Below are 224,852 nucleotides of genomic sequence, written 5' to 3'. Positions count from 1 at the left end.
ACCGGCGCTGGCCCATGCCGCCGATCTGTCGGCCGGCACCACCAATGCCAACACGGCCGAAGACGGCGCCGCTGCCCCTGCCCCGCGCGAAGGCGACGGCATTCCCGAGCAGCTCGATTCGGACCAGAAGGCCGGATACCGCAAGGTGTTCGCCGCGATCCGTGCCCAGCGCTGGCAGGATGCCCAGCTCCAGCTCGATTCGATGAAGCCGGGCCCGCTCCATTCGATCGCCCGCGCCGAACTCTACACCGCCAAGAATTCGCCCAAGGTCGAGCTCGCGCCGATCCTCCAGCTGATCGGCGACGCGCCCGAGCTGCCCCAGGCCGACCAGCTCAGCCGCATGGCCCGGACCCGCGGCGCGGTCTCCACCCCCGCCATCCCCGCCGCTGCGCGCCTCGTCTGGTATGACGGCGCCCCGGTCCGCCAGCGCGCCCGCTCGATCAAGAGCGACACCGCCGCCACCGAGATCGCGCTCGCCATCCAGCCCTATGTGAAGGCCGATCAGGGCCTCGAGGCCGAAGGCGTGGTGAGCAAGTTCGAGGCCGACCTGACCCCCGAGGCCAAGACCGAGTGGCAGCAGAAGGTCGCCTGGATCTACTATGTCGCAGGCGATGACGAGAATGCCCGCCGCGTTGCCGCCAAGGCGCAGGACGGCTCGGGCGACTGGGCCCCGCAGGCCGACTGGGTCGCCGGGCTCGCCGCCTGGCGCGAGCAGGACTGCGCCGGCGCCACCGCCGCCTTCGAGCGCGTCGCCACCCGCGCCGCCGATACCGAGCTGCGCTCCGCAGGCCTCTATTGGGGCTCGCGCGCCGAGATGGCGTGCGGCCACCCCGACAAGGTCGAGGTGAAGCTGCGCGCCGCCACCCAATATGGCGAGACCTTCTACGGCCTGCTCGCCAAGTCGGCGCTCGGCATCGAGGACAAGCCCGGCAAGGGCGAGAGGTTCGTCGCCGAGGACTGGCGCGCGCTGGAGCGCCGCCCCAACGTCCGCGTCGCCGCCGCGCTGGTCGAGATCGACGAGGATGGGCTGGCCGACGAAGTGCTGCGCTACCAGGCCAAGATCGGCTCGGCGTCCGAGCATCTCGCGCTGACCCGCCTGGCGGGCCGGCTGAGCCTGCCCTCCACCCAGCTCTGGCTCACGCACAACTGCCCGCAGGGTACCCAGCCGCTGACCGCGGCGCGCTATCCGGCGCCGAACTGGACGCCCGCCGGCGGCTGGCGCGTCGACAAGGCGCTGGTGTTCGCGCACACGCTGCAGGAATCGCGCTTCAACTCCGAGATCCGCAGCGCCGCCGGCGCGATGGGCCTGATGCAGGTGAAGACGGGCGCGGCGATCGACATCGGCCGGCGCAACGGCATGAACTATGCCGCCAGCGACCTGACCAAGCCATCGGTCAACATGGAGATCGGCCAGTCCTATCTCGAGCAGCTGCGCGACCAGCCCTTCACCGGCGGGCTGCTGCCCAAGGTGATCGCGTCCTACAATGCCGGCCCCACCCCGGTTTCCAACTGGAACGCGATGATCAAGGATGGCGGCGATCCGCTGCTCTATATCGAGAGCATCCCTTATTGGGAGACGCGCGGTTACGTGATGACCGTGCTGCGCAACTACTGGATGTACGAGAACCAGGAGGGCCGCAAGTCGAGCAGCCGCGAGGCGCTGGCGCAGGGCATGTGGCCGAAATTCCCGGGCATGCAGGGCCCGACCGCGGTGCGGCTCAGCGCACGCAAGCTCGCCTTCCACCAGGACGGCAATGCCAATCGATAACAGCATCGCCTTCCGCCCGGTGCGGATCGCGGTGCTGACAGTCTCCGACACGCGGACGCTGGCCGACGATCGCTCGGGCGACCGGCTGGTCGAGCGGCTGACGGCGGCGGGACATGTGCTGGCGGCGCGCGAGATCATCAAGGACGATGCGGACGCGATCGTGGCCCAGCTGGAACGCTGGATCGGCGATCCGCAGGTCGAGGTGGTGCTGACCACCGGCGGCACCGGCGTGACCGGCCGCGACGTGACGCCCGAGGCGCTGGCGCGGGTGCAGGAAAAGGAGATCCCGGGCTTCGGCGAGCTGTTCCGCTGGCTAAGCTACCAGTCGATCGGCACCTCGACGATCCAGTCACGCGCCACCGCGGGCGTGGCGCGCGGCACCTATGTCTTCGCCCTGCCCGGCTCGACCGGCGCAGTCACCGACGCCTGGGACGGCATCCTGGCGAGCCAGCTCGATATCCGGCACAAGCCGTGCAATTTCGTGGAATTGCTGCCGCGGCTGGGGGAGCGCTGATGCTCCGATTTCGCGACGCCTGCGACATTTCCCTAATCCGACTATCCTGAGTAGCCATTGAGCTTGTCGAAATGGCGTATCGAAGGACGGGCTTCCTTCGATACGGGCTTCGACAAGCTCAGCCCTACTCAGGATGATCGGATTTGAGGAGGAACTTCAGCCCCTCACTTCTTCCCGCCGGCCGCCTTTTCTTCCTCGTCCATGAAGGTGAACAGGTCGGCCGTCATCGACTGCCACCAGTCGACCGTATCGGAGAAATTGGCGAAGCTGACCTTGCCGATCGTGGTGACGTCCATCCAGGTCGAGAGGTCGCCATCCTTGTCGATCACGATGCGCAGGAAACGCTTCCTGGCGTTCCAGCGATTGGCCATCTCGACCGAGAAATAGGGCTGCTTCTTGTACCAGGAGAAGAACTGCATCGAGGTGCAGCCCTTGGCCGCGCTGCAATCGTAGAACTCGATCGTGAACGCCGAGCCGTTGGCGGCGCTGGAGATATAGGGATCGCCGTTCGAATCATGCTTCAGCAGCTCGGCCTTGTAGCCCGCCTCCTGGAGGAGCTTGGCCACCTGCTCGGGCCGCGACAGATCGACCATCCGGGCCGGATCGGCGCCCTGCGCCATCGCCGGCATCGCCCAGATACCCGCGGCCAGCGCGACTGCCATCATTGCACCCCGCATCATTCCCCCTCCTGCATTTGCGGTGCGGGAATCCCGGCCATGCCAGGCACACCGGAAATCCCTGTTCCGCCAACCCTATCCCCGAGGTGCCGGCGCGGCAATCATTCCGGTTCGTTGACGAATACGCCCAGGCCGTTCCCCGCCGGATCGCGGAAATGGAAGCGTCGGCCGCCGGGGAAGCTGAAGATCGGCACGACGATCTCGCCGCCCGCGGCCTTCACTGCCTCGAACGCCGCCTCGAGATCCTGCACCTCGATGATCGGCAGCAGCTGCTCGATCACATGATCGGTGCTACCGTTGATGCCGAGATCGGTGTCGCCGGTGGTGGTCGCGGCATAGTCCGGTCCGAAGTCGGTGAACTTCCAGTCGAATGCCTTCGCATAGAAGTCGCGGGTGCCTCCCACGTCCTTCGAGGGCAGTTCGAGATAGCTGATCCGTGCCATGTTCGCCTCCAATGTTCTTGCTATGTTCTAGATGCGCGCCTAGGCTTTGGCAATGGCAAAGAGTCGGCCGGTGCGCGGCGCCACCCTCAACGAGGCGAGCAGCCGCTTCAACCTTCCCGCGCGCGAGGCGGACGGGGAATGGCTCGACATGCGCGCGGCACTGGACGACGCCCCGCCCCCGCTGCGCACGACCGTGACGGTGGAGCGGGCGCGGACGATCATCACCCGCAACCAGTCGCCCGACATCGCCTTCGATCGCTCGATCAATCCCTATCGCGGCTGCGAGCATGGCTGCATCTATTGCTTCGCCCGGCCGACCCACGCCTATCTCGACCTGTCGCCGGGGCTGGATTTCGAGAGCAGGCTGTTCGCCAAGCCCGACGCGCCGGAGCTGCTGCGCGCCGAACTGGGCAAGCGGGGCTATGTCTGCCGGCCGATCGCCTTCGGGACCAACACCGATCCCTATCAGCCGATCGAGGCGGAGTGGCGGATCACGCGGGGCTGCATCGAGGTGCTGGCCGAGCATGACCACCCGCTGACCATCACCACCAAGTCGAACCGGGTGACGCGCGACCTCGATATCCTCGCCCCTATGGCGCGGAAGGGGCTGGCGGCGGTGATGCTCTCGATCACCTCGCTCGACCCGAAGATCGCGATGACGGTGGAGCCGCGCGCGCCGCATCCGGAGAAGCGCCTGCAGGCGGTGAAGCAGCTTTCCGATGCGGGGGTACCGGTGTTCGTCTCGCTCGCGCCGGTGATCCCGCAGGTGACCGATCACGAGATCGAGCATATCCTCGAGCGCGCGGCGGCGGCGGGCGCGCGGACGGCGTTCTTCCTGCCGGTGCGGCTGCCCCACGAAGTCGCGCCGCTGTTCCGCGCCTGGCTCGACACCCATTTCCCCGATCGCGCCGGCAAGGTGATGGCGACGATCCAGTCGATCCGCGGCGGCAAGGACAACGACCCCAATTTCCACACGCGCTTCCGAGGGCACGGCCCCTGGGCGGAACTGCTGCGCACGCGGTTCAAGATGGCGGCGAAGCGCTATGGGCTGGACCAGGAGGTGCTGCGGCTCCGGACCGACCTGTTCCGGCCGCCGAGGGGGGCGCAGGGGGAGTTGTTTTAAACTCCCTCTCCCCGGCCCTCTCCCCTGAAGGGGAGAGGGAGATTAGGTGCACATCGTATCCAGCGGCAGCAGCTCGGGCGCCTGGGGTTCCTTCAGCCCCTTTGCCGCCATCGCGCCGTTCAACCCCTGGGGCTGCGGCGGCAGCGCAGGGTTCAGCTCGGGCGCATAATAAGCGTCGCGTTCCGCCTCCTCGATCGAGACGAACCGGTAGCCCTTCTCGCGGTACAGCGCGATCAGCCGGGGCATCATGCGCGCATCGAAGGCGCCGAGGTGCATCAGCAGCACATAGGGGATGTCGCGGCCATAGAGCGCCTTGGCCATCTCGCGGGAGCGGTCCGCCTGGACCGCGGCATTGCCCAACCAGCTATGCTCCATCTTCAGGATCGCGTCGGCGTCCCCCTTGGCGACGCAGCGGGCATAGGCGTTGTTGAACGCCCAGTCGGAGAAATCCATCGTCACCGTGGCGACCTTGTAGCCGCGCTCGGCCAGCAGCTTGCGGATGCGGGCGCGCTTCGCCGGGTCGGCCGAGGCTTCGGAGAGGAACGGATAGCGGAACCAGCGCCAGTCGGCCGTGCCCATCTTCGCCTTGAGGATCGGCTCGTTCTTCTCCAGCTCGGACAGGAATTGCGCGTCGCTCAGGTCGTTGAGATTGGCGTGGCTCCAGCCGTGATTGCCGAGCGTCAGCCCCGCCGCGCGCCATTTGTCGAGCACCGGCGCCGAGGCCGGCTCGCGCTCGAGCTGGACGCCGTTGATGAAGCCCATCGCCGGCGCCCCGCCCGCCTTCAGCGCCGCGACGATCTGCTCGGCGATACCCACGCGCGTATATCCTGCGGGCAGCGGCGCATGGGCGGTGAGGTCGTCGAAGGTGAAGGCGATCATCGGTGCGGGTGTGGCGGGCGCGGCCACCCTGCCCTTGTCCTTCACCCTGTCCGACAAGAGCGACAGCGGCACCGCATCGGCCATCGCCTGGTAGCCGGCGACCGAGGGGTGGAGCCCGTCATTGTCGTACGCCTTCAGCAGCTTCGTCGGCGCGGCGGGATCGCGCATCGCGGCGTCGAGGTCGATCACCCCGTCGAAATTGCCGGGCGTGCGGATCCAGGCGTTGACCGCGGCGCGATCGGCCTCGTTCTGCGCATCGGGATGGTAGTAGGACGAGCCGCCATAGGGCGTGATCGTCGCGCCGATCACCTTGATCCCGTGCGCGCGGGCGCGGGCGACCATCTGGCGATAGGCGCCGATCATCCCCTCCACGAGCGCGGTATGCGCCTCGGGCGTCGCCGGGGCGTCACGGGTGAGCGTGCCGAGATCGTTGACGCCTTCGAAGATCACCAGATGGGTGACGCCCGGATAGCTCAGCACCTCGCGATCGAAGCGTGCCATCGCATTGGGGCCGAGCCCGTCGTTGAGCAGCCGGTTGCCGCCGATGCCGGCGTTGAGCACCGCCATGTCGGCGAGTTCCGGGGTGGCGCGCAGGCGGCGCTGGAGCGCGTCGGTCCAGCGCATATTGCTATTGGGCTGGACGCCGTAGCCGTCGGTGATCGAGTCGCCGAGGATCACCACCGCCGATGCCCGGGTCGAAACCGTCTCGATCGCGCCGATCTGCACCCAGCGATCGGCGGTCTTGGCGCCGGGCAGGTCGGCATCGCCGCTACGATCGCCGTGGAGCATATGGCTGGTCGCGCGCGAGCCCGGATGGCCGGTCTGCTGCACCGGGGCATCGGGCAGGTAGAGGGTGATCGCCAGATCCGCCCCCGCCTTCACCGGCAGGGTGATCGGATCCGACCAATAATCCGCGCCCGCCGGGATGGTCACGCTCTTCGCGCCGCCGAAGCGCAGGCCGGCCAGGCTGGCCGCATCGATCCGCGCCGAGGCGGGATCGGCCGAGCGCGCGATCGTCGCCGCGCCGATGCGCAGCGGCTGGGTGCCATAGGCATTGGTGAGGCGCACCCGCAGCCTGGTGCCGGCGATCTGGATGCGGACGATCTGGCGGAGCGTCGCGTCCTTCAGATCCTCGGCCGGCAGCGCATTGTTGCCGGGGATCATCTGCGACGTCGCCCAGGCCGTCACCCAGCGCTCGCCCGGCGCCGCCGCGGCGCCCAGCAGCAGGACCAGCGCCATCAGGCGCGCGATCAGCCCCATATCCCTCTCCGTGCTTATCTTATGATAGCGCTACCATAGCCAAGCCATGTTTCGGCGCAATGGCCAAAGTGTTCCGCGGGTGCCGGGGAAAGGGTGGCCACCGCGTGGGTGCGGTGGCCTGGAAAGGTGGGGCGGCGGAAAGAGGGATCAAAACGCCGCCCGGGTCCGAGGACCTGCCCCCTCTTTAGCTGTATGGCCGATTCGGACATAATCAGGAAACATACGGTAAGCGGAGTGAAACAGTTCGCGGATTGCACGCGCATCGCGGCGCGCCTAGTCCCTGCGGCAGACCATAAGGATGCCTCATGCGCGCGCTTGCCTTTGCTTTCGCTCTCACCCTTCCCGCCCTCGCCAATGCCCAGGATGCCCAGCCGACCGGCAAGCTGCCGGACACGGTGACGCCCCTCGCCTATCGGCTCGACCTGACGATCGTCCCGGAGAAGCCGCGCTTCAGCGGCCATGCCGAGATCGATGTGCGGCTGAACAAGGCGGCGCAGGCGGTGTGGATGCACGGCCGCAACCTCAATGTGACGAAGGCGGTGGCGATCGTCGGAGGCAAGGAAGTGCCGCTGACCTTCACCCAGAAGAGCCCGCACGGTCTCGCCCAGATCGATTTCGGCAAGACGGTGCAGCCGGGCAAGGTCACGCTGAAGTTCGACTATGACGCGGCCTTCGGCGGGGGCGCCTCCGGTCCCTATCGCATCAACGTGGCCGGCGACTGGTACAGCTGGACGCAGTTCGAATCGATCGATGCGCGCGCTGCCTTCCCCAGCTTCGACGAGCCGGGGTTCAAGACACCCTTCACCGTCGCGCTCACCACCAAGCCGGGCTTTGTCGCGCTTAGCAACGCACCCGAGACGGGCAAGGCCACCAAGGTCGGTGAACTCGTGAAGCACCGCTTCATCGCCACCAAGCCGCTGCCGACCTATCTGGTCGCCTTTGTCGTCGGCCCGTTCGATACCCTTGCCGGCAAGGTTCCCGCCACCGCGCAGCGCAAGGCTCCGCTGCCGCTGCGCATCGTCGGCACCAAGCCCTACAAGGACGAGATGCAGTTCGCGCTGGACAATTCCGGCCCGATCGTCGCGCTGCTCGAGAAATATTTCGGCCAGCCCTTCCCCTTCCCCAAGCTCGACCAGATCGGCTCGCCGGTGATGCCCGGCGCGATGGAGAATGCGGGCGCCGACATCTATGGCGACGGCATCCTGTTCGTCGACGAGAGCGACGCCACCTCGCGCAAGCAGACCTTCGGCATGGTGGTGGCGCACGAGCTGTCGCACCAGTGGTTCGGTGATCTCGTCACCCCGGCCTGGTGGGACGATATCTGGCTGAACGAGAGCTTCGCCAACTGGATGGGCTACCGGATCGGCAATGAGTGGCGCCCCGACCTCGACATCGGCGTGGATGCGATCGGGGAAGGCTTCGAGGCGATGGACCTGGATTCGCTCGTCGCCGGCCGGCCGATCCACCAGAAGATCACCAACGATGCCGATATCGATGCGGCGTTCGACCAGATCACCTATGGCAAGGGCGGCCAGGTCGTCGGGATGATCGCAGCCTATATGGGTGACGAGAAGTTCCGCGACGGCGTGCGCCTGCACATGAAGCGCCATGAATATGGCAACGCGTCCACCGAGCAGTTCTTCGGCTCGCTCGCCGATGCCGCGCACGATCCGCGCGTGCTCGAATCGCTGCGCAGCTTCGTCGACCAGCAGGGCGTGCCGGTGGTGACCTTCCACCGCCAGAACGGCATCCTCACCGCCAGCCAGCAGCGCTTCGCCTATTTCGGCACCAATGCGCCGGCGCAGCAGTGGATCGTCCCGCTCTGCACCCGACAGGGCGAGACCAAGAACTGCATGCTGCTCGACAAGCCGAGCGCGCCTGTCGTCTCGAACGGCACCGGCACGCTCGTCCCCAATGCAGGCGGCTGGGGCTATTACCGCTTCGACCTCGACCCCACCGACTGGGACGCGCTGATCGCCGCCGCCCCGACCCTGCCGACCGGCGAGGCGCTGGCGGTGGACGACAGCCTGTGGGCGAGCTTCTATGCCGGCAAGGCCAGGACCCAGCAGCTCGTCGCGCTGGCCCGTTCGATGGCCCAGCATCCCAAGACCAAGATGCAGCTCGACAATGGCGAGCGGCTCGCCGGCCTGCGCCAGCGCGGGCTGATCGGCGAGGCCGCCCTGCCCGCCTATCGCAAGCTGTTCGTCGATATCTATGGACCGATGCTCGACAAGATCGGCTTCGACCCCAAGGCCGGCGCGCATGAAAAGGACAATGCCGACACCGCCGAATTGCGCGAGCAGCTGGTCGGTTTCGTCGCCGACAATGGCCATGACGCGGCCCTCCGCGCCAAGCTGAGCGCGGCGGCAGATGCCTGGCTGGCCGGCGACACCAAGGCGCTGGACAACGACTTCGCATCGCTGGCGCTGACCGTCACGGTCGAGGATCGTGGCGTGCCCTTCGCCAAGACGCTCGCCGAGGCGGCGCTGGCGGGCAAGACGCCGGGCCTGCGCCAGGCGGCGTTCCGCGCCATTGCCGGCTCGGGCAATGCCGATGTCGCCAAATGGTATTTCACCGAGTTCAACGACGCCCGCTACACCCCGCGCGAGCGGCTGTTCGCCTCGGCGATCTTCATGAACGACGCCAGCACTCGAGACGCGGCGCTCGATTATATGCTCGCCCATTTCGACGAGTTCTCGAAGGCCAGCGGTGGCGGCGGCATCTTCTCGGGCCGCTCGGCGCAGATGTTCAAGTCGCAATGCTCGCTGGCGGCCGCCGACACGGTCGATGCCAAGCTGCGCGCCGAAGGCGGCAGCACGCTGTCGCTCGACCGCGCGGTGGAAGGCATCCGCAACTGCGCCCGGTTCAAGGACGCCAAGGCGGGTGAGGTCACGGCAGCGTTCGCGGGGATGTGACGCACAGCGTCATCCCGGCGAAAGCCGGGATCTCAGGCAACGGGCGCGCAGCTTGCGGCACGAGACCCCGGCTTTCGCCGGGGTGACGGTACCGCTCAGGCCGCCGCCAGCTTGAAGTCCTTGTACTGCGCACGGATCGCGGTCTTGAGCAGCTTGCCGGTGGCGGTGTGCGGCAGGCTCTCGACGAAGTGCACCTCGTCGGGCAGCCACCATTTGGCGACGTGCTGGGCGAGATGCGCCTGCACTTCCTCCGCCGTCACGTCGCTGCCGGGCTTGCGGATCACCAGCAGGATCGGGCGCTCCTCCCATTTCGGGTGATGGACGCCGATCGCCGCCGCCTCGGCGACGCCGGCGCAGCCGACCGCGGCATTCTCCAGCTCGACCGAGCTGATCCATTCGCCGCCCGACTTGATCACGTCCTTGGCGCGATCGGTGATCTGCATCGTGCCGTCCGGATGGAGCAGCGCGACGTCGCCGGTGTCGAACCAGTTGTCGGCATCGACCGCGGGTTCGTCCGCCTTGAAATAGCTCTGCACGATCCACGGGCCGCGCACCTGCAGCCGGCCGGAGCTCTTGCCGTCGCGCGGCTGGACCACGCCTTCGTCGTCCACCACGCGCAGCTCGACGCCGTACGGCACCTTGCCCTGCTTGCAGACCTGGTCGACCTGCGCCTCGAAGCTGAGATCGTCCCAGTCCCAGGACGGCGCGCCCATGGTGCCGATGGGCGACGTCTCGGTCATGCCCCAGGCATGGTTGACGCGGATGCCCATCTTCATCAGCCGCTCGATCATCGCGCGCGGCGCGGCCGAGCCGCCGATGGTGACGATCTTCAGATGCTCGGGCTTGGCACCGGTCGCGTCCATATATTGGAACATCGCGAACCAGACGGTGGGCACGCCGGCCGTGTGGGTCACCTTCTCGCGGTTCATCAGCTCGCACAGCACCAGCGGGTCGTTGACCGCGGAGAAGACGAACTTGATTCCCGCCGCGGCGCCGGCCCAGGGCAGGCCCCAGCCGACCGCGTGGAACATCGGCACGATCGGCATCGCCACCGCCCGCGCCGACAGGTCGAACACGTCGGGCTGCATCTCGGCGATCGCGTGGATCACGCTCGACCGGTGGGTATAGATCACACCCTTGGGATTGCCGGTGGTGCCGCTGGTGTAGCAGATCATGCAGGGCTCGCGCTCGTCGCCCTTCACCCACTCGTAATTGCCGTCCTCGGCGGCGAGCAGCGCCTCGAACCCGTCAGGGCCATCGCTGTCGAAGCAGTAATAATGCTCGATCGTCGTCCAGTGCGGCTTCAACCGCTCGACGATCGGCGCGAAGGCGCGATCGTAGAACAGGACCTTGTCCTCGGCATGGTTGGCGATGAAGGCGAGCTGGTCGTCGAACAGGCGCGGGTTGATCGTGTGGACCAGCCCGCCCATGCCGGCGGTGCCATACCAGGCGACGAGGTGACGGCTGTGGTTCATCGCCAGCGTGCCGACGCGGTCGCCCTTCTTGATGCCGAGCCGCTCGAGCGCCTGGGCGAGCTTTCGGCTGTCCCGGGCGATGCCGGCCCAGGTGGTGCGCGTCTCGCTGCCATCTGCCCAGCGCGTAACGAGCTCCCGCCCCCAATGCTCGCGCGCCGCGTGATCGAGCAGCGTGGTCACGCGCAGCTCGAAATCCTGCATTCCACCCAGCATCCTCGCTCTCCATACCGCTTTTTCGAGGAGCGTAACCTGCGGATGGCGCAGGTGTCGAGAGTGGGCTGTGTAAGGAAGGATTTCGCACCAATTCCGTCGTCCCGGCGCCTGACCCGTCATCCCGGCGAAAGCCGGGATCTCAGGCGAAGGCGCGCGACGCTGGACAAGAGCCGCGTGAGATCCCGACTTTCGTCGGGATGACGGTTATAGGGATGACGGTTGTTGCGTCAGGCCGCCTCGGCCAGCTTCGCCGCGGCGCTCTTGAGTACCGCCCAGCGGATGCCGGGGACATTCTCGATCTTCTGGCGCAGCTCGCCGTCGAGCCGGAAGTCGCGGCCGAGCACGATCTCGGCGACGCCGCCTGCGATGCCGACATGGACCAGCACTTCGCCGCGCCCGCCGCGCTGGTCGCCGATGATGCCGGCGAGGATCGGGATCGCCGCGACATCGTCGATCGTCACGTCGAGCACCAGCCGCGCAGTGTTGGCCAGGCTCTCGAAGCTCTGGACGCGCTTGATCGAGACGCGCGGCGTATCCTCGCCGGCGCGCTTGTCGAGCTCGACGGTCAGCACCGCGCAGCCGCCCTCGCGGGCGCAGCGCTCGAGATCGGGGACGGCGCTGTCCTCGAAGCAGGTGGCGATGGTCTGGGCCGATTTGTCCGAGATCGTCGCCATCATGTACTTGTTGCCGCGCGCCGAGGTGCGCGGACGGCAATCCTCGACCAGCGCCGCGAGCGTCGCGCCGACGCGGGTGCCGGGCGGGATGTCGACCTCGCCCAGCGAGACGATGTCGCGCGCGCCGAAGCTCCTGGCGAGGTGCTGGAAGCGGTCGAGCGGGTGCGCCTGGAAATAGAAGCCAAAGGCCTCGCGCTCGTGCCCGGTCCGGTCGGCGGTCGACCAATAGACGTCCTCGGACAAGCGGATCTCGTCGCCCGCAGGCTTGGTGAGCATGTCGAACGAGGCCTGGAAGCTGTTCCGTTCGCCGTGCGAGCGCTGGCAGACCGCCATGATCCGCTCGGCCGCGCCGTAGACGCCGGCACGATTGTCGTTGATCGAATCGAAGGCACCGGCGGCTGCCAGGGTTTCCAGCTGCCGCTTGTTGATCAGCTGCGGATTGGTGCGCAGGGCGAAATCGTCGAGCGACTTGAAGACGCCGCGCTCCTCGCGGTCGCGCACCAGCTCCTCCATCGCGCCCTCGCCCACGCCCTTGAGCGCGCCCAGCGCATAGCGGACCGCCAGCCCCTCCTCAGTCTTCTCGACGAAGAAATCGGCCTGGCTGCGATTGATGTCGGGCGACAGATAGCGGATCCCGAGCCGCTTCATGTCGTCGACGAAGATCGCCAGCTTGTCGGTCTGGTGGATGTCGTACGCCATCGAGGCGGCGAAGAATTCCTGCGGGTGATGCGCCTTGAGCCACGCCGTCTGGTAGGCGAGCAGCGCATAGGCGGCGGCGTGCGACTTGTTGAAGCCATAGCCGGCGAACTTGTCGATCAAGTCGAACAGCTCGTTCGCCTTGGCCGGCTTGATGTTGTTGTGCTCGGCGCAGCCCTTCACGAAGGTCTCGCGCTGGGCGTCCATCTCCGCCTTGATCTTCTTGCCCATCGCGCGGCGGAGCATGTCCGCGCCGCCGAGGGAGTAGCCGGCCAGGATCTGCGCGGCCTGCATCACCTGCTCCTGATAGACGAAGATCCCGTAGGTCTCCTTCAGGATCGGCTCGAGCAGGTCGTGCGGATAGATGATCTCCTCGCGCCCGCCCTTGCGGTGGCCGAAGCTCGGGATGTTGTCCATCGGGCCCGGGCGATAGAGCGAGACGAGCGCGATGATGTCGCCGAAGTTGGTCGGGCGCACCGCGGTCAGTGTGCGGCGCATGCCTTCCGATTCCAGCTGGAACACGCCGACCGTGTCGCCGCGCTGGAGCAGGTCATAGACTTCGGTGTCGTCCCAGGCGAGCGCATCGAGATCGACGTCGAGCCCGCGATCGGCGAGCAGCTCAACGGCTTTCTTGAGCACCGACAGCGTCTTCAGGCCGAGAAAGTCGAACTTCACCAGGCCGGCGCCCTCGACATATTTCATGTCGAACTGGGTGACCGGCATGTCCGAGCGCGGATCGCGGTAGAGCGGGACGAGCTGCGACAGCGGGCGGTCGCCGATCACCACGCCGGCGGCGTGGGTCGACGAGTGGCTCGGCAGACCCTCGAGCCGCATCGAGAGATCGACGAGGTTCTTGATCTCCTTGTGCGCGTTATACTCGGCGAGGAACTCGCTCACGCCGTTCAGCGTGCGCTCGAGCGTCCAGGGATCGGTCGGGTGGTTGGGGATCTGCTTGGCGAGGCGATCGACCTGGCCATAGCTCATCTGCAGCACGCGGCCGACGTTCTTCACCACTGCCCGCGCCTTCATCGTACCGAAGGTGATGATCTGCGCGACGTGGTCGGAGCCGTATTTCTGCTGGACGTAGCGGATCACCTCGCCACGCCGGGTTTCGCAGAAGTCGATGTCGAAGTCGGGCATCGAGACGCGTTCCGGATTCAGGAAACGTTCGAACAGCAGGCCCAGCTTCAAGGGGTCCAGATCGGTGATGGTCAATGCCCAGGCGACTGCGGAGCCCGCGCCCGAGCCGCGGCCCGGGCCGACGGGAATGTCGTGCGCCTTCGCCCATTGGATGAAGTCCGCGACGATCAGGAAATAGCCCGGGAAGCCCATCTGGATGATGATGTCGAGCTCGAACTGGAGCCGTTCCTCATAGACCTTGCGCTCGGCGGCATCGGTGATCCCGGCCTTTTCCAGCCGCTTCTCCAACCCTTCCCAGGAGAGATCGCGCAGCATCTTCGCCTCGCCCTCGCGATCGCCGGCGAGGCTGGGAAGGATCGGCTTGCGCTTGGGCGCGGCATAGGCGCAGCGCTGGGCGACGACGAGCGTGTTGGCGATGCCCTCGGGCAGGTCCGAGAACAGGCTCTTCATCTCGGTCGCCGGCTTCATCCACGCATCGGGCGAGGAACGCGGGCGATCGTCCGAGGCGACATAGGAGCTGTTGGCGATGCACAGCATCGCGTCATGCGCCTCGTGGAAGGTCGGCTCGGCGAAGCAGCTCGGATTGGTCGCGACCAGCGGCAGGTTCCGGTCATAGGCGAGATCGAGCAGCCTGGGCTCGGCCCTGCCCTCGACCTCGTCGAGCCGGCGAACGATCTCGACATAGAGCCGGTCGGGGAACAGCGCCTCGAGCCGAGTCGCATAATGGGCGGCCGCCGAATCCTGCTGCTCGGCATAGAGCCGCGCCAGCGCCCCTTCCGCCCCGGCGGTCAGGCAGAGCAGCCCGTCGGTGCGCCCTTCCAGCGCCTCGAACGGGATGTGCGCATCCTCTTCGAGCGGGCGATCGAGATGCGCCATCGAGACGAGGTCGCACAGGTTGAGATAGCCCTGCTCGTCCTGCGCATAGAGCGCGAGCCAGTCGATCGGGGCAGCGACTCCATCCGGCATGTCGGGCCGCTTGACCGCCAACAGCGTGCCGATGATCGGCTGGATGCCCGCCTTCATGCAGGCATCGCCGAAGCTCATCGAGGCATAGAGGCCGTTGCGATCGACCACCGCGACCGCCGGAAAACCGAGCTCCTTCGCGCGCTTGGCGATCGTCTTCGGCTCGATCGCGCCCTCCAGCATGGTGAAGGACGAGAAGACCCGAAGTGGAACGAAGCCGGAATGCATCCGCCGATTGTAGGGTCCCGCTCTCCGTGGCGCTACCCGTGGGGAGCGTTGTCCACAATTTTCAAGCGTTTGGGCTCAGGATTCTTCCCTACGCACGGACTCGGACGGGTGCTCTCCGGAATGGCGGGATCGCAGCCGATGGTCCAGATCATGGTTAATCGAAGTAAACCTTTCGCCGATCGAACGGAACGGTTCATCGGTGGATCAGAATTGGGCGCCATTATGGCAACTATAAGGCAAGCAGGGAAACCCACCGAGGTTTCAGTGACTTACCAGCAAAGTCCCAACCTTTTCTGACGAGTCGAGACCCATGAACGCCCTTTACCATGGTAGCGAGCTTTGCGAGGTCGATGCGGACGGCAACGTCGCCGTCCCGGCCTTTCTCGAAGCAGCGCTTTCCCCCGAGACCAATCCCGAGATCATCGTCGCCAAGCACCAGGGCGACACCTGCCTGATCGGCTATGGCCGCGAGCATCTCTCCACCCTCGCCGAGCGCGCCGAGCGCCGCCGGATCGCGGAGGAAGCGCGCGGCGAGGAAGCCCGCAGCCACTATCACCGCATGCGCGGCACCTTCGGCCTCTCCGAGCGGATGAAGCGCGAGGGCAAGGGCCTGCGCATCCCCGCGGCGATGCGCCATCTCGGCCGCATCGACGACCTCGCGCTGTTCGTCGGCGCCGGCGACAGCTTCGAAATCTGGAACCCCGCGATCGCGCTCGAAAGCGACGACGCCCATTTCCGCGCCCTGGCCGAATTCCGGCTGCGGATGCGCGGCACCAAGACGACCAAGGGAGTGCATTGAGATGAGTATCCGCTGCAACATGATGGGCCACACCGCCGGCACCACCCATCATCACAACCAGGGTCTCGACTTCGCGGTCTGCCACCATTGCGGCTGCGACCTGATCCGCCCCGAGGGCGGCGAATGGAGCGAAGTGCCCGAGGGCTTCCAGGTCGTGTGGCGCGAGTTCGGCCGCACCGGCGATGCCGCCTCGGTCGCCGAGCGTATGGCGCGCATGGCGCCCCCGCCCCGCCGCCGCGAGCCGCGAGGCGCCCGCCCCAAGCCCCGCCGCGACGCGCGCGGCCGTCCGTTCTCTGCAGGTTTCGGCATGGTCGGCGCGCTCGCCAATCTCGGCAAGCTGGTCGGTAGTGAGGTCGAGGACGACACCACCGGGATCGAGGCTAGCGGCCAATATGTCATTCGCCTGCCGCACACCGGCACGACCCATTAAGGACCGCGCATCCGCATAGCGTACCGGCAGTACGCGGTCCCGGACCCGGTGGCGGGGTGCACCTCCTCCCGCCCCGCCACCGGCCACCTTCCTTCCCCGCTCCCGCCCGGCTAGATTCCGGCGCGAATCCAAAGGGGGTGGATCGATGTTCTTCCTGTCGCTCGCGCTGCTCGGGCAGTCCGTCACGCTCGATGCCGATACCGGCAAGGCCGCACGGCAATGCCTGCCCGCCTTCCTGCTCGCCGCCAGAAGCAAGGATCCGGGCGTGCTGCGTGGCCTGTCCCATCAATTGTACCTGGGCATGACGGCAGCCGCAGCGGAGAGTCCCACCGACAATGTCGTCGATCGCTCCATCCAGATCATGCGCGAGGCCAATGACCCCGCACGCTCGCGCCCCGAGGACAATGCCGGCCTGATCCCGGCCTGCGATGCGCGCTTCCCGCTGGCGCGCGCAACTGCCCCCGCCCCGCTCCCCGCCGATCCGGACGAACGCGACATCCTGTGCACGGGCGTGACCACATTGCTGGCCGGCGCGGCTGGCGCGCTTGCCCGATATGGCGATTCGTCTTTCGAAAAGGAAATATCGCAAGTGCTCGCGCGGCTCACCCCGCGCTTCGAAGCGATCCGCAAGGCCCGGAACGTCGCCGACACGCCGGACGCCCGGCATGCGCTGACATCGGGCGCTTTCCGAGCCTCGCTCGAACGCGGCAATCTCGAGGCGATCTACCAGAGCTGCAAGAAGCTCCCCGCCTGACACGTAACCAGACTTATCCCCAGCTTTCCTCGCGTACGCGCACGCGCGCGGGCGGGGTTGGCAGGATGCGTCGGCAGCGTTAGAGCCGTAAGACACACTCAAGAACCCGAAAGCGGTGAACACTTTGACCGACGAGACCATCCTCGCCGACGACCCCTCCGACATTACGCCGATCTCGATCGTCGACGAGATGAAGACGAGCTACCTCGATTACGCGATGAGCGTGATCGTGGCGCGCGCGCTCCCCGACGTTCGCGACGGCCTGAAGCCCGTCCACCGCCGCATCCTCTACGCCGCGCAGGAAGGCGGCTATGTCGCCGGCCGCGCCTATCGCAAGTCGGCCCGCCTCGTCGGTGACGTGATGGGTAAGTACCACCCGCACGGCGACAGCTCGATCTACGACGCGATGGCGCGCATGGCCCAGGACTGGGCGATGCGGGTGCCGCTGATCGACGGCCAGGGCAATTTCGGCTCGATGGATCCCGATCCGCCCGCCGCGATGCGCTACACCGAAGCGCGCCTCGCCAAGGTCGCCTCGGCGCTGCTCGACGATATCGAGAAGGACACGGTCGACTTCGTCCCGAACTATGACGGGTCGGAGAGCGAGCCGGCGGTCCTCCCCGCGCGCTTCCCCAACCTGCTGGTCAACGGCGCCGGCGGCATCGCGGTTGGCATGGCGACCAACATCCCGCCGCACAATCTCGGCGAAGTGATCGACGCTTGCCTGGCGCATATCGACGGCATGCTCGGCAAGCGCGAGGCGCTGACGCTCGAGGAGCTGATGGAGATCGTCCCCGGTCCGGACTTCCCGACCGGCGCGCTGATCCTCGGCCGCTCGGGCTGCCGCAACGCCTATTCGACCGGCCGCGGCTCGATCATGGTCCGCTCGCGCCACGAGTTCGAACAGCGCGGCGATCGTCGCTCGATCGTGCTCACCGAGATTCCGTATCAGCAGGGCAAGAACGCGCTGGTCGAGAAGATCGCCGAGGCCGCCAAGGACAAGCGCATCGAAGGCGTGAGCGACATCCGCGACGAATCGTCGCGCGAGGGCGTCCGCATCGTCATCGACCTGAAGCGCGACGCGACCCCCGAGGTCGTGCTCAATCAGGTCTGGCGCAACACCCCTGCCCAGTCGAGCTTCCCGGCCAACATGCTCGCGATCCGCGGCGGCCGGCCGGAACTGCTCAACCTGCAGGACATCATCCAGGCCTTCGTCAAGTTCCGCGAGGAGGTCATCACCCGCCGCTCGAAGTTCGAGCTGGCCAAGGCCCGCGAGCGCGCGCACATCTTGCTCGGCCTGGTGATCGCGGTCACCAACCTGGACGAGGTCGTCCGCATCATCCGTGGTTCGTCGAGCCCGGCCGAGGCCCGCGACAAGCTGCTCGCGCGCGAATGGCCGATCGCGGAGATCGCCCAGTACATCAAGCTGGTCGAGGCGGTCGAAACCGAAGTCACCGGCGACACCTATCGCCTGTCGGACGCTCAGGTCCGCGCCATCCTCGACCTGCGCCTGCATCGCCTGACCGCGCTCGGCCGCGACGAGATCGGCGACGAGCTCAAGGAACTGGCCGACTCGATCGCCGAGCTGCTCGAGATCCTCGGCAACCGCGCGAAGCTGTACGAAGTGATGGTCGAGGAGCTGACCACGGTCCGCGCCCTCTACGCCACCCCGCGCCGCACCGAGATCGCCCCCGCTGCCGATGGCATCGAGGACGAGGACCTGATCGAGCGCGAGGACATGGTCGTCACCGTGACCGTGCAGGGCTATATCAAGCGCACCAGCCTCGACAGCTTCCGCGCCCAGAACCGCGGCGGCAAGGGCCGCGCCGGCATGGCGACCAAGGACGAGGACGCCGTCACCGAGCTGTTCGTCACTTCGACGCACACCCCGGTGCTGTTCTTCTCGACCCTCGGCAAGGTCTATCGCATGAAGGTCTGGAAGCTGCCCGAGGGCGGCCCGGCCACGCGCGGGCGGCCGATGATCAACATCCTGCCGCTCGCGGCGGGCGAGACCATCTCGACCGTGCTCCCGCTCCCCGAGGACGAGAATGAGTGGGCGAACCTCCATGTGATGTTCGCCACCGCCAAGGGCTCGGCACGCCGCAATGCGATGGACGCGTTCAACAACGTGCCCTCGAACGGCAAGATCGCGATGAAGTTCGAAGGCGAGGACGCCGACGACCGGCTGATCGGCGTGGCGCTGCTGGAGGAAGGCGACGACGTGCTGCTCGCCACCCGCCAGGGCCGGGCGATCCGCTTCGCCGCCGACGATGTCCGCGAGTTCCAGAGCCGCAACTCCACCGGTGTGCGCGGCATGAAGCTGGCCGAGGGAGACGAGGTCATCTCGCTGTCGATCCTCCACCGCGTCGGCACCACCAGCGAGGAGCGCGAGGCCTATCTCCGCTTCGCGCCGTGGAAGGCCGAGAAGGAAGGCCAGCCCGATCTGGCGCCCGAGCGCTTCGAGGAGCTCAAGGATCGCGAGCAGTTCATCCTCACCGTCTGCGCCAATGGCTATGGCAAGCTGAGTTCGGCCTACGAGTATCGGCGCACCGGCCGTGGCGGCCAGGGCATCACCAATATCGACAATATCGGCCGTAACGGTCCGGTGGTGGCGAGCTTCCCGGCGAGCAAGGGGCACCAGCTGATGCTGGTCACCGACCAGGCCAAGATGATCCGCATGTCGCTGGGCGACCTGCGCGTGATCGGCCGCGGTTCGGCGGGCGTGCGCCTGTTCAACGTGGCGGACAACGAGCATGTCGTCTCCGCCGCGCGGATCGAGGAAAGCGAAGGCGATGCCGAGGTGGAGCTGGGTGACGGCCCGACCATCGGCGAAGCCACGCCTGACGGCACCACGAGCGAGGACCTCGCCCGTGGGCCTGAGGACGGGCAGTAAGGCTCTCCAACCGCCAATATCAACGTCATCCCCGCGAAAGCGGGGACCCATCTACTGCGCTATCCCGTTTCACCACAGCTGTTATGCCCGTGGCACCTTCAGGAGATGGGCCCCCGCTTTCGCGGGGTGACGATCGGGATAGCTTCGGAGCTCCTGCCAAGGGAACCGCCATGCCCGAAAACACCGCCTACAAGATCCTCACCGCCGAACAGATGCACGCCCTCGAGCAGAATGGCGTGTTCAAGGGCGCCCCGATCGACCTGCAGGATGGCTATATCCACCTCTCCACCGCCGCGCAGGTCGAGGAGACGCTGGACAAGCATTTCGCCGGCCAGACCGGCCTGTGGCTCGCAGCGGTGGATCTGGAGGCGATGGGCGACGCAGTACAATGGGAGCCGTCGCGCGGCGGCCAGCTTTTCCCGCACCTCTATGCCGACCTGCCGCTCGATGCGGTGACAGCGTACAGCCCCGTCCATTACGAACCCGACGGCTCGCTCCGCCTGCCCGTCACCGGCTGAAAAACGCGGCATCGCAATAAAATTGCCAAACCTTCCGGAAGGCGCTTGACGGGGAGAGACGCTACCCGTAATTGCCCGCTTCCGCTGCACGGCCCCTTCGTCTAGCGGTCAGGACGTCGCCCTCTCACGGCGAAAACACGAGTTCGATTCTCGTAGGGGTCACCAGCGCGGACGCAGGAGAATCTCACCTGCGACTACGCGCCAGCAACAGCGCTCCCCGACATCGCCATGTAGAGCCCAGCCCTCCGCGTCAGGCCTTGGGGAACAGCGCCTTCCAGCGGGCATCGAGCTTTGCCTGCGCATCGTTCTTCTTCACCCTGGAGACGAAGGAGAGCCCGCGCAGCGCCACGCTGTGCCCACCCAGCAGCCGGCCGGATATCGTATAGCCGATCTCGTAGAGCGCGACGTCCTCGTGCGGCTCACCATCGACCAGGAAGCGCGTGACGATGACGACCGGCAGCCGCTCGTCTCCCCTGCTATTGTCGGCAAGATTTGCCGCCTCCCGCGCCTTTTCCAGGGCATGCTCGAACCAGGAAGTCTCGATCCGCGGCTCACCGGTGGTCTGCGCGGACGCAGCCCCGAGCGCGGCAGGGAAGAGCAAGGTCTGGCTCTGGACGGATTGTTCCGCGGAGGCAGGCTTCAGCACCAGGGCGCGCTTGCCCGCATCCGCGACGACGAGAACCAGCGTGCCCGCACGCGTGGAGGCACGCCGCGCGTCCGCGCTCTGCGCAGCCTTGCTGTCGCTCCGCTCGCTCCAGCTGTTCCACAAGGTCAGCCCCGAAATGACGACCGCGATCACCGCCAGCACTTCGCCCAGGGTAATCCACCGGCGCCGGATCGCGGCGGATTCGGCGGCGCGCGCCTCGGCCCTTTCCTCGGCTTGAGTCGGGGCGGGAAGATCGGACGGGGAAGGAAGTTCGCTCACGCGGCTCGTTCCATCATTTGCCGATGGAACCGTCAAGCGCTCCGCTCGGTCGCAGAAGCTGACGTCTTTGTCGCAGCGACGTCGCCTGAAAGCCCGCCGGCCAGCATCAGCGCGGGTGTCGAACGCCTTTCGGAAGGCTGCTGCAAACCACCGGGCTGGCCAGGACCCCGCCATCCCGGGGGAGCCTTCCCGCCCAGGCCAAGACGAGGGCGGCGCCGCGTATTTGGTTCCGCGGCGTCGCCCGCCCCTTCATTCGAACTCGAGGATTGCCGCGTCCACGGCCAGGCTGTCGCCGGCGCCGAAATTGGCCGCCTTCACCACCCCTGCCCGCTCGGCGCGCAGGATGTTCTCCATCTTCATCGCCTCCACCACCGCAAGCGGCTGGCCGGCCTCGACCTTGTCGCCGGGCGCGACATGGAGCTGGGTGAGCAGGCCCGGCATCGGCGCGAGCAGGAACTTGCTCATGTCCGGCGGCACCTTCTCGATCATGTGGTGCCGGAACTGCGCGATGTGCGGCGGATAGACCTCGACCAGGTGCGAGGCACCGTGCGCGGTGAGCTTCCAGGCCGCCCCCTTGCGCGCGACCCCGACGCTGAGCGGCGCGCCGTCGATCATCGCGGTGAGGATCAGATTGTCCGCCTGCCATTCGCCGTCGATCTCCATCGGCTGGCCATCGACCGTGACTTCCTCGTCGACCACGACCGCGAACCGATCGCCGTCGATCAGCACCACGCGCTCGTCACCGACGGAGACGGCCCCGTTGAGCTGGCCCGAGGTCGCCGCGGCCCGTTCTGCACGCTCGATGTCGATGACTGCCGCCAGCGCCGCCAGCTTGCGCTTCAGCGCATCGGAGGCCGGCGCGCCGTGGAAGCCCTCGGGATATTCCTCGGCGATGAACCCAGTGGTCAACGCGCCTTCCCGGAAGCGCGGATGCTGGACCAGCGCGGAGAGGAAATCGATATTGTGGCCGATGCCGTCGATCCGGAAGCGGTCGAGCGCCGCCACCTGCAGGTCCGCCGCCTCGTCGCGCGTCTCGCCCCAGGTGATCAGCTTGGCGATCATCGGGTCGTAGAACATCGAGATCTCGCTGCCCTCGGTCACGCCGTCGTCGACGCGGACATAGCCATGGTCGCCGCGGGTGCCGGGCGCGCCATAAGGCGTCTCCTCGGCAGCGGGCGGGCGATAGCGCACCAGCCGCCCGGTGGAGGGCAGGAAGCCGCGATAGGGATCCTCGGCATAGACGCGATTCTCGATCGCCCAGCCGGTCAGCCTGATGTCGTCCTGGCCGAAGGCGAGCTTCTCGCCATAGGCGACGCGGATCATCTGCTCGACCAGATCGAGCCCGGTCACCGCCTCGGTCACCGGATGCTCCACCTGCAGGCGGGTGTTCATCTCGAGGAAGTAGAAGCCCTGCCCGGTCTTGTCGGCGCCCGAGACGATCAACTCGACCGTGCCGGCGCTGAAATAGCCCACGGCGCGCGAGAGGGCGACGGCCTGCTCGCCCATCGCCTTGCGCATCTCGGGCGTGACGAAGGGCGACGGCGCCTCCTCGACCACCTTCTGGTGGCGGCGCTGGATCGAGCATTCGCGCTCGCCCAGATAGACGATGTTGCCATGCTGGTCGCCCAGCACCTGGATCTCGATATGGCGCGGGCTCTCGATGAACTTCTCGATGAACACCCGGTCGTCGCCGAAGCTTGCCAGCCCCTCGCGCTTGGTCGCCTCGAAGCCCTCGCGGACATCGGCCTCGCTCCAGGCAAGGCGCATGCCCTTGCCGCCGCCGCCGGCCGAGGCCTTCATCATCACCGGATAGCCGATCTCGTTGGAGATGCGGACGGCGTGCTCGGTATCCTCGATCACCCCGACGAAACCGGGCACGACGTTGACCCCGGCCGCCTTGGCGAGCTTCTTGGACTCGATCTTGTCGCCCATCGCCGCGATAGCGCCCGGCGGCGGGCCGACAAAGGCGATCCCCGCATCCGCGCAAGCCTTCGCAAAGCTCTCGCGCTCCGAGAGGAAACCGTATCCCGGATGGATGCAGTCGGCCCCGGTCTCCTTGGCGGCGAGCAGGATCAGCTCGGCCTTGAGATAGGATTCCGCCGCCGGCGCCGGCCCGAGCCGCACCGCCTCGTCCGCCATCAGCACGTGCGGCGCGCGGGCGTCCGCGTCCGAATAGACCGCCACCGTGGCGATCCCCATCTTCTTGGCGGTGCGCATCACGCGGCACGCGATCTCGCCCCGATTGGCGACCAGGATCTTCTTGAACACCCTTCACTCCCCTTCCGCTTGCGGGAGGGGCCGGGGGAGGGCCTGTCTGCCGCGAGCGTTCTATCCGGTTCGGAGGGGTGGCCCCTCCCCTAACCCCTCCCACAAGCGGGAGGGGAACTCTTACTCCGCCGCCTCGAGCTCGACCTTCACCTCGGCCTGCATCGGCTTGACGCCCAGCCGGGCGAACAGCGCCGCATCCTTGTCGTCGCCGGCATTGCCCGCGGTGAGCAGCTTGTCGCCGGTGAAGATCGAGTTGGCGCCGGCCAGGAAGCACAGCGCCTGGGTCGCGTCGCTCATGCTCTCGCGCCCGGCGGAGAGGCGCACCATGCTCTCCGGCATGGTGATCCGCGCCACTGCGATCGTACGGACGAACTCGATGTCGTCGATCTGGGCGAGCGGTGTGTCGGCGAGCATGTTGCCGAGCACGGTGCCCTTGATCGGCACCAGCGCGTTCACCGGCACGCTGCCCGGATGCACCGGCAGGGTGGCGAGCGCATGAATGAAGCCGACACGGTCCGGCCGGGTCTCGCCCATGCCGACGATGCCGCCGCAGCACACGTTGATCCCCGCCTCGCGGACATGCTCGAGCGTGTCGAGACGATCCTCGAAGCTGCGGGTGGTGATCACCTCGGCGTAACGTTCAGGGGACGTGTCGATATTGTGGTTGTAGTAATCGAGCCCGGCATCGGCGAGCATCTGCGCCTGCTTCTCGCTGAGCATGCCCAAGGTCATGCAGGTCTCCATGCCCATCGCGCGCACACCCTGCACCATCTCGACGATGGCGGGCATGTCGCGGTCCTTGGGATTGCGCCAGGCGGCGCCCATGCAGAAGCGCGACGAACCATGGTCCTTGGCCTGGGCCGCGGCCTGCAGCACCTGGCGCACGTCCATCAGCTTGGTCGCCTTCAGGCCGGTCTCGGCCGACACCGACTGGCTGCAATAGCCGCAATCCTCCGGGCAGCCGCCGGTCTTGATGCTGAGCAGCGTCGAGAGCTGGACCTCGTTCGGCGCGTGATGCGCGCGGTGCACCTCGGCGGCGCGGAAGACGAGTTCGGTGAACGGCAGGTCGAACAGCGCGGCGATCTCGTCGCGGGTCCAGTCGGTACGGGTCATGGTTGCAGGGTCCGGGTAAAGAGATAGACGAACATGCCGACGCCGATGGAAAGCAGCACGGGCGCGCCGATCCGGCAGAAATTGACGTTGTTGTTCAGCGGCTTGCGCTTGAACCGTGCACGTACGATCTCGCCGGCACCGGAGAAAGAGAGCAGCCCCGCCGAGGCCAGCACGATCAGCACCAGGATGATCGCCTTGGGAGACAGGCTCTTGCCATAGGGCACCAGCGCCAGCACACCGCCCAGCGAGACGATGCACAGCGAGGTGAGGTGCTTGAAATAGTCGTAGAGCAGCGCCTCGCCGTCTCCGGCCTTGGCAAGCTCTTCCTCGATCTCCGTCATTCGGCGGCTTCCTCCACGGGGGGCATGTTGTGCCCGAGGAGCCTCAGCACTTCTTCGGCCGCTTTGACAAGGTTGGTGCCCGGCCCGAAGATCGCCTGCACGCCGGCTTCGCGGAGAAACTCATAGTCCTGCGCCGGGATAACCCCGCCGGCGACCACCTTGATGTCCGCCCTGCCCGCGTCCTGCAATTCGCGGATCAGCTCGGGGATCAGCGTCTTGTGACCCGCGGCGAGGCTGGAAGCACCCACGACATCGACATTGCTCTCGATCGCCAGCGCTGCGGCTTCCTGCGGGGTCTGGAACAACGGCCCCGGCACCACGTCGAAGCCCAGGTCGCCGAAGGCCGAGGAGACCAGATTGGCGCCGCGGTCATGCCCGTCCTGCCCCATCTTGGCGACGAGCATGCGGGGCTTGCGACCAAGCCGGCGCTCGGTGGCGGTCACCCCGTCCTTGAGCCGCTCCCAAACCACATCGTCCTGATAGGCGCCGCCATAGACACCCTGCACTGGGGTCGGCTTGGTGGCATAGCGACCGAAGCCGGCCTCCATCGCCGCGCTGATCTCGCCCAGCGTCGCACGGGCACGGGCAGCCTCGACGGCAAGCGCGAGCAAATTGTCGCTGCCCCGCGCGCCTTCCTGCAGCGCGAACAGCGCTGCCTGGCACGCCGCCTCGTCGCGGCTCGCCTTCACCCGCTTGATCCGGGCGATCTGCGCCTCACGCACGGCATGGTTATCGACATCGAGGATGTCGATCGGCTCTTCCTCGGCCTTGCGATACTTGTTGACGCCGACGATCACCTGCTCGCCGCGATCGATCCGTGCCGCCGTCGCTGCGGCCGCCTCCTCGATCATCGCCTTGGGCCAGCCGGCCGCCACCGCCTTGGCCATGCCGCCTTCGGCCTCGACCCGCTCGATGATCTCCCAGGCCTTGTCGACCAGCTCCTGGGTGAGGCTCTCGATATAATAGCTGCCGCCCAGCGGATCGACGACATTGCACATGCCCGTCTCCTCCTGGATGACCAGCTGGGTGTTGCGCGCGATCCTGGCAGAGAAGTCGGTCGGCAGCGCGATCGCTTCGTCGAGCGCGTTGGTGTGCAGGCTCTGCGTGCCGCCCAGCATCGCCGCCATCGCCTCGATCGTGGTGCGGATGACGTTGTTGTACGGGTCCTGCTCGGTCAGCGACACGCCGCTGGTCTGGCAGTGGGTGCGCAGCATCTTCGAGCGCTCGTCCTGCGCCCCCAGCTTGGTCATCACCCGGTGCCACAGCACGCGCGCCGCGCGCAGCTTCGCGATCTCCATGAAGAAGTTCATGCCGATCGCGAAGAAGAAGCTCAGGCGACCTGCGAACTTGTCGATATCCAGCCCGCTGGCGACGCCGTACTTCACATATTCCATGCCGTCGGCGATGGTGAAGGCGAGCTCCTGCACCTGCGTCGCCCCGGCTTCCTGCATATGATAGCCGGAAATGGAAATGCTGTTGAATTTCGGCATGTTCGCGCTGGTATATGCGAAAATGTCCGAAATGATCCGCATGCTCGGTTCGGGCGGGTAGATATAGGTGTTGCGGACCATGAACTCCTTGAGGATGTCGTTCTGGATGGTCCCGTCGAGCAGGCTCTTGTCGACACCCTGCTCCTCGCCCGCGATGATGAAGAAGGCGAGGATCGGGATCACCGCGCCGTTCATCGTCATGCTGACGCTCATCTGATCGAGCGGGATGCCGTCGAACAGGATCTTCATGTCCTCGACGCTGTCGATCGCCACGCCCGCCTTGCCGACGTCGCCTGTGACGCGCGGATGATCGCTGTCATAGCCACGGTGGGTGGCGAGATCGAAGGCGACGCTCAGCCCCTTCTGCCCCGCCGCGAGGTTGCGGCGATAGAAGGCATTGGAGGCCTCGGCGGTCGAGAAGCCAGCATATTGGCGGATCGTCCAGGGCCGCCCGGCATACATCGATGCGCGCACGCCGCGCGTGAACGGCGCGAAGCCGGGCAGGCCGGGGTCGAGATGCGCGGTGTCCTCGGCCGTGTAGAGCGGCTTGACCTCGATGCCCTCGGGCGTGTGCCAGGCCAGGTCGCGGCCCTTCACTTCCTTCGAAGCGGCGGCGGACCATTGGTCGAGCGTAGGCTTGTCGCTCACTTTCCCTCTCCCCATCGGGGAGAGGGAGGGAGCCGACGAAGTCGGCGGAAGGGAGAGGGGCAGAGAGAGCGGGCTACGACTGCCCCTCTCCCTTCCGCCGACTTCGGCGCGGGCCCCTTCCCTCTCCCCGTCGGGGAGAGGGAGATCAGATCAATGCCCATCACGCGGCGTCTCCATGATCTCGGTGAGCACCCCGCCCATGTCCTTCGGATGCACGAAGAAGATCGGCGTGCCATGCGCACCGATGCGCGGCTCGCCGAGCACCTTGGCGCCCTTCGCCTCGAACCAGGCCTTGGCTTCGTGGATGTCGGGCACTTCGTAGCAGAGGTGATGCTGCCCGCCGGCCGGGTTCTTCGCCAGGAAGCCATGGATCGGCGAGGTCTCACCCAGCGGCTCGATCAACTCGATCTGGCTGTTCGGCGTATCGACGAAGCAGACCTTCACGCCCTGCGCCGGCAGGTCGAACGGCGCGCGGATCACCTCCGCGCCCATCACGTCGCGGTAAAAGGCGATCGACGCTTCGATCGAAGGGGTCGCGACGCCGACATGGTTGAGGCGGCCGAGTTTCATCCGATTATTTTCCAGTTCACTGCCGAGAGGCCGAAGGCCAGGATCGCCAATCCGACGCATCCGGCGAAAAACATCCAGATCGTCGCTGCCCAATAGAGTATGGGACTATCCACGCGCCGGATCGCCTTCCAGCCTAGCCTCCCGTTCGCGACACCCGACCGAAGCGAACGAACGCCCTGCCAGAGGGCGAATGCGACGAATCCCAGGAGAAGACATGTCCAGATGACGATGAAGATCATCGCGACCTCACAGCGGGATGTTGTCGTGCTTCTTCCACGGGTTCTCGAGCTGCTTGTTCCGCAGCTTGCGGAGCCCCAGGGCGATGCGGCGGCGGGTGGAATGGGGCATGATCACCTCGTCCACGAAACCCTTCGCAGCTGCAACAAACGGATTGGCGAAGCGTGCCTCATATTCGGCGGTCCGCTCGGCGATCTCCTCGGGCGTCTTGCCGCGGAAGATGATCTCCACCGCGCCCTTGGCGCCCATCACCGCGATCTCGGCGGTCGGCCAGGCATAGTTGAGGTCGCCGCGCAGATGCTTGGACGCCATCACGTCGTACGCGCCGCCATAGGCCTTGCGGGTGATCACCGTGATCTTCGGCACCGTCGCCTCGGCATAGGCGAAGAGCAGCTTCGCGCCGTGCTTGATGATGCCCGAATGCTCCTGGCCGACGCCCGGCAGGAAGCCCGGCACGTCGACAAAGGTGACGATCGGGATCTCGAACGCGTCGCAGAAGCGCACGAACCGCGCCGCCTTCTTCGAGCTGTTGATGTCGAGGCACCCGGCCAGCACGATCGGCTGGTTGGCGACCACGCCCACCGTGCGTCCCTCGATCCGGCCGAAGCCGATCAGGATGTTGCCGGCATGGCTCGGCTGCAGCTCGAAGAACTCGCCCTCGTCGAGCGTCTTCCGGATCAGCTCGTGCATGTCGTAGGGCTGGTTTGCGCTCGGCGGGATGAGGCTGTCGAGGCTCGGCTCGAGGCGATCCCAGGGATCGTCGCTCGGCCGCTCGGGCACCTGCTCCCGGTTCGAGCTTGGCAAGAAGTCCACGAAGTCGCGGGCCGCGAGCAGCGCCTCGATATCGTTGTCGAAGGCCACGTCAGCGACCCCCGACTTCGTGGTATGCGTCACCGCACCACCCAGTTCCTCCTGCGTGACGATCTCGTTGGTAACGGTCTTCACTACATCCGGGCCGGTGACGAACATGTACGATGAATCCTTCACCATGAAGATGAAGTCGGTCATCGCGGGGGAATAGACCGCGCCGCCGGCGCACGGGCCCATGATCAGCGAGAGCTGCGGCACCACGCCCGATGCCAGCACGTTGCGCTGGAACACCTCGGCATAGCCGCCGAGCGACGCGACACCCTCCTGGATGCGCGCACCGCCGCTGTCGTTGAGCCCGATCACCGGGGCGCCGACCTTCATCGCCATGTCCATGATCTTGCAGATCTTCTGTGCGTGACGTTCGCTGAGCGAGCCGCCGAACACGGTGAAGTCCTGGCTGAACACGAAGACGAGGCGGCCGTTGATCGTGCCCGATCCGGTGACGACGCCGTCACCGGGGACGATCTGGTCCTGCATGCCGAAGTCGACGCAATTATGCTCGACATACATGTCGAGCTCTTCGAACGATCCCTGGTCGAGCAGCACCTCGACACGCTCCCTCGCGGTGAGCTTGCCCTTGGCGTGCTGCGCGTCGATCCGCTTCTGGCCTCCGCCCAGACGGGCAGCGGCGCGGCGGCGTTCCAGTTCCTCGATCGTCGACGACATGCGGTTCCCCTTAGGTGGCTGCGCCTCTGCATCGGGACATGCCCCTGCGGCAAATGCAATGTTGCAAAGTTGCAGCGTGCCAGTTTGCAGATATACTGCGGATATGAGCAACTCTCCCCGCCGCCGCGTCTTCGAAGGCTTCCGCCTGCGCGAGCTGCGCCGCCGCGCCGGCATCAGCCAGGCGGCGATGGCCACGCGGCTCGGCATCTCGGTCTCCTACCTCTCGCAGATCGAGAACAACGACCGGCCGATCACCGACATCGTCCTGGTCGCCCTCGCCCGCGAATTCCCGCTCGAGGCGTTCGGCGATGTCGAGGACAGCGCGGCGCTGCTCCGCACGATCGACGCCGCCACCGATGCCAGCGTCCCCGCCGGACGGCTCGACGAGGCCGATGTCCGCCGCGGCATCGAGCAGCAGCCGCTCCTCGCCCGCCGCATGGTCGCGCTGCACGAGGCCTGGCGCCGCAGCCAGGAGCAGCTCCGCGTCCTCGACGACCGGTTCGACAGCGGCTCGACCGGCACCGCCCCGCTCCCCTGGGAGGAGGTGCGCGACTGGTTTCAGGCCGAGGGCAATTACATCGACGCGATCGACCGCTCGGCCGAGACGCTCTCCGCCGATCTCGACCCCGACCGCCCCACCCGCGGCCTCGAGGACCGGCTGCGCTGGCACGGCGTCCGCGTCACCGGCGAGGAGGGCGACGGCAGCCAGCTCAGCCGCTTCGACCCGCGCGACCGCACCCTGGCCGTGAACAGCGCGCTCCCGCCGGAGAGCCGCGCCTTCCTGCTCGCCCACCGGCTGGTCCGCTACGAGTTCGAGAACGAGATGCGCCAGGTGGTCGAGGAGTCCGGCCTCGCCTCTCCCGCGGCTCGCGAGCTGCTCAACATCGGCCTCGCCAATTATGCCGCCGGCGCGCTGCTGATGCCCTACACGCCGTTCAAGGACACCGCCCGCACCGTCCGCCACGACATCGACCGGTTGCGCCAGCGCTTCGGGGTGAGCTTCGAGCAGGCCTGCCACCGCCTCTCCACCCTCCAGCGCCCGGGTGCCGCCGGCCTGCCCTTCTTCTTCTGCCGGGTCGACATGGCCGGCAACATCACCAAGCGCCACTCGGCCACTCGCCTGCAATTCGCCGCGCTCGGCGGCGCCTGCCCGCTCTGGGTGGTGCACGAGGCGGTGGCGATCCCCGACCGCATCCTCGTCCAGCATGCCGAGATGCCTGACGGCACGCGCTATGTCTCGATGGCCAAGGGGCTGGTGAAGCCTTCGGGCAGTTATGCCCGCCCGTCGCGCCGCTATGCCGTGGCCCTGGGCTGCGAGGAGCTGCACGCCGCCGACTTCGTCTATGCCGACGACCTCCGCCCGGGCGGCGCGGCCACCCCGATCGGCGCGAGCTGCCGCATCTGCCCGCGGGTGGACTGCGACCAGCGCGCCTTCCCCCCCGCCGCCTCGGCGATCGCGATCGATCCGGACCGGCGCAGCGTCGTGCCTTACGCGTTCAGCTGAGGAAGGACCCCGCCGCTTTCAATATCCGTCATCCCCGCGAAGGCGGGGATCCAGAGTCACAAAGGGCATTGCTCTGCCACCCTGGATCCCCGCCTTCGCGGGGATGACGATGATTAAAGCGAGAACACCTCAACTGATCCGGTTCGCCGAACCCACCGCATTGTTGTACGAGTCGATCATCGACTTCATGTTGCTCGGCGAATGCGACTGTTTCAGCTCGCGATACTGGCCGATCATCGATCCCAGCATCTCCGCCACCAGCTCATAGGTGCCCAGCCGGCTCTTCTCGAGCGGCTCGGTCGCCTTGGTCTTGGCTTCCGTGATCGCCTTTTGCTGCTCGGTCAGCAGCTTGTCGAGCGACGACGCCAGCCCGTCCGCCTTAGCGAAGATCGCCGCGTCCTTCAGGTCCTCGGGCTTGTCGAACAGCCCGACCAGCTCCTCGGCCTGCAGCATCGCCTGCTTGTTGTTGTAACCGACGATGTTGCCGTCCGCCTTGAGCTTGGCCAGCTCCGCCTCGGCGCCGGCCCGGCGCTGCTTGACCAGCTCGGCATTGAAGTCGTCCATCGCCTTCAGCGCCGCGTCGAACTCGGCGATCATCTGGGCGTCCTCGGCCTTGCCGCGCTTCAGCGCGTCCTCGCGATAGGCCTTGGTGTTGTAATATTGATAGAGCGGCCTCAGCCGGGCGAGCACCTTGACCAGCGCGGCGTCCAGCGCCTCCGCCTTCTTGTCGAGATCGCCGAGCGAACCCGGCAGCGCGATCGCCGCCTTCAGCTTGCCCTCGCCGGTCTCGACCCAGCCGTCGCTGACGTTGATGCTGTCCGATGGCGATCGGCTCGGGATCTTGGCTTCCTTGTAGGTATCCGCCGTCGCCGGCAGGCCGAACGTGTCGATCAGGCCGTTATACGCCTCGGTATAGGCGCTGATCTTGGCCGCGGCATCGGGCGAAGTCGCCACAGCCGCCGATCCGTTGCCGCCACCCGAGCCGGCGCCGCCACAAGCAGCCAGCGTGAACAATCCCGCCAGGACGACACCCTGGCGCACCTTCAACTTCAGCATGCGGAATACACCCCTCAACCGTTGCGCCGGCGAAACGCACTGCGCGCGCATTCGATCCATCGGGCATGTGCTCCTGCTTTCGCAGGAGCACAGCTTGTGGCATACCCGAAAAACGAAAAAGCCTTGGGAGAGGTAACATGGCCACCGCGCTGGCAACCAAAGTGATGACCGAAGCCGAGTGGGAGGCGCGCCAGCAACTCGCCGCCTGCTACCGGGTGTTCGACATGCTCGGCTGGTCCGAGATGATCTACAACCACATCACGCTGAAGGTGCCGGGCGAGGAAGGCGCGTTCCTGATCAACCCGTTCGGGCTGCACTTCAGCGAGGTGAAGGCGTCGAACCTCGTCAAGATCGACATCGACGGCAACAAGCTCGACGACTCGCCCTATCCGGTGAACCGCGCCGGCTTCGTCCAGCACGCGCTGTTCCACCGCCACCTCCCCGACGCGCATTGCATCGCCCACACCCACACCACGGCGGGCATGGCGGTCGCCAGCGTCGAGGGCGGCCTGCGCCCCACCAATTTCTACGCCTGCAACTTCGCCGGCCAGATCGCCTATCACGACTTCGAAGGCGTGACGGTGCGCGACGAGGAGGGTGAGCGGCTGCTCGCGCATCTCGGCGACAAGCGGGTGATGCTGCTCCGGAACCATGGCATCCTGGTGATGGGCCGCACCCTGCCCGAGGCGTTCATCAAGCACTGGTCGCTCCAGCGTGCCTGCGAGATCCAGATCGCCACCGCGAGCATGGGCGAGCCGCTGGTAGTGCCCGACGAAGTCGTCGCCGTCCACCAGCGCGACCTCCACATGGCCCAGGTTCCGGGCGGCCCCGGCGCCGCGGACTTCGCCGCGATGGTCCGCCTGGTGGACCGCACGGACAAGAGCTGGCGGGAGTAGGGGACCACCCTCTCCACACCCCTACCGTCACCCCGGCCTTGTGCCGGGGCCCACCGGGCCACGGGTCATGCCGGCAGAGGCTCCAATCCCAGCTCGACAGCAAGGTCGTTCCACATCGGATTCTGCCGCTCGATCAGGTTCCGCTTCCACTCGCGCCGATAGCGCTTGAGCTGCTTCTCGCGCGCAATCGCCCCTTCCATGCTTTCGCCGGTCTCGAAATAGACCAGCCGCCGAAACCCAAGCCTCTTCGCATGTCCTCGAACGCGCCTTCGCGATGCTGGATGATCCGACCCAGCAGGTTCGAAGTCACGCCTACATAGATCGCGCCGTTATAGCGGCTGGCCAGGATATAGACGCAAGGCGTTCTTTCGATCACGACGGACATTGTCTGCGGCCCGGTGGATCCCGGCACAAGGCCGGGATGACGGAGTTACGTCCAGAGCGGACCCACTCACTTCCAAAATAGGATTTCGCCTGCCACCCTCGCTTCGCTCTTTCTCATCGCGAATATCAGGCCGGACGCGAAGGCACCCCAGACGGGTAAATCCGCCGCTTCGGAAAGCCGCTGCGCCGTAGCTGTGGATGTCGTGACTTTAGTGAACTTTCGTACCCCGTTGGGGTAAATCACCCAAACCGGTAGCCCGAAACCGTCCACCCCAGCACATGATCGCGGTAATCGCACACCGCCGGCCCCTCGCCGCCCGCGCCGAGCGCGACCATCAGCGGCAGCAGGTGCTCCTCGCGCGGATGGGCGAAATGGGCGTGGGGCAGCTGGTCCCAGGCGGCGACCCGCGCGGCCCGGCGCGCCGGATCGGCATCGGTCACTGCGTCGGTCAGGGCCGCATCCCATTCATCGGCGACCGGCGTCACTTGCGGTCCACGGGCGCGGAGGTTGTGGAAGCTCATGCCGCTGCCGACGATCAGCACGCCCTCGTCGCGCAGCGGCGCCAGCGCCCTGCCCAGCGCGATATGGTCGGCAGGGTCCAGGTCCTTGCGCAGCGAGAGCTGGACCAGCGGGATATCGGCACCCGGCACTGCGACCATCATCGGGATGAACACGCCGTGGTCCCAGCCACGCTCGCGCTCCTCGCCGACGGGAAAGCCCGCCCCCTCGAGCAGCGCCTTCGTCCGCTCCGCTACTTGCGGAGAGCCCGGCGCATCCCAGCGCAGGCGATAGGTGTGCTCGGGAAAGCCGTAATAGTCGAACAGCAGCGGCTGGCCGTTGCCGGCATGCACGGTGACCTGCTCCTCCTCCCAATGGCCCGAGACCAGCAGGATCGCCTTTGGCCGCTCGGGCAGCGAGTCGATCAGCCCGGCGAGATAGGCCTGCATCGGCTGCCACATCGGGTCGGCCGGACCGCCATTCGGGTCCATGAAGAAGCAGGGGCCGCCGCCATGCGGGATGAAGAGCGTTGGAAATGTCATGTGGCCGATGTCGCGCCCGGGGCGGTCCGGCACAATGCCGGTTTCGGAAACACCGCGTTTCCCGCTACACCCCCCGCATGACTCGCTTCACCGTCAACAACCAGCCGGTCGCGTACAAGATGGATCCGCGCACGCCCCTGCTCTGGGCGCTGCGCGACGCCTCGAACCTCACCGGCACCAAATATGGCTGCGGCACCGGCGATTGCGGCGCCTGCACGGTGGATGTCGACGGCACCGCCCGCCTCGCCTGCCAGGAGACGATCGGCGCGCTCGAAGGCACGTTCGTCACCACGATCGAGGGGCTGTCCAAGGATCGCAGCCATCCGGTGCAGCAGGCCTTCATCGCGGCCAACGTGCCGCAATGCGGCTATTGCATCCCCGGCGTGGTGATGGCCGCCTCGGTGCTGCTGCGCGGCAACCGCAACCCGAGCGAGGCGGACATCAAGGATGCGATCCCCAATCTCTGCCGCTGCGGCATCTATCCCCGGCTGGTCGAGGCGATCCAGAACGCCGCCCGCATCGCCCGCGGCGACGCGCCGGCTCCCGAGCCCGGACAGGACGCGCCGACGCCCGCCCAGTCGGAACCCTAGATGTTTCAGATGCTTTCAATTGGCTGACAGATGAATTCAGAGTCATGTCAGCCGCCGGGTTCTAGAGGAATGCTACCCTCGAAGCCCGGCGCGTGTGCCGGTCCCAGCGGAGACACTTGATGAAGAAGACCTTGCTAGCGGCGATCATCGCCGCAACAGCCCTGGTCCCGCCGGCACTGGCGCAGGATCGCGGGCATCGCTGGGGCGGCGGCGACCGTTCCGGCAATTCGGGCGCCTCGCAGCCGGCGCAGGACCGTGGCGATCGCGGTGACCGCGGCAATCGCGGCGGTGGCTGGCGCCAGTCCTCGGGCCAGCCCCAGCAGCAGGCGCAGCCGCAGCAGCAGCCCCGCCGCGACTGGAACGGCGGCGGCAACAATGGTGGCGGCGCCAATGGCGGTGGCTGGAACCGTGGCGGCTGGAACGGCGGCGACCGCGGCTCGCGTCCGCAATGGAATGGCGGCCAGGCCCGCCCGCCCCAGACCCAGGTCTCCCCGCCCCAAGCCCAGCCGCAGCAGCGCTGGGACGGCAACCGCGGCGGCGACGGCCGGCGCGACTGGAACCGTAATGGCCAGGATCGCCGCGACTGGAACCGCGACGGCAATCGCAGCGGCCAGTGGGATCGCGGCAACCGCGACTGGAACGATCGCAACCGCGACCGCAACAATAATGGCTGGAACCGCGGCGGCTGGGGCGGCAACGACCGCAACCGCTGGGACAACAACCGCGGCTGGGGCGGCAACGACCGCGGCCGCTGGAACAACGGCTGGCGCAATGACCGCCGCTACGACTGGCGCGGCTATCGCAGCTCCAACCGCGGCCTCTACCGCCTGCCGCGTTACTATGCGCCGTCGGGCTGGGGCTATGGCTATCGCCGCTTCGGGATCGGCTTCACGCTGAGTTCGATCCTGTTCTCGTCGCAATACTGGATCAACGATCCCTATTATTACCGCCTGCCCGAGGTCTACGGCCCGTATCGCTGGGTGCGCTACTACAACGACGCGCTACTCGTTGATGTCGAGACCGGCGAGATCGTCGACACGATCTACGACATCTTCTGGTAAGCCAGCCCGCATCTTGCCAGAAGTGGGAGGCCCGGCCCGTCAGGACCGGGCCTCTTGCCTTTGGCAAGGGGCACCACCCCTATTGACCGCGAGGCCCTCAGGCGCAAATTGGCCCCTGTGAGCAAGAATATCGGCAGAGTATCGGGATCCCCCTCGCCCAACCGCGCGCGGATCGCCCGCGAAGTCACGGCGAAGCTGGAGGCCCATCCCGGCATCAAGCGGGCAAAGGTGGAGACTGCGCAGCTCTACACTTATCCCGATTTCCTCAGCGAAGCCGAGTGCGAGGCGCTGGTCGCGCTGATCGACAAGTCGGCGCGCCCCTCCACGCTGCTCGCCGCGCATGAGGATCCCGAGTTCCGCACCAGCAGCTCGACCGACCTCGACCGCTGGTCCGATCTGGTCTGGCAGATCGACGATCGCATCGCCCACCTCCTCGGCCTGCCGCCGGAGAATGCCGAGACGCTGCAGGGCCAGCGCTACGCCCCCGGCCAGCAGTTCCGCGCGCACTGCGACTATTTCCACGAGGGCGCGGAATATTGGGAGAAGATGCTCGAATATGGCGGCCAGCGCACCTGGACCGCGATGGCCTATCTCAACGATGTCGAGGAAGGTGGCGCCACCTGGTTCCCGCGCGCCGGGGTTCGCTTCAAGCCGAAAAAGGGCCTGTTGCTGATCTGGAACAACATGATGGAAGACGGCACGCCCAATTACGACACGCTGCACGAGGGCATGCGCGTGCTCGAGGGCACCAAGTACATCGTCACCAAATGGTTCCGCGAGAACGCCTGGATCCGCGGCCATGTGCCGACCTATTATGCCGGCGGTGAGCAGCGGGCTTAGCCTCGCCTCGCCAAACTCCCCTCCCCGGAAGGGAGGGGATTGGATTAGCTCAGACGAGCCCCGCGAATTCCAGCGCGGCGTCGACCGCCTTGCGGCTCGCCTCTCCGGCCGGCGTCATCGGCAGGCGCAGCTCCTGCGGGAAGCCTTCCCGAACCCGCCCCAGCGCATATTTCACCGGCCCCGGCGAGGCATCGGTGAACATCGCGAGGTGCAGTGGATAGAGCCGGTCGTGCAGCTCCAGTGCCAGCGCGTGATTGCCCGCTGCCCAGGCAGCCTGGAACTCGGCGCAGAGCTTCGGCGCGACATTGGCGGTCACCGAGATACAGCCTGTGCCACCCATCGCGTTGAAGGCCAGCGCCGTCTCGTCATTGCCAGAGAGCTGGATGAAGTCGTGCCCGCAGCCGGCGCGCTGCTCGGAGACGCGGGCGAGCGCGCCCGTCGCGTCCTTCACGCCGATGAACTTGCCCGGGAACGCCTTGACGATCCGCACCATCGTCGCCGGCTGGATGTCGGTCACCGTGCGGCCCGGCACGTTGTAGAGCACGATCGGCAGATCGGCCTGCTCGGCGATCGCCGCGAAATGCTGGAAGATGCCCTCCTGGCTCGGGCGGTTGTAATAGGGCGGGACCATCAGCACCGCATCGGCACCGGCGCCCTTGGAGGCTTTCACATTCTCGATCGCGACCAGCGTGTCGTTCGAGCCGGCGCCGGCGAGCACCGGCACGCGGCCCTTCGCCTGGTCGGTGCAGACGCGCACCACTTCGAAATGCTCGTCTTTGGGCATCGTCGCCGCCTCGCCGGTGGTGCCGCACGGCACCAGCCCGGCAGAGCCTTCGGCAATCTGCCATTCAACAAGCGCGCGATAGTCTTCCTCCGCGAAGCTGCCGTTACGGAACGGCGTCACCAGCGCGGGAATGGAGCCCCAGAACATGGTCCGAAAATCTTCCCTAATTCCCCAAATCGGGGCTGGCAGATAGGCGCGGGTCATCTATCATGTCCAGTATGCTTGCTCCGCTGTTGAAAAGTGCGTTGTTGTTCGCGGGCGTCTCAGGGCTCGCCGTCTCGTCGCAGCTCACGCAGGAGCAGATCCAGTGGTACAAGGTGGCGCTGGAAGCGGGCGTTCCCCGCGTGCCGCCGCCCTATATCCAGGCCGATCAACTCGGCGACGCGCTGGTCGAATGGAAGCGCCTCCAGCAGTCGGATAACTACCCCTTCTCCGACTATGCCAATTTCCTGCTGCTCCATCCCGGCTGGCCGGGCGAGAAGAGCCGCCGCGCCGCCGCCGAAACCGTGCTCGAGAGCGGCACCTGGGCGCCCGGCCTGGTCGTCCGCTATTTCGAGCGCTTCGCGCCGCTGACCGCCGCCGGCCGCCTGCGCTATGCCGAGGGGCTCGCCGCCTCGGGCCGCCGCGCCGAAGCCGAGGAGCAGGCCCGCCGCGCCTGGCGCCACGGCGTGCTGCGCCCGCGCGACGAGACGGCCCTGCTCGCCGGCTTTGCAGGTGTGCTTACGCCCGCCGATCACGACGCACGGATGGACATGCTGCTCTGGGCCGGCTCGCTCAGCGCCGCGCAGCGCCAGCTTTCCTATGTCTCGCCGGCGATGCGCCCGGTGTTCGACGCGCGGATCGCCTTCCGCACCAAGGCGCCCGATGCCGATGCGAAGGGTGCCGCTGCACTTGCGACCGGCCGCGCCAATCCCGGCTACATCGCCGATCGCGCGATGTGGCTGCGCGACACCGGCCAGAGCCCGGCGATGCGTTCCTATCTCGCCCAGCCGCGCCAGCTCGCCTCCTATCCGGGCGATGCCGAGGAATGGTACGAAGTGCTGCTGACGGCGGCGCGCGGCGCCCAGTCGGACGGCCAGTTCAGCCTCGCCTACCAGATCGCCAGCCAGGTCGACGACGCCTTCCCCGCCGGCACCGACATCAGCCAGCTGCCGCTCGGCGAGCGCGACGACTATACCAGCCTCACCTGGCTCGCCGGCACGGTGGCGCTCAACAATCTCGGTCGCAGCCGTGACGCGATCGGCATGTTCGATCGCTACGGCCATGGCTCGAAGACCCCGACCACCCAGTCCAAGGGCTTCTACTGGGCCGGCCGCGCGGCGGAAGTCTCGGGCGATCAGGCCAAGGCGACCAGCTTCTACACCAAGGCGGCGGGCTTCCCCGACGTCTATTACGGCCAGCTTGCCACCGAGCGACTCGGCAATCCGCTCAAGCGCCCACCCGATTTCAACGCCCGGGTCAGCGATCCCGCGGTGCGCGACGCCTTCTTCAAGAAGGAGACGGTGCGCGCCGCGCAGCTGCTCGGCACGATGGGCAACCGGCAGGACCAGAGCCTGTTCATCCGCCAGATCGCCAATGACGCGACGTCGGACAGCGACCACATCCTCGCCGCCGAGCTGAGCCGGGCGATCGGCCGGCCGGACCTGGGCGTGCTGGTCGGCAAGAGCGCACTGCAGAACGGCCTCTCCGACTATACCGCGGCCGGCTATCCCACCGTCGCGGTGCCCGCCTCGCAGCAGGATTACTGGACGATCGTCCACGCCATCGCACGCCAGGAGAGCCAGTTCGATCGCGACGCGGTCAGCCATGCCGGTGCACGCGGCCTGATGCAGCTGATGCCGGGCACGGCGCGCGAAGTCTCGACCAAGCTCGGGATGAGCTACAGCCCCGGCACGCTGAACTCGGACACCGATTACAACATCCAGCTCGGCTCGACTTATTTCCAGCGGATGTACAATCTCTACGGCAGCTATCCGCTGGCGATCGCGGCGTACAATGCCGGCCCAGGCAATGTGAACAAATGGATCCGCGCCAATGGCGATCCGCGCCTGCCCGGCGGCGACATCGTCCAGTGGATCGAGCAGATCCCGATCTTCGAGACGAAGAACTATGTCCAGCGCGTGATCGAGAACGCGGTGGTCTACGACCTGCTCAACCCGGAACGCGCGCGCTCCAGGGGGCCGGCGAACACCAGCTGGTATCTGGGCAAGAACAAGCCGGGCTAGGGGACCGCATAGCCACTTGCGCTCCCCTTCCGCTTGCGGGAGGGGTCGGGGGAGGGCGTATCCGCTGGCCATACGGTCGTGCTTCGAGACGGCCCCTCCCCTAACCCCTCCCGCAAGCGGAAGGGGAACACAGGTCGAAAAGCGACGGAAATGGACCGCCCCAACTACATCACTCCCGCCGGCTACGCCGCGCTCCGGACCGAATACGAAGCCCTCTTCGCCAGGGAACGCCCCGCCTTGGTCGAGACGATCAGCTGGGCCGCCGGCAATGGCGACCGCTCGGAGAATGGGGATTACATCTACGGCCGCAAGCGCCTGCGCGAGATCGACCGGCGGCTCGGCTGGCTGTCGAAGCGGATGAAGGCGGCCAAGGTCGTCGATCCGGCGCAGCAGGAGGACAAGAGCCGCGCCTATTTCGGCGCCACCGTCACCATCGCGGACGAGGACGACAACCACCGCACGCTGACCCTGGTCGGCGACGACGAGGCCGATGCCGCCAAGGGTCTGGTCGGCTGGAACGCCCCCCTCGCCCGCGCCCTGCGCGGTGCCGGGATCGGCGACCTGCGCCGCGTCAGCCTGCCTGCGGGCGAGCGCGAATATGAAGTGATTGCGATCACTTACCCCTGAGGCGCGACGAGTCGCCGCGCGAATGGATTCCCTCGCATCTTCAAAATGATAGAACTGTGCCCAGGCCGAAGGGTTGCGGCCGGGTATAAAAATGAGCGTGGGGACATATGACGGCACAGCGTATCTATGTGTCGGGCCGCGTGCAGCGCGTCGGCTATCGGGACTGGGCGGTGCGTACCGCCAAGCAGCTTGGCGTGAAGGGCTGGGTCCGCAATCTGAACGACGGGCGCGTGGAGCTGCTCGCCGAGGGCGATGAGGAGGCCCTGTCCTCGCTCACCGAAGCGCTGCGCGAAGGCCCGCCCATGGCAGTGGTCGACCATGTCGAGGCCTTCCAGACCGCCGAGGACAAGCACGCCAAGGGATTTACCAAGCGCTTCACCGCCTGAGGCGGAACGCGCCGCGCTGCTCGCACATTGACCGTGCAAGGAGAGTGATATGGAAAATCCCAGCACCACGAGCGCGCGCGAGCATGACGACAGCGCGATGATCGACGCCATCGAGACGGCGCCGGGCCAGCAAGGCGGCTCGGGCGGCAATCTCGCCGGCGACGTGTCCAGCCAGGCGGAGCTCGACCTGATCGAGGATCCGGACGGTCGCACGCGCGTCCACAAGGCCGATGACATCGCCAACAACGCCGCCGAACCGAAGGATCGCCCGCGCGGCGCCTGATCGGAAACATTCGGTTTCCCGGGCGTCCGGTTGACCGGCGGGACATGAAGTGAAACATTTCCCTTTCGAAACGGCCCGCAAGGACGCGCGCCGGTCGAGGGAGACTATTGCATGCCCATTCCCGCAAGCTGGTCCGGCAAGCTGCTGAGCGTCCTGCGCATCTTCGCAGGCCTTGGCTTCCTGCAGCACGGCCTTTCCAAGTTCTTCAACGTGCCGCCCTTCCCCATGCCGCTCAATCCGCTGCTCTATGCCGCGGGCACGATCGAGCTGGTCGGCGGCGCGCTGCTCGTCATCGGCCTGTTCACCCGCCCGGTCGCCTTCATCGCCTCGGGCATGTGCGCGGTCGGCTATTTCCTCGTCCACGCCAAGGGCGGCTTCTTCCCGGCGGTGAACGGCGGCGAGGCGATCATGCTCTACTGCTTCATCTTCCTCTACCTCGCGGCCGCCGGCGGCGGCACGTGGAGCGCAGACGCGGCGACGGCCAAGAAGGCCTAACGCCAGCGGCGGATCAGCCGCTCGATACCCAGGGTAACCCGGGCAAGCCGGTCGTAATCGAGCTTGTCCGGGGTATCCGTCAGCTTGTGATAGTGCGGATAGCGGAACGGCGCGGTATCGGTGATCATCAGCGCCGACACGCCGATCTCGCCGAACGACCAGTGATCCGACCAGTCGATCCCCTCGACAAAGCCCGGCGCGGTACCGCCCACGCTCGGGAACTGCGCCACTTCGCGAAACGCGCCTACGGCCTTGCGCACCAGCGGCCGTGACGAAACGGTGCCGACGAACGCGACGAAATTCCCCGTGTCCGGATAGAGCGCGCCGAGCGGGAACGGATAATGCTGGCTCCCCCGCGCGTCGTCGTAGAAGCCCAGCGTCTCCAGCGAGAACATCGCATCAGGCTTCTGCCCCTTCTCCGACAGTACCCGGGCATAGACCAGGCTGCCCATCCGGTCGGTCTTGAAAAAGGGCGGCTCCTCATTGGCGAAGAAGGCCAGCCGGATGCGGACGTCCGCCTTGCCGCGCAGGTCGGCGAGCAGCCGGGCGAGCTCGAGCAGCGCCGCGGTGCCGCTGCCATTGTCATTGGCGCCCGGCGCACCCCGCGCGCTGTCGTAATGCGCGCCCACCACCAGGGTCGGCGCATCGGCCGAGCGCGGCTCGATCACCGCTTCGAGATTGACCGCCAGCCCCGCGTCAAAGACCTGGCGGGTGACCGCATAGCCCGAAGCCGCCAGCTGCTGCTCGATATAGGTGACCGCCGCGGCATAGCCCGTTGCATGGCCGATATTGTGCGGCTTGCTGGCAATCGTCGCGACATGTCCGCGCAGCCGCCCGGCAAGGTCGCGCTCGACCGGCGTGAGCGGTGGCAACGGCCCCTCCCAGGACTGGCCCGGCACCGAGGTCATCCACCGCAACGCCACAACGGGCGACAGGAACAGCGCGGCAAGGATCGCCAGCACGCCTATCCGCCCGGCATTTTCCCTGATCCATTCGCGCATGCAGCTCCCTCTCGGACGGACGCTACCCTGCCGCCCGCGAACCGTCTATGCCGCCGCCATGAAGCTCGCCCTTGCCCTAGCCGCCGCATTCGCCACCATCGGCACCGCCGAAGCGCAGGACCTGCGCCCGCTCTGTCCTGACCGCCCGGGCCTGGACACGCCCGCCTGCACCGTCGATCCCGGGCACCTCGTCGCGGAGATGGGCGCGATCGACTGGTCGCTCGACCGTGATGCCGGCCAGCGCAGCGACAGCTTCACCTTCGGCGACATGCTGCTCCGCTACGGGGTCGCCGACCACGCCGAGGTCCAGCTCGGCTGGACCGCCCTGGGCGCCGTCCGCACCCATGACCGCACCACCGGCGCGGTCACGCATGACAGCGGCACCGGCGACGTCACCCTCGCGGTCCGCCGCAACCTCGCGCATCCCGACGGCTCGGGCTTCGCCGCTGCGGTCATGCCCTATGCCACGCTGCCGGTGGGCGGCGCGACGATCGGCGCGGGCGACTGGGGTGCCGGCCTGATCGTGCCGCTCAGCTACAGCCTCACCGACAAGCTCGGCCTGTCGCTGACCCCCGAGATCGATGCGGCGGTAGACCAGGACCGGCACGGCCGCCACCTGGCCTATGGCAGCGCCATCGGCCTCACCGCGGCCGTCACCCAGTCGGTGAGCAGCGCGCTCGAGCTGCAGGCGGTGCGCGACCGCGATCCCGCCGGCCACGCCACCCAGGCGCTAGCCAGCCTCTCGGTCGCCTGGCAGCCCAAGTCGAACCTGCAGCTCGACATCGGTGCCGTCGCCGGGCTCAATCATGCCAGCCCGGACGTGGAGCTCTATATGGGGATCGCCCGCCGCTTCTGAGCGGCAAGCGATCCCCCGGGCAAAACTCAGGCAGCGACGCTGTGGAGCTGGACGACCTGGCCCCGCGGCGCGGCACCACGTCCACCCTCGGTGCGGAACTTGCCGGCCTGGTCGGCGAGGTTGCCGACCTCCTCGGCCAGGTTGCGCGAGGCAGCCGAGGTCTCTTCCACCATCGCTGCATTCTGCTGGGTCGACTGGTCCATCTCGTTCACCGCGGTGACGATCTGGGTGATCGCGGTCGACTGGGCCTGGTTGTCCGCCGCCATGGCGTCGAGCAGCTTGTGGACCGCGCCCACGCCGCCCGAGATCGCCTCCAGCGCCGTATCCATGCGCTGCACCGCCTCCACGGCCGAGCCGACTTCGTCCTGCGTCACGGTCAGCTGCTCGCGGGCACGCTTGGCCTCTTCCTCGGCGCGCATCGCAAGCGCCGAGACCAGGTCCGCGACCACCGCGAAGCCACGTCCGGCCTCACCGGCACGCCCGGCTTCGACTGCAGCGTTCATCGCCAGCACGCGCGTCTGGAAGGCGATCTTGTCGAGGCCTTCGATCACGTCGTCGATGCCGCGCGCGCTCTCGCTGACCCGACCCATCGCAGTGACCGCCTGATGGGCGAGCGAACGGCCGTCGCCGACCACGCGGATCGCCTCGTCTGCGCTGCGCACCGTCTGGTTCGCCGCCTCGGCAGTGCCGCGCAGGCGCTGATCCATCTGGGCAAGCGCAGCCGAGGTCTCCTCGAGGCTCGCGGCATTGCCCTCGGTACGGCGCGCCAGGTCTTCCGAAGCCTGGGCGATCTCGCGCGAGCCCGTCTGGATCGCGGCCGCGCCGTCGTTCACGGTGGAGATCAGCGTGCGCAGCGCGATCAGCGCGCTGTTGAAGTTGGTCTTGAGCGTCGCATAGCTTTCCGGGAACGCGACCGAGATCTCCTCGGTCAGGTCGCCCTCGGCCAGCGCCGACAGGCCCTGGCTCAGCGCCGTGGTGACGATGCGCTGGGTCTCGGCGGCGGCGGCGGAAGCGTCACGCTCCTTGGCGATCACCGATTCCAGATAGGCGTCGACCGAGCGGGCGATGTCGCCGATCTCGTCGCGCTGGTCGGTATGCGGCACCTTGGTCGTGCCGGTCGCGCGCGCCATACCGTGGATCACTTCGGCCAGGCCCTTGATCGGCGCCACCACCTTGCGGCTGACGATGTAGAAGGCTCCGCCGAGCACGCCGAGCGCGATCAGGCCGAGCACGATCACCACGGTCATCGCGGTGTTGGCGCTGGACAGCGCGCCGGTGGTCACGTCGCTGGCGACGCTGATCTGCAGCGCGACGAGCTTGCCCACCGTGTCCGAGACCGGATCCACGTCCGCATAGATCTCGCCCATCACGAACCGGTCCAGCCCGGCGCGATCGCCGCTGCGCAGCATCGTCTCCAGCCGGGCGACGCCTTCATTGGCCTTGGCCATCGCGGCCTCGGCCTGCTTGGCGAGCGCTTCCTCGTCCTCGGTAGCGTCGGTCGCGGCATAGCGCTTCCACGCCGCGTCGATCTCGGCCTTGCTCTTGTCGATATTCTGCACCGCCTGGGCGAAGCTGATATTGCCGTTCCTGGCCTTGTGCGCGGAATCGACGATGCCGACGGCATAATTGTCCGCGACCTGCTTCAGGTCCTTGAGCGGGATCACGCGGTCCGCCAGCACCGTGTCCAGCGCGTTGCGGCTGGTGGTCGCCGACCAGGAAAAGCCCGCGATGACGGCGCCGAGGACGATTCCCAGCATCACCAGGGCGGAGAGCAGCTTCTGCTTCAGGGTCATGATTCAACTCCGGGACATCGTAAATTACGGAATTTATAGAGCCGAATCGGAGCCAAGCGCGGGTAGACAACGAAAAACGCCCGGGCGTTTCCACCCGGGCGCTTCTCGATCTTGGTCAGGAAACCGCTCCAGCGACTTGCCGGAGCGGGCTTTTCCTCAGCGCGTCAGCTTCTTGTACGACAGCGCCGTCGGACGATCGGCGGCATCGCCCAGGCGACGGCGCTTATCTTCCTCATAGGCTTCGAAATTGCCCTCGAACCATTCGACATGGCTGTTGCCTTCGAAGGCGAGGATGTGGGTGGCGAGACGATCGAGGAAAAAGCGATCGTGGCTGATCACCACGGCGCAGCCCGCGAAATTCTCGATCGCCTCTTCCAGCGCGCCCAGCGTTTCCACGTCGAGGTCGTTGGTCGGTTCGTCGAGCAGCAGCACATTGCCACCGCGCTTCAGCATCTTGGCGATGTTCACGCGGTTGCGCTCACCGCCCGAGAGCTTGCCGACATTCTTCTGCTGGTCGGCGCCCTTGAAGTTGAAGGCACCCACATAGGCACGGGTCGAGGCGTCGTGGCCGTTGACCTTCATATAGTCATGCCCGTCCGAGATTTCCTCCCAGACGTTCTTCTTGTCGTCCAGGTGATCGCGGCTCTGATCGACATAGCCCAGGCGGACGGTCGAGCCCATTTCGATGGTACCCTCGTCCGGGGTTTCCTGGCCGGTGATCATCTTGAACAGCGTCGACTTGCCGGCGCCGTTCGGGCCGATCACGCCGACGATGCCGCCGGCCGGCAGCGTGAACGAGAGGTTCTCGAACAGCAGCTTGTCGCCATACGCCTTGGAGATGTTCTCCACCTCGATCACCTTGCCGCCCAGGCGCTCGGGCACCTGGATGACGATCTGGGCGCCGGTCGGCTTGCGGTTCTGCTGCGATTCAACCAGCTGGTCGAACTTGGCGATACGCGCCTTGGACTTGGTCTGGCGGCCCTTGGCGCCCTGACGGATCCATTCGAGCTCGTTCTTGATCGCGGTCTGGCGGCTCGATTCCTCGCGATCCTCCTGCTCGAGGCGCTTGGCCTTCTTCTCGAGATAGGTCGAGTAATTGCCCTCGTACGGGAAGTACTTGCCGCGATCGATCTCGAGGATCCAGCCGACCACATTGTCGAGGAAGTAGCGATCGTGGGTGATCATCAGCACCGCGCCGGCATATTCCTTGAGGTGGTGCTCAAGCCACTGGACGCTCTCGGCATCGAGGTGGTTGGTCGGTTCGTCGAGCAGCAGGATCGACGGCTTCTGGATCAGCAGGCGGGTGAGCGCGATGCGGCGCTTCTCACCACCCGACAGGTTCTCGACCGACCAGTCGCCCGGCGGGCAGCGCAGCGCTTCCATCGCGACTTCGAGCTGGTTGTCGAGCGTCCAGCCATCGACCGCGTCGATCTTCGTCTGCAGTTCGCCCATCTCTTCCATCAGGGCGTCGAAATCGGTGTCGTCCTTGGGATCACCCATCTCGGCCGAGATCGCGTTGAAGCGCTCGACCAGATCGGCGGTCTCGCGCGCGCCGTCCTTGACGTTCTCGAGCACGCTCTTGGTGGGATCGAGCTCGGGCTCCTGCGGCAGATAGCCGACGGTGATGTTCTCGCCCGGCCAAGCCTCGCCGGTGAAATCCTTGTCGATGCCGGCCATGATCTTCATCAGGGTCGACTTGCCGGCACCGTTCGGGCCGACGATGCCGATCTTGGCACCCTGATAGAATTGCAGGTTGATGTTGTTCAGCACCGGCTTGGGAGCGCCGGGGAAGGTCTTGGTCATGTCCTTCATGACGAAGGCGTATTGGGCGGCCACGTGGCGGTCTCCGTTCGCAGGTCTGGATATGCAGGAAGTTTGGCGGCGATGTAGCGGGGGGCTGGCAAAATGGCAACGCAGCCGCGCCGGAACGCCCCGCTTGCAATGTAGGATTTCCTCTGCTGCCCTCTTCCCGGGCCCGGCGGGCAGTGGTGTGCGTCGTTCAACGATCGGTTGAATGCCGGCCACATGTACAAAGTGATTCAAGGGATTCAACGAATTGCTCAACCACTCGGTTGAATATCGGCTCGAAAGCGCCCCGGAAACGCCGTGGAAACCCTCGGTGCATTGCCGAATGTTTCGCTCGCGACTAGCGTCGCCGGCCATGACCAAGCGCATCCTGCTCGCGGCCGTCGCCGCCCTCGCCCTGCCCCTCCCCGCTCTGGCCCAGACGCATGACGCAGCAGCACTGCGCGACGCGGCGCTCAAGGACGACCTTGCCTGGGAGATCACCGAAGGCCTCACCACCGAGGTCGGCCAGCGCCTGGCGGCGACCGAGGCGGAAGCCCGCGCCCGCGCCTGGGCGGTCAGGAAGCTCACCGCGCTCGGCTTCAAGAACGTCCATATCGAGACCTTCAAGATGCCGCTCTGGGAACGCGGCATCGAGACCGCCGAGGTGCTCGGCTCCGCATCGCAGAAGCTCGTCATCGCGGCGCTCGGCAATTCGGGCTCGACCGGCCCCAAGCCGATCGAGGCCGAAGTGGCGTTCTTCCCGACCTTCGCCGATCTCCAGGCCGCACCGGCCGAGGCGGTGAAGGGCAAGATCGTCTATGTCGGCAACACGATGACGCCCACCCAGGACGGCTCGCAATATGGCTATTACGGCGCCGCCCGGCGCGCCGGCCCGAACATCGCCGCTACCAAGGGCGCAGCGGCGATCCTGATCCGCTCGATCGGCACCGATCATCACCGCAATCCCCATACCGGCGTCACCAGCTGGACCCAGGGCGTGAAGCCGATCGGCGCCGCCGCGCTGTCGCTCCCCGACGCCGACCAGCTCGAGCGGCTGCTCAAGCGCGGCCCGGTGAAGCTGCGCGTGCAGATCACCGCAGGCGTGAAGGGCGAGGCCGAATCGGGCAACGTCATTGCCGATGTGCCGGGCAGCGATCCATCTGCGGGGATCATCCTGGTCGGCGGCCATCTCGACAGCTGGGATCTCGGCACCGGCGCGATCGACGACGCCTCGGGCGTTGCGATCACCACTGCCGCCGCCAAGCGGATCATGGATGCCGGCCAGCCGAAGCGCACGATCCGCGTCGTCTGGTTCGGCGCGGAGGAAGTCGGCGGCTTCGGGGGCTCGGCCTACGCCAAGGCGCATGCCACTGAGCGGCACGTCCTCGCCCAGGAATCGGATTTCGGCGCCGATCGCGTCTGGAAGTTCGAAGTGAACCTGCCCGAGGGCGCCAAGCCCATCGCGGACCGTCTCGCCACCGTGCTTTCGCCGCTCGGCATCTCGCGCGGCCGGGGCACGGCGCATGGCGGCACCGATGTCGGTCCGGTCATCAACACCGGTGTGGGCGTGATCGATCTCTCCCAGTCCGGCCTGCGCTATTTCGATTATCACCACACGCCCGACGACACGCTCGACAAGATCGATCCGGAGCAGCTACGGCAGAATGTGGCAGCCTGGACCGCGATGCTGGCAGTGACGGCGAACGCGCCGGAGGACATCGGCCCGATCCCCAAGGGTGAGGGCGAGTAAGGGAACCGGAGGCGGCCTCGCGCATTGATGGCCGCCAACTGGCAAGATTTGGGCGAAAAAATGTCCTAAATTTTGCCAGTGGGTGAATTTGCGATTGACGCAAACGCAACGACCGCTATGCCAGCGGTTCGCGACGGCTAATCGGGCCGGCTGCGAAACGTTTGAGTTCCTTTAGGAGCACCACATGAAGAAGATCCTCATTGTTGCTGCGACCGCCGGCCTGATGTCGCTCGCGGCTTGCAACGGCGGCACCACCAACACCACCGCCGAGAACGTTGCCGACTCGCACGAGGCGAATGCCGCTGCGTACGAAGCCGCTGCCGACAACACCACCAACGCTGCTGCCGAGGCGACCCTCGAGAACGCCGCGAACGTGGAAGAGAACAAGGCCGACGCCGCCGAGGCGAACGCCCACTGATCTCTGTTCGGCACCCGGCCCCTGGCCGGACCGAGAGATAGGAAGGACGCTCCTGCAAGGGGGCGTCCTTTTCCGTTTGGGGCTTTCGCGCGCTCCGCTATGCCGGTGGAAATATTGGGGCCGGTGGAAATATTGGGGGAAGAGTGAATGGGCGCAGTCGCCACCAGCTATGCCGGAGAACCGCCCAAGCCCCAGCCCTGGTGGCAGATGCTCTATGTCCAGGTGCTGATCGGCATCGCCGCCGGCGTACTGGTCGGCGCGCTCTGGCCCAGTTTCGGCGCCTCGCTCGAATGGCTCGGCCTCGCCTTCGTCAACCTGGTCAAGATGATCATCGCCCCGGTCATCTTCCTCACTCTGGTGACCGGCATCGCCGGCGCCCGCGAGCTGGGCTCGCTCGGCCGGGTGGTGATCAAGGCCCTCGCCTATTTCCTGTTCTTCTCCTCGCTGGCGCTGGTCGTCGGCCTGATCGTCGCCCATGTCGTCCAGCCCGGCGCGAGCATGCACATCGATCCGCACACGCTGAGCGAGGCCAAGGTCGCCGGCTATGAGAAGCAGGCACACGAGACCAGCATCACCGGCTTCGTGATGGCGATCATCCCGACGACGCTGGCCTCGGCGCTCACCAGCGGCTCGATCCTCCAGGTGCTGTTCGTCGCCATCCTGTTCGGCGTGGGCCTCGCCGGGCTGGGCGAGCGCGTCCGCCCGCTGGTCGACCTGCTTGAGCAGTTGAGCCTCGTCGTGTTCCGCCTCGTGGCGATCCTGATGCGCGCCGCTCCCGTGGGTGCATTCGGCGCCATGGCCTTCACCATCGGCAAATATGGCGTGGGGGCGCTGTGGAACCTCGGCGGGCTGGTCGCGACCTTCTACGCTACCTCTGCCTTGTTCGTGCTCGTCGTGCTCGGTCTGGTCGGCTGGTTCGCCGGCTTCTCGATCCTCAAGCTGCTGCGCTACCTGAAGGGCGAGCTCTTCCTCGTCCTCGGCGCCTCCTCCTCCGAGGCGGCCCTGCCCGCGCTGATGGAAAAGCTCGAACGTGCCGGCTGCGACAAGGAAGTCGTCGGCGTCGTCGTGCCCGCCGGCTATTCGTTCAATCTCGACGGCACCAACATCTACATGACACTGGCGGCACTGTTCATCGCCCAGGCGACCGGCGTGCACCTGTCGCTCGGCGAGCAGCTGATCCTGCTCGGCACCGCGATGCTCACCTCCAAGGGCGCCGCGGGCGTGACCGGTGCGGGCTTCGCCACGCTGGCGGCGACGCTGATGGTCGTGCCGACCATTCCGGTCGCCGGCATGGCGCTGATCCTGGGTGTCGACCGCTTCATGAGCGAATGCCGCAGCCTGACCAACTTCATCGGCAATGCCGTGGCGACGATCGTGGTGGCGCGCTGGGAAGGACGGCTCGATGCCGACGCCCTGAAGCGCGCACTGGACGGCAAGGCGGAAAATATACCGCCCCGGATCGCAAGTGAAACCGATATGGATTGAGTGGTCGGGGAGACAGGATTCGAACCTGCGACATCCTGCTCCCAAAGCAGGCGCGCTACCAGACTGCGCCACTCCCCGACGCGGAATGCGGCCCTAGTCGCAAGATACCCGGGACACAAGAGGGGCCGGCGCTAGGCCAGCCCCTGCCCCGGATCACTTGAGGCCCAGCGCGTCCCGGATGATGTAGTGCAGGTCGGTCTGGTCGAGCAGCCCGCTGACGTTCACGGCACGCGGGCCAAAGGCGGCAATGCGCAGCTGGGTGCCGGTATGGCCCTGCGAGCCTTCCTCCGCGGTGCCGTAATTGACCGTCATCACCCCGCCCTCGCGGGTGTTGAGCGCGGCGGTCAGGCCCGGGGCCTTGGTGCCGTTGCCGACGATCTGGCTGGTATGGGCGTGATCGGCAGTGACGATCACCAGCGTGTGGCCGTCCTTGCGGGCGAATTCGAGTGCGACCTGCACCGCCTCGTCGAGATCGACCGTCTCGCCGATCTGGCCGCATGGATTGGCGGCATGGTCCTCCTTGTCAATCGAGGCCCCCTCGACCTGGAGGAAGAAGCCCTTGCGATTGCCCTTGAGCAGCGAGATCGCCTTACGCGTCATCCCCGCGAGCGTCGGGATGCTGGCATCGCGCGCCGCATTGGGCTGGCAGGTGATCGCGGGCTTGTCGATATTGCCGTGGAAGCTCGCCTTCGGCCCGGTCCAGCGCACCGGCATGTTGCCCTCGGCGAACAGGCCGATCAGCGGCTGCCTGTCGTCGGCGCGGGTGATCGCGTCGAGCTCGGCGGCGTTGCGGACGATGCGATAGCCGCGGGCCTGCGCCTGCTGCTCCAGCGTCTTGCCCTTCCACTTGCCCGCGGTCGCGGCCTCGGCGAAGCTCTTCGCGCCGCCGCCCAGCACCAGATCGGCGCGGACATCGAGCAGCTGCTCGGTGATCGAGCCCAGGCCGCCATTCTCCAGCGCGTTCTGCGGACAGGTCTTGAGCGTCACCGCCGGCGCATAGCAGCTACGGAAGGCGACATGGGCGATCTGCGCGCCCGGGGTCGCGTCCTGAATCTCGGCGGTCGAGACGTCGCCGGTGGCGAGCCCCGCCGCCTTGGCATATTCGAGCAACGTGCGCTGCGCCTTGCCGGTGATATCGACGCCGATCGCGCCGTTATAGCTCTTCACGCCCGAAGCCCATGCCGTGGCCGAGGCTGCGCTGTCGGTGACGTAGTTCGGCTTGCCGGTCTCGCGATCGAGCGAATAATGGGTGTACTGGCCGGTGAAGGGCAGCGCATCGATCCCCTTGAAATAGCCGCCTGCCCCCTCGGCATAGTTGCGTGCCAAGGTGATCTCGGAATCCCCCATGCCGTCGCCGATCAGCAGGATGACGTTGCGGACGTCGCCCTGCTTGCTCAGCTTCTCGTAGAGTGCGCGCATGTCGCCCGGCAGGCGGCGCGCGCCGCCCGGCTCGCGCACGTCGCCGCGCGCTGCACGCGACAGGTCGGGCGTAGCCTCCTGCGCGAAGGCGGGCTGGCTGGCGAGCGCGAGAAGCGCGGCGATGGCGATACGCGAGATCATGGCAATGCTCCGGAAAGTCAGCGGGTCTTGGGTTCGGTGATTGGCGCGCCGCATCCCTGCGGACGGCGCGCCGGGTTGCACAGCGCGATCGCGCCGCCGGGCATCGTCACCCGGTAGCCGCCGGCGAAGCGCGGATCGGGCCAGAGATAGTCGGTCGAGATATATTGCGCGCCGCTGCGGAAGGCGGCGTCGCGTGGGCCGGTATCGTTGGCGCGGGCCTCGCGCGTGTTGGCATCGGCACGGGTGCGGACGAGGAAATTGGCCTTCACGGCGCTTGCGATCCGCCCGGCATCGCGCACCGGCTCGTTGATCGTCATGTAGGCCGCAGCGGGCGAAGCCTCGTCGGTGTTCACGAAGAACACGCGCCCCTCCAGCGATTTGCGCGCGCCGCGATAGAGCGCGACCTTGGCCGGGGTCTCGTCTAGCGCGAACAGGAACTTGCCGCGCGATGCCTTCAGCGTAGGCCAGTTATTCGCCAGCACCGCGTCGCGCAGCGTCGGGTATTTGCCCTGCACGTCATCGGGCACGATCAGCTTTTTCGGCGACAGCACCGAGCGCACCTCGGCATCGAGCGCGTCATAGGCGGCTTCGCTATAGGCCTCTCCCTTGATGAAGCGGCCATTGTCGTTGGTGTTGAACATCAGCAGGATCGGCACATGGCCCGGATGCGCATCCGACCAGCTGCGGATGATCGTCAGGCACTGGACCAGCGTCAGGCAGTTCGAGCGATTGTCGAACCCCGCCATGTGCTGGACCTTGAAGCCCGGGCGCTGCATCGTCGGGTCCGCCGAACCATCGGCATAAATCCCGCCCTTGGGATCGTACCAGATGTCGAGCTCGAGCTGCCGCGCACCGGCATCGAGCTGTTCGACCAGCGGCCGGTGGGAATAATCGAGCGCATCGGCGCTGTTGGCGTCGAACGCCCGCAGCTGCTTCATGCGCTCCGCCGGCATCGCCAGCTTGTAGCTGTTGTGCGTGCCCAGCATCACCAGGTCGTTGATCCGCACCGGCGTATCGGCAGCGGCAAGGGCAAGCGGGGCGAACAGCCAGAACATCGCATTACTCCAGCAATGGGTGGGCCGGCACACCGCATGGCATGCCGGCCCGGTCAGAGGGTCAGAACTGGGCGCGAACGCCCAGCGTGATGCGGCTTCCCGAGAATTCGTAGGTGGTCGGGAAGCTCGGGTCCATCGTGTAGCCCGTGGTCTTCGCGTTCCCCACGTTGATGCCCTGCAGCTCGGCCCGGAAGTTGCGGGTCAGCTGGTAGCTGGCCGCGAAGTCGAACTGGCCATAGGCGTTGCGATAGACCGGATACATGTTCCGCTCGATCCGCTCCACATAGGCGCCCTTGCGGTTGTACGACACGCGCAGCGAGATCGGGCCCTTATCGTAGAACACCGTCGCATTGTACGTCCTGTCGGCCAGCCCGATCGGCGAGGTCGGCACGCCGAGGTCCGACTGGCCGGTCAGCGAGCTGTCGAGGAAGGTGGCGTTGGCGTTGATGCCGAAGCCGTCCATCCAGTTGGCGAACATGCCGAACGGGATCACCGCGTTCAGCTCGACGCCGCTGACATCGTACGAACCCTCGGCATTGACCGGCTGGTAGACGTCGAAATCATAGACGCCGTTGATCGTGCCATTGGCATTGTAAACGGTCACGCCCGGGACTTCGCCGGTCAGCCGGCTCTGGACCACGCCTTTGATCTTCTTCCAGAAATAGGACGCCGCCAGGATGCCGCCGTCATTGCCGAGATACTTCTCGACGCCGACTTCCCACTGATCGGCCAGCGTGGGCTTCAGGCCCGGATTGCCGTCGGTGTAGCGGAAGCTGCTGAAACTCGCGGTGCGCTTGTACGCCAGGTCGGTGAGTGCCGGGCGGATCAGCGTCTTTGAGGCGGCGGCGCGCAGGTACAGGCTGCTGGTCAGCTCGGCATGCGCGTTGAACGAAGGCAGGAACTTCTCGTAGCGGCCGGTGCTCGAAATCGGCGTGCCGGTCAGCCCGGTGGTGCCGTTCGGGTTCTGGATCTGGTGGAAGCCTTCCGAGGTGATCGAGGTGCGCAGGTAGCGGCCGCCCAGGTTCACGAAGATCGGGAAGGAGACATCGAACTCGAGGTCGAGCATCGCATAGCCCGCGACCGTGTCTTCCTTGACCTTGTAATAGTTCGCGTTCTGGTACGGCGTCACGAAGCCGGCCGGGCGGAAGAAGCTGCGGGCATAGTCGTTCGAGATCTGCGACCAGCTCAGGTTGCGCGCCTGATAGTCCTTGCCGCCGACGATGTCGGTCACATTGGTCAGCGGGCTGTCGCCGAGTTTGCGTACGTTGACATAGGCGGTGCTGCCGCGCGTCGGGCCCTGGATCTTCTCCTCGCCATATTGGCGCTCGTTGGTCTTGCTGGTGTAGCGGCCACCCCAGTTGAGGCGCTTGAACACCGACGAGCCGAAGGCCCAGCTCAGGTCGATCTGGCCGGCGTACTTGTCGTCCTGGATTTCCTCGCGGGTCGTCTCATAGGCCTCGAACAGATACTTGCTCGGCGCATCGTACATGTCGATCGTATTCGGGTTGGCGCTCGGGATCGTCTCGCCGCCCGTCTCGGTGTAGCGGGTGCGCGACGGCGCATAGGCGACGTGCTTGAGGTTGGCATAGTCGAGCACCCGCTTGGCGCCCGAATAGCCGCCCAGCGCGTTGACCGTCAGGTTGCCGACCTTCCAGTTCATCTCACCGCTGAACTGGCGATAGTCGGTGTCGGTCAGGTACTGCTTGCTCAGGAATTCGTGCTGGGTGTTGGTGTACGACACGTCGCGCAGCACGACGATGCCCGAGCTGGACAGCGTCGTCGCGTCGAAGTCGTGGATCGTCTCCAGCGTCGAGTTGCTCGATGCCGAATAGCCGGCCGCGTCGTACTCGTCCTCGGTCGTGTCGTACGAGCCGATGAACGCGTCGAAGGCCAGGCTGAAATGGTCGCCCGGCTTGTACTGGAGCGAGCCAGAGATGCCGAGCCGGTCCTGGTCGTTCTGATAGACGCGGTCGCCGACCTTATCGAGGAAGACGATCTTGTTCTTCATCGCATCGGTGAAGGTGATGCCGGCGTCGCGCTGGAGCACGGCGATCGCCTGATTGCGATAGGTGGTGCCGGTACGGTCGGTCCAGCGCGCGATCGGACGGAAGTTGATGCCCGAGTTGGAATCGGTGCGGTTGGTGCGTTGCTGCTTGGCGACCGAGATCAGCGCGCCGAAATCGCCGAACGTCTTGCTGGCGAGGAACGAGAAGCTCGGGTCGATCTTCTCGGAGATCGAGTTGTACGCGCCCTCGGCACTGCCGACCAGACGCAGGCCCGGATTGTCGAAGGGGCGCGCGGTGCGGATCAGCACGGAGCCGGCTATGCCGCCCTCCTCGTCCGCCGCGGTGGGCGACTTCTGGACGGTGACCGACTGGATCAGCTCAGAGGCGAAGATGTCGAACTCGACGTCACGGCCGCCCGAACCCGAAGCGGTGGCGAGCTTGTTGATCGAGACGAAGGTGAACTCGCTCGGCAGGCCGCGCACGTTGACGCGGGTGCCCAGGCCCTTTTCGCGCTCGATGGTCACGCCGGGCATGCGCTGCAGCGCTTCGGACAGGTTCTGCTCGGGGAAATCGGCGATGTCGGTGGCGACGATCGAATCCGAGAAGCCGACGGTGTTGCGCTTCAGGTCGATCGCGTCCTCGAGGCTGCGGCGATAGCCGGAGACGACGATCGCGCCATCTTCCTCTGCGACCGGTTCCGACGCCGGTGCAGTCTGCGCGGCAGCCGGGGCGACGCACAGCGCCGCGAACGCCGCACCCAGCAGAAGCTGTGCGGCATGGGTACGATGACTGGACTTGGTGTGCATATCTATCCCCCTCTGGATATGTGCCCCGCCGCATGTCCTGCGGACGAGCGCCAGCGTTTCCCGGCCTTCGAGAGACCGGGATGGCGGCGTTGTTCGAACTCTATTCTTGTCGGCGCTCAGGAACCCGTCGGCTCCCTCACGCCTCCCTCTCCGCTCCTCCAAGCCTGACGACGGCCCTGACGCGTCTCGACTTGAAACTTTTCTTTCGGGGGGTCCGGTGGGGACTAGATATTACGTGGCTGTGACGATCGATGAATATATCGAAGGCAGTGGCCTTGCGAACGGCGCGCATCGCGCGAACCCGGATATGATCGAAATCGCCGCAAAGTCGCGGCTAGGGGCCGACAGGCGCAAAGATACCGCTGGTGGGCCCGGCAGGACTTGAACCCGCAACCTAGCCGTTATGAGCGGCCAGCTCTAACCAATTGAGCTACAGGCCCCCCAGCAGTCAGGCCCGCACTAGCGGAAGGTCAGGCCAGCCCGCAAGCCGCCGCGACGATCTCATCCACAGATGCCGAGCGTACGCCCAGCTTGTCGAGCAGCAGGAGCACCTCGTCCCACCAATGCAGGAACGCAGCGAGATCCGCCCGGGTGCGGACATAGGGCGTGTGGCCGGGCTCGACCGAAGGCGAGTGGAAGGCGAAGTTGAGGAGGCGCAGGCCCTCGCCCACCGCGATACGGATTGCCTCCTGCGCTTCGTGCAACGGCATGTCTTCGGGGGTCAATGCGACCCGTGAGAGCAGCTTGAGGCGCGCGGCGATGCCGATCCCCTTGGGTAGCCGGGCCAGGCTCCGGTGCAGCCCTGCCCCGCCCCTCCGCAGGCGGCCGGTGAACACCGTGGTGAAGGGCAGTTCGACCAACTCGCCGAGGCGGAAGCCGTGATTGGGAACCGCCGAGAAATCGGGCCCGCCCTCATCCGAATAATCATAGGCCGAGCGCATCGAGCTATCGATCCGGTAGCCGAGCCCGGCGAGCAGCGCCGGCGTATCGGGCCCGATGCCATAGCGCCCGGCACGATAGACCAGCGGCCGCTTGCCGGCGATCCGCGTCACCGCATCGGTGAGCGCCGCCAGCTTGGCCCGCTGCAATGCGAGCGGCAAATTGCCGGTGAAGCTGTTGAAGCCGTTCACTTCCTCCTCGTGCGGAGGATTGACCCAGGGATGGAGCTGCGTGCCGATCGCCGAGCGGCCGTCCTGCACCACCTCGCGCAGCACCTCCACCGCGAGGCGCGAGGTCGCGATCGGATAGTCCGCCAGATAGGTGACCGCCACGCCCGCCGCAGCGAAGCGCGCATGGACCGGCGGCAGCGCGGCCATGTGGCGCGTGCCGTCCGCATCGGCGCGGAGCGGCGCGCCCCAGTCGAACTCTTCCTCGGTATCGACGAAGATCGTGAAGCGGGTGCCGAAATCGTCCGGCCAATCGACGCGCGCGCCAGGCTCGGGCGCAGGCACGCGATAACCGCGGCGACCTGAGGCCCCGTCCCCCACTTCAGCTCAGATGTGCCTGGCCCACCTGCTCGTTTACGGCGGCCGGCAGCCGCAAAGTCAAGTTTTCCCGGCCGATGACGAGCGCGCCGCCCAGCTCGCGGGAGAGATTGCGCGCGAGGCGGAGCGCGAAACCGGTGCCGAGCAGGGTCGCATCCTCGCGCTCGTCGTCGATGTCGAGCACCGAATCGCCCGGGTAGTCGGCAAGCGCCTGGGGCCGGTCGATGGTGATCGCCACGACGTCCGTTCCCTCCGGCGCCATGTGCACGCCAATCCGCTCACCCTGCCCGCTGGCCGAGACGAGCGTAGCGAGCAGGCGCGCGAGCAGCCGCTCGACCGCGCGGCGGTCGCCGGTGACCGACAGGTCGGCAATCGGCAGCGCGATCACCGAGCCGCGCAGCTCGGCGAGCGGCGCGAGATCGTCGACGATCGAGGCCAGCACCGGGCGCAGGGCGATCTGGCCGGGGACGAGTGAAAGCGCGGCGCTGTCGATCCGCGCGGCGAGATCGAGATCGTCGATCGCCCCGAGCAGCTCGCGCGCCTGCGAACGGATCACCTGGGCACGGTCGCGATAGGCGTCTCCCACCGGGCCCAGCATCTGCGCCTCGATCATCTCGGCAAAGCCGGCGATCGCATTGGTCGGCGTGCGCAGCTCATGGACGAGCTGGCGCAGCGAATCCGCAGGCATGGCCGGGCCGGCGGCGATGCGCACCGGCTCGGCGCGCTCGTCGACACGCGGGCGGCGGGCGGTACCGCGATAGCCGGTGAAGCGGCCATTGCCGGGATCGAAGACCGGGATGGCGGAAATCAACCAGTCGCCTGCGGCGTCGGATTCGCCCTCCACCGAAAGCCGGGCATTGGAGAAGCCGGCCCGACGGCGGAAGGCGCCGGCGGCGACGCCATCGACACGCGAGCTGTCCGGCGCCCCGGGAGCCGCCTGGCTGTCGAGCGACACGCCGACCAGCGGCGCGCGGCTGACACCCTCGACCCAGCGGATCATGCCCTTGGCATCGGTCTCGAAGCGGAAATCGTCGGCCGGGCGCAGCGGCGCCGGCTCCTTCGGACCGGTTTCCTCGCGATGCCGCCAGAACGCGTCGATCCGCGCGACGACATCGGCGATCTCGAAGGTGCCGTCATCGTCGCCCACGGCTTCTGCCGCGATCTGCCGCGCTTCTGCGACCAGGCTGTCACTATACTCCATGACCGGACCCTGCGCCCCGGACTCCGGTGGCGCAATTGGTTCGATACCGGAGGGTGACTCGTCTGTCCCGGATTGGACCGGGCGGAGCGGATTTGTCCGGCTCTCACCCTCTTGCACTGCCCCACCACTCAGCGACGGCGCGAGGCCGGCGAGCGCGACGAAGGAGAAATCCTCGATGTCGGGAACCCCGTGCGGCACAATTGCTGGAGCCAGCGCAGTCTCCAGCTCGGCGACCGCTTCGGGGGCCTCCGCCAGCTCCGCATCAACCGACTCGAAACCGTTGAGCGCAACCTCTTCGGTCAGTTCGGCCGCCAGGGCGGGATCGGGCAACCGGGCGAGCAGCGCGGAAAGACTCGCCTCGCGCACGGGCACCTGCTGCGGGGTCGTGGCGCTCCAATAGATGAGGGGCTTTTCCGCTGCCTCGGCCGCCAGCGCAGGTTCGAGCTCGGGCTCGGGCACTTCCGCGGCCGGCTCGGGCTCTGGTTCAACTTCGGGTTCCGCCGCCTCGATCTCGGCCGGATGCGCATCGACGACATCGGCCCAGTCGATTGCGATCGCCTCGACGGCTTGCTCAGCTATCGCTGCCTCGGGCTCGGGCAGCGCCACTTCCGCGGGAGCTTCCTTCACCGTCTCGTCGGGCAGGACGAAGTCGATCGGTCCGAAGCTTTCCAGCGCGCGGCGCACCACCGGACTCAGGTCGCGGCGATTGCGCAGCACCGCGCGGCCTGCGGGCGCCAGTTCGGGCAAGAGCTGGATCCACTCGGCCGAGTTCATCCGGGCGCTGCGCAGCACGGGCAGCGCCACCTGCAGCTCATCGAGCGCGAACAGGCGGACGAGCGGCGGCGGCGGATCGGCATATTCGAGCGCGCGGGCACTGGCGGCGCGGACCGCCAGGGGCACCGAATCGCGAATCGAGCGGAGCACGCCCATCGCCCGGGCACCCGCGGTCGCCCGGCGCCGGCCGATCAGATCGACCAGCTGCCGCCACGCCGACTGGACGCCGTACGGCGTGCCCAGATCGGACGCGAGTACGGTCTCCAGAGTGTCGTCAAAGCGCAACGCGTGCCTACCCTTTACCCGGCGTAGCAACGCACGCCGTAACGATTCCTTAACTCGCCGAACGCCCCTTCGGAACTGTCCATTTCGGCACGTCGCATTGTGGGACAATTGCGTTGCGGCGTAATAATATTATGTCTAAACGCAACACACGGAAACGAATCAAAAGAAAGAAGGAACATAAATGCGATTCGACGACATCGACGTACGGATCCTAGGCCTGCTGCAGGATAATGGCCGGATGACCAATGTCGAACTAGCCGAACGCGTTGGGCTGACCGCGCCGCCGTGCCTGCGGCGCGTGCGCGCGCTGGAGCAGCAGGGGGCGATCACCGGCTATCACGCCGCGCTCGATCCGGCTGCGCTCGGCTACAACCTCACCGTATTCGCGATGGTCAGCCTGAAGAGTCAGGCGGAAGCAGATTTGCGCGCCTTCGAGCAGATGGTCGCCGACATTCCCGAAGTCCGCGAATGCCACATGCTCAATGGCGAGATCGACTTCATCCTCAAGATCGTCGCCCCGGACCTGCAGAGCTTCCAGCACATCCTGACGACGCGCCTGACGCCGGCGCCGAATGTCGAGCATGTGAAGACTTCGCTCACCATCCGCACCTCCAAGGCATTGCCGGGCGTCCCGGTCGCCTGATCCCTCCGAGGCGGAAGAAACGAAAAGGGGCGGCCCGAAAGCCGCCCCTTTCTTTTTCAGGCTCGAAGCCGCGCTCAGCTGAGCGGCGGCGTGTCGAGCGAGACCTGCCAGAGCAGCGCGACATTGACGAACGGGCCGGTCTTCACCGCCTGGAACGCCGTCTTGGCCTCGTCCTTGCGGCCCAGGCGCTGGAGCGCGATGCCGCGGTGCAGGTTGATCTCATTGGCGTCGCCGCCCTTGGCGAGCGCCGCGTCATAGAGCTTGAGCGCGTTCTCGTTGTCGCCGGCGGCCAGCAGCGCGTCGGCATTGCCGGCGCCGCCCTGCGAAGCCAGCGTGGCGAGCGCCGGGCTGCTCTTCACCCCGGCCTGGGCCGCCGTGTAGGTACGGTTGCCATCCGGATCGGTCGTGGGCAGCTTGCCGTTCTTGCGGCCCTCTTCGATCACCGAGAGCGCTTCCCAAGGCAGGCCCGAGGACTGGGCGGCATAGGCGTAGTCAGCATAGTCGCCGCGATCGGCCAGCGAGTTGGTGATCCGGCGGAGACGATAGAGATCGATGCGCTCGGTCTTGGCGGCGCGGTCGGTGCCCTTGGCGCCCTGGCCCAGGACCTCGATCGCCCAGCGCCAGTTCTTCACCGTCGGATAGTCCTTCAGGTAATAGGCCAGCCAGTCATAGGAGGTCTCGCGGTTGCCGGTGGCGATCGCCTTCGGGATGGCGAACTGATACCAAGCTTCCGGCGCCTTCTGGCCGGTGGCCTTGGCGGCTTCGATCGCGTTGCGCGCTTCGGCCGCAGCCTCGACGTTCTTGCCGGTAGCGGCATAGGCGTTCGCCATCATCAGCGGGATGTCGAGGTTCTTCTCGCCGAGCTCGCGCGCCTTCGCCATGTAGGTGATGACCTCGGCATGCTTCTTCTGCGACGCCGCAGCCTTGCCGAGCAGGAAGTTCAGGCGTGCGTTATAGGCATTCTTCGCATCCGGCGCCGTGCGCGGGTTGACCGAGAGAATCTGGAGCGCCGGGATCTGGGCATTCTCGTTGCCGCGCGACAGCTCGAGCTGGAGACGCAGCCAGGCCGCATAATATTTCTCGTCGTCATTCTTGGCCGCGGCTTCCGCGGTGACGATCGACGGCTCGGCGGTGGCCCAGTCCTTGGCCTTGACCGCGGCCTCGGCCACGGCTGCCGGCTTGCGGAATTCGTCGCTCACCTTGAGCGCGTTGGGATCTGCCTTCTTGTCGTCCTTCTTCTGCGCGGCGGCGGGTGCCACGGTAAGCGCAGTGGTGCCCAGCGACAGCACGGCGGCCAGCGCGAGCTTGGAAGCGAAGTTCATGCGAAACTCTCCATAGACGGGGAAAGAGCGGGGGCTTTCGGCGCACCTCTAGTTGCCCGAAACGCACCGTTCAAGCCGATCACGGCTGCCGATGCCGGTTATGCGATGAACCCGCCTTTAACAGAGCGGCTCCCGCCCCGCTCGTAAGGAAGTGTTTCAGCAACCCATCGCGCGCGTTAACCACCTTATCGCATACATTTTGGTTGATGTGCGTTAACCCTGTGCATAAGTTTGTGGAAAGTTCGGGTAAATCGTTGCGTTGAAGGGGCAAAAAATGGGGTCGCTGTTTCGCGGATGTGCGCTTTGCGAGGTTGATGCGGATGGAAATCTGCTGCTGACCGAGAGCACGGCCCAGGCACTGGGCCTGCCCGCCACTGACGAACCCCTGGTTCTTTCCGCACATGAACGCGACCAGTGCCTGGTCGGCTATGCCCGCGCCGACCTGCAGGAAATCCGCACCCGCTCCGGCATGGACGCGCAGGCGACGGACGCCGGCATGCGCCGCGTGCTTGGCATGGTCGAGATGGAGCCGCGCAATGCGCGCGGACTCACCCTTCCCGCCGGCATGCGCCAGCATGGCCGGATCGAAAGCGTCGCGCTTGTCGTCGGAGCTGGCGATCGGTTCGAGATCTGGAATCCGCAGCTTGCCGCCGCCCAGAACGGCGTAAGCGCCGGAACGTATGAATTCCCGGCGGTGACCTATCGGCATCCCCCGCGTGGCGGCTCCCGCCGCTACCGCCCGGCCCGCTTCTGATGCGTTCGCTACGCTGCCGCCTGCTCGAGCATGCGGCGATGCCGAACCGCCTTCGGGAAGGTGACAGCGAATTCGCGATGTGCATGCGCTGCGGCAAGGACCTGTGGCGCGAGATCGGTGCAGAGGCATGGAGCGAAGTTCCTGCCGGCGAGGAAATCGACTGGCGTCGGCGCGACCTGGGGTACAGTGCCTCGGCCGTGGCTGCGCGCATGGCATCGTCTCCCGCACCGCGCCGGCACGGGCTACGCAACCCGGCGCCCGCGCAGACGCGCGGCCAGCGCCGCGCCCGGCCGCATCGCAGCGCGTTGATCGAGCTCACCGGTCGCTTCGTGCTGGACAGCATCTTCGAGCGCCTGCACCGCCCGGCCCGCCCTGCGGCGCCGCAATCGGTGCAGCTGCCCGCTAGAGCAACTTCTCGATCTCAGGGCCGATCGCGTCGGGGCTAGTCGTCGGCGCGAACCGCTCGACCGGATTGCCGTTCCGATCGACCAGGAACTTGGTGAAGTTCCACTTGATCCCCTTCGAGCCGAGCACGCCCGGCGCCGCCTTTTTCAGCGCCTCGAACAAGGGCGCGGCATCGGCGCCGTTGACGTCGATCTTGGCGTAGACCGGGAAGGTCACGTCATAGGTGAGCGAGCAGAAGTTCGCGATCTCCGCGGCATCGCCGGGCTCCTGCGCGCCGAACTGGTTGCACGGGAAGGCGAGGACCGAGAAGCCGCGATCCTTGTACTTGCGGTGCAGCGCTTCGAGCCCGGCATATTGCGGGGTGAAGCCGCATTTGGAGGCAGTGTTGACGATGAGCAGCACCTCGCCGGCATGATCGGCGAGCGTGGCCTGCTCGCCGCCAGCCCGAGTCACGGGAATGTCGGTGATCGCGGTCATGCGCCCTCTCCTTCGTACCGCGCCATCAGCAGCTCGATATTGCGGCGAACCCCGGGCCACTCGTGCGCGAGGATCGAATAGACCACGCTGTCGCGCATGTGGCCGTTCAGGATCAGATGGCCGCGCAGCACGCCGTCGAGGCGCGCACCTAGCCGCTCGATCGCGCGACGCGAGGCCTGGTTGAGGAAATCGGTGCGGATCTGGACGCAGTTCACCTCCAGCGCCTCGAAGGCATGGCGAAGCAGCATGTACTTGGCCTCGGTGTTGAGCCCGGTACGCTGGACGCGCGGCGCGTAGAGCGTGCCGCCGATCTCGACCCGGCGATGCCCCTTGCTCATCCGCAGGAAGCGCGTGACGCCCGAGACGCGGCCGCTGGCGTCCAGCACGGTGAAGGGCAGGCCGCGGCCCGCCGCCACGTCGTTCTCGATCCGGTCCATCCATGCATCGATGTTCGCATCATCGGGCACGGTGGTGTGGAAGAGCTGGCGGAGTCCCTCGAAAGCCTCGAGCAGATCGGCACGATCCGCGCGCGTCATGGGCCGAAGGGTAACGTGGCGGCCCGATAGCGTTGGGACATCACGCCACGGGTTCACTCGAGGTGCCCTTCGTGCAGCCGCACCACCCGGTCCATCCGCGCCGCGAGCCGCTCGTTATGCGTGGCGATCAGCGCGGCCGAGCCCTGGGTGCGGACCAGGCCGAGGAATTCGGCGAGCACCTTGTCCGAGGTCAGCTCGTCCAGATTGCCGGTCGGCTCGTCGGCCAGCACCAGCGCCGGCTTGTTGGCGAGCGCACGGGCGACGGCGACACGCTGCTGCTCGCCGCCCGAAAGCTGGCTGGGCCGATGCGTCAGCCGGTGGCCGAGGCCGAGCGCGGTGAGCAGCTCCTCCGCGCGCTTGTCGGCATCGGTACGCAGCGCGCCATGGATCATCTGCGGCAGCACGACATTCTCGAGCGCGCTGAAGTCGGGCAGCAGGTGATGGAACTGGTAGACGAAGCCCAGATGATCGCGGCGCACCGCGGTCCGGCCCGGGCTGTCGAGCTGTGCAGCCTCCTTGCCGGCGATGCGGATGGAACCCCCGAACCCGCCTTCGAGCAGGCCAACCGCCTGGAGCAGGGTCGACTTGCCCGAGCCGGATGGGCCCAACAAGGCGACGATCTCGCCCGGCTGCACGTCGAGATCGACGCCGCGCAGCACCTCGATGGTCTCGCCGCCCTGGCTGAAGCTGCGCTTGAGACCGCGCGTCTGGAGAACAGCCTCACTCATAGCGCAGCACCTGGACCGGATCGGTATTGGCGGCCTTCCAGGCCGGATAGAGCGTGGCGAGGAAGCAGAAGATCAGCGCCATCACGCAGATGCCGATCGTCTGGAACGGGTCGGTCTTGGCCGGCAGTTCGGTAAGGAAGCGCATCTGCGGATCCCAGATATTCTGGCCGGTGACCAGCCCGATGAACTTCACCACCCCCTCGCGGAAGGTGATGAACAGGAAGCCGAGCACTCCGCCCGCCGCGACGCCGAGCGCGCCGATCGTGGTGCCCACGGTGACGAAGATGCGCATCAGCCCGCCGCGGGTCGCGCCCATGGTACGCAGCACGGCGATGTCGCGCGTCTTGGCGCGCACCAGCATGATCAGCGACGAGACGATGTTGAAGGCCGCAACCACCAGGATGATCGAGAGGATGGTGAAGGAGACGGTGCGGTCCACCGCCAGCGCCTCGAAAAGCTCGGAGTTCATCGTTCGCCAGTCGGTGATCTGGCCGACCTGGCTGACCTTGTCGACGAGCGGCTGGAGGATATCGCCGACCTTGTCCGGATTGCTGGTCTCCAGCTCGATCATCGAGACGCCGTCGCCGAGCAGCAGCAGCGTCTGCGCATCCTCGATCGGCATGATCGCGAAGACCTTGTCATAATCATAGACGCCGACCTCGAAGATCACCGCCACCTTGTACTTCACGATGCGCGGCATCGTGCCGAAGGGCGTCGCGGCGCCGGCGGGATTGAGGATCGAGATCTCGCTGCCCACGGTCGCGCCGAGCGATTCCGCCAGCCGCGACCCGATCGCCACCTGCTCGCCGCCGGGCTTCAGGCTCTTGAGCGAACCGATGATCTCCTTGCCCTTGAGCGTCGGGTTGCTGAGGATGTCCTCCATCCGCATGCCGCGCAGCTGGAGGGCCTCGGCCCGGCCATTATAGGTGGCGAAGAGCGGCTGCTCGATCAGCGGGGTGGCACTGGTGACGCCCGGCGTCTTGCGCGCCTCCTCCAGCACCTCGCGCCAGTTGCGCAACTGGCCGCCATAGCCCTGGACCACGGCATGGCCGTTGAGCCCGGTGATCTTGTTGAAAAGCTCGGCGCGGAAGCCGTTCATGACGCTCATCACCACGATAAGCGCGGCGACGCCGAGCATGACGGCGACAAGGCTGAACCCGGCGACGACGGCGATGAACGCCTCGCTCCGCCCGGGCAGGAGATAGCGGCGGGCGATCATCCGCTCGTAACGTGAAATTAGCAGCATGCGGGTCTTGGCACTCACCCAGAAATCAGCTCGGCACCCGATCTAGGGCAGATGACCGCGAATTCCTACTGCCAACCTTTATGTTGCCGATTCAACACAGGGTGGCACCAAACTGCGTCTACCCCTTGTAATGCCAGTGACAAAGCCGGCCCGTGCGCCTAGCAAAACTCTCGTCGAAGCGCAGGCGAAAGGCCGTGGTTCGGGGAGGCTCCAAGCCCCGCTCGTAGGCAAGTGCGAGTGTGCGGGCTGGGCCTGACAAAGGGGGCTGACGAGCATTCGTCACGCAGGCGCCCGGATCGGAAACGGTCCGGGCGTTTGCCGTTTCTAGCTTCCGGATTTCCGCTTTTCAGCGCGGCGCCGAGAGCGGGCGATACTCGGCCAGTTCCTGCGTCGAGGGCAGGCTCATCAGGTGCGTCACCACGCCCGGATGCAGCGGCGCCGCAAAGCGCAACCCCGCCGCCTCGCGATTGCTCCACACCACCGTCGCGTTCAGCGCCTTGAACCCGGACAGCCGAAGCACCGTCTCCATGCCCGGCGGGAGCAGGAAGCCGGTCTCGATCCGGCAGCCTGCCCGCGAGATCTCGACCAGCCGGACATTCTGGAAACACAGGCGCGATTCCTTCACGCTCGCCGCCAGGGATACCGGCCAGCGCATAGCCTCGCGCCGGTCCACACCCTGGGTAATCTTCAATCCTCTACGATCGCCACGCATTCCCCAACCCCAACGCTAATCCCCTACCCCACCAAAATCGGCTTGCCGCAGCGCAGCCCGTTCACCCGAACATCCGCCTGCCCGACATTCACTCCCAGCAGCCCCGTCAGATCCGAAAGCACCGAATCGAGCGGCGCCGCGACCCCTTGCAGCACCGTGCCGACGGTCGACGTCACCAGCGAAAGATTGACCCCCAGCCCCAGCGCATTGGCCTGGAGGTCCATGTTGCGGATCAGCGACGCCGCCACGCCCTGGCTCAGATCGTTGGTCGACACCGTGTGCGCCTTGCCCGCTGCGATCTCCTGCGCGGTGAAGGTGGCGCGCTGCGCTCCGGCTCCGCCAAGTCCGATATGCGACTGGCCGGTCACCTCGGCGAGGAGCGCGACCTTCACCAAAGTCGTGCGCTTCGGCGTGATCGCGGCGTTGAAATTCCCCAGCGCAGCCGTGTCGACATCGCCGATCGCCACCTGCCCGGCAGCCGTGGTCACGTCGAGGCTGACCGTAGCCGTCGATGGCGTTGGACAGGAGATGCTGCGGAGCGAAGCCTCGGCATTGGCCAGCTCGACGAACAACGGCAAATGGACCGAGGCCAGACCGAGGAGCCCCGAGCCGCCGACCTTGGCATCGACATAGAGCCGGGTCTGCGCGGTGCGCACCTTGACGCTGCGGTCCTTGGCAACGGCAAGCCAGGGCGACTGCGCCGGCCGCTCGCCGATCGCCAGCGTCACCTTGGTCGCGGCCACGCCGGGCACCCCCGCCGCCAGATCCAGATCGACCTGACGCTTGCCGGTGGCGATCTGCAGCATCTCGCGCACCAGGGCATAGGAGTCCGCCTTGATCGGTCGCGACGGATCGGTGCTGCTCTCCCCCGCCAGCGGCCCCAGATCGATCAGCCTGGAAAGCTGAACGGTGACCGGCGGCACCCGCATCGCCATCGCGCGCAAGGCCGATTGCGCGCTCGAGCTCCCCGTCGCCGCCGCCATTGCGTTCAGCGCCTTGGGAAGGGTGATGTTGCTGGCGAGCGTCTCGCCGAAGGTGAGCCCCTGGAGGTTGGCCTGGGTACGCAGCGCATCGGCAAAGGCCAGGACGTCGAGATCGGCGTTCACCAGTCCCTGCGCATCCATCACATTGAGGTTCAGCTCGGTTCCTGCCAGCCCCGAGAGCAGCTGCCCCGGCAGCCCGCCGCTCACCGATGCCAGGCGCGAGCCGATCGAGAAGGAAGCGAGATCCACCCGCGCCGCCATCGCGGTCACGGAGACACGCGCCGTCGTCCGCCCGGTGAGGAACCGCCCGAAGAACAGCGGCACGTCCCGCCCCATGATCAGCCGCACGGCATTGCCGTCACTGCCCGAGGCCACGAAGCGCGCGGAATGGGCCACCGAGCTGTCCGGCGAATAGCTGCCCCGCTCGAGCTTCTCGATGCTGGCGTCATCGGCGCCGTTCGCCGTCATCGCCGTGCGGGCCGCGGCATCCGCCGCCTGGCTGTTCGCCGCGCTGAGCGCCGCCGCGTCCGCCACGCCCTGCAGCCGCCTTTTCTCCAGATAGAGCGAGCCGGTATCGACCGCGAATGCCGCCGATCCCGCCAGCATCACGAGCCCGCCGGCGAAGATCATGGTGATGTTGCCGCGGCGATCGGCCCCGAGGGCATGGAGGAAGGACAGCAAAGCCATCACGCGCCTCATGGAGCCGAAATCACCACCGTCGCGCTGCGCTCGATCACCTTGCTGGGCAGGGGTACCAGCTTGATCGAAAGCAGCGGATCGCTCGACGCGTCGTAGGAGAGGTGCACCGTCAGCGTATGGCCGTCATCGTCGACCAGCGTGTTCATATGCTCGGACTTGAGCGTGCCGGTCTTGCGCAGATTGGCGTCCAGCGCGGTGCGGGCCAGCGTGGCGCGCTCGGTGGGATCGAGCCCGCCGACCGCGGCACGCGCCGCCTCGTTCGCTGCCTGCTGCACGCTGTTGGCGCAGAGGAACCACCCGCCATAGGTGACGATGCCGCAGATCAGCATCAGAAGAATGGGGAGCGAGAAGGCCATCTCGATCGCAGCCGCACCGCGCCTGTCTCGCCACAGCCGGGGACCGGCGGGACGCGCCCTGTGGGGCAGCAAGAGAAGACGCGGATACATGTGCGTTTCTTCGCACAGGATAGCTTCCAAAATGCTCCCATGTGCGAAAGTAGGATTTCCGTATTTTCAGTAAACTTTATCTGCCGCATTCCCGACCGAGGAGTCCCTCGGCGCAGCGATCCTTTTGATTTTTAAATCCATTCTCGATCAACGCCAACTTGATTTGCGTTAATCCCGTGATATCCTTCATGTTCTGATCAAATTGAATAATTTGCAAAATTCTCATGGTTCACTTCAGGGTCGCAAACAACAATTGATGATGCCCGAAAGCAACCAGGGGGTTACAATTATGCAGCGCCCATCAGCACAAACCGTTTCATCCGCTGAACTTACGCGCAATTTTGCATATTGGCAGGATCGCGCCGCGCACGGCCCTGTGACGATCACTTATCACGGGCGCCCGCGCTACGTACTGCTGGCAGCCGAAAGCTGGGATGCGGAACATGCGGGGGAACGGGACGGCAGTCACCGCGAACTCGAATATCAGTTTCTGGTCGAGCATATGGACGGCGGGCTGCTCGTCATCGACCCGGAACTCAAGATCACCGACGTCTCCAGCGCAGCGGCACTGATCCTGGGTCAGCGGCAAAGCGCGCTGGTCGGATCGCCGATAACCGACGCATTGCCCTCCTCCACCCATGCCACCGTGCTTTCCAGCCTGCGCCATGTATTGCGCAGCGGCGAGCAGGCGCAGTTCGACCTGACGCTGGACGAAGAGAATGGCACCCGGCTACGGGTCCGTGCCGTTCCCTGGATAGAGGGCATCGCCCTTCTCGTGCGGGTCAACTACGAGGGTGACGAAGAGGCACGCCTCGCCGAGCAGACCGCGCTCGAGAAGGCGCGTGTCGCGCATGGACGGATCGAAGTGATCCGCCTCAGCGTGCGCGGCACGGTGTCGATGGCCGAGGCCGAGTTCGCCAAGCTGGTCGGGCTGCCGCGCGAGCGCATCCTCGGCCTGCGCTTTGCCGACCTTATCGCCGTACCCGACCGGCCCGCGGCACGCGATGCGGTCGAGCAGGTGCTGAGCGGTCGCTCCGAAGCGGAGGCATTCGACGCGCGGCTATTGTGCGGCGGCGCGAAGGAGATCGGCGCACGCATCTCGATCGCCCCGCTGGCCAGCGGCTATGCCGTGGGCGGCGCGATCGTGATCATCACGCTCGATCCGGGTGCCGAGACCGTTCAGTAGCAGGAGGGGCGCTTCAGCGTCGCGGTGCGCGCTATCGAGCGCTTGAACGTCCCGATCACCTGGTGGGTCAGGCCGTCGGGCCGGGTGGCGACCGCGCTCAGCTTGCCGCACGACAGGGTCACGCCTGCCCAGGTGACCGCCCAGCCGATGCGCGGGCTGGCAGCATCGCCACCCGCGAGCGTGACATTGCCGTGGATCTCGGCCGGCGCGCCGCCATCGATCTGAACGCGCGCGGCGTCGTTGAGGCGAGCGGCCCAGCCGCCGTCCCCACCCTCGCCCGGCTGGAGCTGAACCCTGGCGGCAGCGGCGGAGCGCGATCGGGCGACCCCGACCTCCTGATCCTCCGGCAGCCGCACTTCCACAGGACGCCGGCCCACGACGGAGGAAACCACGTCGCTGACCTGCTTCACCCCGGTGACGTCACCGCGGACCGCGACGCCGAGCAGCACCGCGATCACGCCGAGCACCAGCACCGCACGGACGGCGTTGGGGATGGTCAGCCGCGAGAGAACAACCACAGAGATGCAGAGCGACGCGATCAGCGCGATCTTGGCATAGCCGCCCGCCGCGAAGGCCGGCGAGCTTACCCAGACCAGCCCGCCGACGATCTGGCAGGCAGAGACTAGCGCCGCGAGCAGGCCCGCACTGCTGAAGCTCGGCATGGATCTCGACGACACGCGCATCATCTTCCCACTATAGGCGATAACTATAGCGGGCGTCGGTTAAGACCTTCTCAAATCATCCGGAATGAACTTGCAACAAGAAGGGAGGCGGTGCGGGCGCCGCCTCCCTTCCCCAACCTCCCCCGGCCATGGCAGGAGGTCAGTCTCGTCAAGATCAGAAGGTCTTGCTGACCGTCAGACCATAGGTTCTCGGGTCTCCGGGCTGGCCGACGATCAGGCCGGTACTGCCCGACTGGACCGAGAGCAGCTCGAAATACTGCTTGTCGAAGACGTTGCGGACCCAGCCATAGATGTTGAGATCGGCGCGCTTCCAGCCGAGCCGGACGTTCGACAGCGAATAGGCGTCGATCCAGGTATAGGCTGACTGCGACGGGTTGGACGAGAATTTGGAGCGCCAGCTGCCGTCATAGCCGAGATAGACATCGCCATCGCCCACCGGCTGGCGAACCTCGCCGCCCCAGCTCAGCGACCATTTGGAGATGCCCGGCAGCACCTGGCCCGAGATGTCGCAATAGGGCCGGCTGTTGCCGCCCGGGGTGCCGGGCGCCGAGGGCGTGCCGTTGAGATTGCCGTTCGCATCGACGCTCAGCGCGGTGCCGCCGGAGAGCTCGGGCGGGCAAGGCGCGTTCTTGAAGTCGACATACTTCGCGTCGGTATAGGCGCCGTTGAAGTAGAAATTCGCCTGCCGGCTCGGGCGGAAGGAGGCGTCCCATTCGAAACCGCGAGAGCGGACCTTGCCGGCATTGGCGAGATAGCCGCGGATCACGTTGATCGCGTTGTTGTTCACCGTCGCCTGATAGTCGGTGATCTCGGTCCAGAAGCCGGCCGCGTTGAAGGTCAGGCGCCGATCGAGGAACTGGGTCTTCAGGCCGATCTCGAAGTGATTGACCTTTTCCGGCTTCACCGTCTGGGTGCTGAGATCGACGCCGGTATTGGTCGAGTTCAGCGGCAGGCCCGAGAGGTTGATGCCGCCCGACTTGAAGCTGCGCGCATAGGTCGCATAGGCGTGGATATCGGGGGTGAAGTCGTACGACACGGTGATGTCGCCCGAGGCGTTCCAGTCGCTGAACCGCGGGCTGTAGCGCTGCGGCGCCAGCGTGTTGGTCTGGTTGAGGAAGGTCGTGCGGGCAGCCGCGCTGGTCGCCGTGGCCGCCGCGAGCAGCGAGGCGACATTGTCGGCCGATGCCGTGAAGTTGAACTGCGAATTGTGGATGCTGACGACCGAGTCGTAATAGCCCGACTTCTTGTCGTAGTTCAGCCGCAGGCCCGGCGCGATGTGGAAGCCGTCGACCGGCTCCCAGTTGAGCTTGCCGAACAAGGCGAAGCTGGTGTTGTCGAAATTGATCGTGTTGGTCGAGGTCAGGCCGTTCAGCACATTCGGGTTCGACGCGTCGCCGCCCGAGAGCAGCCAGCGGCTCGCCGCGGGACCCTGGACCTGCGAGCCCTGGGTATCGATCGTCTGGTGGAAGAAGAAGGCGCCGAGCGTATAGTCGAGCCGGCCGTCACCGTTCGAGCTGAGGCGCAGCTCCTGGCTGAACTGCTTCTGCTGCGACGGATTCTGCGACACGGTGGTGATCGGCAAGCCGATGAAATCGCGGTCGTTCTTCGGCTGCCAGTCCCAATAGCGCCAGGCGGTGACCGAGGTCAGCGTCGCCGGGCCGAGGTTCCAGTTGGCGACCAGCGAGGCGCCGCCGATCTCCTGGCGCGAGTTGATCTCGGCATCGAGATCGGTCTTGCGGTCGAACGGATCGGTGCTCGGCGGCGCATAGCCGAGCGCCGTCGCCAGCGCGGCATATTGACGGGTGAGCGGGCGCTGGGTGGCGCCGACCCGGGCATAATATTGCACGCAGCACAGCGGGTTCTGGAGGTTCCAGTCACCGGCGAAGGTGAGGTCGATATCGTCGTTCACCTTCCACAGGAGCTGGCCGCGGAAGCTGCTGGTGCGCTGCTTGTGCAGGTCCTCGCCGGTGCGGACATTCTCGATCGTGCCCTCGCGGCTGGTCAGCGCGCTGGAGATGCGCAGCGCCACCTTGTCGCTGAGCGGTCCCGAAACCGAGGCCTTGGCGGTGATCTGGTCGTAGCTGCCGATGCCGAACTCGATCTTCGCCTCGGGGGTGAAGCTGGGCGCGCGGGTGGTGATGTTGATCGCGCCGGCCGTGGTGTTCTTGCCATAGAGCGTGCCCTGCGGCCCGCGCAGTACCTCGACCCGCTCGACATCGACGAAGTCGAAGGTCGAGGCACCGATGCGGCCGATATAGACCTGGTCGAGATAGAAGCCGACGCCCTGCTCGATGCCGTCGTTGGTGAGGCCGAACGGCGCGCCCAGGCCACGGATATTGATGGCGGAATTGCGCGGGTTGCTCGAATAGAACTGCACCGCCGGCAGCGCGGTCTGGAGCCGGTTGAGGTTGGTGTTGCCGCTGTTCTCGATCGTCGGGCCACCGATCACCGAGATGGCGATCGGCACGTCCTGCGCCCTCTCCTCGCGGCGGCGGGCGGTGACGACGATCTCGCCGCTGCCGCTCTGCTGCTGGGCCGGCCTGGCCTGCTGATCGTCGGTGGAGGTCGAGGCAACCGGATCGTCACGCAGGGCCCCGGCAGGTGCCGGCGCGGTACTGGCTAGAAGTAGCAGCGAAAGCGAAGCAAGGCTCATCATCATCCCCTTTGGCCGTGTTGCGCTTAATCTCCACTCAATTGGTGGATATTAGCGAGCAAGGAGATGTTTAGCCATGCCTAGCGCTGGTTGATCGCCGCTTCCGGCCCCCGTTTCGACGCATCTTGAAAGCCGCAATCTCCAACACGATCTGAATTGAGCGGCGCCGTGAAGGGCCGCGAAAACCGCGGCGTCGCGGACCTCCGGGCGCCGGTTAAGTTGATCAATTCGCTCAAGAATAGAGGTCTTGATATGCGCCAGTTCGATTTCACTCCCTTCCGCCGCTCGACCATCGGGTTCGACCGGCTGTTCGACCTGCTCGAGGCCAGCGCCCGGGCCCAGGCTTCCGAGAATTACCCCCCGTTCAACCTCGAGCGCGTCGCCGAGGACCGCTACCGGATCACGATCGCCGTCGCCGGCTTCAAGGCTGACGAGATCGACATCACCGCGCAGCAGAACCTGCTGCTCGTGGCCGGCAAGAAGCGCGAGGAGAACGAGAACAACCAGGGCGCATACCTGCACCTGGGCATCGCCACCCGCAGCTTCGAGCGCCGCTTCGAGTTGGCCGACTTCGTCCGCGTGGAGAGCGCCGACCTTGCCGACGGCCTGCTGGTGATCGAGCTGGTCCGCGAGGTGCCCGAGGCGATGAAGCCCAAGAAGATCGCGGTGAACGGCACGCAGCCGACCCCGATCGTGCACCGCGAGGCCGACGCGGCCTGACCCGACCCACCACGGCTTGCGACGTCTTCCTCCCTTTGGACGTCGCAGCGGGGGGCGCCTGAACTTCGGTTCGGGCGCCCTTTGTGTATCTGCACGATTCGCACGCGAGCGGACGCATTGGACGCGGAAGTTGGCGGTGTTTACGCCTGTCCCTGCCTTTGCGCGGCGTTTCCATTCCGCTCCGGGGAGAGCGGAAGGGCGCGCTAGCGGACACCCGCGGACACGGAAGTTCGCGCTTCGCTTTTCTGCACCGGTTCAAAGAGCGGCCTTGCGGCAGTTGCTTAGAACATTAGCAGAACATTGGAGTGTAGGACAGCCCCACCTACGCGAGAGAGGGCCCAGCAGCAGCGGAAGACCGCCGCCGATAAGGCGCGCCCCTCCGTCATCCCGACGAAAGTCGGGATCTCAGGCGATGGCGCAGGACAAGAGCCGCACGAGATCCCGGCTTTCGCCGGGATGACGGTTAGGGGCGGCGGGAGACGGCTTTGGGCGCCGGGTGACGGCTATTTGGCGTGGGATGACGAGGACGCCGCCTGACCTCAGCGTGCCGGGCCGATCAGCCAGGGCTTCACATAGCCGGTGGGCTTGGCCTTGCCGTCGAGGCGCTCGACTCGGAGGATCTGGACGGGCTTGAGGATCATCTGGTCCTTCATCGCGTCGCGGCCGCCACCGGTCGGCATGGCGAGCATGCGCTTCACCACGTCCATCCCCGAGATCACCTTGCCGAACGCCGCGAAGCCCTTGAACGGGCCGCGCGCGTCGAGCCCGGGATTGGGACCGACCATGATCGAGAAGTTGCAGTTTGCGCCGTCCGGGTTGGGGCCGTGTGCCATCGAGATCGTGCCGTCGAGGTGGTGGATGCCGGTCTGCGCGGTCGATTCGAGCGGCACGGAGGGCAGCATGCGCCGCGCATCGGTGCCGATGCCGCCCTGGACGAAGCCCTGGCCCGGGTTCCCCTTGCGGCGGGCGGAGCGGTAGAATTGGGTGCCCTCGAGCCGGCCGTCATCGACATAGGCCATGAAGTTGGCGACCGTCTTCGGGGCGCGCCTGGCATCGAGCGCGACGGTGATGTTGCCCGCCGACGTGACGATCCGGACGCGGACCGTTGCAGGCTCCTGCGGCGGCGCGGCGGCGGTGAGGAAGAGGGCGAGGACGGCAAGCAGGGTACGCATGGGGTATCCCGCTAGTCGATGCGGGTGGGGAAACGCAATTCCTCCCCGAGCTTGTCTCGGGGAGGGGGACCGCGCGACGCAGTCGCGTGGTGGAGGGGCTGGCGCGGGAGCGCCGGTACCCGGCGCGCCCCTCCACCCCGCCCTGCGGGCGCGGTCCCCCTCCCCCAGCGAGCTGGGGGAGGAATTTAGAAAGGTGCCAACTTCGGCGGACAGAGTGTTCAGAGAGCCGAATAGTCCATTCGCTTCAGGTCCTCGATCAGGCTCGGCCCCACCGGTTCCCAGCCCAGGCGGGCGCGGGTCTTGGCGCTTGATGCCAGCATGTCGAGGCCCATGAAGATGTTGAGCCAGCCGAAATGCGCCCCTGCCTCCTCCGGCGTGAGCGAGCGGACGGGAATGTTCATACCGGCGCCGACGACCTCCGCGATCTCCCGCGCGGCGATCCCCTCTTCCGCCACCGCATTGTAGCGGGCGCCCTTCTCGCCCCGGTCGAGCGCGAGGACATAGAGCTTCGCCACGTCGAGGACATGCGCGGCGGGCCAGCGGTTGGCGCCGTCGCCGACATAGGCGGCCAGGCCCTTTTCGCGGGCATTGGCGACATAGGGGGTGATCAGGCCCTGCCTCGCCGTGTCATGAACCTGGGGCAGCCGGACCACGCGGACATCGACGCCCGCCTCGAGCAGCGCCTGACCGGTCTGCTCGGAGATCATGCGAGGATTGGGATGCTCGCGGGCGAAGACGTCCTCGTCGGCGGGCTGGCCGGGCACGGCATTGCCCATGCCGGTGCCCGAGGTGATCAGCAGCGGGCGGCCCGTGCCCTTGAGCGCCTCGCCCATCGCGACGATCACCCGGCCGTCCTTCTCGCAATTGGCGACGAAGTTCGAGAAGTCGTGATCGAAGGCAGTGTGAATGACCGCGTCCGCGGCGTCCGCTCCGGCGCGCAGCGACTCGAGGTCCTCGAGCGTGCCGCGATGCGCCTCGGCACCCTGGGCGGCGAGCGCGGCGGCGCCGGCATCGGAGCGGGTGAGGCCGAGCACCTGGTGGCCTGCCGCCAGCAGCTCGGGGACGATGCGCGAGCCGATGAAGCCGGTGGCGCCGGTGAGGAAGACACGCATGGGGATACTCCGTTGGTTGTTCGAAGCAGTTGTGGCCCTTGCCCATTTCCTGTTAAAGTAGTGACGTTATCCTAGTATAAAGACTGACAGGCTATGCCCCAGGACAGCGCTACCCCACTCGGCAAGTTCCTGCGCGACCGGCGCACAAGGCTCGATCCGGCCAGTTTCGGCTTCGGAAGCGGGCGGCGGCGCACCCCGGGCCTGCGGCGCGAGGAAGTGGCGCAGCGATCGAACATCAGCCCGACCTGGTATACCTGGCTGGAGCAGGGCCGCGGCGGCGCGCCCTCGGCCGATGTGCTCGACCGGATCGCTTCGGGGCTGATGCTCACCGAGCCCGAGCGCGAGCATATGTACATGCTCGCCTTCGGGCACCCGCCGGAAGCGCGCTATCGCGGGGCCGAGGGGATCACGCCGCGCTTGCAGCGCGTCCTGGACGCGATGCCGGTGCCGGCGATGATCCGCACCGCGACCTGGGACGTGGTCGCCTGGAACGCGGCGGCGGCGGTGGCGCTCACCGATTATGGCGCGGTGCCGGTGGAGCAGCGCAACATCCTGCGGCGGATGTTCTCCGATTCGCGGCTGCAGGCGGCGCAGGAGGACTGGCTGAGCGTGGCGCGCTACGTCGTCGCCTCGTTCCGGGCGGACGTGACGCGGGCGGGCGCATCGCAGGAGATCAGCGCGCTGGTCGAGGAATTGTCGCGGACCAGCGCCGAGTTCGACGCGCTGTGGCGCGACAACGACGTCGCCGGGCAGCAGGGCGACGGGGTGAAAAGGCTGCGGCATCCCGAGCTGGGCACGATAGAGCTGGAATTCTCGACCTTTGCGGTGGAGGGCCGGCCGGAGCTCAACATGATGATCTACAACCCGGTGGCGCCCGAGGTGGCGGCGAAGATCCGGGAGATGGTGGCGGGTTCTCACCGTCATCCCGGCGAAAGCCGGGATCTCGTGCAGTAGCGCGATGCGGCCTGAGATCCCGGCATTCGCCGGGATGACGGTTGGTGGAAGATTCCTACAGCAGATACACCACGACATAGCGCGCCACGAGGGCGAGCATCACCACCTTCGCCCAGCGCTCGCCGCGGACGAACATCGCCGCGGCCATCAGCAGCGCGAGGATCGCGGTAAGGCCGAGCGCCAGCGGGCGCAGCAAATGCGGGGCGATCGTGGGGATGCTGGCGTAGAAGGCGAGCTGGCAGAGCAGCAGGCCGAACATCACCCCGATGACGACGCGGCGGACGCGGAAGAAATGCGCGTCGAAGTCCGGCTGCTCCTCGATATCGCGCGGGAAGACGAGGTGCGCAGCGAGATAATAGGCGGCGGCGAAGACGGTGATCGCCATCAGCAGCTTGCCCGAGACATGGACGACGTCGCGCACCACCCAGGCGGCCTGCCAGAAGGACAGCAGGTCGAGCATCACGAAGGCGCCGAGCAGCGGGGTCAGCCAGCCGATGCGGATCGCGGAACCAGGGCGGAGCCGCGCCTCGATCGCCTTCGCCAACCCGCCAAGGACCTCGGCGAGCGAAAGGCCGAGCAGCAGGCCGAACAGCGAAAAGATGAATTCGAAATCCGACATGCGGTGCTCCCCCTGCCCGGCTGTTAGCGCGCGGGGGTTCGGTGGTGCAAATGGTTCACGCGACGACGCCACGACGCGACGAAGAAGAGATTTGTTCGCGCAGAGGCGCGGAGGACGCAGAGGTGTCGTGCGCCTGGCCGGCGCTCGCGCCAATCGTCATCCCGGCGAAAGCCGGGATCTCGGGCCGTATCGCGGGAAGGAGCCGCATGAAATCCCGGCTTTCGCCGGGATGACGGCTGTGGGGGCTATGGCGCCCGGATCACGGCTTTGGTTGCGCGAGACTTCTCTGCGTCCTCTGCGCCTCTGCGCGAACAAAAAAAGCCGGGCGCTGGGCCCGGCCTTTCTGCTTTCCGCTGGAAGTAGCTCAGACCAGCCGGCTCTGCCGCACCGCCGCTTCGATGAAGCTGGCGAACAGCGGGTGCGGCTCAAAGGGCTTGGACTTGAGTTCCGGGTGGAACTGCACGCCGACGAACCAGGGGTGGTCCGGCCGCTCGACGATCTCGGGCAGCGAGCCGTCGGGCGACATGCCCGAGAAGACCAGGCCGCCCTGCTCGAGCACCGGCTTGTAGGCAGTGTTGACCTCGTAGCGGTGGCGATGGCGCTCGCTGATCTCGTCGGCGCCGTAGATCGAGGAGACGACCGAGTTGCCGCCGAGCTTCGCGGTGTACGCGCCGAGGCGCATCGTGCCGCCCATGTCGCCGCCTTCCTCGCGCTTCTGCAGGCCCTCGCTGGTCATCCATTCGGTGATCATGCCGACCACCGGCTCCTCGGTCGGGCCGAATTCGGTGGTCGAGGCATTGGCGATGCCGCCGGCGCGGACGCCTTCGATGCACGCCATCTGCATGCCGAGGCAGATGCCGAAGAACGGCACGTTGCGCTCGCGGGCGAACTTGACGCCGGCGATCTTGCCCTCGCTGCCGCGCTCGCCGAAGCCGCCGGGGACGAGGATGCCGTGCAGCGGCTCGAGCTGGGCGGTGATCTCGGACTCGTCGCCATGCTCGAACAGCTCGGCGTCGAGCCAGCGGATGTTGACCTTCACCCGGTTGGCGATGCCGCCGTGGGTGAGCGCCTCGGTGAGCGACTTGTAGGCGTCGGGCACGCCCATATACTTGCCGACCACGCCGATCGTGACTTCGCCCTCGGGATTGAGGACGCGGTCCTCGATCTCTTCCCAGCGGGTGAGATCGGGCGAGCCGGTGACGTCGATCCCGAAGGCCTTGAGCACTTCGACGTCGAGCCCCTCGGCATGGTATTGGAGCGGCACGCCGTAGATGGTCTTCGCGTCGAGCGCGGGGATGACCGACGAGGCGGGCACGTTGCAGAACAGCGCGATCTTGGCGCGGTCGCTCGCCGGCAGCGGCTTCTCGCTGCGGCAGACGATGACATCAGCATGGACGCCGAGCGAGGCGAGCTCGCGCACGCTGTGCTGGGTCGGCTTGGTCTTCAGCTCGCCGGCGGCGGCGATGTAGGGCACCAGCGTCAGGTGGACGCTGACCGAGTTGCCGCGGCCAAGATCGTTGCGGAGCTGGCGAATCGCCTCGACGAAGGGCAGCGACTCGATGTCGCCGACGGTGCCGCCGATCTCGCACAGCACGAAGTCGAGATCCTCGGTGTCCGCCTGGGCGAAGGCCTTGATCGCGTCGGTCACGTGCGGGATCACCTGGACGGTGGCGCCGAGATAGTCGCCGCGGCGCTCGCGCTCGATGATCGTCTTGTAGATCCGGCCCGAGGTGATGTTGTCCGACTGGCGCGAGGCGACGCCGGTGAAGCGCTCGTAATGGCCCAGGTCGAGATCGGTCTCGGCGCCATCGTCGGTGACGTAGACCTCACCATGCTGGTGGGGCGACATCGTGCCGGGATCGACGTTGAGATAGGGATCGAACTTGCGGATGCGGACCCGATAGCCACGCGCCTGGAGCAGAGCCGCGAGGCTCGCTGCCATGAGACCCTTGCCCAGCGAGGAGACCACGCCGCCGGTGATGAAGATATACCGCGCCATGGGAGAAAACGCCTAACGTGAATGGACGCGCGCCGGAAGCGTGCGAATCACGCAACCGGGCACAAATTTATGTGGACAGCCCCGGACCAGGCCGGGACCGGCGGATTTACTGGGCCAGCGGGACCGAGCTGTTGCCCTGCGCGGCCGGAGCCGCCGGGGCAGTCGCGTTGCCCGGCGCGAAGGGCGCCGCGCCGCCCGGAGGGGCGGTGGTCGGCAGCGCCTGGGGCACGGCGGCCGGGGTCGAGCGCTGCAGCGAGGCGTCGATCGTCGCGCCGTGGCGATTCGCCGCCAGGAAGGCGAGCAGGATCGACATGGCGATGAACGCGGAGGCGAGGATCGCGGTGGTGCGCGTCAGGAAGTCGGCCGCGCTGCGCGCCGACATCAGGCCCGACGGGCTGCCGCTCGAGGTGAGGCCGCCGCCCTCCGACTTCTGCAGGAGAATCACGCCGACGAGACCCGCGGCGATGAAGGCCTGGACGATGAGCAGGAAGGTGAACATGAAATGCGCGGACCTCTTGAAGAAAGGCGGCACATAGGGGAGCCGCCGGTTCCAATCAACCGTGTGGAGCCACTACCCACCTCAGATGCTCAACAAAGCTGTAACATTTCGCAGCCGGACTGAAACCGGATCGGTTCACGCGCGTTATGAGCTTTGGCCCTGGCGTATCGGGGGCGTAACAACAGAGTAGATGCCGTGAACGCAATGACCGACAGCTCGCTTTCTTCGTGGAAGAACACGCTGATCGACTATGTGCGATCGGGAGAACCGGACCTGACCAACCGGCAGATGGCCTTGCTGATGCTCGTCTATCTGGAACCTGGCCCCCATACCGTGCGCGGCCTGGCCCGGGCTTTGAACGTATCGAAGCCCGTCGTCACGCGTGCCTTGAACAGACTGGGCACGCTCGGCTATCTGCGCCGCCAGCGCGACGACACCGACAAGCGGAACATCTTCGTCGCCAAGACCGCGGAAGGGGCAGAGTTTCTTGCAGAATTCGGGCATTTCCTCACTGGGGGGCACATCGCCGAACCAGTCGCCCGCAGGGCCAGCGCGTAAGCGTTTCTCGCTGAAGGGCCGTTCGGTTCCCATCGATCCCAGGGTCGATGCGGTTCGTCGTGACCTGGCAGACGTACGTCTGGCGGATCGCGTGTTCGCACCCCATTATGCGGCGCCTATGCTCCGCATGATCTCCTCGCCCGTGCCCCTGCGCGCCGGCTCCAAACCCGATTCGGAAACGCTCGCCCAGCTTGCGGGCGGCGACTCGTTCGAAGTGCTCGAACTCGCCGGCGACCATGCCTGGGGCGTCGCCCCTGGCCAGAAGCTGGTCGGCTATGTCCCCGCCTCGATCCTGGAGCGCCCCGCGGCATGACGATTCGCGTGTTCATCGACGGCGCCGTCGGCACCACCGGCCTGGAGATTCGCGAGCGGCTGGATGGCCGCGACGGGATCGAGCAGATCATCCTGGACGACAAGGACCGCAAGGACCCGGCCAAGCGCGAGGACGCGCTCAACTCGGCGGACTTCGTGATCCTGTGCCTGCCCGACGATGCCGCGCGCGACGCGGTCGACATGATCAAGGCGGCCAAGGTCCGCGTGATCGACGCCTCGACCGCGCATCGCGTCGCCGATGGCTGGACCTATGGCTTTCCCGAGCTCGAGCCCGGCCAGGCGGCGCAGATCGCCGAGGCGACGCGCGTCTCCAACCCCGGCTGCTATCCTACCGGGTTCCTGGCACTCGTCCGCCCGCTGATTCGCGCCGGGCTGGTACCGCACGACCATCCGCTGAGCGTCAACGCGGTCTCGGGCTATTCGGGCGGCGGCAAGAGCATGATCGCCGAGTTCGAGGACCAGGCCGCGGCCGGCTATACCGAGACGGCGTTCCGCAATTACGGGCTCGGCCTCGCGCACAAGCACGTGCCCGAGATGACCAAGCACGCCCGCATCGTGCATCCGCCAATCTTCCAGCCCGCCGTGGTGCGGGCCTATCGCGGCATGCTGGTCGAGGTGCCCCTGCCCCTCCACGCCTTCACCCGCCGGCCGTCGCTCGAGGCGATCGAGAACGCGCTGCGCGAGGCCTACAAGGATTCGCCGCTGGTCCGCGTGCTGCCGGGCGACGTGGCGACGGTGAGCATCGAGGAGGATGCGGGCACCGACCGGCTGTCGCTGCGGGTGTTCGGCAATGCCGAGACCGGCCAGGCGCGGCTGGTGGCGACGCTCGACAATCTCGGCAAGGGCGCGGCCGGCGCCGCAGTGCAGAACCTCAACATCATGGCGGGGTTCGACCAGACCGCGGGGCTGGTGCTGTAGGAGCCGGTTTGGTTTCGGGTTTTGAGGAGGCCGGGCCCTTGGGTCCGGCCTTTTTTGTTCGCGCGACGACGCAACGGCGCGACGAAGAAGAGTTTGTTCGCGCAGAGGCGCGGAGGACGCAGAGGGGTTGCGCTTGGGACGTCCTGGGCGTCCTGCCCCATAGCCGTCATCCCGACGAAAGCCGGGATCTCATGCGGCTCCATCCCCGCGCCTTCGCCTGAGATCCCGGCTTTCGCCGGGATGACGATTTGGGGAACGGGCTGAGCACGCGATTAGCGTCCCCTCTGCGTCCTCTGCGCCTCTGCGCGAACCACCTTCTTCCTTCTTCCCTACGCCGCCGCTCCGTCGCCCGAACAATCTCCCGCCCCTTCGCTTGCCGCTGCCACCGGTTACCCTATCTAGAACCCGCCACCCGGCCTTGATCTTTGCGCGCCATTGGTGTCTCGCGAGGCCGAAACGAAGATAGCGAGGCAAAGCATGCGACAATCCGCGGGCAAACTGCTCCTGTTCGGCGCCACCGGCGACCTTTCCCAGCGGATGCTGCTTCCCTCGCTCTATGGCCTGCACGCGGACGGGCTGCTGCCCGACGGGCTGACCATCACCTGCACCGCGCGCTCCGATTATGACGATGCGGGGTTCCGCGAATTCGCCCGCCACGCGCTCGATCATTTCCTTCCCGCCGACCGTAAGGATGACAGCGCTGTCGGAAGCTTCCTCGAGCGCGTCTTCTACCAGCGGCTCGATGCCTCGAAGACCGAGGGCTTCGCCGCGCTGGCCGAGAAGCTCGGCGACATTTCGGGCGGCCTGGCGATCTTTCTGTCGACCGCGCCCTCGCTGTTCGGCCCGACGATCAAGGGACTCGAATCGGCCGGGCTGACCGGGTCGAACGTCCGCATCGGGCTGGAGAAGCCGCTGGGCGTCGACCTCAAGTCGAGCCGCGAAGTGAACGACATCGTCGCCGAGGCATTCCCCGAGGACCGCACCTTCCGGATCGACCATTATCTCGGCAAGGAGACGGTGCAGAACATCCTGGCGCTGCGCTTCGGCAACTCGCTGTTCGAGCCGGTGTGGAACGCGCAGGGCATCGAGCATGTCCAGATCACCGTCTCCGAGACGGTGGGCCTGGAAGGCCGCGCCGGCTATTATGACGATGTCGGCGCGCTGCGCGACATGGTCCAGAACCACATGCTCCAGCTGCTCGCGCTGGTCGCGATGGAACCCCCTGCCCGCTTCGACGGAACCGCGATCCGCGACGAGAAGGTCAAGGTGCTGCGCTCGCTCCGGCCGATCGCAGGCAACGACGTGCCCAACCTGACCGTGACCGGCCAATATGGCGGCGGCGCGGTGAAGGGCGAGATCGTGCGGTCCTACGACACCGACCTGGAGAAGAGCTCGGACACCGAGACCTTCGTCGCGATCAAGGCGCATGTCGACAATTGGCGCTGGCACGGCGTGCCCTTCTATCTGCGCACCGGCAAGCGGCTGGCAGAGCGCCGCAGCGAGATCGTGATCACCTTCAAGCCGGTGCCGCACTCGATCTTCGAGGAGCGCGGCGGCGCGCTGAAGCCGAACGTGCTGGTGATCCGCCTGCAGCCCGAGGAATATATCCAGCTGCTGGTGATGGCGAAGGAGCCGGGCCTCGACCGCGACGGCATCCGCCTGAAGGAAGTGCCGCTGAACCTGAGCCTCGAGCACGAGTTCGCCGGCACCCGCCGCCGCATCGCCTATGAGCGGCTGTTCCTCGACCTGATCGAGGGCGATCCGACGCTGTTCGTCCGCCGCGACGAGGTGGAGGCGCAATGGGCCTGGATCGACGCGATCCGCGAAGGCTGGAAGACGGCCGCGGTGAAGCCCAAGCCCTATGCCTCGGGCAGCTGGGGCCCGAGCGCCGCGATCGCGCTGACCGAGCGCGACGGGGTGACGTGGAATGAATGATTGCAAATTCCTCCCCGAGCTCGTCTCGGGGAGGGGGACCAGCCGCAGGCTGGTGGAGGGGCGGCGGATGCAATCCGCCGTCTGCGACGGCGGCCCCTCCACCACCGGCTTCGCCGGCGGTCCCCCTCCCCCAAGCAAGCTGGGGGAGGAATTTGGAAACCCATGCCGCTTTGAGATAGTTTTTAGATACCCACCTGAGAGACCCAAGGAGCTGACATGACGACCGAAATCGAATGGTGGGACTATGAGGACGCCGACGAGATGGCCGCGGCCGTCGCCGGCGATATCGGCTTCATCATCGAGAGCGCGATCGACGCCCGCGGCGCGGCGGTGATCGCGCTGGCCGGCGGCAAGACCCCGCTGCCGATCTACGAGAAGCTCGCCAAGGCCAAGATCGACTGGAAGCGCGTGACGATCATCCCGGGCGACGACCGCATCGTGCCGCTGGGCGATCCGCTGTCGAACGTCACCGCGATCGGCAAGATCTTCATCCCCAAGGGTGCGCGGGTGATCCCGCTCGTGAGCGACAAGGCGCCGGACTACAAGGCGGCCGGCCGCTCGGCCGACGCGCTGCTGCAGGACGTGCACTGGCCGCTCGACCTCTGCCTGCTCGGCGTGGGTGGCGACGGCCACTGCGCCTCGATCTTCCCCGGCCCCGATTTCGACGAGGCGCTGAACGGCCCCAAGGAGCGCCGCGCGCTGGGCGTGATGCCCGATCCGCTGCCGCCCGAGGCCCCGGTCGCCCGCGTCACCCTGTCGCGTTCGGCGATCATCACGGCGCGTGCGCTGATGATCGCGATCACCGGCGAGGCCAAGAAGGACGTGCTGGAAGCGGCGATCGAGCAGGGCGCCTCGTCGAGCTATCCGGTCGGCCGCGTGCTCGCCGATGTCGAGCTGCCGGTGGATATCCACTGGGCGGCATAGAATTTTCTTCTGTTCCCCGGCGCAAGCCGGGGCCCAGGGTCACAAGCGCTTCAGCCGAGAAACCCTGGGCCCCGGCCGTCGCCGGGGAACGGTAGTGCAAATGGAATGAGCGTATGACCCTCCACACCGAAATCGCCGCCGTCACCGATCGCGTGATCGAGCGCTCCAAGGCCAAGCGTCGCGCCTATCTCGCATTGCTCGATGCCGAGCGCGAATCGGGGAACGACCGGCCCAAGCTCGGCTGCGCCAACCTCGCCCATGCCTATGCCGGCACCGACGAGCAGCGCGACCAGCTCAAGGCCGGGCATTCGATGAACATCGGCATCGTCACCGCCTATAACGACATGCTCTCGGCCCATGCGGTCTATTACCGCTATCCCGAGCAGATGAAGGTCTGGGCGCACGAGGCCGGCGCCACCGCGCAGGTGGCGGGCGGCGTGCCGGCGATGTGCGACGGCGTCACCCAGGGCTATCAGGGCATGGAGCTGTCGCTGTTCAGCCGCGACACGATCGCGCTGTCCACCGCCGTCTCGCTCTCGCACCGCACCTTCGAGGGCGCAGCTTTGCTCGGCATCTGCGACAAGATCGTGCCCGGTCTGCTGATGGGCGCGCTGCGCTTCGGCCATCTGCCGATGGTGCTGATCCCCGGCGGCCCGATGCGCTCGGGCCTGGCCAACAAGGAGAAAGCGCGAATCCGCGAGCTCTATGCCGAGGGCAAGATCGGCCGCGACGAGCTGCTCGATGCCGAGATCGCGGCGTACCACTCGAAGGGCACCTGCACCTTCTACGGCACCGCCAATTCGAACCAGATGATGATGGAGGCGATGGGCCTGCACATGCCGGGCGCCGCCTTCGCCAATCCGGGCACCAAGCTGCGCCAGGAGCTGACCCGCGCCGCCGTGCACCGGCTGGCCGAGATCGGCTGGAACGGCGACGATTACCGCCCGATCGGCCATGTCGTGGACGAGAAGGCGATCGTGAACGCGGCGATCGTGCTGCTCGCGACCGGCGGCTCGACCAACCATTTGATCCACGTCCCGGCCTTTGCCCGGGCGGCGGGGATCACGATCGACTGGGACGATTTCGACCGGCTCTCGCGGATCGTGCCGCTGCTGGCGCGCGTCTATCCGAACGGTTCGGCGGACGTGAACGGCTTCGAGGATGCCGGCGGGCCGAGCTTCGTGATCCGCGAGCTGCTGAACGCCGGGCTGATGCACGGCGACACGCTGACCGTCGGCAAGGGCGGCATGGCGGACTATGGCCGCAAGCCCGAGATGGCCGGCGACGCGCTGGTCTGGACCGAGCATGGCGCGGCGAGCGGCGACGACACGATCCTGCGCACCGCCGCCGATCCCTTCTCCCCCGAGGGCGGATTCCGTATCCTCAAGGGCAATCTCGGCCGCGCCTGCATCAAGGTCTCGGCCGTGGAGCGCGAGCGCTGGACGATCGAGGCGCCGTGCCGCGTCTTCTCCGACCAGGCCGAGGTGCAGGCGGCGTTCAAGGCCGGCGAGTTGGAGCGCGACGTGATCGTCGTGGTCCGCTTCCAGGGCCCCAAGGCGAACGGCATGCCCGAGCTGCACAAGCTGACGCCGCCGCTGGGGGTCTTGCAGAATCGCGGCTTCAAGGTCGCGCTGGTCACCGATGGGCGCATGTCGGGCGCGAGCGGCAAGGTGCCGTGCGCGATCCATCTCAGCCCCGAGGCGCTGGGCGGCGGCCCGATCGCCAAGCTGCGCGACGGCGATGTGTTGCGGGTCTGCGCCGAGAGCGGCGAGCTGACCGCGCTGGTCGATGCGGCGGAATGGGAGGCGCGCGAGCATGTCGCCGCGCCGCCGCCCGCGATCGGCACCGGCCGCGAGCTGTTCGCGATGCTGCGCAACCATTGCGACGAAGCCGAGAAGGGCGCGTCGGCGATGCTGGCGGAAGCGGGGCTGTAAGCTGGCTTCCCCTCCCTGGAAGGGAGGGGATCGAGGGGTGGGTAGAGGCTTGGCGATATGGTGGGTGCGCCCCTGTGGTGCCCGTATCGCCCGGTCTCCACCCACCCCCAGCCCCTCCCTTGAAGGGAGGGGAGTTTTGACGTCGCCCTTTACTTCTGCGCCGCACATGGGAAGAAGGGCGCGGCCGGGTCTGGCAACGTTGACAGGCCCAGGCGGACGAGAGGATCAGGAGCCCGAATGGAAGTCGTCGCGGTCGATATCGGGGGCACGCATGCCCGCTTTGCCGTTGCCGAGGTAGCGGAGGGCCGCGTCGTCTCGATCAGCGAGCCGATGACCCAGAAGGTCGCCGAGCATCCCAGCCTGCAGCTCGCCTGGCAGGCTTATGGCGAGGAGCTCGGCCGGCCGCTGCCCAAGGCGGCGGCGCTGGCGGTGGCCTCGCCGGTGGGCGGCGAGATCATCAAGCTCACCAACAATCCCTGGATCATCCGCCCCGCCCTGATCCCCGACCGGCTGGGCGCCGATACCTGGACGGTGGTCAATGATTTCGAGGCGATCGGCCATGCCGTCGCCCAGATGGGCCCGGAGCATTTCCTCCATCTGTGCGGCCCGGACGAGACGCTTCCGGAAAAGGGCGCGATCACCGTATGCGGCCCCGGCACCGGCCTGGGCGTGGCGCAGGTGTTCCGCCACCGCGCCGGATACGACGTGATCGCCACCGAGGGCGGCCATAGCGACTTCGCCCCGCTGGACCCGATCGAGGACGCGCTCGTGAAGCGGCTGCGCAAGACCTATACCCGCGTCTCCAAGGAGCGCGTGGTCGCCGGCCCCGCGATCGTCTCGCTCTACGAGACGCTGGCCGAGCTCGAGGGCAAGCCGGTCCACCGGCTCGACGACAAGGCGATCTGGGCGCTGGCGCTGGAAGGCAAGGACGAAGTGGCAGTGGCCGCGCTCGACCGCTTCTGCCTCAGCCTGGGCGCGGTCGCGGGCGACCTCGCGCTATGCCATGGCCCCAAGGGCGTGGTCATCGCGGGCGGTCTGGGGTTGCGACTCAAGGACCATCTGTTGCAGTCGGGCTTCGGCCAGCGGTTCGTCGCCAAGGGCCGGTTCCAGGGCCTGATGTCTTCCATTCCGGTGAAGCTCATCACGCACCCGCAGCCGGGCCTGTACGGCGCCGCCGCGGCATTCGCGCAGGAGCACGCCCTTTGAATATCGAAGCCATCATGCAGACCGCGCCGGTGATCCCGGTGCTCGTGATCGAAGACGCCGCCACGGCCCGCCCGCTGGCGGAGGCGCTGGTGAAGGGCGGCCTGCGCGTGCTCGAGGTGACCTTGCGCACCGGCGCGGCGCTGGAGGCGATCGCCGAGATGAAGAAGGTCGAGGGCGCGATCGTCGGCGCGGGCACGGTGGTCAACACCGAGCAGTTCGAGCAGGTGATGAAGGCCGATGCCGAGTTCATCGTCTCGCCGGGCCTGACCGATCGGCTGGGCGACGCGATCACCCGCAGCGGCGTGCCGTACCTGCCGGGCGTCGCCAATGCCGGCGACATCATGCGCGGGCTCGACCTCGGCCTGACCCATTTCAAGTTCTTCCCGGCCGAGACCTCGGGCGGGCTCAAGGCGCTGAAGGCGCTCGCCGCGCCCTTCTACCAGTGCAAGTTCTGCCCGACCGGCGGGATTTCCGCGGCGACCGCGCCGGAATGGCTGGCGTTCGATCCGATCCTGTGCGTCGGCGGGTCGTGGGTGACGCCCAAGGGCGCGAGCTACGAGCAGGTCGAGGCGCTGGCGCGCGAGGCGGCTTCGCTGAGGCGGTAAACTAACCCGTCATCCCGGCGAAAGCCGGGATCTCGGGCGGCTCTATTCCCGAATGTCGTCGAACAGATCGCGCCATTCGGGATTGGAGCGCTCGATCAACTCGATCTTCCACTCGCGCTTCCATTCCTTGAGCATCTTCTCCCGACGGATCGCATCGTCGATCGTGTCGTGCGGCTCGGCGAGAACGAGAAGCTTGAGATTATACCTCGCGCAGAATTTTGAGCCTTTACCTTCGCGGTGCTGCTGGACGCGTTGCGCGAGGTTGGCGGCGACACCGACATAGGGAATCCCGCGCGGCTTGTTGGTCATGATGTAGGTCCAGCCGGCCACCGTGTCCTTCCATCGCCTGAGATCCCGGCTTTCGCCGGGATGACGGTATAGGCAAGTGTGGGACCGAATGTCCCATTCCCATCCCGCGCCACCCACCCCACATCGCCGTCATGGAAAAGACCGGCACGCCCTCCCCCCACGCCCTCGCCATGCGCGACGAGAAGCGGCGTGCGGCCGCGGAGATGGGGATCGACGATGCGTTCGTCTCGGAGCTGGTCGATCGCTTCTACGGGCGGATTCGGGCCGATCCGGTGCTCGGCCCGGTGTTCGCCGGGCGGATCCAGGACTGGGGCCCGCATCTCGACCAGATGAAGCGTTTCTGGCGCTCGGTGCTGTTCAGCAGCGGCGAGTATCTCGGGCGGCCGATGCCGATCCATCTCGGCATTCCGGGGCTCGACAAGCCGATGTTCGCGCGCTGGCTCGACCTGTTCGCCGCGACGCTGGCCGAGATCGGCGGTGGCGACGCCGCCGAGCATGTCCATGAGCGCGCCCGGATGATCGCCAACAGCTTCCTCAACGGGATCGCGGTCCACCATCATGGGAAGATGGGGCTGGGCCCCGGCGAAGGCTTCGCCTGAAGCCCTCGCCGGACCGGCGCGTCAGTTCTTACCCGCCTTCGCCTCCGGACGGGCCGGCGGGCTGCTCGAAGCCGCGGCGCGCAGCGCGTCGTCATACCAGGTCGAGAGGTCGCGGTGCATCTCGGGCATCGTGGCCGGGTTCAGATACACCATGTGCCCCGCGTCATAGTAAGTGAAGCGGATGTTCTTCTGGAGCTGCTGGTCGAGCAGCATGTGATTGACGTCGAACTCCGCCCCGTAGAACGGCGTGGCGAAATCATAATAGCCGTTGATGAACAGCACCTTCAGATAGGGATTGGTGCGCATCGTATAGGCGAGATCGACGGCGCTGTCGGGCGCCAGGTGCGTGCCGTCGCCCGGCGCGCGGTGCTTCCAGTCCCAGTCGAAGCCCGGGCCGCGCGCGGTCATGCGATAGGGCATGTCGGTCTTGTAGCCGAGCACGCGGGTCGCATAATCCTGGAACGTCGCGACAAAGGCGCCCGACACCGCGGTCGAGGCGGGATCGCCCTCGGGGCTGTCGGCATTGGCATCGGTGACGTTGAGCAGATAGCGCGAATCGAGCCGGCCCACTGCCAGGCGGCGATCGCGCAGCAGCTCGGTCTGGAAGCGCGGTAGCGTGAGGCGTAGGTCGGCGCGCAGGATATAGGCTTCGCCGATGCCGGTATATTCGGCCATCTTCTTCGCGACCGCCGCCTTTTCCTCGGGCGAGATCGTCGATCCCTTGGCCAGCGCCGCGGCATAGGCGCCGCTGGTGAAGCCGCGGACTTCGTCGAGGAAGGCGCGTAGGTCCGCCGGGCGGTTCTGCAGCCGGTTGTGATACCAGGCGGTCGCCGCCATGGTCGGGAACAGGGTGAGGTAATTCTGGTCGTAGCCCGGCTGGCGCACGCCATAGTTCATGATCGTCGAGAACTGGACCATGCCGTTCAGGCTGAGACCGGCGGCTTCGAGCTTGGCGGCGACCACCGGGTTGCGCAGCGTGCCATAGCTCTCGCCGAACAGGAATTTGGGCGAGGCCCAGCGGTTGAACTTGCTGGTGTAGCGCAGGATGGCCCTGGAAAAGCCGTCGGCGTCCTGGTCGACGCCCCAGAAGTCCTTGCCGGTCTTGTCGCCGAGCGGGCGCGACCAGCCGGCGCCGATCGCGTCGATGAACACCATGTCGGTCTTGTCGATCAGCGAATCGGGATTGGGCCCGAAGCCATAGGGCGCGGGGCGGATATATTCGGGATTGGCGGTGGTCACGCGCACCGGCGCGAAGCTGCCCATGTGCAGCCAGATCGTCGGCGAGCCGGGGCCGCCATTGTAGAAGAAGGTGACCGGGCGCGGCCCCTTCGCCCCGTCGCGGGTATAGGCGGTGTAGAAATAGGAGGCGGTCGGCTTGCCCTCGTCATCGCGGATGGTGAGCGTGCCGGCGGTGGCGGTGTAGGCGATGGCCTGCCCGCCCACCGTCACATTGCCATGGCTGACCGCGCTGGTTTCCTCCACCGGAGGACGCGCCCAGGCCGCCTCGGCCTCCGCCTTCATCTGCTCGCGATAATCCTGCTTCTTCGCCGGCTGCTCGGGCTTGTCCTGTGCCCAGGCCGGGGCGGCTGTGGCGAGCAAAAGGCTGGTCAGGACAAGGCGGCGCATGCAGTGATTCCCCCGGGGTTCGTGGCGATTGCGCAACAATGTTACATGCGAGGATGGGGGAGGCAAGCTAGGTTCCCAAACCCTCTCCCGCCTGCGGGAGAGAGTGGTCGAGCAAAGCGAGACCGGGTGAGGGTGTGAACGAGAGGCAGGCGTCACGCGGGCCGCCCTCACCCTCACCCTTCCGCCGACTGCGTCGGCTCCCTCCCTCTCCCGCAGGCGGGAGAGGGAAAACAGCTCACATCTCGCCGCGCGCCCGGCGGATGGCGTACCATTTCTGCACGTTGGCATTGTGCTGCTCGAGCGTGTCGGCGAACACATGGCCGCCAGTGCCGTCGGCGACGAAGTACAGCGCCGTGGCACTCGCCGGATCGAGCACCGCGTCGATGCTGGCGCGGCCCGGATTGGTGATCGGGCCGATCGGCAGGCCGGTCTTCTCATAGGTGTTGTACGCGTTCTTGGCGTGCACCTCGGAGTAGAGCGGACGGCGGCCGAGCGGCTTGCCCCTGGTGATCGGGTAGATGAAGGTCGGATCGGCCTGGAGCGGCATGTTCTGGCGCAGACGGTTCGAATAGACCGCGGCGACCATCTTGCGTTCCTCGGGCTTGCCCGTCTCCTTCTCGACGATCGCGGCGAGGTTCAGCGCATCGGTCGGACTGCTGACCGCGATGCCCGGCTTGCGGGCCTCCCAGGCCTTGGCGAGATAATTGGCCATCGCCTTCTGCATGCGATCGAGCACCGCCTGGCGAGTGTCGCCGCGATTATAGGCATAGCTGTCGGGCAGCACGCTGCCTTCGGCCGGGACCTGGATCTCGCCGCTGAGCTGCGGCGCCTTCATCAGCGTCTCATAGACCAGGATCGAGGGCGTGCCCTCGGGGATGGTCACGAAGCGCTGGAGGGTGCGGCCGCCCTGCATCATCTTGAGGATGTCGGACTGGCTGAGCCGCGCCGGCACGCGATATTCGCCCGCCTTGATCGGATCGCTGCTGCCCAGCACCTTCGCAAGGATCAGGAACTGGCGGGCCGAGCCGATCGCGCCGGCCTTTTCCAGTTCGGTGGCGGCACGCGACAGGCTGGAGCCTTCGGGAATCAGGACCGAGATGTTCTGCCGGGCAGGCCCCGCCCCGCCCCAGAGCTGGAGCACGCCCATGCCGAGCGCGACCAGCACCAGGATGGCGACGAGCAGCGCGCAACCGCCAAGCCGTCGTTTCCGGGGCTTGGCAGGTTTCTCGGCCGGTGCCGGGGTTGGCGTGTCGTCAGACAGCCTTCATCACCAGGCTGGCGTTGGTGCCGCCGAAGCCGAACGAGTTGTTCAGCACGGCCTTCACCTTGCGCTCCTTGGCCTTGTGCGGGACGAGATCGACACCCGCGCAATTCTCGCTCGGATTGTCGAGGTTGAGCGTCGGCGGGACGATCTGGTCGCGCAGCGCCAGGATGCAGAAGATGCTCTCCACCGCGCCGGCGCCGCCGAGCAGGTGGCCGATCGCCGACTTGGTGGAACTCATCGACAGGCCGCCGATGTCCTCGCCGAACAGGCGGCGGACCGCGCCGAGCTCGAGCTCGTCGCCGAGCGGGGTCGAGGTGCCGTGGGCGTTGATGTAATCGATGTCCGACAGGGCCAGGCCCGACTTCTTCACCGCCATCTGCATCGAGCGGAATGCGCCCGAGCCTTCCGGATGCGGCGCGGTGACGTGATAGGCATCGCCCGACAGGCCATAGCCGACCACTTCGCAATAGATCTTCGCGCCGCGCGCCTTGGCATGCTCATATTCCTCGAGCACCACCACGCCGGCACCTTCGCCCATGACGAAGCCGTCACGGTCCTGGTCCCAGGGGCGGCTGGCGCGCCACGGCTCGTCACGGAAGCCGGTCGACAGGGCGCGGGCCTGGCCGAAGCCGGCGATGCCGATCGGGCAGACCGTGCTCTCGGCGCCGCCGGCGAGCATGATGTCGGCATCGTCCATCGCGATCATCCGCGCGGCGTCGCCAATCGAGTGCGCGCCGGTCGAGCAGGCAGTGACCACGGCGTGATTCGGGCCCATCAGGCCATATTTGATGCTGACCTGGCCCGAGATCAGGTTGATCAAGCGGCCATGGACGAAGTGCGGCGAGACGCGCTTGGGGCCCTTTTCGGCGAGGACGAGCGATTCGCTCTCGATGCCCGGCAGGCCGCCGATGCCCGAGCCGATCGAGCAGCCGGCGCGGAAACGGGTCGCCTCGTCCATGTCGAGCAGGCCGGCATCCTCGATCGCCTGGCCCGCGGCATCGATGCCGTAGACGATGAACGGATCGACCTGGCGCTGGACCTTGTGGTCGACGCGCTTGCCCGGATCGAAGCCATATTCATGGTCCGGACCCTTCACTTCGCAGGCATAGTTGCTCTGGAAATCGGTCGCGTCGAAGCGCGTGATCGTGCCAGCGCCCGACTTTGCGGCGATGATGTTCTTCCAGGCGGTCTCGACATCCGCGCCCAGCGGGGTGACGAGGCCAAGGCCGGTGACAACTACACGGCGCATCCGATTTCTCCGTCAAACTTCAAAATATCGCGCATGAATACGGGCTAAATACCGGGTTTCATGGCCAAAACAAAACGGCTCCCCGCCCAACTCTTTTCGAGCCAAGGACGGGGAGCCGCTGGATTCTCAAGCTCGGCCCATAAGGGCGCGATCGCCTGAAGGGCGATCAGCCCGCCTGGTGCTCGGAGATGTAGGAGACCGCGTCGCCGACGGTGCTGATCTTCTCAGCCGCGTCGTCGGGGATCTCGACACCGAATTCTTCTTCGAACGCCATCACCAGCTCGACGATGTCGAGGCTGTCGGCGCCCAGGTCATCAATGAAGCTCGCCGTCGGCGAAACGTCGCCTGCATCGACACCGAGGTGATCGACGACAAGCGCAGTCACGCGGGTGGTGATCTCTTCCTGAGTGGCCATGGTCCCTGTTTTCCTTTGTAGCTAGGGGCTCAATATCGTTGGAACGCACCTAGATCGCACATGGTGCCGTTGCAAGAGGGTGCGCGCACCGACGCCGACGGTCAGGCTTCCGAAAATTGCCATGCCGCGTAGCGGACGGTGCTGAGAAAGAGGAAATATTTGTTGAGCAGCGCCGCGTTGGCGCGAGTCTGCTTCGCTTCGTCGGTGACCGAGGCGATCACCAGCTTCTGCATTTCCTCGGTGGTGAGCGGGCGGTTGCGGGCGTCCTCGGGCAGCGCGTCGAACTGCGACTCAAGCTCGCCGACGTCGAAGCCCTGCGCCGCGACGAAGGTCTCCGCGATCGGCTGGCCGAGCTTGGCGAGCGTGTAGACCCGCGCCGCCTCCAGCGCCGTTTCGGACCATTTATGCTCGTCCGAGCATTCCCGGGCGGCGACCGAGATGCCGCTGCCGACCGCCGGATCATAGGTGGGGCGCACGCCGGCGCCCTCCCCCATGTTGCGGGTGACGTCCTTGGAGATCTGCGCCTGGAGCGCGGGCTTGAGCTTGCCGATCACGCAATCGATCGTCGCGAGATCGGCGGCGTGGGCCGGCACCGAGACGACCAGGGTGGCGAGGGCTGCAATTCCGAAAAGACGCATAGACTTCAAACTCCAGCCCCCGGACCGGCTCACAGCATCGCCATGCCGCCGTTCACATGCAAGGTCTGGCCGGTGACATAGCCGGCTTCCTTGCTGGCGAGATAGACCACCGCCGCGCCGATATCCTCGCCGCTGCCAAGATCGCCGGCCGGGATGCGGGTGAGCAAGGCGGTCTTCTGCGCCTCGGGCAGCACGTCGGTCATCGCCGAGCGGATGAAGCCCGGGGCGACGCAGTTGACCGTGATGTTGCGGCTGGCGAGCTCCTGGGCGACCGCCTTGGACATGCCGACCAGCCCGGCCTTGGAGGCGGCATAATTGGCCTGGCCCGGGTTGCCGGTGGCGCCCACGACCGAGGTGACCGAGATGACCCGGCCGAAGCGCGCCTTCATCATCGGCTTGGCAGCGGCGCGAATCAGGCGGAAGGCGGCTTCCAGGTTCACCGTGATGACCTGGTCCCACTCCTCGTCCTTCATCCGCATGGTGAGGTTGTCGCGGGTGACGCCGGCATTGTTGACGAGGATGTCGAGCTTGCCGAGCGCTTCCACGGCCTGCGGCACGAGCGCATCGACCTGCGCGGCGTCGGACAGGTTGCAGGGCAGCGCGACATGGTCGCCGCCAAGCTCGGCGCGGAAGGCCTCGAGCTTCTCGGCGTTGCTGCCCGAAACGGCGAGCCGGGCCCCTTGCGCGGCCAGCGCCCTGGCGATCGCCGAGCCGATCCCGCCCGAAGCGCCGGTGACGAGTGCGGTCATGCCTGTGAGGTCGAACATGATTGGATTCCTTGATTTTGGTTCGCGCAACGACGCGACGGGGTTGTAGTTGTTGGCGAGCCGACGGACCCCTTCCATCAGCGTAGCGCCACCGAAATTGATAAGCAGCCCAAGGGGCTGCTTGGTAAGCCGAAGATAGGTCAGCAATTGTTTGGCATGCGCAGGATTCAGACGCTCGACCGACTTGATTTCAATCAGCAGCAGATCATCGACCAACAAATCGATGCGGAATGCGGCGTCGAACCGCAATCCTTCGAACTCGATGTCGATCGGCCGTTGTCGAGCGACACTGTAGCCAAGCGACGCAAGTTTCGCGGCGAGGATAGCTTCATATACGGACTCAAGCAGACCAGGCCCCAGATCCCGGTGCAATCGCACCGAAATATCCAGAACATCCTTGGCGATCTGCTCGACATCCCTCAAGCGCCAACCTCGTTGCGTCGTCGCGTCGTTGCGCGAACCAATATCTCCTTACAGCGATTTCACCAGCGCTTCGATGTCGTCCATCGTCACCACGCTGACCGGCGCCGCATCCGGGGTGATGCGCTTGACCATGCCCCCCAGCACCTTGCCGCCGAACTCGACATAGTCGGTCACCCCCGCCGCGAACATCGCCAGCACCGACTCACGCCAGCGGACCATGCCCGTCACCTGCTCGACGAGCAGCGCGCGGATCGTGTCCGGATCCGCCACGGGCGCGGCGGTGACGTTGGCGTAGACCGGGACCAGCGGCGCCTGCAGCGACACTGTTGCCAGCGCCTCGGCCATGGCATCGGCGGCGGGCTGCATCAGCGGGCAGTGGAAGGGTGCCGAGACGGGCAGGAGCAGCGCGCGCTTGGCGCCCATCTCCTTGGCGATCGGCAGCGCCCGCTCGATCGCCTCGCGATGGCCCGAGATCACCACCTGCGACGGATCATTGTCGTTGGCGACGGTGCAGACCTGGCCCTCGGCCGCAGCGTCGGCGATCGCCTGGGCCTTTTCGCGGTCGGCACCGAGGATCGCCGCCATCGCGCCGACGCCGACCGGCACCGCCGCCTGCATCGCGTCGCCGCGGATACGGAGCAGCTTCGCCGTGGTGGCGAGATCGAAGGCGCCAGCGGCACAGAGCGCGGTATATTCGCCAAGGCTGTGGCCGGCGACGAAATCGGCCTTGTCGGCCAGGCGGATGCCGCCTTCCTTTTCGAGCACGCGCAGCACCGCGATGGCATTGGCCATGATCGCCGGCTGGGCATTGGCGGTGAGGGTCAGTTCGTCCTCGGGACCTTCGCTCATCAGCTTGAACAGCTTCTGGCCCAGCGCATCGTCGACTTCCTGGAAGACTTCGCGGGCGGTGGCGCTGGCGTCTGCGAGTGCTTTGCCCATGCCGACGGCCTGGCTGCCCTGGCCGGGGAAGATGAAGGCGCGCATATGTCTCTCCTGGATAGCGGCTGCGTGCGATTGGGGCCGCGCGTTAGGCCTGCGCCCTCTCCGACGCAACCCTGCCCGACATGAACGCTGCGGACAGGATTGCGAAACATTGCGACCATTTCGCAACCCGCGGGACAAACCTCTGCGACACGGCACCCCCAGATTGAGATCAACGCCGGAGACAAGCCGGCGCCAACGAGAAAAGAGGAGTGCAGTCATGAAGAAGTTCATTCTCGCCGCCGTCGCCATGTCGATGGTCGGCACGCCGGTGCTCGCTGCCGCCCCGCAGCATCATGACCGCCGCCCGCCGGTGCAGAAAGTGGTGGTCAAGAAGAAGGTCGTCGTCGCCCCGAACTATCGCAGCTGGCACAAGGGCGATCGCTTCGACAGCCGCTATGCCCGCAACTATCGCCAGATCGACTATCGCCACTATCGTGGCCTGAAGGCCCCGCCGCGCGGCTATCGCTATGTCCAGTCGGGCAATGACGCGGTGCTGGTCGGCATCACCTCGGGCATCATCGCGGCGGTGATCGCAAACGCGATCCGGTAAGCAGAACGCCGAAAACCAGTCATGAAACGGCAGGGCCTTGCCCTGCCGTTTTACATGCGAGGCAAGAATCCGACTCCTCGTTTCGGCTCCGTTAGTGTTATGGTTAACGAGCGTCGACAGGGAGGAATGCAGGATGTTCAGGGCAACAGCCCTCACGGCCCTTGCCGCGGCCGTGTTGATGCCGTTCGCCGCGCTTGCCGCGGACCGCGAGGACGGCGGCCTCGCCCCCGATTTCGAAGGCCAGGTCGCCTATTTCGGCAATTACACCGGCAAGACCTCGGTCACCGCCGACCTGCGCCGCCGCGAGCAGACCCCCTGCCCCTATCCCGACCAGCGCTGCTACCAGCAGGTCGTCGGTGGCGGCGTGAAAGTGGTGCTGAGCTTCGACGGCGAGCATGTCACCGGCTTCTATTATTCGGTCGGCGGGTTCGAGGGGCCGAACGGCCTGCGCGAAGGCACGCTGATCGGGCGGCGCACCTCGGTCGGCTGCGAGCTCTACGAGGCGGACGGCACGATGTGGCAGGCGACGACCTGCGGCGCCAAGGGCTTCCAGGGCCAGATCGTCTCGGTGCGCGGCATCCCCAAGCAATCCGAAGTGACCTTCTCCACCGTCGGCATGTTCGTGCGCGACACCGGCTGGATCACCCGGCTGGGCGAGGAAGAGGCGAGGCGCGACCGGCGGATCAACTGGCTGACCCAGCGACTCGACGGGCCGGGCGCGCCGGAGAGCCGCTTCCGCGCCGCGATCGAGCTGGACAGTTTCTCGCGCAATTTCCGCGGCATCGACATGGGGCGGGTCTCCGAGCCGGTGCGCTCCGGCAAGCCGAAGAAGAACCGCGAATGGTATCTCGACAGCAGCTATACGCGACCGGACGGCAGCACCGGCAATGTCCGCGGCGTGGTCTACAATGACCGGATCCGCTGCATCCAGTGGGACGACGAGGGCTGCGGCCCGATCCACCCGCCGGCGGACTTCCCCAAGCCGCGCCTCGACGACGACGGCGGCTGGCTCTCGCGCAGCCCCGCCCCGATCGTCCCGAGCGACACGCGACCGGCACCGCGCCCGCGAGGGAATGGCGAGCGGTACTAAAGCGAAGGCGCATGAGAGCGGCCTGTCGGCTATCGCTCCGATTGCGGCCGTTCGCACGCTGTATCGAAGCTGCTAGGCTTGGAGCCTGACGGCCGACGGATTTCATATGAAAGAAGCTCTGAACGACAACGCGACAGCTTTCCGCACCTTCCTAATGGGGTATTGGAATCAAATGGCCGACGAGCTGTACTCCAGCTTCGAAGAGGCACTATCCGACTTCCGCGCTACCGAGGGCGATCGCCTCTACCAACGCCTTATCGGCGAGCTTGAGGCTCTCCACGCCGCCGGGCGCTTTCTGCCTGTCGCACGCGTTCAGTCCGCATATGATGATCCATTTTGGAAAGGGTATGGGCGGATTGTCGTGCTGGAGGACCTAGCGACAATTGGCATCGCGCCTAACGACAGCAACTAACCACCCATTCTCGGCCGTCTACCAATGTGGTGGCCGGCCCAAGGGCCGATCGCTGGCAAATGCCCCAATTGTGGGTGGTCGGCAGTGGTGGTATCTTTGCAATATGCGCAATCGATCTCGCGAGGCTATCTCTCTCGTCATTACCGGCGTCGTCACGATAACAGCGTTGGCGATCAAAGATTCCGCGATAGGCTGGGGGGTATCGCCGCTACTTTCGTGGGCTTTCGCGGCCTTAGCCTCGATCTTGATGGGGCTCACCATAGGGGTCTTGGGCAGTCATTACAGTCGGAAGCGGACCGGCAGCTAATCACCCATTGTCGGTCGCTCAGCCGGGCAGCCGCGCGCCCGGAGCGGACAGGCGGCCAACGCCCCAGTTGCGGACACTCAGTCGAGAAGCCATCATTGGGCCGTGAACGATTACCTCGATAGCCAAATGTTGCCGGTGGCCTGCCCTGGATGCGGGCAACCCGGACATGCCTTCTTTGGCCAGCCGGTAATTGGCGGTAAGTTGCGCTGGTATCGCTCCAGTTCGTGTCCCGCCTCGAGGAACTCCGAGGAGGATGGCGTCGGTTGGGGGCCACCTAACCTTCGAAACGAACTAATTACGGCCAAGGGCTCTTGGTCGGTCCGGATTGAGGAAGGCGAGAAAGCGAAGGTCATCTCGACAACAATACGGCTGCTTTCCGTACCGAGGCAGGATGCCGCTGGCCTACTTCAATCGTACCCGAGGCTGTTGATCGGCACCAAAGCTGAAGCTGACTGGCTGATCGAAGAGCTGGCCGCGGAAGGCATCAGGGCAAAGGCGACAACACAGGGTGCGAACGGCAACCACCACCCATAGTCAGCCGTTCGGAGGCGAGGCAGCCGCAGAAGCACGAGTGGATGCAGGATCAGCTACGAGAGCAATGGCAGGTCTGCCAAAATCTTGGGCGACGGCGTGTCGTTCGCCGGAACCTACCACCCAATATCGGCCACTCGGCTTCCCATGCCGCAAGCGGCCGTTTATGTGCCCGCCCCATCCTCTCCCGTCTTTGGGAGCGATTGCGGTTGCCAGCGGCGGCACTTCCCGCTAAGGGCGCGCCTTCGTTCGAAGTGGGGACGCGATTCCCGCTCGCGCGACCATTGAATACGAGACGACAGCCGGAGGGGCGCCACATGGGGTGGCGTCAGCGATCGGCCAACATGGAAGAGAATACATGGCTCTTTACGAGCACGTGTTCCTTGCGCGCCAGGATCTGGCCCAGGCGCAAGTGGACGCTCTGGCGGAAGCCGCCACCAAGATCGTCGAGGACAATAACGGCAAGGTCGTGAAGACCGAGACCTGGGGTCTTCGTTCGCTCGCCTATCGCATCGCCAAGAACCGCAAGGCGCACTACGTGATGCTCGAGATCGACGCGCCGGCCGGCGTGGTCGCCGAGCTGGAGCGCCAGACGCAGATCAACGAAGACGTGATCCGCTACATGACCGTCAAGGTCGACGAGCTGGAGCAGGGTCCGACCGTGATGATGCGCAAGGGCGAGCGTGAGCGCGGCCGCGGCCGTCGCGATCGTGATGAAGCTGGTGGCAACACCGGTTTCGGCGGCGGCGAATAAGGAGATATAGACCATGGCACGCCCGTTTTTCCGTCGCCGCAAGAGCTGCCCCTTCTCCGCGAAGGACGCTCCCCGGATCGACTACAAGGACGTCCGTCTGCTGCAGGGCTTCGTCTCTGAGCGCGGCAAGATCGTCCCGTCGCGCATCACCTCGGTGAGCGCCAAGAAGCAGCGCGAGCTGGCCCAGGCCATCAAGCGCGCCCGCCATCTGGGCCTGCTGCCCTACATCGTTAAGTAAGGGAGGCTCGACCCATGGAAGTCATTCTGCTTGAGCGCGTCGAGAAGCTCGGCGCCATCGGCGACGTGGTGAAGGTCAAGGACGGGTTCGCCCGCAACTTCCTTCTCCCGAACAAGAAGGCGCTTCGTTCGAACGCCGCGAACCGCAAGGTCTTCGAGGCCAACCGCGCGCGCATCGAGGCCGACAACGCCGCTCGCCGCACCGACGCGGAGAAGGAAGCCGGCACGTTCAACGACGTTTCGGTGACCCTGATCCGTCAGGCTTCGAACACCGGCCAGCTCTATGGTTCGGTCGCGGTGCGTGACCTGGTCGAGGCGCTCGTCGCCGACAACCACAAGGTCACCAAGTCGCAGGTCGTCCTCGACAAGCCGATCAAGGCGATCGGCGTGTACGAGGTCAAGGTCGCGCTGCACCCCGAGGTTTCGGTGACCGTCAAGGTCAACGTCGCCCGTTCGCCGGAAGAGGCGGACATGCAGGCGCAGGGCGTCGACGTGATGGCCGCGATGTTCGAGGAAGGCCGTGACACCGCGGGCTTCGTCGAGGCATACGACCCCAACGCCGAGCCGGGCGCGACCGCCGAGGTCCGCGAGGACGCTCCGGCCGCCGACGAAGGCGAGACCGCCGAGGGCTGATCCAGCCTCCGCACGGAAAAATGAAAGGGCCGCCCCGACATTTCGGAGCGGCCCTTTTCTTTGCGCGACCCGCTGGGGGTTTCAGTATTCCGATGTATCCGTAACCCGGCGCAAGTAATTTGGATCCATCCGCCGAACCCGGCGAGTCAAACGAATCGCGTTACGGACACGAAACACAGGCACCGATCACCGCGGCCAGCGGGATCAGGGCAAGGACAACTGGCAGAACCTTGTTCATCTCAACCCGAACCTTTGTTTGTCGCTCAGGGCATAAAACGAGCTCAGCCGAGCAAGGTTGCAGCGGGCGTTAATCTTTTGTTCGGGAAGCGTTCACCTCGATCTGGTCTATAGGGCCGCGATGCCGCCTTTCCTGCCCCTAGCCCTGGCGCTCGCCATGCCCACCCAGCCGGGCATCGAGGCCGCCGTGCTCGCCGAGATCAACTTCGCCCGCACCCGGCCGCGCGACTATGCCGAGCAGCTCCGCGCCTATCGCAAATTCTTCAAGGGCAAGATCGTCTGGTATCCCGGCAATCCCGACGGACTGCGCACCGAGGAAGGCGTGCGCGCCGTGGACGAGGCCATCCGCTTCCTCGAGCGCCAGGCGCCGCTGGAGCCGATCGCCCCCGCCGCCCTGCTCGCCCGCGCCGCGCGCGACCATGTCCGCGAGCAGGGGCCGAGCGGCGGCACCGGCCATTACTCGGCCGATGGCGCCAATCCGCGCGACCGGGTGCAGCGGCGCGGCGGCGGCAGCTATGTCGCCGAGGTGATCACCTATGGCCCGCCCAGCGCCGTCGAGGTCGTGCGCCAGTTGATCGTCGACGATGCGGTGCCCGGCCGTGGCCACCGCAAGACGCTTTTCGCCGCCGAGATGCGCTACGCCGGCGTAGCCTGCGGGCCGCATCGCGGCTACCGCGTGATGTGCGTCGCCGATCTGGGCCGCAAGGCCGACGGGCATCCCTGAGCCCCATACGGTTAACTCCCGAATATCCGCTTGCCTTCTCAGCCGGTTAAGCGTGTATCGCTACCGGTGAATCGACGGACGGGCGCGGGGCCCGGGCCGGCTCCGGGGGGAGCGTGTACGTGCGTATTGCCAAGGCCGCCCGTTGGACCGCTGCGCTTGGCGCGTGTGCGATGTTCCTCACGAATGCCGCCACCCATGCGGGCGAGCGCGCCAACGACGTCTCCCGCCTCGAGCGCGACGTGCTCACCGAGATCAACTATGCCCGCGAGCATCCGCAGGAATATGCCGAGATGCTGCGCGAATATCGCGAGTTCTTCGACGGCCGCGTGCTGTTCCTGCCGGGCGACCCGAACGGCGTGATCACCAATGAGGGCATTCCTGCCGTCGACGAGGCGATCGACTTTCTCGAGCGCCAGGCGCCGCTGCCGCCGTTGAGCCGCGCCGAATTGCTCGTGCTGGCGGCGCAGGACCATGCCGACGACCAGGGATCCTTCGGCGGGAGCGGCCACGTCTCGCGCGACGGGTCGAGCCCGGGCGACCGGGTGAAGCGGCGCGGCGGCGACATCTATGTCGGCGAGGGCATCTGGTACGGCAATGGCGATGCGGGCGCGGTGGTCCGCAGCCTGATCGTCGATGACGGGGTGCGCGGCCGCGGGCACCGCGCACTGCTGTTCCAGGCGGACTTCCGCTACGCCGGCGTCGGCTGCGGCGCGCATCGCCGCTTCGGCAATATCTGCGTGGTCGATTTCAGCGGCACCGCCGACGGCTCGCCGGTGCTGCCGGGCTGGGCCAAGGCGCGCGGCGGCCAAGTCTTCCGCATGCCGGCGACGACCAAGCGCTGAGGTGCCCCGCCAGAAGTCGCATTGCCAGATACCGCCATATCGGTGAGGATCGCGCCCGATGGGCTATGTCGTGCTGTTCCTCGCCGGGGCGTTGCTCTGCAACGCGATCCCGCACCTTGCCGCCGGCCTGCGCGGCGAGCCCTTCCCCACTCCCTTCACCCGCCCCCGCGGGGTGAGCCGCTCCTCGCCGCTGATGAACTTCTACTGGGGCTCCGCGAACCTGCTGATCGGCATCTCGGCGCTGCTCAGCTATTCGCTGCGCGATTATGGCGTGTGGCCGGTGATCGCGGGCTGGCTGGCGCTGGGGAGCTATATCGCGTGGTATTTCGGGAAGGTGCGGCGCTAATTGCCTTGAACGGATCCAGCAAAGGAACTGCGAGTGGTTGGAAAATTTCTCAAACGCAACGCGATCATCGATACGATCAGGAGCGAAGAGAAGATGAACAGCCTGCAGGCGCGTAGCGGTCGGCCGCGATATCATGTGGATACCGTTCCATGCGGCTGCCCGGATGATAATTGCGGCGCCTTCCACGTAGTGCGTACCAATCGTCCGTTGCCATCGCCGGACGAAGCAAACGCGACGCTTCGCGCACGCCGCAAAGGCTCGACACCGCAATAACCCGGGCTATTTCCGCCCGAACAGCTTCTCGATGTCGCCATGCGCCAGCTTCACCCAGGTCGGGCGGCCATGGTTGCACTGGCCCGAGTGGGGCGTGACTTCCATCTCGCGGAGCAGCGCGTTCATCTCGGCGACCGAGAGCACCCTGCCCGCGCGCACCGAGCCATGGCAGGCCATGGTCGCGGCGACATGGTCGAGCTTTTCCTTGAGGCTCAGCGCCTCGTCGAAGCTGGCCAGTTCGTCGGCGAGATCGGTGACCAGCGCATGCACGTCGCCCTTGCCCAGATCCGCCGGCACGGCGCGTACGAGCATCGCGTGCGGCCCGAAACGCTCAAGGTCGAGGCCGAACTCGGACAGTTCTGCAATCCGCGCTTCGAGCCGGTCGCACGCGGGCTCGTCGAGCTCGACGACTTCGGGGACCAGCAGGCCCTGCGACGCGACACCGCCCTCGGCCATCGCCTTGCGCATCCGTTCGAGGACGAGGCGCTCATGCGCGGCGTGCTGGTCGACCAGCACCAGGCCATCCTCGGCCTCGGCGACGATATAGGTCTTGGCGACCTGCCCGCGGGCGACGCCGAGCGGGTGCTGGACGCTCTGCGGCACCGGCGCGACCGCCGGCTCGGCACGGGCCAGCGGCGGCGGGGCGGCGAAGCTCGGGCGGCGATCCTGGACGCTGGTGTAATTGTAGGACGGCGCGGGATTGTATTGCGGCGCAGGCGTGAAGGCCGGATCGGCGTCCCAGAGCTGCGGCGCGGGCGCCAGCGGCGCGCTGGTCTCGCTGGTCCACATTCCCAGCGCCGCCTCGCTCGGGCGCTGGACGCTGCGGTGCCCCGCCTCGTCGAGTGCGCGGCGCAGGCCTGACACGATCATCCCGCGCACGAGCGCCGGATCGCGGAAGCGGACTTCGGTCTTGGCGGGGTGAACATTGACGTCAACCTGGTCGGGCGGGACGTCGAGGAAGAGCGCGACCACCGGGTGGCGGTCGCGCGCCAGCATCTCGGCATAGGCGCCGCGCAGCGCGCCGATCAGCAGGCGGTCCTTCACCGGCCGGCCGTTGACGAACAGATACTGGTGATCGGCCACGCCGCGGTTGAAGGTCGGCAGGCCGGCGACGCCGCCCAGCACCAGCCCCTCGCGCTCGAAGTCGATGGCGACGCTGTTCTCGGCCAGCGCGCGGTCGGTGAGGCCGGCGACGCGCTCGGGGCCGGTCTCGCCGCCCTGGACATGGAAGGCCCTGCGGCCGTCATGCTCGACCGAGAAGGCGATGTCGGGCCGGGCCATGGCGAGGCGCTTCATCACGTCGAGGCTGGCCGCATACTCGGCACGCGGCGAGCGCAGGAACTTGCGGCGCGCGGGCACGCGGGCGAACAGCGCCTCGACTCGCACCCGGGTGCCCGGCGGCAGCGGCGCAGGGCCTTCGGAGACGACCGCCCCATTGTCGACAATGCGGTGCCAGCCCTCGGCGCCGCGCACCCGGCTCTCCAGCGTCATCCGCGCGACGCTGGCGATCGAGGGCAGCGCCTCGCCGCGAAAGCCCAAAGTGGTGACCTGGTCGATCTCGTCATCAGGCAGCTTGGAGGTGGCGTGGCGCTCCAGCGCGAGCGCCATCTCGGCAGGCGACATGCCGCAGCCGTCGTCGGTTACTTCGATCAGATCGGTGCCGCCACCGGCGAGCTTGACGGCGATCCGGGTGGCTCCGGCGTCGATGGCGTTTTCGACCAGTTCTTTCAGCGCGCTGGCGGGGCGTTCGACCACTTCTCCCGCTGCAATTCGGTTGACAAGATGTTCGGGCAGACGGCGTATTGACATGGTCGTTGCTCTAGCCCAAGCGACGGCATCCCGCGACCCCAACCGCATCGCACCAGGCCGGATTCTTCAGTCCGTCCCGGAAGGGGCAGGACTAGATTTTTGAAGAGCTGCGCGGCGGGCGCCCGCGCCGCAGGACGGAACCATAGATGGCATTTTCCCGCTTGTTCAATTTCATGTCCCACGACATGGCGATCGATCTCGGCACGGCGAACACCGTGGTGTACCTCCGTGGGCGGGGCGTCGTCCTCAACGAACCGTCGGTGGTCGCGGTCGAGACGCTCAACGGCGTCAAGCGCGTCAAGGCGGTCGGCGACGACGCCAAGCTGATGATGGGCAAGACCCCGGGCAGCATCGAGGCGATCCGCCCGCTGCGTGACGGCGTGATCGCCGACATCGACATCGCCGAAGAGATGATCAAGCACTTCATCCGCAAGGTGCACGGCCAGCGGCGCTTCATGCGCTGGCCGCAGATCGTGATCTGCGTCCCCTCGGGCTCGACCTCGGTCGAGCGCCGCGCGATCCGTGACGCCGCATCGAACGCCGGCGCTTCGCAGGTGTGGCTGATCGAGGAGCCGATGGCGGCCGCGATCGGCGCCGACATGCCGGTGACCGAGCCGATCGGCTCGATGGTCGTCGACATCGGCGGCGGCACCACCGAAGTCGCGGTGCTCTCGCTGCGCGGCCTCGCCTATTCCACCTCGGTCCGCGTCGGCGGCGACAAGATGGACGAGTCGATCGTCTCGTACGTGCGCCGCAACCACAACCTGCTGATCGGCGAAGCCACGGCCGAGCGGATCAAGCAGGAAGTCGGCGTCGCCAAGCCGCCGGCGGACGGCATCGGCCAGACGATCCACATCAAGGGTCGCGACCTGGTCAACGGCGTGCCCAAGGAAATCCAGATCAACCAGGGCCAGATCGCCGAGGCACTCTCGGAGCCGGTCGGCACGATCGTCGAGGGCGTGCGTATCGCGCTCGAGAACACCGCGCCGGAGCTGGCCGCGGACATCGTCGACCAGGGCATCGTCCTCACCGGCGGCGGCGCGCTGCTGCAGGGGATCGACGAAGTGCTGCGCGACGAGACCGGCCTTCCGGTCACGATCGCCGAGGACCCGCTGACCTGCGTGGCGCTCGGCACCGGCCGCGCGCTCGAGGATCCGGTGTTCCGCGGCGTGCTCATCTCGGTCTAATTCGGAAGGCAGGGGGCAATGGCGCCGCCACGCAACCGGCGCTCGGGTTTTTCGCGACGGGCGCAATACGGGCTCTTCCTCGGTTACGTGGGCGCGGTCGGCGGAATGCTGATCGGCGTGGCCCTGCTGCTGCTCTCGACGTTCAATCCGCCGGCCTTCGCGGCGGTGCGGGGTTTCTTGTCGGAGATCACCACCCCCATCGCCTCGGGCTTCACCTGGATCCGCACCAGCGTGGCCGGGGTGCCCGGCGGCGTCTCCAGCTATGTCGACGTCCGCGGCGAGAATGCGCGGCTGAAGAAGCAGATCGCCGATAACGCGCTGCTGGTCAGCCGCGCACGGACGCTGAACCAGGAAAACCGGCATCTGCGCGAGATGCTCAAGCTGCGCGACGTCTCCACCGACGCGGTGGTGGTCGCGCGGCTGGTGGCAAGCTCGCTCGGCAGCACCCGGCGCTATGCCACGCTCAATGCCGGGAACTGGCAGGGCGTGAAGAGCGGCCAGCCCGTGCGCCAGCCCGACGGGCTGATCGGCCAGGTGACCGAGACCAGCCCCAACACCGCGCGCGTGCTGCTGATCGTCGATCCGGAGAGCATCGTCCCGGTGCGGCGCACCCGCGACGGCCTGCCGGCGATCGCCACCGGGCGCGGCGACGGGCTGCTCGACATCCGCTCGGCAAGCGTGGCGACGATGATCTTCCAGCCGGGTGACACCTTCGTCACCTCGGGCACCGGCGGCATCTTCTCGCCGAACATCCCGGTGGCGCGGGTGATCCGCACCTCGCGCGACATCGCCGTCGCCGAGCCCTCGGCCAATCCCGACGCGCTCGACTTCGCGCTGGTCCAGCAGACCTTCCTGCCGGAGCCGGCACCCAGCCCCACACCCTCCCCTTCGTCCAGCGCCAAGCCGGCCTCCGCGAAGAAATAGCGGTGACCGACTTCATCCCCCTCGGCCGAAGCGAGAAGCTGCCGCGCAGCATCTGGCTTGCGCCGCTCTCGGTGGTGCTGGGATCGATGATGACCCTGCTGCCGGTCGTCGCCACCGTGCCTTTCCTGCCGCCGTTCGGGCTGATGATGCTGCTCGGCTGGCGGCTGGTGCGCGGCGACGCGATGAAGGTGTGGATGCCGGTGCCGCTCGGCTTCGTCGACGACATGCTGAGCGGGCAGCCGCCGGGCAGCGCGATGGTGCTTTGGACGCTGGCGATCCTGATGGTCGATGTGCTCGACACGCGGCTGGTATGGCGCGATTTCTGGCAGGACTGGCTGATCGCCAGCGGAGCGATCGCCATGGTATTGGTCGGCGGACGGCTGATCGCGGTACCGTTCAGCGCGCATGTCGATACGGCGCTGCTGCTCCAGATCGTCGTCTCGGCGGCATTATTTCCCGTAATTGCCCGGTTCTGTGCGTGGCTGGATCGGGATAAGAAACAGAACTGATGGTCCGGATCACCGAAGCAGCGCAGGCTTACAGTTTCTCCCGCCGCGCAGTTGTGCTCGGCGGGATCCAGGGTGCTGCCGCGCTGGTGCTGGCAGGGCGGATGACCTGGCTCGCCGTATTCGAGAACGAGCGCTACCGGCTGACCGCCGAGAGCAACCGCGTGCGCCTGACGCTCACGCCGCCGCGGCGCGGCTGGATCGTCGACCGCAACGGCATCCCGATCGCCAACAACCGCACCGCGTTCCGCGTCGACATGATCCCCGACCGGATGGAGGACAAGGAAAAGACGCTCGGCCTGCTCCAGCAGATCCTGAGCCTTTCCGAGGAGGAGATGGCGCGGATCCGCACCGACCTGAAGCGCGCCTCGGGCTTCCAGCCGGTTCAGGTGTCCGACAGCCTCGACTGGGAGCGCTTCGCCGCGGTGAGCGTGCGCGTGCCCGAGATGCCGGGCGTGCAGCCCACCCGCGGCTTCTCGCGCAACTATCCGCTGGCGGCGGGCGTGGCGCATCTGGTCGGCTATGTCGGCACCGCATCGGCCGAGCAGTATCAGAAGGAAAAGGATCCGCTGCTCGTCGCCCCCGGTTTCAAGCTGGGCAAGGACGGGCTCGAGAAGACGCTGGAGGATCGCCTGCGCGGCACGCCGGGCGCCAAGCGCGTCGAGGTCACCGCCCATGGCCGGCTGGTCAAGGAGCTCGCCACCCGGCCCGACAAGCCCGGCGAGACGGTGAAGCTCACCATCGACGCGCTGCTCCAGGAATATGTCGCGCGGCGGCTGGGCACCAACTCGGGCTCGGCGACGGTGATCGACGTCGAGAATGGCGACATCCTCGCCATGGTCTCGATGCCGGCCTATGATCCCAACAGCTTCTCCGACGGCATCAGCCGCAACGAATGGAAGATGCTGAGCGAGGACGATCACGTCCCGCTGATGAACAAGGCGCTGCAGGGCCTGTATCCGCCTGGCTCCACCGTCAAGCCGATGAACGGGCTGGCACTAATGCATGCCGGCGTCGATCCGCATGCCCGCGTCGTCTGCTCGGGCGCGATGCGCGTCGGCAATGGCGTGTTCCACTGCCACAAGCGCGGTGGCCATGGTCCGCTCGACCTCAAGAACGCGATCATGCAGAGCTGCGACATCTATTTCTACGAGATGGTCCGCCGCGTGGGCTATGACGCGGTGGCGCCGATGGCGCGCGCGCTGGGCCTCGGCCAGAAGTTCGACCTGCCCTTCTCCACCCAGCGCTTCGGCACCGTGCCGGACAGCGCCTGGAAGCTGAAGCGCTACAAACAGGCCTGGACGGTGGCGGATTCGCTCAATGCCTCGATCGGCCAGGGCTATGTGCTCGCCAATCCGCTGCAACTGGCGGTGATGGCGAGCCGGCTCGCCTCGGGGCGCCAGCTCGTCCCCCGGCTGCTCGCCGACATGCCCCGCCAGGTGGCCCCGCCGCTCGCCGCCACGCCCGAGCAGTTGGCGATCATCCGCGACGCGATGTTCGGCGTTATCAATTCGGGCGGCACCGGCGGCGCGGCGCGCATCCAGGTGCCCGGCATCACCCTGGCGGGCAAGACCGGCACCGCCCAGGTGCGCCGCATCACCATGGCGGAGCGCGCATCGGGCGTGCTCAAGAACGCCTCGCTGCCGTTCAAGCTGCGCGACCACGCGCTGCTCGTCTGCTTCGCACCGGCGGACAAGCCCAAATATGCCGCGGGCATCGTGCTCGAGCACAATGGCCACACGATCCGCAACCTCGACACGCCGATGATCGGGCGCGACATCATGACCTTCCTGTTCGACCGGAAGCGCGCGATGGACTCGCTGCACGCCGAGGAGCCGACATGGGGTGGCGACTATCGCACCCGGATGGCCGCGCAGGCCCAGGCCTTCTCGACTGCCCAGAACGCTCCGCCCCCCGAGGCGCCGGAGGACGCGGTCGAGGCGGCGAGCACCGTCGCTTCCGAGGCGGCCAACGCCACGACCAGCAACACGATCGACAGCAGCGCGGCCGAACGCGGCAGCGTGGAGGCAGACTGATGGCCACGCTCCAATCCTCCGGCCTGGGTCCCTCAGGCATCGTCCCCGGCCCCCTCGCCCAGCTGCCCTGGCGGATCATCGGGCTGGTGGTAGCGATCGGCATGTTCGGGCTCGTCGTGCTCTATTCGGCGGCGAGCGGCAGCATGACGCCCTGGGCGCTCAACCAGGGACTGCGCTTCTTCGTGTTCCTGGCGATGGCGATCGGCCTGTCGCGCGTGCCCGAGACTTTCTGGGCGCTCGGCGCCTTCCCGATGTACATCGTCATCGTGGTGATGCTGGTGGGCGTGGAGCTGCTCGGCGCCGTCGCCGGCGGCAGCCAGCGATGGCTCGACCTCGGCTTCATCCGATTGCAGCCCTCCGAGTTGATGAAGCCGGTGATCGTGATGGCGATGGCGCGCTTCTACGAGATATTGCCGGCGGGCGAGATCCGGAAGTTCGGGGCGATCTGGCCGGCCTGCGTGCTGCTCGGCATTCCCGCCGGCCTGGTCATGCTCCAGCCCGACCTGGGCACCGCGCTGATGATCTGCTTCGGCGCGGTGACGGTGATGTTCCTGGCGGGCATCCCGCTGCGCCTGTTCATCGGCGGCGCGCTGGCACTCGCGGTGGCGGCCCCGCTGGCGGTGAACTTCGTGCTGCACGACTATCAGCGCAACCGCGTGATGATCTTCCTCGATCCGGAGAGCGATCCGCTGGGCACCGGCTATCACATCAGCCAGTCCAAGGTGGCGATCGGATCGGGCGGCGTGTTCGGCAAGGGCTTCCTGCAGGGTACGCAGAGCCATCTCGACTATCTGCCCGAGGGCCATACCGACTTCGCGCTGGCGACGATGATGGAGGAATGGGGCCTGATGGGCGGCTTCTTCCTGATCCTGGGCTTCGGCACGCTGATCCGCTGGGGCATCGGCGTGAGCATGCGTGCGCAGAGCCGTTTCGCCCGGCTGACCGCGGCGGGCCTCTCCGCGACGATCTTCTATTATTGCGCGATCAACATGGCGATGGTGATGGGCCTGGCGCCGGTGGTGGGCGTTCCGCTGCCGCTTATCAGCTTCGGCGGCACCGCCGTGATGACCTTCATGATCTGCTTCGGAATCCTGCTTTCGATCGACCGCCAGAGCCGCCGCGTGCAGCGTTGGTGATTTTTTCGAAATAGGGGGTTTACAAGCCGCGAACCTCGCCGCTAAAGGCCCACCTCCACTGCGGAGGCGCACTCACCAAGGGCGCCGAAACAACCCGGAATGGACGCATAGCTCAGTTGGTAGAGCAGCTGACTCTTAATCAGCGGGTCCTAGGTTCGAGCCCTAGTGCGTCCACCATTCCTTCTTCTCGGTTGATCGAGATGAACCCCGGAAAATGTCGTTGAGCTAGCGAGCCTGTCTCATGGACGGAGCGGTTGGCGAAGGCGTTCTAATCGATCGATTTCTTTTTGGGCGCACGGCGCAGCACTCGCCCCCGCCTGCCAACGACGCCCAATCTCGCGCAACGCCAATCTTCGAGCGGGACTGGATCGAACCACACGCATGTTGCAGGCCAAGTCAGGTATCGACTAGAGGGTGGTGACCCACCCTGCGCAGTTCGCATGTGCCTGTGAAGGATCGACCAGAGGAACAGAAGTTTGCCCAGTTCTCCTTCGGGCGTCGAAAAGGCCTCTCGCGATCAAGCGCGCCGCCTGCTCCGCCAATGGCTGGCATCGGACGACAATGACCTTCTTGCCGCGATCGACACGCTGGGCAGGCGCGCGATCGGCGGAGCGGCGGAAGCGAGTGCGCGGCTTGATCGCGCAACTTCCCTAGGCCAGTCGGCAGCGAGCAATCTGGCGGAACTCCAGGCCCTCGTGACCGATCTAGGCGCGCCGGTTCGGCCCCGCAGGCGATCCTTCTTCAAACCCGCCGGCACCAACGCCGCGGATGCGCAGACGCGCCTCGAGGCGCTGATCGAGACGCTCGACAGCGAACGCGACGATGTCGCCCGATCCTTGATCACGATCGAGACCGACAGCAAGAAGCTGCACGCCGCCGCCGCCGAGCTGGACGACGCGCTGCAGCTGATCCGCGCGTGCGCCGCGATGATGGACGCGGCAGGTCGCGAGCTGATGTTCGACCAGCCGACCCGTGCCCGTTTCCTGTGCGACACCGCCCACGCACGTCTGCTGTCCCGCGAGCAGGATGTCGCCACCCAGGCCGCGGTCACGCAGCAGGGCATCCTCACCCTGCAATTGCTGATCGACGGGCAGAATGCGCTGGCCCAGGCCCTCGCCCGGGCGCGGGATACCAGCATCGCAGCGCTGCGTACCGCGATCGCGGCCCGCCGCGCGATCACGGGAAGCCAGGACATGGCCCGCCAGGCCGAGGCGCTGGAGCGGACGGCACGCGCGGCGGAGGAAGCGCCGGCAACGCGTGGCGATCTCCAGCGTGTCCTGGACGATGCCATCGATCAGGCCCGCCGCGCGATCGATGCCGCGGCGCAACGGCGCACTCCCCTCTAGCGCGACATCGAGTCGATGCTCTACCGTGCTATGTAACGCATTCGGGTGGGAAAATCGGGTTGGCTGGATTTCTGGACAGGTTGGCGGGATGGCTGAGCGGACCTGCGCGTCCGGATCCCGCACCGGCGAGCAACGCGCCGACCGTGCCGCCGATCTCGGCAGAGGATCCGCGGCTGCCCGATGCATCGCGGCCGCTTGTCGCCAGGCTGCTCGCCCTGATCGCCGATATCGAGGCACGGACGCATGACGACGCGCTGATGGTCTCGGCGCTGACCGAGGTCCGCCAGATGCGTGACAATCATTTGCCACGACTGATCGAAAGCTATGCCGAGATTCCGGCCAGCCACCGTGCCGAAATCTTCCGGCAGACGGGCCGGTCGGCCAGCTACAATCTCAACCAGGGCCTGGAGAAGATGATCGCGCGCCTGGAAACGCTGTCGCGCAGCCTTGCCCAGGAGGACCTGGACAGCTTTGCCGACAATCTCCGCTTCATCGAGAACCGCTACGGCAAGGACGATCCCCTGCCCTGATGCCCGGCCCTGCCGCTAGTCGCTCGTGGTACGAAACCCGGTCAATGATCGGCTCCCGAAACGAGGCGCAGCGGCACGGCATGCGGATCGGCGATGCCGTAAAGTGCCGCCCGGTCCAGCAGCCGCTCGGCCCAGGCGCGATGCGTCGCCGGTTCGCACATCACCCCGTCATGCGCGAACACGGCCGGTGCATCCTCGGCGAGCATCAGCCGCGCCTCCTCGATCTGGTCGGCAGGAACGGCGAGCGCGGTCTGAATGACCGGGACCTGATCGGGATGGATCGCCGTCTTGGTGATCAGGCCATGCTCGATGTCGCGAGCGACCTCGTCGCGCAGCAGCGCGGTGTCGGAGAATTGCTCGAACACCGGCGCGCTGAGTGCGAATCCCCAGGGCGCGAAACCGGCGACCAGCCCGGCGATGATGCTGCCGAGCGGCCCGTCATAGGCAGTGCGCCCCGCAGTGCGGCGCAGACCCATCGCCCGCAACAGGTCGTTGCCGCCGATGCGCAGCGCCAGGATACGCTCCTGCACCGCCAGCAGCTGGTCGCGAAGCCGTCGCATCTCCTGCGGATCGCAGGCCTCGCGCGTCTCCAGCGTCGGCATCAGCCGGTGATGATCGTGGAGCGGCGCGACGAGATAGGCAGGCATGCTCTCGGCATGTGCCTTGGGAATGACGAAGCCCGACAGCCGCTCGACCCCGGGCATGCACAGCACATGCTCCAGCATCGCCGCATTGCGGGGCCGCACGAACAATAGCGGGTCACCCGGCGCCGGCGCACGCGCGGCGAGTGTCCTGAGGAACGCGGACAATCGGGCAAGCGCGACCGGCAGATCGCGATCGAGAACGGCATCCTCGAGGCACAACACCGCCGAGCGCAGTCCCGGGATGCGCTTCGCGCCGAGGAGAACCTCGGCGAGATCCTCGCGCGCGCAAGGCAGATAGAGTGTCGCGCCGAGGGCCAGCGCCGAGATCGGTTTCATGCGTCCTGCCCCAGGCTGCGGATGATCGCCACCGCGCGATAGTGCGAGCCTTCACCGAGTGGCTCGACGGGTATGCCATGCTCGGCAGCGAGGTGAAGAAGATGCGCGACGTCGGCATCCTGCCGATCGCGGACCAGCAGCCGTTCAGGCATGCGGCGCAACAGCGCGCGGGTCGCCTCGGCGATTCCCGGCTTGATCCGGTTGCGGTCACGCGTGCCGCCATGCGCCAGCAGCGCTTCCATCATTGCCTCGCATCCCTCTCTCAGCGTTTCGCGTCGCGCCCCATGCCCGTCGATGGGCCGGGGCGCCACAGCCGCGGCGAGCGGCGCGATGCCGTCGACAAAGGCACGGGACAGATCAGCATCGGCATATTGCGGATAGGTGACACAGGCGTGGAAATCGCCCGGCCCGACCACTTCGGCATTGAGGATCGAACGGCTCACCAGCCCGGAGACGATGCCATTGAGCAGTCCCGAGGCGATCAGATAGTCGTCATCGGTGGCTGCGATATCCGCCTGGCCGGCAGGATCGGCGATCACCGCCAGCTGCGGCGCGAAACCGAGCGGGTTTCCGGCGAGCGCCGCGCGCAACTCTCCGGCAATCGCCCCCTTGCCGGTCCAGCCATCGACGAACACCGCGTCGCGCGGGTCATGATGGGCGGCGATATGGGCAAGCGCGACGAGATCGATGCCGCGGTCGCGGATGATGCTTACCGAATAATGATAGGCGGCGTGCCCGCGAGCGCGCAGGGTCCGGGCCAGCAGCACCCCGATCGGCGTGCCCGCGCGGGCGAGCGAGACGATCACCACTTCGCGGCCCGGCCGTGGGGCCGCGAGATGCGCGGCCAGGCTCGCCACGTCCTGCGCCAGCCGCGCGCCGTTGCGCGCCAGCGCGGCATGGTAGAGCGCCAGATAGGCTGGATCGGGCACGCTCTCCGGCGCGATCATCTCCGAATAATGACGACGGCCGGACTGGATCGCCGCCTCCTTGTCGGCAACGCCAGTCGCAGCCATCGCCACCGGCTTGAGCAGGAACGTGACGTCAGCGGGATCGTAGCTGCCGGAAAAGGGTGCCTCGGCAAGCGCATGGGCCTCAGCGGGCATCGAACATCCCTGCTGCCAGCTGCGAGCGCGGCGGCATCATCGCAAAGTCGCACAACCCCATGAACGGCGCATCGGTCAGGCTGTCGCCGATCCCGATCACCGGCGCGTCGGGAAAGCGGGCACGCAGGCCCGGCAGGATATGCGCCACCGCATGGGCCTTGCCGAGATAGGGCGGCATCAGCGCGACGTTGTTGCCGTTACGGTGATCGGTCCAGCCCGGGGGCAGCGACGGGACCGCGGCATCGACGACCGCGAACAATGTGTCGGCATCCGCATCGTCATGCTTGGCGAGCGTGTAGAGCGGTAGCTCGCCTTCACAGAGCACCCGCGCGTTGATCGGCAGGCCCTGCCCGCGCGCCTCGTCCGCGATCGCCCCGGCCAGATCGGCCAGTTGCCCGGCATAGGAGCCCGCACGGCCGGCAATGGTATCGGCCCAGCCGGCATCGACCTCGCCATCTTCATCCAGCACCACTCCGCCATGCGCACAGACCGCAGCGCGGAACGGGATGCGTGCGCGCCGCAGCGCGTCGAGGCTGCGCGCGGTGACCGGCACGAGATGCGTGGTCTCGGCCAGCCATTCGAGGAACTGCATCTGGCGCGGCGTCGCATAGCTGAGCGGCGAACCGTCGCGGGCAAAGCCCAAAGGCGTCAGCCGTTCGACCGGCACCTCGGGCGGGCATTTGCGCAGCGTCTGGAACAGCGTGTCGTCCAGATCGACCAGGGCGATGGCGCGGCTCATGCAGCCCAGCCGACCAGCCGGGCGTCGAGCGCTGCAACCAGCGCGGGGTCGATCGTCTTCGCCCCGGTCTCGTGCGCGATCCAGTTCGCGCGTCCATCGGTCGGATCGGCATTGTAGAGATAATTGGGCACGCCGGTTCCGTAATTGTCGGAGAAACAGAGCTTGACGGTCATCGCCGCGCCGAGCCGCGCAGGGCTGCGGCTGGTCGCCTGCACGACGACGTCATGTCCCCCGGCAGCCAGTTGCTCGGCCAGCCTGAAGGGCAGGTAAGTGAATTCGCCGGTGCCGATGATGCGAAGCGGCCCGGTCACTTCCGGCAGTGCCGAAGAAGGCGCCGGCGCAATCGGCGCGTCGATCCCGAGCCGGCCGAAATTGCGGTGCGACGCCATCCGCCCGAGCGAGGCAGCCGCCATGTCGAACGCGGCGTCGGCAGTCACCGCTTCGCCCTGCGTCCAATCGAGCCGCCCGCGGAGCAGCGCCGCAACCTGGGTCGGGCGCGGCATCCGTGCCTGCCAGCCCTTGCCTACCGACCAGTCTGTCAGCGTCGCAACGACGATCGCCTCGACGCGCGGCCAGGCGGCAACCAGCGCGTCGGCCAGGTTGCACAGGGTCGTGCCGGTCGAGACTTCGTCATCGACAATCACCAGCGATCGCGGCTCGGGCAGGTCCGGGCGATAGATCAGATGCGCCGAGGCGTGGCTATGCGGCTCCTCGAAGCGGCACAGCAGCGGATGATCGAGTTGCTGGCGGGTCGAGTGGAGGAAATGGATATCCTCGCGACCAGTCGCCGCGCGCAGTTCCTCGTGGACGGTCTGGCCAAGGCACACCGCAGTCTCCGCCAGGCCGATCACCATCACCGGGCCCGGCAGGTCGGCAGGGACACGCGCGGCAAGGTCGCGCACGCTCTGCCGCATCACCTGCGGTGCGGCGGGCAGATGCCGGCCGAGCACGCGCGAGACCACGAGGAATCCCCGCCGCGGATTCTCGCGCGCGGCGAAATCGCACAGACTGTCGAGCGGCCAGGCGGCCTCCTCGATCGCGATGTCGAGCCGGCCGGTCGCTAGCGTAATCGACCGGGTCGCCGAGGCGAGCGTCAGCATTCGCAGCTGACCTTGGCGATGAAGTCGCGCGCGCGGCGGACTACTTCGGCGCGGCCCGCCACGCTCGCCTCGCGCGCCATTTGCGGCTCGATCCCGAAGGCATCGAGGAAACTGAGCATCATCGCGCCCTTGATCCCGAAATTGATGTTCTCGCCGCTGGCCCCACGCTCGCGGATGCGATCGAGATTGAGTGACGAACTGACCAGCCCGACAAGGTGCCCTGCCATATCGAGGATCGGTCCGCCACTGTTGCCGCTGGCGATCGGCGCGGTGAACTGGAACACGCTGCTGTCATTGCCGATTCCGCATAGCGCGGCAATGTTGCCGGCGCTCGCCTGCGGCCCGGTGCCGAGCAGTCCCTGGAGCGGGAAGCCGAGCGCGACGATGTCCTCGCCGAGATGCAGCCCCACCTGCGAGCGAAACTGGGCGACGCCGGGCAGCACCGCTTCGACATGGAGCAGCGCCAGGTCGTTCCGCGAATCGGCGAACACCGTTTCCGCCGGGATCGCGCGGCCGCCGACATGGACGGTGACCGACCGCGCATCCTCCACGACATGCGCGTTGGTCAGGATATGGTTGCGGTCGATGGCCACGCCGCTGCCGCTAGAGGGACCGCTACCGCGTGGGCGGGGATCGCCGTCATAGCCGGAGCCGCTTCCCGGGTGCAGCCGCGGGATCAGCCGCATCACCCAGCCATGATCGATGCCGTGCGCGGCCGCGATCGCGTTCAACCCCATCGCGAAACCCTGGCCGTTGGCGGAGATCCGCCAGGCGCCCTGGTGGCGATAGCATTCGACGAGGATCACCGCGGCATCGGTACGGCCGCGCAGGTCGGCGGCGAAGCGCAGCTCGCCGGTCTCCACCGTGACGGTTCTGCCGATCGGCTGGTTGCCGCGATCGAAGGCGATCAGCATCAGCCGCTCGACTGGTGCCGGCATGGCATCGAGGTCGATGCGCAGCCGCGTCTCGTCCTCGAATTGCGCCGCCGGGCGCATCTCCCGCGTGAGCGCGTCGATCGGCGGGAAGGCGGGCGCGGTCCGGCGATCCGCCCCCAGCGCGATCAGCGCAAGAACCGGTGGCGCGCCGCCATCGCCGGAAAGCGCAAGGACCTGCGCTCCGGCAATGGCCGCCCGTTCGCCCGCAACCAGGTCACGCATATGCGGGCGCAGTCGCGGAGGTCAGATATTGACGCCGAAGGACTGGGCCAGCGGCCCGAGCCCGCCGGCGAAGCCCTGGCCGATCGCCTTGAACTTCCACTCGCCATTGTGGCGATAGAGTTCACCGAAGATCATCGCCGTCTCGGTCGAGGCATCCTCGGACAGGTCGTAGCGGGCGATCTCGGTGCCGCCATCGGCGTTGACCACGCGGATGAAGGCGTTGGAGACCATGCCGAAATTCTGGCGGCGGCCCTCGGCCTCGTGGATCGTCACCGCGAAGCTGAGCTTCTGGACGTCGGCGGGAAGCTGGTCGAGCGTCACCGCCACGACCTCGTCGTCGCCGCTGCCCTCGCCCGTCGTGTTGTCGCCCTGGTGGACGACCGAGCCGTTGCCGCCGTTCCGGTTGTTGTAGAACACGAAATCAGCGTCCGAGCGGACCTTGCCGCCCTCGTTGAGCAGGAAGACGCTGGCGTCGAGATCGAAGGCGCTGCCGTCGGTGACGCGGGTGTCCCAGCCGAGGCCGACGCGCACGGCCTTGAGGCCCGGTGCTTCCTTGCTCAGGCTGACATTGCCGCCCTTGGAAAGCGAAACTGCCATGATGAATACTCCTTGCGGCCAGGATCAGCCGATGTTGACGCCGTAGTTGCGCGCGAGCGGCGCGAGGCCACCCTTGTAGCCCTGCCCCACGGCGCGGAACTTCCACTCGCCATTGTGGCGATACACTTCGCCGAAGATCATCGCGGTCTCGGTCGAGGCATCCTCGGCGAGGTCGTAGCGCGAGATCTCACGACCATTGGCGTCGTTGACGATACGGATGAAGGCGTTGGAGACCATGCCGAAGCTCTGGCGGCGGCTCTCCCCCTCGTGGATCGTCACTGCGATCGCGATCTTCTGCACCTCCTCGGGCACCCGGCTCAGCTCGACCTTGAGCGCCTCGTCATCGCCGTCGCCCTCACCCGTGCGGTTGTCGCCGGTGTGCTCGACCGAGCCGTCGCTCGAGCGCAGGTTGTTGTAGAAGATGAAGTCGCCGTCGCCACGCACCTTGTCCCCGCTGGCGAGCAGGAAGGCGCTGGCGTCGAGGTCGAAGTCCGCGCCATCGGTGGTGCGCGTGTCCCAGCCCAGGCCGATCAGGATCTTCGAAAGATTGGGCTCTTCCTTGGAAAGGCTGACATTGCCGCCCTTGGACAGGCTTACCGACATGATATTCTCTCCTGACTACGATCGATTGAGGTGTTCGCCCGTCGGGGCAATCGGATCGGCTTCCTCCAGCGGGATTTCCCCGGCCGCCTCGGCGCGGTTGCTCCGCAGCGAGGCGATGAAGGCCAGACCGATGAAGCCGGCGCCGATCAGCCCGGTCACCGTCTCGGGAATCTCGAAGCGGACCGACAGCAGCATGATCGCGGCCAGCGCGATGATCGCATAGAAGGCGCCGTGCTCGAGATAGCGATATTCGGTAAGCGTGCCGCGATCGACGAGCATCACCGTCATCGAGCGGACGAACATCGCGCCGATGCCGAGGCCGAGCGCGATGATGAACAGGTTGTTCGAGAGCGCGAAGGCGCCGATCACGCCGTCGAACGAGAAGGATGCGTCGAGCACCTCGAGATAGAGGAAGCCGGCAAGCCCCGACTTGGCGACCACGACGGCAGCGTCCGTGCCGGAACCGGCAACCTCTTCCTCCTCCTCACGCTCGAGCAGCGCGCCGATCGCCTGCACGCCGATATAGGTGACGAGGCCGAAGATGCCCGAGACGATGAAGGTCATGCCCTCCTCGGGATGGATCATCCGCGAGATGCCGTAGAGCGCGAGCAGCACCAGGCCGATCGCCAGGCCCGATACCCGCGACAGGCTCGAGAAGGGCTTCTCGATCATGCTGATCCAGTGCGATTCCTTGTCCTCGTCGAGAAAGAAGGTCAGCCCCACCATGGCAAGGAAGGCACCACCAAAGCCGGAGATGCCGACATGGGCGCTGGTGATGATCCGCTCATAGGTTGCAGGATCGGTCGCGGCGAGCTTGATCGCGTCGATCGGCCCCATCTTCGCGGCGATCGCGACGATCACCAGCGGGAAGATGATCCGCATGCCGAACACCGCGATGAGGATGCCCCAGGTCAGGAAGCGCCGGCGCCAGACCGGATCCATGTCGCGCAGCACGGTGGCGTTGACCACGGCATTGTCGAACGACAGCGACACTTCGAGCACGCCGAGCACCAGCACGATCCAGAGGATGCCGAGCGTGCCGACGATGCTGTGCGTGATCGTCCAGCCGAGCCACGCACCGATTGCGAGGCACAGCGCCGTGAACAGCAATGAACCCTTATAGTATCTGAACAACGTCTTCCCCCTTGTGCCGGTTACGGCTCAATCCTTGCGGCCGGCGACCCAGCGCAGGCCCCAGCCCAGCATTTCGTCCAGCACCTGCTGGTCGCGAACATATTCCACGATCCGGGTGACCTTGAGCCGCCCGGCGTCATTCTCGATCAGCACGATCCCGCACAGCCGGCGATCGTCGCGCCCTTCGGTCATCCGCACTTCGATCGGCGGCTGATCGGGCATGGTCACCAGCACGACGCCATCGGTCTGCTGCCAGTTGGGCACGCCGTCATAGATGTTGGCGAACACCGCGATGCGCCGGATCTGCGCCCAGTGCGCACCGTTGATACGCATCGTCTCGCCCTGGGAGACGTCGCCGGTGCGGTCGTCGCCCGACAGCGCGATATGGGGCAGCTGGTGGAACGAGCCGAAGGCGTTGCCGAGCGCCTGGACGACGCCCTTGCGCCCATCGGCCAGCTCGAACAGGCAGCCGAGGTCGAGATCGATCGCACTGCCGCCACCGAAAAAGCCCTTGCGGCCGCGCGACCAGTTCAGGTTGATCGTGATCTCGCCAAAGCTCGCCCCGCGCTTCTCCAGGCTGACCGTCTGGCCCGGCTTTTCGAGCGTCACCTTGCTCAGGTTGACCGGTGCAGATGGCGGTGGCGGTGGCGGTGGCGAAGCAGGTGCCGCCTCTTCCGCCACGTCGATGCCGAACGAGCGGGCCAGCGGCGCAAGACCCCCGTTGAAACCCTGTCCCACCGCGCGGAACTTCCACTCGCCGTTACGACGATAGAGTTCGCCAAATGTCATCGCCGCTTCGCTGGCCCCTGCAAGCGAAGGCGCGAAACGCAGAGCAGCCGCGCCTCCGGAAGGCGCGACACTGATCTCCGCGCCGTCAAGCAGCGCGAGGGTCTGGCTCTTCGCCTGCGCCTCATGGATGGTGACGCAGAACACGATCTTCTCGATCTCGGCGGGAAGCCGCGCGAGATCGACTTCGAAGCTGCCCCTGTTCCCCGAAGACACGAAGCGGATGCCGCCGCTGCCGCCTTCAGGCTGGTTGTAGAAGACCATATCGGTGTCGCCGCGGACCTTGCCCGAGGCGGTCAGCAGATAGGCCGAAGCATCGGCATCGACGTCACGCCCCGCCGCCACCGTCCATGCGAAGGCGATGGTCAGCGCATTGCCGGGCACGGGGGCGTTGCCGCCCTGTTGCAGATCGGTCATGCGAATATCCCGTATTACACCGCGAAGCGCCTGTTGCCTCCGCGCTCAGAGCGCGGCGTCGATCGCACCCATCATTTCCTGGAACGTGCGGCCGGAAGTGCGCTCGCCCAGCGCCTTCATCTCCCAGCCATCGCCCCAGCGGACCAGCTTCGCCATCACCTGCCCAGTATGCGGACCCGCGCCGGTCAGGTCGTAGCGTGCCAGTTCCTTGCCGTTGGTCGAATCGACGACGCGGCAATAGGCGTTCTCGATCCGGTCGAAGCTGTCGCCGGTGAAGCTGTTCACCGTGAACATCAGCGTCCGCACATTGGCGGGAAGGCGAGTCAGGTCGACACTGATCGTCTCGTCGTCGCCATCGCCGGCGCCGGTGCGGTTGTCGCCGCTATGCACGATGCTGCCATCGTGGCTGACGAGCTGGCGAAACCAGACCTGGTCGAGCAGGTTGCGATCGGCGTCGAACAGCAGGCACGAGGCATCGAGATCGATGTCGCCACCACCGCCGCCAAGGAACCCCATCAGGCCCTTGGCCTTGCGGACGTCCCAGCCGAGCCCCATGGCCACGCGCGTAAGCGTGCCACCACCGGACTTCTCCAGTCGAACGGACTGGCCCTTTTGCAGGCTGACCAAGCGGAATCCCCCTCTTCCTATATCGTTAGGTACTGGTGCCAGACGATTATGACAATTCGCCCGACAGCCGCAATAGCATTGAAAACATTAGCGCCGCTTTGGTTTTTTGGACCAACACGGATTTGACGCGCGCAAGTCTTCTGCGAGATATTGCATTCTCAACTCCGGGGATGCTCTGCGCGAATGAAGGTCGAAATTGGCCGATTTCACGGCTTCCGGCGCAGCGGCGACGAGCTTATCAAGCTGCTCGACGTCCGCGATACGAACGACCATCTCTGGCTGAGCATGGAGCACCTCGTCCGCCGACAGCCGCCGCCCGGCAGCGCCATGCATGATGCAGGGGCATAAAGCGAACCGGTGCCTTATGCGTGGCTGGTGCCGGCGGATCTCTTCTGACCGCTACGGCGATCAGTGCCGGCGCTCCGCACGGACCACTGCGACGATCTCCGCATCGATCTCAACATCGAAGCGTTGCGCAGTGCCCGTGACGACGTCGATCCAGGTCGTGCTGAAGGGAACGCCCACCTCGTCGCAATAGGATGCACCGCCTGCCGCGCGCGTGTTGATCTCCAGAATCCGCCAGTCGCCGTGGCGATCCTGCTTGTACTGGACGTTGACCGCCCCGTGCAGACCAAAGCGTGCGACCAGCCCGGCGGCATGCGCGATGAGTTCATGACGAGTCTGGATGCGCTGCCGATTGGCGTCGAGCTTGGTCCGCACCGCGGCGAGCATCACCTTGGCCCGGTCGGCAATGATATCCACCGACGCCTCAAGCCCCGGCAAATGCTCCATTACCAGAAGCGACACCTGTTTGCCGGTCGCCTCGGCCTGACGCAGCACCGCCCCATAGGCTTCGGGGGTGATCCTCCGTGCATCCGGATCGGCCAGGTGATCGAATGATCCCTTCGCATTCAGGGTCCAATAGCCCGCGCCGTAGATGCCTATCGCCGGCTTCACGCAGGCCGTGATGCCGTTGACGGCGAGGTTTTCGACTGCCGCCTCGAACGTCGCGGCGGAATCGACCGGAATGGTCGGGCAAAGCAGCGGATCTCCGGCCAGGGACGCGGTGAAAGCGGCCTTGTCCTCGAGCATGTCCAGCGTCTCGGCATCCCCGGCTACGTGCAGGGCGATCCCGGCTTCGCGAAATCGATCGCCCATCCGGGCAAGCGCAGCCCGTCCCCGTTGCGGGACCAGCGCCGCGACGCGCTTCTCGATCGCAGTGGCGAGAACCCAATCCGGATAATCCCCGGCGGCAATTCCCGGCTCTTGCCAGAATTCAGGCGCGACATCCCTGGCGGGGGTGTCGGCATCGATCGCACTGACAGCCAAACGCACGGACGGACGCTCCCGTACGATGCGAGCCACGACATTACGCAACGAAAACGATTGATTGAACCAGACCCTCATCCTCCTGCGATATCGCTGGAACCGGGACCGTCAACCCACAGCGAATGAACGCCACATACGCGCCGTAACCGATCGGCAGCCTATTGGTGGCAGAACGCCTGCCGTGGCTATGCGCTTCCTCGAACTCCCAACCGGCCTGCGGACCCGGCTGATCGACACCGGTGGCGACGGCACTCCGGTGGTGCTGGTCCACGGACTGGCCAACAGCATCGAGATCTGGAGCAAGACCCTGCCCGTGCTGGCCGAACACCGTCGAGTCATTGCCTTCGACCTGCCCGGCTTTGGCCAGGCCGATCGCCCGGCCGATGCCGCCTATGACGGCGCCTTCTTCGCGACGCAGCTGGCGGCGCTGTTCGATACGCTGGAACTTGGCCGGGCGCACATCGTCGGCAGTTCGCTGGGCGCCAGTGTCGCGATACGCTTCGCCGCCACACGTCCCGAGTGCGTCGGCCGGCTGGTGCTCGCCGCGCCGGGCGGATTCGGCCGCAGGACCAACCTGCTGATGCGAGCGCCGGCGATGCCGCTGATCGGCAGCTGGCTCGGCCGACCGACGCCCGCCAACAACCGCCTGACCCTGCGCCTGGCGATCCATGACCGGCACCTGATCACGCCCGAGCTGGTGGAGATCACCAACCGCTACGCCAGCCTGCCCGGTAGCGACCGCTCGTTCGTCCGCACGCTGCAGACCGGCGTGAACCTGCTCGGCAGCACGCATCTGGACGAGATGGCCGAACTCGCCCGGCGGGTGGAGGCACCCGCGCTGGTGTTGTGGGGCAGGCAGGACCGCGTCTTCCCGCTCCGCAACGCCGCGCGCGCCACGGAGCTGCTGCCCGATGCCCGGGCGCTCCTGATCGATGGCTGCGGCCACTATCCGCACTGGGAGCAACCCGATATCTTCGTCGGCGCCGTGGAGGAGTTTCTCGCCTGACCCGCTGGAGCCGCCTTGCCCTTGTCGGTGCAGGCCTGGTGCTGCTCGCCGCGCTGCTCTGGGGTGGCGCGCGCACCGAGCGTGAATCGCTGACCCGCCCCTCGCTGGCGCCCGGTGCCGGAACGGTGGCGCAGGGCGCCGCGGCATTCGAGGGCGCCGGCTTCGGCGGGATCAGCATGGGGGCGCTATCCAGCAACGCCGTGCCCTGGCGGCTTGTCGCCGCAGCGCTGGTGCTGGACGAGCAGGCGCGCGATCCTTCGGCGAAGATCGATCGCGCCACCCTGGCGCGCGTGCTGGCCCGCTTCGGCTTCCTCACCGATGCCAAGGTGGTCAACCGGCCCGCGGGCGTTGTCGGCGTACGGAATAGCGGCATGCCGCTCGGCTTCACCACCGGCGACCTTGCACCAATCGGCGGCAACCTGGTCCGCGTCGCCAATCTCGGCTGCGCGGCTTGCCATGCCGGCGTGACCTATGGCGCAGACGGCATGCCGGATCCCCGCCGCGCGGTGCTCGGCATGCCGAACAGCTCGATCGACCTCGAAGCCTATACGATGGCCGTGTTCAAGGCGATGCGGCGCTTTGCCGGCAGCGACAGGCTGCTTCCCGCCGCCGCCGCCCTGTTTCCCGAGATGAACTGGCGCGAGCGCGCGACGCTACGGATGCTGGTGCTGCCGCTGGCCAGGCGCCGCCTCGCCAGCCTTGCCGGGGTGGACCGGCCCCTGCCCTTCCCCAATGGCGCGCCGGGCAGCACCAACGGCGTTGCCGCGCTCAAGGCTGCGCTGGGCCTGCCGCTGATCGGCGGCGGCGCCGGCGATGCCGGTGTCGTCTCGATCCCCGATCTCGGCGACCGGGTCTGGAAGACGAGCCTGCTCGCCGACGGCTCCTATGCCGTGCCCGGCGGGCCGCGCCGCCGCCCGATGACCGAGGCGGATCTCACCCCCGGGCACCTGCGATCGCTCGCGGCGATCACCACCTTCTTCACCGTGCCGAGCATGGGCGTGCATCCCGATGCGGCGATCGGGAGGATCGACGACGCCACCGCGATCATGGCGTTCCTCAAGGCCTATCGCCCGCAACCGTTTCCCGGCCCCGTCGATCCGGACCAGGCACGGGCAGGCGCGGCACTCTATGCCCGGCAATGCGCCGCCTGCCATGGCGACTATCGCCTGACCGATGGCCATCCGCAGCTCGTCCGCTTTCCCAACTGGGCGGGTGATGTCGGCACCGACCGGCTGCGTGCCGCTGCGTTCGGACCGGCGCTAGCCGAAGAGGTGAACCGGACCGTCTATCGCGACACGGTCGCCGCCGCCGCGGGCCAGGGCTATGTCGCGCCACCGCTGACCGGAATCTGGGCCTCGGCGCCCTATCTCCACAATGGCTCGGTTCCCACGCTGGCCGCGCTGCTCTCGCCGGCGACGCGGCCCGCCCGCTTCCAGGTCGGCGGCCACGCGCTTGATTTCGACCGGGTGGGGCTGCGCCTCACCCCCGACGGAAGCTATCCGCAAGGCTATCGCCCCTTCTCCCAGCCCGCCTGGATCGACACGCGCGCGCCGGGTCGTGGCAATGGCGGCCATGGCTATGGCGCGGCCTTGTCCGATGCCGAGAAGCAAGCACTGCTCGCCTTCCTCAAGCTGCTCTAGACCAGCACTTCCCCGATCGACCGCCGTGCCCGTCCAGGCATCGCGCCGGCCGGCCGGCGCCCGATCCGGAAGGCGCTGACCACCCGGTGCCCGTCCGGCACTCCCGCGATCCGCGCAACCTCGGCGGCGGCCTCGCGATCATCGGCCAGCGCGGCGAGCACTGCGGCACCGAAGTCCACCGCTTCCAGCCGCAGCCACAGCCGGTAGAAATGCGCACCGCTGTCGAAAGGCGCTTCCTCCACCGGGCGATGGAACACCACGAGCCCGGCGGCGGCGGCGACCTTGGCGCCTTCGGCGAGCAGCGGCCGGGCGAGCCCGATCCGGTCGAACGCCGCGAAGCCCCGGCCCAGCAGCAGCCCGGCACCCCAGGCCTCGACCCGCCCCATCGCCATCGCTTCGGCATTGAGCCCGTCACGCGACCAGCGCGGATGTCGGGGCGTCAGGCGCATCCAGGAGAGCAGCTCGCCGCGGAAGTCACTCTCCCGCATGAAGCCGAAGCTCGCCCGGTCGAACCGGCGCGCCAGACCGGTCAGCACTTCGGGATCGGTCAGGACCGCCGCGTCCTCGCCCACCAGCGCGGACGCCGCCTCGCGATCCGCCGCTCCCGGCTTCGCGAAGGTGCCGCGCCAGGACCGCCTTGCCTCGGCATAGCCGGCCAGGGGATCGGGCGCTTCTTCGCTTGGAGCCAGCCGATAGCCGGCCACCGGGCGCAGCCTCGGCTCCGTCGCCGGAAGCCCTTCCGGGACCAAGGCGAGCCCGACCCGGCTCGCGGCAAGCCGCAGCCCTTCGGCAGCAGCGCCGAGGCTGATCCCGGCATCGTTGCCGCTCGGATCCCCCACCGTCAGCCGGCAGCCCGGATCCTCGAACAGCTGCAGCCCGTCCGCCCCCGCCAGCCGCCATCGTGCCGGCTGGACGTTGTGGACGCTCGGCGCGAGCATCGCCTCGGCGACGAGCGCCTCCCGGTCGATCCCGCTCATGCCACCGCCTTGTGGAACAGGTGCGTCTCGTGCAGCGGACGCGCGCCGAGCTTCTCCATCTGGCGCAGGCTCGCCGCATTGCCGTCGGCGATCCAGGTGATGCCAAGCTGTTCATATCCCGCATCGCGCAGCGCCGCGACCGTCCGCGCCAGCATCCCGCCCATCAGGCCCTGGCCGTGCATGTCCTGTACCACCGAGTAGAAGATGATCACCGCCCGCCGCCGGCGCAGCCGGTAGCGCAGATAATGGAAGGGCGTGACCAGCCCGATGCGCGAGCGCGTCGCCGCGAGCAGCCCGTTGAGATCGGGGATGCAGATGATCGTGCCGACCGGCCGATCGTCCTTCACCAGCACCGAGGACAGGCGCGGATCGAGGATCGACATCATCTCGCCGGCCTGGAAGCGGAATTCGTCGGCGGTAAGCGGCACGAACATCGGATTGTCGGCGAACCCGTCGTTGAGCGCTGCGCGCGCCTCCTCCATCCGCTCGGCGAAACTGGCTTTCCGGATCGGCGCGAAGCGGAAGCCGTCGGCTGCTTCGAGCGCGCGCAGGCCTTCGGTTCGCGCCTCGGCAAGCTGCAGCTCGAAGGTGCGCATCGGGAAGAAGCGCGTGAACCCGTTGGCCTCGAGCAGCCGGGGCAGATGCGGCGGGTTGACGATCATGTCGGTATAGCTGCGCGCGCCGAACCCGCCGGTCATCACGCCGCATTGCTGCATCGCGGTCAGGTTGAAATTGCCCGCCAACTCATGCTGACCGGTCTCGCGCGCGAAATCCTCCGCGGCACCGAGCAGCGCAGCGGCCGCCTCGCCATCATTGGCGCAGTCGAAGAAGCCGAACTGCGCCCGCGCCGTCCCGTGCCGGGCATTCGACTGGCCATGGACATGCGCGACGATCCGCCCGATCGGGCGCCCACCCCGATGTGCGGTCCAGAAGCGGAAGGGATTGCCCGCCTTCCACAGCGGGTTGGCCTCGGGATCGAGCATCCGCAACACGTCGCCGCGCAGGGGCGAGACATAGCCGTCCTCGCGCCGATAGGCGTGGAAAGGCGCCTCGAAGAACGCGTCGCGGTCGCCTGTCCTCAGCTCGATCGTCATGCCCTTGCCTCGATCAGTCGCGCCGCAATCTCGATCTCGTCGTCCAGCGACGCGCCGGCGAGCCCGCCCGCCGCGATCGCCAGCAACCGCGGAGGGTCGCGTGATATGCGCAGCAGATGCGTCGCCTGCGCGGCCTGGAGCAGGTCACGCCCGGCATCGCCCACCTCCGCATCCTCGATATCAGCGCTGATCACCCGGTGCTCCAGCAGCCGTGCCAGGCTCATCGAAGGATAGCCGGCCAGATCGTCGCCCTCGAGCACGCATCCGGACTCCAGCAGCGGATGGGCCGAGAGAATGGTGCCGAGGTCGCCGCCCGGTGCCCGGGCAAGCGCCGCAGTCAGCCCCGATCCCCGCGTCCCGCCGCTGGCAGCTCGCTCGACCAGCAGGAGCAGCGCGGCGGCCGCCCCTCCACCTGCCGCCAGCTTCACCGCCGCATCGGCATCCAGTCCCCGCAAGGCGACATATCCAGCGAGCACGACCACCCCGCTCGCTCCCAGCGCCACCAACAGGTCGGCCATCAGCCCGGCCGGCGTGCCGCGATCGCTGACCAGCCGCGACGAGGCGAGCACCAGCAGCAGCACCGCGATCGCCCCGCCACGCACCGGCAGGCCGGGAAACAGCGCCGGGAAATCGGTAAGCGCCAGCGGGATGGTCAGCAGCAACGCGAGCAGGAAGGTATCGACCGTCCGCCGCTCCACCATGCCCAGAGTGCCCCGCGCCCCGGCGAGCTGCCGGATCATCAGGACCAGCATGATCGACTGATAGGCCGCAAGGCCGAGCAGCGCCCCTGCGCTCCACACCACGCCGAGCGTCAGGGCGACCAGGGTGAAGGCCAGCCCGCCGCCCAGCGCCAGCAGCTTCACCGGGCGCGGCGCGTGTCGGCGGCACAATTCCTCCACCATCCGCACGCCCGCAAAGGGCAACCAGGCGGCGGCGATCATCAGCGCGACCACCAGCGGTGTCATGGCGAGCAGCGGCGCGAGCAGGCGCAACGCGAGCAGCACGCCGGTCAGCGTGTAGAGCGTGCGAAGCCGGGCGGCGACACCCGAGCGCGCCGCGGCATCGGCCACGCCCCATCGCGCGATGAGCAGGGCGAGAAGCGCAATGGCGGTAATGAGCTGGTCGATCGTCCCGCTCACGCCATCATCCGCTGCATGAAGCGCCGCACCGCGAAACCGCGGACCGCCGCGAACGGCGCTGGCAGCGGCCGCTCGACCTTGGCGCGGTGGGGATTGAAGAAATAGCCGCGATGATCCGCGCCGCCCGGCCGGGCCAATATAACGCGCACCGCTTCCTCGGCCATCAGCGTGCCCGCCATCGTCACCATGGTCGAGAAGGAGAAGCGCGAGCGCTTGCCGGCCGCGACTTCGGCGGCGACGTCCAGGTCGACATGGCGGTGCGAGGAGCTGTGGGTCAGCACATATTCGATCTCGCGCTGCAGGCAGGCAACCCGCATTTCGGCGGTCACCTCGGTCCAGGGCACGCCGACCGTCGGGTAGCCAAGGCGCTCCTCGGGACGCGGCGCCGAGGGTCGCACCACCGTGACCGAGGGCAGAGGCGAGGCATAGGCATCGATCACCGTGCGGCCATGCGCCCGGGCGCGGCGATAGAGATGCACTCCGGCCGCGGCATCGTCCATGCCGTTGACGATCACGTCGCTCGCCGGGATCAGCCGGTCGAGCGCCTCGGTCCACTCGCCGCCGAGCAGCTCGATCTCGGCTTCGGGATTTATCCTGAGCGCGCCCGCCCGCGCCGCTTCTGCCTTGGGTTGGCTGATCGTGTCGAGCGTGGCGAAGAGCTGGCGGTTGAGGTTGGAGACCTCGAACGTGTCGATATCGGCGATCACGAAGCGTCCCACGCCCGCGCGGACCAGCGCCATGAACGCGGCGCCGCCCATGCCGCCCACGCCGGGGATCAGCACGCGCGCCGCGCGCAGCCGTGCCTGCTCCTGCGCCGTCACGAAACCGCGGTTGCGCGTGGTCATCTCGTCATAGCTGAAGGCATTCATCGGGCGGGTCTCAATCTGCCTAGGGGCTTGTCTGCCGCCAGCCATTGCACCAGCGGCGCGACCACGGCCTGGATCGCGAGGAGGATGCCCTGGACGGCCAGCTGGGGAACGGCGCTGCGCGGCACGCTGCGCGCGAGGAAACGCCGCGCGGTCGCCAGGTCGATGCGGCCGATCTGCAGCACGTCGTCGCCGCGCGCATAGTCGAGCGCCTCCGCGCAGAAGCGGTTGTAGCGCTCGTCGCGGTGCTTGGCGGCGACCTCGAAGCTCTTCTTCAGATTGTCCGAGCCGCCGGTATAGGCATTGGTGATGATCTGGGCGGCCGGATCGAACCCGGCATCCTCCCCCACCCCAAAGGCGTCGCGCTGCGTCCGCATGATCTGATGCGCAAGATGGTGGTGTGCGAAACTCGCCCTTGTCCCCTGCTGCGCCGGATATACGTCATCGAACGTCTCCGCGACCATGCCGACCACCGCCGGCACCTGGGTCACGCTGCTGATCCACAAGGGCCGCAGCCCGCGCCGGACGAACAGCGCGAAACAGGTCAGGCCGTAGAGAATCCAGGACAGGCCGGCGCTCCGTTCGGCGGGATCGACCATCACCAGGCCGAGATGCAGCACTTCGCCCGGCGCGCCGCCGCGCTCGACCCGGAGCAGCGGCATCGCATTGAAGGCGATCGGCGCATCGTCGCGCGTGCGGCGCACCAGCGTCACCACGCTACGCTCCCATGCCGAGCCGTCGGGGGCAAACAGGCCGTAGTCGAGCTGGCGCCCGTCAAGGCAGGCCGCCACGACCGTCCGACAGGCTGAAACGAGAGCATCGAGCTCGCCCGGCGACAGCGACAATGCCGGCCGCTCGACGATCTCCACCGCATGGTCCCGGCCGGACCGGAAGCGAAGATGGAGATATCGCCCCGCAAACGCTCTCAAGATGGTCGCCGAACGCATTATCCCCCTTTGCGTATCTCCTGCGCCGGAAAGATTACCATGCTCTCGCCATTTCGTAAGCCGGCTCGCATTGTCACCCCGCCCGGCCTTCGGGATTGACTTCGATACGGTGCAATCTCCCTATTGGGCTTTCCGGAATTGCGGGCATGATCGCCTGCGACGACGGGAGTCTTTCCGGCGTTCTCGAACATCGGGGGGTATATGCGTACCTTGTTGATCGGTGGGCTTGGTTTGAGCGTGCTGGCGATGTCCCAGGCGCATGCCAGCGAAACGGTTACCTACACCTATGACGCCAGGGGGCGGCTCGTGAAGGTCGAGCGCTCGGGCACCGTCAACAATGGGGTCAAGGCCGAATATACCCTCGACAAGGCCGACAACCGCAAGAACGTCAAGGTCACCGGGTCCCCCAACCCAGCTCCCTGACGCACCCCTTCGTCCAATCCGCAATCGTTGCAGGCTGCGTTCCTGAGATGGGAGTCGCGCGGCCGATACCTCGCACCCTTTTCCCGGAGCGCTTATGATCCGCAAGCACATGACTCCGCGCGCGCGCCGCCTTGGCCTGCTCTGCGCATCGACCATTCTCGGCGCCGGCCATCTGGTTCCGGCGATGGCGCAGACGACGCCGCCGATCCATGTCGATGTCGACGAGAATGGCGTCGACCTCGTGAGCGGCAACTACGTCACGACCTTTACGGAGGGGGCAATCGGCAGCGGTGAAGGGCGGCTCGCCTTCACGCGCACCCGCAACAATGGCGGTGGCTGGGCCGATGATTGGACTGGTGGCGTTACGCTCCGGACCGTTGGCGGCCTGACCACCGCCTATGTCATCCAAGGCCCGGCCTCGGACGCGTTTTCCGTGAGTGGAACCAACTATACCTCCCTGACGGGAAGCGGAGCGACGCTGGTCGCGAACGGAGCGGGCTACACCTATACCGCCGCGGACGGTACCAAGATCGAGTTCAGATCGCTCGGCGTGGGCAAGGTGAGCGGAACTTATCCAGTGCAGGGCTATGCCTGTTCGCGATACGGCGATTTCTCCTGCAGCATCCCGGTCAGCATCACCAAGCCCAACGGGATGAAGTACAACATCACCTATACCTGGGTGCAGAAGTGCACCAGCGGAGCGGGCCCGACCTGTACCGCGGGCATATCCTTCTATCGCCTGGCCAGCGTGACCAATTCGGCGGGCTATGGGTTCAGCGTGAACTACCAGTCGGACGTTGCCGGCAACTTCTCGGCGCCGCAGACAGCCTGGTACCAGCGGACATCCGTGGCGTTTTCCAACGCCAATCAGCCCCCCGCCTCCGCGCCTACCATCACCTATCTGAATCCGGCGCAGAACTTCGGCGATTATACGGATCCGGCAGGCCGCACTTGGCGCTTCAGCGCCAGCAGCGTGCCGCTGACCGGAATCCAGCGCCCTGGCGCTACCTCCTATTCGACGACCATCAGCTATAGCGGCACTCCTTCCTATGTGTCGTCGATCACGATCGATGGTGTGACTACCAATTATTCACGCATCGTCAGCGGCTCGATCGCCACCACAACCGTTACCGACGCGCTCTCAAATCAGAAGATCGTGGAGGCGGACCTGTCGAAAGGGCGGGTGCGCAAGATCACGCAGGTGCTGGCGTCCGGGAACCTCGTCACCCAGTTCGACTACGACACGAGCAGCCGCCTGACCGAGGTCACCTATCCCGAGGGCAACAAGGTCCAATATGCCTATGATGGCCGGGGCAATGTCACTTCGACCACGCTGAAGGCGAAGCCCACGGTGGGCGGCGCGGATATCGTCACCAGCGCCGGCTATGATGCCAGCTGCAGCAACGTCGTGACCTGCAACAGCCCGAACTGGACGCGCGACGCGAAGCTCAACCAGACCGATTATGCCTATGATGCGACGACGGGCCAGCCGACTTCGATCACCACGCCCGCCGCGACCTCCGGCGGCGTGCGGCCCCAGATCCGCTACAGCTATTCGGCAACTGCCGGCGTCTCGATGCTGACCGGGATCTCGGCCTGCCGCACGACCAGCAGCTGCGCCGGCGGTTCCGACGAAGTGAAGACCACCATCGCCTATAACGGCAACCTGCTGCAGAGCAGCGTCAGCAAGGGCGCCGGCGATGGCAGCCTAACCGCCACGCGGACCGCCAGCTATGACAGCTCCGGCAACCTCCTCTCGGTCGACGGACCGCTGGCGGGAAACGACGATACCACCACCTTCCGCTATGACGCGGCGAACAATCGCATAGGCATCATCTCCCCCGATCCGGATGGCGCCGGCCCTCGGCTCCGCAGGGCGCAGCGGACCACGTTCAACAGCGACAATCACCCGACCATGGTCGAGATGGGAACCGTGGGCGGAACTGGTGACGGCGACTGGGCAGCCTTTTCCAGCCAGCAGCAACTGGCCTCGACCTATGACTCCAATGGCTTCAAGACCAGGGACGATCTGAGCGCGGGCGGCGCGACCTACAATGTGACGCAGTACAGCTATGACGCGGCCGGACACTTGGATTGCACCGCACTGCGGATGAACAGCGCGACCTGGGGATCGCTGCCCGGCGCCTGCAGCCTGGCTACCGCCGGCTCTGCCGGACCGGACCGGATCACGCGGAAGGTCTATGACGCGACGAATCGGGTCGCCCGGGTCCAGGCGGCCTATGGCACGACAGACCAGGCGGATGAGATCGTGACCACGTACACCGGCAATGGAAAGGTCGCGAGCGTCACGGACGGCGAAGGCAACAAGACGAGCTACGAATATGACGGGGTCGATCGCCTCTCGAAGACCTATTACCCGGTGACCACGCAGGGCGCAGCCACGAGTTCGGGCAGCGACTATGAGCAGCTGGGGTACGACGCCGCGAGCAACGTCACTTCGCGCCGCCTGCGCGACGGCCAGACGATCACCTATGGCTATGACAATCTCAACCGAGTGACGAGCAAGGTCACCCCCGGCGCCGCGCCCAACTGGGACGTGGCCTACAGCTATGACCTGCTCGGCCACGTCACGAACGCGACCGGCGATGGCTGGGCGGTGAATGCCCTGACCTATGACGCGTTGGACCGAGTCACTGCCGAGCAGACCTATGGCGCGACCACCTATCACGCCTATGACCTAGCGGGCCGGCAGACGCGGCTGACCTGGGGCGACGGCTTCTATGTCGATTACGATCATAATATAACGGGCGAGGTCACCGCAATCCGCGAGAATGGCGCGACCTCGGGCGCCGGCGTACTCGCGACCTATGGTTATGATGATCTTGGCCGGCGCGCGAGCGTCACGCGTGGGAATGGCACCAGCACGAGCTATGGCTATGACGCGGTGTCGCGGCTTTCGTCGCTCAGCCAGGATCTGGGCGGCAGCGCCTATGATTTCACGGACGGCTTCACCTACAATCCGGCGAACCAGATCGCCTCGGTGACCCGCCCCAACGACACCTATGCCTGGAACGGGCATTACAATGTCGACCGTCCCTATACGATCAACGGCCTGAACCAGGCCACCGCCGCCGGCACGACCGGCCTGGGCTATGACGCGCGCGGCAACCTCAGCAACTCGGGCAGCGCGACCTATGGCTACACCGCCGAGAACCAGCTGGTGTCCGCGCCGGGCGCGACCATGCTCTACGAGCCCGGTGGCGGCCAGCTGCTGCAATCGTACAACACCAGCACCGGCGCGGACACGCGGTTCGCCTGGTCCGGCGGGCAGATGATCGCCGAGATCAATGCGGCGACCGGTACCATCTCGAAGCGCTACGTCCCGGGGCCGGGCGTGGACGAGCCGGTGGTGTGGTATGAAGGCGCCGGCACCGGCGACCGCCGCTGGCTCCACGCCGACGAGCGCGGCTCGGTGGTCTCGGTGACCGATGGGTCGGGCAACGTCCTCGGCGTCAACCGCTATGACGAATATGGCATCCCGGGATCGGGCAATATCGGGCGCTTCCAATATACTGGCCAGGCCTGGCTGCCCGACGTGGGGATGTATTACTACAAGGCCCGCATCTACTCGCCCTCGCTCGGACGATTCATGCAGACCGATCCGATCAGGTACAGGGCCGGCATGAACTTGTACGCCTATGTAGGCGACGACCCGATCAATTTTACGGATCCCTTCGGACTCGAGCAACGTTGCTTCAGCTGGACTGTTGCTGGCGAATCCTATTTTACGGACGACAGCGGACATAGCTATCCGTCCACAGGCAGAATCCAGAGATCGGTCTGTGTCGATACCGGTTCCGGAGGTCCATCCATATCCCCCGGTTCGGCAGGTGGGGGAGGCCCGAACACACTGCCCCTTCCCGTCCGCCAGGTCCCCTGCGGGGAGGCCGCCCGCGAGGACGGTGTGGTCGGCACAGTGACGGGGACCGTATCCGCCGGCGCCAGTACCAATCTCGGCGTGACTGCTGGCGGCGGCTATTTTATCAATTTCAATACGGGCACCCAGGGAATCTTCGTTAGCTTGGGCGTCGGATTAGTGGGGGGATGGGAAAGCGGGGCCGAAGGCGGAATATACAGGAGCCTTTCGAACCTGATGGGAACGTCCACCACTGTCGGCCTTACCGGCTTCGGTGCACAAATTGACGCCTCTTTCAGCGACAGCGGCGAAGTCAACGGCGTAGGGCTGGGCCCGGCAGCCGGAACTCAAGTTAATGCAACCCGTTCCACTACAAAGCTTCTTATATGCTGGGAGTAATATGTGCGGGACAAGATAATTTATGCCTTGTTTTTAGTCATATCTATTTACCTAGCGTTTGATTGGTGGCATTCGGACAAAAGATTAAAAGAGGACTCTTTAATTGGGTGCTACACTAGAGGAAATGATGCGATCATCATTGAAAAAGGCAACCTGATAACATCCCATGGAAGCACCGGCTTCACTGTAAAGCACGACAACCTGGGGACAGCCATCACCCCGGGGAATCGAGTTTCCCTAAGCAGAAACGGCGCGTTTATTGAAAACGGCAAGATTCTTGACATCAGAATTCATATTGCCTCTTCGGTTGAGCTGGATATCTGGGACGATGCGCTGAAGCGCGGCGTCATCTACACGAAGAATACTTGCACATAGTTGACAGTTGCCGCGTGCCCGACGGTTTAGGAGGGCTTCCGCGGCAACAAACAGGCCACACCCTACCTTACCTTTCTAGCATCTGGTAGCGCTACCATTTTTGCGCTAGCCTCGGGTCCAAACAAAGGAGAGGCCCCAGGTGAATCACAAGCTGAAGACCGCGCTCATTTTGCTGGCGTCGAGCGCACTGGCGCCGCTGGCGAGCGCGCAGACCACCACTCCCGGCAAGCTCGGCGATCCGGCCGCCACGCCGGAAGAGCGCGCCCGCGACGTGATCTCGAAGATGACGCTGGACGAGAAGGCACATCAGCTCGGCCATACCGCGCCGGCGATCCCGCGCCTCGGCGTGCCCGAGTATAATTGGTGGAACGAGGGCCTGCACGGCGTCGCCCGCGCCGGCATCGCGACGGTCTTCCCCCAGGCGATCGGCATGGCCGCATCCTGGGACACGCCGCTGCTGCACGACGTCGCCGACACGATCGCCACCGAGTTCCGCGCCAAATATGTCGAGCGGCGCCATCCGAACGGCGGCAGCGACTTCTATCGCGGGCTCACCGTCTGGTCCCCCAACATCAACATCTTCCGCGATCCCCGCTGGGGCCGCGGCCAGGAGACCTATGGCGAGGATCCCTATCTCTCCGGCCGGCTGGGCATCGCCTTCATCACCGGGCTGCAGGGCAATGATCCCAAGTTCCTGAAGACCGTCGCCACCTCGAAGCATTTCGCGGTGCACAGCGGCCCCGAGAGCAACCGCCACCGCGAGGACGTGCATCCGAGCCCCTATGACCTGGAGGACACCTACCTCCCCGCCTTCCGCGCGACGGTGACCGAGGGCAAGGTCGAATCGGTCATGTGCGTCTACAACGCCATCGATGGCGTGCCGGGCTGCGCGAACAGCTTCCTGATGGAGGACCATCTCCGCCGGAGCTGGGGCTTCAAGGGCTATGTCGTGTCCGATTGCGGCGCGGCGGCGAACATCTATCGCGAGGATGCGCTCCACTACACCAAGACCGCGCCCGAGGGCGTCGCTCTGGGGTTCAAGGCCGGCATGGACCTGATCTGCGGCGATTATCGCAACAACATGACCACCGATCCGGAGAACATCGTCGCGGCGGTGAAGGCCGGCCAGCTGCCCGAGGCGGTGGTCGACCGCTCGCTGCTGCGGCTGTTCGAGGCACGCATCCGCCTCGGCCTGTTCGATCCGCAGCTGCCTTTCGCCGACATCACCGCGAAGGATTACGACACGCCCGAGCATCACGCGCTGTCACGCAAGATGGCCGAGGCATCGATGGTGCTGCTCAAGAACCAGGGCGACCTGCTGCCGATCAAGGGCGATCCGAAGACGATCGCAGTGATCGGCCCCAATGCCGACAGCTTCGACGCGCTGGTCGGCAATTACTACGGCACGCCTTCGAAGGCGGTGACCGTGCTCGACGGCATCCGCGCGCGCTATCCCAATTCAAAGATCCTGTACGTGCAGGGCACCGGGCTGATCGGCCCCGCAGAAGTGCCGGTGCCCGACGACGCGCTCTGCGTCGATGCCGGCTGCGTGACCAAGGGCCTGAAGGTCGAGTTCTTCAGGGGCGCCGATCTGGCAGGCGCGGCCACCGAAAGTAGCACGGCGCCCAATGCCCGCTTCGAATGGCGCGGCGACCGCGAGACTTCGGCACGCTGGACGGGCACGCTCGTCGCCCCGGAGAGCGGCGAATATGGGTTCCGCTTCGCCAGCGAGAATGGTTACCGCGTCTGGGTCGGCGACAAGCTGGTCGTCGACGAATGGGGCGTCGGCGACGCGCCGTCGATCCTCTCCGGCAAGATCACGCTGGAGAAGGGCAAGCGCTATCCGATCCGCGTCGAGGGCTTCCAGCGCGGCCAGCGCAGCAGCCAGCAGCTGGTGTGGAGCCCGCCCGGCGCCGATGGCGACCATGCCGTGGATGCGGCGAAGCAGGCCGATCTCGTCCTGTTCGTCGGCGGCCTATCGGCCCGGATCGAGGGCGAGGAGATGAAGGTCCAGGCGCCGGGCTTTGCCGGCGGCGACCGCACCAGCCTAGACCTCCCCGCCCCGCAGCAGCAATTGCTCGAGCGCGTCCAGGCGGTGGGCAAGCCGACGGTGCTGGTGCTGATGAACGGCAGCGCGCTCGGCGTGAACTGGGCCGATGCGCATGTGCCAGCGATCGTCGAGGCCTGGTATCCGGGTGGTGAAGGCGGCCATGCCGTGGCGGGCCTGATCGCGGGCGACTTCAGCCCGGCCGGGCGCCTGCCAGTGACCTTCTACAAGTCGGCCGAGCAGCTGCCTGCCTTCACCGACTATCGCATGGCCGGGCGGACCTATCGTTACTTCACCGGCGAGCCGCTCTATCCCTTCGGCCACGGCCTCAGCTACACGCGCTTCGGCTATGCCGCCGCGAAGCTGAGCAAGGCGAAGGTCGGTGCCGACGGCAAGGTCGAGGTTTCGGTCGACGTCAGCAACACCGGCGCGCGCGACGGCGACGAAGTCGTCCAGCTCTACGTTTCGCACCCCGGAATAGCTGGTGCACCGGTCCGCGCCCTCGAGCGTTTCGAACGCGTCCGTCTGAAGCAGGGCGAGACGAAGACCGTCAGTTTCAGCCTCGATGCGCGCGCGCTGAGCCAGGTCGATGCCAAGGGCGTGCGAAAGCTGGTACCCGGCCGCGTCAAGCTGTGGATCGGTGGCGGCCAGCCCGTGACGCGTCCCGGCCTGCCGGCGGTCGCGGGCGTCGCCGCCGAGTTGGAGATCACCGGGAGCGCCGTGCTGCCCCGCTGAGGCGAGAACCCACACCCGAGCGGCCGGCTTGACAGCAGCCGGCCGCTCGGCTTTTCTCGGGCCATGGGGAACGCGATCTCCCCACGAGGCGCCAGCCAAAGCATCGCGTCCTGCCTTATGACGAGGGACGCTCCATGCCTGCGCTGAACAGCATATCCGCTGACAAACTTTCACGACTGATCGGCACCGCCGCCGCCCCCGTGCTCGTCGACATTCGCGAGGATCGGGGGACCGAGCTGCTTCCCGCCTCGCTTCCCTTCTCGACCACCTCGATCGCGGACGGGGCCGTCGGTTTCGCCGGACGATCGGTGGTCGTCATCGACGAGGATGGCGGGCGCGGCGCGCCCGGTCTCGCCGCCTGGCTGCGCAGCGAGGCGATCGACAGCGAAGTGCTCGAAGGCGGTTTCGCCGCGTGGCGGGAGGCTGGCCTACCCCTGCTCTCCACCGCCCATCTGCCCGCCCGGGATGCGCAAGGGCGGACGCTGTGGGTGACCCGCGCCCGGCCCAAGGTCGATCGCGTCGCCTGCCCCTGGCTGATCCGGCGCTTCGTCGACCCACAGGCGCGCTTCCTGTTCGTGCCGCCCGCCGATGTGCTGGAGACCGCACGACGCTTCGATGCTGCGCCGTTCGACGTGGCGCATGACGAGGTGTTCTGGAGCCATCGCGGCGAGCACTGCACCTTCGACCTGATGGTCGAGACCTTCGGCCTGTCGGCCTTCCCCGCGCTCGACCATCTCGCCACGATCGTGCGCGGAGCGGACACCGCCCGGCCCGATATCATACCCGAGGCGGCGGGGCTGCTGGCGATCTCGCTCGGCCTGTCGCGCGTCCATGCCGACGATCTGGAGCAGCTCGAAGCCGGCATGCCGATCTACGACGCGCTCTATCGCTGGTGCCGCGACGCGCATTCGGAAACACATGACTGGGCCTCGCACAAGCCGCGCGAGGTGCGGGCATGACCGGCATCGCGCTCGACGGTACGGCGGCACCGCTCCCCCGCCCTGCCCCGGTCACGCTCGGCCAGGCCTTTTGGGTCTGGCTGAGGATCGCCGCGCTCTCCTTTGGCGGCCCGGCCGGCCAGATCGCCGTGATGCACCGCATCCTGGTCGAGGAGAAGCACTGGATCGGCGAGCAGCGTTTCCTCCACGCGCTCAACTATTGCATGCTGCTCCCCGGCCCCGAGGCGCAGCAGCTCGCTACCTATATCGGCTGGCTACTGCACCGGACGAAGGGCGGCATCGTCGCGGGCACCCTGTTCGTGCTGCCCGGCATGGTCTCGATCATGGCGCTCAGCTGGATCTATGTCCTCTACGGCAAGCTCGGTTTCGTCTCGGCGCTGTTCTTCGGACTCAAGGCAGCCGTGCTCGCGGTGGTGCTCCAGGCAGTCGCGCGGATCGGCAGCCGGGCGCTGCGCTCCGGAGCATCGCGCCTGCTCGCTGCCGCCGCCTTCGTGCTGATCTTCTTCCTGAGCGTCCCCTTCCCGCTGATCGTCCTCGGCGCCGGGCTGATCGGCTGGTGGGCCGGGCGCAGTGGCTCCGCTGCATTCAAGGGCGGCGGCCATGGCGGGCCCAAGGCCGGCGCGGTCGTCGCCGATGCCGACACGCTGCTCGGCGAGGAGCTTCCCGCCCATGCCCGTGCCTCCTGGCGGGAGACTTCGCGCGCAGCCTTGGCCTGCCTTGCGCTATGGCTGATACCGGTCGCGGCGCTGACCCTGCTGCTCGGCCCGTCCAACGTCTTCTCCAGCATCGCGATCTTCTTCTCGAAGATGGCGGTGGCGACCTTTGGCGGCGCCTATGCGGTGCTGGCCTATGTCGCGCAGCAGGCGGTCGATGGCTATCACTGGCTCAGTCCGGGCGAGATGCTCGACGGGCTTGGCATGGCGGAGACGACGCCGGGGCCATTGATCATGGTCCTCCAGTTCGTCGGCTTCCTCGGCGCCTATCGCGCGCCCGGCATGCTCTCACCCCTGCTCGCCGGCACGCTGGGCGGGCTGCTGGCGACTTGGGTGACCTTCCTGCCCTGCTTCCTGTGGATTTTCCTCGGCGCGCCGTACATCGAGCGGCTGCGCGGCAATGCGGCCGTATCGGGCGCGCTGTCGGCGATCACGGCGGCGGTGGTGGGCGTGGTGCTGAATCTCGCCATCTGGTTCGCGATCCACACGCTATTCCGCCAGACCGTGGAAATCGGGATCGGCCCGATGCGATTCGACGCGCCGCTACTCGGCAGCCTAGACCCTTGGGCGCTGGCCCTGTCAGCCGGCGCGATCGCCGCGATCTTCCTGTTGCGGACCGGCGTGATCGCGACCTTGGCGGCGACGGCCGGCCTCGGCGTGATCCTGCATTTCGCAGGTCTGGTCGGCTGACGCAGCGCCGGCGCGGGCAATCCCTGCGCCGGCGCGCATTCTCTCAGGCGAAGATCGCCTCGAGCTCTGCCGGGGCGACGCCTTCCTTCTTCTGGCGCAGTTCGACATAGATGCTCGCCTGGGTCGCAACCAGGACCAGGCTGTTCAACGCGCTCAACGCCGCCCCGACCAACGCGATCAGAAAGGCATTGCCGGTGGCCATCATGGCTGCCGTGAGGAAGCCGGCCGGGATGCTGAGGACCCAGAGCAGCACACCGATGATCAGCATCGTCAGGAAGATCCGCCAGCGTGCACCGCTGGTCAGCGCAGCGCTGCGCCCAAAGGCTTCGAATATCCCCACCTTCTCCTGCACATAGACCGGCGTGACCACTGCCCAGACGAGCCACAATATGATGGCCGGCACGACGAGAAAGAAGAAGGCGATGCTGATGGCGATGCCGGAAAGCAGACCGATCGCGATCATCGGCAGGATCAGGCTGATTCCCACCGCCAGACACTGGCCGAACTGCGGCTTCTCGCCCGAAAGGTGCATCACGGCAGCACGAGTAAGCGCCCCCTGCAGGATCGCGCCGGTGACGATCCCCACCAGCACGCTGATACCGAGCATCGACCAATAGGACGAGCTGAACACATAGGAACCGGGCGTCAGCTCGGGTCGCAAGGTGAAATTGATCGCCTGCCAGAATTGCAGCACGAATTGCGGGATGCCGGTCAGCACCAGCGCCAGCCCGCAGAAAAGCAGGATGTTCGAGCCGATCGTCTCGAACACGCGCGAGATCACTGCACCGATCTCGAAACGCGCTTCGCCAAAATCAGATTCAGCCATGGTCCCCTCTCTCCATCGAAGTGCGTCGACGACGAAGAAAAGCTGAACAAAAACGGTTGTAAAGTCCAGCCTTGGCAGGCTTTCCTGTGGCGTCCGGTTCCGGTAGCACTGGGCCCGTGGGGGATTCGACGTGACCGTACAGGCATCGACTGCGCAGTCCGTCGCCAGGGCGCACGAGGCGCTAAGCGCGCGTTCCGACATCCAGTTCGAGATGGCGACCGCGCGCCCGCCGGAAATCCCGCCCTGGATGCGCTGGCTGGCGAAACAGCTTGGCGAGATCGCGCCCTATATGGGCTGGATGGGCTGGATTCTGCTCGGCGGGCTGGTTCTGGGCCTCGCCATGCTGCTTTACCTGCTCTTCGTATACTTCTGGCGGAACCGCCCCTCGCGCGACGCCGGTGCGGACTCGGAGCAGGACGTCGCCACCTGGCGCCCGACCGAGAAGACGGCGCGCGCACTGCTCGCCGATGCCGAGGCGCTGGCAGCGCAGGGCCGCTATTCGGAAGCCGTCCATCTGCTGCTCCAGCGCAGCCTGGAGGACATCCAGCGCCACCGCCCGCGGCTTCTCCACCCGGCGCTGACCAGCCGCGAGATCGCGGGTTCGGACTGGATGCCGGCCATCGTCCGCAGTGCCTTCGCCGCCATGGCCGCGCCGGTGGAGCGCAGCCTGTTCGGCGGCCGCACGCTGGCGCTGCGGGACTGGGAAGAGGCCCGCGCCGCCTATGGCGAATTCGCGCTGCCAAAGGCGTGGAAATGAGCGCCGACGCAACCGCCACGCCCTTCACGCTGCGCACCGTGCTCGTGCTGGTGGTGATGGGCGTCATCGGCTTCCTCGCCTTCCTGCTGCTCACCGCCTATGGCGAGGACCTGCAGCCCGAACAGCGCCCGGGCAATCACGCCCTCGCCACCTCGGCGGTGGGGTTCGCCGGCGCCGCCGACCTGGTACGCCGCGTGCACGGATCGGTGAAGATGGTCCGCCGCGACGCCGATCTCGACACGCCGGGCCCGCTGGTCATCACGCTGGAGCCGACCACCGATCCCGACACGATCGAGAAGCTGCTCAAGCGCCGCGCCGCCCTGCCGACGATCCTCGTGCTCCCCAAATGGCTGACCATGCCGCGGCGCGACAAACCGGCCTGGGTGATATCGTTCGGCAGCATCCCGGTCACCGAACTGCCTAAACAGATCGTGAAGGTCGCCAAGGCGAAGGTCAGCGAGAATGGCGATGGACTGCGCACGATCGCGGGAGACGAGCTCGAAGGAGTCGTCGTCGACGTCGGCGATGAAGAGGAGGACCTCCAGCGGATCCTGACCGACGCGAACGGCAACCTGCTGGTCGCCCGGGTGAAGGAACGGCCGCTGCTGATCGTCGCCGATCCCGATCTGCTCGACAATCAGGGGCTCAAGACGCTCGCCGGCGCGGAGCGGGCGATGCAGCTGCTGGGGGCATTCGGCGAGGGCGAGGTTGCCTTCGACCTCACCCTGCACGGCTTCGGGCAGAACCCCAATCTGCTCAAGCTCGCCTTCGAAGCACCGTTCCTGCCGCTCACGTTGTGCCTGCTGATCGCCGCGCTGCTGGCGGGCTGGCATGCGATGCTGCGTTTCGGCCCTGCCCTCCCTGAGGTTCGCGGAGTCGCCTTCGGCAAGCGGGCGATCGCGGAGAATGGCGCGGCGCTGCTGCGCCTCGCCGGCCGCCGCCACCGCACCGGCGACCGCTATGCCGCGCTGATCCGCGATGCGGCGGCGGGCGCCACCGGCGCGCCGAGCAACCTGCCGCCGGAAGCGCTCGACCGCTATCTCGACCGGCTCGACAAGACCGGCGAGCCCTTCACCGTCCTGGCCGAACGTGCCGGCCATGCCCAGGACACCCGCGCGCTGCTCGACGCCGCCCGCGCCCTCTACCAATGGAAAAGGACCGTCACGCGTGAACATTGAGGAAGTGAAGGCGCTGGGCGATGCGATCCGCGCCGAAGTGGGCAAGGCCGTGGTTGGTCTGGACGAGGCGGTGGAGCTGATGCTCGTCGCACTGTTCGCCTCGGGCCATATTCTGCTCGAGGGCCCGCCGGGCACCGCCAAGACCTTCCTCGCCCAGTGCTTCGCCCGGGCGGCGGGGCTCGACTATGGCCGCATCCAGTTCACTCCGGACCTGCTGCCGGGCGACATCCTCGGCTCGAACCTGTTCAACTTCCAGACCAGCCAGTTCACCCTCACCCACGGCCCGATCTTCACCGAGCTGCTGCTTGCCGACGAGATCAACCGCACGCCGCCCAAGACGCAGGCGGCTTTGCTCGAGGCGATGCAGGAGCGCACCGTCACCATCGACGGGATCGACCACAAGCTCTCCGACCGGTTCATGGTGGTCGCCACCCAGAACCCGATCGAGAGCCAGGGCGTCTATCCGCTGCCCGAGGCGCAGCTCGACCGCTTCCTGTTCAAGTTCGAGGTCGGCTATCCGAGCCTGGAGCAGGAACTGAAGATCGTGGCGCAGCAAGGCGCCCGCTTCGGCATGCCCAAGCCCGACGAATGGGGCGTGAACCGCGTTGCCGATCATGCGACGATCAGCGCCGCCACCGACGCAGTCGCCGGTGCCCGGCTCGCCGACGAGGTGGTCGACTATGTCGTCCGCCTGATCCGCGCGACCCGCTCGACCGGCGACCTGCAGATCGGCGCGAGCCCCCGCGCCGCTGCGACGCTGGCCGCCGCCGCCCGCGCCCATGCCGCGCTCGACGGGCGCGACTTCGTGCTGCCCGACGACGTGAAGAAGCTCGCCCCCGCGGCGCTGCGCCACCGCGTCATCCTCTCACCCGCTGCCGAGATCGACGGGCGGACCGCCGATGCGATCATCGCCGGGCTGATCGAGCAGGTCGAGGCACCGCGTTGATCCGACCGACCATCCGCTGCGTGCTGGCGATGGCAGCGGGAGCGCCGCTGGCGCTGCTCGTCGCCCTGTTCGCCCCGCAGCTATGGTTTGCCGGGCTGGTCTGGATCCCGATGGTCCTGGCCTTCGCCGCGACCGATGCCCTGCTGGCGCCGCGCGCGCCGGCGCTCAAGGTGGAATTCCCCGGCTCGATCGAGATCGGCGCGCCACTGCTCGTCGAAGTGTCGGTTGCCGGCAAGCCGGTCGACGGGCTGGAGATAGCGGTGGCAACCGGCCCGAAGCTGGCGCCCCGTGCCCAGGGCCGCATCCGGCTGGCGCGCGGCGAGAACCACGCGACGATCGCCTTCCTGCCCGTCCGGCGCGGGATCGACAGCGTGGAAGCGCTGTGGAGCCGCTGGACCGGCCCGTTCGGGATGATCTGGCGCCAGCGTACCGAGCAGCTGCACCGCAATGTGGTGATCACGCCGGACATCCGCCCGGTGCGCGCTTCCGCCCATGTCCTGTTGCGCGATGCCCAGATGGGCGAGATGGCGCGGGTCGATCGCGGCGAGGGCAGCGAGTTCGAGGCGCTGAGCGAATGGCGCTCGGGCATGGAACGCCGGACGATCGACTGGAATCACAGCGCCCGCCACCTCAAGCTGCTCGCCCGCGAGAACCGGATCGAGCGCAACAACCAGATCGTCTTCGCGATCGATACCGGCCGAGTGATGTGCGAGCCGATCGACGGCCTGCCGCGCGTCGACCGGGCGATCACCGCGGCGCTGCTCGGTGCCTATGCCGCGCTCAAGCTCGGCGACCGGGTGGCGCTGTTCGGCTTCGATTCGCAGCCGCGCATCGCCTCGGGCGCGGTCTCGGGCACGCGGGCCTTCCCGCTGATGCAGCGGCTGGCCGGCGAGCTCGACTACAGCACGGTCGAGACCAACTACACGCTCGCCCTCGCCACGCTGGCCGGCGACCTCACCCGCCGCTCGCTCGTGGTGATCTTCACCGAATTCACCGACCCGACCGGCGCCGAGCTGATGATCCACGCGGCGGTCAACCTGCTGCGCGGCCATCTCGTGCTGTTCGTGATCCTCGCCGATGACGAGCTGGAGGACTTGGCGGGCACCGAGCCGGTGGCGATCGACGACGTTTCCCGCGCAGTGATCGCCGCGTCGATGCTGCGCGAGCGGCGGATCGTCCAGGCCCGGCTGCGCCATGCCGGCATCCATGTGCTGGAGGCGCGCCACGACCAGGTCGGCCCGGCGCTCGTCCGGCAGTATCTCGATTTCAAGCGGAGGAACCTGCTGTGAGCGCCGCCGCATCGTCCCAATTCGCCAGCGCGCGCTTCCGCGAGGCCCGCACCGTCGACTGGCTGGAACTCGAGCAGCGCATCCGCGAGATCGAGCGCGGCCGGGTGCGCTCGCTGTCCGACGAGGACCTGCTCGAGCTGCCGGTGCTCTATCGCGCTGCCCTGTCCTCGCTCTCGGTCGCCCGCGAGACCTCGCTCGACGCCGATCTGGTCGCCTATCTTGAGGCACTGTGCGCCCGCGCCTATTTCGTCCTCTACGGCGTCCAGCCGCCGCTGTGGCGGCGCCTCGCCAGCTTCTTCGGCTCGGGCTGGCCGCTGGCGCTGCGCAGCCTGGCGCGCGAGACGCTGATCGCGGTGCTGATGATGACGCTCGGTGCGATCGCCGCCTATTGCCTCGTCGCCAGCGATCCGAGCTGGTACCATTCGATCGTCCCCGGCGACCTTGCCGGCGGGCGCGGGCCGCAATCGAGCGCGGCCGAGCTGCGCGCCGGGCTCTATGACGGCGGCGGCAAGGACGGGATGCTCGGCGCCTTCGCCACCTATCTCTTCACCCACAACGCCCAGATCTCGCTGATGTGCTTCGCGCTGGGCTTCGCCTTCGGGGTGCCGACGCTGCTGCTGCTCCTGTACAATGGCTGCATCCTCGGCGCCTTCATGGCGGTGTTCGTCTCCAAGGGCCTTGGCCTGCCGCTCGCCGCCTGGCTGTCGATCCACGGCACGACCGAGCTGTTCGCCATCGCGATCGCCGGCGCGGCGGGGCTGCGCATCGGCATGGCGGTGGCCTTCCCCGGCAGGCTCTCGCGCACCGCCGCCACCGCTGCGGCCGGGCGGACCGCCGCCTTCGCGATGATCGGCGTCGTCCTCATGCTCGCCGTTGCCGGACTGCTCGAAGGCGTCGGCCGGCAGATCATCCAGTCCGACGCGGTCCGCGTGGCGATCGGCGGCTGCGCGCTGCTCGGCTGGCTGCTCTATTTCTACGTCATGCCGGTGCGCGAGACTGTCGATGGCTGACGCTCGCACGGCGCCCGGCCAGGGGCGGGAGCAGGACCGCAATCGCCGCACCTTCATCACCCCCGAAGGCGTCGACCTCAAGCTCGACATCGCCACGATCGGCGAACGCGCCGGCGGCTTCATGTTCGATCTGGTGATGATCGTGATGATGCTGGTTGCGCTCACCCTCGCGCTGCTCTTCATTCTGATGGGCACGGGAGCCGTGCTGGCCCAGGCGCTGGTGATGGTCTGGCTGCTGGGCTTCTTCGCCCTGCGCAACGGCTATTTCGCGATCTTCGAGCTGGGCCCGCGCGCGGCGACGCCGGGCAAGCGGCTGATGAAGCTGCGCGTGGTGGCGCGCGACGGATCGCGGCTGCGCGGGCATCAGGTGGTGGCGCGCAACGCGATGCGCGAGCTCGAGCTGTTCCTGCCGCTGTCGTTCCTGGCCTATCAGAGCTCGCAGGGCATGGCGGACTGGGCCACCGGGCTGTTCGGCCTGCTGTGGACGGGCATCTTCGCGCTCTTCCCCTTCTTCAACCGCGACCGGCTGCGCGTCGGCGACCTGATCGCCGGCACCTGGGTGGTGCGCCTGCCCCGCCGCGAGCTGGGCAACAGCGTGGCCGCGCGCACGGCGCCGTCCGAACAGCCGCGCTACGCGTTCAGCGATGCGCAGCTGAGCGTCTATGGCGAGTTCGAGCTGCAAAAGCTCGAGGAAGTGCTGCGGCGGAACGACGACTATTCGATGATCGTCGTGGCGCGGACGATCCGCGAGCGGCTGGGCATGGCACCGACGGACGGCGAGGACGACCATGCGTTCCTCGAGGCCTATTACACCGCGCTGTGCCAGCGGCTGGAGCGCGGCATGCTGTTCGGCAAGCGCAAGAAGGACAAGTATCAGCGCTGAGGCAGCGCGTTCCAACTTTGCACCGCCGTGGCGACTCGCCAAAGGACACGAAGTACACGCCCAAAGCGGGTTTTCGCGCCCCGGAGATCGCGAACATCGCACAGGCAGGGGATCGTGCCACGGCCCCCGCGCAACATCCTTGCGTGGATGGGATCCTATTTTTCCTACAGGGCAAAGAGCGGCCGAAGCGAGCCCCGGCCGGACGAGGAAAACAGACGAAATCCTACATTGCAAGGCGCGGCTTCCGCTGCGGCGGGGACGCGCTATGCTCGCCCTTCGCGGCATGGGGGAATGCTTGTGGCCGATACCGGGGAAACGGGCCTGATCGAACGCCATTTCGCGCTCACCGAGCGCGGCACGACGGTGCGCACCGAAGTGCTGGCGGGCAGCACGACCTTCCTGACCATGGCGTACATCATCATCGTCAACCCGGCGATCCTGGGCGCGGCGGGCATGCCGGTGGCCGCGGTCGCCGCCGCGACCTGCCTCGCCGCGGGACTGGCGAGCATCCTGATGGGGCTCACCGCCAATGTGCCGCTCGCGCTGGCGCCGGGGATGGGGCTCAACGCCTATTTCGCCTTCACCGTGGTGCAGGGCATGGGCGTGCCCTGGCCGGTGGCTTTGGGCTGCGTGTTCTTATCCGGCATCGCCTTCCTGCTGCTCACCTTCGCCGGCATCCGCCAGCTGATCATCGCGGCGATCCCGCCCCAGCTGTTTGCGGCGGTGGCGGGCGGGATCGGGCTGTTCATCGGGCTGATCGGCCTGAAGAATGCCGGGATCATCGTCACCAGCCCGGCCACTTCGGTGACGCTGGGCAACCTTCACGCCCCCGGCGCGGCGCTGGCGCTGTTCGGGCTGGTGGTCACCGCGGGCTTGGCGGCGTGGAAGGTCCGCGGGGCGATCCTGATCGGCATCGCCGCGACCACCCTCGCCGGCTGGCTGACCGGCCAGGTGGCGTTCAAGCCCGAGCCCTATGACCTCACCGCGATCGGCCAGGTCGCCTTCCATCTCGACCTGGCAGGCGTGTTCGGCCTGTCGGGCAGCCACGGGCTCGGCCTGTTCGAGATCCTGTTCGTCTTCCTGTTCGTCGACCTGTTCGACAATGTCGGGACGCTGGTGGGCGTCACCCGCCGCGCCGGGCTGATCGACGAACAGGGCCGTATCCCGCGCCTCAACCGCATATTGTTCACCGACGCGGTGGCGAGCATCGCCGGCAGCCTGTTCGGCACCAGCACCGTGACCAGCTATGTCGAGAGCGCCGCCGGGGTGCAGGCGGGCGGGCGCACCGGGCTGACCGCGGTGGTGACCGGCGTGCTGTTCCTGCTCGCGATGTTCGTGGCGCCCTGGGCGCAACTGGTGCCCCTCGCCGCCACCGCCCCGGCGCTGGTGCTGGTCGGCGGGCTGATGATGGCGCCGCTTGCCGATGTGGACTGGGACGATGCCGAGATCGCGATACCGGCCTTCCTCACCGTCGCGATGATCCCCTTCACCTTCTCGATCGCCAACGGGCTGGCCTTCGGGATCACCGCCTATGCGCTCATCCGCTTGATCCGCGGGAAGATTACCGCCGGCGACTGGTTGCTGCTGGTGCTCGCAGGATTGTTCGTGGTGCGCTTCGCCTGGCTGGCGGCGGGGTGAGGGAAACCGGTTTCCATAGGCCCGCGGCAGGCCTATATCGGACACCATGATCCCCGCGCTTTTCCGTATCGATCCCAAGGACAGCACCGCCACGGCGCTGCGTGACATGGCAGCCGGCGAAGAGGCCCTGGGTGTCACCCTGGCCGAGCCGATCGGCAAGGGCCACAAGGTGGCAGTGAAGCCGATCAGGGCTGGCGAGCCGGTGCTCAAGTTCGGCTTCCCGATCGGCGTGGCGACGCGCGACATCCAGCCTGGCGAGCATGTCCATGTCCATAATGTCGCCACCGCGCTCAAGGGCAGTGGCGACTATGCCTTCGCGCCCGCCGCGCATGACGATGCGACGATCGAGGGTCCCAGCTTCCTGGGATACCGCCGTGCCAATGGCCGAGTGGGCACGCGCAACGAGATCTGGGTGATCCCCACCGTCGGCTGCGTCGGGCGCACCGCGCAGAAGATCGCCGAGCGCGCCGCGGTGCTCCACGCAGGCAAGGTCGATGGCGTCCATGCCTTTCCCCACCCGTTCGGCTGCTCGCAGCTGGGCGACGATCTGCAGGGCACGCGCGCGATCCTCTCGGCGCTAGCCAATCACCCCAATGCCGGCGGCGTGCTGATCGTCGGGCTGGGCTGCGAGAACAACCAGATCAAGGGGATGCTCGAAGGCATCGACCATCCCAATCTGCGCACCCTGGGCGCGCAGATGGCGAACGACGAGGTCGAGGAAGGGCTGGCGCTGGTCGCCGAGCTGGTCGAGGGCGCCCGGGCGACACGCACCCCCGCCCCGCTTTCCGAGCTGGTGCTGGGCGTGAAGTGCGGCGGGTCGGACGGCTTTTCGGGCCTCACCGCCAATCCGCTGGTCGGGCGGATGGCCGATGCGGTGACCGCGGCGGGAGGCACCGCAATCCTCACCGAGATCCCCGAGATCTTCGGCGCCGAGCAGCTGCTGATGGAGCGGGCCAGCGACGAAGCGGTGTTCGACGGCATCGTGGCGCTGGTCAACGACTTCAAGGCCTATTTCACCCGCCACGGCGAGCCGGTCTCGGAGAACCCCTCCCCCGGCAACATCGCCGGCGGCATCACCACGCTGGAGGAGAAGTCGCTCGGCGCGGTGCAGAAGGCCGGCCATGCGATCGTCACCGACGTGATCCCCTATGGCGGACGCGTGCGGCGCAAGGGGCTGACCCTGCTCGAGGCGCCGGGCAACGACGCGGTCTCCTCCACCGCGCTGGCGGCGGCGGGTGCTACCGCGATCCTGTTCACCACCGGCCGCGGCACGCCGCTGGGCTTCCCGGTGCCGACGATCAAGATCGCCTCCAACCACGACCTCGCCACCCGCAAGCCCGGCTGGATCGACTTCGATGCCGGGCAAGTGCTGGAGGACGGCATGGAAAGCGCCGCCGACGCGCTTCTCGGCACGATCGCCGCCATCGCATCGGGCCGGGAAACCGCCGCCGAGCGCAATGGCGAGCGCGAGATCGCGATCTGGAAGCGCGGGGTCACGCTCTAAGCATCCGTTTCGGAACGGAAGAGTCATGACTGTGCTGGCCGGCGGTTTCTGTTAACCATATCGCGCGCGACTCAGGGGGAAGGCGTGGCGATTATTCTGGTTTCGATCGGCAATGTAGCGGCTGGCGCGGCGAAGGCCGGTGCCGTGGCCGCGCCGATCAGCGCGGCTTCGATCTACTGGCCGGCCTGGATCCTGGTCGGCGGCGTGTTCGTCGCGCTGCTGATCGTGATCGGCATCCTCAGCTCGCTGAAGGCCGCGCTGCTCGCCAAGCCGAAGAAGCGGGACGAGGAGTTCACCCGCATGCTCGCCCGGCAGGTGTGGAAGCACACCGCGACGGTGACCGACATCTTCGCCCAGCGCCTGCGCCAGCCGCAGCGCGACGTGGTGACCCTGCGCGTGCTGCTCCGCCTGCTGCGCGAGGACATTGCCGGGCCGGTCAACTTCATCGAGCAGATGCGCCCGCATGCGCCGGCGACCTGGCCCGACTACGAGCTGTTCGCCGCGTTCAACAATTGGGGCGGCCAGATCGTCGCGATGGAATCGCAGCTCGCCGACCTGCAGCAGATGCTGAGCTATCCCGCCGTGCGCGAGCCGGCCGATGCGCACCGCGACGCGATGCTCGTCCATTTCTACGCCACCGAGCAGGTGGCGATGGGCCAGACCGTATCGACCCTCGGTAACCATGCCATCGCGGTGTGCGATGCAGCGAAGAAGATACTGAAGAAGGAGTCGGGCGGCTTCAGGTTCGGCCTGGGCGGGCAGGACGAGGACGACCATCACGACCATGGCTGCCCGGCCTGCGGGGCGAGCCAGCACAGCGTCTATGCCGGCGCCAATGCCCGCGACCTGCTGCCCCTTCCCGACCCGCCCGAGAAGCCGAAGAGGAAGGAAGAGGCCAAGGCGGCGGCGACGCAGGTCTGCTATTGCGTGACGCCCCAGCCCTGCCGCTGCATGCCCGTTTCCTGCGGTTGCACGTGCAGCTGCAAGGCAGCAGAGGCGCCTGCACCCGCCCATCACTGAACTCGTTTCGCCGGCGACGGAAGCTTGCGGCACTGCGGTAAACCGGAGGTGCGCGGCATTGAACCGTTAACCCTCGCCCGGTACATCGCCCCCGGGGTAGCTTGGGGTGGGTTGATGACCGAGTTTCTTGTCTTCTCTTATGCGATGCTGGCGATGTTCGTGATCCAGTCGATGGGTCGCAACAAGCGCGAGCAGCGCGCCAATTCGCAGATGGTCACCATGGTCGGCTGGGGGCTGTTCTCGCTCTCCTCGACGCTGGCGCTGCTGCTCGGCGCGGTCGCGCTGGCGCTCGCGCTCGGTGCCAATATCCCCCTTCCCCAGGGCTTCGAAGCGCCGCTATTCTGAGCGCATGCCGCTCTATGAATTTGCGGGGCACCGCCCCCTTCTCGCCGAAGACGCCTGGGTCGCGCCGAGCGCCGACCTGATCGGCGACGTGCACCTGGCCAGCCTCGCCTCGGTCTGGTTCGGCGCGGTGATCCGCGCGGACAACACCCCGATCCTGGTCGGTGCGCGCTCGAACATCCAGGACGGGGCGATGCTCCATTCGGACCCCGGCGCGCCCTGCACCGTCGGCGAGGACGTCACCGTCGGCCATCACGCGATCCTGCACGGCTGCACGATCGGCAACCGCACGCTGATCGGCATGGGCGCGACGATCCTCAACCGCGCGGTGATCGGCGAGGACTGCCTGGTCGGTGCCGGCGCGCTGGTGACCGAGGGCAAGGAATTCCCCGCCGGGCACCTGATCGTCGGCTCTCCCGCCAAGGCGATCCGCCCGCTGGACGACATGCAGAAGGCACTGCTCAAGGCCAGCGCCGCGCTCTATGCCGCCAAGCAGCGCGAATATGCCGCCGGACTGAAGCGGATCGACTGAACGCTCGCGGAGCCGTCACATTGCCGGGCTAGCCCTTGATCCCTTCGAGTCGGGCCGGGAGTTGGCAATGGGGTTGTTCGATTGGTTCAGGCGCCTGTCCAAGGCGCCGGTTGCAGCACCCGCGCCCGCCGAGCCTCCCGCCCCGATCGCCCCGCCCGAGCCGGAGAGCCTGTGGCAGGTGGGCGTCGAGGCCGACAGCCTGTGGATGATCGACCCCCAGGGCAATCGCCGCTCCGCCGCGGTCGACGAGCTGATGGCCGTGGCGATCGAGGCGAGCGACAGCGGGCCGGAGGGGCGCAGCGCCTGGTGGCTGTTCTACGGCCCGGACGAGGACGTCGCCTTCACCCTGCCGCTGGGCGCGCGGGGCGAAGGGGTGATGGTGGAGCGCATCGCCGCGCTGCCCGACTTTCGCCACGACATGTACGCGGCCGCGATCCGCTCGACCGACATCGATACCTATGTGGTCTGGCAGCGGCCGTTCGACTGATTCGGGCCGAGTCGGGCCTTGTGCCCCGGGCACCCGTCCCGACCGCCCCGCCCTGCCGTAGCGTCCCCAGCACCGGGCTGGACGGCCATTCCGGTTTCGCTACAAAACTGATCCATGGCCCTGCCTCCGCTCTTCGATCGCCTGCGCCTGCCCGTCATCGGGTCGCCGCTGTTCATCATCTCGGTGCCCGAACTGGTCATCGCCCAGTGCAAGGCGGGGATCGTCGGCTCCTTCCCGGCGCTGAACGCGCGGCCGGACACGCGGCTCGACGAATGGCTGCACCAGATCACCGAGGAGCTGGCCGCCTGGGACCGCGACCATCCGGACACGCCGGCGGCGCCGTTCGCGGTCAATCAGATCGTCCACCGCTCCAACCCGCGGCTCGAGCATGACGTAGCGGCCTGCGCCAAGTGGAAGGTGCCGATCGTGATCACCTCGCTCGGCGCGCGGCCCGAGCTCAATGACGCGGTGCACAGCTGGGGCGGCATCACGCTGCACGACGTGATCGACGACCGCTTCGCCCACAAGGCGATCGAGAAGGGCGCGGACGGGCTGATCCTGGTCGCGACCGGCGCCGGCGGCCATGCCGGGCGGCTGAGCCCCTTCGCGCTGGTCCAGGAAGTGCGCGAATGGTTCGACGGGCCGGTGATTCTCTCAGGGGCCATCGCCAATGGCCGCTCGGTGCTGGCGGCGCAGGCGATGGGCGCCGACCTCGCCTATATCGGCTCGCCCTTCATCGCCACCGACGAGGCCAATGCCCAGCCCGAATACAAGCAGGGAATCGTCGACGGCAGTGCGGACGACATCGTCTATTCGAACCTCTTCACCGGGGTGCACGGCAATTATCTCAAGGCTTCGATCGTCAATGCCGGGCTCGATCCGGAGAATTTGCCCGAGAGCGATCCGAGCGCGATGAACTTCGGCGGGGCCAAGGCCTGGAAGGACATCTGGGGATCGGGCCAGGGCATCGGCGCGGTCCATGCGATCGAGCCGGCGGCGGTGAAGATCGAGCGGATGAAGGCGGAGTACGCTGCGGCTAAAGCGGGGCTGTGCGGGTAGCCATCGCTGCTGCCTAGCTCGTCATCCCAGCCTTAAGTCGCCATCTCCGCCCCAAACCGTCATCCCGGCGAAAGCCGGGATCTCGTGCGGCTCTTTACCCGCCATCGCCTGAGATCCCGGCTTTCGCCGGGATGACGGACTTGGGCTACGGTATGACGAATTGGCTCAGAACGCCGCGGCGAGCCGGTCCATCATGCTGCGCGCCGGGCTCTCCACCACCACTTCCTCGTCGAGCGACTCGTCGAGCCGGCCGACGCGGCGATAGAGGTCGATGCTGGTGTTGATGATCGACACCGCCTGGGGCGGCATCGCATCGAGCAGCGCTTCCTCGGTCTCCGGCGCATCACCCAGCCGGCGCGAGGGTGACAGCGCGTCGCCGGGGGTGATCTCGCCAGCATCGACCGCGCGCTGGGTGAGCAGCCAGGCGATGATGTGCATCAGCCGCGTCGTCACCTTGAGCGACTCGCAGGAGAAGGCGACCCGGTTCAGCGCCTCCAGCGCCTCGCGCTCGTTGCGGCCCAGCTCGTCGAAATAGCCGCGTGCCTCATCGGCCAGCAGCATCGCCTCGACATAGAGCGAGTCGATCAGCTTGCGATGGATCGTGGCAGTGCCCTGTTTCCCCATGGAACCGACGCTGCCACAGCCTTCATGGTAACGAAATGCTTAATTTCGCAGGAGTTACGTCCCGATCCGGATCAGCGCCGATATTAAGCAATAATGTCGGGAATCAGCTGGTCCTCGAGCAGGACGATCTCGTCGCGCAGCATCAGCTTGCGCTTCTTGAGGCGGGCGACCTGAAGCTGGTCCGAAGTGCCGGTGGCGAGCAGCGCGTCGATCGCCGCGTCGAGATCGCGATGCTCGGTCCGCACCGTCTCGAGCCGCCGAACAATCTCCGTATCGTCCATCGCGAACGCCCCCGTACTCCCCCACTCCCTGCACCAGCCCGGGAGGCTCCGCAACGGGTCATCGCGCGAATTTCGCACACTATCGATTAGGCAAGATTCACCCGCGACAAAGCTGTGGAAAAGTGATCTATTCGCAGGTTCCGGCCACCCCGATGAAGGAGACTGCTTCGATGCAGAACGCGCATTTCTCGGCTCTATCGGCCAAGCACTCCGTGCTCGACCAGCGTATCGCCGCCGAATCGCAAAGGCCCAAGCCGGACCAGCTGGTCCTGGCATCCCTGAAGAAGCAGAAACTGCGAATCAAGGAAGAGATGGCGCGCCCCTAGGCAGCGCCGCGCAGACAGGGGTGTGGCCCATGCCGCACCCCGACGGCGCGAAATCACCGTAGAGATAGCCCCGACGGCGAGTCACTACTCCCCCGTCATCCCCGCGAAGGCGGGGATCCAGGGTAGTTCGGGAAAATCGAAGCAATCGCGCGCTTCCCAACCGGAAACGCCATAGCGAGCTTCACCCACAGCACACCTGGCTCTGGATCCCCGCCTTCGCGGGGAAGACGCCGGCTTGTGGGATGGCGCCTAAACCTGGCGACTCAGCGCCGGGTGAAGATCGGCTTCACGAAGCTTGGCGTATGCGAACCGCCGCCCACCGGCTTGCGGGCCAGCATCGGATCGATCGGCGCGTCGAAGGCGATGCCGACTCGGCCATCGGTGGCCCAGGCGATGCGCCCGCTCACCCAGCCCACGCCGCGCACTTCGATCTGCACCACCGTGCCGCGGTCGATCGGCTGGGCATATTCGGCCATCAACCCGCCCGAGGAGAGGTTGCGCACCCGCACCTGCTCATCCGGCCGCCCCGCCACGCGGAACTGCGCGGCGAGCATGAGGCTGTCGCGCGAACCGTTGCGCTGGCTGGCGAAATCGTCCGCCGACAGCGTGGTGAGAGGGTCAAAGGAAAACTGGTCCATCGTCTCGCTCGAAACGCAAAGTGGTTACGCGCGGAGAATAGCCCAGCAAACCTTGCCGAAAGTGTAAACAAAGGACGAAAATGTGCCTCCCCGACTGTCCCGCGGAGGCACAAAAAAGGAGGCCCTGAGCCCCCTGCTATTCGTCCCGCGACACCTTCTCGTTGCGCTCGTGACGCTCCTGCGCCTCGAGGGTCATCGTCGCAATCGGACGCGCCTCGAGACGGCCGAGGCTGATCGGCTCGCCGGTCACCTCGCAATAGCCGTACTCGCCATCCTCGATCCGGCGCAGCGCCGCGTCGATCTTCGAGATCAGCTTGCGCTGGCGATCCCGCGTCCGCAGCTCGATCGACCAGTCGGTCTCGCTCGAAGCGCGATCGGTGAGATCCGCCTCGCGCAGCGAGTCGGTCTGCAGCTGGTTGAGCGTTCCCGCGGCCTCACGGAAGATGTCGTCCTTCCACGCGTGCAGCTTGTTGCGGAAATATTCCAGCTGACGCGGGTTCATGAAGGGTTCGTCGTTGCTCGGCCGATAGCCGTCGTCGCCGTCATTTGCGGCGGGAGGAACGCGTTTACCCGGTTCGTCGAAGCGATCCAAAACAGTAGCCATCCCCACTCTCCACTCCGGTCCCCGCTCAGGCCCGAGCCGTACGGTGACCGTTTGCCCTGCGCGGCCCTATACTTACGCGCGAAGGCGTTAACAAGCGGGCCGTTGTTTTAATCCACAGGCGTAATAGCCCGTAAATGGAGGGAAATTAGCGGCAGCTGAACCGAGACCCCTGCGGCACGGAAATTAACCAGAAATGTTCAGAGACGGCCGGCCAAGAGGCCGCACTTCCGTACCGAAGTAGAACATTAACCATCGCAGAAGAAATCCGGCCTGCGAAAAACATCCTTAAATATAGTTAACGGCCGTTAAGGGCATTGCACTTAACAGTTTGTTTTGCACTTTTACTGCATTGACGGGCGCGAAGCTGCTGACGGTCCAGTGGGGAGCGAAGCGCCAGCAACGGAAAGAGTGGGGACAATGTCGGTTCGCATGGCCTTGGCTAAACTGTGCGCCTGCACTTGCGGGGGCGCGGTGATTGGCGGCGGTGGCGTATATGTCACCGAACGCATCCAGCAGCCGCGCGTGGTGAGGCACGTCACCGTCGTGAAGAAGCGGGTCGTGAAGCGCACCGTCGCTCGCCCCGTGAAGCGAGTCGTCAAGCGCACGGTCACCACCACGACTCAGGGCCAGCCCCAGGTCGTCGTCGTCACCGCGCAGGGCGCCCCAATCCCGACTCCCCCGCCCTATGGCGAGATGCCGATGGTCTCGTCGAGCAGCAGCGGCTCGTCCTCCTCGGGCGTGATCGGCGGCTCGGGCGGCGGCGGCTTCATGGGCGGCTTCTTCGCCGGCGGCTTCTTCGGCGGCTCGTCCTCGGGCAGCAGCAGCGGCTCGAGCGGCATCAACATCGAGATCTCGTCGTCCAACTCGTCCTCGTCGGGCGGTTCGACCTCCACCTCCACCGGTGGCTCGTCGACCTCGACGGGCGGTTCCTCGACATCGACTTCGACCGGCGGCTCCTCGACCTCCACGTCGAGCGGCCAGGTCAGCTCGACCTCGTCGTCGAGCGGCGACGTGTCGTCGTCGACCTCCTCTTCGTCCAGCGGTGACGTCTCGTCGTCCACCTCGACCAGTTCGTCCACCAGCTCGAGCGGCGATGTCTCGACCTCGTCGTCGAACAGCTCCTCGACCAGCTCGTCCAACTCGTCGTCGACCTCGTCCTCGTCGAACGGATCGAGCAGCCACTGGAGCAACTCCAGCGGCTGGGGTTCGAGCGGCTGGCACGGATCGAGCAGCCATGGCAGCAGCAGCTGCGGCCGCGGGTGCGGCGGCAGCAGCTCGGGCGGCCCGGCACCGGTGCCGGCCCCGCCGATGATCCTGCTGTTCGGCGGCGCCGCGGCGGCGCTGGTCGCACGCAAGCGGTTCGCCAAGAAGAAGTCGGACGACTCGGGCGAGGCCTGACCGTCATCTTGGCACCCAACTAGCCGTCAAACCCGCGAAAGCCGGGATCTCGTGCGGCTCCTTTCCCTCGCCTTCGCCTGAGATCCCGACTTTCGTCGGGATGACGGTTTGTGGCGCGGGTGACGATTTTGCGGCCGCGATTGACGGCTTCGGCGCCTACTCCGCCTTCGCCAGCGCCTGCTCGATCTCCGAGACCGGATGCCCGGTCAGGTCCTTGGCGATCTCGGCGCGCAGGCGGTCGCTCACTTCCTTGTGATAGTGCTTGCGCAGCTCGCCCAGCGTCCGGGGCGGGGCGATGATGATCAGCGACTCGAAGTCCTGGCGCAGCGCCCGCTCCTTGAGCAGCGCGGCGGTTTCGGCGGCGAAGCGGTCTTCCTCGAGCTGGTGGAAATCTACTTCCTCCATGTTGCCGCCGCCCCATTGCGCGCCCGCGGTCCGCGTGCCCATCGCGCCGCCGGCCAGGTCGGTCGCCTGGTCGTGATGCGCGGGATTGTGCTTGTCGACCACCTTCTTCTCGACCTGCAGGTTCGGGACGGTGGCGTCGCCCGCGTTCCTCAGGAACAGCATCTTGCGCCCATCGGCGACCACGACGACCGTATCGTGCGGAACCTGCATATCCATTCTCCTTGTTTTCGTGCCTGATCCCTAAACGCCGCCGAATGCGGCAGGGTTGCGCGCGAAAGGGAGCGCGGTCATACGCCCGAACATGCACGATATCCGCGCCATCCGAGAGAATCCCGAATCCTTCGACGCCGGCCTCGCCCGCCGCGGGCTGGAACCCCAGGCCGAAGCGCTGGTCGCGCTCGACGAGAAGCGCCGCGCGCTGATCACCGAGGCACAGGCGGTGCAGACGCGCCGCAACGAGGCCTCGAAGGCGATCGGGGCGGCCAAGGCGCGCCGCGACGACCCCACCGACCTGATGGCCGAAGTCGCCGCGCTCAAGGAGCGGATGCCGGAGATCGACGCCGAGGAGAAGGCCGTCGGCGCCGAGCTGATGACGCTGCTGGCGGCCCTTCCCAACATTCCATATGCCGACGTCCCCACCGGCGCCGACGAGGAAGACAACCAGCTCGTCGCCACCGTCGGCGAGCCGACCGTCCTCCCCTTCGAAGCGAAAGAGCATGACGCGTTCGGCCCGGCGCTCGGCCTGGATTTCGAGACCGGCGCGCTGCTCTCCGGCACGCGCTTCACGCTGGTGCGCGGCGCCGCCGCCAGGCTGCACCGCGCGCTCGGCCAGTTCATGCTCGATACGCTCGAGGGCCATGGCTACGAGCAGGCGATCCCGCCGCTGCTCGTCCGCTCCGAGACGATGTTCGGCACTGGCCAGCTACCCAAGTTCGCCGAGGACAGCTTCCAGACCACCGATGGCCGCTGGCTGATCCCGACCGCCGAGGTGAGCCTGACCAACATCGTGCGCGAGCAGATCCTCGCCGAGCAGGAACTGCCGCTGCGCTTCGCCGCGCTCACCGCCTGCTTCCGTTCGGAAGCCGGCTCGGCGGGCCGCGACACGCGCGGCTTCATCCGCCAGCACCAGTTCGAGAAGGTCGAGATGGTCTCGATCACCACGCCCGAGCAGAGCGAAGCCGAGCACGAGCGCATGACCCGGTGCGCCGAGGGCATCCTCACCGCGCTCGGCCTGCCCTTCCGCCGCATGAAGCTGTGCAGCGGCGACATGGGCTTCACCGCAGCGCGGACCTATGACCTTGAAGTCTGGCTGCCCGGCCAGGCGCGCTACCGCGAGATCTCGTCCTGCTCGACCTGTGGCGACTTCCAGGCGCGCCGGATGAACGCGCGCTATCGCCCGCAAGGCGAGAAGGGCACGCGCTTCGTCCACACGCTCAACGGCTCGGGCCTGGCGGTGGGCCGCACGCTCGTCGCGGTGCTGGAGAATTACCAGCAGGAAGACGGCTCGGTGGCGATCCCCGAAGTGCTCAAGCCCTATCTCAAGGGTCTGGAGCGGCTCGAACCGGCAAACTGAGACACCTCCGCATTCAGACGTACCTGACGCGCGGGGAAATGCGCGTTATGGTGCGGGCCAAGATGGTTAATTCGGGGGTCGGATCGATGGCGGTAAAGCGGATGGCGCCGGTGGCGCTGCTGTTGCTGGCCGCCTGTATCCCGCAGCGCGGCGGGGCCTATGACGATCCCGGCTATCGTGCGCCGCCACGCGAACGCCAGGACCGCAATCCCGAGCCGCAACAGGAGCGCTGGGAGCGTCCCGCGCTCGGCAACGAGCAGGACGTGCGCCGCCTCCCCGCCCCGCCGCCCGCCTGGCAGGCGCGCAAGGTGCAGGCGGATTCGCGCGTCATCGCCGGCACCAGCTACATCGTGAAGCCGGGCGACTCGCTGCGCTCGATCTCGGCGAAGACCGGCGCGGGATCGGAAGCGATCGCGCGGGCCAACGACATCCCCCCGCCCTTCGTGATCCGCGTCGGCCAGAAGCTGGTCATCCCGGGCGGGCGCTATCACCTGGTCCGCGACGGCGAGACCGGCATCGCGATTGCGGTGGCCTATGGCGTCGATTGGTCGCGGATCATCGCGGTCAACGAGCTGCAGGAGCCCTATATCCTGCGTACCGGCCAGCGGCTGCTGATCCCCGACACCGCCTCGCCCAATGGCCGGCCCGAGACGATCGAGCAGCGCGCGGCGCGCTTCCACCTCGATCTCGACGTGGACGACATCGTCACCGGCGGCCAGCCCGCCATCGCCGAGAAAGCCAAGCCGGCGGCACCGACCGCTTCCTCGGCGCGTGTCCTGTCGCCGACTACGCCGGTGGCGGCGCCGGCGCGGCTTGCCGGCGGCTTCCAGTGGCCGCTCCGGGGCAACGTCATCAAGCGCTTCGGCCCGGGCGCCTCGGGCGAGCGCAATGACGGCATCAAGATCGCGACTCCGCTCGACACGCCGGTGCTGGCGGCAGCGGACGGCGTGGTCGCCTATGTCGGCTCGGACATCCCCGCGCTCGGCGGGCTGGTGATCATTCGCCATGGCGATGGCTGGACGACCGTGTATGGTCATGCCGGCCAGCTGCTGGTGCAGCGTGGCCAGGCAGTGAAGAAGGGCCAGATGATCGCGCTCTCCGGCAATTCGGGCTTTGCGGACCGCCCCGAGCTCCATTTCGAGATTCGCCAGGGCCGTAATCCGGTCGATCCGCTGCCGAGACTGCCTGCGCGCTGATGGCGCTCAAGCCGCCCGCCACGCTCAAACGCAAGTCGAGCATGCCCGTCTGGGCAGCGATCGGCTGGCGGGTGCTGGCGGTACTGGCGCTCCTCGCCCTGGCGGTGGGCGTCCACTGGATCGAGCGCGACGGGCTGAAGGACGCGGCCGACGGCCATGTCAGCTTCCTCGACATCCTCTATTTCACGTCGATCTCGGTGACGACCACCGGCTATGGCGACATCGTGCCGGTCAGCAATTCGGCGCGGATGTTCGACGCGTTCGTCGTCACCCCGATCCGCGTGTTCGTGGTGCTGATCTTCCTCGGCACCGCCTATAATTTCGTGCTCAAGCGCACCTGGGACAAATGGCGTATGGCAATGATCCAGCGGACCCTTGCGGGCCACATCATCGTGGCGGGATATGGCACTACCGGATCGGAGACGGTCGACGAGCTGATCGCGCGCGGCCGGACGCCGGGCAGCATCGTGGTGATCGACCAGAATGAGGGCAATATCGCCCGCGCCAAGGAATGCGGCTGCATCGTGCTCCAGGCCGATGCGACGCGCGACCAGGTGCTCAAGGACGTCCATATCATGAGCGCCGAATCGATGATCGTCTGCGCCGGGCGCGACGACACCTCGATCCTGATCACCCTGACCGCGCGGCACCTGGCGCCGGACGTCCCGATCAGCGTGATCGTGCGCAACGAGGATAACGAGCTGCCGGCGCGCGCGGCGGGAGCGACCACCGTGGTCAATCCGGTGAGCTTCGCCGGGCTGCTGCTCGCCAGCTCGTGCCAGGGGCCGCATCTGGCCGATTACCTGACCGACCTTGCCTCGATCCATGGCGAGGTGGAGCTGTCCGAGCGCCCGGTGCGCCCGGAGGAGATCGGGCATCCGCTGTCAGCAATCGCCACGGGCCTGGGCGTGCGCATCTACCGCGGCGGCATGCCCCATGGCCACAAGACGCCCGAGGCGCAGGCGCTGCTCGCGGGGGATACGATTTTGGAGATCGTGATGGGATAACCTTTCTCCCTCTCCCCCTTTTGGGAAGAGGGTCGGGGAGAGGGGCAGTGTGTCTTGAATTGATAGCGGCGAGGTAACGGCCAAGTCCTGCCCCTCTCCCCGAAGGGGGAGGGAGAAGATTACAGGCTCTCCCGCGCCTCGTCGCACTCCTCGCAACCCTCGTCGGGGCCGTGGAGGAAGACCAGCGGGTCTTGGCGCACCTTCTCCGAAGCGATCCGCACCAGCGCCTCGGCATCCATCAGCCGGGCCTCGGCATGGCCGACCTTCCCCTCGCGCTGCAGCCCCTCGGCGCGCAACCAGCCATCGGCGAGCTCGAACTTCTCGCAGCAGCTGTCATTCTCGCCGTAATGGACCTCCCGGCCCTGGGCATCGACATAGTGGAAATCGCTGCGATAGGGGGCGCCGCCGACCAGCTCGGCCAGGTGCAGCATGGTGTTGGCATGGTGCGTGACGCCGAGCAGCAGAACCTGCCCTCCCAGCGCGCGGATCCGGTCAATCGCGCTCTCGGGCGCCGCAGGCGGCAGCACGAAGGGGCCGCCGGTGATCCACTCCGCTTGTGGGCCGCGCGCCGAGACCGCGTCGAAATGCGGGCTGCGCACCACGCCCGGCATCCGCCAGAACAGGTCGGCGACAATGCCCAGATCGTCGCGATTGGTCGTGGTCACCGGATCGAAGGCGACATCGTCGTCGCCCGTTGCAGAGGGCATGGCCAGCGTGCCCTCCGGCCCCAGCGCCTCGACCAGCGCCGCGATCAGCCCCTCCGGGCCGCCCTCGACCGGACGGACAGCGCGGTAGCTCATATGGACGAGAAGCACCCCGCCCTCGCGCACGCCCAGGGCGCGTAGCTGCTCGACCAGCTTGGTCTTCGAGATCGTCTCCATCCGGCCTTGATGCCATTCCGGCCAGCGTGGCGCCATGCGCAAGAGTTCAGCCCGCAGCCTCGGCGGGAGTGTCGTGCGATGCTGAAGCTTCGGAGCTGCTCCACTCGACGACCTTCGAGATTTGCCTGAAGCCGGCCGGGATTTCGCGGAAGCCGAATTTCCCAAGCAGTTTCAGGCGGGCGAGGTACAGTGCCGCAGCGGGATGCCCGGCATCGGCTGCATGCTCCAGCAGCGGCCTCACCTCGCGACAGACAGAGGCGCGGCTGGATTGCTTCAATCGATATCGGGCAAGCCAGAACCAGGCGGGAATGAAGTCCTGCTCGACGCCGTCCCGCAGCACCGCTTCGCAACCGTCGAAATCTCCATGCCGTGCCAGCAGCTTGGCATAGCCGATCGTCGCCATCCAGGAGCCCCCCTCGATCGCCCGGCAATAATAGTCCTGGGCGAGTGCGAAATCGGCGGCGACGACGCCATCGTGGGCATAATAGGATCCAACCGTTTCCATGGTCCAGGCCATGCCCGCGTCCGCCAGTTCGCGCAGTAAGCCAAAGGAGGCCTCGGGATCGGTGTCGAAGGCTGCCAGCGCCGCCTCTGCCCGTTCGCGATCCTCGACAGGTGCCTCGAGCCAGAGCGTGTAGTCGTTGGAATGGGCGCGCTCCCAATCCTCGGATTGTTGCCAGAAGGACCTGGCCGGATCGGCGCACAGCCGACCGCACAGCCACGCACATAATTTGCAGGCCAAGGCAAAGGCCTCCCTTCTGCCACTCGCGCCAAATTCTTGCACCGGCAGGCTATGCGATCTCCGGAGCCCGGTAAATGAAAACCGGTGGGAGATATCCCGGTCCCCTTGACCCCGACGCCACCCTCGCCAAGGTCGCGCCATGCCAGAGATGCTCTTCGCCCGCCTCCTGCCGATCCTGCTGCTGATCGGTTCGAACGTCTTCATGACCATCGCCTGGTACGGGCATCTCAAGTTCAAGAGCGCGCCGCTGCTGCTCGTCATCCTGGCAAGCTGGAGCATCGCGCTGGTCGAATATTGCCTGGCGGTACCGGCCAATCGCTGGGGCAGCGCGGTCTATTCGGCGGCGCAGCTCAAGGCGATGCAGGAGGTGATCACTCTCACCGTCTTCGTCGGCTTCTCGATCCTCTATCTGGGACAGAAGATCACGATCAACCACCTGATCGGCTTCGCGCTGATCGCGGCGGGCGCCTGGTTCATCTTCACGGCGCCCGCCTGACGGTCAGACGAGCAGCCCGAAGATCGCGCCCATCACCAGGTACATGACGATCCAGTAGCCCGCATCGATCAGGAACAGCGCGCGGGGCAGGCGCGAGAACAGATAGTTCACGCCTACCGAGGTGGCGATGAAGCCAACGCCGATGATCCCGGCGACCACCAGCGAATAGTGGAGCCCCAGCGGCGTGTCATAGGTGTTGTAGAGGTGATCGAGCGCGAAGGCCGCGATCAGATTGAGCACGAAGGTGGCGCCGAAAATCTTGCCCATGTTCGCGCCGGACTTGAGCTCCTCCTCGCTCAGCCCCCGCGCCTTCATCCACGCCTTGCCGAACAGCGGCCCATACCAGATGCCGCCCACCATGAATCCCGCCACCGCCGCGGCGAGGATCGCCAGCCAATGAATCTGCATCTTGCCTCTCCCCTGCATAGTTGCAGAGGTATGAAGCTACGCCCGCTTCCGCTATTCGGCGAGCAGTTTCGCCAGATCGGCCTTCCAGAACTTGGCTGAGGTGTGGGTCCCGTGCCCGCGCGTCTCGGTCGACGCCGGGATCAGCACGAAGCGCGCGCGGGGCATGCGCTTCACCATCTGCTCCGCCAGGCCAAGCTCGGGCGGGTTGATGAAATCGTCCGCCGAGTTCACCCAGAGCAGGGGAACCGTGATCTTCTCCAGCGCGGGCGAGGGATCATAGTTGCGCGAGGAATCGATGTAATAGAGCGCGTCGTTCGCATCGAGCCGGCTTGCCCGCACGAAGGAAGCGTCGAGCGCCTTCTCGGTCGCCTCGCGCGTCGGATATTGCGCCTGGAGCGCCATCGGGTTGGCACCGGCGAGGATCAGCAGGTCGGCGACGGTGCGCAGGCCCTGCACCGGCTGGGTGGTGTAGTTGCCCTCCATCCAGGCCGGATCGGCCCGGATCGCGTCGATCGCCATCTTGCGCCACATCCGGTTGCGCCCGGCGAGCGCCACGGTGTTGCAGGCGAAAGGGGCGAGATGCTCGGCGAACCCCGGAAAGGTCTCGCCCCAGACGAAGGCGTGCATGCAGCCCATCGACGTGCCGAGGATCAGCTTGAGCTTCTTCACGCCCAGCCCATCGACCAGCAGCCTGTGCTGGAGCGCGACCATGTCGTCATAGTCATAGTGCGGAAAGGCCATGCGCAGCCCGTCGCTGGGCTTGGACGAGCCGCCATGGCCGATATTGTCGGGCAGGATCACGAAATTCCTGGTGATATCGAGCGGCTGGCCCGGGCCGTAAAGCTCGTCGGCGAAGACCGGCACGAGGAAGTTCCTGCCCGATCCGCCCGTGCCGTGGAGCACCATCACGGCATTGTCGATCTCCCCCTTCGCATTGCGGTGCGGCGTGCCGAGCGTGGTGTAATGGAGCCGCACCTCGCCCAGCTTCTCGCCCGACTTGAAGGTAAAGTCGCGGACGGTGAAATCGCCTTCCTTCGTCGGCCAGTCAGCGGCGCGGGCTGCCTGGACGGCGAACAGCACGAAAGCCACGAAGACCGCCAGGATAACGAGCGACATGATTCGCCGATGCCGCCTGCCCTTGCCCTCGGAAACAGGCATGCCCAGCAGCGCACCCACCCCTTCGATCACCGCCCGCATGCTGCTCTTCCCCCGTAGTTTCCCGATGAACATGTCGTAGTGCTGGTATTTTTCCACAGATTTCCTATGTGCGCCGCCAATCATGGCAACCAAAATTCCTGAGGCGCCCCGCGTGGGCATGGTGTCGCTCGGCTGTCCCAAGAACCTGGTCGACAGCGAACGGATCCTCACCAAGCTGCGCAGCGACGGCTATGCGATGTCCCCCGACTATGCCGGAGCCGACGTCGTGCTGGTCAACACCTGCGGCTTTCTCGACTCCGCCAAGGAGGAATCGCTCGAGGCGATCGGCGAGGCGATCGCCGAGAATGGCCGCGTCATCGTCACCGGCTGCATGGGCAAGGAAGCCGAGGTCATCCGCGCCCGCTTCCCCAACGTGCTCGCCGTCACCGGCGCGCATCAGTACGAAGAAGTCGTCGGCGCGGTGCACGAGGCGGCGCCGATGCCGCCCTCGCCCTTCGTCAACCTGGTGCCGGATGCGGGGCTGAAGCTCACGCCGCGCCACTACAGCTATCTGAAGATCTCCGAGGGCTGCAACCACCGCTGCGCCTTCTGCATCATCCCGGCGCTGCGCGGCGACCTGGTCAGCCGCCGTCCCGACGCGATCCTGCGCGAGGCGGAGAAGCTGGTCGAGGCGGGCACCAAGGAACTGCTGGTCATCAGCCAGGACACCTCGGCATACGGGGTCGATATCCGCAAGGAGCCGCGCCCCTGGAAGGGCGGCGAGGTCATCCCGCACATGACCGACCTTGCCCGCGAGCTCGGCAAGATCGCGCCCTGGGTGCGCCTGCATTATGTCTACCCCTATCCGCATGTCGACCAGGTCATCCCGCTGATGGCCGAGGGGCTGATCCTCCCCTATCTCGACATCCCGTTCCAGCATGCGAGCCCGTCGGTGCTGCGTTCGATGAAGCGCCCGGCCAATGAGGCCAAGGTGCTCGAGCGGCTGAAGAAGTGGCGCGAGATCGCCCCGGATCTGACGATCCGCTCGACCTTCGTGGTCGGCTTCCCCGGCGAGACCGAGGCGGACTTCCAGTATCTGCTCGACTGGCTGGACGAGGCCCAGCTCGACCGGGTCGGCGCGTTCCGTTTCGAGCCCGTCGAGGGTGCCGCCGCCAATGACCTCCCCGGCGCGGTGCCCGAAGAGGTCAAGGAAGAGCGCTACGCCCGGATCATGGAGAAGACCGCGGCGATCAGCGCCGCCAAGCTCCAGGCCAAGATCGGCCGCACGCTCGAAGTGATCATCGACGAGGTCGGCGAGGAAGGCGGCGCGACGGGTCGCAGCCAGGCCGATGCGCCGGAGATCGACGGAGAGGTGTTCCTGCGCGACGCGGGGCATCTCAGCCAGGGCGACATCGTCCGGGTCGAGATCGAGGACGCGGACGAGCACGATCTCTACGGGGTGCCACTGGCCTGATCGCCAGCGGGGCCGCTCGCCCTGCCCCTCCGCTTATTTCGGGAGTCCCTTTCCGCGAGAGCGAGGAAGGCCTTCTGCTATCCGCTCCTTTCCGTCATCCCGGCGAAAGCCGGGATCTCGTGCGGCTCTTGTCCGGCGTCCCGCGCCATCGCCTGAGATCCCGGCTTTCGCCGGGATGACGATTGTGAGGTGGGAGCGCGGAGGGGATGACGATCCGGAAACCCTGTCCTAAGCTCGCGCCATTCCATTCCGGAGGCCCGATGTTCCGTCCCGCTTTTGCCGCCGCCCTTCTGATCGCCACGCCCGCCGCCGCGCAGCAGCTGACTGCCGACGAGACCGCCCAGGTCGACTCCCTGGTCACCGACGCGCTCAAGTCCTCCGGCGCGCCTTCCGCCTCGGTCGCGATCGTGCGCGACGGCAAGATCGTCTTCGCCAGGGCCTATGGCGACCAGGGTCCGGGGATGAAGGCGTCCAGCCCTACGGCGAAATACCAGATCGCGTCGATCTCCAAGCAGTTCACCGCCGCGGCGATCCTGCTGCTCGAGGACGAGGGCAGACTGAGCCTCGACGACCTGGTATCGAAATGGGTGCCGGACATCACCGATGCCGACAAGATCACCATCCGCCAGCTGCTCAGCCACACCGCCGGCATCCAGGATTACTGGCCGCAGGACTATGACTTCGCAGCGATGTCGACGCCGGTCACGCCGCAGCAGATTCTCGATCGCTGGGCCAAGAAGCCGCTCGACTTCCAGCCGGGCACGGCTTGGCAATATTCGAACACCGGCTATGTCGTCGCCGGGATGATCATCGAGAAGGCGTCGGGCATGAAGCTGCTCGACTATCTCCAGAAGAAGATCTTCAAGCCGCTCGGCATCGACGCGATCGACCAGGACATCGCGGTGGGCAAGGGATTCCCACAAGGCAATCACCGCTTCGCGCTGGGACCGGTGCGTCCCGCCAAGCCGGCGGCGGATGGCTGGCTATGGGCGGCGGGCGAGCTCGCCATGTCGGCCAGCGACCTGGCGAAGTGGGACATCGCCCGGATCGACCGCAAGATCCTGAGCGCCGAGGACTGGGCGACGCAGGAGACGCCGGTGCTGCTCAAGGACGGCACCAACACCCGTTACGGCCTGGGCGTGTCGCTGGGCGGGCGCGACGGCATCCGCACGGTCGAGCATGGCGGCGAGGCGGTCGGCTTCCTCTCCGACAATTTCGTCATTCCCCAGAAGCGCTTCGCCGTGGTCGCGCTGGTCAATGCCGATTTCGGCGGGGCGCAGGATGCGATCACCGGCGGGATCACCGATCTGCTGGTACCGGCAGCGCCGCCGCCGCAGCGGCCGCTGACCATCGACGAGGCGCGCGACCAGCTGGCGAAGATCGTGTTCGACCAGCTGCGGGGCGGCACGCTCGACCGCTCGAAGCTGACCGAGGATGCCGCCTATTATTTCACGCCCCAGGCGACCGAGGACTATCATGCCAGCCTGGCCCCGCTCGGCGATCCGGTGAGCTTCACCGCGCTCGGCAAGCCGCGGCTGCGCGGCGGGTTCGTCAACCGCAACTATCAGATCGGCTATGCCGATGGCCGCAAGCTGATCGCGATCACCTATGCCGAGCCCGGCACGGACGGGAAGTTCGAGCAGTTCCTGGTGCAGCCGAGGGATTGATGCGGCTGGCGACCCTTGCCATCGCCGCGCTGTTCAGCGCGTCGCCGCCTGATCCGGTGACGGTGCGGCCGGTCGATCCGCTGAGCGTGCAGGACGACGACTTCGCCCGGCACCGCGATCCGGCCGAGTGGCAGGGGCTCCGCGTCTCCGAACTGACCTTCCGCGAGGAACGGGCGCGCTGGCGGCTGTGGCGGATCGCCAATGCCAGGCACACCAAAGGGCCGCTGTTCTTCGTTCCGCACGACAATGAGAATGCCGGGTTCGAGGCGGGCCTCGCCGCGGTCCGCAAATATGGCGGGGTGCTGATCGCCGTCGATTCGGGCATCTCGCCGGGCGACGACGGGAAGCGGCTCAACAATGCGGTCGACTATGGCAGGCCGGTCGACCCCAACCGCAACTTCGACACCGCCCTGCCCGGCTATGCCCATCATATCCTCGCCGACCTGGCCCATGGCGCCTGGCCGATCATCGCCCTGCACACCAATGCGAAGGGCTTCGAGACGGCCGGCTCGCGCTGCAACAGGAGCGATCCGGAGGGCAGCGGGATCATTTCGATCCGCTATTGCGACGACACGCTGGACCCGAGCCCGTCGGTGTCGAAGGCATATCCCTTCGACGATGACGACACCGTCGCCTTTGCCACCCGTCTCGCCCGCAACCAGCCGGGCGATGCGTTCTGCCGCGACGCGATGGTGCAGGCAGACTTCAACGTGGTGCAGGAACGCGTGGTGGCGAGCGACGGATCTCTCTCCAACTATGCGGTGCTGCACGGGCTCGCCTATCTCAACTTCGAGACGCTCGACCGGGGGCTGGACCCGGCCGAGCTTGCGCTGGCACGCGATAGGCTCAGCTTCATGGTCGATCGCGCGATCGCGATGTGCGCGCCGAAGGTGAAGGTGGTGGGGCGCTAAACTCCCCCTCCCTGAAAGGGAGGGGGTTGGGGGGGGGATCGCGTCCTGACGTACCACCACCGCGTCGCAATGAGGTGCCGTATCGCGGTCATCCACCCACCCCCAGCCCCTCCCTTGCAGGGAGGGGAGCCTTACTAGGCAATTCCGTCCAGCACCTTCACCGCCTCGGCCGGCAGCACCAGCTCCCGCACCGCCAGGTTCTCGCGCAGATGGCCGAGCGAGGAGGTGCCGGGGATCAGCAGCAGGTTGGGCGAACGCTGGAGCAGCCAGGCGAGCGCGACCTGCATCGGCGTGGCAGCGAGACCCTTGGCCACGTCGTCGAGCGTGCCCGACTGGATCGGCGAGAAGCCGCCGAGCGGGAAGAAGGGCACATAGGCGATCCCCGCCTCGGCCAGGGTGCGGAGCAGCGCCTCGTCCTCGCGGTGGGCGAGGTTGTACTGGTTCTGCACGCAGACCACCGGCGCGATGCCACGCGCTTCCTCGACCTGCCTGGCCGTCGCGTTGCTCAGGCCGAGATGGCGGATCAGCCCCTGCTCGCGCAGCCGCGCCAGACGCTCGAACTGCGGTGCGATCGGGCCTTCGCTCGGGGCATGGATGTCGCCCATGATGCGCAGATTGACGACGTCGATCGCTTCGATGCCGAGGTTGGTGAGGTTGTCGTGCACCGCCGATTCGATCTCGTCGGGGCTCCAGGCGGGCAACCAGGCGGCATCGTCGCCGCGCCGCGCGCCGACCTTGTGACGATGACGAGATCGTCCGGATAGGGGTGCAGCGCCTCACGGATCAGCCGGTTGGTGAAGTGCGGGCCGTAGAAATCGCTGGTGTCGATGTGGTTGACGCCCGAGGCCACCGCCTCGCGCAGCACGGCGAGCGCCTGGTCGGGGTCGCGCGGCGGGCCGAACACGCCCGGGCCGGCAAGCTGCATCGCGCCATAGCCGACGCGGTTCACGGTGCGTTCGCCCAGCTGGTAGGTCATCGGGAAGTCGGTCATCGTCATTCTCCAGTCTCGAAGCACCGCCTATCTAGGGCTTGCGGCATCGCGCGATAATCGGGCACAATCTGCACGGGCTGTGCGGAATTTCGAACAATGGACCTCGACCTTGGCGAGCTGAACGCCTTCCTGTCGGTAGCCCGGGCCGGCGGGTTTCGCGATGCGGCGCGCGCGACCGGAGCCAGCGCCTCGGGCCTCAGCGAAGCGGTGCGGCGGCTGGAGGCGCGGCTGGGCGTGCGGCTGCTCAACCGCACCACCCGCAGCGTCGCGCCAACCGAGGCGGGCGCGCGGCTGATCGAGCGGCTCGCCCCGGCGCTGGGCGAGGTCGCGGCGGCGCTCGACGTGGTCAACATCTTCCGCGACCGGCCGGCGGGCACGCTCAAGCTCAACGTGCCCATCGGCGCGGCGCGGATCGTGCTGCCGGCGATCCTGCCGGGCTTCCTTGCCGCCTATCCCGAGATCCAGGTCGAGATCGTCGCGCAGGACAATTTCGTCGACCTGCTCGCGGCGGGCTGCGACGCCGGCATCCGCTATGACGAGCGGCTGGAGCAGGACATGATCGCGGTGCCGATCGGCCCGCGCGTCCAGCGCTTCGCCGCGGCCGCCTCCCCTGCCTATCTGGCCGGGCATGGCGTGCCGGGGCATCCGCGCGACCTGCTCGAGCATCGCTGCCTGCGCGGCCGGTTTGAGAGCGGGCGGCTGATCCCCTGGGAGTTCGAGAAGGACGGCGAGATATTGGTGGTCGAGCCACCGCCCGCGCTGATCGTCACCGTCGGGAGCGCGATCGACATGCTGCTCGACGTCGCGGCGGCGGGCAGTGGCATCGTCACGCTGTTCGAGGACTGGCTCAAGCCGAGCTTCGCCAGCGGCGCGCTGGTGCCGGTGCTGGAGGACTGGTGGGAGAGCTTTCCGGGGCCGTTCCTATACTATCCGGGACGAAGGCTGGTGCCGGCGCCGCTGCGGGCGTTCATCGACTATGTGAAGGCGAATCCTGCCTGAACTCCCCTCCCTGAAAGGGAGGGGCCGGGGGTGGGTTGCGAGCGGAGCGAGCCCAGCCATCCGGTAGCCGAAAACAGAAAAGGCCGGGCATCGAGCCCGACCTTTTCTAACCCACCCCTAGCCCCTCCCTTTCAGGGAGGGGAATATTGGGGAGCCAGGCCTCTACGGCAGCGCATAAGCCACCACCTCGTCGCCCACCGGCGTCTCCATGAAGTGATGCCCGCCGGCATAGATGACGAGATACTGCTTGCCGTTCGCCTCATAGGTGATCGGCGTGGCCTGGCCGCCTGCGGGCAGCACGGCCTTCCACAGCGTCTTGCCGGTCCTGAGGTCGATCGCGCGGATCAGGTTGTCCGTCGCGGCGGCCACGAAGATCAGCCCGCCGGCGGTGACCACCGAGCCGCCATTGTTCGGCGTGCCGATGCTCACCGGCAGCATCGAGGGGATGCCGAACGGGCCGTTGGTGCGCGCCTCGCCGAAGGGGCGGTCCCAGATCGTCTTGCCGCTCGCCATGTCGATCGCGCGGATCCCGCCATAGGGCGGCTGCTTGCAGAGCAGCCCGGTGAACGGCATCCGCCAGCCGGCATTGACGTTGATCGCATAGGGCGTGTTCGCCTGGGGATCGCCTGCCCCTTCCGCGCCGCCGATCCGGCCGCGGGCCTGGTCGCGCGGTGCCCAGCCGAGCTTGTCGGCCTCGGCCCGCGGGACGAGCCGGACATAGTTGGGCATGTCGTTGTAGTTGGCGACGATCACCCCGCGCTGCGGATCGACCGCGATGCCGCCCCAGTCGGTGCCGCCGTTATAGCCGGGATACTGGATCGAGTGGCGGCTGGCCTCGGGCGGGGTGAAGAAGCCCTTGTAGCTCGCCCGGCGGAACTGGATGCGGCAGAGCATCTGGTCGATCGGCGACATGCCCCACATGTCGCGCTCGGTCAGGTCGGGCTTGCGCAGACTATGCCAGAGCGAGACGCGCTGGGTGGCGGCGCGCTGCTGCGGCTCGACGCCGCCGCCAGGCACCTTCATCTCGCCTACGGGGGTGAGCGGCTGGCCGGTGCGGCGGTCGAGGATGTAGATGTCACCCTGCTTCGAGGGCAGCACCAGCGCCGGGGCGCCCTTGTAGTCGACCAGCGTGGCCTGGGCGCCGAAGTCGTAATCCCAGACGTCGTTGCGCACCGCCTGGAAGCGCCAGCGCGGTTTGCCGGTGGTCACGTCGAGCGCCACCAGCGAGGTGGCGTAGAAATTCTCCTCGGGGCGGCGGAGCGACGAGTAATAGTCGGCCGCGGCATTGCCCATCGGGAGGTAGACCAGCCCGAGCTGCTCGTCGCCCGAGGCGAGCGTCCACATGTTCGGCGTGCCGCGCGCCCATTCCTGGCCCGCGGGCGGCGCGCCATTCCAGCTCGGATGCATCATATCCCACGCCCAGCGCAATTGGCCGGTGACGACATCGAATCCCTGGATCACGCCAGACGGCGCCCAGCGGTCCTGCCCGTCGAGCACCTGGTGGCCGGTGACCAGCACGCCGCGGACGAGCGTGGGCGGCGAGTTGATCGAGACGAAGCCCGGCGGGACCTTGCCCATGCCCACCTTGGCATCGACCTGGCCATTTGCGCCGAAATCGGCGCAGGGCTTGCCGTTCTTCGCATCGACCGCGATCAGGCGCGCATCGAGCGTGCCCTCGATGATCCGGGTCGCGCAGGCCTGGTTGGCGGGCGCATTCGGCACGGCATAATAGACCACGCCGCGGCAGGCCGCGGTGTACGGGATCGCGTCGTCCGGCACCTTGGGATCGTATCGCCACTTCTCCATGCCGCTGGCGGCATCGAGCGCGATCAGGATGTTCTTGGGCGTGCAGACATAGAGGCTGTCACCGACCTTGAGCGGGGTGTTCTCCGCGCCATAGGTCTTCCGGATCATCGGCGAGCTGGGCAGGTCGCCGGTATGGGTGAGCCACACTTGCCTGAGCCTCGAGACGTTTGCCGGCGTGATCTGGACGAGTGGCGAATAGCGCCGCGCGCTGGTGGTGCCGCCATAGACCGGCCAGTCGGCCCCAGTCTGCTGGCCCGAGGGATCGAACATGCCCGCGGTGCCCGGTGACGGCAGGCCGGCAAGCACCGGGTTGGGCTGGCCTGCGGCGGCGGCCCAGAAGTTGATAATGCTAAGCACTAGTGTGACGGCGACACCGCCCAGCGCGAGGCGCCACTTGCCTGGCGCGGGGGTCAGGGTCGGCAGGATCAGGATCACGGCGATGGCCAGCACCACCGGAGCGATAACGCGGGGGACTTGCGCCCAGGGATTCGAACCGACCTCCCACCAGGCCCAAAGAACGCTGGAAATGACGATGGCGAGATAGAGCCAGCCGCCGCTCATCCTCCCGCGGACGAGCAGCACGCCCGACCAGAGCATCAGCGCACCGGTGACGAGATAGTAGAGCGAGCCGCCCAGCACGGCGAGCCAGGCGCCGCCGACCGCCAGCACCAGGCCGATCAGCGCGATCAGGCCGCCGACGACCGTCGCGGCGATGCTGCGCCGTCGCGGGGTGGGCTCCACCGGCTCGAGATAGGGGATACGTTCCCCCTCGTAGCGCGTGTCGGACATCGCCTGCTCCCTGTGGCCCACGGACCCTTCGGAAACCGGTTTCGAAACGAGACCGTTCCATTGTGAACGAAATTTCATGTTGTCCGTGGGGGCTAGCCCTCGCCTCGCCCATTACCTAGATCAATGCCATGTCTGATCCCAACACGCTCGTTCAGCCCGACAAGGGCCAGTCCGCCCGCACCATCCATGTGATCGACGCCAAGGGCTTCGACGCCTGGCTCGCCGCCCAGCCGCCGCGCCACCGCACCGCGGCCGCCGCGCAGAAGCTGGCGCCGAGCGCCTATTCGAGCGCGATCCTGCCCGGCGACGGCGCCGAGGACTGGTCGGTGGTGAGCGTGGTCGCCAATGCCGAGAAGCTCTCGGCCTGGTGCCTCGCCAAGCTCGCCGAGACGCTGCCCGAGGGCACCTACCGCGTCGAGGGCGTGGAGCCCGGCAAGGCGATCCATGGCTGGCTCGCCGCCCAGTACAAATTCGACGCCTACAAGAAGGACGAGAAGACCCCGACCGGCCCCCGCGTGCTGCTCACCGGCGATCCCGCGCGGATCGAGGAAGCGGTGCGCATGGCCAATGCCACCTACAAGCTGCGCGACCGGATCAACACCGGCGCCAACGACATGGGCCCGGCCGATCTCGAGGCCGCCGCTGCCGACCTGGTCAAGGCCTATGGCGGCCAGCTCACCGTGGTGAAGGGCGACGAGGTCGAAAAGGGCTATGGCCTGCTCTGGGCGGTCGGCAAGGCCGCCGGCAAGGGCCGCGAGCCGCGCCTGATCGAGATCGAGTGGGGCAATCCCGAGCATCCCAAGGTCGCGATCATCGGCAAGGGCGTGTGCTTCGATTCGGGCGGCCTCGACATCAAGCCGGCCGCCGGCATGCGGCTGATGAAGAAGGACATGGGCGGCGCGGCGCACGCGCTGGCCACCGCCGAGCTGATCATGTCCTCGCGCCTGCCGGTGCGACTGCACATGCTCGTCCCCGCGGTCGAGAATTCGATCAATGGCGAGGCGACCCGTCCGGGCGACATCATGCGCTCGCGCAAGGGCATCACGGTGGAGAACAGCAACACCGACGCCGAGGGTCGCCTGATCCTCGCCGACGCGCTGACCAAGACCGAGGAGAAGACCCCCGAGTTGGTGATCGACTATGCGACGCTGACCGGCGCCGCCCGCGTCGCGCTGGGTGCCGACCTGCAGGCGCTGTTCGCAAACGACGACACGCTGGCGAGCGAGCTGATGGCCGCGGCGGAGACCGAGGCGGATCCGATGTGGCGCCTGCCGCTCTACGATCCGTACAAGGAGATGCTGAAGTCCGACGTCGCCGACATGGTCAATGCGGCCGAGGCCCCGTTCGGCGGCGCGCTGACCGCGGCCTTGTTCCTCAAGGAGTTCGTGCCCGAGAAGGCGCAATGGGCGCATCTCGACATCTTCTGCTGGAACGGCAGCCACAAGCCGGGCCGCCCCAAGGGCGCCGAGGCGGTGAGCCTGCGCGCAGTGTGGAAGGTGCTGAAGGACCGGTACGGGCGGTAAGCGCCACCATCCCCTCCCCTTCAGGGGAGGGGTCGGGGGTGGGGCATGTATCTCACCGAGACTTTCGCTCGCGGACAGCCCCCACCCCAACCCCTCCCCTGAAGGGGAGGGGCTTTTGCATTCCTAAAACACCAGCGTCCGCGCGAAGAACGGCAGCAGCTCGGTGTAGATGCGGCCGTCTTCGCCCCAGTGGCGGTCGCCCCAGCCGCCGCGATATTCCTCCGCTTCATAGGGCACGCCGAACGCGTCCAGGGTTCGGGTGAAGGCCTGGAGCGAGACGATGTGATCGGCATTGGTGTCGCCCCGCCCCCAATCGAACATGAAGCCGCGCAGGCGCTTGAGATTGGCGGCGTGCGCGGGGACCTGGCGTTCGAGGAAGAAGCTGGCGTTGAGCTTCTCGGTCAGCGCCGGATCGACATCCAGCCTGCCGCCGACAAGCTTCGCCGGCGGATCGTAGAACAATGGTGCACGGGTCGCGTTCGGCAGATGCGCCTGGAAGATCGAGGTGAAGACCAGCGAGAAGCCGTCGCCGCGCAGGTCCTCAAACGCCTTCGCGTCCTGCAGCAGCTGCCAGTTGGGCCGCGAGAACATGGTCTGCAGCCCCGGCCCCGCGCCGATCGGGTGGAGCGCATAGACCGCGCCGAACACTTCCGGATGCCGCATCGCCAGCCGGATCGCGCCATGGCCACCCATCCGGTCGCCGGCAATGCCGCGCGAGCTGGATGATGTCAGGGTGCGATAGCGCCCGTCGACCCAGGCGATCAGCTCGCGGCTGATGAAGTCCTCCCAGTTCCCGGTGACGGGCGAGTTGACGTACCAGCTGCCGCCCGCCGGGGTGGTGCAATCGACCGTCACCACGATCACATCGCCGATCACGCCCTTCGCGATCGCCCGGTCGAGCAGCGCCTGCGCGCCGTTGTGGGCCCAGGGCGCGCGGTCGTCCTCGAAGAAGTTGGTGAGGTAATAGAGGACGGGGAAGCGCTTCGCCGGGGCCGCGGCATAGCCGTCGGGCAGGTAGACGGTGACGCTGCGCGTGCTGGGGATGCCAGAGGCATTGCCCCTGAGGCTGGTGGCGTCGATCCGCCCCTGCTCCAGCGTGCCGGCAAAGGCAGGCGTGGCGACCAGGGCGAGCAGGCAGGCGAACCAGGCGAGAAGCGGCATCGGACCCTCCCGTGAACCGCGTCATGCTATGTCGGGCGGGCGCCGTACGGAAGAGGCGCTCAGGCGGCGCTGGCGTCCCGCGTCGCGTCGATGTCCGCCGCGCACATCGGGTGGCCATAGAGATAGCCCTGCCCCATCGCACAGCCGAGCCGGGCGAGCGTTTCCGCAATCGCCGGCGACTCGATCCCCTCGGCCACCACCGGCAGCTCGAGCGTGGTGGCGAGCGCGATGATCGCCAGGATCAGCTTCAGCGCCTGGGGATCGCGGTCCATCGAAGTGACGAAGGACCGGTCGATCTTCAGCCGGTCGAACGGCAGCATCTGGAGGTGCTGGAGCGAGGAATAGCCGGTGCCGAAATCGTCCAGGGCGAGCTGGACGCCCTGGTTGCGGAGGGATTCGATCGCCTCCTGCGCGCTCTCGGCATCGACGATCAGCGCGTTCTCGGTGATCTCGATGGTGAGTAGCCGGGCCGGGAAACGCTCGCGGATCAGCACGCCGAGCAGCTTCTGGCTGAACCAGGGATCCTTGAGCTGGGTCGGTGAGACGTTGATCGCGATCGGCACCTCCCACTCGCGCGTCTCGCGGCAGGCGCGGCGCAGCAGGCGGAGCATCAGCGTGTCGATCAGCCCGCATTCCTCGGCGATCGGGATGAACAGCTCGGGGCCGATCTCAGCGCCATCGTCGCGGGCCCAGCGCGCGAGCAGCTCATAGCCGACAACCGCGCCGCTGCGCAGATCGACGATCGGCTGGTAATAAGGGACGAAGGCGTCGCGGTTCATCGCCTCGCGCATCTCGCGCTCGATCTCGGCACGCCTGCGGATCTCGGCATCGAGCATCGGCTCGAAGGCGCAGTGCTGGCCGCGGCCGAGATGCTTGGCCTTGTAGAGCGCGATGTCGGCGCGGCGCATCAGCGTGTCGAGGTCGAGCGCGTCCTGCGGATAGAGCGAGATGCCGACGCTGGCGCCGATATGATGGACGAGCTCCGGCCCCGAGAAGGGCTTGTGCATCGCATGGACGATGGCATGCGCGGTGCGGCGCGCGCCCTCGACATCGCCGCCGACGATCACCGCGAACTCGTCGCCGCCCAGCCGGTAGCTGGTCCCGCCGATGCCGACGACCGCGTCGAGCCGCGTCGCGACGTCGCGCAGCAACTGGTCGCCCGCGGGATGGCCGTGCACGTCGTTGATCGACTTGAAGCGGTCGAGATCGATGATCAGCAGGCCGAGCGGCGCGCCGTCGCCTTGCGGGGAGAGCCGGCGCTCCAGCGCCTCGGCCAGCGCCCGGCGATTGGGCAGGCCGGTGAGCGTATCGTGATAGGCGAGATCGTGCGCGCGCTGCTCGGCGCCCAGGGCACGCAGCTGCTCGGCCGCCATGTCCGAGCGCGAGGTCAGCACCTCGACGAAGCCGGCATGGTTGGTGCGCAGGATGCGCAGCACGACGAGCGCGACCAGCAGGATGTTGGCGCCGAGCCCGCGCAGGAACCAGTCGTCGGAGAAGACCAGGCAGATCGTGACCGGCATCGCCCCGAACAGCAGCACCGCCTGCCCGGCGCGGGGCACGGCCTGGAGGCAGTAGCAGCAGCTGATCGCGCCGATGAAGATGTAGAGCGCGATGCAAGCGCGGCGGATCAGATCGCCCTCGGCATAGAGCAGCAGCCCCCATCCGCCGAAGCCGAGGCTGAGCAGCATCGACACGACCACCGTGCCGCGCAGATAGTGCGGGATGTTCTCGGGCCGGGGCGTGAAGCTGCGCCGCTGCAACCAGAAGGTGGCGCGCACCGCCGAGAGCAGCGCCAGCGCCGCCGGCATGCCCAGGCTCCACCACGGGCTGACCGTGCCATAGGCGGCAAAGGCGAGGAATGCCGAATCGACGAACATCATCGCGTACATCAGCGGCACCTGCTTGCGCAGGGCGCGGAACTGCTCGACCAGAATCGCCTGATTCTGCTCGCTGTCGATGGGACCTGCGGGAAGCGGAAGCTTCGGCATATCCATTTATAGCGGCCCGGCGCGCCGCAGCCGGAACGACACCGCGTATTTTACGCAATTTCAGTAGATTACCGTATTCCTCCGGAATGGGCCGACCTGTGCCTTCGTCCAGCCTCCCCGTCGGCGCCGCGCTCTGCTACCGAGGGGCCATGGCGGCCAAGCATCCCAACCTCACCCTCACCGCCTGCATCCTCGCGTCGAGCCTGGCGTTCATCGACGGATCGGTGACCAATGTCGCGCTGCCGGCGATCGGCGCCGACCTGCACGCCACTCCGGCCGAGCTGCAATGGACGATCAACGCGTACATGCTGCCGCTCTCGGCGCTGCTGCTGATCGGCGGCGCGGCGGGGGATCATTTCGGGCGGCGCAAGCTGCTGGTGCTCGGCATCGCGCTGTTCACCATCGCATCGGTCGCCTGCGCCGTCGCCGCCGACCTGACGCTGCTGCTCGCGGCACGCGCGCTGCAGGGGATCGGCGCGGCGATCCTGCTGCCGAACAGCCTGGCGACTCTGGGGCATGCCTTTACCGGCGAGGCGCGCGGCAAGGCGATCGGCACCTGGGCCGGCGTGGGCGCAATCGCCGGTGCGGTCGGCCCGCCGCTCGGCGGCTGGCTGGTCGATGCGATCGGCTGGCGGGCGATCTTCTACGTCAACGTGCCGGTGGCGCTCGTCGCGATCGGGATCGCGCTCTTCTATGTCGAGGAAAGCGCCGAAGGGGATTTGCCGCTCGACCTGCCGGGCGCGCTGACCGCGACGCTGGCGCTGGGCGCGCTCACCTGGGCGCTGACGCTGTGGTCGAGCCACCATGCGATCGACGCGACCGTGGCGATCGGGCTCGCCGCCGGACTACTCGCCATCGGCCTGTTCCTGTGGGTCGAGCATCACCGCGGCAACCGTGCGATGATGCCGGTCGCGATGTTCGGCTCGCGCGCCTTTGCCGGGCTGACCCTGCTCACCTTCCTGCTCTACGGCGCCCTGGGGGGCGTGCTGCTGCTCCTGCCCTATGTGCTGATCCAGGCAGGCGGCTATTCAGCGCTGCATGCCGGTTTCGCGCTGCTGCCGATGCCGCTCGGCATGGGCATCGCCTCGCGAATCATGGGCCGGATCACCGCCAAGGTCGGCCCGCGCTGGCCGCTGACGATCGGGCCGATGATCGTCGCGATCGGCTTCGCGCTGCTGCTGCTCGTCGACGAGGACGCGCCCTATTGGACCTCGGTCTTCCCCGGCGCGCTGGCCATCGCGATCGGCATGGCCAGCGTCGCGGCGCCGCTGACCACCGCGGTGCTCGCCTCGGTCGACGAGACGCATACCGGCACCGCATCGGGCTTCAACAGCGCGATCGCGCGCACCGGCGGGCTTATCGCCACCGCCATCGCCGGCGCGGTGATCGCGGCGGCGGGCGAAGGGCTGGTCAGCGCCTTCCACATGGGCGCGCTGGTCGGCGCCGCCGCTGCCGCGCTCTCGGGGGTGACGGCGTTCCTCACCCTCGGCGAGGTCAGGAAACCGACGCCGCACCCTCGATGATCGGCACGAACTTCTCGGCGGTCAGGCTCGCGCCGCCGACCAGCGCGCCGTCGACATTGTCGAGCGCGAGGATCTGCGCGGCGTTCGCGCCGGTGACGGACCCGCCATAGAGAATGCGGACGCCCTCGGCCTTTTCCTCGCCGATCATCATGCGCAGCTTGGCGCGGAGGATCGCGTGCATCGAGGCGATCTCGTCGGGCGTCGGCGTCTTGCCGGTGCCGATCGCCCAGCGCGGCTCGTAGGCGAGGGTCAGCCAGCTCGGATCGGCATCGTCGGGCAGCGATTTCTCGATCTGCGACTGGACGATACGCTCGGCGCGGCCGGCGGCGCGCTCGGCCTCGAGCTCGCCGCAGCACAGGATCACCCTGAGCCCGTGCCGGTGCGCCGCCGCCGCCTTCATATAGGCGTCGTGGCTGGTCTCGTGCTGGTCGCCGCGGCGCTCGCTATGGCCGACGATGGTTAGGGTCGCCCCCTCCTCGACCAGCATCGGCGCGGAGATGCAGCCGGTATGCGCGCCCTTGTCGGCCTCGTGCAGGTCCTGCGCGCCGATCGGCAGCGCGCCGGCCACCTGCGCGGCGGGGTGGATCAGCGTGTAGGGCACGCAGAGCGCGGCATCGACCGAGGGATTCGCAGCGGCGGCCGCCGCGATCGCCTCGATCTCCGGCAGCTGCGCGCGCAGCCCGTGCATCTTCCAGTTCCCCGCCACCAGCTTGCGCCGCATCACCCCAACCTCCTGTTTTGTTTGTTTCGTCGGCGGATAGCAGGCAGACGCGTTCGCACAAGCTTGATGGGCGCGAACTAGCGCCCTAAAGCACCGGGCAAACCATTCCAACGATCGGCCCTTCATGCTCAGCTTCTTCCGCAATTTCACCAAGTCGCGCTACGGCCTGATCGCGGTGTTCCTGTTCTTCGGGCTCATCGTGATCGCCTTTGCCGCGGGCGACATCACCGGCATCCGCAACGGCGCCTCCGGCGCGTCGAGCAGCACGCTGGCGACGGTGGGCGGGCAGAAGATCTCCGACACCGAGGTGAAGGACCGGATCGAGCGCTTCCTGCGCAGCCTGCAGCAGCAGGGCCAGACGGTGACGATGGAGCAGTTCCTCGGCCAGGGCGGTCTCGACATCGCGATCGACGAGATGATCAACCAGGCCGCGCTGGTGGAGTTCGCCCGCAAGTCCGGCATGCAGGTGTCGAAGAAGCTGATCGACACCGACATCGCCAGCAACCCGAGCTTCGCCGGCATCGACGGCAAGTTCAGCCAGCAGGCCTTCGAGAAGCTGCTCGCCGACAACCGCATCGCCCCCGCCACCTTCCGCGAGAGCATGCTGCGCGAGCGCTATGGCAACTGGCTGGTCAACCGCGCCACGATCGGCACCGACGTGCCCAACGGCGTGGTCGCCCCCTATGCATCGCTGCTGCTCGAGCGCCGCATGGGCGTGGTCGGCATGATCAACACCGCGCAGATGGACCCGGGCCCCGACCCCGACGACAAGGCGCTCAACGCCTATTATGTCAGCCACCGCGCCCGCTACCTCGTCCCGCAGCGCCGCGCCGTCCGCTTTGCGACGGTGTCGATCGACCAGATCCGCGCGCAGCAGACCGCGACCGAGGCCGAGGTCGCCGACGCCTACAAGAAGGCCGGCGCTCGCTATGCCGCGACCGAGAAGCGCAATGTGCGCCAGCTCGTCGTGCTCGACCAGGCGACCGCCAACAAGATCGCCGGCGAAGTGAAGGGCGGCAAGGCGCTGGCCGCCGCTGCCCAGCAGGCAGGCCTCGAGCCCAGCAACTTCGAAGGCATCCAGAAGCCCGAACTGGCCCGCCAGACCACCGCCGGGGTTGCCGACGCCGCCTTCGCCGCGGCGCAGGGCGGCGTGGTCGGGCCGATCAAGTCGTCGCTCGGCTACCATATCCTGGTGGTCGAGAAGATCGAGCAGATCGCGGCCAAGTCGCTCGACCAGGCCCGTGAGGAGCTGTCGACCGAGATCACCCAGCGCAAGACCGCCGAGGCCCTGGCTGCACTCCGCCAGAAGATCGAGGACGGCGTGGGCGACGGCAAGAACTTCGCCGAGCTGCTGGCCGACGCCAAGCTGGCCGCGCAGGTCACCCCGGCGCTGACTGCCACGGGCACCGATCCGGACAATGAGGCGTACAAGCCCGATCCGGCGATCGTCGCGATCATGCGCGGCGGCTTCGCGATGGAGAATGTCGGCGACGAGCCGCAGATCGTCCAGACCTCGCCCGAAGGCGCCTTCGCGGTGCTGACGCTCGACAAGGTCGTTCCGGCCGCCCCGCGCGAGCTCGCCAGCATCCGCGACAAGGTGAAGACCGACTATCTGGTCGACAAGGCGCTGGAAAAGGCCAAGGCCGCCGCCACCGCCGTGGTCGCCGCGCTCGACAAGGGCGTGCCGATGGACAAGGCCCTTGCCGATGCCGGCGCGAAGGGCCCGCCGCCCAAGCCGTTCGATTTCAAGCGCCAGGAAATCGCGGACAAGGAGCAGTTCATCAAGATGGCCTTCAGCATGCAGCCGAAGAAGGCCCGCCTGCTCGAAGCGCCCGATCGCAAGGGCTATTACGTCGTGCTGCTCAATGCGGTGGAGCCGCATGACGCCTCGGGCAACGCCGAAGCGATGGCCGGGATGCGCAATGCGCTGACCCAGCAGATCCCCGCGGAATATGCCCGCGAGTTCATCCGCGCGATCCGCAACGACGTGAAGGTCACCCGCAACGAAGCGGCGATCGCCCGCCTGCGCGCGGACCTGACCCGCCAGGGCGTCCGCTAAGCACGTGATCGAGGGTCTGGAAGCCGCCCGCGCGGCAAATGCCGCCGGGCGGCCGGCGCTGCTCTGGCGGCGCCAGATCGCGGACACGGAGACCCCGGTCGCCGCCGCGCTGAAGCTGATCGAGCCGGGCCGCGGCGATTTCCTGCTCGAATCGGTCGAGGGCGGATCGGTCCGCGGGCGCCACAGCCTGATCGGCCTCGCCCCCGACCTGGTCTTCCGGGCGACCGGCAACGAAGCGGCGATCAACGCCGAATGGCTGACCGACCGTCACGCCTTCAAGCCGTGCGCCGAGCCCGCGCTCGACGCGCTGCGGGCGCTGGCCGGGCGCTGCCGCACCGAGGTGCCGCCCGAGCTGCCCAAGGCGCTCGCCTGCCTGGTCGGCTATTTCAGCTACGAGACGGTCGGGCTGGTCGAGAAGCTGCCGCGCCCGCCCGAGAACCCGATCGGCGTGCCCGACATGATGTTCGTGCGCCCGACGGTGGTGCTGGTGTTCGACCGGCTCGCCGATGCGCTGTTCCTCGTCGCGCCGGTATGGCCTGACGGCGATGTCGACCTGTCCGCCGAGCGGATCGAGGCGGTGGCGGCCCAGCTCGCCAGCGCCCCCCTGCCCGCACCGGTGCGCGCCGAGCCGGCAGCGGTGGAGCTCACCCCGGCGCTGCGCCCCGGCCGCTATGGCGAGATGGTCGCGGCGGCGAAGGAGTATATCTCCGCCGGCGACATCTTCCAGGTGGTGCTGGCCCAGCGCTTCACCACCCCGTTCGCGCTACCGCCCTTCGAGCTGTATCGCGCGCTGCGGCGGATCAACCCCTCGCCTTTCCTCTACCATCTCGACCTTCCCGGCTTCGCGCTGACCGGATCGAGCCCCGAGATCCTGGTGCGGGTGCGCGACAACGAAGTCACGATCCGGCCCATCGCCGGCACCCGTCCGCGCGGCAAGACCGCGGCGGAGGACGAGGAGAACCGCGCCAGCCTGCTCGCCGATCCGAAGGAATGCGCCGAGCATCTGATGCTGCTCGACCTGGGCCGCAACGATGTCGGCCGGGTGGCGGAAGCGGGCAGCGTGAAGGTGACCGACAGCTACACGGTCGAGTTCTACAGCCACGTCATGCACATCGTCTCGAACGTGGTCGGCAAGCTGGCGCCGGGGAAGGACGCGCTCGACGCGCTGTTCGCGGGCTTCCCGGCCGGCACGGTGAGCGGCGCACCCAAGGTGCGGGCGTGCGAGATCATCGCCGAGCTCGAGCAGGAGACGCGCGGGCCCTATGCCGGCGGCGTCGGCTATTTCTCGCCCGACGGTTCGATGGACAGCTGCATCGTGCTGCGCACCGCGCTGGTGAAGGACGGGGTGATGCACGTCCAGGCCGGCGCGGGGATCGTCGCGGACAGCGTGCCGGAATATGAGCAGCGGGAGTGCGAGGCCAAGGCGGGGGCGCTGTTCGCGGCTGCGCGCGAAGCGGTGCGGCAGGCCGGGGAAGCGGGCTTCGGGCAATAGCCAGTTAAATCCTCCCTCGCGCAGCGGAGGAGGTGGCGCGCGCAGCGCGACGGAGGGGGCGGTTCGGCAAGCGATCCGCTCGCGGCCAAGCCCCCTCCACCACTCGCTTCGCGAGCGGTCCCCCTCCCCGCTTCGCGAGGGAGGAGCTAGGACCTCAAGGAATCGCGGCGTCCTTGGCCTTCTGCTCCAGGCGCTCCTGATACCATTGGCGGATCGCGGCGCGGGTGCAGCCGGTCTGGCCGCCGGTGCCCACCGGCGAGCAGCTGTTCGGCAGGCCGGCGCGATTGACTTCCTCGACCATCTCGACCCGGTTGGTCCAGGCCTGCGACGCGGCATCGTCCTTGCGCTGGTTCCGGAATTCCTTGGGGATGCGATAGGGCGATTCGCCGCCATTGGCGCAGACCACGATCTCGTCCTCGTTCTGCGGCTTGGGGCATTCCTCCTGGCCGTAGAGCAGGATGCTGCGCACCCGCTTGGGCGGGCCGCTCTGGTCGGCATCCTGGGACTGCTTGCTGTCCTGCGCGATGGCGGGACCGGCGAGCAGCGCGGCAGCGACGAGCAAACGAACGATCATGAACACTCCTTCTGGCGTAACAACGCCCCTCGCCGCTGGACGTGCCGCCCCACTGTGGCAAGCCCAAGGCACGGGCATGGCTTGCGTGAACGCCTTTTCATCCTAAGTGGCAGCCATGATCCGGCCGATCGCCGTTGCCGGCGCCTTCCTGACTCTGACCGCCTGCGCCTCCAACGGGGGCGTCGATGACGCCTGCCGCAAGATCAGCTTCGAGGGCACCAGCTTCACCGTCTGCCGCGCCGATCCGCAGAAGCACGACCTGATGCTGGTCGACAAGGGCGCCGACGGACGCCCGATGCGCGACTTCACCGGGCTCCAGCCGCGGCTGGGCGAGCGCTATCCGCGCATCGCCTTCGCGATGAACGCCGGCATGTTCGACGCGGCCGGTCTGCCGATCGGCTATTATGTCGAGGACGGGGCCGAGCAGAAATCGCTCAACCGCCGGCCTGGCCCGGGCAATTTCCACATGCAGCCGAACGGCGTATTCTGGGGCGACGCCAAGGGCTGGCACGTCGCCACCACCGATGATTTCGCCGCCAACAAGCCCGATCATGTCCGCTTCGCCACCCAGTCCGGTCCGATGCTGCTGATCAACGGCAAGCTCCACCCCAGGCTGGCCGAGAACGGCACCTCGCTCCAGATCCGCAACGCGGTGGGTGTCGGGCTGAACGGCAGCGCCTGGTTCGCGATCAGCAACGAGGCCGTCTCGTTCGGCCGCTTCGCCCGCCTGTTCCGCGACAAGCTCGCCGCACCCGATGCGCTCTATCTCGACGGCGCCGTCTCGCGCCTCTGGGACCCCGTCTCGGACCGGCTCGACGGCGGTGCGCCGATCGGGCCGATCGTGGTGGCGCTGCAGCGCAAGAATTGACCGTCACTCCACTCCCTTCCCGTGATCCCCGCGCAGGCGGGGATCCAGAGCCAAGCAGGGCGTCGCCTTGTTACCCTGGATTCCCCGCCTTCGCGGGGATGACGAAGAAGAATAGGCCAGCTAAGGCTTTCGCCATGATCCTCGTCATCGACAATTACGACAGCTTCACCTGGAACCTGGTCCACTATCTGATGGAGCTGGGCACCGAAGTGCAGGTGGTGCGCAACGATGCGCTCAGCGCGCGCGACGCGGTCGCCAGCAATGCCCAGGCCTTCCTGATCTCGCCCGGCCCCTGCACCCCCAACGAGGCGGGGATCAGCCTCGACCTGGTCGCCGCCTGCGCCGACCTGAAGAAGCCTCTTCTCGGCGTGTGCCTGGGCCATCAGGCGATCGGCCAGCATTTCGGCGGCTCGGTGGTGCGCGGCGGGCTGATGCACGGCAAGACCAGCCCGGTGAGCCATGACGGGACCGGCCTGTTCGAGGGGCTCCCCTCGCCCTTCACCGCGACACGCTATCACTCGCTGATCGTCACCGACATTCCCGACGATCTGGCCGTCAACGCCACTGCCGATGACGCGCACGTGATGGGTTTCCGGCACAAGGAGCTGCCGATCCACGGCGTGCAGTTCCATCCGGAGAGCATCGCCACCGAGCATGGCCATGCGATGCTGGCCAACTTCCTCAGGCTCGCCGGGATCGAGGCGCACGCGCTGGCCTGAATCTGCCAGGGCGCCTGAACCTGCAAAGCTTTGCGACAATTTCGGTCGCGCGGTGACATAGCCGCGCGACCTCTCGCCGCCATTTCTCCGGCATGGCCCGATCCCGGGCCGGATGGAGACTGCAATGAACCACAAGCTGCAGCTGGTCGCCGCGACGCTGGCGGGGGTGCTGGTCACGGTGGCCGCGGGCGGCATCGCCTTTGCCGGCATGGACCATGGCGGGCTGGGCCGCTTCGCCCGCGCCGATGCCAATGGCGACGGCACGATCACCCGCGCCGAATGGATCGCGGCGGCCAATGCCCGCTTCGACAAGCTCGACACCAATCACGACGGCAAGCTGATCGTCGGCGAGATCCCGCCGCCACCGCCGCATGGGCGGCACCACGGGCCGCGCGGCTTGGATGGGCCGGAGGATGGGCCGAGGGCCGTGCAGCCAGGGAATGCGAACTGATTCCCTCTCCCTTCCAAGGGAGAGGGAGGGAGCCGACAAAGTCGGCGGAAGGGTGAGGGTGAACGCGGAAGCGCCAAGCCTGGTCCGCTGCCCCTCACCCGGCTCGGCTTCGCCTCGCCACCCTCTCCCGTAGACGGGAGAGGGTTTTACCCGCTAGCCTCCGCGGATGAGCTTCTTCGAGAGCCTCGTCGCGCTGCTCGCGCTGGCGGTCCTGCTGCTGCAGGTGTCGCGGCGCACGCCGATTCCCTATCCGACGATGCTCGCCGCCGCCGGCGTGGTCGTCGCGCTGATCCCCGGCGCGCCCGACATCACGCTGGACGGCCATACCGCGATGGCGCTGTTCATCGCCCCGGTGCTGCTCGATGCCGCCTTCGACTTCCCGCTGTCGGCGATCCGCCGGCTGTGGCGCCCGCTGATCGCGCTAGCGGTGGTCGCGGTGCTTATCACCACCGCGGTGGTCGCCTGGATCGGCTGGCATTTCGCCGGCCTGCCGATCGCCGCCGCGATCGCGCTCGGCGCCATCGTCGCTCCGCCCGATGCCGCCGCGGCCACCACCGTGCTGCAATCGGCCAAGCTGCCGCGCGGCACCGTCCAGGTGCTCACCGGCGAGAGCCTGCTCAACGATGCCACCGCCCTGCTCCTGTTCGGGGCCGCGCTGGCGGTGCAGAGCCATGGCGGGATCGACGCGATGGTCGCCACCCGCCTCAGCCTCGCGGTGCCCGGCGGTATCGCGCTCGGCCTGTTCTGCGGCTGGGCGATGGGCAAGGTGATGCCCTTCACCCGCGGCTCGTTCGGCGGCAACCTGTTCGAGTTCGTCAACACCTTCATCGCCTGGATCCTGGCGGAGCGGCTCGGCCTGTCCGCCGTGCTCTGCGTGGTGACCTGCGCGATGTACGTCGCCAATTCGCCCGCGGTGCCGATCAACGCGCGCAACCGCGTCCAGTCCTTCGCGGTGTGGGGCGTGGCGGTGTTCGTGCTCAACGTCGTCGCCTTCCTGCTGATGGGCATGCAGGTGCGCCAGATCGTCGCGGGCATGGGCGCCGACCGGCTGGGCGACGCGGCGCGCTTCGCGGGGCTGGTGGTGCTCGGGGTGATCGCCACGCGCATGGCCTGGTCGGTGGGGTACAACATCCTCGTCCGCACCTTTCCGATGCTGCGCGGCGATGCGAAGCCGGTGAGCTTCGCCCAGAGCGTGGTGGTCGGCTGGTGCGGGATGCGCGGGCTGGTGACGCTCGCCACCGCCATGGCGCTGCCGCATGACTTCCCCCAGCGCGACCTGATCGTCCTGTCCGCCTTCGCCGTGGTGCTGGCGACTCTGGTGCTGCAGGGTCTCACCCTCTCGCCGCTGATCCGGCTGCTCGGGCTGGCCGGCAAGGGCGATGGCGAGGAACTGCTCGACAAGGCCCGTCGCAAGCTTGCCGAGGCAGCACTCGCCGCGCTGGAAGGCGAGCAGGGCAAGGTCGCCGACGAGACCCGGCGCCAGTTCGAGATCGACCGCAACGGCGCCGACAATATCTGCCCCGAATTCGACGCCCGCCAGCGCCTCCGCCTCGCGGCCATCGCCGCCCAGCGCGACAAGCTCGACGAGCTGCGCGACAGCGACGTGATCGGCCAGGACCTGTACGAGCAGCTCCAGGAGGAACTCGACTGGCGCGACCTGGCGATCAGCCCGGAAGGGCGGCGGCTGATCGAGGCGGGCTAAAGCAGGATTTGCTCGACTTCGGGTTATCCGAATTCGATAGAGGCCCGCGTGACGACCTTCACTCTCCTCCCCGATCCCGCGAGCCCGCTCACGCGCGAGTCCGCCGCCCAGGCCTTTGCCGACATCCTCGACGGCAATGTCCCCGAGCCGGAGATCGAGCGCTTCCTGATCGACCTGTCGGTGCGCGGCGAGACCAGCATCGAGATCGCCGAGGCCGCCCGGGCGATGCGCGCGCGGCTGATCCCGGTCACTGCCCCCGAAGGCGCGATCGACGTGTGCGGCACCGGCGGCGACGGGCATCACACGCTCAACGTCTCGACCGCGGTGAGCCTGGTCGTGGCCGCCGCCGGCGTGCCGGTCGCCAAGCATGGCAACCGCGCCGCCTCGTCCAAATCGGGCGCAGCGGACACGCTGGAGGCGCTCGGCCTCGATCTCGACCGGGCCGGCGCGCGGGCCGAGGAGAGCCTGCACGAGCTCGGCATCGCCTTTCTCTTCGCCCAGGCGCACCATCCCTCGATGGCGCGGATCGGGCCGCTGCGCCGCCGCATCGGCCGCCGCACCATCTTCAACCTGATGGGCCCGCTCGCCAATCCGGCACATGTCCGCCGCCAGCTGATCGGCATCGCCCGCCCCGACTATGCCCCGATCTATGCCGAGGCGCTGGAGCAGCTCGGCGTCGAAGCCGCCGCGATCGTCTCGGGCGAGGAAGGGCTGGACGAGCTCTCGACCGAGCATGCCAGCGTGGTGGTGAGCGTCGGCAGCTCGGGGCTCCCTTCGCGGATCACTCCCGAGGATGCCGGCCTGCCCCGCCATCCGCTCAGCGCGATCCGCGGCGGCGGCCCGGAATACAACGCGCTGGCGCTGCGCCGCCTGCTCGAGGGCGAGCCGGGTCCCTATCGCGACGCGGTGCTGCTCAACGCCGCCGCCGCGCTCGTCATCGCCGGCGAGGCCGCCGATCTGCGCGAAGGCGCCGAGGAAGCGGCCGAGACGATCGACAAGGGCCTTGCCAAGGCGCTGCTCGACTGCTGGATCGCCTTTTGATGAGCACCATCCTCGATACCATCATCGCCACCAAGCATGGCGAAGTCGCTACTCGCCGCAAGGCGACCCCGGTGAGCGACCTACACGCGCTCGCCCTCACCCGCACGCCGCCGCGCGGCTTCAAGGCCGCGCTCGACGCCAAGGCCGCGGCCGGCGGCTATGGCCTGATCGCCGAGATCAAGAAGGCCAGCCCGTCCAAGGGCCTGATCCGTGCCGATTTCGATCCCCCGGCCCATGCCCGCGCCTATCAGGCCGGCGGCGCCGCCTGCCTCTCGGTGCTGACCGACCTGGAGTATTTCCAGGGGCACGAAGACTATCTGATCGCCGCGCGCGCCGCCTGCGACCTGCCGGTGATCCGCAAGGACTTCATGGTCGATCCCTGGCAGGCACTCGAATCGCGTGCGATCGGGGCGGACGCGATCCTGATCATCGTCGCCGCGCTGGAAGACGCGCAGATGGCCGAGATCGAGGACGCCGCGCTCGGCCTCGGCATGGACGTGCTGGTCGAGGTCCACGACGCCGAGGAACTGGAGCGCGCGCTGAAGCTGCGCTCGCGGCTGATCGGGGTGAACAACCGCAATCTCAAAACCTTCGAGGTCGATGTCCAGAAGACCTACGACCTGGTCGGCCAGGCGCCGAAGGACTGCACCTTCGTGGCGGAGTCGGGCCTGAACAGCCGCGCCGACCTCGATGCGATGGCCGCGCACGATATCCGCTGCTTCCTGGTCGGCGAGTCCCTCATGCGGCAGGACGATGTCGAGGCCGCAACCCGGGCGCTGGTAGGATGAGGGGGATGTGGGTCTCACTCCCCCTCACCCTTCCGCCGACTTCGTCTGCTCCCTCCCTCTCCCACAAGGGGAGAGGGAATTGACCGACCTTACCCATCTCGACGAAACCGGCGCCGCGCGCATGGTCGATGTCGCGGGCAAGGCGGTCACCGCGCGCGAGGCCGTGGCCTGCGGCCGGATCACCATGTCCGCCGAAGCCGCTGCCGCGATCCGCGCGGGTGCGGTGAAGAAGGGCGACGTGCTCGCCACCGCGCGGATCGCCGGGATCATGGCCGCCAAGCGCACCGCCGAGCTGATCCCGCTCTGCCACCCGCTGCCGCTGACCAAAGTCTCGGTCGATCTCGCGCCCGACGAGACCGGCGTCACCGTCACCGCCACCGCCGCGACGGAGGCGCAGACCGGCGTCGAGATGGAGGCGCTGACCGCCGTCTCCACCGCCTTGCTCACCCTCTACGACATGGCCAAGGCGCTCGATAAGGGCATGACCATCGGCGAGATCCGCCTGCTCTCCAAGAAGGGCGGCAAATCGGGCGACTGGGTGGCCCGAGCACCCTGATCGTCATCCCCGCGCAGGCGGGGATCCAGAGCCAAATACCGAACAACTCTGTTGCCCTGGATCCCCGCCTGCGCGGGGATGACGGAGGGTTGTGAAGAATCGCGTGACACCTCCGCCAAATCATAATAGTTAGTTTATAACCTAACTATTGAGGATGCCATGACCCTTCAGCTCTTCGGCCACCCCTTCTCGTCCTACACCTGGAAGGGCCTGATCCCACTCTACGAGAACGGCACCGCCTTCACCTTCCGCAATCTCGAGGATCCCGAAGCCAGCGCCGAACTGGAAGCGCGCTGGCCGCTCAAGCTCTTCCCGGTCCTGGTCGAAGGCGATCGCACCGTGCTCGAGGCGACGGCGATCATCGAATATCTCCACGTCCATCATCCCGGCCCGGTGCAACTGATCCCGGCCGATCCCGATCTCGCGGTGCAGGCGCGGATGTTCGACCGGATCTTCGACAATTACGTCATGGGCACGATGCAGAAGCCCGTGCTCAATTCGCTGCTGCCCGAGGAACGCCGCGATCCGATCGGCCTCGACGAGGCGATGGCCCGGCTCGACAAGGTCTATGCCTGGCTCGACGGCCATCTGGAGGGCCGCGAATGGGCCGTGGGCGACAGCTTCACCCTGGCCGATTGCGCCGCCGCGCCTTCGCTCTTCTATGCCGATTGGGTGCGCCCGATTCCGGAGACGCTCGCCAATCTGCGCGCCTATCGTGCCCGGCTGCTCGCCCGCCCCTCGGTCGCCCGCTGCGTCGAGGAAGCCCGCCCCTATCGCGCCTATTTCCCGCTCGGCGCCCCCAACCGCGACTGATCGTTCCGGGCACGCATTAGGGATTTCGCAACCCTGCGGATTAACCCCGCCTTCAGACCCGGCACCCCACTATCGAAAAGGGTCCGGGCGGGAAAAATCTTTTTATGCGACAGGGACTTGCGTCCTCCACCATTTTCAGCCTCTCGGGCGAGGCGCCGGCTGCGCAGCTGCTGCCCGAGCCAGGCGACCATGCCGCGTTCGACGCAGCGGTCCTGGTCGGCGAAACCACGCGTCTCGCCTGCTCGATCCGCAAGCTGAGCGCGGCGGGCGCAATGCTCCAGATCGACGACGAGATCGTCGAAGCCGAAGGACTGCATCTGGAACTCGCCAACGGCCAGTCGCTGGCGGGTCGGATCGGCTGGACCGAGCAGGGCTCGGCCGGCTTCCTGTTCGAGACGCCGATCGACGTGATCAGCACGCTTGCCCGCAACCTCGCCGCCCTTCCCGCCGAGCGCCGCAGCGTGCCGCGCGTCGAGCTGCACCAGACGATCTGCGTGCGCCGCGGCAACCAGGTCGAGTTCACCCGCAGCCGCAACCTCTCCCAGGGCGGCTGCGGCTTCGAGACCGACATCGCGCTGCAGGAAGGCGACGCGGTCCAGATCAATTTCGACGGCCTGCGCCCGCTCGACGGCCTGGTGAAATGGTCGCAGGGCAGCTTTGCCGGCGTCGCGTTCGACGAGGATTTGCCCTGGCAGGTGCTGATGCCCTGGCTGCGCCAGGCCCAGCAACAGCCTTCGCATCACACGCGCATCGCGGTGATCCAGGAGCAGAACGGGCTGATCCCCGACCAGAAGGCGATCCGCCTCGACACCCCCGCCCGGGTGCGCGAGGGCGTGCGCTGGTGGAACGTCAAGCTGCGCGGGATCACGCCCCAGCTCGTCGAGTTCGAATCGCGCGCGCCTTTCGCCAACGGCGCCCAGCTATGGATCTCGCTGCCCAATATCGGCGGCGGTCCGGCCTCGGTGATCGAGACCGACGACCGCCACCGCTTCCTTTGCGAGTTCCGCCTGCCGCTCAAGGCGGGCGATCTCGGCCGGATCTCGGGCTAGCGAATACTGGCGTGGCTTGTCCGCCTGCCCTAGGCAGCGGGCATGGCCGATCTCCTCCCCGTCGCCGAAGCCCAGCAACGCCTGTTCGCGCTCGCCGCGCCGGTTGCCGAGGAACTGTGCCCGCTCGCCGAGGCCGCGGGCCGCTGGGTGTCGCGGGACATAGCCGCGTTGCGGACCCAGCCGGCCGCGGACCTCTCCTCGATGGACGGCTACGCGATCCGCTTCGACGACCTGCCCGGCCCCTGGGAAGTGATAGGCGAGAGTGCCGCCGGTCGCGGCTTTGCGGGTGCAACGGGAGTAGGTGAGGCGGTGCGCATCTTCACCGGCGCCCCGCTGCCGCCCGGTACCGACACGATCCTCGTCCAGGAAGAAGCCGCGTGTGATGGCACCCGCCTCATACTCGCCGGTGAGGGCCCGCCGCGTCTCGGCAGCAGCGTCCGCGCGCGCGGGCTCGATTTCGTCGAGGGTGATGCCCTGATCCGCGCCGGCGAGCGCCTCCCCCCCGCCCGCCTCGCGCTTGCCGCCATTGCCGGCCATGCGGCCCTGCCCGTCCGCCGCAAGGTGCGCGTGGCGCTGCTTTCCACCGGCGACGAGCTGGTTCCGCCCGGCACCCCGCTCGGCTCCGACCAGATTCCCGAGACCAACCGCCTGCTACTTGCGGCGATGCTCGCCGAGCTGCCGATCGAGCTGATCGACCTCGGCATACTGCCCGACCGGCAGGACGCGCTGGAGGCAGCGTTCCGCGGGCTCGACTGCGATCTGCTCGTCACCACCGGCGGCGCCTCGGTCGGCGATCACGATCTCGTCCGCCCGGCGCTCGAGGCGGCGGGCGCGACGATCGACTTCTGGAAGGTCGCGCTGCGCCCCGGCAAGCCGGTGATGGCCGGCCGGCTGGGCGACGCAGTCGTGCTCGGCCTGCCCGGCAACCCGGTGTCGGTGTTCGCCACGACGATCCTGTTCGTCCGCCCGTTGATCGCGCATCTCGCCGGGGCCGCCGATCCGCTGCCCCGGACGCGCACCGTGCCGCTGGGCGAGCCCCTGCCCGCCACCGGCGCCCGCGCCGACTATCTCCGCGCCGAGCTGATCGACGGGCGCGCCCATGCCGCGACGATCCAGGACTCGTCGATGCTGCGCACCCTGGCCCGCGCGACCTGCCTGATCGTGCGTCCGGCAGGGGCTCCGGAGGCGAAAACGGGCGACTCGGCAGAAATCCTCGACATCGCTTGACAAGCAGGCGGAACATTGCAAAAACGTTCCCAGTCTGTTCCAGACCGGGAGAAACGGGATGCTCACGCGCAAGCAGCACGAGCTCATCTGCTTTATTGCCGACCGGCTTGCCGAGACCGGCGTGTCGCCTTCGTTCGAGGAAATGAAGGAGGCGCTCGACCTCAAGTCGAAATCGGGTGTGCATCGGCTGATCTCGGCGCTTGAGGAGCGGGAGTTCATCCGCCGCCTGCCCAACCGTGCCCGTGCGCTCGAAGTGCTGCGCATGCCGGAGCGCGGCGGCGAAGCGGCGAAGAAGCCCGCAGCCCCCAAGACCGGGGCCCCCGTGGCATCAACTTCGTCAACTTCCACGCCTTCGACGCTGCCGGCGCCGGCCAATGACGTGATCGAGATCCCGCTGCACGGCCGCATCGCCGCCGGTACCCCGATCGAGGCGCTCCAGGATTCGGCCATGCTCCCGGTCCCTGCCGCCCTGCTCGGCGCGGGCGAGCATTATGCGCTCGAAGTCGCGGGTGATTCGATGGTCGAGGCCGGCATCCTCGACGGCGACTATGCCCTGATCCGCCGCACCGAGACGGCGCGCGACGGCGAGATCGTCGTGGCGCTGATCGACGAGAATGAGGCGACGCTGAAGTATTTCCGCAAGGAAGGCGCGATGATCCGGCTCGATCCGGCCAATCGCGACTACAACCCCCAGCGCTACCGCCCCGACCAGGTCCGCGTGCAGGGCCGCCTCGCCGGGCTGCTCCGGAAGTATTGAGGCTCAGGCCAGGAACTCGGTCCAGGCGACCTTGCCGTCGCCATTGCGGTCGAGTTCCTGGAACGGTGCGACGTCGGGCTGCTCCCCGATGAAGCGGAACAAGTTCCAGGCAGCGGCATATTCTGCCGGCGACAGCGTTCCGTCGCGATTGGCGTCGAGCAGGTCGAAGCCGGCGCGGAACATCTTCAGCCGGTGCGCCGCGAACTCGGCGAAGCTGACCTTGCCGTCGCCGTTCGCATCCGCCTTGGCGAGTGCGAAGTCGGAAGCGGAGATGGTGAAGGGCCGCAGCCCGCGCACCTCGGGCATCGAAGCCCGGCGCAGCGGCAACGCCATCACCCGATGCTCCCCGCACCAGATGCTTGGCTCGGCGCGCTTCGGGCCAAGCTCGTCGGAGGTCAGCACCCCGTCATGGTTGCTGTCGAACGCGGCATAGCTAGGGCGGAAGTCGGGCGCGGCGGTCACCGCCGATGGCATGGCCAGCCCGATCGCCCCGATCATCGCGGCAGCGGCAAGCGGGCGGGACCAGCGGCGCAGCAGGCCGGGCTGCGGCGGCTCGCCGGCAAGCCGCGTCTCGACGAAGCCGCGCACCACGTCGCTGGCGGTTCGCCCCTCTGCCCGGCACTGTTCCATGAAGGCGCGCTTCACCGCATGGGGAAGCCGCACTTCGATCGTGTCGCTCTTCTTCGGGGGCCTGATCATGGACGAAGGAGAACGCCAGGCGTCGCCAAAGGCTAGCGATTTCGTGTCCGGACAGGTGCAATCTCCCCTTCCGGCATATAGGGCGGCTGGACCTTTGGCGGGTTCAACCAGGGATGCTGCCCCGCGCCGCGCACCATCGTCACCCGCCCGCTCCCGAATGCGATTGCCACCCCGCCCGTCCGGGCCAGCGCCGGCCGGTCGAGCTTGAGCCAGCGCGGCGTACAGCCCGCAGGCAAGCGCCGGTCGCTGATCATCACATCGACGCGGCGGCACAGGGCGGTGAACTCGGCCCAGGGCAGCACATAAGGGCTCCGCGTCGCCGCGATTCGCCACACCCGGTTGCCGGCGCGATGCTCGATCATGCAACTGTCGAGGCTGCACCGCGCCGCGGGCTGCTCGGACAGCGCCACCGGCTCGGCATCGCTGCCGCCGGTCTCGGCCAGCATGTCGCGGGTATAGTCCCCTGCCCGGTCGCGCAGCAGCGCCGTGCTGCCGTCCGCCATGCGGATCGCCAGATGGCGGCCGTCGCCGGTGACGATCAGGTCGGGCGCCGGCGTGGCGAGCATCCAGATGAGACCGGCGAACAGCGGCACCGCGCCTGCCCAGCGCAGGCGCGTCCGCCACAATGCCAACCACAACCCTCCGGCCATCATCAGCGCGAAGGCGCCGTTCGGCATGCTCGGAAAGGCCGCCACGGCACCCGGCGCGGCCGCAGTAGTCCGCGCGATCCAGAGCAGCAGGTCGAGCGCGCGGGCCGTGAGCCACCAGGCGGGACCGCCCAGCCCGACCAGGTCGAGTGCCAGCGCCAGCGCCTCGATCGGCATGATCACGAAGGTGGTGAGCGGGATGGCGACGATGTTGGCGAGCGCGCCATAGAGCCCGGCTTGGTGAAAGTGGAACAGCCCGATCGGCATCAGCGCGAGCTCGACGGCGAAGCCGGTGACGAGCAGCACACCCGCGCCGCGCAGCAATGCCGCCACACGTCCCTCCTCCCGCTTGCCGAACCAGCCCTGCATGCGCGGGCTCTCGTGCAGCGCGACGATCGCGGTCACCGCCGCGAAACTCAGCTGGAAGCTCGCCCCAGCCAGCGCCTCGGGCCAGAGCAGCAGCACGATCATCGCGCCCGCCGCGACCAGCCGCAGCGTGATCGCCTCGCGCCCCAGGCTCAGCGCCAGCAGCACGAGCAGCGCGGCGACACACGACCGGATCGTCGGTACCTCGGCGCCGGTGAGCCAGGTATAGCCGATCGCCGCCAGTGCCCCCGCCCCCGCGGCGACCAGCGGCAACCGCCACCGCAAGGCGAGCGTCGGGCTCAAGGCGAGCAGCTTGAGTACCAGCAGCATCGCCGCCGCCGTCACCGCAGTGACGTGCAGCCCGCTCACCGAGAGCAGATGGGCGAGGCCGGAGCGCTGCATCGCCTCGACATCCTCGGTGGCGATCGCACCCTGGTCGCCCGTGGCGAGCGCGCTGGCGATGCCGCCCCCGCTCCCCTCGATTCGCGACTGGATATGTGCGGAGAGCGACGCGCGCAGATCCGCGCCGGATGCCTTTGCCGGCGTCACCACCTCGACCGGATCGAAACCCTTGCCAGTAGCACCTAGTCCGGCAAACCATGCGGTGCGTGCGAAATCATAGCCGCCCGGCACCGCGGCCCCGGCGGGCGGCATCAGCCGGGCCCGCAGCTTGACCACCGCGTCCCGCGCGAGTCCCGCGGGCACGTCCTTCGCCTCCAGGTTCACCCGCACGCGCGGCGGCAGGTCGCTGCGGCCAGGCAGCAAGGTCACGCGCACCAGCTCTCGCGCCGGCATCCGCTCGACCCGCACGACGCGACCGCTGATCTCCACCACCGCCGGCCGCGCCAGCACCGGTGCCGTGACGCGCTCGGCCCGCCACCAGATCAGCGCGCAGCCCGCGGCCATGGCGAGCCCGCCGATCAGCAGCGCTCGCCCCAGCCGCCCCGGCAGGGCCAGTCCGAGCAGCGCCGCCGCGGCGCAGGCGAGCAGGAAGCCGATCCAGCGCGACGCATCGGGAAGCAGGAACCAGGCAGTGATCCCGCCCCCCAGCGCGACCGGCAGCCAGAGCGGCAGCTGTCCCCGCTCCGCCTCCAGCCAGCGCTCGATCGCGCCGCCGATCTGGCGAAATGCCGCCCCTCCCCCCATTTGAAGGGAGGCAGACCCCGTGCTAGGGGCGCCCTCGGCGGCTGAACGGGCCATCGAAAACACTTTCTGGGAGCAAGCTCGGTTGGGCGCAACATCTGATACGGGTGCGAAACAGGTCGTCACGCGGTTCGCACCGTCCCCTACCGGGTTCCTGCACATCGGCGGTGCGCGCACCGCGCTGTTCAACCTGCTGTTCGCCCGCCATCACGGCGGCAAATTCCTGCTGCGCATCGAGGATACCGATCGCGCCCGCTCGACCGACCAGGCGATCTCCGCGATCCTCGACGGGATGCGCTGGCTGAACCTCGATTGGGACGGCGACGAGGTCTATCAATTCTCCCGCGCCGCGCGGCATGCCGAGGTCGCCCGCGAGATGCTCGCCAACGGCCATGCGTACAAGTGCTTCGCCACCGCCGAGGAGCTCGAGGCGATGCGCGCCGAGCAGAAGGCGAACAAGCAGCCGCTGCGCTATGACGGCCGCTGGCGCGACCGCGACGAGGCCGAGGGCGGCAACGCCCCCTATGTCATCCGCCTCAAGGCGCCGCGCGAAGGCGCGGTGACGATCCAGGATCACGTCCAGGGCCCGGTGACAGTCAACAATGCCGAGCTCGACGACCTCGTCCTGCTCCGCTCGGACGGCACGCCGACCTATATGCTCGCGGTGGTGGTCGACGATCACGACATGGGCGTGACCCATGTGATCCGCGGCGACGATCACCTGAACAACGCCTTCCGCCAGCTGCCGATCTATCGCGCAATGGGCTGGGACGAGCCCGAATACGCGCACATCCCGCTGATCTTCAATCCGGACGGCACCAAGATGTCGAAGCGGAAGAACGCAGTGGCGGTCGACGAGTATCGCGACCAGCTCGGCATCCTGCCCGAGGCGCTGTCCAACTACCTCCTCCGCCTCGGCTGGGGCCATGGCGATGACGAGATCATCAGCCGCGAGCAGGCGATCGAATGGTTCGAACTGTCCGGCGTCGGCCGCAGCCCGTCGCGCTTCGACCTGAAGAAGCTCGAGAGCCTGAACGGCCATTATATCCGCGCGGCCAGCGACGAGCGGCTCGCCGACCTCGTGGCGCCGCGACTCGGTTTCGAACTTTCGGAATCGCAGCATGATCTTCTGCGCCGCAGCATGGCCGCATTGAAGCCGCGCGCCGCGAATCTCCTCGAATTGGCGGAGGGCGCGGCCTTCCTGTTTCGCACTCGCCCACTGGAATTGGACGACGGCGCCAAGGCTCTGCTAGAGGGCGACGCGCGGGGGCTCCTGTCCAAGCTGCACGCCGCGCTTGACGGCGTGGAAAGCTGGGATACGGAGGCGCTCGAAGCGGCGGTACGCACCGTCGCGGAAGATGCGGGTGTCAAGCTCGGTGCGACTGCGCAGCCTCTGCGCGCGGCACTCACCGGGCGTCGGACATCTCCGGGCATCTTTGACGTTCTAGCGCTGCTGGGACGCGAAGAGAGCCTGGCTCGCATCGCAGATCAGATGACCGTGCCGGCCTGATCCCAGGTTCGGCCCAGACTAAGGACGACGTTTATGAGCGACACCGCGAAGCTGCAGGTTCCGGGGAAGGATGTCGAATATCCGATTCTCTCGGGCAGCGTCGGCCCGGAGGTCATCGACATCCGCAAGCTCTACGGCCAGACCGGCAAGTTCACCTATGACCCCGGCTTCACCTCGACCGCTTCGTGCGAATCGGGCCTGACCTATATCGATGGCGACGAGGGCATCCTGCTCCACCGCGGCTATCCGATCGGCCAGCTCGCCGAGCAGTCGAGCTTCATGGAAGTCGCCTATCTCCTCCTGAACGGCGAGCTGCCGGACCAGGGCGAGCTGGACGCGTTCGAGAACACGATCACCCGCCACACCATGCTGCACGAGCAGCTCGCGACCTTCTATCGCGGCTTCCGCCGTGACGCGCACCCGATGGCGGTGATGTGCGGCGTCGCCGGCGCGCTCTCGGCCTTCTATCACGACTCGACCGACATCACCGATCCGAAGCAGCGCATGATCGCGTCGCACCGCCTGATCGCCAAGATGCCGACGATCGCGGCGATGGCCTACAAGTATTCGGTCGGCCAGCCGTTCCTCTATCCGGACAACAAGCTCAGCTACACCGGCAACTTCCTGCGCATGACCTTCGGCGTGCCGGCGGAAGAATATGTGGTGAATCCGGTGGTCGAGAAGGCGATGGACCGCATCTTCATCCTCCATGCCGATCACGAGCAGAACGCCTCGACCTCGACCGTGCGCCTCGCCGGTTCGTCGGGCGCGAACCCGTTCGCCTGCATCGCGGCCGGCATCGCCTGCCTGTGGGGCCCGGCGCATGGCGGCGCCAACGAAGCGGCGCTCAACATGCTGCGCGAGATCGGCCGTCCGGAGCGCATCCCCGAGTACATCGCCCGCGCCAAGGACAAGAACGATCCGTTCCGCCTGATGGGCTTCGGCCACCGCGTCTACAAGAACTACGATCCGCGCGCGACCGTGATGCAGAAGACCGTGCGCGAAGTGTTCGACGCGCTCAAGGTCAACGATCCCGTCTTCGAGGTCGCGCTGCAGCTCGAGGAGATGGCGCTCAACGATCCGTACTTCATCGAGAAGAAGCTGTTCCCGAACGTCGATTTCTATTCGGGCGTGATCCTCTCGGCGATCGGCTTCCCGACCACGATGTTCACCGCGCTCTTCGCCCTTGCCCGCACCGTCGGCTGGGTCGCGCAGTGGAACGAGATGATCTCGGATCCCGAGCAGAAGATCGGCCGCCCGCGCCAGCTCTACACCGGCCCGACGCAGCGCGACTACGTGCCGGTCGGCAAGCGCTGAGCCGCCTTCCAACCCCATATCGGTTCCAGGAACGCCGTCTCCGCCTTCGCGGGGGCGGCGTTTTCGGTTAACGCTGCGGCGACCATCCGCTCGGAGTCGCCGGAATGCGCCAGAACATCCTGATCCTCATCGGCATCCTCGGCTTCATCGCGGGCGTGGTGTTCATGCTCCAGGGGCTCGGCATCCTGCAGGTGCCCGTCACCAGCCCGATGATCGGCAGCCAGACCTGGGTGATCCGCGGCGGGATCATCGCGCTGCTCAGCGCGATACTGGTCGGGGGCGTCCGCCTTGTCCCCACCCGCGCCGAGCGCAAGGCTGCGCGCCGGGCAGAACGCGAGCAGCGCTGAGCACCGCTATCTCCGGATCGGTTTAAACTCCCGTTGTAACGCCCGGCATCCGTTGGAAATTTCCCTCGGGCCCAGCCCCGTCGTCCTGACGGATTCGGCCACTGCAAAGGGGAGTTGCAACCATGCCCAGCTATACCGGGACCAACAACGCGGACACCATCTACGGATCGGCGAGCGGCGACTTCATCTACGGCTATGGCGGCAACGACGTGCTGCTCGGCCAGGATGGCGGCGACACGCTCTATGGTGGCGATGGCAACGACAATCTGTTCGGCCACAGCGCGCTCACCGACAGCTATTCCGACAATCTCTTCGGCGAGAATGGCGACGACCATCTGCTCATGTCGGTCGGCGACTATGCCAATGGCGGCGCCGGCTATGACACCCTCTACGTCTATCTGATGAACGCATCGGCCGGCCAGACGATCAACTTCTCGGGGCTCTGGAGTGGCGGGACGGTCTCGATCGCCGGCGGATCGGCGACCGCGATGGAATCGCTCTTTGTCGTCTATGGCAGCAACTATGCCGACACGATCACCGCCGGCAGCGTCACCGGCACGGCACCGCAGATCTTCGGCTGGGGCGGCAGCGACACGCTCTATGGCGGCGACGGCAACGACTGGATCGAAGGCCAGGCGATGGATCATGTCGGCCTCGATACCGCGGTCGACTATATCTATGGCAATGGCGGCAACGACTTTGTCAGCGGCGCGCTTGGCGATTATATCGACGGGGGCAGCGGCACCGACGCGCTGAAGCTCGACCTTACCCTGGCGACCGGCGGCGTGAACTGCGACTTCGCGCCCCTGCTCGCCGGCTATACCGGCACGATCCTGGGCACGACGCTGGTCAGCATCGAGCATATCGATAGCGTATACGGTACCGCCTATGACGATGTCTTCGACACGAGCGCCGACAATTACGCCACGCTGATCTCCGCCGGGAACGGCAATGACCAGCTGCTCGGCGGCTCGGGCGACAATCGCCTGTTCGGCGGGGCCGGAGACGACTGGCTCTATGGCGGTGGCGGGGCCGACATGCTGGTCGGCGGGGCCGGCCTCGACAGCATGACCGGCGGTTCGGGGGCGGACCAGTTCGCCTTCAACCCCGGCGACTTCACCGCCAGCATCCTCCCCTCGCAGGTCGATCGCATCACCGATTTCAGCCGGGCCGATGGCGACAAGATCAACCTGTCGCCGATCGATGCGATCACCGGCGGATCGGACAATGCCTTCAGCTTCATCGGCAACGCGGCGTTCAGCGGCGTCGCGGGGCAGCTCCGCTACGACTATGCGGGCAGCGACACGATGGTGTTTGGCGACATCAACGGCGACGGCATCGCGGATTTCGCGATCCAGCTCACTGGCTCGTTCAGCCTCATCTCTTCCGATTTCATGCTCTGAGCGGGCGCGCCAACCTGAACCCTGGCCTACCAACGGGTTCAGCAATGCGACTCAATCGCCGCCCTATCGTTCTTCGTGCGGGAAGAGAGAGGAATGGAGAGTTGAGATGAACCTTGCCAAGCTGATCGCAGCGGCTGCGCTGGCCACCGTCGGCATCGCCAGCGCCGCCACGCCGGCGGCCGCCGCGCCGGTGCCGACCACCAGCGTGATCGCGCTCGCCGCCGCGGCACCGGCCGCGCAGGACTGGCGCTATCGGGACCGGGACCGCTATCGCGACCATGATCGCCGTCGCTGGGATCGTGGCCGCCATCGCGGCTGGGATCGCGGCCGTCGTGGCTATGACCGCCGTTATTACCACAACCGCCGCGTCTGCTGGCGCGAGTGGCGCTACGGCAACCGCGTGACGATCTGCCGCCGCCGCTAACCGGCGCCGATCGCGAGCGACAATGGGGCGTCCGCCGGGATCCGGCGGGCGCCCCGTCTCAGTTCACGGTGATGGGCTGCGGGTCATAATGGAGCTTCCCCGCAGCATCTCGTGCGAAATCTGCTTCAATCTCAATATATTCCGGCTCGCCGCGCTGATATACGGGCAGGCCTATGCGGCAGGAGGACCTGCCCTTTTCGAAGGGCGCGCAGCCGAATGCATGGATTCGGCCGAGCTTCAGCCCCGGGTCGGTCTCATCGAAGAAGTCCCGCATCATTTCCGGACTTCGCAGCAGCGCCGCGACTTCTTCCCGCGTGACGGGGCTGGCATATTCGTCGGGAACGCGCCCCTCAAGTCTGCTGCTGATCACCGGCTGCTGCATCCGCTCCCGATCCCGCTGTGCCCGGGCTTCGGCGTCCAGGCGTTCGAACAACGACATCTTGCCCTTCGCGACCCTGGCGAATCCGCACAGGATCCTGACCTCCTCGCGCACCTGCTCTGCATCCTGCGCGGGCCGGCGGGTCTGGACGAAGACCAGCGAGAAGTTCGGGGTCTGCACCCCCGTGCCCACGGCGAAACGCTCGCGGTCCAGCGCATCGAAGAAGGCATCGACCGGCGTCGTCAGCCCCGATCGGAGCTGGAACACATAATTGGCGGTGATGCCTTGCGCGTCCGGGCGCACCACTGTCGCCGGATCGGTCGCACACAGATCCGCCTGTGCGGCCATGTCATATTCCTGCGCGGGAACCGCTGCGGCGATCATCAGCGCGAACATGTCGAGAATTGCCATCACGCCTTCCTCCCACCGGGATCAGGCCCGCAAAAGCTTCAGCTTTGGTGAACGTCACCGCGGATCGGCAGGCTGAACACGAAGCGGGCGCCCTGTCCGGGCGCGCTGTCCACTACCAGGTCGCCGCCCATCGCGCGGGCAAGGCGGCGGGCGATGTAGAGGCCCAGGCCCGAGCCGCCCGGCTCGCTCGGGTCGACCCGGCCGAATTTCTCGAAGATCTTCTCCTGATCGGCCTGCGCGATGCCCTTGCCCTGATCGGCGACGATCACATGGCCGTGCCCCTCGTCGCGCTCGAGCCGGATCCACACCATCGCGCCCGGCGGCGAATAGCGCACCGCATTGCCGATCAGGTTGACCAGCACCTGCAGCGCCCGGCGGAACTCGCCGTGCACCGGGACCAATTCGTCCATCGCCGGCCGGTCGATCCGCACCTCGGCCTGGGCGGCGCGCACCGCGAGCAGCCCGGCGGCCCGGCGCGCGACATCCGCCAAGTCGATCGGCTCGTCGCCGGTCTCGAAATCATCGCGCTCGATCGCCTGGAGGTCGACCAGGTCATCGACCAGCCCGAGCAGGTGCCGCCCGGCATTGGCGATGTCGCTGGCATACTCCGCATAATCGGGCTTGAGCGGTCCCTCGGTCTGCGCGCTGATCGAATCGGCGTTGGCGATGATCTTGCCGAGCGGCCCGCGCAGCGCGCGATCGAGCCGCTGGCTGAACGAATCGGGGAAGCCGCCGAACGGCGCGGCGGCCTGGGGCAGCGGCGTATCGACCTTGGGTGCGGCGGGCACGGCCTGGTCGAGCATGTGTGCGGCGCCGACAAAGCCGGCGAAGCGCCCGCCCGGATCGGTGCGCGGCGTGGCGGCAAGGCGGACCATCCGACCCGTGCCGCGCAACTCGGCCTTCTGCCCGTCGAACCTGCCCTGGGCAGCCACCGCGGTGAGGATCGGCAACTCGCCGGCCTCGTCCTGCTCGAGCCGGAACAGGCGGGTCAGCGGCTGGCCCAGCATCGCGCTCGAATCGAATCCGTAGCGCGCGCCCGCCTCGATCGAGAGGAAGGTGATACGCAGCGACGCATCGGTCTCCCACAGCCAGTCGGCCGCGGAGCGGAAGAAGTCCCCGTCGCGCTCGGGCTCGCTCGCCGGCGCGCGCCAGCCCGGCCGCAGCCGCCAGCCGCTGACTTCGAGGCGCACCCCGCCCTGCTCGGGCTCGGCACGCACCCACAATTCCAGATCGTCCTCGCCGTCCGCCGCGATGACGTTGCGCGAGATGGCGATGCCCAGCCGCTGCGAGAGCCGCGCGAGCGTGGCAATCTGCGGCACGGCAAGCGGCGCGCCGATATTGCCGCCGGCGCGCATGTTGAGCTCGAACAGCCGCGCCTCGGCATCGATCAGCCGCCCTTCGGCATCGAGCCGGGCGATCGACAGCGGCAGCGAGGGATCGATGATCACTTCACCCCTCCCCGCTGGAGCGCGATAAGCGCCGCGCGATAATCGGGGTCGAGCTTGAGCGGCGCCAGGGCGGCACGCGCCTCGACCGGCGAGATCGATGCGATGGTATCGAGCGTGTCGGCGAATTTCTCCAGGTCGCGGCGCGGATCGGCCTCGCTCAGCGCGTAGCCGATCTGGGCGACACCTTCACGACCGATCTCCAGCGCGCGCAGCGCCAGCCACAGCCGGTCGGCACCGGGGTCGAGGACCAGGTCGCGGGCGAGCGCATAGGGCACGCCCAGCGCATGGCCGAGCAAAGCGATGAACAGCACGATCCGCCGGTCGCCCAGCGCCTCGACCAGCATGCCGGAAAGCTCGCCCGGCTGCGCGTCGATCGCCGCGGCGAAGCGCATCGCGGCGGCCTCGAGCCGGTCGCCCTCGTCATAGGCGGCGAGGCTGCGCTGGGCGGCGTCGCACAGCGCCCGGTCGAGCGCCTCGTTCGCGCCTTCGAACCGTTCGCGCAGCGCCGCCGCGGTCCACCACACCAATCGGTGGTGCAGCTCGGCGGGAAGCTCGGTCTGGAATTGTCCCACTTCGGGACTGCCCCGGCGACGACTTTCGGCGATCAGCACCGCCATCGCGCTCGCGGCGACCACCCTGTCCGGATGCTGGACGAATCGGTTGATCAGGCTGGGCCGCTCGGGATCGTCCGGCGCGTTCATCGGCAGCGCGGTGCTCAGCATCTCCTGGCGGACGCGCGCGACCAGCTCGGCCATCAGGTCGCCGTCGCGCAGCAGGCCGGAATTCCACAGCCGCACCAGCACCGAGACGCCCGGCTCGATCAGCGCCACGACCAGCGCCGATTCGCCGCGCCCGGTGAGCAACCGTACGGCATGCTCGCGAATCTCGCCTTCCACCGTCTCCACGAGTCCACGCAGCAGCGCGGCCAGGCCTGCGCGGCTATGCTCGTCGAGCCGTGCCTCTTCGGGCAGGAAGAAATCTTCGACAGCGACCATCAGACCCTTATAGGCGCGCAGCTCCGCAGCCGCCGCACGTGCGAGCAGCTCCCGGGCGCTGACGGCCAAGCCATCGCGCGTGCCGACGGGATTATCCGACATCGACCTCAAGCTAGCGGAAATGTCCTTAAGACGAGACTAAGCTTTTTCGCGAATGCCCTCAACTGCTGCAGCGAGTGTCGCGAAGGAATATATCGCAACTGCAGCAAGGCCGATCGTGGCGAATCCGGCGAGCGCAAAGGGCGCCAGAACAAGCAGATGCGCCGACGGGCTGGCCCACCAGCGCTTCGCCCGGGCCGGCACGCGCTCGACGAGAAGCTGCGCCGCAACGCCGACCAGCGCGAGCACCGGTGGCGTGGTGCTGGCCGTATTGGCGAATTCGGCCCAGCCGGTGAGAATCGCCGTCAACCCGAACAGCGCGAAGATCGCCCATTCGAGCAGCCCGGCGCGCTTGTCCTCGCCGCGCAGCACCGCCATCGCCGCGCCGGTGGCCAGCGTCGCGGTGCCGAGCAGCGCGACCGTGGCGCCCGCCCCCTCGAAGCGCAGCGCAGTGAGAATCAGCGAGCCCGCCGAGATCACCCCGCCGGCGACGCTCAGCGCCCAGCCGGGTACGTTGCGGCCGACCAGCTCGGGCAGCGCGATTCGCGCGGCGCGAGTGAATACCCAGCGGTCCGCCCAATTGGTGCGGCGTTCGGTCAGCGCCGCCAGCACGCCGGTGTTGCGCGCGGCCAGTCCCTCGACGCTGCGCTCCACGGCATGGCCGCCCTTGAGCCAGCCGGCGGTGAGGCCGACATGCTCGGCGCCCGATTGCGCGGCGACGCGCAGCAGCGCCGACTGGAAGTCGTAATCCTCGGGCATCTGCGCGATCTGGGCGAGCTGCTCGACGGTGATGCGCGCGACGCCGGCCCAACTGTCGCGCATGTCGAGCCGCTCGATCGCGGCGGGCGAGGTCGGATCGTCAGTGACGAGCAGCGCCTCGCCGCCCGCCTTCGCCATCCTGTCCATCACCGGATCGGTGGTGACCAGGCCATCGGCCATCACCAGCACCTGCGCGCCCGGCGCGATCTTCTCAGCGGCTTCCTCGGCCGAGCGGACGATCTCGATGCGAGCATGCCGCTTGGCGGCGCGATTGACCGCGGTGAGCAGCGCCGGCGTCATCTTGCCGACGGCGACCAGCACCTGCTCCGCCCCGGCGCCGACCAGCAGCCGAGCCTGATATTCGAGCAGCGTCATGCCGCCGAACGGCAGCGTCGCCATCAGCGTACCCGGACGGCCCTCGGCCTCCTCGACAGCGAATATGAGCCCCGCGAGCATGTTGGGGTGGTTAAGGGGTTCGTGCACGACAAGCAAATTCCCGATCGTCATCCCCGCGAAGGCGGGGAGCCAGAGTCACGAAAGACGTCGCTTTGCCACCCTGGATCCCCGCCTTCGCGGGGATGACGGATAAAGGTGACGGTTAATACAGCAGATGCGGCGCCCGCGCCTCTACCCATGCCGCTTCGTCCGGCTTGGTCCGCACATCCAGGTCGCCCGGCAGCGCCGCCGCGTCGTCCACCCATTCGCGCAGGTCCGTCCCGCCGTTGATCACGTCGATCGCCAGCTTGTCGAAGACATATTCGTACGGGAAGTCGCGCCACAGCGGATAGTCGCCATAAAGCTTGCGGATCGCCTTGAAGCCCAGCGCCTGGAGCCGCCAGGGCTGGAAGGCGGCGTGGTCGTAGGCCCCACCCTCGGCATGGATGAACACGCCCGAGCAGAGCTGGCCGACATGCTTGTGGAAGGTCGGCTGGAACCAGATGTCGCGCAGCGTGCAGCCCGTAAGCCACTCCGGCGCGAGGCGCCGCATCTCGGCGATCACTGCCTTGGCATCGATGTCCGGCGCGCCGAACAATTCCAGGGGACGCGTGGTGCCGCGGCCTTCGGAAAGCAAAGTCCCCTCCAGCATCACCGTGCCGGCATAGGCCCGCGCCATGTTGACGTTGGCGGCGTTGGGGCTCGGGTTGATCCAGGGACGCTCGGGCGGCCAGCCGAAGCCGGGGGCTGCGTTGGGCTGCCAGCCCTCCATCTCGATCACCCGGTAATCGACGTCGAGGTTGAACTGCTGGATGAACCAATGACCCATCTCGCCCAGCGTCATGCCGTGCCGCATCGGCATCGGCCCGGCGCCGACAAAGCTTTCCCAGCCCGGCAGCAGCGTCGTGCCTTCCACCGGCCGTCCTGCCGGATTAGGCCGATCGAGCACCCACACGCTCTTGCCATGCTCGGCCGCAGCCTCGAGCACATATAGCAGCGTCGTCACGAAGGTGTAGATCCGGCAGCCGACGTCCTGCAGGTCGATCAGGATCGTGTCGAACGTACCCATCGACTGGCCGGTCGGGCGGCGTACCTCGCCATAGAGGCTGAACACCGGCATCCCGTAGGTGGGATCGGTATAGTCCGGCGACTCCATCATATTGTCCTGCAGGTCGCCGCGCACGCCGTGCTGCGGGCCGAACACCGCCGAGACGTTGAGCCCGGTTGCGACCAGGGCATCGAGCGAATGCGTCAGGTCCGCCGTCACCGAGGCCGGATGCGCGAGCAGCGCCACGCGCCTGTCTTCGAGGGGACGCCGAAGCTCAGGGCTCGCAAGGAGCCGATCGATGCCGAATTTCATGCGCCGCTGGGTGCCGGGAGTTCGAGCGCGACGCAAGCCGGATCGTCGTAGTGCCGCATTGGACGCCGCACACGCTGGTAATCCTGGCTCCCCAGTTCCCCGGCGAGGGCCGGGGCCCAGTTTCGACGCACGCTCGATGGCGCCGGAGACTCTCGAACGACGTTGCAACTGGACCCCGGCCTTCGCCGGGGAACAGGTTACAGGGAGACCACGAACCCCGCATCGGCATGAAAGTCCGGCTTCCCCGCACCATGCGTGGCGGACCAATAGGATTTGGTCCCGTCCGCCTCCTCGATCACCGCGGTGATCGCGACCCGCCATTCCCCCTCCGGCAGCCCGCCGAGATCGACCGAAACCCGCACCCCGTCCTCCACCGGCTCGATCACCGGCGCATCGAGCGGCTGGTCACGCATTCCGTCGCGATAGCCGTCGAACCGATAGGCCGCCCAAGCCGTCGAGGGCGCGAAGTTGAACTCGAAATAGCCCTCCCCGCCCGCTGGCTTCACGAAAAGCTCGAAGCAGGTGTGCTTCCACAACTCGTCGGTCCGCTCCGGCGCGACCAGCGCCGGGACCAGCGTCTGTCCGTCGACACGATAGGTCAGGACGCTCGCCCCGCGCCTTATATCGGCGGTGACTTCGATGCCCGCCACGCCACGCGGCGGATGATCGGGATGCGGCATCAGCGGAACATGGATCGTCATGCCGTCCGGCCTAGCGCGGATTTGCCCCGCGGCGAAGATGGGTTAGGGCCCCGGCGTGTCCGCGCGTTTCTACCAGTCCCGTACCGGCGTATTCCTGCTCGCCACCCTGTGCTGCCTGCTCTGGGGGAGCGCCTATCCCGCGATCAAGAAAGGCTATGTCCTGTTCGGCATCGGCAAGGCGGACACAGCCGCGCAGCTGCTGTTCGCCGGCTATCGCTTCGCGGCGGCCGGCGCGATCCTGCTTGCCTTCGCCGCAGCGACCGGGCGCCGGATCTTCGCGCTGTCCCGCCGGCAATGGCGCCAGGTCGCACTGCTCGGCCTCACCCAGACCGGCTTCCAGTACGTCTTCTTCTATATCGGCCTCGCCCATGCCAGCGGCGTGAAGTCGTCGATCATGAATGCGACCGGCGTGTTCTTCAGCGTGGTGATCGCCCATTTCCTCTATGCCGACGACCGGCTGAGCGGCCGCAAGGCACTGGGCTGCCTGGTCGGCTTTCTCGGCGTGGTGGTGGTGAACCTGGGCGGCAACGGCCATCTCGACTTCGATTTCAGCCTGTTCGGCGAAGGCTTCGTGATCATCGCCGCCTTCGTGCTCGCCGCCGCCTCGATCTACGGCAAGCGAATCTCCCGCGACATGGATCCGCTGGTGATGACCGGCTGGCAGCTGAGCATCGGCGGCCTGATCCTCACCGCGACCGGCCTGGCGGGCCATGGCCATCTCGCTGCCCCCAGCCTGACCGCGGGCGCGCTGCTGCTCTATCTCGCCCTGCTCTCCTCGGTCGCCTTCGCGCTGTGGAGCCTGTTGCTCAAGCACAACCCTGTCGGCCTGATCGCGGCGTTCAACTTCCTGATCCCGGTGTTCGGCGTGGCGCTCTCCGCGATCTTCCTCGGCGAGTCGCTGCTCCATTGGAGCTATCTCGCCGCATTGCTGCTCGTCTGCGCCGGTATCTGGATGGTGACGCGCACAAGCAAGAAGGGGTGAGGCGCTTCCGCCCCACCCCTTGCCTGGCTCAGCGCAGGCCGCCGCTGGCGGTCAGCTTCTCGCCGGTCAGCCAGCGGGCATCGTCCGAAGCCAGGAAGACGGCAATCGAGGCGATGTCGTCCGGATAGCCGACACGGCCGAGCGGGGTCTGGCCGATGATCGCGTCGAAGAACTCCGACCCGACGAAACCGGCGGCATGCGTGCCCTCGGTCTCGACCACGCCCGGATTGATCGCGTTGACGCGGATCTTGCGCGGGCCGAGCTCATTGGCGAGCACGCCGGTGATCGCATCCACCGCGCCCTTGGTGCCGGTGTAAACCGCCGATTCGGCCGGGAATAGGCTGGTGACCGCCGACGAGATGTTGATCACGCTGGCGCCCTCGCCGAGGTGCTTCGCCGCCGCCTGGGTAGTGAGCAGCACGCCGAGCACGTTCACGTCGAAGGTGCGGCGATACAGCTCCTCGGTCGTCGCATCGAGCGAGGCGAATTCATAGACGCCCGAATTGTTGACCAGCACGTCGAGCCGGCCAAATTCCTCGATCGCGGCATCGACCAGCGCCTGCGCCTGGTCGGCCTTGGCGACATCGGCCTGCACGGCGATCGCCTTGCCGCCGGCATCGGTGATGTCCTTCACCACCGCATCCGCGCCGGCCTTGCTCGACGCATAGTTGACCACGACCGCGGCGCCTTCCGCCGCCAGCGACCTGGCGATGCCGGCACCGATGCCTTTGGATGCCCCGGTAACGATCGCGACCTTGTCTGCGAGCTTCGACATGACTGAAATTCTCCATGGGCCGGACGCCGATATGGTCCCTTACTCCCATAGTTCAGGATTTCAGAACTATTGAACCAGACTTCAAGAGCCCCTAGATAAATTTCATGCGGCCGCTGTTTCACCCTTCGATCGAGGACGTGTCGGTGGAGGCGATCCTCCACGCGCTGTCCGATCCCGTGCGCGCGGCGATCTTCGCCCAGGTCGCCGGCCAGGGCTGCGTCCAGGGCTGCACGACCTTCTCCCGCGTCGGCGAGCGCGACATCCCCAAGTCCTCGCTCTCCCAGCACTTCAAGGTGCTGCGCGATGCCGGGCTGATCCATTCGGAGCGCCACGGCGTGGAGATGCGCAACACCACGCGCTGCGGCGAAGTCGACGCCCGCTTCCCCGGCCTGCTCGCCGCGATCCTCAATGCCTATGCGGGCGACAAGGACTGCGATACGCCACAGGCATGACAGCAGCGTTCCGCTCGGCTATGCGGCCCGCACCATGACCCAATTCAAGTCCGATCTGCTCCGCCTGCTCTCCGAACGTGGCTATATCCACCAGGTCACCGACCCGGAGGCGCTCGACGCCCTTGCGACCAGGCAGATCGTCCCCGGCTATATCGGCTTCGACCCGACCGCGCCGTCGCTCCACGTCGGCAGCCTCGTCCAGATCATGCTGCTGCGCCGCCTCCAGCAGGCGGGCCACAAGCCGATTGTCCTGATGGGCGGCGGCACCGGTAAGATCGGCGATCCCTCGTTCAAGGACGAGGCGCGCAAGCTGATGACCGACGAGGTCATCCAGTCGAACGTCGCCTCGATCAAGACCGTGTTCGAGAAGTTCCTCACCTTCGGCGACGGCCCGACCGACGCGGTGATGGTCGACAATGCCGAGTGGCTCGACAAGCTCGAATACATCCCCTTCCTGCGCGATATCGGCCGGCATTTCTCGGTCAACCGCATGCTCAGCTTCGACTCCGTCAAGCTGCGGCTCGATCGCGAGCAGTCGCTGTCGTTCCTCGAGTTCAACTACATGATCCTCCAGGGCTATGACTTCCTGGAGCTGTCGCGCCGCGCCGCGTGCCGCCTGCAGATGGGCGGGTCGGACCAGTGGGGCAACATCGTCAACGGCATCGAGCTCGCCCGCCGCGTCGACGGCACCGAGGTTTACGGCGTCACCACCCCGCTGATCACCACGGCGGACGGCGGCAAGATGGGCAAGACCATGTCGGGCGCCGTCTGGCTCAACGACGACCAGCTCTCGGCCTTCGACTACTGGCAGTTCTGGCGCAACACCGACGACCGCGACGTCGGCCGCTTCCTGCGCCTGTTCACCGACCTGCCGCTCGAAGAGATCGCCCGGCTCGAGGCGCTCGAGGGCGCCGGGATCAACGAGGCCAAGAAGGTCCTCGCCAACGAAGCCACCGCCATGTGCCGCGGCCGCGCCGCAGCAGACGATGCCGCCGAGACCGCCCGCAAGGTGTTCGAGGAAGGCTCGGCCGGCGGTTCGCTCCCGACCTATCCGGTCGCGGGCGGCAGCATCAACGTGGTCGACGGCCTGGTCGCGCTCGGCCTCGTCCCGTCCAAGGGCGAGGCGCGGCGCAAGATCGCCGAGGGCGCGATTCGCGTCGATGATCAGGTGGTGAGCGATCCCGCGCTCGACATCGCCGTCACGGCGCAGGTCAAGCTCAGCTTCGGCAAGAAGAAGCACGGCCTGCTCACGCCTGCGTAATCTTCCGGATCCCGCGATAAGCCACTGTTAAGCAGCTTCGTTGGAAGGAATTTCATGCGGTAGCGCTACTACCGCATACCTACTCAAGCGTTTGTGGGGCGTTGCGTGAGTTTCGGATCGAACCTGGCTTATTCCGATCCCCGGCGGGAAGGACGCGACGACGTCTATTACCGCGCACGCGCCTTCGGCCCCGACGCCAAGCAGCTGGACTTCATCATCGTCAACGTGTCGCCCCACGGCCTGATGGCCCGCTGCGACGACCCGTTCGAGGCCGGCGAGCGCATCCGCGTGGTGCTGCCGCACGCCGGCACGATGGTGGCGGAGGTCCGCTGGGCGCTCGGGGGCCGTATCGGCTGCCAGTTCGAGCGGGCGATCGACCTGGCAAGCTATTACGAGCTGATCTCGGTGATGGTGAAGGCGAAATAGCCTCAGCCGCCGCGGTCCTGCCCGTTCCGCGCCTTGAGCAGATAGCCGAACCCCGGGCCGATCAATATTCCGCCCAGCACCCACTCGAACAGCGTCAGCGGCCGCTCGTCGGGATCATGTCCCGTGACGAAAAGGAAAAGAAAGAACGCGGCAACGCCAGCGACGATCAGCGCAACGGCGATCAGCAGGCTCTTCCGATCCTTCTGCATGCATTCATGCTCCCCAAACGGCCTCCGCAGCATACACGCCGGAAGCTTGCGCGACCACGCCTTCTATCCGTCATCCCGGCGAAAGCCGGGATCTCAGGCGAAGGCGCGGGGAAGGAGTCGCACGAGATCCCGACTTTCGTCGGGAGACGATCTTCGCAAAGCAGCCGCGCCCCCGGCCGGAAACGCGGCCACCCCAGCTTCACTCGACCGTCACGCCCACGACGCGCCAGTTCCCCTCCTCGAGATCGAGCGTGACCGTCTCCACCACTTCTGCCTTGTTGGCGAAGCGCGTGCGGAACTTCACCACCTCATAGCCGGCGGGCGGCGCGGGCAGGTTTTCCTGGCTGAGGAAGGTCCGCGAGATCGTCTCGCCAAGCGGCACGCGTACCCTGCGGGACGTCGCGGTCCAGACCTCGACGGTGTTCAGCTTGCGGAACGACGCGCCGGTCGCGCGGTAGCTTTCGTCCCACCGCCCCTGATCCACCAGCGCCAGCCATTGCTGCGCGGCATCCACCACCGCCGGGTCCGGCGCCACGCGGGAAGCACTTGCCGCGGCCGGCGGCGCGGAGGCGAAATGCGGCAAGGCGATGAGCACTGAAAGTCCGAGAACAAGCGTCATGAGAAGGACTCCGATGAGGATCCGGGGATGGCGGTATGCCCGCCCCACGCCGCTGTCCGGCGCATCTCCCTGATCCATCGGCGTCCAAGCCGGGTCTGCCCCGATTTCCCTGTCCCCAAGCAATTCGGGGTTCGCCGAACTCGCATCGCCGCCCTCGGCTTCCAGCAACAGCCGCGCCGCCTCGCGACTGCTCGACACCGCCATCTTGCGCCGCGCATCGCGAAGCCGCTCGTTGATCGTGTGGACGGAGAGGCCAAGGCTGCGCGCCATCGACTTCGCGTCATGGCCCCGGACCATCAGGCGGAGGGTCTGCTTCTCCTTCTCGGTCAGCGCCCAGAAGTCTTCGGTCACCCTGATACTCATACGCCCTCGACCTAGGTCAGGCACATTGCCGCAGCTACCCCGAAAAATTCGTGTCCCGGAACCGGTCTACCCCGCCCGCAGCAAACTGACCGCAGCATCCCGCTCGAACAGATACAGCGCCACCCGCGCCGCCTCCCCGCGCGGCGAATGCAGCGAACGGTCCTGGTCCTCCAGCAGCCGCGCATCCGCATTGGCCGCGGCGATCAGGGTCGCCAGGCTCTCGGGCGTCGCCAACCGGAAGGTCTGCTCGCCCGATTGGCGGGTTCCCAGGATCTCGCCCGCCCCGCGCAGCTCCAGGTCGCGCTCGGCGATCAGGAAGCCGTCGGTCGTGTCCCGCATCAGCGCCAGCCGCGCCCGCGAGGTCTCGCTGAGCTTGTCGCCGCGCAGCAGGATGCAGTGCGACTGCCCCCCGCCCCGCCCGACGCGCCCACGCAGCTGGTGAAGCTGGGCCAGGCCGAACCGGTCCGCCGCCTCGATCACGATCAGCGTCGCATTGGGCACGTCCACGCCGACCTCGATCACCGTCGTCGCCACCAGCACGCCGAGCTCGCCCGAGGCGAAGCGCGCCATCACAGCATCCTTCTCGGGTCCCTTCATCCGGCCATGGACCAGCCCGACCTTGGCGCCGAAGCGCGCGGTCAGCGTCGCGGCGCGATGCTCGGCCGCGGCAAGGTCGGTCTTCTCGCTCTCCTCGACCAGCGGGCACACCCAATAGGCCTGCTTGCCCGCCTCCAGGTGCCGCCCCAGCCCCGCGACGACTGCGTCGAGCTTGTCCTCGGCGATCACCGTGGTCTGGATCGGCTGGCGGCCCGGCGGCATCTCGTCGAGCCGGCTGACGTCCATCTCGCCATGCGAAGCGAGCTGCAGGGTGCGCGGGATCGGGGTGGCGGTCATCACCAGCAGGTGCGGCGGCACCTGCGCCTTGGCCTGCAGCATCAGCCGTTCGGCCACGCCGAAACGGTGCTGCTCGTCCACCACCACCAGCCCCAGGTCGCGATAGGTCACGCCCTGCTGGAAGATCGCATGGGTGCCGACCAGGATGTCGATCTCGCCGGCAGCCAGCCCCATCAGCGTCGCCTCGCGCGCCTTGCCCTTGTCGCGCCCGGTGAGGATCGCGAGCCGCACGTCGAGCCCGGCGAGCATCCGCGAGAGATTCTCGTAATGCTGGCGGGCGAGAATCTCGGTCGGCGCCAGCATCGCGCCCTGCGCATCAGCCTCGGCGGCGATCAGCAGCGCCATCGTCGCCACCAGCGTCTTGCCCGCGCCGACATCGCCCTGGAGCAGGCGCAGCATCGGCTGGCTTTGCGCCATGTCCCCTTCGATCTCGCGGATCGTCCGCGATTGGGCGCCGGTAGGGGTATAGGGCAGCTGGAGCTTGTCGCGCAGCCGCCCATCGCCTTGCAGCGGCCGCCCGCGCTTGGCCCGCGCCTCGCCGCGCACCAGCATCAGCGCCAGCTGGTTGGCGAACACCTCGTCATAGGCGAGCCGCTCGCGCGCCTTGGCATCCGCGGGGTCGGCATGGATGCGGGCCAGCGCTTCCTTCCAGCCCGGCCATTGGTGGCGGTCCTTCAGGCTGGGCTCGATCCATTCGGGCAGGTCGGGCGCGCGCTCGATCGCCTGGGCGGCCATCGCCGCAATCCGCTTGGAGGTGATGCCCTCCGAACAAGGATAGATCGCCTCGCGCCCGCCGCCGTCCGCCTCTTCGGGCACGGCGACCTCGGGGTGCACGATCTGCAGCTCCTGGCCGTACTGGTCGAGCTTGCCCGAGACCCAGCGCTTCTCGTTGAGGGGGAGCAGCTTCTTCGCCCAGCCCGAATTGCCGCCGAAGAAGACCAGGGAGACATGATTGCCATGCGCGTCCGCCGCCTGCACCCGGGCGGGCGAGCGGGGGCTGCTGCCGAAGCGATAGCTCGTCGCGGTCAGCTCGATCGCGATGATCCGGCCCGCATCCGATGCCATCAGTTCGTTGCGCGGGATCCGGTCGATAAAGCCGGTGGGCAGATGGAAGGCGACGTCGACCACCCGCGCCAGGCCCAGCCGTTCGAGCGGCTTGGCCAGCGTCGGGCCGATCCCCTTGAGCGCCGTGACTTCGGCAAAGAGTGGATTGAGTACGTCGGGCCGCATTGGGCCCGAGGTAGCTCCTGGGTCGGCGCGCCGCTAGGGGGGCGCGAAACGATCAGTGGGTGGCGATACGCTGGCCGGCTGCTTCGATCGCGGCGAGCACTTCGTTCACGGTCGAGCCGACCACCACTTCATGGCCGCCGTCGAACGAAAGCACGCCCACATCGTCGCCGGCCATGTTGATCGTCGCCACGGTGCGCACCGACGCGATGTTCACCAGGATCGGGTCGCCGTTGATCGACTTGAGCATCACGAAACGCATATGGAAACAGCCTCTACGTAGAATGTCTTCCATTCTAGGAGGATCGCTGGCGAAGCGGGCGCGATCGCGCGAGAATGGCGCGATTAAGTTGCCGCTGGCGTTCACTTGCGCGGCGACCTATCTGGGAAACCGTATCCCGTCTTTCGCCGACCGCGCATTTTCGCGCTGCCGGCCATTTGCCGTTGAGGACCGAATGGACCGCGAAATCCGTCTCAAGCGCCTGCGTTTCCGTGCCTGGCACCGCGGCGTGAAGGAAGCCGACCTGCTGATCGGCGGCTTCTTCGACCAGCATGGCGAGAGTTGGAATGACGCCGAGATGGACCTGTTCGAGGCCCTGCTCGAAGAGCAGGACGTCGACATCATGGCCTGGGCAATGGGAACCGCTGCCGTGCCGGAGCGCTATGCCGGCACGGTAATGAACGCCCTCAAGACGCTGAATTACGTGCCGATTTCGGAGTAACCAAAGCCCCTCCCCTTCAGGGGAGGGGTTGGGGTGGGGCCTGTCCGCAGGCACCGGTCTCGATGAGACACCTGCCCCACCCCCAACCCCTCCCCTGAAGGGGAGGGGCGAAAGTGTGAAGATGCCCGACCTCAAGACTATCCTCTCCGCGCAGAAGCCCCTCACCCTTGCGGGCGCCCCCACCGGCTTCCTTCCCTGGATGCTCGCCGATCTGGCACGCACCGGACGGATCACCGTGTTCGTCGCGCCCGACGAGGCGGCGATGCGCGCCGTGGCCAGCACCGCGCCCTATTTCGCGCCCGAGCTCGAAATCCTCAGCTTCCCGGCCTGGGACTGTCTTCCCTATGACCGCGCCAGCCCGACGCTGCGCGTCATGGCTGAGCGTCTCGCCACGCTCCACGCGCTCCAGGCAGGATCGAACAAGCCGCGCCTGCTCGTCACCACGGTCAATGCCGTCACCCAGCGCACCCTGACGCCCTTCCGCATCCGCCAACTCGTCGCCCGCCTGGCGCCCGGCGAGCGCATCGGCCTCGACAAGCTGGCGGTGCTGCTCCAGGCCAATGGCTATGTCCGCGTCGACACGGTGAACGATTCCGGCGAGTTCGCCGTGCGCGGTGGCCTGGTCGATCTCTTCCCGAGCGGCGCCGAGCAGGCCCTCCGCCTCGATTTCTTCGGCGACGAGATCGAGAGCGTCCGCACCTTCGATCCCTCCGACCAGCGCACCACCGGCCGCATCGACGGCTTCACCCTGCTCCCCGCATCCGAGGCGCTGCTCGACGAGGACTCGGTCAAGCGCTTCCGCACAAGATATCGGGAAAAGTTCGGCGCCACCGCCACCGGCGACCCGCTCTACCAGGCGATCAGCGACGGCCGCCGCCTCGCCGGCATGGAGCATTGGCTGCCGCTGTTCGAGGAGCGGCTGGAGACGCTGTTCGAGCATCTCCCCGACGACGCGATCCTGATCCGCGACGCGGGCGATGCCGGCGCCGCCGAGGCGCGGTTCGAAGCGATCGCCGATTACCAGTCCAACCGCGTCCGCGCCCAGTCGGCCGATCCGGGCAGCTATCGCCCGCTCGCTGCCGATGCGCTCTATCTCGTCGCCAGCGAATGGGAGAAGCGCCTTTCCGACTGGCCGGCGCACACCTCCACGCCCTTCCATGAGCCCGAGAGCGCGACGGTGCTCGATTTCAACGTCGATGGCCCGCGCGACTTCGCGCCCGAGCGCGCGGCGAACACCAATGTCTATGAGGCGGTGGTCGAGCACATCGCCAAGCTGCGCAAGTCGGGCAAGAAGCCGATCCTCGCCAGCTATTCGAACGGTGCCCGCGAGCGCCTGACCGGGCTGCTCGCCGATCACGGCCTCAAGACCGCGCGCAAGGCCGAGAACTGGCATGAGGCGATGGGCATCGCCGACAGTGCCGTCGCGATGATCGTCCTCCCGCTCGACCATGGCTTCGCCGCGCCCGACGTGTCGGTGCTCACCGAGCAGGACATGCTCGGCGACCGTCTCGTCCGCCGCTCGAAGCGCCGCAAGTCGACCGACGCCTTCCTCAACGAGCTGGCGACGCTGTCGCCCGGCGATCTTGTGGTGCACGTCGATCACGGCATCGGACGCTACGAGGGCCTCACTCAGATCCCGGTGCAGAAGGCGCCGCACGACTGTGTCGCCCTCACCTATGCCGGCGGCGACAAGCTCTATGTGCCGGTCGAGAATCTCGAGGTCCTGAGCCGCTACGGCGCGGGCGAGGAAGGCGCGACGCTCGACAAGCTCGGCGGCGAGGCCTGGCAGCGCCGCAAGAGCCGGATGAAGGAGCGGATCCGCGAGATCGCGGGCGAGCTCATCGCCACCGCGGCCAAGCGCGCCACCCGCCCGGCCGAAGTCGCCGAGCCCGATGCCGGCGGCTACCCCGCCTTTGTCGACCGCTTCCCCTATGAGGAGACCGACGACCAGGACCGCGCGATCGGCGACGTGCTCGAGGATCTCGCCGCAGGCCGCCCGATGGACCGGCTCATCGTCGGCGATGTCGGCTTCGGCAAGACCGAGGTCGCGCTGCGCGCCGCCTTCGTCGCGGCGATGGCCGGCATGCAGGTCGCGGTGGTCTGCCCGACCACGCTGCTGGCGCGCCAGCACTTCAACAACTTCACCCAGCGCTTCGAGGGCTTCCCGATCAAGGTCGGCCGCCTCTCGCGCCTGGTCGGCACCACCGAGATGAAGGCGACCAAGGAAGGCGCCGCCGACGGCACGATCGACATCGTCGTCGGCACGCATGCGGTGCTGGCCAAGGGCGTCGAGTTCAAGCGCCTGGGCCTGGTCATCGTCGACGAGGAGCAGCGCTTCGGCGTGACGCACAAGGAGCGGCTGAAGGCGATGAAGGCGGACGTCCATGTCCTCACCCTCACCGCCACCCCGATCCCGCGCACGCTCCAGATGGCGATGTCCGGCCTGCGCGAGCTTTCGGTGATCCAGACCCCGCCGGTCGATCGCCTCGCGGTGCGCACCTATGTCATGCCCTGGGACCCGGTCGTGCTGCGCGAGGCTCTCCTTCGGGAACATTATCGCGGTGGCCAGGCCTATTTCGTCACCCCGCGCATCTCGGACCTGCCCGAGATCGAGGAGTTCCTCCGCAACGACGTGCCCGAGATCCGCTATGTCGTCGCGCACGGCCAGATGGCGGCGGGCGAGGTCGAGGAGCGGATGTCCGCCTTCTACGACCGCAAGTACGACCTGCTCGTCTCCACAACGATCATCGAGAGCGGCATCGACATCCCCTCGGCCAACACGCTGATCATCAACCGCGCCGACAAGTTCGGCCTCGCCCAGCTCTACCAGCTGCGCGGCCGCGTCGGCCGCTCCAAGACGCGCGCCTACGCCTATCTCACCACCCCCGCCCAGCGGCTGATGACCGAGGCGGCGGAGAAGCGGCTCAAGGTCCTCTCCGACCTGGAGAGCCTAGGCGCCGGCTTCCAGCTCGCCAGCCACGACCTCGACATCCGCGGCGCGGGCAATCTGCTCGGCGACGAGCAGTCGGGCCATATCAAGGAAGTCGGCTACGAGCTCTACCAGTCGATGCTCGAAGAGGCGATCCTCGATGCCAAGGCCGGCGGCCTGCGCGACGAGCGCCCGCGCGACCTGTCGCCGCAGATCACCGTCGACGCCCCGATCATGATCCCCGAGGACTATGTCCCCGACCTGGATCTCCGCATGGGCCTCTATCGCCGCCTCAACGAGATCGAGGACCGCGCTGGCATCGAATCCTTCGCAGCGGAGCTGATCGATCGCTTCGGCAAGCTGCCCGAGGCGACCGAGAACCTGATCACCCTGATCGAGGCCAAGCTCAACGCCAAGCGCGCCTGCATCGCCAAGCTCGATGTCGGGCCGAAGGGCGCGCTGGTCACCTTCCACGACGACAAGTTCCCGAACGTCGAGGGCCTGCTCGCCTATGTCGACAAGCTCGAGGGCACGGCGAAGCTGCGGCCGGACATGAAGCTGGTCATCACGCGCGCCTGGGCCACCCCCCAGGCCCGGCTCAACGGCGCGCTCCAGCTCTCGCGCGGGCTCGCCAAGGCCGCCGGATGATTGACCGGGATCAATAATGACGCGGTAAAACAAGGTGCAAGGCACCGCCCGGGGGGAGTCTTCCTAGAATGGGAGCAAACCCCTTGGGAGAACTCCAGAAGTGACCGATCCTCTTTCGCCCCGTCTCGCGTTCATGGAGATGGATGCTGCCCAGCGCGCCACGCTTTCCGGCAGCGGCGCGCTGATCCGCTCGGTGATCGGCAAGGCCCTCGACCATTTCTACGCCCGCGTCCGCCAGACGCCGGAGACCGCCCGCTTCTTCGCCAATCCCGATCACATGCGCGGCGCCCAGTCGGCCCAGGAGAAGCATTGGGCGCACATCGTCGAGGCGCGCTTCGACGACAGCTATTACCAGAGCGTCCGCCGCATCGGCGCCACCCATGCCCGCATCGGCCTCGAGCCGCGCTGGTATGTCGGCGGCTATGCGCTGGTGCTCGAGCAGTTGCTCCACGAGACGATGGCCCGCACCCCGCTGTGGCGCCGCCTGCTCGGCGTGCTGCGCCCCCGCGCTGCCGCCACCCTGCCCGCCGCGCTGGTCAAGGCCGCGCTGCTCGACATGGAGCTGTCGATCTCGCTCTATATCGAGGAGGAGCAGGTCGCCCGCGAAAAGGCCGTCCAGACGCTCGACGAGGCGCTCGCCGCGCTCGCCGAGGGCGACCTCACCCGCCAGCTCTCGCACATGCCCGCCACCTATGCCTCGCTCGAGCGCAGCTACAACCACACGCTCGACAAGATGCGCGCGATGATCACCGCCGTCGCCGCCGGCACCCGGCGGATCAACGGCACGATCCACGAGATCGCCCAGGCGTCGGACGATCTTGCCCGCCGCACCCAGGCCAATGCCGCCAGCCTCGAGGAGACCAGCGCCGCGGTCACCCAGATGGACAGCCGTTCGCGCAACACCGCCCAGGCCGCCCAGTCGACCGTCGTCCGCGCCGACCAGGCCATCGCCACCGTCGATGACGGCCGCAGCGTCGCCGGCCAGGCGGTCGAGGCAATGCACCGCGTGGCGGACAGCGCCAAGGGTATCGACGCCGTGATCGAGGGGCTCGACAAGATCGCCTTCCAGACCCGCGTCCTCGCGATGAACGCCGCGGTCGAGGCCGGACGTGCCGGCGAGGCGGGCCGTGGCTTCGCGGTCGTCGCCGACCTCGTCTCCGCACTCGCCATGCGCGCCGAGGAGGAAGCCGGCCGCGCCCGCGAGCAGCTTACCCACACCCAGGCCGAAGTCGTCACCGCGGTCGATGCAGTGATGAAGGTCGACGGGGCCCTCGCCAACATCTCCAGCGACGTCGGCGAGGTCCATTCGCTGCTCGGCACCATGGCGCAGGACAACAACGCCCAGGCCGTCGCGATCGGCGAGGTCTCGACCGCGATCGGTACGATGGACCAGGGCACGCAGCAGAATGCCGCGATGGTCGAGCAGACCTCCGCCGCCACCCGCACGCTGAGCCAGGAGGCCGAGACGCTCGCCGAGCTGACCGCCGCCTTCCACACCGATGCGGCGGACCGTGCCGCACGCGCGAACGGCCGGCATCCGATCATCAGCGGCAGCGTGCGCAACCTGCCCGCGGCCGCGATCTCGGCACTGCGCGCGCCCTTCTAGAAGGGCGACGGCGACCCCCCGGTATTTTTGCGTAGTTGCGCATGCTGCGACTGCGTTCAGGATGTCCGGGAATATTTGTCGATCGGCGCGCATGGCCGCTCCGGCAGGGCTTTGGGAGCCCGCCGGCGGTTTCCGCGCCTTTGTGGGCTTCGTTGTATTGAAGCCGACCCGATTTGGCAGGTTTCGTGTTGAACCAACCAGAGCAAGGCTGCGTATCAGGCCGTGACGGATGTGATGGAATCAGGCGTGACCCCGAATGGGGCCGCTCGTGGGGAGCTAGGCTTGAGTGAGCCGGATAGTTTCGACCAACGCCGATTGTTGACCGAAGCTATGGCCCGGTTGTCGCGCGCCAACTCGATCGACGAACTGGTCACCGTGCTGCGGGAGTGCGCGCGGAAGATTGCCCGCTGCGATGGCGTCACCGTCATCCGG

General features: G+C 67.2%; 207 protein-coding genes, 4 tRNA genes and 3 pseudogenes (2 of these 214 only partly in view). 117 read left to right on the top strand and 97 right to left on the bottom strand.

From position 1 onward, the window contains the following. Both ACEN8G_RS08430 and moaB read left to right on the top strand, forming a co-directional pair. Positions 1 to 1,768 carry the 3' portion of a transglycosylase SLT domain-containing protein gene (locus ACEN8G_RS08430; protein WP_413416591.1) on the top strand. 35 nt of this gene lie to the left of the window's left edge, so 1,768 of the gene's 1,803 nt are visible here — the last part of the coding sequence; the start codon falls outside the window, past its left edge; its stop codon occupies positions 1,766 to 1,768. Then, positions 1,755 to 2,282 (top strand): molybdenum cofactor biosynthesis protein B, encoded by a 528-nt coding sequence (gene moaB / locus ACEN8G_RS08425; RefSeq protein ID WP_413416573.1) that lies wholly within the window; start codon positions 1,755 to 1,757, stop codon positions 2,280 to 2,282. Before ACEN8G_RS08430 ends, moaB begins: the two co-directional genes overlap by 14 nt. A gap of 164 nt (positions 2,283 to 2,446) precedes the next feature. Here moaB and ACEN8G_RS08420 read toward each other — a convergent pair whose 3' ends face one another. Then, the gene (locus ACEN8G_RS08420) at positions 2,447 to 2,962 is read right to left on the bottom strand and encodes a YbjN domain-containing protein (protein ID WP_413416575.1); all 516 of its coding nucleotides are present in this window, start codon (positions 2,960 to 2,962) and stop codon (positions 2,447 to 2,449) included. Positions 2,963 to 3,060: 98 nt separating this feature from the next. Next, positions 3,061 to 3,402 (bottom strand): VOC family protein, encoded by a 342-nt coding sequence (locus ACEN8G_RS08415; RefSeq protein WP_307119381.1) that lies wholly within the window; start codon positions 3,400 to 3,402, stop codon positions 3,061 to 3,063. Between the two features lie 52 nt (positions 3,403 to 3,454). On the opposite strand from ACEN8G_RS08415, the gene ACEN8G_RS08410 reads away from it, so the two are divergent. Beyond that, on the top strand, positions 3,455 to 4,525 hold the full coding sequence (locus ACEN8G_RS08410) for a PA0069 family radical SAM protein (RefSeq protein ID WP_413416577.1): 1,071 nt from the start codon (positions 3,455 to 3,457) through the stop codon (positions 4,523 to 4,525). Between the two features lie 42 nt (positions 4,526 to 4,567). On the opposite strand, the gene ACEN8G_RS08405 is transcribed toward ACEN8G_RS08410, so the two are convergent. Then, entirely contained in the window at positions 4,568 to 6,664 is a 2,097-nt protein-coding gene (locus tag ACEN8G_RS08405) for a GDSL-type esterase/lipase family protein (protein WP_413416579.1), read from the bottom strand. 305 nt (positions 6,665 to 6,969) lie between these two features. On the opposite strand from ACEN8G_RS08405, the gene ACEN8G_RS08400 reads away from it, so the two are divergent. Further along, on the top strand, positions 6,970 to 9,579 hold the full coding sequence (locus ACEN8G_RS08400) for a M1 family metallopeptidase (RefSeq protein ID WP_413416581.1): 2,610 nt from the start codon (positions 6,970 to 6,972) through the stop codon (positions 9,577 to 9,579). A gap of 95 nt (positions 9,580 to 9,674) precedes the next feature. Here the strand turns inward: ACEN8G_RS08400 and ACEN8G_RS08395 are convergent, their stop codons facing one another. Together ACEN8G_RS08395 and dnaE are read right to left on the bottom strand one after the other, a co-directional pair. Then, positions 9,675 to 11,267 (bottom strand): long-chain fatty acid--CoA ligase, encoded by a 1,593-nt coding sequence (locus tag ACEN8G_RS08395; RefSeq protein WP_413416583.1) that lies wholly within the window; start codon positions 11,265 to 11,267, stop codon positions 9,675 to 9,677. 227 nt (positions 11,268 to 11,494) lie between these two features. After that, positions 11,495 to 14,968 carry a DNA polymerase III subunit alpha gene (gene dnaE / locus ACEN8G_RS08390; RefSeq protein WP_413416585.1) on the bottom strand — a complete coding sequence of 1,158 codons (3,474 nt, stop codon included), beginning with the start codon at positions 14,966 to 14,968 and terminating at the stop codon, positions 11,495 to 11,497. Between the two features lie 310 nt (positions 14,969 to 15,278). On the opposite strand from dnaE, the gene ACEN8G_RS08385 reads away from it, so the two are divergent. The 6 genes from ACEN8G_RS08385 to ACEN8G_RS08360 all read left to right on the top strand — a co-directional run bounded on the left by ACEN8G_RS08385 (position 15,279) and on the right by ACEN8G_RS08360 (position 20,527). Beyond that, complete coding sequence (locus ACEN8G_RS08385) at positions 15,279 to 15,767, top strand: hypothetical protein (protein ID WP_413416587.1); 489 nt, start codon at positions 15,279 to 15,281, stop codon at positions 15,765 to 15,767. Position 15,768: 1 nt separating this feature from the next. Continuing rightward, positions 15,769 to 16,197, top strand: a complete 429-nt coding sequence (locus ACEN8G_RS08380; protein WP_413740769.1) for a hypothetical protein — start codon at positions 15,769 to 15,771, stop codon at positions 16,195 to 16,197. A gap of 145 nt (positions 16,198 to 16,342) precedes the next feature. Then, on the top strand, positions 16,343 to 16,951 hold the full coding sequence (locus ACEN8G_RS08375) for a hypothetical protein (RefSeq protein ID WP_413418674.1): 609 nt from the start codon (positions 16,343 to 16,345) through the stop codon (positions 16,949 to 16,951). A 124-nt stretch (positions 16,952 to 17,075) separates the two neighbouring features. Continuing rightward, complete coding sequence (gene gyrA, locus ACEN8G_RS08370; protein WP_413418682.1) at positions 17,076 to 19,844, top strand: DNA gyrase subunit A; 2,769 nt, start codon at positions 17,076 to 17,078, stop codon at positions 19,842 to 19,844. A gap of 170 nt (positions 19,845 to 20,014) precedes the next feature. Next, a complete protein-coding gene (locus ACEN8G_RS08365; protein ID WP_413418676.1) occupies positions 20,015 to 20,362 on the top strand; it encodes a DUF952 domain-containing protein in 348 nt (115 codons plus the stop codon). Between the two features lie 90 nt (positions 20,363 to 20,452). Beyond that, a tRNA-Glu gene (locus ACEN8G_RS08360) sits at positions 20,453 to 20,527 on the top strand. A gap of 85 nt (positions 20,528 to 20,612) precedes the next feature. On the opposite strand, the gene ACEN8G_RS08355 is transcribed toward ACEN8G_RS08360, so the two are convergent. The 8 genes from ACEN8G_RS08355 to ACEN8G_RS08320 form a co-directional block, all read right to left on the bottom strand. Next, on the bottom strand, positions 20,613 to 21,287 hold the full coding sequence (locus ACEN8G_RS08355; protein WP_413418678.1) for a hypothetical protein: 675 nt from the start codon (positions 21,285 to 21,287) through the stop codon (positions 20,613 to 20,615). Between the two features lie 249 nt (positions 21,288 to 21,536). Beyond that, entirely contained in the window at positions 21,537 to 23,555 is a 2,019-nt protein-coding gene (locus ACEN8G_RS08350) for a biotin carboxylase N-terminal domain-containing protein (protein ID WP_413418680.1), read from the bottom strand. A gap of 120 nt (positions 23,556 to 23,675) precedes the next feature. Then, a complete protein-coding gene (gene bioB, locus ACEN8G_RS08345; RefSeq protein WP_413417809.1) occupies positions 23,676 to 24,668 on the bottom strand; it encodes a biotin synthase BioB in 993 nt (330 codons plus the stop codon). Next, a complete protein-coding gene (locus ACEN8G_RS08340) occupies positions 24,665 to 25,009 on the bottom strand; it encodes a hypothetical protein (protein ID WP_413417807.1) in 345 nt (114 codons plus the stop codon). The genes bioB and ACEN8G_RS08340 overlap by 4 nt, the downstream gene beginning before the upstream one ends. Beyond that, positions 25,006 to 27,147 carry a methylmalonyl-CoA mutase gene (gene scpA, locus ACEN8G_RS08335; RefSeq protein WP_413417805.1) on the bottom strand — a complete coding sequence of 714 codons (2,142 nt, stop codon included), beginning with the start codon at positions 27,145 to 27,147 and terminating at the stop codon, positions 25,006 to 25,008. Before scpA ends, ACEN8G_RS08340 begins: the two co-directional genes overlap by 4 nt. Positions 27,148 to 27,297: 150 nt before the next feature. Beyond that, positions 27,298 to 27,717 carry a methylmalonyl-CoA epimerase gene (gene mce, locus ACEN8G_RS08330; protein WP_413417803.1) on the bottom strand — a complete coding sequence of 140 codons (420 nt, stop codon included), beginning with the start codon at positions 27,715 to 27,717 and terminating at the stop codon, positions 27,298 to 27,300. After that, positions 27,714 to 27,956 (bottom strand): hypothetical protein, encoded by a 243-nt coding sequence (locus ACEN8G_RS08325; RefSeq protein WP_413417801.1) that lies wholly within the window; start codon positions 27,954 to 27,956, stop codon positions 27,714 to 27,716. The genes mce and ACEN8G_RS08325 overlap by 4 nt, the downstream gene beginning before the upstream one ends. Before the next feature lie 7 nt (positions 27,957 to 27,963). Then, the gene (locus ACEN8G_RS08320) at positions 27,964 to 29,490 is read right to left on the bottom strand and encodes an acyl-CoA carboxylase subunit beta (RefSeq protein WP_413417799.1); all 1,527 of its coding nucleotides are present in this window, start codon (positions 29,488 to 29,490) and stop codon (positions 27,964 to 27,966) included. A 103-nt stretch (positions 29,491 to 29,593) separates the two neighbouring features. Between ACEN8G_RS08320 and ACEN8G_RS08315 the strand changes: the two genes are divergently transcribed. Continuing rightward, positions 29,594 to 30,994 (top strand): helix-turn-helix domain-containing protein, encoded by a 1,401-nt coding sequence (locus tag ACEN8G_RS08315; RefSeq protein ID WP_413417797.1) that lies wholly within the window; start codon positions 29,594 to 29,596, stop codon positions 30,992 to 30,994. 129 nt (positions 30,995 to 31,123) lie between these two features. On the opposite strand, the gene ACEN8G_RS08310 is transcribed toward ACEN8G_RS08315, so the two are convergent. Continuing rightward, positions 31,124 to 32,050 (bottom strand): DUF3829 domain-containing protein, encoded by a 927-nt coding sequence (locus ACEN8G_RS08310; RefSeq protein ID WP_413417795.1) that lies wholly within the window; start codon positions 32,048 to 32,050, stop codon positions 31,124 to 31,126. A gap of 137 nt (positions 32,051 to 32,187) precedes the next feature. On the opposite strand from ACEN8G_RS08310, the gene ACEN8G_RS08305 reads away from it, so the two are divergent. Then, entirely contained in the window at positions 32,188 to 32,946 is a 759-nt protein-coding gene (locus ACEN8G_RS08305; RefSeq protein ID WP_413417793.1) for a class II aldolase/adducin family protein, read from the top strand. Between the two features lie 65 nt (positions 32,947 to 33,011). Here ACEN8G_RS08305 and ACEN8G_RS08300 read toward each other — a convergent pair. Both ACEN8G_RS08300 and ACEN8G_RS08295 read right to left on the bottom strand, forming a co-directional pair. Further along, positions 33,012 to 33,331, bottom strand: a pseudogene (locus tag ACEN8G_RS08300) (GIY-YIG nuclease family protein). Positions 33,332 to 33,570: 239 nt separating this feature from the next. Beyond that, positions 33,571 to 34,371, bottom strand: a complete 801-nt coding sequence (locus tag ACEN8G_RS08295; RefSeq protein WP_413417791.1) for a DODA-type extradiol aromatic ring-opening family dioxygenase — start codon at positions 34,369 to 34,371, stop codon at positions 33,571 to 33,573. Between the two features lie 77 nt (positions 34,372 to 34,448). Here ACEN8G_RS08295 and ACEN8G_RS08290 point away from each other — a divergent pair, with 77 nt between their 5' ends. The 3 genes from ACEN8G_RS08290 (at position 34,449) to ACEN8G_RS08280 (ending at position 36,862) form a co-directional block, all read left to right on the top strand. Next, entirely contained in the window at positions 34,449 to 34,961 is a 513-nt protein-coding gene (locus ACEN8G_RS08290; protein WP_413417789.1) for a (2Fe-2S)-binding protein, read from the top strand. A gap of 119 nt (positions 34,962 to 35,080) precedes the next feature. Further along, positions 35,081 to 36,022 (top strand): RcnB family protein, encoded by a 942-nt coding sequence (locus tag ACEN8G_RS08285; RefSeq protein WP_413740768.1) that lies wholly within the window; start codon positions 35,081 to 35,083, stop codon positions 36,020 to 36,022. A 117-nt stretch (positions 36,023 to 36,139) separates the two neighbouring features. Next, positions 36,140 to 36,862: a 2OG-Fe(II) oxygenase gene (locus ACEN8G_RS08280; RefSeq protein ID WP_413419103.1), complete on the top strand. Its 723-nt coding sequence runs from the start codon at positions 36,140 to 36,142 to the stop codon at positions 36,860 to 36,862. 49 nt (positions 36,863 to 36,911) lie between these two features. On the opposite strand, the gene dapA is transcribed toward ACEN8G_RS08280, so the two are convergent. Beyond that, positions 36,912 to 37,793 (bottom strand): 4-hydroxy-tetrahydrodipicolinate synthase, encoded by an 882-nt coding sequence (gene dapA / locus ACEN8G_RS08275; RefSeq protein ID WP_413419105.1) that lies wholly within the window; start codon positions 37,791 to 37,793, stop codon positions 36,912 to 36,914. 71 nt (positions 37,794 to 37,864) lie between these two features. Here dapA and ACEN8G_RS08270 point away from each other — a divergent pair, with 71 nt between their 5' ends. The 5 genes from ACEN8G_RS08270 (at position 37,865) to ACEN8G_RS08250 (ending at position 41,662) form a co-directional block, all read left to right on the top strand. Further along, positions 37,865 to 39,871, top strand: coding sequence for a lytic transglycosylase domain-containing protein (locus ACEN8G_RS08270; RefSeq protein WP_413419107.1), 2,007 nt, complete (start codon positions 37,865 to 37,867; stop codon positions 39,869 to 39,871). Positions 39,872 to 40,021: 150 nt separating this feature from the next. Next, positions 40,022 to 40,498 carry a transcription elongation factor GreB gene (greB, locus tag ACEN8G_RS08265; RefSeq protein ID WP_307118932.1) on the top strand — a complete coding sequence of 159 codons (477 nt, stop codon included), beginning with the start codon at positions 40,022 to 40,024 and terminating at the stop codon, positions 40,496 to 40,498. 107 nt (positions 40,499 to 40,605) lie between these two features. Next, positions 40,606 to 40,884: an acylphosphatase gene (locus ACEN8G_RS08260; protein WP_307118931.1), complete on the top strand. Its 279-nt coding sequence runs from the start codon at positions 40,606 to 40,608 to the stop codon at positions 40,882 to 40,884. A 49-nt stretch (positions 40,885 to 40,933) separates the two neighbouring features. Next, on the top strand, positions 40,934 to 41,167 hold the full coding sequence (locus tag ACEN8G_RS08255) for a hypothetical protein (RefSeq protein ID WP_413415521.1): 234 nt from the start codon (positions 40,934 to 40,936) through the stop codon (positions 41,165 to 41,167). Between the two features lie 111 nt (positions 41,168 to 41,278). Next, entirely contained in the window at positions 41,279 to 41,662 is a 384-nt protein-coding gene (locus ACEN8G_RS08250) for a DoxX family protein (RefSeq protein WP_307118930.1), read from the top strand. Here ACEN8G_RS08250 and ACEN8G_RS08245 read toward each other — a convergent pair. Next, the gene (locus ACEN8G_RS08245) at positions 41,659 to 42,663 is read right to left on the bottom strand and encodes a M28 family peptidase (protein WP_413415522.1); all 1,005 of its coding nucleotides are present in this window, start codon (positions 42,661 to 42,663) and stop codon (positions 41,659 to 41,661) included. The two genes, ACEN8G_RS08250 and ACEN8G_RS08245, sit on opposite strands and share 4 nt — an antisense overlap. 58 nt (positions 42,664 to 42,721) lie before the next feature. Here ACEN8G_RS08245 and ACEN8G_RS08240 point away from each other — a divergent pair, with 58 nt between their 5' ends. Next, positions 42,722 to 43,519, top strand: coding sequence for a transporter (locus ACEN8G_RS08240; protein WP_413415523.1), 798 nt, complete (start codon positions 42,722 to 42,724; stop codon positions 43,517 to 43,519). A 26-nt stretch (positions 43,520 to 43,545) separates the two neighbouring features. Here ACEN8G_RS08240 and ACEN8G_RS08235 read toward each other — a convergent pair whose 3' ends face one another. Then, on the bottom strand, positions 43,546 to 45,312 hold the full coding sequence (locus tag ACEN8G_RS08235; protein ID WP_413415524.1) for a methyl-accepting chemotaxis protein: 1,767 nt from the start codon (positions 45,310 to 45,312) through the stop codon (positions 43,546 to 43,548). Between the two features lie 156 nt (positions 45,313 to 45,468). Next, a complete protein-coding gene (gene ettA, locus ACEN8G_RS08230) occupies positions 45,469 to 47,148 on the bottom strand; it encodes an energy-dependent translational throttle protein EttA (protein WP_413415525.1) in 1,680 nt (559 codons plus the stop codon). A gap of 325 nt (positions 47,149 to 47,473) precedes the next feature. Here ettA and ACEN8G_RS08225 point away from each other — a divergent pair, with 325 nt between their 5' ends. The 3 genes from ACEN8G_RS08225 (at position 47,474) to dctA (ending at position 50,753) form a co-directional block, all read left to right on the top strand. Beyond that, complete coding sequence (locus tag ACEN8G_RS08225) at positions 47,474 to 48,850, top strand: M20/M25/M40 family metallo-hydrolase (protein WP_413415526.1); 1,377 nt, start codon at positions 47,474 to 47,476, stop codon at positions 48,848 to 48,850. Positions 48,851 to 49,034: 184 nt separating this feature from the next. Further along, positions 49,035 to 49,268, top strand: a complete 234-nt coding sequence (locus ACEN8G_RS08220) for a hypothetical protein (protein WP_307118924.1) — start codon at positions 49,035 to 49,037, stop codon at positions 49,266 to 49,268. A gap of 147 nt (positions 49,269 to 49,415) precedes the next feature. Further along, positions 49,416 to 50,753 (top strand): C4-dicarboxylate transporter DctA, encoded by a 1,338-nt coding sequence (dctA, locus tag ACEN8G_RS08215; protein ID WP_413415527.1) that lies wholly within the window; start codon positions 49,416 to 49,418, stop codon positions 50,751 to 50,753. A 1-nt stretch (position 50,754) separates the two neighbouring features. Here the strand turns inward: dctA and ACEN8G_RS08210 are convergent. The 7 genes from ACEN8G_RS08210 to ACEN8G_RS08180 all read right to left on the bottom strand — a co-directional run bounded on the left by ACEN8G_RS08210 (position 50,755) and on the right by ACEN8G_RS08180 (position 59,924). Next, positions 50,755 to 50,831 (bottom strand) — tRNA-Pro (locus ACEN8G_RS08210). Positions 50,832 to 50,906: 75 nt separating this feature from the next. Further along, complete coding sequence (gene phoA / locus ACEN8G_RS08205) at positions 50,907 to 52,313, bottom strand: alkaline phosphatase (RefSeq protein ID WP_413415528.1); 1,407 nt, start codon at positions 52,311 to 52,313, stop codon at positions 50,907 to 50,909. Between the two features lie 17 nt (positions 52,314 to 52,330). Continuing rightward, on the bottom strand, positions 52,331 to 53,368 hold the full coding sequence (locus ACEN8G_RS08200) for a phosphatidylinositol-specific phospholipase C1-like protein (RefSeq protein ID WP_413415529.1): 1,038 nt from the start codon (positions 53,366 to 53,368) through the stop codon (positions 52,331 to 52,333). A 61-nt stretch (positions 53,369 to 53,429) separates the two neighbouring features. Then, a complete protein-coding gene (locus ACEN8G_RS08195; protein ID WP_413415530.1) occupies positions 53,430 to 56,180 on the bottom strand; it encodes a TonB-dependent receptor in 2,751 nt (916 codons plus the stop codon). A gap of 363 nt (positions 56,181 to 56,543) precedes the next feature. Then, positions 56,544 to 56,620 (bottom strand) — tRNA-Ile (locus ACEN8G_RS08190). A 30-nt stretch (positions 56,621 to 56,650) separates the two neighbouring features. Then, on the bottom strand, positions 56,651 to 57,631 hold the full coding sequence (locus ACEN8G_RS08185) for a polysaccharide deacetylase family protein (RefSeq protein ID WP_413415531.1): 981 nt from the start codon (positions 57,629 to 57,631) through the stop codon (positions 56,651 to 56,653). Positions 57,632 to 57,668: 37 nt separating this feature from the next. Further along, positions 57,669 to 59,924 carry a sensor histidine kinase gene (locus tag ACEN8G_RS08180; protein WP_413415532.1) on the bottom strand — a complete coding sequence of 752 codons (2,256 nt, stop codon included), beginning with the start codon at positions 59,922 to 59,924 and terminating at the stop codon, positions 57,669 to 57,671. Positions 59,925 to 60,105: 181 nt separating this feature from the next. Between ACEN8G_RS08180 and ACEN8G_RS08175 the strand changes: the two genes are divergently transcribed. Beyond that, positions 60,106 to 60,567, top strand: coding sequence for an Lrp/AsnC family transcriptional regulator (locus tag ACEN8G_RS08175; RefSeq protein WP_307118898.1), 462 nt, complete (start codon positions 60,106 to 60,108; stop codon positions 60,565 to 60,567). Positions 60,568 to 60,641: 74 nt separating this feature from the next. Here ACEN8G_RS08175 and ACEN8G_RS08170 read toward each other — a convergent pair whose 3' ends face one another. Further along, entirely contained in the window at positions 60,642 to 61,889 is a 1,248-nt protein-coding gene (locus ACEN8G_RS08170; RefSeq protein WP_413415533.1) for a hypothetical protein, read from the bottom strand. A gap of 274 nt (positions 61,890 to 62,163) precedes the next feature. On the opposite strand from ACEN8G_RS08170, the gene ACEN8G_RS08165 reads away from it, so the two are divergent. After that, positions 62,164 to 62,643 (top strand): hypothetical protein, encoded by a 480-nt coding sequence (locus tag ACEN8G_RS08165; protein ID WP_413415534.1) that lies wholly within the window; start codon positions 62,164 to 62,166, stop codon positions 62,641 to 62,643. Next, the gene (locus tag ACEN8G_RS08160) at positions 62,643 to 63,089 is read left to right on the top strand and encodes a hypothetical protein (RefSeq protein WP_413415535.1); all 447 of its coding nucleotides are present in this window, start codon (positions 62,643 to 62,645) and stop codon (positions 63,087 to 63,089) included. The genes ACEN8G_RS08165 and ACEN8G_RS08160 overlap by 1 nt, the downstream gene beginning before the upstream one ends. Here the strand turns inward: ACEN8G_RS08160 and ACEN8G_RS08155 are convergent. The 7 genes from ACEN8G_RS08155 to ACEN8G_RS08125 all read right to left on the bottom strand — a co-directional run bounded on the left by ACEN8G_RS08155 (position 63,046) and on the right by ACEN8G_RS08125 (position 68,875). Then, positions 63,046 to 63,525 carry a glutathione peroxidase gene (locus ACEN8G_RS08155; RefSeq protein ID WP_307118895.1) on the bottom strand — a complete coding sequence of 160 codons (480 nt, stop codon included), beginning with the start codon at positions 63,523 to 63,525 and terminating at the stop codon, positions 63,046 to 63,048. The two genes, ACEN8G_RS08160 and ACEN8G_RS08155, sit on opposite strands and share 44 nt — an antisense overlap. Then, on the bottom strand, positions 63,522 to 64,118 hold the full coding sequence (locus ACEN8G_RS08150; RefSeq protein ID WP_413415536.1) for a GNAT family N-acetyltransferase: 597 nt from the start codon (positions 64,116 to 64,118) through the stop codon (positions 63,522 to 63,524). Before ACEN8G_RS08150 ends, ACEN8G_RS08155 begins: the two co-directional genes overlap by 4 nt. Beyond that, positions 64,115 to 64,789, bottom strand: a complete 675-nt coding sequence (locus ACEN8G_RS08145) for an ABC transporter ATP-binding protein (RefSeq protein WP_413415537.1) — start codon at positions 64,787 to 64,789, stop codon at positions 64,115 to 64,117. The genes ACEN8G_RS08150 and ACEN8G_RS08145 overlap by 4 nt, the downstream gene beginning before the upstream one ends. Further along, on the bottom strand, positions 64,782 to 66,032 hold the full coding sequence (locus ACEN8G_RS08140; protein ID WP_413415545.1) for a lipoprotein-releasing ABC transporter permease subunit: 1,251 nt from the start codon (positions 66,030 to 66,032) through the stop codon (positions 64,782 to 64,784). The genes ACEN8G_RS08145 and ACEN8G_RS08140 overlap by 8 nt, the downstream gene beginning before the upstream one ends. 349 nt (positions 66,033 to 66,381) lie before the next feature. Next, positions 66,382 to 66,747, bottom strand: coding sequence for a PilZ domain-containing protein (locus ACEN8G_RS08135; RefSeq protein WP_413415538.1), 366 nt, complete (start codon positions 66,745 to 66,747; stop codon positions 66,382 to 66,384). Between the two features lie 23 nt (positions 66,748 to 66,770). Continuing rightward, on the bottom strand, positions 66,771 to 68,417 hold the full coding sequence (locus tag ACEN8G_RS08130; RefSeq protein ID WP_413415539.1) for a pilus assembly protein TadG-related protein: 1,647 nt from the start codon (positions 68,415 to 68,417) through the stop codon (positions 66,771 to 66,773). An 8-nt stretch (positions 68,418 to 68,425) separates the two neighbouring features. Then, positions 68,426 to 68,875 (bottom strand): TadE/TadG family type IV pilus assembly protein, encoded by a 450-nt coding sequence (locus ACEN8G_RS08125; protein WP_413415540.1) that lies wholly within the window; start codon positions 68,873 to 68,875, stop codon positions 68,426 to 68,428. A gap of 376 nt (positions 68,876 to 69,251) precedes the next feature. On the opposite strand from ACEN8G_RS08125, the gene ACEN8G_RS08120 reads away from it, so the two are divergent. After that, a complete protein-coding gene (locus tag ACEN8G_RS08120) occupies positions 69,252 to 70,061 on the top strand; it encodes a PAS domain-containing protein (RefSeq protein WP_413415541.1) in 810 nt (269 codons plus the stop codon). On the opposite strand, the gene ACEN8G_RS08115 is transcribed toward ACEN8G_RS08120, so the two are convergent. Beyond that, the gene (locus ACEN8G_RS08115) at positions 70,055 to 70,723 is read right to left on the bottom strand and encodes a hypothetical protein (protein ID WP_413740767.1); all 669 of its coding nucleotides are present in this window, start codon (positions 70,721 to 70,723) and stop codon (positions 70,055 to 70,057) included. The genes ACEN8G_RS08120 and ACEN8G_RS08115 overlap by 7 nt on opposite strands. A gap of 175 nt (positions 70,724 to 70,898) precedes the next feature. Next, a complete protein-coding gene (locus ACEN8G_RS08110; RefSeq protein WP_413415543.1) occupies positions 70,899 to 73,397 on the bottom strand; it encodes a TonB-dependent receptor in 2,499 nt (832 codons plus the stop codon). A gap of 252 nt (positions 73,398 to 73,649) precedes the next feature. Here ACEN8G_RS08110 and ACEN8G_RS08105 point away from each other — a divergent pair, with 252 nt between their 5' ends. Then, positions 73,650 to 74,117, top strand: coding sequence for an Hsp20 family protein (locus ACEN8G_RS08105; protein ID WP_307118886.1), 468 nt, complete (start codon positions 73,650 to 73,652; stop codon positions 74,115 to 74,117). Positions 74,118 to 74,656: 539 nt separating this feature from the next. Here ACEN8G_RS08105 and ACEN8G_RS08100 read toward each other — a convergent pair. Next, positions 74,657 to 75,289, bottom strand: coding sequence for a peptidylprolyl isomerase (locus ACEN8G_RS08100; protein WP_413415544.1), 633 nt, complete (start codon positions 75,287 to 75,289; stop codon positions 74,657 to 74,659). A gap of 218 nt (positions 75,290 to 75,507) precedes the next feature. Beyond that, on the bottom strand, positions 75,508 to 76,401 hold the full coding sequence (locus ACEN8G_RS08095) for an SDR family oxidoreductase (protein WP_413418754.1): 894 nt from the start codon (positions 76,399 to 76,401) through the stop codon (positions 75,508 to 75,510). Between the two features lie 93 nt (positions 76,402 to 76,494). Here ACEN8G_RS08095 and ACEN8G_RS08090 point away from each other — a divergent pair, with 93 nt between their 5' ends. Then, positions 76,495 to 77,355, top strand: a complete 861-nt coding sequence (locus tag ACEN8G_RS08090) for a helix-turn-helix transcriptional regulator (protein WP_413418756.1) — start codon at positions 76,495 to 76,497, stop codon at positions 77,353 to 77,355. A 55-nt stretch (positions 77,356 to 77,410) separates the two neighbouring features. On the opposite strand, the gene ACEN8G_RS08085 is transcribed toward ACEN8G_RS08090, so the two are convergent. The 3 genes from ACEN8G_RS08085 to secG all read right to left on the bottom strand — a co-directional run bounded on the left by ACEN8G_RS08085 (position 77,411) and on the right by secG (position 80,472). Further along, positions 77,411 to 77,974 (bottom strand): hypothetical protein, encoded by a 564-nt coding sequence (locus ACEN8G_RS08085; RefSeq protein ID WP_413418758.1) that lies wholly within the window; start codon positions 77,972 to 77,974, stop codon positions 77,411 to 77,413. Positions 77,975 to 78,338: 364 nt separating this feature from the next. After that, positions 78,339 to 79,973 (bottom strand): CTP synthase, encoded by a 1,635-nt coding sequence (locus tag ACEN8G_RS08080; RefSeq protein ID WP_413418760.1) that lies wholly within the window; start codon positions 79,971 to 79,973, stop codon positions 78,339 to 78,341. A gap of 106 nt (positions 79,974 to 80,079) precedes the next feature. Continuing rightward, on the bottom strand, positions 80,080 to 80,472 hold the full coding sequence (gene secG, locus ACEN8G_RS08075; RefSeq protein WP_413418762.1) for a preprotein translocase subunit SecG: 393 nt from the start codon (positions 80,470 to 80,472) through the stop codon (positions 80,080 to 80,082). 204 nt (positions 80,473 to 80,676) lie between these two features. On the opposite strand from secG, the gene ACEN8G_RS08070 reads away from it, so the two are divergent. From ACEN8G_RS08070 to eda, 8 genes are all read left to right on the top strand, one after another. Then, positions 80,677 to 81,030 carry a MarR family transcriptional regulator gene (locus tag ACEN8G_RS08070; RefSeq protein WP_307118879.1) on the top strand — a complete coding sequence of 118 codons (354 nt, stop codon included), beginning with the start codon at positions 80,677 to 80,679 and terminating at the stop codon, positions 81,028 to 81,030. 118 nt (positions 81,031 to 81,148) lie between these two features. After that, positions 81,149 to 81,343 carry a hypothetical protein gene (locus tag ACEN8G_RS08065; RefSeq protein ID WP_413418764.1) on the top strand — a complete coding sequence of 65 codons (195 nt, stop codon included), beginning with the start codon at positions 81,149 to 81,151 and terminating at the stop codon, positions 81,341 to 81,343. Then, the gene (gene argC / locus ACEN8G_RS08060) at positions 81,340 to 82,281 is read left to right on the top strand and encodes an N-acetyl-gamma-glutamyl-phosphate reductase (protein WP_413418766.1); all 942 of its coding nucleotides are present in this window, start codon (positions 81,340 to 81,342) and stop codon (positions 82,279 to 82,281) included. The genes ACEN8G_RS08065 and argC overlap by 4 nt, the downstream gene beginning before the upstream one ends. Before the next feature lie 477 nt (positions 82,282 to 82,758). Beyond that, positions 82,759 to 84,216 carry a glucose-6-phosphate dehydrogenase gene (gene zwf / locus ACEN8G_RS08055; RefSeq protein WP_413419055.1) on the top strand — a complete coding sequence of 486 codons (1,458 nt, stop codon included), beginning with the start codon at positions 82,759 to 82,761 and terminating at the stop codon, positions 84,214 to 84,216. 216 nt (positions 84,217 to 84,432) lie between these two features. Then, complete coding sequence (pgl, locus tag ACEN8G_RS08050; protein ID WP_413419057.1) at positions 84,433 to 85,140, top strand: 6-phosphogluconolactonase; 708 nt, start codon at positions 84,433 to 84,435, stop codon at positions 85,138 to 85,140. Between the two features lie 113 nt (positions 85,141 to 85,253). Next, on the top strand, positions 85,254 to 87,074 hold the full coding sequence (gene edd, locus ACEN8G_RS08045) for a phosphogluconate dehydratase (RefSeq protein WP_413419059.1): 1,821 nt from the start codon (positions 85,254 to 85,256) through the stop codon (positions 87,072 to 87,074). Positions 87,075 to 87,311: 237 nt separating this feature from the next. Continuing rightward, entirely contained in the window at positions 87,312 to 88,280 is a 969-nt protein-coding gene (gene glk, locus ACEN8G_RS08040; RefSeq protein WP_413419349.1) for a glucokinase, read from the top strand. A 14-nt stretch (positions 88,281 to 88,294) separates the two neighbouring features. Further along, a complete protein-coding gene (gene eda / locus ACEN8G_RS08035; RefSeq protein WP_413419352.1) occupies positions 88,295 to 88,885 on the top strand; it encodes a bifunctional 4-hydroxy-2-oxoglutarate aldolase/2-dehydro-3-deoxy-phosphogluconate aldolase in 591 nt (196 codons plus the stop codon). A 42-nt stretch (positions 88,886 to 88,927) separates the two neighbouring features. Here eda and ACEN8G_RS08030 read toward each other — a convergent pair whose 3' ends face one another. After that, positions 88,928 to 89,194, bottom strand: a complete 267-nt coding sequence (locus tag ACEN8G_RS08030) for a GIY-YIG nuclease family protein (protein WP_413740795.1) — start codon at positions 89,192 to 89,194, stop codon at positions 88,928 to 88,930. Between the two features lie 131 nt (positions 89,195 to 89,325). On the opposite strand from ACEN8G_RS08030, the gene ACEN8G_RS08025 reads away from it, so the two are divergent. Further along, positions 89,326 to 89,793, top strand: coding sequence for a group III truncated hemoglobin (locus ACEN8G_RS08025; RefSeq protein WP_413740766.1), 468 nt, complete (start codon positions 89,326 to 89,328; stop codon positions 89,791 to 89,793). Positions 89,794 to 89,814: 21 nt separating this feature from the next. On the opposite strand, the gene ACEN8G_RS08020 is transcribed toward ACEN8G_RS08025, so the two are convergent. The 8 genes and pseudogenes from ACEN8G_RS08020 to fabD form a co-directional block, all read right to left on the bottom strand. Beyond that, positions 89,815 to 91,419 carry a S10 family peptidase gene (locus ACEN8G_RS08020; protein WP_413414488.1) on the bottom strand — a complete coding sequence of 535 codons (1,605 nt, stop codon included), beginning with the start codon at positions 91,417 to 91,419 and terminating at the stop codon, positions 89,815 to 89,817. A 235-nt stretch (positions 91,420 to 91,654) separates the two neighbouring features. Continuing rightward, positions 91,655 to 92,566: an endolytic transglycosylase MltG gene (gene mltG, locus ACEN8G_RS08015; RefSeq protein ID WP_413414543.1), complete on the bottom strand. Its 912-nt coding sequence runs from the start codon at positions 92,564 to 92,566 to the stop codon at positions 91,655 to 91,657. A 106-nt stretch (positions 92,567 to 92,672) separates the two neighbouring features. After that, positions 92,673 to 93,932, bottom strand: coding sequence for a beta-ketoacyl-ACP synthase II (gene fabF, locus ACEN8G_RS08010; protein ID WP_413414489.1), 1,260 nt, complete (start codon positions 93,930 to 93,932; stop codon positions 92,673 to 92,675). 166 nt (positions 93,933 to 94,098) lie between these two features. Then, entirely contained in the window at positions 94,099 to 94,347 is a 249-nt protein-coding gene (locus ACEN8G_RS08005) for an acyl carrier protein (protein WP_086129474.1), read from the bottom strand. Between the two features lie 101 nt (positions 94,348 to 94,448). Continuing rightward, the gene (locus ACEN8G_RS08000) at positions 94,449 to 94,985 is read right to left on the bottom strand and encodes a hypothetical protein (RefSeq protein ID WP_413414490.1); all 537 of its coding nucleotides are present in this window, start codon (positions 94,983 to 94,985) and stop codon (positions 94,449 to 94,451) included. 29 nt (positions 94,986 to 95,014) lie between these two features. After that, positions 95,015 to 95,752, bottom strand: coding sequence for a 3-oxoacyl-[acyl-carrier-protein] reductase (gene fabG / locus ACEN8G_RS07995; RefSeq protein ID WP_413414544.1), 738 nt, complete (start codon positions 95,750 to 95,752; stop codon positions 95,015 to 95,017). A 72-nt stretch (positions 95,753 to 95,824) separates the two neighbouring features. After that, a pseudogene (locus tag ACEN8G_RS07990) lies at positions 95,825 to 96,175 on the bottom strand (GxxExxY protein); the annotation flags it as partial. Positions 96,176 to 96,223: 48 nt separating this feature from the next. Beyond that, positions 96,224 to 97,159 carry an ACP S-malonyltransferase gene (gene fabD, locus ACEN8G_RS07985; RefSeq protein WP_413414491.1) on the bottom strand — a complete coding sequence of 312 codons (936 nt, stop codon included), beginning with the start codon at positions 97,157 to 97,159 and terminating at the stop codon, positions 96,224 to 96,226. Between the two features lie 217 nt (positions 97,160 to 97,376). Between fabD and ACEN8G_RS07980 the strand changes: the two genes are divergently transcribed. The 10 genes from ACEN8G_RS07980 (at position 97,377) to ACEN8G_RS07935 (ending at position 103,822) form a co-directional block, all read left to right on the top strand. After that, positions 97,377 to 97,709, top strand: a complete 333-nt coding sequence (locus tag ACEN8G_RS07980) for an RcnB family protein (RefSeq protein ID WP_413414492.1) — start codon at positions 97,377 to 97,379, stop codon at positions 97,707 to 97,709. 172 nt (positions 97,710 to 97,881) lie between these two features. Continuing rightward, complete coding sequence (locus tag ACEN8G_RS07975; protein ID WP_413414493.1) at positions 97,882 to 98,799, top strand: hypothetical protein; 918 nt, start codon at positions 97,882 to 97,884, stop codon at positions 98,797 to 98,799. A gap of 106 nt (positions 98,800 to 98,905) precedes the next feature. Further along, entirely contained in the window at positions 98,906 to 99,211 is a 306-nt protein-coding gene (locus tag ACEN8G_RS07970; protein ID WP_413414494.1) for a hypothetical protein, read from the top strand. A 409-nt stretch (positions 99,212 to 99,620) separates the two neighbouring features. After that, positions 99,621 to 100,052, top strand: a complete 432-nt coding sequence (locus ACEN8G_RS07965; RefSeq protein WP_413414495.1) for a hypothetical protein — start codon at positions 99,621 to 99,623, stop codon at positions 100,050 to 100,052. Positions 100,053 to 100,407: 355 nt separating this feature from the next. Next, positions 100,408 to 100,803 carry a 30S ribosomal protein S6 gene (gene rpsF / locus ACEN8G_RS07960; RefSeq protein ID WP_183995187.1) on the top strand — a complete coding sequence of 132 codons (396 nt, stop codon included), beginning with the start codon at positions 100,408 to 100,410 and terminating at the stop codon, positions 100,801 to 100,803. A 13-nt stretch (positions 100,804 to 100,816) separates the two neighbouring features. Beyond that, the gene (rpsR, locus tag ACEN8G_RS07955) at positions 100,817 to 101,041 is read left to right on the top strand and encodes a 30S ribosomal protein S18 (protein ID WP_010543816.1); all 225 of its coding nucleotides are present in this window, start codon (positions 100,817 to 100,819) and stop codon (positions 101,039 to 101,041) included. 14 nt (positions 101,042 to 101,055) lie between these two features. Beyond that, positions 101,056 to 101,673, top strand: coding sequence for a 50S ribosomal protein L9 (rplI, locus tag ACEN8G_RS07950; protein ID WP_413414496.1), 618 nt, complete (start codon positions 101,056 to 101,058; stop codon positions 101,671 to 101,673). Positions 101,674 to 102,067: 394 nt separating this feature from the next. Continuing rightward, on the top strand, positions 102,068 to 102,634 hold the full coding sequence (locus ACEN8G_RS07945; RefSeq protein ID WP_413414497.1) for a CAP domain-containing protein: 567 nt from the start codon (positions 102,068 to 102,070) through the stop codon (positions 102,632 to 102,634). A gap of 170 nt (positions 102,635 to 102,804) precedes the next feature. Then, positions 102,805 to 103,476 (top strand): CAP domain-containing protein, encoded by a 672-nt coding sequence (locus tag ACEN8G_RS07940; RefSeq protein ID WP_413414498.1) that lies wholly within the window; start codon positions 102,805 to 102,807, stop codon positions 103,474 to 103,476. Between the two features lie 58 nt (positions 103,477 to 103,534). Further along, entirely contained in the window at positions 103,535 to 103,822 is a 288-nt protein-coding gene (locus tag ACEN8G_RS07935) for a hypothetical protein (RefSeq protein ID WP_413414499.1), read from the top strand. 279 nt (positions 103,823 to 104,101) lie between these two features. On the opposite strand, the gene mutL is transcribed toward ACEN8G_RS07935, so the two are convergent. Further along, entirely contained in the window at positions 104,102 to 105,904 is a 1,803-nt protein-coding gene (gene mutL / locus ACEN8G_RS07930; RefSeq protein ID WP_413414500.1) for a DNA mismatch repair endonuclease MutL, read from the bottom strand. A 146-nt stretch (positions 105,905 to 106,050) separates the two neighbouring features. Between mutL and ACEN8G_RS07925 the strand changes: the two genes are divergently transcribed. The 8 genes from ACEN8G_RS07925 (at position 106,051) to ACEN8G_RS07890 (ending at position 113,569) form a co-directional block, all read left to right on the top strand. Beyond that, positions 106,051 to 107,091 carry a rod shape-determining protein gene (locus ACEN8G_RS07925; protein WP_307118856.1) on the top strand — a complete coding sequence of 347 codons (1,041 nt, stop codon included), beginning with the start codon at positions 106,051 to 106,053 and terminating at the stop codon, positions 107,089 to 107,091. Between the two features lie 105 nt (positions 107,092 to 107,196). Further along, on the top strand, positions 107,197 to 108,015 hold the full coding sequence (gene mreC / locus ACEN8G_RS07920; protein ID WP_413414501.1) for a rod shape-determining protein MreC: 819 nt from the start codon (positions 107,197 to 107,199) through the stop codon (positions 108,013 to 108,015). Positions 108,016 to 108,017: 2 nt separating this feature from the next. Then, complete coding sequence (gene mreD / locus ACEN8G_RS07915; RefSeq protein ID WP_307118854.1) at positions 108,018 to 108,524, top strand: rod shape-determining protein MreD; 507 nt, start codon at positions 108,018 to 108,020, stop codon at positions 108,522 to 108,524. After that, on the top strand, positions 108,524 to 110,557 hold the full coding sequence (mrdA, locus tag ACEN8G_RS07910) for a penicillin-binding protein 2 (protein WP_413414502.1): 2,034 nt from the start codon (positions 108,524 to 108,526) through the stop codon (positions 110,555 to 110,557). The genes mreD and mrdA overlap by 1 nt, the downstream gene beginning before the upstream one ends. Beyond that, entirely contained in the window at positions 110,557 to 111,693 is a 1,137-nt protein-coding gene (rodA, locus tag ACEN8G_RS07905) for a rod shape-determining protein RodA (protein ID WP_307118852.1), read from the top strand. The genes mrdA and rodA overlap by 1 nt, the downstream gene beginning before the upstream one ends. A 101-nt stretch (positions 111,694 to 111,794) precedes the next feature. Continuing rightward, a tRNA-Lys gene (locus tag ACEN8G_RS07900) sits at positions 111,795 to 111,870 on the top strand. A gap of 299 nt (positions 111,871 to 112,169) precedes the next feature. Further along, positions 112,170 to 113,039, top strand: a complete 870-nt coding sequence (locus ACEN8G_RS07895) for a toxic anion resistance protein (RefSeq protein ID WP_413414503.1) — start codon at positions 112,170 to 112,172, stop codon at positions 113,037 to 113,039. A 59-nt stretch (positions 113,040 to 113,098) separates the two neighbouring features. Continuing rightward, positions 113,099 to 113,569: a hypothetical protein gene (locus ACEN8G_RS07890; protein ID WP_413414504.1), complete on the top strand. Its 471-nt coding sequence runs from the start codon at positions 113,099 to 113,101 to the stop codon at positions 113,567 to 113,569. A 41-nt stretch (positions 113,570 to 113,610) separates the two neighbouring features. Here the strand turns inward: ACEN8G_RS07890 and ACEN8G_RS07885 are convergent, their stop codons facing one another. The 10 genes from ACEN8G_RS07885 to ACEN8G_RS07840 are packed head-to-tail and all read right to left on the bottom strand — an operon-like array spanning position 113,611 to position 122,812. After that, the gene (locus tag ACEN8G_RS07885; protein ID WP_413414505.1) at positions 113,611 to 114,549 is read right to left on the bottom strand and encodes an HpcH/HpaI aldolase/citrate lyase family protein; all 939 of its coding nucleotides are present in this window, start codon (positions 114,547 to 114,549) and stop codon (positions 113,611 to 113,613) included. Next, entirely contained in the window at positions 114,546 to 115,652 is a 1,107-nt protein-coding gene (locus tag ACEN8G_RS07880; RefSeq protein WP_413414506.1) for a cysteine protease StiP domain-containing protein, read from the bottom strand. Before ACEN8G_RS07880 ends, ACEN8G_RS07885 begins: the two co-directional genes overlap by 4 nt. Then, entirely contained in the window at positions 115,642 to 116,391 is a 750-nt protein-coding gene (locus ACEN8G_RS07875; RefSeq protein WP_413414507.1) for a hypothetical protein, read from the bottom strand. The genes ACEN8G_RS07880 and ACEN8G_RS07875 overlap by 11 nt, the downstream gene beginning before the upstream one ends. Then, positions 116,388 to 117,491: a phosphoribosyltransferase domain-containing protein gene (locus tag ACEN8G_RS07870; protein WP_413414508.1), complete on the bottom strand. Its 1,104-nt coding sequence runs from the start codon at positions 117,489 to 117,491 to the stop codon at positions 116,388 to 116,390. The genes ACEN8G_RS07875 and ACEN8G_RS07870 overlap by 4 nt, the downstream gene beginning before the upstream one ends. Next, entirely contained in the window at positions 117,485 to 118,648 is a 1,164-nt protein-coding gene (locus ACEN8G_RS07865; RefSeq protein ID WP_413414509.1) for a trypsin-like peptidase domain-containing protein, read from the bottom strand. Before ACEN8G_RS07865 ends, ACEN8G_RS07870 begins: the two co-directional genes overlap by 7 nt. 21 nt (positions 118,649 to 118,669) lie before the next feature. Beyond that, on the bottom strand, positions 118,670 to 119,245 hold the full coding sequence (locus ACEN8G_RS07860) for a TerD family protein (RefSeq protein ID WP_413414510.1): 576 nt from the start codon (positions 119,243 to 119,245) through the stop codon (positions 118,670 to 118,672). A 24-nt stretch (positions 119,246 to 119,269) separates the two neighbouring features. Then, positions 119,270 to 119,848, bottom strand: a complete 579-nt coding sequence (locus tag ACEN8G_RS07855; protein ID WP_413414511.1) for a TerD family protein — start codon at positions 119,846 to 119,848, stop codon at positions 119,270 to 119,272. A gap of 15 nt (positions 119,849 to 119,863) precedes the next feature. Then, positions 119,864 to 120,982 carry a DUF475 domain-containing protein gene (locus ACEN8G_RS07850; protein WP_413414512.1) on the bottom strand — a complete coding sequence of 373 codons (1,119 nt, stop codon included), beginning with the start codon at positions 120,980 to 120,982 and terminating at the stop codon, positions 119,864 to 119,866. 27 nt (positions 120,983 to 121,009) lie between these two features. Then, positions 121,010 to 122,185: a TerD family protein gene (locus ACEN8G_RS07845; RefSeq protein WP_413414513.1), complete on the bottom strand. Its 1,176-nt coding sequence runs from the start codon at positions 122,183 to 122,185 to the stop codon at positions 121,010 to 121,012. A gap of 45 nt (positions 122,186 to 122,230) precedes the next feature. Next, positions 122,231 to 122,812, bottom strand: a complete 582-nt coding sequence (locus ACEN8G_RS07840) for a TerD family protein (RefSeq protein WP_413414514.1) — start codon at positions 122,810 to 122,812, stop codon at positions 122,231 to 122,233. A gap of 183 nt (positions 122,813 to 122,995) precedes the next feature. Between ACEN8G_RS07840 and ACEN8G_RS07835 the strand changes: the two genes are divergently transcribed. After that, a complete protein-coding gene (locus tag ACEN8G_RS07835) occupies positions 122,996 to 123,160 on the top strand; it encodes a hypothetical protein (protein WP_413414515.1) in 165 nt (54 codons plus the stop codon). A gap of 60 nt (positions 123,161 to 123,220) precedes the next feature. Here the strand turns inward: ACEN8G_RS07835 and ACEN8G_RS07830 are convergent, their stop codons facing one another. Beyond that, entirely contained in the window at positions 123,221 to 124,219 is a 999-nt protein-coding gene (locus tag ACEN8G_RS07830) for an ATP-grasp domain-containing protein (RefSeq protein ID WP_413414516.1), read from the bottom strand. A gap of 109 nt (positions 124,220 to 124,328) precedes the next feature. Here ACEN8G_RS07830 and ACEN8G_RS07825 point away from each other — a divergent pair, with 109 nt between their 5' ends. Next, positions 124,329 to 125,147 carry an alpha/beta fold hydrolase gene (locus ACEN8G_RS07825; RefSeq protein ID WP_413414517.1) on the top strand — a complete coding sequence of 273 codons (819 nt, stop codon included), beginning with the start codon at positions 124,329 to 124,331 and terminating at the stop codon, positions 125,145 to 125,147. A 38-nt stretch (positions 125,148 to 125,185) separates the two neighbouring features. Beyond that, the gene (locus tag ACEN8G_RS07820) at positions 125,186 to 126,787 is read left to right on the top strand and encodes a c-type cytochrome (RefSeq protein ID WP_413414518.1); all 1,602 of its coding nucleotides are present in this window, start codon (positions 125,186 to 125,188) and stop codon (positions 126,785 to 126,787) included. On the opposite strand, the gene ACEN8G_RS07815 is transcribed toward ACEN8G_RS07820, so the two are convergent. From ACEN8G_RS07815 to ACEN8G_RS07795, 5 genes are read right to left on the bottom strand one after another with little or no spacing between them, the layout of a single operon-like run. Continuing rightward, entirely contained in the window at positions 126,784 to 127,764 is a 981-nt protein-coding gene (locus tag ACEN8G_RS07815) for a hypothetical protein (RefSeq protein WP_413414519.1), read from the bottom strand. The genes ACEN8G_RS07820 and ACEN8G_RS07815 overlap by 4 nt on opposite strands. After that, on the bottom strand, positions 127,761 to 128,858 hold the full coding sequence (locus ACEN8G_RS07810) for an N-acetyltransferase family protein (RefSeq protein ID WP_413414520.1): 1,098 nt from the start codon (positions 128,856 to 128,858) through the stop codon (positions 127,761 to 127,763). The genes ACEN8G_RS07815 and ACEN8G_RS07810 overlap by 4 nt, the downstream gene beginning before the upstream one ends. Then, entirely contained in the window at positions 128,855 to 129,997 is a 1,143-nt protein-coding gene (locus ACEN8G_RS07805; protein ID WP_413414521.1) for a hypothetical protein, read from the bottom strand. Before ACEN8G_RS07805 ends, ACEN8G_RS07810 begins: the two co-directional genes overlap by 4 nt. Continuing rightward, complete coding sequence (locus tag ACEN8G_RS07800; RefSeq protein WP_413414522.1) at positions 129,994 to 130,866, bottom strand: HesA/MoeB/ThiF family protein; 873 nt, start codon at positions 130,864 to 130,866, stop codon at positions 129,994 to 129,996. The genes ACEN8G_RS07805 and ACEN8G_RS07800 overlap by 4 nt, the downstream gene beginning before the upstream one ends. Next, positions 130,863 to 131,732, bottom strand: a complete 870-nt coding sequence (locus ACEN8G_RS07795) for a hypothetical protein (protein WP_413414523.1) — start codon at positions 131,730 to 131,732, stop codon at positions 130,863 to 130,865. Before ACEN8G_RS07795 ends, ACEN8G_RS07800 begins: the two co-directional genes overlap by 4 nt. A gap of 315 nt (positions 131,733 to 132,047) precedes the next feature. Between ACEN8G_RS07795 and ACEN8G_RS07790 the strand changes: the two genes are divergently transcribed. From ACEN8G_RS07790 to chrA, 6 genes are all read left to right on the top strand, one after another. Continuing rightward, on the top strand, positions 132,048 to 132,233 hold the full coding sequence (locus tag ACEN8G_RS07790) for a hypothetical protein (RefSeq protein WP_413414545.1): 186 nt from the start codon (positions 132,048 to 132,050) through the stop codon (positions 132,231 to 132,233). Between the two features lie 94 nt (positions 132,234 to 132,327). Beyond that, positions 132,328 to 136,509: an RHS repeat domain-containing protein gene (locus tag ACEN8G_RS07785; protein WP_413414524.1), complete on the top strand. Its 4,182-nt coding sequence runs from the start codon at positions 132,328 to 132,330 to the stop codon at positions 136,507 to 136,509. Positions 136,510 to 136,512: 3 nt separating this feature from the next. Next, positions 136,513 to 136,884, top strand: coding sequence for a hypothetical protein (locus tag ACEN8G_RS07780; protein WP_413414525.1), 372 nt, complete (start codon positions 136,513 to 136,515; stop codon positions 136,882 to 136,884). Positions 136,885 to 137,023: 139 nt separating this feature from the next. Continuing rightward, positions 137,024 to 139,666 carry a glycoside hydrolase family 3 C-terminal domain-containing protein gene (locus ACEN8G_RS07775; protein ID WP_413414526.1) on the top strand — a complete coding sequence of 881 codons (2,643 nt, stop codon included), beginning with the start codon at positions 137,024 to 137,026 and terminating at the stop codon, positions 139,664 to 139,666. Between the two features lie 134 nt (positions 139,667 to 139,800). Then, positions 139,801 to 140,625 (top strand): chromate resistance protein ChrB domain-containing protein, encoded by an 825-nt coding sequence (locus ACEN8G_RS07770; RefSeq protein ID WP_413414527.1) that lies wholly within the window; start codon positions 139,801 to 139,803, stop codon positions 140,623 to 140,625. Continuing rightward, complete coding sequence (chrA, locus tag ACEN8G_RS07765) at positions 140,622 to 142,028, top strand: chromate efflux transporter (protein ID WP_413414528.1); 1,407 nt, start codon at positions 140,622 to 140,624, stop codon at positions 142,026 to 142,028. The genes ACEN8G_RS07770 and chrA overlap by 4 nt, the downstream gene beginning before the upstream one ends. Before the next feature lie 43 nt (positions 142,029 to 142,071). On the opposite strand, the gene ACEN8G_RS07760 is transcribed toward chrA, so the two are convergent. Next, the gene (locus tag ACEN8G_RS07760; protein ID WP_413414529.1) at positions 142,072 to 142,854 is read right to left on the bottom strand and encodes a hypothetical protein; all 783 of its coding nucleotides are present in this window, start codon (positions 142,852 to 142,854) and stop codon (positions 142,072 to 142,074) included. Between the two features lie 130 nt (positions 142,855 to 142,984). Between ACEN8G_RS07760 and ACEN8G_RS07755 the strand changes: the two genes are divergently transcribed. The 13 genes from ACEN8G_RS07755 to ACEN8G_RS07695 all read left to right on the top strand — a co-directional run bounded on the left by ACEN8G_RS07755 (position 142,985) and on the right by ACEN8G_RS07695 (position 155,499). Then, on the top strand, positions 142,985 to 143,611 hold the full coding sequence (locus ACEN8G_RS07755) for a hypothetical protein (protein ID WP_413414530.1): 627 nt from the start codon (positions 142,985 to 142,987) through the stop codon (positions 143,609 to 143,611). Continuing rightward, on the top strand, positions 143,608 to 144,789 hold the full coding sequence (locus ACEN8G_RS07750) for a hypothetical protein (RefSeq protein ID WP_413414531.1): 1,182 nt from the start codon (positions 143,608 to 143,610) through the stop codon (positions 144,787 to 144,789). Before ACEN8G_RS07755 ends, ACEN8G_RS07750 begins: the two co-directional genes overlap by 4 nt. Continuing rightward, on the top strand, positions 144,779 to 145,735 hold the full coding sequence (locus tag ACEN8G_RS07745) for an AAA family ATPase (protein WP_413414532.1): 957 nt from the start codon (positions 144,779 to 144,781) through the stop codon (positions 145,733 to 145,735). Before ACEN8G_RS07750 ends, ACEN8G_RS07745 begins: the two co-directional genes overlap by 11 nt. Continuing rightward, positions 145,732 to 147,024, top strand: coding sequence for a DUF58 domain-containing protein (locus ACEN8G_RS07740; protein WP_413414533.1), 1,293 nt, complete (start codon positions 145,732 to 145,734; stop codon positions 147,022 to 147,024). Before ACEN8G_RS07745 ends, ACEN8G_RS07740 begins: the two co-directional genes overlap by 4 nt. After that, positions 147,021 to 148,034 carry a stage II sporulation protein M gene (locus tag ACEN8G_RS07735; protein ID WP_413414534.1) on the top strand — a complete coding sequence of 338 codons (1,014 nt, stop codon included), beginning with the start codon at positions 147,021 to 147,023 and terminating at the stop codon, positions 148,032 to 148,034. The genes ACEN8G_RS07740 and ACEN8G_RS07735 overlap by 4 nt, the downstream gene beginning before the upstream one ends. Continuing rightward, positions 148,027 to 148,917 carry an RDD family protein gene (locus ACEN8G_RS07730; protein ID WP_413414535.1) on the top strand — a complete coding sequence of 297 codons (891 nt, stop codon included), beginning with the start codon at positions 148,027 to 148,029 and terminating at the stop codon, positions 148,915 to 148,917. The genes ACEN8G_RS07735 and ACEN8G_RS07730 overlap by 8 nt, the downstream gene beginning before the upstream one ends. 297 nt (positions 148,918 to 149,214) lie before the next feature. Further along, a complete protein-coding gene (locus ACEN8G_RS07725) occupies positions 149,215 to 150,555 on the top strand; it encodes an NCS2 family permease (protein WP_413414536.1) in 1,341 nt (446 codons plus the stop codon). Positions 150,556 to 150,601: 46 nt separating this feature from the next. Continuing rightward, a complete protein-coding gene (locus ACEN8G_RS07720) occupies positions 150,602 to 152,059 on the top strand; it encodes a UxaA family hydrolase (RefSeq protein ID WP_413414537.1) in 1,458 nt (485 codons plus the stop codon). A gap of 84 nt (positions 152,060 to 152,143) precedes the next feature. Further along, entirely contained in the window at positions 152,144 to 153,079 is a 936-nt protein-coding gene (locus ACEN8G_RS07715; protein ID WP_413414538.1) for a hypothetical protein, read from the top strand. Positions 153,080 to 153,193: 114 nt separating this feature from the next. After that, entirely contained in the window at positions 153,194 to 153,424 is a 231-nt protein-coding gene (locus ACEN8G_RS07710; protein WP_413414539.1) for a hypothetical protein, read from the top strand. Between the two features lie 4 nt (positions 153,425 to 153,428). Beyond that, the gene (locus ACEN8G_RS07705) at positions 153,429 to 153,953 is read left to right on the top strand and encodes a gamma carbonic anhydrase family protein (protein ID WP_413414540.1); all 525 of its coding nucleotides are present in this window, start codon (positions 153,429 to 153,431) and stop codon (positions 153,951 to 153,953) included. A gap of 67 nt (positions 153,954 to 154,020) precedes the next feature. Further along, complete coding sequence (locus tag ACEN8G_RS07700) at positions 154,021 to 154,440, top strand: hypothetical protein (protein ID WP_413414541.1); 420 nt, start codon at positions 154,021 to 154,023, stop codon at positions 154,438 to 154,440. Positions 154,441 to 154,554: 114 nt separating this feature from the next. Then, on the top strand, positions 154,555 to 155,499 hold the full coding sequence (locus ACEN8G_RS07695; RefSeq protein WP_413414542.1) for an NAD(P)H-dependent flavin oxidoreductase: 945 nt from the start codon (positions 154,555 to 154,557) through the stop codon (positions 155,497 to 155,499). Between the two features lie 165 nt (positions 155,500 to 155,664). On the opposite strand, the gene ACEN8G_RS07690 is transcribed toward ACEN8G_RS07695, so the two are convergent. Together ACEN8G_RS07690 and ACEN8G_RS07685 are read right to left on the bottom strand one after the other, a co-directional pair. Beyond that, on the bottom strand, positions 155,665 to 156,123 hold the full coding sequence (locus ACEN8G_RS07690) for a DUF1465 family protein (protein WP_413417545.1): 459 nt from the start codon (positions 156,121 to 156,123) through the stop codon (positions 155,665 to 155,667). Positions 156,124 to 156,206: 83 nt separating this feature from the next. After that, entirely contained in the window at positions 156,207 to 156,404 is a 198-nt protein-coding gene (locus tag ACEN8G_RS07685; protein WP_413417547.1) for a YdcH family protein, read from the bottom strand. Positions 156,405 to 156,574: 170 nt separating this feature from the next. On the opposite strand from ACEN8G_RS07685, the gene ACEN8G_RS07680 reads away from it, so the two are divergent. Continuing rightward, positions 156,575 to 156,730 carry a YdcH family protein gene (locus ACEN8G_RS07680; protein WP_307119586.1) on the top strand — a complete coding sequence of 52 codons (156 nt, stop codon included), beginning with the start codon at positions 156,575 to 156,577 and terminating at the stop codon, positions 156,728 to 156,730. A gap of 263 nt (positions 156,731 to 156,993) precedes the next feature. On the opposite strand, the gene ACEN8G_RS07675 is transcribed toward ACEN8G_RS07680, so the two are convergent. Then, positions 156,994 to 157,368 carry a PilZ domain-containing protein gene (locus ACEN8G_RS07675; protein ID WP_307118824.1) on the bottom strand — a complete coding sequence of 125 codons (375 nt, stop codon included), beginning with the start codon at positions 157,366 to 157,368 and terminating at the stop codon, positions 156,994 to 156,996. A 136-nt stretch (positions 157,369 to 157,504) separates the two neighbouring features. Then, positions 157,505 to 157,972, bottom strand: a complete 468-nt coding sequence (gene dksA, locus ACEN8G_RS07670; protein ID WP_307118823.1) for an RNA polymerase-binding protein DksA — start codon at positions 157,970 to 157,972, stop codon at positions 157,505 to 157,507. Between the two features lie 471 nt (positions 157,973 to 158,443). Here dksA and ACEN8G_RS07665 point away from each other — a divergent pair, with 471 nt between their 5' ends. Next, the gene (locus ACEN8G_RS07665; protein ID WP_413417550.1) at positions 158,444 to 159,370 is read left to right on the top strand and encodes a PEP-CTERM sorting domain-containing protein; all 927 of its coding nucleotides are present in this window, start codon (positions 158,444 to 158,446) and stop codon (positions 159,368 to 159,370) included. A 156-nt stretch (positions 159,371 to 159,526) separates the two neighbouring features. Here ACEN8G_RS07665 and ACEN8G_RS07660 read toward each other — a convergent pair whose 3' ends face one another. Next, positions 159,527 to 159,985 (bottom strand): host attachment family protein, encoded by a 459-nt coding sequence (locus ACEN8G_RS07660; RefSeq protein WP_413417552.1) that lies wholly within the window; start codon positions 159,983 to 159,985, stop codon positions 159,527 to 159,529. Between the two features lie 91 nt (positions 159,986 to 160,076). Here ACEN8G_RS07660 and serS point away from each other — a divergent pair, with 91 nt between their 5' ends. The 3 genes from serS (at position 160,077) to ACEN8G_RS07645 (ending at position 163,551) form a co-directional block, all read left to right on the top strand. Next, positions 160,077 to 161,348 (top strand): serine--tRNA ligase, encoded by a 1,272-nt coding sequence (gene serS / locus ACEN8G_RS07655; protein ID WP_413417554.1) that lies wholly within the window; start codon positions 160,077 to 160,079, stop codon positions 161,346 to 161,348. 86 nt (positions 161,349 to 161,434) lie between these two features. Further along, complete coding sequence (locus tag ACEN8G_RS07650; RefSeq protein ID WP_413417556.1) at positions 161,435 to 162,544, top strand: peptidoglycan DD-metalloendopeptidase family protein; 1,110 nt, start codon at positions 161,435 to 161,437, stop codon at positions 162,542 to 162,544. Beyond that, positions 162,544 to 163,551: a potassium channel family protein gene (locus ACEN8G_RS07645; RefSeq protein WP_413417558.1), complete on the top strand. Its 1,008-nt coding sequence runs from the start codon at positions 162,544 to 162,546 to the stop codon at positions 163,549 to 163,551. The genes ACEN8G_RS07650 and ACEN8G_RS07645 overlap by 1 nt, the downstream gene beginning before the upstream one ends. Before the next feature lie 119 nt (positions 163,552 to 163,670). Here ACEN8G_RS07645 and ACEN8G_RS07640 read toward each other — a convergent pair whose 3' ends face one another. Both ACEN8G_RS07640 and ACEN8G_RS07635 read right to left on the bottom strand, forming a co-directional pair. Beyond that, a complete protein-coding gene (locus ACEN8G_RS07640; RefSeq protein WP_413417560.1) occupies positions 163,671 to 164,432 on the bottom strand; it encodes an AAC(3) family N-acetyltransferase in 762 nt (253 codons plus the stop codon). Positions 164,433 to 164,478: 46 nt separating this feature from the next. Beyond that, positions 164,479 to 165,174: a hypothetical protein gene (locus ACEN8G_RS07635; RefSeq protein ID WP_413417562.1), complete on the bottom strand. Its 696-nt coding sequence runs from the start codon at positions 165,172 to 165,174 to the stop codon at positions 164,479 to 164,481. A 139-nt stretch (positions 165,175 to 165,313) separates the two neighbouring features. Between ACEN8G_RS07635 and ACEN8G_RS07630 the strand changes: the two genes are divergently transcribed. Then, entirely contained in the window at positions 165,314 to 165,670 is a 357-nt protein-coding gene (locus ACEN8G_RS07630) for a DMT family protein (RefSeq protein WP_413740765.1), read from the top strand. A 3-nt stretch (positions 165,671 to 165,673) separates the two neighbouring features. On the opposite strand, the gene ACEN8G_RS07625 is transcribed toward ACEN8G_RS07630, so the two are convergent. Both ACEN8G_RS07625 and ACEN8G_RS07620 read right to left on the bottom strand, forming a co-directional pair. Continuing rightward, a complete protein-coding gene (locus ACEN8G_RS07625) occupies positions 165,674 to 166,078 on the bottom strand; it encodes a DUF1761 domain-containing protein (protein ID WP_413417564.1) in 405 nt (134 codons plus the stop codon). Positions 166,079 to 166,129: 51 nt separating this feature from the next. Then, the gene (locus tag ACEN8G_RS07620) at positions 166,130 to 167,194 is read right to left on the bottom strand and encodes an alpha/beta fold hydrolase (RefSeq protein ID WP_413417566.1); all 1,065 of its coding nucleotides are present in this window, start codon (positions 167,192 to 167,194) and stop codon (positions 166,130 to 166,132) included. Between the two features lie 163 nt (positions 167,195 to 167,357). Here ACEN8G_RS07620 and rimO point away from each other — a divergent pair, with 163 nt between their 5' ends. The 3 genes from rimO to ACEN8G_RS07605 all read left to right on the top strand — a co-directional run bounded on the left by rimO (position 167,358) and on the right by ACEN8G_RS07605 (position 171,267). Continuing rightward, a complete protein-coding gene (gene rimO / locus ACEN8G_RS07615) occupies positions 167,358 to 168,689 on the top strand; it encodes a 30S ribosomal protein S12 methylthiotransferase RimO (RefSeq protein ID WP_413417568.1) in 1,332 nt (443 codons plus the stop codon). A 260-nt stretch (positions 168,690 to 168,949) separates the two neighbouring features. Next, positions 168,950 to 170,356 carry a serine hydrolase domain-containing protein gene (locus ACEN8G_RS07610; protein WP_413419325.1) on the top strand — a complete coding sequence of 469 codons (1,407 nt, stop codon included), beginning with the start codon at positions 168,950 to 168,952 and terminating at the stop codon, positions 170,354 to 170,356. Continuing rightward, entirely contained in the window at positions 170,356 to 171,267 is a 912-nt protein-coding gene (locus ACEN8G_RS07605; RefSeq protein ID WP_413419327.1) for a hypothetical protein, read from the top strand. The genes ACEN8G_RS07610 and ACEN8G_RS07605 overlap by 1 nt, the downstream gene beginning before the upstream one ends. 134 nt (positions 171,268 to 171,401) lie before the next feature. On the opposite strand, the pseudogene ACEN8G_RS07600 reads toward ACEN8G_RS07605, so the two are convergent. Next, positions 171,402 to 172,258, bottom strand: a pseudogene (locus ACEN8G_RS07600) (aldo/keto reductase family oxidoreductase). 96 nt (positions 172,259 to 172,354) lie between these two features. On the opposite strand from ACEN8G_RS07600, the gene ACEN8G_RS07595 reads away from it, so the two are divergent. Further along, on the top strand, positions 172,355 to 173,257 hold the full coding sequence (locus tag ACEN8G_RS07595) for a LysR family transcriptional regulator (protein WP_413416268.1): 903 nt from the start codon (positions 172,355 to 172,357) through the stop codon (positions 173,255 to 173,257). A 162-nt stretch (positions 173,258 to 173,419) separates the two neighbouring features. Here the strand turns inward: ACEN8G_RS07595 and ACEN8G_RS07590 are convergent, their stop codons facing one another. Beyond that, positions 173,420 to 175,852, bottom strand: coding sequence for a membrane-bound PQQ-dependent dehydrogenase, glucose/quinate/shikimate family (locus ACEN8G_RS07590; protein ID WP_413416269.1), 2,433 nt, complete (start codon positions 175,850 to 175,852; stop codon positions 173,420 to 173,422). A 128-nt stretch (positions 175,853 to 175,980) separates the two neighbouring features. Here ACEN8G_RS07590 and ACEN8G_RS07585 point away from each other — a divergent pair, with 128 nt between their 5' ends. Beyond that, positions 175,981 to 177,375 carry a leucyl aminopeptidase family protein gene (locus ACEN8G_RS07585; RefSeq protein WP_413416270.1) on the top strand — a complete coding sequence of 465 codons (1,395 nt, stop codon included), beginning with the start codon at positions 175,981 to 175,983 and terminating at the stop codon, positions 177,373 to 177,375. A gap of 123 nt (positions 177,376 to 177,498) precedes the next feature. Here ACEN8G_RS07585 and ACEN8G_RS07580 read toward each other — a convergent pair whose 3' ends face one another. Both ACEN8G_RS07580 and ACEN8G_RS07575 read right to left on the bottom strand, forming a co-directional pair. Next, complete coding sequence (locus ACEN8G_RS07580) at positions 177,499 to 178,536, bottom strand: alpha/beta hydrolase (RefSeq protein ID WP_413416271.1); 1,038 nt, start codon at positions 178,534 to 178,536, stop codon at positions 177,499 to 177,501. Between the two features lie 59 nt (positions 178,537 to 178,595). Further along, positions 178,596 to 180,524, bottom strand: coding sequence for a putative bifunctional diguanylate cyclase/phosphodiesterase (locus tag ACEN8G_RS07575; RefSeq protein ID WP_413416272.1), 1,929 nt, complete (start codon positions 180,522 to 180,524; stop codon positions 178,596 to 178,598). Between the two features lie 149 nt (positions 180,525 to 180,673). Here ACEN8G_RS07575 and ACEN8G_RS07570 point away from each other — a divergent pair, with 149 nt between their 5' ends. Beyond that, positions 180,674 to 182,047: an MFS transporter gene (locus ACEN8G_RS07570; RefSeq protein ID WP_413416273.1), complete on the top strand. Its 1,374-nt coding sequence runs from the start codon at positions 180,674 to 180,676 to the stop codon at positions 182,045 to 182,047. Here the strand turns inward: ACEN8G_RS07570 and tpiA are convergent. Next, positions 182,019 to 182,771, bottom strand: coding sequence for a triose-phosphate isomerase (gene tpiA / locus ACEN8G_RS07565; protein ID WP_413416274.1), 753 nt, complete (start codon positions 182,769 to 182,771; stop codon positions 182,019 to 182,021). The two genes, ACEN8G_RS07570 and tpiA, sit on opposite strands and share 29 nt — an antisense overlap. Positions 182,772 to 182,892: 121 nt before the next feature. Here tpiA and ACEN8G_RS07560 point away from each other — a divergent pair, with 121 nt between their 5' ends. Together ACEN8G_RS07560 and trpE are read left to right on the top strand one after the other, a co-directional pair. Next, the gene (locus ACEN8G_RS07560) at positions 182,893 to 184,827 is read left to right on the top strand and encodes a SurA N-terminal domain-containing protein (RefSeq protein ID WP_413416275.1); all 1,935 of its coding nucleotides are present in this window, start codon (positions 182,893 to 182,895) and stop codon (positions 184,825 to 184,827) included. A 7-nt stretch (positions 184,828 to 184,834) separates the two neighbouring features. After that, positions 184,835 to 186,319 carry an anthranilate synthase component I gene (gene trpE / locus ACEN8G_RS07555; RefSeq protein WP_413416282.1) on the top strand — a complete coding sequence of 495 codons (1,485 nt, stop codon included), beginning with the start codon at positions 184,835 to 184,837 and terminating at the stop codon, positions 186,317 to 186,319. A gap of 154 nt (positions 186,320 to 186,473) precedes the next feature. Here trpE and ACEN8G_RS07550 read toward each other — a convergent pair whose 3' ends face one another. After that, on the bottom strand, positions 186,474 to 186,893 hold the full coding sequence (locus tag ACEN8G_RS07550) for a hypothetical protein (RefSeq protein WP_307118800.1): 420 nt from the start codon (positions 186,891 to 186,893) through the stop codon (positions 186,474 to 186,476). Between the two features lie 115 nt (positions 186,894 to 187,008). Here ACEN8G_RS07550 and ACEN8G_RS07545 point away from each other — a divergent pair, with 115 nt between their 5' ends. The 11 genes from ACEN8G_RS07545 (at position 187,009) to lexA (ending at position 196,864) form a co-directional block, all read left to right on the top strand. Next, positions 187,009 to 187,761, top strand: coding sequence for a phosphodiester glycosidase family protein (locus ACEN8G_RS07545; protein ID WP_413416276.1), 753 nt, complete (start codon positions 187,009 to 187,011; stop codon positions 187,759 to 187,761). Between the two features lie 134 nt (positions 187,762 to 187,895). Then, a complete protein-coding gene (locus tag ACEN8G_RS07540) occupies positions 187,896 to 188,480 on the top strand; it encodes an anthranilate synthase component II (RefSeq protein WP_307118798.1) in 585 nt (194 codons plus the stop codon). 124 nt (positions 188,481 to 188,604) lie between these two features. Then, positions 188,605 to 188,931: a hypothetical protein gene (locus ACEN8G_RS07535; protein ID WP_413416277.1), complete on the top strand. Its 327-nt coding sequence runs from the start codon at positions 188,605 to 188,607 to the stop codon at positions 188,929 to 188,931. A 166-nt stretch (positions 188,932 to 189,097) separates the two neighbouring features. After that, a complete protein-coding gene (locus ACEN8G_RS07530) occupies positions 189,098 to 190,633 on the top strand; it encodes a cation:proton antiporter (RefSeq protein ID WP_413416278.1) in 1,536 nt (511 codons plus the stop codon). A gap of 48 nt (positions 190,634 to 190,681) precedes the next feature. After that, positions 190,682 to 191,674 (top strand): anthranilate phosphoribosyltransferase, encoded by a 993-nt coding sequence (gene trpD / locus ACEN8G_RS07525; protein WP_413416279.1) that lies wholly within the window; start codon positions 190,682 to 190,684, stop codon positions 191,672 to 191,674. Next, complete coding sequence (gene trpC / locus ACEN8G_RS07520; protein WP_413416280.1) at positions 191,674 to 192,462, top strand: indole-3-glycerol phosphate synthase TrpC; 789 nt, start codon at positions 191,674 to 191,676, stop codon at positions 192,460 to 192,462. The genes trpD and trpC overlap by 1 nt, the downstream gene beginning before the upstream one ends. A gap of 79 nt (positions 192,463 to 192,541) precedes the next feature. Next, complete coding sequence (gene moaC / locus ACEN8G_RS07515; RefSeq protein ID WP_413416281.1) at positions 192,542 to 193,018, top strand: cyclic pyranopterin monophosphate synthase MoaC; 477 nt, start codon at positions 192,542 to 192,544, stop codon at positions 193,016 to 193,018. Between the two features lie 159 nt (positions 193,019 to 193,177). Next, the gene (locus ACEN8G_RS07510; protein ID WP_413416008.1) at positions 193,178 to 193,831 is read left to right on the top strand and encodes a glutathione S-transferase family protein; all 654 of its coding nucleotides are present in this window, start codon (positions 193,178 to 193,180) and stop codon (positions 193,829 to 193,831) included. A gap of 104 nt (positions 193,832 to 193,935) precedes the next feature. Then, positions 193,936 to 194,880, top strand: a complete 945-nt coding sequence (locus tag ACEN8G_RS07505) for a PilZ domain-containing protein (RefSeq protein ID WP_413416009.1) — start codon at positions 193,936 to 193,938, stop codon at positions 194,878 to 194,880. A 42-nt stretch (positions 194,881 to 194,922) separates the two neighbouring features. Further along, positions 194,923 to 196,107 carry a molybdopterin molybdotransferase MoeA gene (locus ACEN8G_RS07500; protein WP_413416010.1) on the top strand — a complete coding sequence of 395 codons (1,185 nt, stop codon included), beginning with the start codon at positions 194,923 to 194,925 and terminating at the stop codon, positions 196,105 to 196,107. Between the two features lie 58 nt (positions 196,108 to 196,165). After that, positions 196,166 to 196,864, top strand: coding sequence for a transcriptional repressor LexA (lexA, locus tag ACEN8G_RS07495; protein ID WP_413416011.1), 699 nt, complete (start codon positions 196,166 to 196,168; stop codon positions 196,862 to 196,864). A 3-nt stretch (positions 196,865 to 196,867) separates the two neighbouring features. Here lexA and ACEN8G_RS07490 read toward each other — a convergent pair whose 3' ends face one another. Further along, the gene (locus tag ACEN8G_RS07490; RefSeq protein WP_413416012.1) at positions 196,868 to 197,563 is read right to left on the bottom strand and encodes an EF-hand domain-containing protein; all 696 of its coding nucleotides are present in this window, start codon (positions 197,561 to 197,563) and stop codon (positions 196,868 to 196,870) included. Between the two features lie 32 nt (positions 197,564 to 197,595). Continuing rightward, positions 197,596 to 199,722 (bottom strand): ComEC/Rec2 family competence protein, encoded by a 2,127-nt coding sequence (locus ACEN8G_RS07485; protein WP_413416013.1) that lies wholly within the window; start codon positions 199,720 to 199,722, stop codon positions 197,596 to 197,598. 82 nt (positions 199,723 to 199,804) lie between these two features. Between ACEN8G_RS07485 and gltX the strand changes: the two genes are divergently transcribed. The 5 genes from gltX (at position 199,805) to ACEN8G_RS07460 (ending at position 204,720) form a co-directional block, all read left to right on the top strand. Next, positions 199,805 to 201,229, top strand: coding sequence for a glutamate--tRNA ligase (gene gltX, locus ACEN8G_RS07480; RefSeq protein WP_413416014.1), 1,425 nt, complete (start codon positions 199,805 to 199,807; stop codon positions 201,227 to 201,229). A gap of 33 nt (positions 201,230 to 201,262) precedes the next feature. Next, positions 201,263 to 202,546, top strand: coding sequence for a citrate synthase (locus tag ACEN8G_RS07475; RefSeq protein WP_413416015.1), 1,284 nt, complete (start codon positions 201,263 to 201,265; stop codon positions 202,544 to 202,546). A 104-nt stretch (positions 202,547 to 202,650) separates the two neighbouring features. Then, positions 202,651 to 202,893 carry a hypothetical protein gene (locus tag ACEN8G_RS07470; RefSeq protein ID WP_413416016.1) on the top strand — a complete coding sequence of 81 codons (243 nt, stop codon included), beginning with the start codon at positions 202,651 to 202,653 and terminating at the stop codon, positions 202,891 to 202,893. Positions 202,894 to 203,015: 122 nt separating this feature from the next. After that, the gene (locus ACEN8G_RS07465; protein ID WP_413416017.1) at positions 203,016 to 204,296 is read left to right on the top strand and encodes a calcium-binding protein; all 1,281 of its coding nucleotides are present in this window, start codon (positions 203,016 to 203,018) and stop codon (positions 204,294 to 204,296) included. 106 nt (positions 204,297 to 204,402) lie between these two features. After that, the gene (locus ACEN8G_RS07460) at positions 204,403 to 204,720 is read left to right on the top strand and encodes a hypothetical protein (RefSeq protein ID WP_413416018.1); all 318 of its coding nucleotides are present in this window, start codon (positions 204,403 to 204,405) and stop codon (positions 204,718 to 204,720) included. Between the two features lie 58 nt (positions 204,721 to 204,778). On the opposite strand, the gene ACEN8G_RS07455 is transcribed toward ACEN8G_RS07460, so the two are convergent. The 6 genes from ACEN8G_RS07455 to ACEN8G_RS07430 all read right to left on the bottom strand — a co-directional run bounded on the left by ACEN8G_RS07455 (position 204,779) and on the right by ACEN8G_RS07430 (position 211,307). Then, a complete protein-coding gene (locus ACEN8G_RS07455) occupies positions 204,779 to 205,510 on the bottom strand; it encodes a hypothetical protein (protein ID WP_413416019.1) in 732 nt (243 codons plus the stop codon). A gap of 38 nt (positions 205,511 to 205,548) precedes the next feature. Further along, on the bottom strand, positions 205,549 to 206,955 hold the full coding sequence (locus ACEN8G_RS07450; protein WP_413416033.1) for an ATP-binding protein: 1,407 nt from the start codon (positions 206,953 to 206,955) through the stop codon (positions 205,549 to 205,551). After that, positions 206,955 to 208,055 carry a DUF2336 domain-containing protein gene (locus ACEN8G_RS07445; protein WP_413416020.1) on the bottom strand — a complete coding sequence of 367 codons (1,101 nt, stop codon included), beginning with the start codon at positions 208,053 to 208,055 and terminating at the stop codon, positions 206,955 to 206,957. Before ACEN8G_RS07445 ends, ACEN8G_RS07450 begins: the two co-directional genes overlap by 1 nt. A gap of 36 nt (positions 208,056 to 208,091) precedes the next feature. Continuing rightward, on the bottom strand, positions 208,092 to 209,267 hold the full coding sequence (locus ACEN8G_RS07440; protein WP_413416021.1) for a hypothetical protein: 1,176 nt from the start codon (positions 209,265 to 209,267) through the stop codon (positions 208,092 to 208,094). A 142-nt stretch (positions 209,268 to 209,409) separates the two neighbouring features. Then, entirely contained in the window at positions 209,410 to 210,606 is a 1,197-nt protein-coding gene (locus ACEN8G_RS07435) for an exo-beta-N-acetylmuramidase NamZ domain-containing protein (RefSeq protein ID WP_413416022.1), read from the bottom strand. Between the two features lie 197 nt (positions 210,607 to 210,803). Then, on the bottom strand, positions 210,804 to 211,307 hold the full coding sequence (locus tag ACEN8G_RS07430) for a DOMON-like domain-containing protein (protein WP_413416023.1): 504 nt from the start codon (positions 211,305 to 211,307) through the stop codon (positions 210,804 to 210,806). 55 nt (positions 211,308 to 211,362) lie between these two features. Between ACEN8G_RS07430 and ACEN8G_RS07425 the strand changes: the two genes are divergently transcribed. Further along, positions 211,363 to 212,289 carry a DMT family transporter gene (locus ACEN8G_RS07425; protein WP_413416024.1) on the top strand — a complete coding sequence of 309 codons (927 nt, stop codon included), beginning with the start codon at positions 211,363 to 211,365 and terminating at the stop codon, positions 212,287 to 212,289. 28 nt (positions 212,290 to 212,317) lie between these two features. Here the strand turns inward: ACEN8G_RS07425 and ACEN8G_RS07420 are convergent, their stop codons facing one another. Then, the gene (locus tag ACEN8G_RS07420) at positions 212,318 to 213,064 is read right to left on the bottom strand and encodes a glucose 1-dehydrogenase (RefSeq protein ID WP_413416025.1); all 747 of its coding nucleotides are present in this window, start codon (positions 213,062 to 213,064) and stop codon (positions 212,318 to 212,320) included. A 104-nt stretch (positions 213,065 to 213,168) separates the two neighbouring features. On the opposite strand from ACEN8G_RS07420, the gene ACEN8G_RS07415 reads away from it, so the two are divergent. The 3 genes from ACEN8G_RS07415 to ACEN8G_RS07405 all read left to right on the top strand — a co-directional run bounded on the left by ACEN8G_RS07415 (position 213,169) and on the right by ACEN8G_RS07405 (position 215,203). Further along, on the top strand, positions 213,169 to 213,516 hold the full coding sequence (locus ACEN8G_RS07415) for an ArsR/SmtB family transcription factor (protein ID WP_413416026.1): 348 nt from the start codon (positions 213,169 to 213,171) through the stop codon (positions 213,514 to 213,516). A gap of 34 nt (positions 213,517 to 213,550) precedes the next feature. Further along, on the top strand, positions 213,551 to 214,777 hold the full coding sequence (gene tyrS / locus ACEN8G_RS07410) for a tyrosine--tRNA ligase (protein WP_413416027.1): 1,227 nt from the start codon (positions 213,551 to 213,553) through the stop codon (positions 214,775 to 214,777). Between the two features lie 105 nt (positions 214,778 to 214,882). After that, positions 214,883 to 215,203 carry a PilZ domain-containing protein gene (locus ACEN8G_RS07405; RefSeq protein WP_413416028.1) on the top strand — a complete coding sequence of 107 codons (321 nt, stop codon included), beginning with the start codon at positions 214,883 to 214,885 and terminating at the stop codon, positions 215,201 to 215,203. A gap of 2 nt (positions 215,204 to 215,205) precedes the next feature. Here ACEN8G_RS07405 and ACEN8G_RS07400 read toward each other — a convergent pair whose 3' ends face one another. The 4 genes from ACEN8G_RS07400 to ACEN8G_RS07385 all read right to left on the bottom strand — a co-directional run bounded on the left by ACEN8G_RS07400 (position 215,206) and on the right by ACEN8G_RS07385 (position 218,777). Further along, positions 215,206 to 215,412 carry a hypothetical protein gene (locus ACEN8G_RS07400; RefSeq protein WP_307118770.1) on the bottom strand — a complete coding sequence of 69 codons (207 nt, stop codon included), beginning with the start codon at positions 215,410 to 215,412 and terminating at the stop codon, positions 215,206 to 215,208. A 199-nt stretch (positions 215,413 to 215,611) separates the two neighbouring features. Continuing rightward, positions 215,612 to 216,394, bottom strand: a complete 783-nt coding sequence (locus ACEN8G_RS07395; protein ID WP_413416029.1) for a helix-turn-helix domain-containing protein — start codon at positions 216,392 to 216,394, stop codon at positions 215,612 to 215,614. Positions 216,395 to 216,460: 66 nt separating this feature from the next. After that, positions 216,461 to 218,518, bottom strand: coding sequence for an ATP-dependent DNA helicase RecG (recG, locus tag ACEN8G_RS07390; RefSeq protein ID WP_413416030.1), 2,058 nt, complete (start codon positions 218,516 to 218,518; stop codon positions 216,461 to 216,463). Positions 218,519 to 218,570: 52 nt separating this feature from the next. Then, positions 218,571 to 218,777 (bottom strand): hypothetical protein, encoded by a 207-nt coding sequence (locus ACEN8G_RS07385; protein ID WP_413416031.1) that lies wholly within the window; start codon positions 218,775 to 218,777, stop codon positions 218,571 to 218,573. A 193-nt stretch (positions 218,778 to 218,970) separates the two neighbouring features. Here ACEN8G_RS07385 and ACEN8G_RS07380 point away from each other — a divergent pair, with 193 nt between their 5' ends. From ACEN8G_RS07380 to ACEN8G_RS07365, 4 genes are all read left to right on the top strand, one after another. Then, entirely contained in the window at positions 218,971 to 219,237 is a 267-nt protein-coding gene (locus tag ACEN8G_RS07380) for a succinate dehydrogenase assembly factor 2 (RefSeq protein ID WP_413416032.1), read from the top strand. A 121-nt stretch (positions 219,238 to 219,358) separates the two neighbouring features. Beyond that, the gene (gene mfd / locus ACEN8G_RS07375; protein WP_413418905.1) at positions 219,359 to 222,814 is read left to right on the top strand and encodes a transcription-repair coupling factor; all 3,456 of its coding nucleotides are present in this window, start codon (positions 219,359 to 219,361) and stop codon (positions 222,812 to 222,814) included. A 100-nt stretch (positions 222,815 to 222,914) separates the two neighbouring features. Then, complete coding sequence (locus ACEN8G_RS07370) at positions 222,915 to 224,420, top strand: protoglobin domain-containing protein (protein WP_413418903.1); 1,506 nt, start codon at positions 222,915 to 222,917, stop codon at positions 224,418 to 224,420. Between the two features lie 318 nt (positions 224,421 to 224,738). Then, positions 224,739 to 224,852, top strand: partial view of a GAF domain-containing protein gene (locus ACEN8G_RS07365; RefSeq protein WP_413418901.1) — the 5' portion only. Its footprint extends 363 nt past the window's final position; only the first 114 of its 477 coding nucleotides appear in the window; its start codon is at positions 224,739 to 224,741; its stop codon lies beyond the right edge, outside the window.

It is taken from the genome of Sphingomonas sp. Sphisp66, from assembly GCF_047324325.1.
Taxonomy (GTDB): domain Bacteria; phylum Pseudomonadota; class Alphaproteobacteria; order Sphingomonadales; family Sphingomonadaceae; genus Sphingomonas.
This window is presented reverse-complemented; position numbering and strand designations above follow the sequence as displayed.

Excerpts from the sequence above, each read along its gene's own strand:
- ACEN8G_RS07545 (WP_413416276.1), top strand. The coding sequence starts at position 187,009 with ATGATCCGGCCGATCGCCGTTGCCGGCGCCTTCCTGACTCTGACCGCC.
- chrA (WP_413414528.1), top strand. The coding sequence starts at position 140,622 with ATGACCGGCATCGCGCTCGACGGTACGGCGGCACCGCTCCCCCGCCCT.
- ACEN8G_RS07585 (WP_413416270.1), top strand. The coding sequence starts at position 175,981 with ATGTCTGATCCCAACACGCTCGTTCAGCCCGACAAGGGCCAGTCCGCC.
- ACEN8G_RS08315 (WP_413417797.1), top strand. The coding sequence starts at position 29,594 with ATGAGCAACTCTCCCCGCCGCCGCGTCTTCGAAGGCTTCCGCCTGCGC.
- ACEN8G_RS07620 (WP_413417566.1), bottom strand. The coding sequence starts at position 167,194 with ATGTCGCTCGTTATCCTGGCGGTCTTCGTGGCTTTCGTGCTGTTCGCC.
- ACEN8G_RS07935 (WP_413414499.1), top strand. The coding sequence starts at position 103,535 with ATGGGCTATGTCGTGCTGTTCCTCGCCGGGGCGTTGCTCTGCAACGCG.
- mltG (WP_413414543.1), bottom strand. The coding sequence starts at position 92,566 with ATGGGCGTGCTCCAGCTCTGGGGCGGGGCGGGGCCTGCCCGGCAGAAC.
- ACEN8G_RS08245 (WP_413415522.1), bottom strand. The coding sequence starts at position 42,663 with ATGCGCGAATGGATCAGGGAAAATGCCGGGCGGATAGGCGTGCTGGCG.
- dctA (WP_413415527.1), top strand. The coding sequence starts at position 49,416 with ATGGGCGCAGTCGCCACCAGCTATGCCGGAGAACCGCCCAAGCCCCAG.
- ACEN8G_RS07810 (WP_413414520.1), bottom strand. The coding sequence starts at position 128,858 with ATGACGATCGAGCTGAGGACAGGCGACCGCGACGCGTTCTTCGAGGCG.
- ACEN8G_RS07455 (WP_413416019.1), bottom strand. The coding sequence starts at position 205,510 with ATGGCAATTCTCGACATGTTCGCGCTGATGATCGCCGCAGCGGTTCCC.
- ACEN8G_RS07610 (WP_413419325.1), top strand. The coding sequence starts at position 168,950 with ATGTTCCGTCCCGCTTTTGCCGCCGCCCTTCTGATCGCCACGCCCGCC.
- ACEN8G_RS08375 (WP_413418674.1), top strand. The coding sequence starts at position 16,343 with ATGTTCTTCCTGTCGCTCGCGCTGCTCGGGCAGTCCGTCACGCTCGAT.
- ACEN8G_RS08155 (WP_307118895.1), bottom strand. The coding sequence starts at position 63,525 with ATGACCGCGATCACCGACATTCCCGTGACTCGGGCTGGCGGCGAGCAG.
- pgl (WP_413419057.1), top strand. The coding sequence starts at position 84,433 with ATGACGACCGAAATCGAATGGTGGGACTATGAGGACGCCGACGAGATG.
- ACEN8G_RS07880 (WP_413414506.1), bottom strand. The coding sequence starts at position 115,652 with ATGCCCGCTGAGGCCCATGCGCTTGCCGAGGCACCCTTTTCCGGCAGC.
- ACEN8G_RS07770 (WP_413414527.1), top strand. The coding sequence starts at position 139,801 with ATGCCTGCGCTGAACAGCATATCCGCTGACAAACTTTCACGACTGATC.
- ACEN8G_RS08305 (WP_413417793.1), top strand. The coding sequence starts at position 32,188 with ATGGCCACCGCGCTGGCAACCAAAGTGATGACCGAAGCCGAGTGGGAG.
- edd (WP_413419059.1), top strand. The coding sequence starts at position 85,254 with ATGACCCTCCACACCGAAATCGCCGCCGTCACCGATCGCGTGATCGAG.
- ACEN8G_RS07815 (WP_413414519.1), bottom strand. The coding sequence starts at position 127,764 with ATGAGCGGGATCGACCGGGAGGCGCTCGTCGCCGAGGCGATGCTCGCG.
- ACEN8G_RS08240 (WP_413415523.1), top strand. The coding sequence starts at position 42,722 with ATGAAGCTCGCCCTTGCCCTAGCCGCCGCATTCGCCACCATCGGCACC.
- ACEN8G_RS08025 (WP_413740766.1), top strand. The coding sequence starts at position 89,326 with ATGGAAAAGACCGGCACGCCCTCCCCCCACGCCCTCGCCATGCGCGAC.
- mutL (WP_413414500.1), bottom strand. The coding sequence starts at position 105,904 with ATGTCAATACGCCGTCTGCCCGAACATCTTGTCAACCGAATTGCAGCG.
- ACEN8G_RS07685 (WP_413417547.1), bottom strand. The coding sequence starts at position 156,404 with ATGGACGATACGGAGATTGTTCGGCGGCTCGAGACGGTGCGGACCGAG.
- ACEN8G_RS07385 (WP_413416031.1), bottom strand. The coding sequence starts at position 218,777 with ATGCGTTTCGTGATGCTCAAGTCGATCAACGGCGACCCGATCCTGGTG.
- ACEN8G_RS07760 (WP_413414529.1), bottom strand. The coding sequence starts at position 142,854 with ATGGCTGAATCTGATTTTGGCGAAGCGCGTTTCGAGATCGGTGCAGTG.
- phoA (WP_413415528.1), bottom strand. The coding sequence starts at position 52,313 with ATGATCTCGCGTATCGCCATCGCCGCGCTTCTCGCGCTCGCCAGCCAG.
- ACEN8G_RS07580 (WP_413416271.1), bottom strand. The coding sequence starts at position 178,536 with ATGCCGCTTCTCGCCTGGTTCGCCTGCCTGCTCGCCCTGGTCGCCACG.
- ACEN8G_RS07845 (WP_413414513.1), bottom strand. The coding sequence starts at position 122,185 with ATGACCGATCTGCAACAGGGCGGCAACGCCCCCGTGCCCGGCAATGCG.
- ACEN8G_RS07785 (WP_413414524.1), top strand. The coding sequence starts at position 132,328 with ATGATCCGCAAGCACATGACTCCGCGCGCGCGCCGCCTTGGCCTGCTC.
- ACEN8G_RS07550 (WP_307118800.1), bottom strand. The coding sequence starts at position 186,893 with ATGATCGTTCGTTTGCTCGTCGCTGCCGCGCTGCTCGCCGGTCCCGCC.
- rpsR (WP_010543816.1), top strand. The coding sequence starts at position 100,817 with ATGGCACGCCCGTTTTTCCGTCGCCGCAAGAGCTGCCCCTTCTCCGCG.
- ACEN8G_RS08235 (WP_413415524.1), bottom strand. The coding sequence starts at position 45,312 with ATGACCCTGAAGCAGAAGCTGCTCTCCGCCCTGGTGATGCTGGGAATC.
- ACEN8G_RS07435 (WP_413416022.1), bottom strand. The coding sequence starts at position 210,606 with ATGAAATTCGGCATCGATCGGCTCCTTGCGAGCCCTGAGCTTCGGCGT.
- ACEN8G_RS08090 (WP_413418756.1), top strand. The coding sequence starts at position 76,495 with ATGCCCCAGGACAGCGCTACCCCACTCGGCAAGTTCCTGCGCGACCGG.
- bioB (WP_413417809.1), bottom strand. The coding sequence starts at position 24,668 with ATGACCCGTACCGACTGGACCCGCGACGAGATCGCCGCGCTGTTCGAC.
- ACEN8G_RS08400 (WP_413416581.1), top strand. The coding sequence starts at position 6,970 with ATGCGCGCGCTTGCCTTTGCTTTCGCTCTCACCCTTCCCGCCCTCGCC.
- ACEN8G_RS08110 (WP_413415543.1), bottom strand. The coding sequence starts at position 73,397 with ATGAGCCTTGCTTCGCTTTCGCTGCTACTTCTAGCCAGTACCGCGCCG.
- ACEN8G_RS08325 (WP_413417801.1), bottom strand. The coding sequence starts at position 27,956 with ATGATCTTCATCGTCATCTGGACATGTCTTCTCCTGGGATTCGTCGCA.
- ACEN8G_RS08415 (WP_307119381.1), bottom strand. The coding sequence starts at position 3,402 with ATGGCACGGATCAGCTATCTCGAACTGCCCTCGAAGGACGTGGGAGGC.
- ACEN8G_RS07465 (WP_413416017.1), top strand. The coding sequence starts at position 203,016 with ATGCCCAGCTATACCGGGACCAACAACGCGGACACCATCTACGGATCG.
- ACEN8G_RS08310 (WP_413417795.1), bottom strand. The coding sequence starts at position 32,050 with ATGCTGAAGTTGAAGGTGCGCCAGGGTGTCGTCCTGGCGGGATTGTTC.
- ACEN8G_RS07560 (WP_413416275.1), top strand. The coding sequence starts at position 182,893 with ATGCTCAGCTTCTTCCGCAATTTCACCAAGTCGCGCTACGGCCTGATC.
- rplI (WP_413414496.1), top strand. The coding sequence starts at position 101,056 with ATGGAAGTCATTCTGCTTGAGCGCGTCGAGAAGCTCGGCGCCATCGGC.
- ACEN8G_RS07400 (WP_307118770.1), bottom strand. The coding sequence starts at position 215,412 with ATGCAGAAGGATCGGAAGAGCCTGCTGATCGCCGTTGCGCTGATCGTC.
- eda (WP_413419352.1), top strand. The coding sequence starts at position 88,295 with ATGCAGACCGCGCCGGTGATCCCGGTGCTCGTGATCGAAGACGCCGCC.
- ACEN8G_RS08255 (WP_413415521.1), top strand. The coding sequence starts at position 40,934 with ATGGAAAATCCCAGCACCACGAGCGCGCGCGAGCATGACGACAGCGCG.
- ACEN8G_RS07855 (WP_413414511.1), bottom strand. The coding sequence starts at position 119,848 with ATGTCGGTAAGCCTGTCCAAGGGCGGCAATGTCAGCCTTTCCAAGGAA.
- ACEN8G_RS07865 (WP_413414509.1), bottom strand. The coding sequence starts at position 118,648 with ATGCGTGACCTGGTTGCGGGCGAACGGGCGGCCATTGCCGGAGCGCAG.
- ACEN8G_RS08095 (WP_413418754.1), bottom strand. The coding sequence starts at position 76,401 with ATGCGTGTCTTCCTCACCGGCGCCACCGGCTTCATCGGCTCGCGCATC.
- ACEN8G_RS08380 (WP_413740769.1), top strand. The coding sequence starts at position 15,769 with ATGAGTATCCGCTGCAACATGATGGGCCACACCGCCGGCACCACCCAT.
- argC (WP_413418766.1), top strand. The coding sequence starts at position 81,340 with ATGACGATTCGCGTGTTCATCGACGGCGCCGTCGGCACCACCGGCCTG.
- ACEN8G_RS08225 (WP_413415526.1), top strand. The coding sequence starts at position 47,474 with ATGACCAAGCGCATCCTGCTCGCGGCCGTCGCCGCCCTCGCCCTGCCC.
- ACEN8G_RS07530 (WP_413416278.1), top strand. The coding sequence starts at position 189,098 with ATGAGCTTCTTCGAGAGCCTCGTCGCGCTGCTCGCGCTGGCGGTCCTG.
- ACEN8G_RS08320 (WP_413417799.1), bottom strand. The coding sequence starts at position 29,490 with ATGTCGTCGACGATCGAGGAACTGGAACGCCGCCGCGCCGCTGCCCGT.
- ACEN8G_RS07680 (WP_307119586.1), top strand. The coding sequence starts at position 156,575 with ATGCAGAACGCGCATTTCTCGGCTCTATCGGCCAAGCACTCCGTGCTC.
- fabG (WP_413414544.1), bottom strand. The coding sequence starts at position 95,752 with ATGTTCGACCTCACAGGCATGACCGCACTCGTCACCGGCGCTTCGGGC.
- ACEN8G_RS08080 (WP_413418760.1), bottom strand. The coding sequence starts at position 79,973 with ATGGCGCGGTATATCTTCATCACCGGCGGCGTGGTCTCCTCGCTGGGC.
- mrdA (WP_413414502.1), top strand. The coding sequence starts at position 108,524 with ATGGTCCGGATCACCGAAGCAGCGCAGGCTTACAGTTTCTCCCGCCGC.
- ACEN8G_RS07640 (WP_413417560.1), bottom strand. The coding sequence starts at position 164,432 with ATGGAGACGATCTCGAAGACCAAGCTGGTCGAGCAGCTACGCGCCCTG.
- ACEN8G_RS08135 (WP_413415538.1), bottom strand. The coding sequence starts at position 66,747 with ATGCGTGGCGATCGTAGAGGATTGAAGATTACCCAGGGTGTGGACCGG.
- ACEN8G_RS08410 (WP_413416577.1), top strand. The coding sequence starts at position 3,455 with ATGGCAAAGAGTCGGCCGGTGCGCGGCGCCACCCTCAACGAGGCGAGC.
- ACEN8G_RS07570 (WP_413416273.1), top strand. The coding sequence starts at position 180,674 with ATGGCGGCCAAGCATCCCAACCTCACCCTCACCGCCTGCATCCTCGCG.
- ACEN8G_RS07705 (WP_413414540.1), top strand. The coding sequence starts at position 153,429 with ATGCCGCTCTATGAATTTGCGGGGCACCGCCCCCTTCTCGCCGAAGAC.
- ACEN8G_RS07940 (WP_413414498.1), top strand. The coding sequence starts at position 102,805 with ATGTTCCTCACGAATGCCGCCACCCATGCGGGCGAGCGCGCCAACGAC.
- ACEN8G_RS07980 (WP_413414492.1), top strand. The coding sequence starts at position 97,377 with ATGAAGAAGTTCATTCTCGCCGCCGTCGCCATGTCGATGGTCGGCACG.
- ACEN8G_RS07485 (WP_413416013.1), bottom strand. The coding sequence starts at position 199,722 with ATGGGGGGAGGGGCGGCATTTCGCCAGATCGGCGGCGCGATCGAGCGC.
- ACEN8G_RS08100 (WP_413415544.1), bottom strand. The coding sequence starts at position 75,289 with ATGCGTACCCTGCTTGCCGTCCTCGCCCTCTTCCTCACCGCCGCCGCG.
- ACEN8G_RS07925 (WP_307118856.1), top strand. The coding sequence starts at position 106,051 with ATGGCATTTTCCCGCTTGTTCAATTTCATGTCCCACGACATGGCGATC.
- ACEN8G_RS08160 (WP_413415535.1), top strand. The coding sequence starts at position 62,643 with ATGCGTTCGCTACGCTGCCGCCTGCTCGAGCATGCGGCGATGCCGAAC.
- glk (WP_413419349.1), top strand. The coding sequence starts at position 87,312 with ATGGAAGTCGTCGCGGTCGATATCGGGGGCACGCATGCCCGCTTTGCC.
- ACEN8G_RS08420 (WP_413416575.1), bottom strand. The coding sequence starts at position 2,962 with ATGATGCGGGGTGCAATGATGGCAGTCGCGCTGGCCGCGGGTATCTGG.
- serS (WP_413417554.1), top strand. The coding sequence starts at position 160,077 with ATGCACGATATCCGCGCCATCCGAGAGAATCCCGAATCCTTCGACGCC.
- greB (WP_307118932.1), top strand. The coding sequence starts at position 40,022 with ATGGACCGCCCCAACTACATCACTCCCGCCGGCTACGCCGCGCTCCGG.
- ACEN8G_RS08020 (WP_413414488.1), bottom strand. The coding sequence starts at position 91,419 with ATGCGCCGCCTTGTCCTGACCAGCCTTTTGCTCGCCACAGCCGCCCCG.
- ACEN8G_RS07830 (WP_413414516.1), bottom strand. The coding sequence starts at position 124,219 with ATGAGGGTCTGGTTCAATCAATCGTTTTCGTTGCGTAATGTCGTGGCT.
- ACEN8G_RS07860 (WP_413414510.1), bottom strand. The coding sequence starts at position 119,245 with ATGGCAGTTTCGCTTTCCAAGGGCGGCAATGTCAGCCTGAGCAAGGAA.
- ACEN8G_RS08290 (WP_413417789.1), top strand. The coding sequence starts at position 34,449 with ATGACTCGCTTCACCGTCAACAACCAGCCGGTCGCGTACAAGATGGAT.
- ACEN8G_RS08385 (WP_413416587.1), top strand. The coding sequence starts at position 15,279 with ATGAACGCCCTTTACCATGGTAGCGAGCTTTGCGAGGTCGATGCGGAC.
- ACEN8G_RS08070 (WP_307118879.1), top strand. The coding sequence starts at position 80,677 with ATGACCGACAGCTCGCTTTCTTCGTGGAAGAACACGCTGATCGACTAT.
- ACEN8G_RS08105 (WP_307118886.1), top strand. The coding sequence starts at position 73,650 with ATGCGCCAGTTCGATTTCACTCCCTTCCGCCGCTCGACCATCGGGTTC.
- ACEN8G_RS07440 (WP_413416021.1), bottom strand. The coding sequence starts at position 209,267 with ATGCTCGCGGGGCTCATATTCGCTGTCGAGGAGGCCGAGGGCCGTCCG.
- ACEN8G_RS07690 (WP_413417545.1), bottom strand. The coding sequence starts at position 156,123 with ATGGGGAAACAGGGCACTGCCACGATCCATCGCAAGCTGATCGACTCG.
- ACEN8G_RS07420 (WP_413416025.1), bottom strand. The coding sequence starts at position 213,064 with ATGTCGAAGCTCGCAGACAAGGTCGCGATCGTTACCGGGGCATCCAAA.
- ACEN8G_RS07605 (WP_413419327.1), top strand. The coding sequence starts at position 170,356 with ATGCGGCTGGCGACCCTTGCCATCGCCGCGCTGTTCAGCGCGTCGCCG.
- ACEN8G_RS07630 (WP_413740765.1), top strand. The coding sequence starts at position 165,314 with ATGCCAGAGATGCTCTTCGCCCGCCTCCTGCCGATCCTGCTGCTGATC.
- dksA (WP_307118823.1), bottom strand. The coding sequence starts at position 157,972 with ATGGCTACTGTTTTGGATCGCTTCGACGAACCGGGTAAACGCGTTCCT.
- ACEN8G_RS08270 (WP_413419107.1), top strand. The coding sequence starts at position 37,865 with ATGCTTGCTCCGCTGTTGAAAAGTGCGTTGTTGTTCGCGGGCGTCTCA.
- ACEN8G_RS07535 (WP_413416277.1), top strand. The coding sequence starts at position 188,605 with ATGAACCACAAGCTGCAGCTGGTCGCCGCGACGCTGGCGGGGGTGCTG.
- ACEN8G_RS07675 (WP_307118824.1), bottom strand. The coding sequence starts at position 157,368 with ATGGACCAGTTTTCCTTTGACCCTCTCACCACGCTGTCGGCGGACGAT.
- ACEN8G_RS07645 (WP_413417558.1), top strand. The coding sequence starts at position 162,544 with ATGGCGCTCAAGCCGCCCGCCACGCTCAAACGCAAGTCGAGCATGCCC.
- ACEN8G_RS08285 (WP_413740768.1), top strand. The coding sequence starts at position 35,081 with ATGAAGAAGACCTTGCTAGCGGCGATCATCGCCGCAACAGCCCTGGTC.
- ACEN8G_RS07490 (WP_413416012.1), bottom strand. The coding sequence starts at position 197,563 with ATGATCAGGCCCCCGAAGAAGAGCGACACGATCGAAGTGCGGCTTCCC.
- recG (WP_413416030.1), bottom strand. The coding sequence starts at position 218,518 with ATGCGGCCCGACGTACTCAATCCACTCTTTGCCGAAGTCACGGCGCTC.
- ACEN8G_RS07510 (WP_413416008.1), top strand. The coding sequence starts at position 193,178 with ATGACCCTTCAGCTCTTCGGCCACCCCTTCTCGTCCTACACCTGGAAG.
- ACEN8G_RS08065 (WP_413418764.1), top strand. The coding sequence starts at position 81,149 with ATGCTCCGCATGATCTCCTCGCCCGTGCCCCTGCGCGCCGGCTCCAAA.
- mfd (WP_413418905.1), top strand. The coding sequence starts at position 219,359 with ATGCCCGACCTCAAGACTATCCTCTCCGCGCAGAAGCCCCTCACCCTT.
- zwf (WP_413419055.1), top strand. The coding sequence starts at position 82,759 with ATGCGACAATCCGCGGGCAAACTGCTCCTGTTCGGCGCCACCGGCGAC.
- ACEN8G_RS08405 (WP_413416579.1), bottom strand. The coding sequence starts at position 6,664 with ATGGGGCTGATCGCGCGCCTGATGGCGCTGGTCCTGCTGCTGGGCGCC.
- dnaE (WP_413416585.1), bottom strand. The coding sequence starts at position 14,968 with ATGCATTCCGGCTTCGTTCCACTTCGGGTCTTCTCGTCCTTCACCATG.
- ACEN8G_RS08115 (WP_413740767.1), bottom strand. The coding sequence starts at position 70,723 with ATGCCGAGCTTCAGCAGTGCGGGCCTGCTCGCGGCGCTAGTCTCTGCC.
- ACEN8G_RS07445 (WP_413416020.1), bottom strand. The coding sequence starts at position 208,055 with ATGTCGGATAATCCCGTCGGCACGCGCGATGGCTTGGCCGTCAGCGCC.
- ACEN8G_RS07710 (WP_413414539.1), top strand. The coding sequence starts at position 153,194 with ATGACCGAGTTTCTTGTCTTCTCTTATGCGATGCTGGCGATGTTCGTG.
- ACEN8G_RS08340 (WP_413417807.1), bottom strand. The coding sequence starts at position 25,009 with ATGACGGAGATCGAGGAAGAGCTTGCCAAGGCCGGAGACGGCGAGGCG.
- ACEN8G_RS08000 (WP_413414490.1), bottom strand. The coding sequence starts at position 94,985 with ATGCGTCTTTTCGGAATTGCAGCCCTCGCCACCCTGGTCGTCTCGGTG.
- ACEN8G_RS07800 (WP_413414522.1), bottom strand. The coding sequence starts at position 130,866 with ATGAATGCCTTCAGCTATGACGAGATGACCACGCGCAACCGCGGTTTC.
- ACEN8G_RS08395 (WP_413416583.1), bottom strand. The coding sequence starts at position 11,267 with ATGCTGGGTGGAATGCAGGATTTCGAGCTGCGCGTGACCACGCTGCTC.
- ACEN8G_RS08200 (WP_413415529.1), bottom strand. The coding sequence starts at position 53,368 with ATGTTCTGGCTGTTCGCCCCGCTTGCCCTTGCCGCTGCCGATACGCCG.
- fabD (WP_413414491.1), bottom strand. The coding sequence starts at position 97,159 with ATGCGCGCCTTCATCTTCCCCGGCCAGGGCAGCCAGGCCGTCGGCATG.
- ACEN8G_RS07505 (WP_413416009.1), top strand. The coding sequence starts at position 193,936 with ATGCGACAGGGACTTGCGTCCTCCACCATTTTCAGCCTCTCGGGCGAG.
- ACEN8G_RS07415 (WP_413416026.1), top strand. The coding sequence starts at position 213,169 with ATGCGGCCGCTGTTTCACCCTTCGATCGAGGACGTGTCGGTGGAGGCG.
- rodA (WP_307118852.1), top strand. The coding sequence starts at position 110,557 with ATGGCCACGCTCCAATCCTCCGGCCTGGGTCCCTCAGGCATCGTCCCC.
- ACEN8G_RS08030 (WP_413740795.1), bottom strand. The coding sequence starts at position 89,194 with ATGACCAACAAGCCGCGCGGGATTCCCTATGTCGGTGTCGCCGCCAAC.
- ACEN8G_RS07475 (WP_413416015.1), top strand. The coding sequence starts at position 201,263 with ATGAGCGACACCGCGAAGCTGCAGGTTCCGGGGAAGGATGTCGAATAT.
- ACEN8G_RS07700 (WP_413414541.1), top strand. The coding sequence starts at position 154,021 with ATGGGGTTGTTCGATTGGTTCAGGCGCCTGTCCAAGGCGCCGGTTGCA.
- ACEN8G_RS08365 (WP_413418676.1), top strand. The coding sequence starts at position 20,015 with ATGCCCGAAAACACCGCCTACAAGATCCTCACCGCCGAACAGATGCAC.
- ACEN8G_RS07835 (WP_413414515.1), top strand. The coding sequence starts at position 122,996 with ATGAAGGTCGAAATTGGCCGATTTCACGGCTTCCGGCGCAGCGGCGAC.
- ACEN8G_RS08295 (WP_413417791.1), bottom strand. The coding sequence starts at position 34,371 with ATGACATTTCCAACGCTCTTCATCCCGCATGGCGGCGGCCCCTGCTTC.
- ACEN8G_RS07430 (WP_413416023.1), bottom strand. The coding sequence starts at position 211,307 with ATGACGATCCATGTTCCGCTGATGCCGCATCCCGATCATCCGCCGCGT.
- ACEN8G_RS07695 (WP_413414542.1), top strand. The coding sequence starts at position 154,555 with ATGGCCCTGCCTCCGCTCTTCGATCGCCTGCGCCTGCCCGTCATCGGG.
- ACEN8G_RS07460 (WP_413416018.1), top strand. The coding sequence starts at position 204,403 with ATGAACCTTGCCAAGCTGATCGCAGCGGCTGCGCTGGCCACCGTCGGC.
- ACEN8G_RS08195 (WP_413415530.1), bottom strand. The coding sequence starts at position 56,180 with ATGCACACCAAGTCCAGTCATCGTACCCATGCCGCACAGCTTCTGCTG.
- ACEN8G_RS08250 (WP_307118930.1), top strand. The coding sequence starts at position 41,279 with ATGCCCATTCCCGCAAGCTGGTCCGGCAAGCTGCTGAGCGTCCTGCGC.
- ACEN8G_RS07625 (WP_413417564.1), bottom strand. The coding sequence starts at position 166,078 with ATGCAGATTCATTGGCTGGCGATCCTCGCCGCGGCGGTGGCGGGATTC.
- ACEN8G_RS07870 (WP_413414508.1), bottom strand. The coding sequence starts at position 117,491 with ATGCTGACGCTCGCCTCGGCGACCCGGTCGATTACGCTAGCGACCGGC.
- ACEN8G_RS08145 (WP_413415537.1), bottom strand. The coding sequence starts at position 64,789 with ATGAGTGAGGCTGTTCTCCAGACGCGCGGTCTCAAGCGCAGCTTCAGC.
- ACEN8G_RS07875 (WP_413414507.1), bottom strand. The coding sequence starts at position 116,391 with ATGAGCCGCGCCATCGCCCTGGTCGATCTGGACGACACGCTGTTCCAG.
- ACEN8G_RS08260 (WP_307118931.1), top strand. The coding sequence starts at position 40,606 with ATGACGGCACAGCGTATCTATGTGTCGGGCCGCGTGCAGCGCGTCGGC.
- ACEN8G_RS08175 (WP_307118898.1), top strand. The coding sequence starts at position 60,106 with ATGCGATTCGACGACATCGACGTACGGATCCTAGGCCTGCTGCAGGAT.
- mreC (WP_413414501.1), top strand. The coding sequence starts at position 107,197 with ATGCTGATCGGCGTGGCCCTGCTGCTGCTCTCGACGTTCAATCCGCCG.
- ACEN8G_RS07720 (WP_413414537.1), top strand. The coding sequence starts at position 150,602 with ATGATCCCCGCGCTTTTCCGTATCGATCCCAAGGACAGCACCGCCACG.
- ACEN8G_RS08165 (WP_413415534.1), top strand. The coding sequence starts at position 62,164 with ATGGGGTCGCTGTTTCGCGGATGTGCGCTTTGCGAGGTTGATGCGGAT.
- fabF (WP_413414489.1), bottom strand. The coding sequence starts at position 93,932 with ATGCGCCGTGTAGTTGTCACCGGCCTTGGCCTCGTCACCCCGCTGGGC.
- ACEN8G_RS07650 (WP_413417556.1), top strand. The coding sequence starts at position 161,435 with ATGGCGGTAAAGCGGATGGCGCCGGTGGCGCTGCTGTTGCTGGCCGCC.
- ACEN8G_RS07575 (WP_413416272.1), bottom strand. The coding sequence starts at position 180,524 with ATGCCGAAGCTTCCGCTTCCCGCAGGTCCCATCGACAGCGAGCAGAAT.
- ACEN8G_RS07470 (WP_413416016.1), top strand. The coding sequence starts at position 202,651 with ATGCGCCAGAACATCCTGATCCTCATCGGCATCCTCGGCTTCATCGCG.
- secG (WP_413418762.1), bottom strand. The coding sequence starts at position 80,472 with ATGTTCACCTTCCTGCTCATCGTCCAGGCCTTCATCGCCGCGGGTCTC.
- rpsF (WP_183995187.1), top strand. The coding sequence starts at position 100,408 with ATGGCTCTTTACGAGCACGTGTTCCTTGCGCGCCAGGATCTGGCCCAG.
- trpC (WP_413416280.1), top strand. The coding sequence starts at position 191,674 with ATGAGCACCATCCTCGATACCATCATCGCCACCAAGCATGGCGAAGTC.
- tyrS (WP_413416027.1), top strand. The coding sequence starts at position 213,551 with ATGACCCAATTCAAGTCCGATCTGCTCCGCCTGCTCTCCGAACGTGGC.
- ACEN8G_RS08125 (WP_413415540.1), bottom strand. The coding sequence starts at position 68,875 with ATGTATCCGCGTCTTCTCTTGCTGCCCCACAGGGCGCGTCCCGCCGGT.
- ACEN8G_RS07970 (WP_413414494.1), top strand. The coding sequence starts at position 98,906 with ATGAAAGAAGCTCTGAACGACAACGCGACAGCTTTCCGCACCTTCCTA.
- ACEN8G_RS07595 (WP_413416268.1), top strand. The coding sequence starts at position 172,355 with ATGGACCTCGACCTTGGCGAGCTGAACGCCTTCCTGTCGGTAGCCCGG.
- ACEN8G_RS07380 (WP_413416032.1), top strand. The coding sequence starts at position 218,971 with ATGGACCGCGAAATCCGTCTCAAGCGCCTGCGTTTCCGTGCCTGGCAC.
- ACEN8G_RS07660 (WP_413417552.1), bottom strand. The coding sequence starts at position 159,985 with ATGCAGGTTCCGCACGATACGGTCGTCGTGGTCGCCGATGGGCGCAAG.
- moaB (WP_413416573.1), top strand. The coding sequence starts at position 1,755 with ATGCCAATCGATAACAGCATCGCCTTCCGCCCGGTGCGGATCGCGGTG.
- ACEN8G_RS08005 (WP_086129474.1), bottom strand. The coding sequence starts at position 94,347 with ATGGCCACTCAGGAAGAGATCACCACCCGCGTGACTGCGCTTGTCGTC.
- rimO (WP_413417568.1), top strand. The coding sequence starts at position 167,358 with ATGGCAACCAAAATTCCTGAGGCGCCCCGCGTGGGCATGGTGTCGCTC.
- ACEN8G_RS08170 (WP_413415533.1), bottom strand. The coding sequence starts at position 61,889 with ATGAACTTCGCTTCCAAGCTCGCGCTGGCCGCCGTGCTGTCGCTGGGC.
- ACEN8G_RS07945 (WP_413414497.1), top strand. The coding sequence starts at position 102,068 with ATGCCCACCCAGCCGGGCATCGAGGCCGCCGTGCTCGCCGAGATCAAC.
- ACEN8G_RS07730 (WP_413414535.1), top strand. The coding sequence starts at position 148,027 with ATGGCTGACGCTCGCACGGCGCCCGGCCAGGGGCGGGAGCAGGACCGC.
- ACEN8G_RS07500 (WP_413416010.1), top strand. The coding sequence starts at position 194,923 with ATGGCCGATCTCCTCCCCGTCGCCGAAGCCCAGCAACGCCTGTTCGCG.
- ACEN8G_RS07825 (WP_413414517.1), top strand. The coding sequence starts at position 124,329 with ATGCGCTTCCTCGAACTCCCAACCGGCCTGCGGACCCGGCTGATCGAC.
- ACEN8G_RS08220 (WP_307118924.1), top strand. The coding sequence starts at position 49,035 with ATGAAGAAGATCCTCATTGTTGCTGCGACCGCCGGCCTGATGTCGCTC.
- ACEN8G_RS07540 (WP_307118798.1), top strand. The coding sequence starts at position 187,896 with ATGATCCTCGTCATCGACAATTACGACAGCTTCACCTGGAACCTGGTC.
- dapA (WP_413419105.1), bottom strand. The coding sequence starts at position 37,793 with ATGTTCTGGGGCTCCATTCCCGCGCTGGTGACGCCGTTCCGTAACGGC.
- ACEN8G_RS07750 (WP_413414531.1), top strand. The coding sequence starts at position 143,608 with ATGAGCGCCGACGCAACCGCCACGCCCTTCACGCTGCGCACCGTGCTC.
- ACEN8G_RS07885 (WP_413414505.1), bottom strand. The coding sequence starts at position 114,549 with ATGAAACCGATCTCGGCGCTGGCCCTCGGCGCGACACTCTATCTGCCT.
- mce (WP_413417803.1), bottom strand. The coding sequence starts at position 27,717 with ATGAAACTCGGCCGCCTCAACCATGTCGGCGTCGCGACCCCTTCGATC.
- ACEN8G_RS08085 (WP_413418758.1), bottom strand. The coding sequence starts at position 77,974 with ATGTCGGATTTCGAATTCATCTTTTCGCTGTTCGGCCTGCTGCTCGGC.
- ACEN8G_RS07395 (WP_413416029.1), bottom strand. The coding sequence starts at position 216,394 with ATGAGTATCAGGGTGACCGAAGACTTCTGGGCGCTGACCGAGAAGGAG.
- ACEN8G_RS08130 (WP_413415539.1), bottom strand. The coding sequence starts at position 68,417 with ATGGCTTTGCTGTCCTTCCTCCATGCCCTCGGGGCCGATCGCCGCGGC.
- lexA (WP_413416011.1), top strand. The coding sequence starts at position 196,166 with ATGCTCACGCGCAAGCAGCACGAGCTCATCTGCTTTATTGCCGACCGG.
- ACEN8G_RS07590 (WP_413416269.1), bottom strand. The coding sequence starts at position 175,852 with ATGTCCGACACGCGCTACGAGGGGGAACGTATCCCCTATCTCGAGCCG.